Source organism: Lysinibacillus sp. NPDC096418 (assembly GCF_044762775.1).
Classification (GTDB): Bacteria; Bacillota; Bacilli; order Bacillales_A; family Planococcaceae; genus Lysinibacillus.
Genome location: NZ_JBIWEY010000001.1, coordinates 1 through 230,686, shown reverse-complemented (window position 1 = coordinate 230,686; position 230,686 = coordinate 1). Strand labels below are relative to the sequence as shown.

Genomic DNA, 230,686 nt, shown 5'->3' with positions numbered 1-230,686 from the left:
GCATGACGAGTGGACCAGCGATTGAGCGACCTGGGGATTTAGCGGCAATTTTAAGCTCGCTTGAACCAGGAGATGTGTTATTTATCGATGAAATCCATCGTTTGCCTCGTGCAATTGAGGAAGTATTGTATCCAGCTATGGAAGATTTCTGTCTAGATATCGTCGTTGGAAAAGGCCCTGAAGCGCGTTCGGTTCGATTAGATTTACCACCGTTCACACTAGTTGGAGCAACAACGAGAGCTGGGGCTTTATCAGCACCACTACGAGATCGATTTGGTGTGCTTTTGCGTTTAGAGTATTATGATGATGCTTCACTCGCTGAAATTGTTGTGCGCAGTGCGCATTTATTTGATGTTGAAATTGAGCAGGTAGCTGCTGGTGAAATGGCGAGACGTTCCCGTGGGACTCCACGTATTGCAAATCGTTTATTGAAACGAGTACGAGATTATGCACAAGTTCTCGGAGATGGTATGATTACTGATGGACTTGCTAAACAAGCACTCGAACTGTTACAAGTTGATCCAAGAGGACTCGACCATATTGACCATAAGCTTGTAACCAATATGATTGAGCGCTTCCAAGGCGGTCCTGTAGGTTTAGATACATTAGCTGCATCTATTGGTGAAGAGCGTGTGACAATTGAGGATGTGTACGAGCCATATTTAATGCAAATTGGTTTAATCCAGCGTACGCCAAGGGGACGCGTAGCTACGCATCTTGCCTACGAACATTTTGGATATGAGTATCCTCAACAAACATAAAAGAAGGAAGTATTTACAATGCGTGTAGAAGATTTTGATTTTGAATTACCAGAGGAACTAATTGCGCAAACACCACTTGTGGACCGTACTGCCAGTCGCTTAATGGTGGTGACACCCGGTTCAAAAAAAGTGGAGCACCACAAATTTGCGCATATTTTAGATGAGCTAAATGCAGGAGACTGCTTAGTGCTAAATGATACACGTGTTTTACCTGCCCGTTTAATGGGCGTAAAAGAGGAAACAGGTGCACATATTGAAGTCCTGCTGTTAAAACAAACAGCTGGTACAGATGAATGGGAAACACTTGTGAAGCCTGCAAAACGTGTAAAATTAGGCACTGTGGTTACGTTCGGTGAAGGTTTACTGACTGCCACTTGTACGGGCGAATTAGATCATGGTGGACGCCTGTTCGAATTTAAGTATGACGGTATTTTCTATGAAATTTTAGAGCAGCTTGGTGAAATGCCACTGCCTCCGTATATTCGTGAAAAGTTAGATGACCAAGATCGCTATCAAACCGTATATGCTAAAGAGCGAGGTTCTGCTGCAGCACCAACAGCTGGTCTTCATTTCACAGAAGAATTATTAGAACAAGTTAAAGCAAAAGGTGTAGAGATTGTATTCATCACACTACATGTTGGACTTGGAACATTCCGTCCAGTAAGTGTAGACTCCATTGAAAACCACGAAATGCATTCCGAGTTTTATAGTGTGACGGAAGAAGCAGCCGAGGTCATAAATCGTGTCAAAGCAAACGGCGGCAATGTCGTGGCAGTTGGTACAACTTCAACGCGCACATTAGAAACAATCGGCTCAAAATATAATGGCGAAATACGTGCTGAGCAAGGTTGGACTTCTATCTTCATTTATCCAGGCTATGAATTCTCAGTCGTAGATGGTTTAATCACAAATTTTCATTTACCAAAATCAACACTTGTAATGCTTGTGAGTACATTAGCGACACAAGAGACTATTTTAAGTGCATACAACCAAGCAGTTGCAGAAAAATATCGCTTCTTTAGCTTCGGTGATGCAATGTTTATTCGACCAAAAAAGTAAGGCTCTACGCCAAAATATGTTCTTGATGTAATTACTATGTAAGTACATGGAACGGAAAGCGGCCGCCTGTAGTGGAATGTACTGTCAAATACAGACCATGTTGTAGAGCGGAAATAACAAACGAAACAAATCGGAGTACTGTTTTTACTCAAGATAAGAGAGGATTTTTATTTTATGACACAACCAGCAATTCGTTATGAACTACTTCATACATGTAAGCAAACAGGAGCACGCCTTGGTATCGTGCATACACCGCACGGTTCATTTGAAACTCCAGCGTTTATGCCAGTAGGGACACAAGCAACAGTTAAAACGATGTCTCCTGAAGAATTAAAAGAAATGAATGCCGGCATTATTCTTTCGAACACATATCATTTATGGCTACGTCCAGGTAATGATATCGTGAAAGAAGCGGGCGGTCTGCATAAATTCATGAACTGGGATCGTCCAATTTTAACGGATTCAGGTGGTTTCCAAGTGTTCTCGCTTAGCCAATTCCGTAAAATTGAAGAAGAAGGCGTCCATTTCAGAAACCATTTAAATGGGGACAAGCTTTTCCTAAGTCCAGAAAAAGCGATGGAAATCCAAAATGATTTAGGTTCTGACATTATGATGGCATTTGATGAGTGCCCGCCATATCCTGCTACACATGAATATATGTTGAAATCGGTAGATCGTACAACTCGTTGGGCAAAGCGTTGTAAAGAAGCACACGCTCGTCCAGAAGATCAAGGTTTATTTGGCATTATTCAGGGTGGAGAATATGAAGATTTACGACGTCGTTCTGCTGAAGCATTAGTAGAGCTTGACTTCCCAGGCTATGCAATTGGTGGTTTATCAGTAGGAGAGCCTAAAGATATTATGAATAGGGTGTTAGAATTCACAGCGCCATTAATGCCTGCGGATAAACCACGTTATTTAATGGGGGTTGGTTCACCAGACTCACTTATTGACGGAGCTATCCGTGGTATTGATATGTTTGACTGTGTATTACCAACACGTATTGCGCGTAATGGTACTTTAATGACATCTGAAGGTCGCTTAGTTGTGAAAAATGCGAAGTATGCACGTGACTTTGGTCCAATCGATCCAAACTGCGATTGCTATACATGCAAAAACTATTCTCGTGCTTATGTACGTCATTTAATCCGTACAGAAGAGACATTTGGCCTTCGTTTAACGTCGTATCATAATCTACGCTTCCTTCTTAAATTAATGGAGCAAGTGCGTGAAGCGATTCGTGAAGACCGTCTTGGCGACTTCCGTGAAGAATTCTTTGAAAAATATGGATTTAACAAACCGGATGCTAAGAACTTTTAAGCTTAAATTGAGCATTATTTTACCTTTGCTAGTAAAAAGTTATGTAAAATAGAAATTTTTTGTGCTTGTGCATCGCTTTTTTAGGGTAGAATGGTCTATACTAAAAAAGTGAGAATTAGAAAGGGGGTAAGAACTGTGGATCAATTATTAGGTTTATTACCAATTTTATTGATGTTCGTTGCGATGTGGTTTATTTTAATCCGTCCTGCTAAAAAGAGACAACAGGAAACTCAAAATATGCAAAGCAGTCTACAACGTGGAGATAAAATTATTACAATTGGTGGCTTACACGGTGTTGTAGAAGCTATTGAAGATACAGTTGTAACATTAAGTATTGCTGATAATATTCGTGTGAAATTCGACCGTCAAGCAATCGGCCGTGTTGTAAACGACGACTTATTAAAAAAATAATGATAAAGAGACTTACAATATGCATGGACATGTTGTAAGTCTTTTTTTGTATAAAAATTGATGAGTAAGGTCACCTTGATAGTAAGGGGGTGACTGTATGGAAGATTATATTACTATTATTTTTCGGACGTGTTTTTTATATGTGCTGATCTTAATTATTTTTCGTTTAATGGGTAAACGAGAAGTTGGTGAGTTGTCAGTTATGGATTTAGTAATTTTTGTGATCATTGCAGAAGTTGCATCATTTGCACTTGATGAATTAGAAAGTCCATTGTTTGATTCGATTCTACCGATGATTGTCTTGTTAATCATACAAATCTTAAGCGCTTATCTGTCATTGAAAAATAAAAAAATTCGTGATTTAATCGACGGTGATCCTGTACTACTTGTACGAGATGGCGTGATTTTTGAACAGGAAATGCGTAAGCAACGTTATAATTTAGACGATTTATGTCAGCAACTACGGGAAAATGGCATCGCTTCTGTCACAGAGATTGCATATGCCTATTTAGAGCCATCTGGTAATCTGTCTGTTTATAAGAAGGATGAAAAAGCCTTTGTCTATCCCCTTGTTGTCGATGGAGATATACAAGAACGACATTTAATGATTTTGCACAAAGATGTAGATTGGCTGTTAGCAGAGTTAGCAAAACAAAAAATCACAGATATTAGCACCGTCTTTTTTTGTATATGGGAGGAAAATAAGCTACATGTCCAATTAAAAGAGCATTAACTACGTTTTGACAGTTTGCGAATATAGCGTAAATCGGAAAAACGAAGTTGATTTGCTAATAATAATAGCGTAAATAGTAAAAATAACGTAATACAACTACTCAAGATAAATGGTAACGGCATGATTTGCATTATAAAATATTGGGCAATACAAACTGCGATGAAGCAACTGTAAGGCACGACAAACATGCGGAAACCAGCACGTAAGTTTTTACGTTGACGGACAGTAGCAATATGCAAGAATGATGTAAGCAAAACGCCAAAACCAATGGCAATTACTGCTCCTTTTTCTTGAATGCCAGGTTGTGAGGCAAGTACAAACATGACGAATAATTTACCGAGCCCACCGTAAATGGAGTTCATCATCGCAGCTCTTGCCTCACCAACGGCTTGCAAAATGGAATGTAGCGGGCTTTGAATATAATAAAAATAAAAAATAGGGGCTAAAATTTTTACATAACCACGGTTTTCATCTAGATGAAATAAACTCATGGCAAGTTCGTCGCCGTGAATGAAAAAATACGTAGCTGCAACACAGCCAACGAGTGATGATAAGCGCAATGAAACAGAAACACGCTCCTGTAAAAGGGTGTTGTGCTTTCTGGCGACTGCATCACTAACAGCCGGAATTAACACTATGGAAAGAGCAGCAGATACGAAAGCTGGAAATAAGAGTAACGGCACTAATACACCCGAAATGACACCATATAATACGGTCGCGGCAGACGCTGTTAAGCCAGCCATTGTTAATGCCTTTAAAAAGATGATCGGCTCTAAAAACCAAGTAAACGAGCCGAATAATTTGCTCCCTGCAGAAGGGATGGCAACTCGAAGCATAGGTGTAGCTGGATAAGGTTGTACTTCACTTTTCCGTGACAATAGTCTCTTTTTAGAGACGATGTAATGGAGCCATAAATACAAGAAAGCTACAACTTCAGCTAGTAATGTAATTCCCATCGCAGCGGCAGCAGTTACAGCTGCATTATTATAACCAGCGACAAATGGTAACAAAAAAGTAATAAAACCAATACGTACACCTTGTTCAATCATTTGTGCCCATGCTGTTGGTGAGATTTTTGCAACACCTTGTAAATAGGCGCGCAGTAAACCAGATCCAACGGCGACAGGCACAGCGAAGAGTGCAATCCACAATGTAATGGTCGTTTGTTCATTATGTAAAAGAGTAGATGAGATATATGGGATTGTAAGTGCTAGTAGTGGCATGAAAACAATCATACCGATAAACGACCAAATAATTGCTGTACGCATAACGCCAAAAATACTTTCACGTTTATTTTGTGCAAGCAGCTCGGCCACAATTTTCGCTACAGCGATAGGTAGTCCGAGTTGAATAAGCGATAGGAAAAAAATAAACGCAGGATAGGCGGTCATATAAATACCGACTGCCTCTTCCCCAGCAATGCGCATAAATTGCATCCTATAAAAGAAACCAAAAAGTTTAGATAAAAAAATTACAAACATTAAAAACAATGTACCTCGTACAAAAGAACTCATGCCATCCGTCCCTTCTCAAGCCGCAAAAATTCATTTACACTATTTGTATGCAAACACTTCTTTCGATACAACTTTGATTGGGGAGGATTCAAGATGAGTATGCAACATGCACAACTATTTGAAAAAATCCGTCCAGCTATAGAAACGAAGATGGAGGAATTTAAGTACTATCAATACGATACAATTACTGCAGAGGAGCTATGGCGTTTTTGTGTAGAAAAGAAATGGAGAAAGAAAGAAATTGAAAAGTTACATCTTTATGAAGTCGTTGCAACAGTTTTTAATGTGTCACCCTCCGATATTGTGTCCTTTAATCAAGTAGAATTTTTACAAAAAGATAATTGGTTTGCAGAAATAAATGCAGAAGAGCTAAAATCCTTACTAGGTCACATTTAACTTTATCGTAAATATGTAGAAATTTTGAAAGAAAATAAGAATACTATACGTGTTGAATTGACACCAAGCGCAACGTGTTTCATAATGAGTGTGTTGCGCTTTTTTACTTTGTACAAGCATTTTATAAAAATCAAGCTGTACATACTTGCGCGTTATTGAACGATTGAAATAAGTAAATCCTACTTTTGAAGCACAGGCAACATTATTCTAAAAGTAAAGGAGGAATAAACGCTTCAAAAAGTATGGGTTAATATACTTGTTTGTAGTGTAAGTTCATGACTTACACCAATTCGAGGAGGATTTATCAATGAAATTAAGAAGTCGTATTGTTGCATTCGTACTGCTTTTGGTGCTTTTTACAGCAACCATTAGTACGACTGTAGAAGGCGTCTTAAAGGACATTAAGCTTGGTCTTGACTTACAAGGCGGATTTGAGGTTCTTTATGAAGTACAAGCATTAAAAGAAGGTCAAAAAATTACACCTGAGGTTGTTGCTGCTACAGCAACGGCTCTTGGTAGCCGTGTTAATGCACTCGGAGTAAGTGAACCGAGCATCGAAGTTGAGGACAAAAATCGTATTCGTGTGCAATTAGCGGGTATTGAGGATCAAGAATCAGCGCGTAAATTATTATCAACTTCAGCGAATTTAACATTCCGTGATGTTGACGATAATTTATTATTAGATGGGGATGATTTAAAGGCAAATGGTGCTAGTGCTTCATTTGATGAACAAAATCGTCCGATCGTTTCGCTTACATTAAAAGATGCGAAAAAATTTGCAGATATTACACGTGAAATTGCGGCAAAGCCAGCTGGCCAAAATTTACTTGTCGTTTGGTTAGACTTTGAAGAGGGTGTGGATTCTTACAAAGCAGAATCGCAAAAAGCGGAACCTCGCTATGAATCCGCTGCAGCAGTTAGCCAAACATTAAATACAACGGATGTTATGATTAGTGGTAACTTTACCGTTGAAGAAACCAAAAATTTAGCGGATATTTTAGATGCAGGTGCATTACCAGTAAAACTTGAAGAAACTTACTCTACTTCAGTAGGGGCACAATTTGGTGACCAAGCGCTGAAAAGTACGATTTTTGCAAGTATTATTGGTGTAGCATGTATTTTCATCTTTATGCTATTCTACTATCGTTTACCTGGTTTTATCTCGATTATTACATTATCGATTTTCACATTCCTAGTACTTGTTGTCTTTGACTGGATTAACGCAGTATTAACACTGCCAGGTATTGCAGCTATCGTATTAGGTGTTGGTATGGCAGTTGATGCCAACATTCTAGCGGCTGAGCGTATTCGTGAGGAACTTCGTGTCGGACATTCAGTAAAACACGCATTCCAACTTGGTTCGAAGCAATCATTATCAGCGATTATTGATGCTCAGTTAACTACATTATTAGCAGCAGGGGTCCTATTCTACTATGGGACAAGCTCTGTTAAAGGGTTTGCGACAACGTTAATCATAAGTATTTTACTAAGCTTTTTAACAGCTGTTTGGGGCTCTCGAGTGTTACAGGGGTTACTTGTGAACAGCGGTTACTTTGACAATCCAGCTTGGTTCGGTATTCCTCGTTCTAAACAACATAGCTTAGACGAAAATATCGGTACATTAAATTTATCAACAAAATTTGACCGCTTTGATTTTGTACACAATCGTAAAAAGTTCTATGCGATTTCACTAGCAATTTTAGTGGCAGGTACTGTAGTTCTTGGTGTATTCCGCCTAAATCTAGGTGTTGACTTCTTGAGTGGTTCACGTGTTCAAATTGAAGCAAATGAAACATTGAAAAAAGAAGCAGTTATGAAATATTTGGAGAGCATCGACTTGCCATCTGATGATGTAGTTCTTTCAGGTGAAGATCGAAATATGGCAGTAATTCGCTATAAAAATGATCTATCGCAAGATGAAGTTTTAAAATTCAAAAAAGATGCTTTAGAAAAGTTTGGTCATGAGCCAACTGTAAGTACAGTATCTGATACAGTTGGTAAGGAGCTTGTGAAAAATGCAATTAAAGCTTTAGCTATTGCAGCACTAGGAATTATTATTTACGTAGCTATTCGTTTCGAATGGCGCATGGGCGTTGGGGCAATCGTGTCCTTACTGCATGACGTATTCTTAATCGTAGCGATGTTCAGCTTCTTCCGTTTAGAAGTAGATATTACGTTTATTGCTGCAATACTGACAATCGTCGGTTATTCCATCAATGATACAATCGTTACGTTTGACCGTATGCGTGAAAACTTAAATCAACACGATGTCATTAAAGACAAGGAAGTACTGGCGAATATCGTCAACAAATCACTTCGTCAAACGATGGGACGTTCGGTGAATACAGTATTGACTGTTATCATCGTTGTTGTAGCACTACTTATTTTCGGTGCACCATCTATTCAAAACTTCTCAATCGCGCTATTGATCGGTTTAATTACAGGTATTTATTCTTCTATCTGTATCGCAGCCCAAATCTGGTACTCACTAAAAATCCGTGAGATGAAAAAATCAGATGGTCAAATTCGTAAAAAAGATAAAAAACAATGGGGTTCAGACGAGCCACAAGTATAAAATAATTTGGGAAACCTTGCTTACATATGGTAGGCAAGGTTTCTTTTTGCATTGCCGAATAATATTATTAGAAATAAAAGTTATTATTCGTATATTTTGCTCTTAAAGCAAGATTCTAATGATTATACTAGAAATTTAACTTGATAAAACCGAAAAATCCATTTGTTTTTTAAAATTGGTATATTGACAAAATTATTTGAAACTATTAAGATACGCTATAATGTACATGGGTATTAAAGGATTCAGAATAACTTGAGGAAGAGGGTAGACATCATGAAAAAGACAAAATCTTTGTTATTTTGTTTAGTTCTTGTCTTGTCAGTGGTACTTGCTGCATGTTCTGGCGGTAAAGATGAGGACACAGCAAAAAAAGATGATACAGGAAAAGTTTCAAATAATGAAACATTAATTTATGCACGTGGTGCAGATTCGGTCGGACTTGATCCAATTAATGTCACAGACGGCGAATCTATTCGTGTGACGCATGCTATTTTTGAAACACTATTTACATATGATAATGACTTAGAATTACAGCCTGAATTAGCAGAAAGTTATGACACCTCAGAAGATGGCTTAACGTTCACGATCCATTTAAAAGAAGGTATCAAGTTTCAAGATGGTACGGCATTTAATGCAGATGCAGTTGTTTTCAACTTTGAACGTTGGATGGATACAGAAAATCCATACCACGTCGGCGGAGATTTTACATATTATTCATTCCTGTTCGGAGGCTTTAAAGGCGATGAAAACCATAAAATTGAAGCTGTAAAAGCCGTAGATGCTAAAACAGTGGAAATTACATTAAAAGAAAAGATTGCACCATTTGCGAACTACTTAGCGATTCCTATGTTAGCAATGGCAAGTCCAGCCGCTATCCAAGAGCATAAAGATCAATTTGGTCAACATCCAGTAGGAACTGGTCCATTTAAATTTGAAAGCTGGTCGCCAAACGAAAACATTAAACTTGTGGCGAACGACAACTATTATGTAGCCGGTGAACCAAAATTGGCAGGTATGACATTTACAGTTGTCCCTGATAATGCAGCACGTCTAAATCAATTAATCGCAGGTGAAGCTGACGTTGTAGATGGTGTGAACCCAAGTGATGTTACAACAATCGATTCATATGACAATTTACAACTAGTAAAACGTCCAAGTTTCAACTTAGGTTATGTAGCATTAAACATGGAGAAAAAACCCTTCAATGATTTGAAAGTACGTCAGGCTATGAATATGGCTATCGATAAACAAGCTTTAATCGATTCTTTCTATAGTGGTTTTGCGGATGTTTCGAAACATCCTGTTCCACCTGCACTTTGGGGATTTGCCGACGATGTACAGGATTACAAATACAATATTGAAGAAGCGAAAAAATTATTAGCTGAAGCAGGTTACCCAGACGGCTTTAGTGTGAAATTATTTGCGATGAGTAACCCTCGCCCATATATGCCACAACCTCAAAAGATAGCAGAAGGTATTCAATCTGACTTAGCGAAAATAGGCGTTAAGCTAGAAATCGAGTCCTATGAGTGGGCAACATATTTAGAAAAAGCAAGTAATGGTGAGCACGATATGATGTTAATGGGATGGACAGGTGTAATGGCAGACCCTGACAACTTCTTATATCCAAACCTAACGAGTGAAAATGCTGAGAAACCTGCAAGTAACTATGCTTTCTACAAATCAGAAGCCTTTGACAAACTTGTTAAAGAAGCACGTGTAGAATATGACCATGATAAACGTATCGAGCTTTACAAAGAGGCACAACGTTTAATACATGAAGATGCACCTTGGGTTCCACTAGCCCATACAACACCACCTGTGGGAATGGCGGATTATATAAAAGGATTTGACCTTCACCCAATGGAAATTGATGATTTTGGTAAAGTAAGCATCGAAAAATAAGAGTAGAGAATATGAAAAAGAGGCTGAGATAAAACTCTCCGGACATAACTAGCTCCAAATAACGAAAAAAGTGAAATTGAGCGCACCCAATTTCACTTTTTTCTATTTTTCTTTAGTAGACCTTAGCCTCTTCTTTTTTCATGTCTAAGTATTCGCCTTAGCCGCGGCAAGCGGCTTGTCACATGCTCTTGAGCGCGAATAAGATTTTCTTATACCTTAAAACGGTGAAGTAATGATTGGAGTTGTTGAGCATTTTCGCTCAACTCAACTGCAACATTATTGACTTGCTGCATGGTAGCGGCTTGTTCGTCGACGACAACTGCAATCATTTGTACGTTGTCGGATGAAATACTTGCACTATTTGCAATTTCACTAACAGAAGCGGCAACTTCTTCAGCGCTTGCAGAGATTTGTTGCGATGTTGCAGAAATATCTTCAATTTGATCTGTAAAAGAGTTAATTGATGTCGTAATAGAATAAAAAGCATCTCCAGCATTGTTAATCATAACGACGCCATCTTGTACTGATGCAAGTCCCTCATTTACGGCTGCTGCTACATTTCGTGTATCCGTTTGGATTTCATTAGTTAAAGCGACGATTTGACTCGCTGATTGATTTGACTCCTCGGCAAGCTTTCTTACTTCATCAGCAACGACTGCAAAGCCTTTGCCATGTTCGCCAGCGCGTGCAGCTTCAATTGCAGCATTTAGGGCTAGCAAATTCGTTTGATCAGTAATCGCTGTAATCACTTTCGTAATTTGTCCAATCTCCTCAGATTGCTTACTTAGTTTTTGTGTTAGATCAGCGATACGTACAGTAGATTCTGAAATTGACGCCATTTGTTGCTTCGCTGTATCGACTGTTTGACCACCATCATTTGCTGTATTCTTCATTGTAACGGCATTTTGATGTAGGCTTTGAGTCGCTTCAGCAATACGTTGTACGCCAGCAGAAGTTTCATCCATCGCAACTGCACTTTGCTGTGAAGCGGTAGAAGAAGTGGATAAATGTGTTGCTGTTTCTTGTACACGATGAGCGACTTCGGTCGAGGTAGCAGTCACTTCCTCGGTGCTTGCAGTTAGTTCTTCAGATGCAGCTGATAGCTGTGATGCACTGTCTTGTACATTTTGAATAAGGGAATATAGATTTTGTTTTAATGTATTCACAGCTGTGGCTAGTGTGCCTATTTCATCCTTTGTATGATGTTCGATATTGGTTGTTGTTAAATCACCTTGTGCTAGTGTATCTGCGGCATCGATTACTTTGCGAAGTGGTACAATAATAGAATTTTTCACAAAGTTCATAAAATAAAACCCGACAATTCCACTTAAAATGAACATTACAATAGAAATGAGCATTGCTCGTGACACAGTATTTTTAGCAGTTTCATCGATTTTTGCAAGTTGTTCATTTTGATAGTCTCTTAACTCAGAATAAAGTGTATAAATTTCGTTATTGATTTTCGTTACATCTTTATTTATGTAGGATAAGGCTAAATCGATATTGCCATTATTAAATGCTTGTATAGCTTCATTGGATTTTTTTAACAATTCATTATGTAACACATCAATTTTCTGTACTCTTTCTGTAGTGTATTTAGAACGTACCATATCAGAAAGCTTATTAATGCTTTCTGTCAGTTTTGCTTCAGTTTCCTTTAAGATTTCTTCTGTTGAAGTATTCTTATCTAAAATATACGCACGCAAAAATTTCCCATGTGAATCAGTTGTCCTCTGTATCTCATCAGTTAACTGTATTTGTATAATGCGTTGATCGAGTACTTCCTGAAGATTTCCCTCGACCGCTTTAAATTGAATAAAAGAAATAATGCTCGAGACTAATAGAAATAATGTAAGTGAAATAAAACCTATATTTAATTTTTTACGAACGGACATTAGCGAACCTACCTTTTTTTAGATTGTTGAATAATTATAACTCTAAAGTTAATATATCTTGATATATATGGCTGGTCAATCCTAGAAAAGTGTTATTGTAAAGCTAAATTTACTTTCGTAACTGGGTATAAATGGTAATTTAATTTTCTGCATGTTGATTTCCTAGAGTAGGTAGGCAAATAACTAGTTGATGTATACATCTTTTTTATGATTAATTGATTGACAATTCTAAAAGATTAGCTTAGAATAAGTCTAACTTTTCGTTCGGATAAATGGTAGAAGATCTCGGGAGCGAGGTCAGCCTTAGAACAGATGAGCATAGTTTAGTAGAGAATAGCTGAGAAATTGTTGAATAAGAGTAGTAGCATAAGTGTACAAAAAAGAGAGTCAGTGGTTGGTGTGAACTGATTTGTAGCTTATGTGAATGGACTTATGAGAGTTGCTAATATCAATTTAGCAAACGTGATCCTACGTTATAGGGAGTGCTATAATGCACATAAGTGAGAGCAATTTTGCTCTAATTTGAGGTGGCAACGCGGTCATGATCGTCCTCTGCAATTAGGAATTTCCTATTTGCAGGGGGCTTTTTTTATTTTTTAAAAGGAGACTGATAATAATGCAATCAACAACGAGTTCAAGAACAAAGATGAAAACAATTAATGGCGATTCATTAACACCGATTTTAATTTTCAGACGTCTTCAAGGTCAACACAAATTTCTACTTGAAAGTTCAGCACAACATGAAGGGGCTGGGCGCTTTTCGTTTATTGGAGCCAATCCTCGTAAAACATACAAGGGGGCAGGCGATGAAATACAGGAATTCGCTTATAAAACAGGTCAAACCTATACACATAAAGGCGATTTATTTGTATTACTAAAACGATTAATGCCGCGTATCTCAAACACAACACAGTTTCCGTTTTCGGGTGGCGCGGTAGGCTTTGTTGGATACGGAGCGGCATCTTCATTTAAAGCAAATGACGAACAGCTGCAACTACCAGATGTTCATTTTCATGTGTATGAAACGATTATTGTGTTCGATCATGTGACAGATGAAGTGACACTTATCCATACGAATATCGATGCGGAACAAAAGGAGCCAAACCTTCATGAACTTGCAAAGCAACTGTTAACAGCAAGAGAAGGGGAAGATATAGCTTATCAGTATCAAACGCTTGAATCCACAGCTATGGAACAATTTGAAGCATCATTGAAGAAAGCACAAGATTTACTGGATAGTGAAAATGCACGTGTTGTGCTGACGAAGCGGTATGTAGCGAATTTAGAAGGTGATGCATTTGCACTTTATCGTCAATTACGAAAAAAAAATCCAGCACCCTATATGTACTATGTGACATTTGACGACCATATTGTAATGGGAACTTCTCCGGAAAGTTTGATTCGGGTAAATGGAGAGCGTGTCATTGCGACACCAACAGCAGGATCGTATCAACGTGGTCCTACGGATGCGGAAGATCTTGAAAACGAACGGAAGGTCTTTGAAAATGTGCATATTCGTAAATCACATACTGCGTTAGTAAGTGCTGTGCAGCATGAATTGCAATCAGTTTGCTTCAGAGATTCGATTCAAATCATTGATGTGATGCGCATCGAACGTTCGAAACATATGTTGTTTATGACATCACGATTAGAGGGAACGATATTGCCAATGCTTCATGCGTTAGATGTACTAAAAGCGACATTGCCACCACTTTCGTTAACAGGTACACCGAAGGAACAGACAATGGCATATTTAGAAGAAACAGCTCAAACAGCAGGGATATTTGATGGTGCCATTGGTTTTATTGGCTTTAACGGTCATCTGGATTTTACCTTAACTGGTAAATCTATCGTTGTCGCAAACGAAACACTACACATGCAAACAGCGGTAACGGTGACAAAACATACAGATGTTGAAGAATTAATCGAGCAAGTAGTTGAAGAGGAACAATTATTTAGACAACTGCTTCAACATGAAGGGAGCGTAAATTGATGGATGCAATACAGCGTAGAGTACAACAAAATGAGCACTTAATGTATGAGGAAATGTTTGAAGCGGCAAAGTGGATGTTTCAAGAAGAGACACCTAAAGAAGATATTGCGAGCTTTTTAACGGCTTTATCGGCAAAAGGTGAAACAGCTCATGAAGTAGCTGCACTTGCGGTTGTCATGCGCTCTTTTGCGCTCGACGTGCCTGCAAAATCAGGTGTCTATATGGATAACTGCGGTACAGGTGGTGATGGCTTAAATACGTTTAACATCAGTACGACTTCCGCGTTTGTATTAGCAGGAGCAGGAGTAAGAATGGCAAAGCACGGCAATCGCAAAATTTCTTCTGCGTCTGGTAGTTCGGATGTGTTAGAAGCACTCGGTATTCACACGAATATTACGATTGAACAAACAGTTGAATTACTTGAAAAAGAGGGAATTGCGTTTTTATATGCACCAAATGTCCATCCGAAATTAAAGCGCATTGGTGAAGTCAGACGAGCGCTTGGTAAACCGACAATTTTCAATTTAGTCGGTCCATTAACAAATCCAGTGCCATTAGCTACGCAGTTTACGGGCATTAACCGTCCGAATTTTGTTATGGAATATGCATCAGTTTTGCAAATGCTTGGAAGAGAGCGAGCGTTAGTTGTTTCTGGTCCACGAGGTTTAGATGAGGCTTCGCTAGCAGGGCAAAATACATTTGTGTTAGTCGATAAAGGTGATTTAATTCCATTCTCGCTAACAGCAGAAGATGTAGGTCTAAGCTATGCACCACTAGAAGCAATTCGTGGGGGCAACGCGGACGAAAATGCCATCATTATGCGTAAGTTGTTAGCAGGTGAGCAAAGTGCTTATCTATATACCGTGTTGTTAAATGCAGGTATAGGGCTATTTGGACACGGCAAAGCACTCACGGTCAAAGAAGGTGTCGATATGGCGAAAGACAGTATTTATAGCGGACGCGCATTAGAAAAACTAGAGGCAGTCGTTGCCTACAGTGAAAAAATAAAAGAGCTGGAGGTTCGATAATGGATATATTAACGAAAATACTTGAACAGAAAAAAATAGAAGTAGGAGCACTTTTAGAACAGCCAGACCCATTAGCAAATTTCACAAAACAACATCGTGTATCACTTTTTGAGACATTACGAAAATCAGATACACTACAAGTCATTTCAGAAATGAAGCGCGCTTCTCCGTCGAAGGGGTTGATTGCAGAAGGTGCAGATCCGGTGGCACAGGCAATAACTTATGCCAATGCGGGTGCTGCAGCGATTTCAGTGTTAACAGACAAAAAATTTTTCCAAGGTTCATTTGACGATTTAGCGGCAGTAGCCGAGGCTGTCCCAACTCCACTTCTTTGTAAAGATTTTATGATAGATCGTGTGCAAATCCGATTTGCCAAAGCCTCGGGTGCATCGATTATTTTATTGATTGTTGCAGCGTTAGAAATTGATACGTTGCGTGATTTATTCGGCTACGCAACAAGTTTGGGACTTGAAGTGTTAGTAGAGGTACACGATGTCGAGGAACTTGAGTGTGCAATTGCTATTGGGGCAAAGCTAATTGGTGTCAATAATCGAGATTTACGCACATTTGAAGTAAGCCTAGACCGTACATGTGAAATTGCGGATTCTTTCCCGTTTGGAGACGAACGTGTACTCATTAGTGAAAGTGGGATATGGACGAGTGACGATGCGAAGGCTGTTGCGGCGATGGGGGCTAGTGCTGTGCTTGTCGGAGAGTCATTAATGCGAAGTGGCGACGCAGGGGAAGCATTAAAAAGCTTGCAAGTAAGTAAGGCGGGGCTATCAATATGACAAGGGTGAAGATTTGCGGATTAAAGGAAATCCAACATGTAAATGCAGCAGTAAGTGCTGGTGCTGATGCTATTGGTTTTGTCTTTGCACCTAGTAAGCGGCTCGTATCGATTGCACAGGCACACGAACTGGCAAAGCATGTGCCAGACGGTGTACTAAAGATCGGTGTGTTTGTTAATCCAACTGCTGAGGAGCTTCGTACCGCCGTAGAAGGGGTACCCCTTGACTACGTACAGTATCACGGTGAAGAGGCTCCAGACTTTATCCGTGAGCAAGGCTATCGTGCGATTAAGGCGTTGTCTGTACGTTCGGCTGAGGATGTACAGGCAGCTGCGCAGTACGATGTCGATTATTACTTATTTGACGCTCCTGGGACAGATTTTAAGGGTGGTAGTGGGCATACGTTTGATTGGACCTTACTTGAGACAGCTGGTATTCCAAAAGAAAAGCTGATTCTAGCGGGTGGTTTAAAGCTGGAAAATATTAGTGAGGCTGTATCACTTGTTACACCGTTCATGGTGGATGTATCGAGTGGCGTAGAAACAGATGGTGTGAAAGATATAGGAAAGATTGAGGGGTTTTTACAGGCAGCAAAGAAGGAGAGAGTAAAATGACGAATTCACTAGCAAATAGTGTACCTACAAAAGAGGGACGCTACGGAAAATTTGGTGGCCAATATGTACCAGAAACATTAATGACAGCACTTCTTGAATTAGAGGAAGCGTATGACACGGCGATGGCAGACAAAGCATTCATCGATGAGCTGGACTATTATTTGAAGGAATATGTAGGCCGTGAAACACCACTGTACTTCGCAGAGAATTTAACGAAGGAATTAGGTGGTGCAAAAATTTACTTAAAGCGTGAAGATTTAAATCATACAGGGGCACACAAAATTAATAATGCTATTGGGCAAGCCTTACTGGCAAAACGTATGGGCAAAAAGAAAGTTGTTGCTGAAACAGGAGCTGGGCAACATGGTGTGGCGACGGCGACAGCTTGTGCGCTTTTAAATTTAGAATGTGTTGTCTTCATGGGGGCAGAGGATATAAAACGTCAGCAATTAAATGTATTCCGCATGGAGCTACTTGGTACGAAAGTAGAATCTGTGGAAAGCGGTTCGAAAACATTAAAGGATGCTGTGAATGCAGCATTGCGTTATTGGGTAACAAATGTTGAGGACACACATTATATTCTAGGTTCTGCTTTAGGACCGCACCCATTTCCGAAAATTGTGCGTGACTTTCAGCGTGTGATAGGTATAGAGACAAGAGCGCAAATACTTGAAAAGGAAGGTCGTTTACCAGAGGCTGTCGTAGCTTGTATCGGCGGCGGTAGTAACGCTATTGGTATGTTCCATCCGTTTGTCGATGATGAAAAAGTAGCATTGTACGGCGTAGAAGCGGCAGGGAGCGGTCTTGAATCAGGCAAACATGCTGCAGCAATTGCTGGAGGACAGTTGGGTGTTTTACATGGCGCGTACATGTATTTATTGCAAGATGAAAATGGCTTTGTGCAAGAGGCACATTCAATTTCTGCGGGGCTTGATTATCCAGGGAAGGGTCCAGAACATTGCTATTTACATGATATTGGACGTGCGAAATTTGACGCGATTACAGATAAAGAGGCGCTAGAAGGCTTACAACTTTTGAGTCGTACAGAAGGTATCTTACCTGCGTTAGAAAGTTCTCATGCGATTGCGTATACGGCGAAGCTAGCGAAAACAATGACATCGGATGAAGTGATTGTTGTGTGCTTATCTGGTCGTGGTGATAAAGACGTACATACAGTGCGTGCAGTTCTTGGAGGTGAAAAGTAATGACAACAATCGAGGAAGCTATTGTAAAGGTGAACGAAGCTGGCGATAAAGCATTTGTGCCGTATATTATGGCTGGAGACGGTGGCTTAGAAACATTGAAACCAACAATTTTAAAGTTACAAGCGATAGGCGTTACAGCGATTGAAGTTGGCATTCCATTTACAGATCCTGTTGCAGATGGACCAACGATTGAACAGGCTGGTGAACGTGCTTTGGCTAAAGGAGTGACACTGCGTAAAGTATTAGAAGAGTTAACGTCTTTCCGAGAGGATATTACGGTACCACTTGTTGTGATGACCTATTTTAATCCTGTGTTAGCGTATGGTTTAGAGGCGTTTGGAATTGCCTGTGCAGCAGGTGGTGTTAAAGGATTAATAGTACCAGATGTGCCGCTTGAGGAAAGTGAGATTTTACGTGAGGCATTAAATTCATATGGTGTTGACATCGTGCAACTGGTGTCATTAACGAGCCCACCCGAGCGCATTGCAAAAATCGCAGCAGCAAGTCAAGGTTTTGTCTATGCGGTGACGGTCAACGGAATTACTGGGGCACGTGCAAGTTTTGCCACTGATTTAGAGGGACATTTTGCAAGGTTGCGTGAGGCCAGCCTGATTCCAGTGCTTGCAGGGTTTGGAATCTCAACACCTGAGCAAGTGGTAAGTATGGGAGCTTTGGGTAATGGTGTGATTGTAGGAAGTACGATTGTTACAGCGTTACATGAAGGTGATTTTGCAAAAGTGGAAGCGTTGGTTGCTGCATCAAAAGGTGTATGTGTGAGGTCTACTCTTTAATGAGAGTAGGCTTTTTTTCTTTGCATGTGGAAAATATTACGAGTTTGAAGGATAGACGTATCAGTAACCAACGGATAGTGCGTACCTTGTCCATTTTCGGTATAATAGCTTTCGTGAGGAAGTGAAATAATGATTCAATCAAAAAAAAGATGGCAAGTGGAACGTCCAGACGAACAGCTTGTGCAACAATTACAAAACAACCTACAACTTTCTGCTATTGCTGCAAAAATTTTAGTGGCACGTGGCTGTGAAACATCAGCACATGCAGAAAGCTTATTAAATATGACGGAAACAAGTGTTTATGACCCGTTTTTAATGCATGGTATGGCAGAAGCGGTAGCGCGAATCGAGCAAGCACTAGATAATGGTGAGAAAATATTAGTATATGGCGATTACGATGCAGATGGAGTGACTAGTACGACAGTGATGCTACATGTTTTACTCGATCTTGGCGCTGATGTAACGTTCAAAATTCCAAATCGTTTTTTACATGGTTATGGACCGAGTGAGCAATTATTCCGTGAGGCACATGAAGAAGGTGTCCAGCTTATTATTACGGTCGATAACGGAATTTCTGGTATAGAGCCGATTCGTGTGGCAAAGGAACTTGGTATGGATGTCATTGTGACAGATCACCATGAGCCAGGCGAGGAATTACCTCCGGCGGATGTTATTTTGCACCCGCGTGTGCCAGAGGGACATTATCCATTTGGCGAGCTTGCAGGTGTCGGTGTAGCGTTTAAACTGGCGCATGCCCTATACGGTGAATTGCCGACGCATTTATTTGAATTCGTAGCCATTGGTACGGTTGCGGATTTAGTGCCACTAGTCGATGAAAATCGTTATTTAGTAAAGCGTGGTATTGAAGAAATGCAACGTTCGCTTAGTCCGTGGGTACAGGCGATGTGTGAGGTCTCAAGTGCCGATCAGTCAAAAATTAACGAAGAAACGATTGGCTTTTACTTTGGTCCACGCTTAAATGCAGTCGGTCGCCTCGGTGAAGCGGCACCCGGAGTGGAATTGTTGATGGCAGAGGATGTTATCAAGGCTACAACCCTAGCTAAAAAATTGAATACTTGTAATACCGAACGCAAGGATATTGTGAAGGACATTACAGAGCAGGCAACAGCGATGATTGAAGCAGATGAAAAAATTCATAACTCACTCGTGTTAGTTGTTGCGGGAGAAGGTTGGAACCCTGGTGTGGTAGGGATTGTGGCATCACGACTTGTCGAGTTATATTATCGCCCGACAATCGTGTTATCCCTTGATCCTGAAAAAGGGACTGCAAAAGGTTCTGCGCGTAGTATTGAAGGTTTCCATCTTTATAATGAACTTGCTAAAAATCGTGATATTTTACCGCATTTTGGTGGACACCCAATGGCAGCGGGGATGACTTTACCGCTCGAACATGTCGATGAACTACGCTCGCGTCTTGATGTGCAGGCAAGGGCTTGTTTAACAGAGGAACAATTGACACCAGTAATCAATATTGATATTCCACTGAAAATTGATGAAATTTCGACAGATGCAATTGAAGAAATTGCAAAGCTCGGTCCATTTGGTACAGATTTCCCCAAACCGGTGTATGTGCTAGAGGACGTAGAAGTTGCCTCAATGCGTAAAATAGGTGCGGCAGAAAATCATATTAAAATGGAATTAACGGATGGCTTTGAAAAATTGGATAGTGTTGGTTTTAACAAAGGGCATCTCCATGATGAGCTTACGTATGGTATAAAAGTATCGTTTATTGGGGATCTTCAAATTAATGAGTGGCAAGGACGTAAAAAACCACAATTTATGATAGAGGACGTCCAAACGTCTGAATGGCAGTTATTCGATATTCGTGGAATACGCCAAACGTCTCGCTGGCTAAATACTGTGCCGAAGGAAGAAGCTGCATTTCTAGCATTCCGACCTGAAACGATTACATATTACCAATCGCTTCTAGGTGTGCCAATTCTGTATGTCGATGAGTCATTATCGAATGTGGAAAAAGCCAATTTTATCGTTTTACTTGATTTGCCACTAAATGTTCGATTGTTAGAAAATGTATTGAAAAAAACAGCGCCATCACGTATTTATGCGCATTTTTATATGCCGGATTCGCAATATTTCAATGGTATGCCGACGCGTGAGCAATTTAGCTGGTATTATAAATTTTTGAAAAATCGCCCTGCATTTCCATTAAACATGCATTTATCCGATCTCGCCAAGCATACAGGCTGGCCACTGGATGCATTAAAGTTTATGACACAGGTGTTTTTTGAACTCAATTTTGTTAGAATGGAGAGTGGACTGACGACTGTCAACGTGGATGCGCCGAAACAAGCGCTATCGGAGGCACCGTCATACAAACAACGTTCAGAACAGATTGACATGGAGCAGAAGCTTGTCTATGCCCCTTATATAGAGTTAAAGCAATGGTTTGATGAACGAATGTAACAATATTCTGGTGAATATTGTTACTGCCTCCGGCGGATGTCACAGATTTTACAGTGGAGTATATCGTACAAGCACGATATAAAAATCTGGACTCAAATACGCCGAGGCGAATTTGATAGATCACAACAGGTTTCATAGGAGGAACAAACGAATGGATTTAAAGCAATATGTTACAACAGTTGAAAACTGGCCAAAAGAAGGTATCAGTTTCAAAGACATCACAACAATTATGGATAACGGTCCTGCTTATAAATATGCAACAGACGAAATTGTGAAGTATGCAAAAGAAGTTGGCGCTGAAATTATTGTAGGTCCTGAAGCACGAGGCTTCATCATTGGCTGCCCAGTCGCTTATGCACTTGAAATTGGTTTCGCACCAGTACGCAAACCAGGGAAATTACCACGTGAAGTAATCAGTGCTGACTATGGTCTTGAATACGGTAAAGACACATTAACAATGCACAAAGATGCGATTAAACCAGGCCAAAAAGTATTAATCTGTGATGATTTACTTGCTACTGGTGGTACAGTTGAAGCAACAGTACGTTTAATTGAACAATTAGGCGGCGAATTAGTTGGTTGTGCATTCTTAATCGAATTAACTGAATTAAATGGTCGTGCAAAGCTTGGCGATTTAAACATTAAAACATTAATTGAATACTAATAAAACGAAGGACGTGCCTCATAATAAAATGGGCACGTCTTTTTTATTTGACTTCCAGAAAACAAAAGTTTATAATTCAAACAAATATAATAAAAGGTGATGCTATGAATGAGAGAGAGCAAGTTGTACTTTCGCTAATTCGTCAAAATCCGTTTATGTCTCAACAAGAGATGGCAGATAAGATGAATTTGTCACGTCCAGTTCTTGCAAATTTAGTATCAAGTTTAACGAAGCAAGGAAAAATTGTAGGTCGTGCTTATATCTTACCTGAGGAAAATGAAATTATTTGCATTGGCGGAGCAAACCTTGACCGAAAGTTCCATGTGAAAGGAACTGTTCAACTAGGAACGTCAAACCCTTCTAGTTCCACATTCAGTGTGGGTGGTGTTGGACGCAATGTTGCGGAAAACCTTGGGCGTCTTGGTCATGAAGTAACGTTGCTGACGACAGCTGGTAAGGATGCTGATTGGCTAGCTATTCAAGAAGCTTCTGAAGCTTTTATGAATTTACGCTATGTAGAACAGCTACCAGATGCGTCGACCGGTTCATACACAGCCATTATGGATGAGCAAGGTGAACTAGCATTAGCAGTTGCCAATATGGATGTTTATGATTTATTAGTACCGTCTTTGTTAAAACAACATGAAACAATGCTGATGAATGCAGGCTGCTTTATTATTGATCTAAATTGCCCAAAAGAAACAGTGGAATATATTCAAAGTATTGCGATTGCAAGAGAAATTCCACTAGTGATTGTGCCTGTATCTTCGCCGAAAATGAATAGACTTCCTTATTCATTGAAAGGAATAACATGGTTTATTTGTAATACGGATGAGGCAGAAACAATTGTAGGGCATAGCATTCAAACTGAAGAAGATTATGCAAACGCATTACAACATTTGCTGGGTGCAGGTGTTAAGTACGCTGTTATTACAGCAGGAGCAAAAGGTGTCTTCGCTGCAACAACTGCGATTCAGCCACGTCATTTTGCTGCAAAAAAAATCTCGAAAATTGAAGATGTAACAGGTGCTGGTGATGCCTTTGTCAGCGGAGTAATACATAGCTGGCTAACAAAGCAACCATTTGAAGTATGTATTGATGCAGGATTAACAAATTCCAAAAATACACTTGCTTCACCATATACGGTCAGACCAGAATTAACAGAAGAACTTTTGAAAAATGAGATGGAGGAATAACAACATGAAAGAATTTATCGTATTATCAGAAGAAGTAAAAGCAGGACAAGAGAAAGGCTTACCAATCGTTGCCTTAGAATCTACAATTATTTCACATGGTATGCCATATCCACAAAACGTAAAAACTGCCCGTGAAGTAGAGCAAATTATCCGTGACAACGGTGCAGTTCCAGCAACAATCGCATTAATCGATGGTAAAATTAAAATCGGTTTATCTGATGAAGAACTTGAAATGTTCGGTAATTCACAAGGCGTTGCAAAAGCATCTCGCCGTGACTTAGCATACTTACTAGCTACGAAAAAATTAGGTGCGACAACTGTTGCTGCAACAATGATCTGTGCAGAATTAGCTGGTATTGAAATTTTCGTAACAGGCGGTATCGGTGGTGTTCACCGTGGTGCTGAAACAACAATGGACGTTTCTGCAGACCTAGAAGAATTAGCACAAACAAACGTAGCTGTAATTTGTGCAGGTGCAAAATCAATTTTAGATATCGGTTTAACACTTGAATACCTTGAAACAAAAGGTGTACCAGTAGTTGGCTACGGTACAGACAAAGTTCCTGCATTCTACACACGTGAAAGTGATTTTGATGTTAACTTCCAATTAGATACACCAGAAGATGTGGCAGCGATGTTACACGCTAAATGGGAATTAGGTCTTAAAGGTGGAGCAGTAATTGCTAATCCAATTCCAGAAGCTGAGGCAATGGATCACAGTTTCATTACAAACATTATTGAAAAAGCTTTACGTGAAGCAGAAGAAAACAACATTCTAGGTAAAAACGTAACACCATTCTTACTTGGAAAAGTAAAAGAATTAACTGAAGGCAAGAGCTTAGATGCCAATATTGCATTAGTGAAAAACAATGCAGTTGTTGGTGCGAAAATTGCTGTAGCATTCAATCAATCAAAATAAACGTATTTATAAAGACTCCCTGCTAGGCTTCTACGCTTAGTAGGGGGTCTTTTTGTTCATTTTAAAGAAAAGTATTTCCATTTTCCGCACTTTTCACGAGATTAACTAAACTATATGACACAGTCCCTTTACAATAGCCCTTGATGTTTTATACAATTGAAGTTATATCTAATCTGAAAAATTTGACGAGCAAGGTGGACATGTTATGGCGAAAGAGCAAATTTTGACTCCTCAAGATGTTTTTGATTTAGTCAAATCCTATATGAATGATGAAAATGTCGCATTCGTGAAAAAAGCATATGAATTAGCAAGAGACGCACATATTGAGCAGTTTCGTAGCTCTGGCGAACCGTATATTATTCACCCGGTACAAGTTGCCGGTATTTTAGCTGAATTACAAATGGATCCGGAAACAGTCGCAGCGGGCTTTTTACATGATGTTGTAGAAGACACGGAATTTACGCGTGACGACTTAGTGCGTGAGTTTGGTGAAGATGTGGCGATGCTCGTTGACGGCGTAACGAAGCTCGGAAAAATTAAATATTTGTCGAAAGAAGCACAGCAAGCAGAAAATCATCGTAAAATGTTTATCGCGATGGCTCAAGATATTCGTGTAATCTTGATCAAACTAGCAGACCGTCTGCACAATATGCGTACATTAAAGCATTTACCTGCTGAAAAACAGCGCCGAATTTCGAAAGAGACACTGGAGATTTTTGCACCACTTGCACATCGTCTAGGGATTTCTACGGTGAAGTGGGAGTTAGAAGATACAGCTCTGCGTTATTTAAATCCACAGCAATATTATCGTATCGTAAGTCTTATGAAGAAGAAACGTGATGAGCGCGAAGCCTATTTAGATAATGTAATGGGTGAAATGAAATCACAATTAGGTGATGTTGAAATCGATGCGGATATTTACGGTCGCCCTAAGCATATTTACAGCATCTATCGAAAAATGGTGTTACAAAAAAAGCAATTTAACGAAATTTATGATTTGCTAGCAATTCGTGTGCTCGTTGATAGCATTAAAGATTGTTATGCCGTGTTAGGAATTGTGCATACATTATGGAAGCCGATGCCAGGTCGCTTCAAAGACTATATTGCCATGCCAAAGCAAAATTTGTATCAGTCACTACATACGACTGTAATTGGACCTTATGGTGATCCGCTTGAAGTGCAAATTCGTACGAAGGAAATGCATAGAATAGCAGAATACGGGATTGCGGCACACTGGGCATATAAAGAAGGTAAAAAGGTTGATAATGAAAAACAAAATGTGGACCAAAAGCTGACGTGGTTCCGTGAAATTTTAGAATTCCAAAATGAATCTTCGAATGCAGAGGAGTTTATGGAATCATTAAAATTCGATTTATTCTCGGATATGGTCTATGTTTTTACGCCTGAGGGAGATGTCGTTGAATTACCAGCTGGCTCTGTACCAATCGACTTTGCATACCGTGTGCACTCAGAAGTCGGAAATCGTACAATTGGTGCAAAAATTAACGGTAAAATGGTAACGCTGGATACACCGCTTAAAACTGGTGATATCATTGAAATTTTAACGTCAAAACAATCATTTGGCCCAAGTCGTGACTGGTTAAAAATCGCACAATCATCACAAGCGAAAAATAAAATCAAACAATTTTTCAAACGTCATCTTCGCGAAGAAAACATTATCAAAGGAAGAGAGATGATTGATAAGGAAATTCGCGCCCAAGGCTTTGATTTAAAAGAAACATTGTCTGCAGAAAATCTTAAACGCGTTTGTGAAAAAATGAATTACACGAATGAAGAAGATTTATTTGCCAATGTCGCGGTAAATGGTATTACAGCTCAACAAGTTGTGAATCGTCTTGCTGAAAAACGTCGTAAAGAACGTGAACAAGAAGAGGCACTTGAAAAAATTGAAATGAAAATGAAAAATCCAATTCCGCAAAGACGTACGGAATCTGGCGTTGTTGTAAAAGACATTGATAACATGCTTATTCGATTATCACGTTGTTGTACACCTGTGCCTGGAGATGATATTGTCGGCTTTATTACGAAAGGTCGAGGAGTTTCGGTCCATCGTGCAGACTGTCCAAACATTCAAGTCGAGGGTGAACAAGATCGTTTAATCGAAGTAGAATGGGAAGAAGGACTCGCACCAGAGAGAAAAGAGTATCCTGTTGATATTGAGGTTTCTGCCTTTGATCGTCCAGGCTTATTAAACGAAGTTATGCAAATTGTGAGTGAAACGAAAACGAATATTTTAGCCGTAAGTGGTCGAGCAGATCGAGACAAAATAGCTACTATCCATTTGACGATTTCGATTTCAAACATTTCGCATTTGCATAAAGTTGTAGAACGTATAAAACAAATCCCTGATATTTATTCGGTACAACGTGTTATTAACTAATAGTTTAACAACTACTAAGTAACGTTATTCCTCTGGTTGTATGCATAAGTAAATACGCCAAGGTGAACTTGATAGAATAGAGGTTTCAAATAATGAAAGTAGTATTACAACGTAGTAAAGCTGCATCCGTGACAGTCGGTGGTGAAGTTACGGGTGCAATAGATCGAGGCTATGTGCTCCTTGTTGGGATTACACATGAGGATACAATGGAGGATATCACCTATCTAGCGAAAAAAATTGCGAATTTACGCTTATGGGAAGACGCTGATGGGAAGATGAATCATTCTATATTGGAGCATGGTGGAGCGATTTTATCGGTTTCACAATTTACCTTGTATGGTGAAACAAAAAAAGGGAATCGTCCGAGTTTTATTAGTGCGGCAAGACCTGAAATTGCTGAGCCACTTTGGGAGGCATTTAATGATGCACTCCGTGAACATGGCTTACATGTCGAAACAGGTGTTTTCGGCGCAATGATGGATGTGGCATTTACAAATGATGGACCAGTTACTATTCTTTTGGAGTCAAAATAATTCATAATAGCATAGAAAATGAGCACATCACTGATTCAGTGATGTGCTCATTTTTTTAAATTTCTTTATTAAAATAATCAAGGATTCCCTGATAGATACCTAATGATGCCTGCTCACGGAATTTCTCTGTTGTGATGACGCGTTCTTCTCCGGCATTGCTAAGGAAGCCAAGTTCAATGAGAACGGCCTTCTGGCGATTTTCTCTAAGGACTAAATAGTTACCAGGTTGTGTTCCACGATCCCTTAAATTGATTTTACTTCCGAGCCCCTTATGTATTGCTTCAGCGAGTCCCTTTTGGTTTCCATTTAAATAATATGAAGTGAAGCCAGAAACAGAGCTATCGTCTGTCGCATCATAATGTAGACTAATAAAGGCATCAGCATCATATTGATGGGCAACTGATACACGTTTGCGCAGTGCTACATACTCATCTGATTCACGAGTCATGATGACATCGGCACCCGCAGCACTAAGTTTTGATGCTAATAATGAAGCTGTTTTTAAAGTAATGTCTTTTTCATCTGTTCCACGTTGGCCTGTTGTACCATGATCGTTTCCACCGTGACCAGCATCCACAACAATTGTTAAACCGTTTAAAGTTCCTTTGTTACGAGTGATATTTGTATCTTCTTTAACAGCGGTATTTTTAGCATCTGTAGACACAACCCAATTTGCGACGAATGCAGTTTTCTTACCTAATTGAATTTCGTAAAAATCGCCCTTCGTACCGATAATTGGATAAGTTTCCCCAGCATCTACTCGTTCGACAACTTCTGCACTTGTTGTGGCATCCGTTCGAAGGTTTGTTCCGTTATAAATGATGGTAACAGAACCTAAATCTTTTTTTGTAGAGCTAGTGGATGTGCTTTTTGTCATGTCAGAAAAAGTTCCGTAAAAGCTATACACCCAGCCAGTTTTGTTTGCATTGTATTGGATTTGCACCCAATTATGTTCTTGTTTCAGAACTTTAAAGACTTGTCCTTTTGAGACAGTCCCAACTTTATTTGCGGTTAAATCAGCCTTTTTACGGACATTTAATGTGTCTACCAATACAGTGAATGTCGTATCTTCGGGTGATGTGACTGTCTTATTTTCAGATGTTTCTGTTTTGGTTTCTGTAGTTTTTTTAGTTTTTTCATTAATTGTCACATAGCTAGTCGATACCCAGCCAATTACACCGTTCCAGTTAATTTTTACCCATTCACCGGATTCTTGTAAAAGTGTTGCTTGGTTGCCTGTAGAGAGCTGACCCAGCACGGCAGATGAAATATCTGGCTCAGTTCGGATATTTAACCGATCGACTTGTGCGATGACGGTTTTATCGACTGTTTGTACATTAGTTGTCGGAGCTGTAAGCCAAGAAGCTACCCAACCCTCATAGGCGCTAGTTTTGACTTGAATCCAGTCATCTTGACGCCCGATGGATGTAAGGAAATCACCTTCTTCGAGAGTTGTAATAATTGGGTATGAGAGCCCCGGTCCTTCACGTAAATGAAGTATTGTACCTGTTACTTTTAAATCGTCTGAATTAGCAGAAGCTTTTTGTCCTATCTGCATACTTGGAATCATGACTGTAAAGAGTAACAGTAAGATGGGAACTATATTTAGTAGTTTTTTTATCATCAGATTCCTCCTATTCTCGTGCTATTTTATCATATTTATGATAAATAATTCGTGTGAGGATAGTCCTGGAATTTGTAGTTTGCTGCTTCTGACTTAAAAAAAACAAAAACAGTTGACATTACTTGTCGATATGACTAACATAAAGAGTAATGAAAAAATGATTGAACGCTTATGACCAAGCGAGTAGCATATACCTCTATTGGAGAAGAGAGGGAAAGACCGGGGCTGAAATCTTTCCTACAAAAATGTATAATGTGAACAACACTTGAGAGGCTTTTTTCTGAAAAGGTATTGCTTAGTAGGAAAAAACGGAATCGGCCGTTATCCGATTTATGAGGAGGATGCATGTTTTTTTGTGCGTCAACTAGGGTGGAACCGCGGAAGCATATATAGCTCTCGTCCCTTGCGATTAGCAAGGTGGCGAGGGCTTTTTTTGTTTTGGCAAGTTTAGCGTATGTAAATAGGTCGCTCAACCTCGTATTAAAGTCGCTCAATTCACAAGCAAACCCGCTCATAAGCAAATTGTAGAGGAGGTATTCGTATGAATTTTAAAGTGCCGCGTGGTACACAAGATATTTTGCCAGGACAATCAGAAAAGTGGCAAAAGGTAGAGTCGATTATCCGTGATTTATGTCATGTTTATCGTTACAACGAAATTCGTACACCGATTTTCGAGCAAACAGATTTATTTGCGCGCGGTGTTGGAGAAACAACGGATGTTGTGCAAAAAGAAATGTATACTTTCGAAGATCGTGGTGGTCGCTCATTGACACTTCGTCCAGAAGGTACAGCTTCGACAGTTCGATCTTATGTAGAAAATAAAATGTTTGGCTCTCCAGACCAACCAGTAAAACTTTCATACATGGGGCCGATGTTCCGCTATGAGCGCCAACAAGCGGGACGATATCGTCAATTCGTACAATTTGGTGTGGAAGCTATCGGTAGTGCCGATCCAGCCATTGATGCAGAGGTAATTGCACTAGCAATGGATGTGTATGAATCAGTTGGCTTAAAGAATTTAAAATTAGTCATTAATTCATTGGGTGATAAAGTAACACGTGATGCGCACCGTACAGCACTTATTAATCACTTTGAGCCACATATCCATGAGTTTTGCTCGGATTGTCAAAACCGATTGCAAAAAAATCCACTGCGTATTTTAGACTGTAAGGTAGACCGCGAACATTCATTGATGGCTACTGCACCAGCATTAACTGACTTCTTAACAGAAGAATCAGCTACTTACTTTGCACAAGTGAAAACGTATTTAGATACACTTGGTATTTCTTATGAGGTAGATCCAAACCTAGTCCGTGGCCTTGATTATTATAATCACACAACGTTTGAAATTATGTCGACAGCTTCTGGCTTTGGTGCAATTACAACACTTTGTGGTGGCGGTCGTTATAACGGCTTAGTGGAGGAAATCGGTGGACCTGATGTGCCTGGTATTGGTTTTGCTTTAAGTATCGAACGTTTACTACTTGCACTTGAAGCAGAAGGTGTAGAGCTGGATACAGAGTCTGCGCTAGAAGTATTCATGATTGCAATGGGAGACGAAGCGAAGCTAAAAGCAGTGGAGCTAACAAGTTCATTCCGTGCGAAGGGTATTTCTACGGAAATGGATTATTTAGACCGTAAGATGAAAGCGCAAATGAAGTCTGCTGACCGTCTAGGCGCGAAATATACAATCGTTCTAGGGGAAACAGAGCTTGAAGAACAAGCAGCTACGGTAAAAAATATGGAATCAGGCGAGCAACAAAAAGTCGCTTTTTCAGAATTAGTAAATTATCTATTAGGTAAATAATTAGTTGGAGGAATTACAAATGGCAAAGAGAACACATGCTAGTAACGAACTTTCAGAAGCGTTACAAGGCGAAAAAGTAGTATTAAAAGGTTGGGTGCAACGTCGCCGTGACCTTGGTGGTTTAATTTTCATCGATTTACGTGATCGTACAGGGATTACTCAAGTGGTATTTAGCCCAGATGTAGCAGAAGCGCATACTTTAGCAGACAAAGTACGTAATGAATACGTAATCGAAATCGAAGGGACAGTACTACTTCGTTCTGAAGATCAAATTAATCCAAACGTACCAAACGGTAAAATTGAAGTAGAAGCGACTAGCTTAATCGTGATTAACACAGCAAAAACTACGCCATTCCAAATTGAAGACCGTACAGATGTGTCAGAAGATTTACGTTTGAAATATCGTTACCTAGACTTACGTCGTCCTGTAATGTTTGATATTTTCAAAATGCGTTCAGATGTGACTCGTACAATTCGTAACTTCTTACAAAACGAAGGCTTCCTAGAAGTAGAAACACCAATTTTAACAAAATCTACTCCTGAAGGTGCACGTGACTATTTAGTACCATCACGTGTTCATGAAGGTGAGTTTTATGCTTTACCACAATCACCACAATTATTTAAACAGTTATTAATGGTAGCTGGTTTTGAGCAATACTTCCAAATCGCTCGTTGTTTCCGTGATGAAGATTTACGTGCTGACCGTCAACCTGAGTTCACACAAGTCGACATCGAAACAAGCTTCTTAACACAAGAAGAAGTATTAGAAATGAACGAACGTTTAATTCAAGCGGTTATGAAAGACGTAAAAGGTATTGATATTCCTGCGCCATTCCAACGCATGAAATATCAAGAAGCAATGGATCGTTTCGGTTCAGATAAGCCAGACGTTCGTTTTGGTTTAGAATTAGTTGCATTAAATGATATTTTTGATGGCTGTGACTTCAAAGTGTTTGCTGATACAGTTGCATCAGGTAAACAAGTAAAAAGTATCAACATCAAAGGTGCTGCAGACAAATATTCTCGTAAAGACATGGATGAGTTAACAAAATTCGTTGGAATTTACGGAGCAAAAGGTCTTGCTTGGTTGAAAGTAACTGAAGAAGGCTTAAATGGCCCGATTGCTAAATTCTTTGATGAAGCATTAGCGGCATCTCTAATCGAGCGCATGGGTGCTGAAATAGGAGATATTCTAGTATTCGTTGCTGACAAACCTTCTGTAGTTGCGGCATCTCTTGGTGCACTTCGTACGAAATTAGGCCATGATCTTGGTTTAATCGACGAGTCACAATTTGCATTCTTATGGATTACTGACTGGCCATTATTCGAGTACTCAGAAGAAGACGGTCGTTACTATGCGGCACATCACCCATTCACACGTCCATTCGACGAAGATATCGAATTAATGAATACAAATCCATCAGCTGTGCGTGCACAAGCTTATGATATCGTGTTAAATGGTTATGAGCTTGGTGGAGGTTCACTACGTATTTACGAACGCGACTTACAAGAAAAAATGTTTGAATTACTTGGCTTTACAGAAGAAGAAGCTAAGGCTCAATTCGGCTTCCTACTTGAAGCATTTGAATATGGAGTACCACCACATGCTGGTCTTGCATTCGGTCTTGACCGTTTTGTAATGCTACTTGCAGGTCGTACAAACTTACGTGATACAATTGCGTTCCCTAAAACAGCAAGTGCGAGCTGCTTACTTACATCAGCACCGAGTGAAGTGTCTCCAGACCAACTTAATGAGTTAAGCTTAGCAATCAAACCGTTTAGAAAATAATTGTTTTCTACTGCTGTTGTAAAAGTTTCTGTAAAGAAGCATAATTGCTACTGACTAAATAATTTTAAATACCTAGATTCCTTAACAGAAAATGTCCGGAATCTAGGTATTTTTCTGTAATTTCGAAAGAATGATCGATTTTTAATAGTTATTGATTTGAATTATCTGAATATTCGTGTTATTATAACTGTAATACGAATCCTGATGTGTTCGTTTAGCTGCATACTCTTATTAACAGTTTTGACCGAACAATATATCGTTGGGAGCCTTCTATTTTGTGCCAGCAAACATGCCCCACACGGAGCGGGAAGTTTAAAGTTACAAAGCGGGCACCCACCTGCAAGGCGTGGGTTCAAAACGAACGTTTTTCTTGCATTACGGCACAATCGGGATTCGTCATAGTTTAATAATTGTTTAAGTTGTTGATTTGATAAAAAGTCACCGATACAGCGGAGTAATTTATGGTGCCTTCAGTTAATATTGTAGGAGATTGCTCATAGAATGCGGTATACAATATTTATATGACTCAGACTGTAGAGTACCTCAAAGAAATTTGAGGTACTCTACAGTTTTTTTCTTTCACAAAAAAAGGAGAATCTGAATGTGGGGAATTTTTCAAACATGTTTATTTTAATATTTAACCAAAATGACAAAATTAAAGCTTGGGTTGATTGGTTTTGGATGAAAATGATTGATTTTGATTTTTTGTTGTACTATAATGACAACGTAATGCGAATGAATGAACAAGAGGATGTAGGTAATAATAACAGTGTAACTTCATTATATTATTTTGGATTAAAGGTATAGTTGATTTGTAAAGCTTAGTACAAGGAACAAAGTCATATGAATCAATTAGGAGAGATTATGTACTTTTAGTAGCGAACGATGGATGAACTACTTACCATGAACAATAAATCATCCAAAAACATTCATGGTACAGCATGAAAAGCAATGTATTGAAAAAGTTGCTGAGAAATAGAAGAAAAGCTTCCAAAATAGATACAAAAGTATTATCTCTACTATCATTAATGGACCTAGAGTAAGAGACAAAGCATATCGACTAGAGAACATTGTTGATTTATTCTTAGATACTCGTATATTAATTGGCTGTTAAGTGATCAGAGAATTCAATGCTGACCTGCTTTAACTGTTATTGGTTCTACGAATTTAAACGCATTACTTTATCAATTTATCGAAAAAGATGGATGTCTATAAAATGTAGTATCGGTCCTTGGAAGTGTGTATGTATCGAGTGATCCAGCACATAATTACTTCATGATTAAAAATAACAAAAATCACAATGATTTTAATTAATTTAAAAGGAGATATTCAAATGAAAAAATCTTACAAAATTACAGCGGCAGAAGGTTTACACGCAAGACCAACAACATTATTAGTGACAGCGGTAACTCCGTTTGAATCTGAAGTATCTATGACATACAAAGAGAAAACTGTAAATTTAAAATCAATTATGGGCGTTATGGCTCTTGGAGTTTCACCAGGTTCTGTTGTTGATATTTCAGCGGAAGGTTCGGATGCTGAAGCACTAATTAATAAAGTAACGGAAGTAATTACTTCTAATGGGATTGGTGAAGAATGCTAGAAATTAACGGGATTGCTGTGTCAAATGGCATCGCCGTAGCGAAAGCTTACTGTTTGATAGAACCTGATTTATCTTTTGAAAAAGTAAGGGTTACGGATATTGATGCTGAAAAGGACAGACTAAAAGAGGCTTATCAAAAAGCGAAATTAGAATTAGAAGAAATTCGTGACAATGCTAAACGAAAATTCGGTGAAGAAAAAGCGGCTATTTTTTCAGCGCACCTATTGCTTTTAGGCGATCCAGAAATGCTTGGCGCAGTTGAGGCAAAAATCGATGATGGATGGAATGCAGAATTTGCCTTACAAGAAACAGCTACAATGTATATTGAAATGTTTGAAGCAATGGATAATGAATATATGCAAGAACGTGCAGCGGATATTCGTGATGTTTCAACGCGCGTACTATCACATTTGTTAGGCGTTGAGGTTACGGATCTTAGCCGCATTTCGACTGATGTAATCATCGTAGCGGAGGATTTAACACCTTCTTTAACAGCACAATTAGATAAAACTTATGTAAAAGGTTTTATTACAGATATCGGAGGTAGAACTTCACATTCAGCTATTTTAGCGAGAACGATGGAGATTCCTGCTGTGGTAGGTACAAAAACAGCAACGAGAGATATTGTTCAAGGGGCTCCGGTTATTATCGATGGTACGACTGGCAAAGTGATTATGAATGCGACTGAAGATGTGCTAAATGAATACATGGAAAAACAGAAAAAGAGCGAAGAGGAAAGACAATTATTGGACCAATACCGTTCTTTAGAGAGTGTGAGTGCTGATGGCCATCATGTTGAAATCGCTGGAAACATCGGAAAACCTGAAGATGTTGACATGATACTTGAAAATGGTGGGGATGGAATCGGTCTTTTCCGCACAGAATTCTTGTATATGGACCGTCAGGAATTACCGAATGAAGAAGAGCAATTTACCGCGTATAAAACGGTTCTAGAAAAAATGCAAGGCAAGCCAACTGTTGTTCGAACATTAGATATTGGTGGCGATAAAATCCTGCCTTATTTAAAGCTAGAGCATGAAATGAATCCATTCTTAGGCTACCGTGCAGTTCGTTTATGTTTAGATCAGCAGGACATTTTCCGTACGCAATTACGTGCCCTATTAAGAGCTAGCGTGTACGGTAATTTAAAGGTAATGTTCCCGATGATTGCTACGTTAGACGAGTTCAGAGAAGCAAAAGCCTTGTTAATAGAGGAAAAACAAAAGCTTGTAGCGGAAGGAATTCCTGTATCTGAGTCGATTGAAGTCGGTATGATGGTTGAAATCCCATCAGCAGCAGTTATTGCGGATCTATTTGCACAAGAGGCAGACTTCCTATCGATAGGAACGAATGATTTAATCCAGTATACATTAGCGGCCGATCGTATGAATGAAAAGATTTCCTATCTATATCAACCCTATCACCCTGCGATTATCAGACTTGTGAAAACAGTTATTGAGGCAGCGCATCAACACGGTAAATGGGTAGGGATGTGTGGGGAAATGGCTGGAGATGAAATCGCTATTCCAATTTTGTTGGCACTTGGATTAGATGAGTTTTCAATGAGTGCGCCATCCATCTTAAATACACGTGCGCAAATTGCCAAATTGTCGAAAGAGGAATTAGTAGGCCATCTTGACCAACTATTTACATTGACGACCGCTGTTGAAGTAGAAGCATATGTGAAAAGGAATTTATTGAAATAGTGTCTAAACAATATTTATCTCTGACTGTAGATAAGCTCAACGAATTTCGAGTTTTTCTATAGTCTTTTTTCTTTTGCAAAGAAGGAGTTTTAAAGGCTTTTACGTATGAAAAGTTAATTATGCCGAATTCTTGATGGCGATTTTTGAAGTTTTTATTTTCACAATCAACACATAATAAAAGAAATCAAATAGTATTTTGAATGATTTTGAACGAAAATGATTGATTTTGATTTTTGTTTGTACTATACTTACATTGTAAGGTGAATGAATGAACAAGAGGGTGTAGGGTTTTGATAACAGCGGAACGTCATCATATTATTTTAGATATGTTAACTCGAAATGGTGTAGTTGACTTGCAGAACTTAGTACAAAGAACAAAATCATCTGAATCAACAATTAGGAGAGATTTGGCGCTTTTAGAAGAGCAAGGTCTTTTAAAAAGAATTCATGGAGGTGCAACTCTTCCATATTCAAAGATTGATGAACCAAATATGCAAGATAAATCATCCAAAAACCTTCATGATAAGCAACTAATAGCAGAAGCTGCAGCCAGTATGATTCGTGAAGGAGATTGTATTTATCTCGATGCAGGAACGACTGTTTCAGAGATGATTCCGTTTTTAACGAATAAAAATATTGTAATCGTAACCAATGGTGTAATGCATGTTGATGCATTAACTGCAGCAAATATAACGACTTATTTAATAGGCGGACGGATAAAAGCTAATACTAAAGCTATTGTTGGTTCTGTCGCTCAAGAAAATTTAAAACAGTATAGATTTGATAGGTGTTTTTTAGGTATGAACGGTGTAGATATAAAGTTTGGATTTACAACTCCCGATCCAGAAGAAGCTGTTCTGAAGAAAATTGCAATGGAGTTAGCTGAAGAAACGTTTGTTTTGGCTGATAAAAGTAAGTTCACAGAAACATTCTTTGCAAAAGTAGCGGAGATTGAAAAGGCAGGTATTATAACAACCAATTTGGATAATGAAGTTATGAAAGAATACTTTGATAAAACAAACATGAAGGTTGTGACATCATGATTTATACAGTAACACTGAATCCATCTATTGATTTTATTGTAGAGGTGGACGATTTTCAACTCGATCAGTTAAATCGAATTGATCGTGAAAGCAAGTTTCCAGGTGGAAAAGGAATTAATGTCTCACGTGTTTTAAATACGATAGACGTACCATCTAAAGCATTAGGTTTTTTAGGAGGATTCACGGGAGAATTCATTCAAAACACGTTAGAAAGTGAAGGGATTCTTACCGATTTTGTAAAAGTATCAGAAGATTCGCGGATAAACATAAAGCTGAAAACTGGGGAAGAAACAGAAATTAATGGACAAGGACCTGCTCTGGCCGAAAAAAATGTTCAGGATCTATTTAAAAAATTAGATACATTACAAGAAGGTGATATTCTTGTTTTAGCTGGTAGCATCCCCCCTTCACTTCCCAAAACATTCTATTCAGATTTAACGAGGGAGTACAGCAAACGTGGCGTGAAAGTAGTAGTTGATGCAGGTGGTAAAGTTCTTGCAGAAGTATTACAAGATAAGCCCTTTTTAGTTAAGCCGAATCATCATGAGTTAAGTGAATTGTTTGGAGCAACAATTAAAACTGTTGAAGAGGTAATTCCTTACGGTAAAAAGGTTGTAGAAATGGGCGCTGAAAATGTAATTGTTTCAATGGCTGGTGATGGAGCCCTTCTATTTACAAATGGTGAGGTTTACAGTGCTACCGTTCCAAAAGGGAAAGTACTTAATTCTGTAGGAGCGGGTGACTCATTAGTAGCAGGGTTTATTGGGACATATTCGAAAGAGCAAGACTTTATTAAAGCGTTTCAAGTTGCGGTCGCAACAGGAAGTGCAACTGCATTTAGCCAAGACTTAGCAACTAGAGAAAAAATTGATTCTTTATTGGATCAAGTAACTGTCAAAAAAGTAAGCTTTAATTAAAACATTTCAAGTTGCCGTTACTATAGAACGTGCAACTGCATTTAGCCAAGATTTAGCAACTAGAGAAAATTGATTCTTTAATGAATTAAGTAACTATCAAGAAAATTTCAGGTTAGGTGGTCGACTATGAAAATTACGGATTTATTAAAAAAAGATACCGTTATTATCGATTTAGCTGCTACTAGCAAGTCTGCAGCTATTGATGAAATGACTAAAAAATTAGATATAGCTGGACGTTTAAACAGTTTAGATGGCTTTAGAGAAGCAATTTTAAAACGAGAATCCCAAAGTACAACAGGGATTGGTGAAGGAATTGCAATTCCTCATGCAAAAACAGATGCAGTAAAAACACCATCAATTTTATTTGCAAAATCAGTAAATGGTGTAGATTATGAATCATTAGATGGAAAACCAGCACACCTTTTATTCATGATTGCAGCAAGTGCCGGTGCTAATAATGAGCATCTTGAAACATTATCACGTCTTTCTTCATTATTGATGGATGCTAAGTTCCGTGAAGATTTATTAGCAGCAAAATCTTCAGAAGAAGTTATCAATATTATTGATGCTAAAGAAAAAGAAGAAGACGGCGAAGAAGAAGTAATTACGGAAGTTAAAGATGATGAACAATTAATTCTAGCGGTAACGGCCTGTCCGACAGGTATTGCCCATACGTATATGGCGGCTGATGCTCTGAAGGCAAAAGCAAAAGAAAGAGGAATTGCATTTAAAGTCGAAACGAATGGTTCAACAGGTGTTAAAGGTGCACTAACGGCTGAAGACATTGAAAAAGCAACAGCGATTATCGTTGCGGCTGATAAACAAGTTGAAATGGACCGTTTTGCAGGTAAGCATGTCATAAAAGTACCTGTTGCGGCGGGTATTCGTAAAACAGATGAATTACTTGATCGTGCTTTAAATCAAGATGCACCTATTTATAAAGCCACAGGTGAATCTATTGGAACTACTGAATCGACAACATCTGAAGGTGGATTTAAAGAGTACTTCTATAAACCATTAATGAATGGTATCTCTAATATGTTACCATTTGTTGTTGGTGGTGGTTTATTAGTAGCCTTAGCGTTTTTATTCGGCGGATATAAAACAGAAGGTCCATTAGCAGAAGCCTTAAACTTAATCGGCGGTGGGACGGCACTTTCTATCATGGTTCCTGTCCTAGCAGGATTTATTGCGAGTGCGATTGGTGATCGACCAGCATTTGCTCCAGGTATGGTAGGTGGTTTACTTGCAGTATCTGGCGGTGCAGGTTTCTTGGGCGGATTAATTGCCGGTTTCCTTGCAGGTTATGTAATCCTCGGGTTGAAAAAAGTCTTTTCTTCTTTACCACAATCATTCGAAGGGCTTAAACCAACGTTATTGTATCCAGTATTCGGTATTCTAATAGTTGGTTTAATAATGGTATTCGTTGTTAATTCACCAATTGCTGCTGTAATGGATGGATTAATGAATTTCTTAAATGGTTTATCAGGTACTAACGCCGTAATTTTAGGTCTTGTACTTGGTGGTATGATGGCAGTTGATATGGGTGGTCCAGTAAACAAAACAGCATTTGCATTCGGTATCGCAATGGCTGCATCTAATAATTTTGCACCACAAGCAGCTGCGATGATTGGTGGTATGGTACCACCGTTAGGATTAGCTTTAGCAACGACATTCTTTAAAAAGAAATTTACACAAGCTGAACGAGATGCAGGTAAAACAAACTATATTATGGGTGCTTCTTTCATTACAGAGGGAGCGATTCCATTTGCAGCAGCAGATCCAATTCGTGTAATTGTTAGTTCTGTAGTTGGTGCGGCATTAGCTGGTGGATTAGCGCTATTCTTTGGCTGTGAATCACAAGCGCCACACGGTGGGATTTTCGTAATTTGGGCTATTAAAAATCCACTTATGTATGCAGTATCACTCCTAATTGGATCAATTGTAACTGCAGTAATGATTGGATTCTGGAAAAAGCCAATAGAAGAAAAAATGTAAATTATAAGTAGGGTCGTCCCATTAGTTAGCTGAGCTGGCTAATGGGACGCCCTTAGTTTATCTATTATCCCACTTTTAAATGAATTCAGTTTATTTATGATAAAAAAGCATAGAACAAGAAAAAATTACATATAAAAGTAAAAAATTCTTTATTTTCATTTGTAAACGCTTTATAATTGGTATAGACAACTATACCTGTGGTTGCGGAGAGAAATTGTTTTTCTTATGGGGGTGTAAAATTGACCAATACACTTTTAATTTCAAATGTCACGATTGTGAATCATGACCAACTTCCATTTGAAGGTGATGTATACATTGAAAATGGTCGTATTAAAAGAGTTGGTAAAGCATTAACGGTTGTAGCAGAGCGAGCTATCAATGCGAAGGGGAAAGATTGGATTTTGTTCCCTGGTTATATTGATATGCATATTCATGGTTCTGAGGGGAATGATGCGATGGATGCAACGGATGATTCCCTCCGAAGTTTGGGACGTTCGTTAGTGAAAGAAGGTGTAACTGGCTTTCTAGCAACAACGATGACTCAATCTGATCCTGCTATTGAAAGAGCATTATCGAATATAGCGCAATTTGAAAGCGCTGAAGGTGAAGCTGAACTTCTTGGTGTGCATGTTGAAGGACCGTATATTTCTGCAATACGAGCGGGAGCACAGCCAGTAGAATATATGAAGCCACCATCTATTCAACAATTTAATCGATGGCAGGAATTGAGTGGTCAACGTATTAAACAGATTACTGTAGCTCCAGAAATCGAAGGTGGTTTCGAATTTATAGAAGAGCTTAGTCATCAGGGCATTGTTGTATCAATCGGTCATTCAGATGCCACAACGCAAGAAGTAGAGAAAGCTGTGCGATTAGGTGCTAAGCAAGCGACACATTTATTTAATCAAATGAGACCATTTCATCATCGAGAGCCTGGCGTAGTAGGTAGTGTCTTAGTAGACGATAATGTGAAAGTAGAAGTGATTGTGGACTTTGTGCATAGTCATCCAAAAGCTGTCGAGTTAGCGTATCGCTTAAAAGGTGCAACGGGGATTATTTTAATTACAGATGCGATGCGTGCAAAAGGGCTATCACATGGAGAGTATGATTTAGGGGGTCAAACCGTATCTGTGACAAAAACGGGTGCACATTTATCGAATGGCGCCTTAGCTGGAAGTGTTCTAACAATGGATGTAGCGGTTAAAAATATGCAATTTGTAACCAATTGTTCGCTACAAGAGCTTGTGGCGATGTCTTCAACTAACGCAGCAGAACAATTACATTTAACAACAAAAGGCTATATTGCAGAAGGTTTTGATGCGGATATTGTTATAGTAAATCAAAAATTGGATGTGCAAAAAACTATTTGTCGAGGTAAAGTAGTATTTGAGAATACTAAAGAAGTAATGTAATAAGGATGGTGCAAATTTTGTTAGATAAAAATTCTCATATACCTATCTATGTACAAATAGAAGAAATATTGAAACAACGTATTTATTTAGAAGAGTATAAGATTGGTGAAAATATACCTTCTGAAAGGGAATTGTCCTTGCAATTTGATGTAAGTCGCATGACAGTTCGCCAATCCATTACGAATTTAGTGAATAGTGGATTACTGTATCGTGAAAAAGGGCGAGGCACATATGTGGCTAATCCGAAATTAGAACAACCATTAATGGGCTTAACAAGTTTTACAGAGGATATGAAAGCAAGAGGGATGGAGCCGAGCAGTAAGATTTTGCGCTTCGAAAAAATCGTACCGCCGATGGATATTGCGCGTGATTTACTGTTAGAACCAGGCGAAGAGGTATTCTTTGTTGCTAGGATAAGAAGTGCAGATTCAAAACCGATGGCTATTGAAAGAACGTATATCCCAGTCAAAGTGTATCCTGAACTAGATGAAAAGAAAATTATGGGTTCCCTTTATGCATTAATTGAAGCTAAATTTCATCAGAAAATTGGTAATGCCATTCAACAAATGGAGGCCGCACTTGTCTCAAATGAGGATAGTAAATATTTGCAGATCAATAACACTGCTCCTGTCTTAATCATAAAACGTACAAGTTTTTTAGCGGATGGTATCCCTTTCGAATTAGTCCGAAGTATATATCGTGCTGATCGATACAAATTCATAAGTGAAATAAAAAGGTGATTATATGCATACTTATTTTCAAGAAGTACAAAAACTTCTGTCTCATGTTTTAGAGAAGGAACATGTAAGTATAGAAAGAGCTTCACAAGTAATCGTAGAGCGACTCCAAAAAGGGGGCGTTTTGCAATTGTTTGGATGTGGACATTCGCATTTATTGGCGCAAGAAGGATATTACCGTGCAGGTGGCCTAGTACCAGTACGCCCAATCATTATCGAGCCACTAACACTTCATGTGGGAGCACTCACTTCTTCTGTAAATGAAAAGGATCCAGACATCATTCAAAGCTATGCAGATCAATTTAATTTTCATGAACAGGATATTCTGATGGTCATTTCTACGTCTGGGCGTAATAATGCACCGATTGAGGCTGCATTATTAGCAAAAGAGCAGGGGATACCAGTAATGTCACTTCAATCGTTAGCCTATAAAGAGCATCCAACACGACATAAAAGTGAAAAACGACTTGAGGAAATTGTTGACGTTGTGTTAGATACACACGTCCCTGTTGGTGATGGATTACTTAGTCGTGCGGGTATGCAGTATGGCCCTGCTTCTACAGTTATCGGCTCTACAATTTTAAATACTTTATTGAGCCAGGTGATTGAGAAAATGGCGGATCAAATGGATGTCTTGCCTGTTTTTGAAAGTACAAATGTCACAACCAATCAAAATCACAACAACTTAATGATTGCCAAATATGAAGGCCGAATTAACTTTAAATAAAATTAGGAGGTTTTATCTATGAAAAAAACATTTAAAATTACTACACCAGAAGGTTTACATGCACGTCCAACAGCACTTTTAGTATCTGCCGTTACACCATTTGAAGCTGAGGTAGAACTAACTTATAAAGATAAATCCGTTAACTTAAAATCTATCATGGGTGTAATGTCGCAAGGTATTTTACCTGGGAGTGTTGTAACGATTTCTGCACAAGGTGCAGATGCTGACAAGCTTATGAAGACAGTAACAGAAGTAATCATTTCTAAAGGAATTGGTGAAGAATGCTAGAATTGAAGGGGATTGCTGTTTCCAATGGCATCGCCCTAGCAAAAGCTTATTGTTTGATAGAACCAGATTTATCGTTTACTAGAGTTGAAGTGTTAAATACAGCAGCAGAAAATACTAGATTTAAGAATGCTGTGGCAACATCAAAGCTGGAACTACAAGAAATATGTGAGATGGCTAGACAAAAGTTTGGTGAAGAAAAAGCTGCTATCTTTTCTGCACATCTTTTGCTATTGGAAGATCCAGAGATGCTGACTGCTATTGAAGCAAAAATAAATAAAGGTATCAATGCTGAATGCGCTTTGCATGAAGTATCTACTATGTTTATAGCTATGTTTGAGTCAATGGAAAATGATTATATGCGAGAAAGAGCAGCTGATATTCGAGATGTTGCGAAACGCATATTAGCGCATTTATTGGGCGTGACAATACCGGATTATAGCCGGTTGACTTCAGACGTTATTATAGTGGCAGAAGACTTAACACCATCGATGACTGCGCAATTAGATACAAAATACGTGAAGGGTTTTATTACAGATATTGGTGGTAGAACGTCACATTCAGCGATATTGGCAAGAACAATGGAAATTCCAGCAGTCGTAGGTACAAAAACAGCGACAAAGTCTATAAAACATGGTGCGTCTGTAATAGTAGATGGTACAAACGGAACTATCATCATGAACGCAACAGAAGAATTGTCGAAATATTACGTCAAACAACAAGAGGTGCATGAAGACGAGAAACGAAACCTTGCGCAATATCGTTTTTTAGAGAGTAAAAGTGCAGATGGGTATATTGTAGAAATCGGTGGCAATATCGGTAAGCCAGAAGATGTCGATACAGTTGTCGCGAATGGTGGAGATGGTATCGGGCTATTTCGGACAGAATTTCTTTATATGGATAGACAGGAATTACCGAATGAGGAAGAACAATTTGCTGTCTATCGGACTGTCCTAGAGAAAATGCATGACAAGCCAACAGTCGTACGAACATTAGATATTGGGGGCGATAAAAATCTACCCTATTTAAAGTTGGCACCTGAAATGAACCCTTTTTTAGGCTATCGTGCAATTCGCTTGTGTTTAGATCAGCAAGAAATTTTCCGCACGCAGCTACGTGCTTTACTAAGGTCTAGCGTATATGGGAATTTGAAAATTATGTTTCCGATGATTGCTACAGTTGAGGAGTTCAGAGCTGCAAAAGCATTATTACTGGAAGAACAGAAAAATTTAAAAAATGAAGGATTTACTGTATCTGAAACAATTGAAGTGGGCATGATGATTGAAATTCCGTCAGCGGCAATTATTGCAGATTTATTTGCAAAAGAAGCAGATTTCTTCTCAATAGGTACAAATGATCTAATCCAATACACTTTGGCGACAGATCGTATGAATGAAAATGTCTCTTATTTATATCAGCCATACCATCCTGCTGTATTAAGACTTATCAAAACAGTTATTGATGCAGCCCATCGTCAAGGGAAATGGGTAGGTATGTGTGGTGAAATGGCGGGGGATGAGGTAGCGATACCTATATTACTTGCATTAGGCTTAGATGAGTTTTCAATGAATGCGTCCGCTATATTAAAAACCCGTGCGCAAATTACGAAGCTTTTGAAAGAGCCGTTAATGGAACATATCGAGCACATAATGATGCTGTCCACTGCAGAAGATGTCGAGCAATACGTACGAAATCATCTAGTAGTCTATCAATAATAGATTGAATATTTTGTGAATGGGGGTATCAACTATAGAAATCAAATCGATTCCACAAGAAGATTATCCGCAAGTCCATCGTTTAAGAGATTATTGTTTTCCAAACAAATATGTAGGGTCTCGTCGTGAAGATTTTCACTATTGGGTGCAGCATAGCCAAACGCTAGGTGCATATAATGGGGAAAAAGTCGTTGGTCAGTTATTGGTGCTCCCACTTAATATGACCGTGCATGGTGTGAATTATAAGATGGGAGGGATTGGCTTCGTTGCGACATATCCAGAAAATCGAAATCAAGGGATTATGAAAAAGCTAATGATCCAAGCATTAATAGATATGCGTAAGAATGAGCAATTCATATCTGTGCTAGCCCCTTTTTCAGTGTCTTTTTATCGTTATTTTGGGTGGGAATTATTTTTTGAAAAACTGCATTATTCGATTCCAACAGAGGTGTTTCCTAATTTCGGGCAACAGGTGGATGATGTAAAACGAATGAGCTTTGAATGGCCAGACGAGGCGATATTTCAGGATATTCAGCAATTTTTTAATGAGCAAGCTTTACTAAATAACGGTAGTATGATGCGTGATAGTGCATGGTGGCAACGAATAATGAGGAGAGAACCGGACAGTCATTTAGCTGCCTATTACCGTGATAACCAAATAGCGGGCTATGTGCGCTATGAGATAAGCAATTTAACCTTCTTTGTTAAAGACTTTATAGCAGTGGATGTCGTAGCTGAACAAGCGATTTGGCGCTTTATTACGTCACATACTGCGAGTGTCAATAAAATTGTAGGTGTTACCTCGAATGACCGTCACTTTGGTTTTCATTTTGAGCAGCCTCAATTTAAACAGGAAATTACGAAAGATGTCATGGTAAGAATAGTGGATGTTTTTGAATTTTTGAAGCGTTATCCGTGGAGAGATATTCAGCAACCTTTGTATGTATGTATTAAAGATACATTTGGTTCTTGGAATGACCATCTCTTTAAAATAAATAAAAACGGTATTGTAGAGAAAATCGAGGATAATTCGATTGAAGATATGCATATCTTAGCAGTACCAATCAATCTATTTTCAGCCATGATGGTCGGCTACCTTTCTGTTAAAGATACGATCATATACGCAAACAAAGCTGTGACAAAAGAAGTGATCGATACTTGGCAAGAGGCAATCCCAATTGGTCGACCAGTTTTTTATGAATATTTTTAAATAGCTAGTGAGAAATCGTTAGATTATGAAAAAATTTTGAAGTTTTTTTTGGACTATACCAGTTGTGTTATATCATTTATTTACCAGTATTTATGGGATAGCCCACTAATTATAGCATATTTTTATGGGAATAAATGTGTAAAAAAGCATTGTGGTATATACCAATAAATGTTATCCTCATTGTACGAAAACGATTACATTTTATTAAAAAGGGGTGCTAAATATGAAGAATATCATGTTAGTCTGTGTAGCGGGTATGAGTACGAGTTTACTTGTATCAAAAATGCAAAAGGCAGCACAAGAACAAAATATTGAGGCAGACATTTATGCCATCGCGGAAAGTGAAGTTGATAAAGTTTTAGCGGACAAAGAAGCGGATGTGCTGTTACTTGGACCTCAAGTACGTTATTTAAAAGGGACATTTGAAAAAAAATACAAGCAGCTGAATTTACCAATCGAGGTCATTAACATGGCAGACTACGGAATGATGAACGGCGAGAATGTATTGAAACAGGCGTTAAAGTTAATCGGGTGAGGAGGAATGGCAATGGAAGAAGCAGTAATGATGGAGTCCATTATGGGCTTAATTGTCCATAGTGGAAATACAAAAAGTGAATGTATGGAAGCCATTCAATTAGCAAAAGCAGGAGAGATTGATGAGGCGAGAAAAAAGATAGAGTTAGCAAATGAGGCTTTAACAGGAGCACATCATTCTCAAACAGCGTTGTTAACACAAGAAGCTAGAGGCGAAAAAGTAGAAGTTTCCATGTTACTTATTCATGCGCAGGACCATTTAATGAATGCGATTACTTTTCGAGATTTAGCGAAAGAAATGATAGATCTTTATGAACGAATCAAAGGGGAATAACATCTAAATTAGATGTTAGTGATAAAAAAACACAAAAGGGGAGTGTATACGATGTTCCGTTTTTTAGAAGAAAAGTTTGTACCGGTAGCCGCAAGGATAGGAAGTCAACGTCATTTAGTCGCAATTCGTGATGGCTTTATTACAATCATGCCACTAACAATTGTTGGATCATTAGCAGTACTAATCAACAATCTGCCAATTAAGTTCTATCAAAATGCGTTAGATTCAATTTGGAAGCATGAAACCTGGACGCAATGGGGCGGCAATATTTGGGGAGCAACATTCGGAATCATCTCCCTTTTACTAGCTTTCTCTATTGCTTATAATCTAGCAAAAAGTTATGACAAAGATGGACTTTCCGCAGGGGTGATTGGTCTATCAAGTTATATGACATTTGGAACTTTTGGTGAAGGTGGTTTAACAGGTTTAACAACTGGAACTGGCGGGATATTTATAGCCATTATTGTTGCGTTGCTGTCTACTGAAGTATTTTGTAGATTATCAGGTAATAGTAAACTACTGATCAAAATGCCAGATGGGGTACCACCAGCAGTTTCGAAATCATTTGCAGCCTTGCTGCCAGCTATTATTACTATTGGTATATTTGCATTAGTTCGTACGATCATTTCCGCAGGTTTTGGTATTCCTGATATTGTGGGTACATTCTATTCGACAATTCAAGAGCCATTTATGGGCTTAACAAATACATGGGTTGCAGCGTTACTATTAGCTTTCATTCCGGCGTTCTTATGGACTTTAGGTGTTCATGGTGCTAATATCATCGAGCCATTTATGCAATCTATTAATCTACCAGCAATTGAAGCAAACGTTGCGGCGATTACAGCTGGTGAAGTAGCTCCATATATCGTAAACAAGCCTTTCTTTGATGCATTTGTAAATATGGGTGGATCGGGTACAACAATTGCACTCATAATAGCGATTTTCATTATCGCGAGAAAAAATAAGCAATATAGTACAGTTGGTAAATTATCCGCAGCTCCGGGAGTATTTAATATTAATGAACCGTTACTATTTGGTTTACCAATTGTCTTAAACCCGATTTTATTTATACCGTTTATTTTGACGCCAATGGTCAATGTTACAATCGCTTTCTTTGCTACGAAATGGGGATTAGTTCCTGCGGCGACTGTTGCAGCACCGTGGACAACACCACCGATTATAAATGGATTTTTAGTGACTCAATCAATAGCTGGAGCAGTATTAAGCGTTGTGTTAATTGTCGTTGCAGTATGTATTTACCTTCCATTCTTAGCTATGGCTAATCGTATAGCAAAACAAGAAGCAAATAAAGCAACGCAGCAAGAAAGTAAGCTTGAAGCGGTAAATGTTGAGAGAGTCGAAATTGAAAAAGTAGAAGTCTAATTTTTTTAATAGGCAGTAGGACACTGAGCAAATAAAATTTAAGCCTCTGGCGGATGTCTAGATTCAGAAAATTGCAATCATATTTTTTGGATCTAGACGGAATTACGCCGAGGTGTAATTCATTCAATAATCAGCGGAGGTATTTAAATGAGACAATTAGGTATTTCGCTATATCCTCAACATAGTACATTACAAGATATGAAAGACTACATTCAGTTAGCGCATGAAAATGGTTTTACTCGTATCTTCACATGCTTAATGTCGATGAAAAACGATGAAGAAAGAACGAAGCTTCAACAAATCAATCAATTTGCTAAACAACTAGGCTTTGATATTTCTGCTGATATTGCACCACAAGTTTTTGAGGAGCAAGGCTTAACGTATAGGGATATTGCTTATTTTAAGGAGCATTATCATTTAGCGGCTTTACGTTTAGATATGGGGTTCTCTGGTCAAGAGGAAGCATTCATGTCCCTTGATGCGTGTAATTTAAAGGTAGAGCTAAATATTAGTAATGGTACAAAGTATGTCGAAAACATATTATCTTACCAACCGAACAAAGAAAATATTACAGGCTGTCATAATTTTTATCCAAGGCAATATACAGGGCTTTCGCGCCAACACTTTTTAATGGCATCTAAATTGTTCAAAGATAATCATATTCGTACAGCTGCAATGATTTCGTCTCAACATGCTAAATTTGGTCCTTGGGAAGAAACGCCATATGGTTTGCCGACCTTAGAAGAACATCGACATCTGCCAATAACTGTTCAAGCAAAAGATATGTGGCATACGGGCTTGATTGATGATTGTATTATTGGCAATATGTATGCTTCAGAGGAAGAGCTACGGGCATTAGGACAATTAAATCGCAATAAACTTGAGCTAAAAGTCATACCTAATGCCGAAACGAATGCATTAGAAAAAGCAGTTATTTTTAATGAGCCGCACTTTAATCGTGGGGATGTTTCAGACTATGTTATTCGTAGTACGCAATCACGGGTGAAATACAAAAATGAAGATTTCCTTGCACATGATACACATGATTTAAAGCCAGGTGATGTAACAATCGATAATGATTTGGATGTTCGTTATAAAGGGGAATTACAAGTAGTATTAAAAGAAATGCCGAATTCAGGTTGTACAAATATAGTGGCAAAAGTGGTAGAGGAAGAGCGTTTTTTACTAAAACAAATTCAACCGTGGTCGTCATTTGGTTTTACGAAATAGTATGTAGTGATAGAAGGGTTGAGTCTAAAGAATAGCTCAATCCTTTTAGGCATTTGAAAAAAGGTGTTTGTGGTCGGCAAAAATTGATAAAAGCTTAGGGGGAAGGTTATGTATGTATTAGCGATAGATGGTGGTGGTACAAAAACGACGGCTGTGATTAGCGATGAGTTCGGCGATGTCCACGCAAAAATCATAACAGGGCGTAGTAATCCGACAGCGATGGATATACAGCACTTTGAAGCTACAATTCGTGAGTTAATGGAGGCATTACAAGCGCAAAACCCACAAGCATTTGCAGCCATTCAAAGTTGCTTCGCGGGCATGGCAGGTGTAAAAGAAAAGAATGTAGAAAAGACAGTAGAGACAATACTTCGTGAATATATTGGCAATGACACTACACTAATAATAGAAAATGATGCTATCATTGCGCTCTACTCAGGCACGCTTGGCAGAGAAGGTATTGTACAAATTGCTGGGACAGGTACCATTACGATGGGGTACGATAGTAAGCACAATGTCCATCGAGTAGGTGGATGGGGGTATTTGTTTGATGATGAGGGGAGTGGCTATGATCTTGGCATACAAGCACTTAAGGCTGTATTTCGAAGTTATGATCGTAGAGCATTGCCAACAGCATTAAGTGGTGCAATATTGGAGCATTTTGCTGTGGATAGCGTCCCGGAATTGATTGAGTGTGTTTATCGAGAGGAGCATCCACGAACAATTATTGCGCCGTTAAGTAAATATGTACATCAGGCTGCTGAAAAAGGAGACGTTGTCGCAAATGCAATTATTCATGACGCGTGTGAAAAGTTCTATCATGCCATTAAAACATGCTACTATATGATGGCATGGGAAGATGGAGATGTTCCAGTAGTATTAGCGGGCGGTGTATTTTCAAATACGACACTGTTACTACCTAAGCTAAAGCAATTAGCCACAGTTAAGCAGCTACCAGTACACATCATCCCAACTTTGCTAGAGCCGATTGGCGGTGCTGTGGTAGGAGCGTTAAAAACAGAAGGTATCCAAGTTGAAACGAACTTTGTAGAGGCCTTTCATCGAAACTATACACAGTGGAGTGTATAAGTGATTCTACATACTAAAATATTGTTTGAAAGTGAAAAGTATCCTTGAACAAGGATACTTTTCATTTTGTAGAGAAACGAATACGTCAATAAGTTCTTTATGAAAGTTTATTAGAGGCACCGGTTGATTTTGTTCCAGGGGGAGCTTTGAGCCGCCTGTAATGAGGATCTACTAGATATTTATTAGAAAAAAGATTTTTACTTTACGAGAGTGTGAAAAGGTATGGACCAATCTAATTTGGCGAGTAAGAGATTGAAAACGGTAGGCCATATTCACTTAAATTCTATTGACTAGAGGGACTGTCTTAAAAGAATAATAGTATGCGATAGTACTGTTAATAATACTGCTTTTTTGATATAAAAGTAAAAAACCGCGTAAACTCCTGCGGCTTACGCTGTGCCGCGGAAAGCGAAGCAGGTTTTTACCGTATAGAAAGCTAGTTTTTCTGCTTAAAGGGACTTATTGGATATTCTCTTTCTCATCCAAGGATACTTTTTTTGATACCATTTTCACCTGAAGAAATCCATGATAAAATATAAAAATAAATTTGCTTTTTTCATAGTATATGACTAGGTTTACTTTTATTCAGTAGGTATAATGGATTCATGAAGAGAAAATTCATATAAATGGAGAGTGTAGTTATGTTACATCAATTTTCAAGAAACGAGCTAGCTATTGGTTCAGAAGGGCTCGACAAATTAAAAAATACAACGGTCGCTATTTTAGGAGTAGGAGGTGTCGGTTCGTTCGCTGCAGAGGCTTGTGCGAGAAGTGGCGTAGGCCGTATTATTTTAGTTGATAAAGATAATGTAGATATTACAAACGTGAACCGTCAGCTAGTTGCGTATCTTTCGACAGTCGGCAAATCAAAATCAGCAGTTATGAAAGAGCGTATTGCGGACATTAATCCTGAATGTGAAGTCATTGATATGCATATGTTTTATACAGAGGAAACGTATGAGGATTTCTTCGCACAAGGAATTGATTATGTCATTGATGCGAGCGATACAGTAATGTATAAAATCCATATTATGAAGGAATGTTTGAGACGCAATATCCCGATTATTTCTAGTATGGGTGCTGCAAATAAAATGGATCCAACGCGCTTCCAGATTGCAGATATTTCAAAAACACATACGGATCCACTAGCAAAAGTGATTCGTACGAAACTTCGTAAAGAGGGAATTCATAAAGGTGTGAAAGTTGTATTCTCAGATGAGAGCCCAATTGTTGTTCGTCAGGATGTAGTTGAGCATGTTGGGAAACCAGATGCAGCCATTCGTAAAGCGAAAATGCCACCATCTTCTAATGCCTTCGTACCATCTGTTGCTGGTTTAATCGCTGCAAGTTGGGTTATTAATACAATTTTAGCAGATGTGAAAATTACACGTGTGCAAGACTAAGTAGAAACAAAAGATATGTAGATTTATTGAACTGGCTCCTGAATATAAGACAGAGGTCAAAAAGCAATTTTCCAACCAGTTATCGGTAGTGTACCGGCGACTGGTTGTTTGTTTTTGCTTAATTTCAGAAATTTTAATCGGGCGTGTGTACTTTTCAAATTGCTTAAGTTGAACGTAGAATAAAATCATCTGACTATTATCAATGTACAAATCATAACGGGACATGCCTTTTCCTTTAGTGACTTCATAATGTAAATAGTGGATATTTGAAGGATGTAATTATTTCCGATAAATGATAATTAATTAATATCCGGTATGAGCTTTTTAAGTGTAAAGTAGCTTCAAAATTACGATTTAGTAAATTGAGTGAGGTATAGAAATATTGTCCAAATAGATTAATTTTTACCGAACTGACCCAACGGAAAAGACTATATTTTTGTATTTTCGAGAGAATTTTTAATTATAATAGCTTTTGTTTTCAATTGAAATTTTAATAAAGAGATGATAATATATCGGTATAACGAAGCTTGGTGCGGTCAACCGCCTATAAGACACGAATTCAAAGTAATTGTATTTCTTGCATTATGGTATATTCGGGAATCGTTATACTTTAATAATTGTTAGAGCTGTTAAATGGATGGTCTTTACATTTATTAAAGGCAGAGATAATAATATTTCGTATATTTTGGAGTAGGGACTCAGTAATTTGAATCTTTGCTGAGAGGTAAAAAGCTTTGATATAGGAGGTATTGAAAAAATTTTATTCTTTATGTAACCGCTTTCTAATTGGTATAGACAACTATACCAATAGATTTAGGCTAAAGTCTATTTTTGTTTTCTGGATTCTTTCTCATTTTCGAGAGAATTTGAGGTTTTACTAACTTCAGTTATCGTTTGAATTTTAAAAAAAGTGATGATACTATATCGGTAATATTAAGCCTGATGTTTTCCAAGTGTATGGATTTCTTTTATCACAGTACAATCAGAAATCGTCATATTGTAATAATTGTTAATGCTAATAATTCGATTAGAATTGATTAACTTGGACAATTATAAGAACAAAGGTGATTGGTATTTTAGCAGGTAATTAAAAAGCTTTTATGTAATCGCTTTCTAATCGGTATAGACAACTATACCTTTGTTTTAAAAAGAGTTCTAACTTAATAGGAGGTGCAAAATGGTAAATTCACTTTTAATTTCAAACATTACGATTGTGAATCCTGATCAGGATTTATTTGTTGGGGATATTTATGTTGAAAATGGTCAAATTCTAAAAATAGGAACTGAATTGACATATGAAGCAGATCATTATATCGATGGTAAAGGTAAGGGTTGGTTATTGTTCCCGGGTTATATTGATATGCATATTCACGGATCTGCTGGTCATGATACTATGGATGCGACGCAAAATGCACTGCATGGTATGGCTCGCTCATTAGTAGAAGAAGGGGTAACAGGCTTTCTTGCAACAACGATGACGCAGTCAATTCAAGCTATTGAAAATGCGCTAATAAATGTCGCGCAATTTGATAGTCGTGATGATGAAGCACAGTTGCTAGGTATTCATGTTGAAGGACCTTATGTTTCAACAAAACGTGCAGGTGCTCAGCCAATTGAATACATCATTTTACCTTCAATTGAGCAATTTAACCATTGGCAGGAGTTAAGTGGACGACGCATTAAGCAAATAACAGTGGCACCAGAAGTTGAAGGGGGGTACGATTTCGTACAAACTCTTAGTGAACAAGGTGTTATTGTTTCTATAGGTCATTCAGATGCAACGCATGAAGAAGTAGAAGAAGCAGTAAAGATGGGTGTAAAACAAGCAACCCACCTCTATAATCAAATGCGACCTTTCCATCATCGTGAAGTAGGCGTAGTAGGTAGTACGTTATTAGAGGACAAGATAAAAGTAGAAGTAATTGTTGACTTTGTGCATAGTCATCCACAAGCAGTTCTATTAGCTTATCGTCTAAAAGGAGCATCAGGTATCATTTTAATTTCCGATGCTATGCGTGCAAAAGGATTGTCGTACGGGAACTACGATTTAGGTGGACAAGTTGTGAAAGTTACAGAAAATGGTGCGCACTTATCGAATGGTGCGTTAGCCGGTAGTGTGTTATCGATGGAACAAGCTGTGAAGAATATGAAAGCGGTTACAGATTGTTCGTGGCAAGAGCTTGTTTCTATGTCCTCAACAAACGCTGCTCAGCAGTTGAATTTATTAACAAAAGGGCATATTAAAGAAGGGTATGATGCAGACTTTGTTCTACTCGATCAAGAATTGAATGTGCAAAAAACTATTTGCCAAGGGAAAGTAGTGTATGAGAGATCTTAATCCAGTTGGATGGTGAGTATTGTGTTAGATAAAAATTCTCATATTCCTATTTACATTCAAATCGAAGAAATTTTAAAGAGAAAAATCTATCTTGAAGAATATAAAATTGGTGAAAATATTCCTTCCGAGAGAGAGCTATCTCTTCAATACGATGTGAGTCGTATGACGGTACGCCAAGCAATTACTAATTTAGTGAATAGTGGGTTGTTATATCGTGAAAAAGGAAGAGGCACGTATGTTGCGAATCCAAAGTTAGAACAGCCTTTAATGGGATTAACAAGTTTTACTGAGGATATGAAGGCAAGAGGAATGGAACCAAGCAGTAAATTAATTCGGTTTGAGAAAATGGTTCCTCCAATTGATATTGCGCGGGATTTATTCTTAGAACCTGATGAAGAAGTATTTTATGTTGTCAGAATTCGAAATGCAGATAAAAAACCCATGGCAATTGAAAGAACTTATATTCCAGTAAAAGTGTACCCAGAATTAGATGAAAAAAAAGTTATGGGCTCACTTTATACAATAATAGAAGCAAAGCATCATCAAAAAATTGGAAATGCGATTCAAGTTATGGAAGCAGCAATTGTTTCTAAAGAGGAAAGTGAATATTTACATTTAAGTAGTTCTGCTGCTGTCTTAATTATTAAGCGTATAAGCTATTTCGTAGATGGTGTTCCATTTGAGTTAGTGCGCAGTGCGTATCGCGCAGATCGATACAAATTTATAAGTGAGATACAAAGGTGATTATATGCATTCTTATTTTAAAGAGGTACAAAACCACTTAGACTTTGTGATAAAACATGAACAGCAAAATATAGAAAAAGTCGCTGAAGTAATAGCGGAAAAGCTTCATAAAGGAGGGATTTTGCAATTATTTGGTTGTGGGCACTCGCATCTTCTGGCTCAGGAGGCATTTTATCGTGCGGGAGGTTTAGTACCAGTGCGTCCAATTACAATTGAACCTTTAATGCTTCATACTGGTGCGTTAACCTCTTCGAAAAATGAAAAAGATGCAACAATTATTCAACAGCACGAAAAAGATTTTGACTTTCAACCGAATGATGTCCTCATAGTCATCTCTACATCCGGGCGAAATAATGCACCGATTGATGCAGCGATATTAGCTAAAAGAGCGGGTATAACAGTAATTTCACTACAATCACTAATGTATCGAGAGCAAAAGACAATGCATAGTAGCGGTAATCGATTAGAGGACGTTGTTGATTTTGTCTTAGATACTCATATACCGGTGGGCGATGGACTGTTAAATTATCAGGGAATGCAATATGGACCTGCTTCAACGGTTATTGGTTCTACAATGTTAAATGCTTTATTGTGTCAAATTATCGAAAAAACAACTAATTATACTAGTGAGTTGCCGGTATTTAAAAGTGCAAATGTAGCAAGTAATCCGGCGCATAACGAATTAATGATTGAAAAATACAAAAGTCGAATTGATTTTAAATAATTTAGTAGGGGGAAATACAAATGAAAAAATCTTACAAAATTACAGCGGCAGAAGGTTTACATGCAAGACCAACAACATTATTAGTGACAGCGGTAACTCCATTTGAATCTGAAGTATCTATGACATACAAAGAAAAAACTGTAAATTTAAAATCAATTATGGGCGTTATGGCTCTTGGGGTTTCACCTGGTTCTGTTGTTGATATTTCAGCGGAAGGTTCGGATGCTGAAGCACTAATTAATAAAGTAACGGAAGTAATCACTTCTAATGGGATTGGTGAAGAATGCTAGAAATTAACGGGATTGCTGTGTCAAATGGCATCGCCGTAGCGAAAGCTTACTGCTTGATAGAACCTGATTTATCTTTTGAAAAAGTAAGGGTTACGGATATTGATGCTGAAAAGGGCAGATTAAAAGAGGCGTATCAAAAAGCAAAATTAGAATTAGAAGAAATTCGTGACATTGCTAAACGAAAATTCGGCGAAGAAAAAGCGGCAATTTTTTCAGCGCACCTATTGCTTTTAGGGGATCCAGAAATGCTTGGCGCAGTTGAAGCGAAAATCGATGATGGATGGAATGCAGAGTTTGCCTTACAAGAAACAGCTACAATGTATATTGAGATGTTTGAAGCAATGGATAATGAATACATGCAAGAACGTGCAGCGGATATTCGTGATGTTTCAACGCGTGTACTATCACATTTGTTAGGGGTTGAGGTTACGGATCTTAGCCGCATTTCGACTGATGTAATCATCGTAGCGGAGGATTTAACACCTTCTTTAACAGCACAATTAGATAAAACTTATGTAAAAGGTTTTATTACGGATATCGGAGGTAGAACTTCACATTCAGCTATTTTAGCGAGAACGATGGAGATTCCTGCTGTGGTAGGTACAAAAACAGCAACGAGAGATATTGTTCAAGGGGCTCCGGTTATTATCGATGGTACGACTGGCAAAGTGATTATGAATGCGACTGAAGATGTGCTAAATGAATACATGGAAAAACAGAAAAAGAGCGAAGAGGAAAGACAATTATTGGACCAATACCGTTCTTTAGAGAGCGTAAGTGCTGATGGTCATCATATTGAAATCGCTGGAAACATCGGGAAACCTGAAGATGTTGACATGATACTTGAAAATGGTGGGGATGGAATCGGTCTATTCCGCACAGAATTCTTGTATATGGACCGTCAGGAATTACCGAATGAAGAAGAGCAATTTACCGCGTATAAAACGGTTCTAGAGAAAATGCAAGGCAAGCCAACTGTTGTTCGTACATTAGATATTGGTGGCGATAAAATCCTGCCTTATTTAAAGCTAGAGCATGAAATGAATCCATTCTTAGGCTACCGTGCAGTTCGTCTATGTTTAGATCAGCAGGACATTTTCCGTACGCAATTACGTGCCCTATTAAGAGCCAGCGTGTACGGTAATTTAAAGGTAATGTTCCCGATGATCGCTACGTTAGACGAGTTCAGAGAAGCAAAAGCCTTGTTAATAGAGGAAAAACAAAAGCTTGTAGCGGAAGGAATTCCTGTATCTGAGTCGATTGAAGTCGGTATGATGGTTGAAATCCCATCAGCAGCAGTTATTGCGGATCTATTTGCGCAAGAGGCAGACTTCCTATCGATAGGAACGAATGATTTAATCCAGTATACATTAGCGGCCGATCGTATGAATGAAAAGATTTCCTATCTATATCAACCCTATCACCCTGCGATTATCAGACTTGTGAAAACAGTTATTGAGGCAGCGCATCAACACGGTAAATGGGTAGGGATGTGTGGGGAAATGGCTGGAGATGAAATCGCTATTCCAATTTTGTTGGCACTTGGATTAGATGAGTTTTCAATGAGTGCGCCATCCATCTTAAATACACGTGCGCAAATTGCCAAATTATCTAAAACGGAATTAGCAGGCCATCTTGATCAACTATTTACATTGACGACGGCTGTTGAAGTAGAGGCATATGTGAAGAAGAATTTATTGAAATAGTACCTAAACTATATTGGTCCAACTCTTAATCCTTGAGTTGTTTCAATACTCAGATTGTGGTGTGGCAATATTAATTAAGTGCGATTGCAACAGGGAAATTTTTCATTCATTATTAGTTCAAAAAATACCGAGAAAAGCGTATTGTGGTATATACCAGTTGGTGATATTCTTATTTCAAGAAAACGTTTTCAATATTGAAGGAGGAAAATTAATTATGAAAAACATTATGTTAGTTTGTGTAGCAGGGATGAGTACAAGTTTACTGGTATCTAAAATGCAAAATGTAGCTCAAGAGCAAAACATCGAGGCAGATATTTTTGCAGTCGCTGAAAGTGAAGTAGATAAAGTTATGGCGAGTAAAGATGTACACGTTTTATTACTTGGACCTCAAGTCCGCTATTTAAAAGGAAATTACGAGAAAAAGTATAAAGAAAAGAATATACCAATTGAAGCAATTAACATGGCAGATTACGGTATGATGAACGGCGAGAATGTTTTAAAACAAGCACTTACGTTAATTGGTTAAGGAGGATATAAAATTATGGAACAAGAAGCATTAATGCAATCAATTATGGGATTAATTTTGCATAGTGGTAACACTAAAAGCGACTGCATGGAAGCTATTCAAATGGCGAAAGCAGGAGACATTAGTGGAGCACGAGAAAAGATGGAAGCAGCTAATCAATCATTAGTAGAAGCACATCATTCTCAGACTGCTTTACTGACACAAGAGGCTAGAGGGGAAAAGATTGAAGTATCCCTTCTACTGATACACGCGCAAGATCATTTAATGAATTCAATCACTTTCCGCGACATGGCGAATGAAATGATTGACTTGTATGAAAGAATTAATAAGTAAATTATTCATGAAAGAATTACAGTAGGATCTGATGTGAAATAAGAGAAGATATCAGATTCTACTGTGAAATATGAGAAAAAATCCTTATTCAAATGTGACTTAAATTTACTACAAAAGGAGAGGGTATGTGATGTTTAAATTTCTGGAAGAAAAGTTTGTGCCTGTTGCCGGAAGAATAGGAAACCAGCGTCACTTAGTCGCAATTCGCGATGGATTTATAGCACTTATGCCATTAACAATTGTTGGTTCATTTGCAGTGCTGGTCAATAACTTACCTATAAAATTTTATCAAAATGCTCTTGATTCGATTTGGGAACATGAAACTTGGACTCAATGGGGCGGAAACATGTGGAACGCAACATTTGGAATCATCTCACTTTTGTTAGCGTTTACAATTGCTTATAATCTAGCGAAAGGTTATGGGAAAGACGGTTTATCTGCAGGGGTAATTGGCCTTGCTTCTTATATGACATTCGGTACTTTTGGTGCAGGTGGTATTTCAGGGTTAACATCTGGAACAGGCGGGATATTCGTTGCAATCATTGTTTCGTTAATAGCTACTGAAATATTTTGTAGACTTGCAGGAAATAGTAAACTTTTGATTAAAATGCCAGATGGTGTTCCGCCAGCAGTTGCTAAGTCATTTGCTGCATTATTACCAGCGATCATTACAATTGGTTCAGTTGCATTAGTTCGTACAATCATTTCTGCAGGTTTCGGTGTTACAGAAATTGTAGAGTCATTCTATGCCTTAATTCAAGAACCATTTATGGGCTTAACAAATTCATGGGCTGCCGGATTATTATTAGCATTTATTACACCATTCTTATGGACGTTAGGTGTACACGGTGCCAATATTGTTGAACCATTCTTACAAACAATTAACCTCCCTGCTATCGAAGCGAACGTAGCTGCGATGGAGGCTGGTAAAACAGCACCATATATTATTAACAAACCATTCCTTGATACTTTTGTAAGCATAGGGGGAGCGGGTGTAACAATTTCTCTTGTAATAGCAATTTTCATATTAGGAAGGAAGAATAAACAATATAGTACAGTAGGTAAAATATCCGCTGCACCAAGTCTTTTCAACATCAATGAACCATTGCTATTCGGTTTACCAGTAGTATTAAATCCAATTTTATTTGTACCATTCATCTTAGCACCAATGGTCAATGTTACAATTGCTTATTTTGCAACAAAAATGGGCTTAGTTCCAGCAGCAACAATTGCAGCACCTTGGACGACACCGCCAATTATTAATGGATTCTTAGTAACACAATCATGGCGGGGCGCTGTACTTAGTATAGTGTTAATTGTTGTAGCGGTATGTATTTACCTACCGTTCATTGCAATGGCTAACCGCGCTGCGAAAGCAAAAGATGCTGAATCACAAGAATAAAGGAATGTCAGTGGAGGTATACAAATGAGAAGATTAGGAATATCAATTTATCCTCAACATAGTACTTTGGAGGAAATGAAAAGTTACATTCAGCTAGCGCATGAAAATGGGTTTGATAGAATATTCACTTGCTTAATGTCAATGAAAAATGATGAAGAAAGAAATAAACTACAACAAATCAATAAATTTGCGAAGCAGCTCGGATTTGATATTTCTGCTGACATCGCACCACAAGTATTTGAAGATCTAGGTCTAACGTATAGAGATATTGCTCAAATTAAACAGCAATATCATCTAGCGGCTTTACGCTTGGACATGGGATTCTCTGGTCAAGAAGAGGCGTTCATGTCACTAAATCCATGTGATTTGAAAGTAGAGTTAAACATTAGTAATGGTACTAAGTATGTGGAAAACATATTGTCCTACCAACCGAACCGAGAGAATATAATTGGTTGTCATAATTTTTACCCAAGACTATATACGGGGATTTCACGTAGTCATTTCTTAAATGCATCTAAATTATTCAAAGACAATCATATTCGTACAGCTGCAATGATTTCTTCTCAGCACGCGAAGTTTGGACCTTGGGAGGAGACCCCACATGGCTTACCAACACTAGAAGAGCATCGCCATCTCCCAATTACTGTACAAGCAAAAGATTTATGGCATACGGGGTTAATCGATGATTTAATTATCGGTAATATGTATGCTTCGGAAGAAGAATTGCAAGCATTAGGCAGATTAAATCGTAATAAGCTAGAGTTAAGGGTTGTAACAACTGAACAAACAAGTGCTTTAGAAAAAAATATTATCTTTGATGAACCGCATTTTAACCGTGGTGATGTATCTGAATACGTCATTCGAAGTACACAATCACGAGTGAAATATAAAAATGAACAATTCCCAGCGCATGATACAAATGATTTGGAGGTTGGGGATGTCACGATTGATAACGATTTGGATGTTCGCTATAAAGGTGAACTTCAAGTAGTACTGAAAGAGATTCCGAATTCTGGTAGTACGAATGTAGTAGCAAAAGTGGTTCCTGAAGAACGATTCTTACTACACCAAATTCAGCCGTGGGAGTCGTTTGGTTTTACAAAGTGATGTGAACGATTTTAAAAAGGGATTGAGTATATGATCGTTTGCTCAATCCCTTTATTTTTTTGATACGATAAAACTAAACGTAAAGGATAAATCAATATTAAAAAAGGGGGTTGATGTAATGTATGTATTAGCAATAGACGGTGGTGGAACAAAGACAACCGCAGTTATTAGTGACGAAAATGGCAATGTCTATGCGAAATTAATAACGAAACGAAGTAATCCTACAGCTATCGGTAAGCAACAATTTGAACATACAATCCGTTCTATTATGCAAGAACTACAATTGCAAAATGAGCAAGCGTTTGAGGCAGTAAAAATTTGTTTTGCTGGTTTGTCAGGCGTAAAAGAAAAAAGTTTTGAAGCGTTTACCGAGGAAATAATGCGAGAGTATCTTGGAAAAGATGTAAAGATAGTCGTGGAGAATGATGCTTTAATTGCACTTTATTCAGGTACGCTTGGACAAGAAGGCATTGTGCAAATCGCTGGCACAGGTGCGATAACGATGGGGTATGATAAGCAACACTCATTTTTGAGAGTTGGTGGTTGGGGCTATTTGTTTGACGATGAGGGTAGTGGCTATGATTTGGGCGTGCAAGCATTAAAGGCTGTGTTCCAGGCTTACGATGGTAGAGCTGCAGAAACGATACTTGCAAGGAATCTATGTCAGCATTTCAACGTAGAAAATGTGCCCCAACTTATTGAATGTGTCTATAATGAAGGACATCCACGAGCAAATATTTCCCCACTTAGTATTTATGTTACACAAGCAGCTCAAGTTGGGGATCCTGTAGCAAATGCTATTTTGGACGAAGCAAGCTCGAAGTTTTTACATGCCATTAACACGTGTTATACAAAATTGACATGGGATGAGGAAGCTGTACCTGTTGTATTAGCAGGTGGTGTATTTTCGAATACTCCATTATTCATTGAAAGGCTCAAGCAATTAGCAATTGCTCAAAAACTCCCTTTTAAATTCCTACCAACTTTAATGGAACCAATCGGTGGTGCAGTGGTAGGTGGTTTAAGAGCGATGGATATAGTGATTGCGGATAATTTTGCAGAAGTATTTCACGAAAGCTACGCACAATTTCAGACGCATATAAAATAGTTATTTCTTAAGTTTAGAAGAACAACTTAAAATAATAAAAATATGAGGTGCAAAAAATGGTCGTTAAGTTAGAAGTAATAAATGAGTTAGATAGTTTGTATAATCGTGCTGTTGAATTGATAACAGAACAATTAAATAATGGAGCAAATACGTTTGGATTGGCGACAGGTGGAACAATGCTGCCGCTTTATGAAAAAATTAGACAAAGTGATTTAGATTTTTCAAATTGTATAAGTGTAAATTTAGATGAATATGTAGGGATTGCACAATCTCATCCTGAGAGCTACAGATCCTTTATGAATACGCAGCTTTTTGATGCAAAACCATTTAAACAATCCTATTTACCAAATGGTGAGGCAAATAATGTGCAAGAAGAAGCACAGAATTATGAAAATTTATTAAAATCCTTAACATTAGATTTTCAACTTTTAGGTATAGGGGAAAATGGACATATTGGCTTCAATGAACCTGGGACAGCTTTTACGAGTGAAACACATGTTGTAAAGCTTACTGAGTCAACAAGAAAAGCGAATGCTAGATTTTTCGATTCTATTGACGAGGTGCCAAAAGAGGCGATTACAATGGGGATTGCTTCTATTTTACGTGCTAAGTGCATTGTTCTTATAGCGGTAGGAGAGAAGAAACGTGCTGCTCTAGAAGCTCTAGTATATGGTGAAGTAACAGAAGATATCCCTGTAACGTGCTTACAACAACATCCGAATGTTATTGTTTTAACAGATTTGGATTTGTCTAAGTGAACAGTTTAGTTTTAGTAAGGTCATTTTGTTCTTCCAACTATTTTTCGTTTATATTTTCACATTAATAAAATCATGACTATCTAGTAAGTTGGGGCATTAATACAATTTTTTGTAGATCGAAATTACGAGAATAAAAGGTTAAATGGAGAAAAAAGGCATGCATAATTTACCTCGATTGCATGTCTTTTTTTATGGTCTTCTTATGTTACAATAGGAACGTCAAAAAAGAGGGGGCGTTCCTATGGAGCAAATTTATCAAATGGAATATCGGGGGTTAAATATATTTGATGAAATTAGTACGGTTGAATTAGCCATTGATGAAGCACAGCAAACATTACATATTTTTGACCCAGGGGAAGTCGTTGTGCCGATTTTTAATTTTGATGTTTCCGCTTATGAGTTATCTGAGAATTTTTATAAAATGGCAGATATTCTTCGCCATAAACATATTTTAATCGCGCAGGATTCCACTGGTGATTTCACATTGAGTAATTGGCTTGTGAAAAACAATGTCTATTTTTATGTCCCTAATAAAAGAATAAGAAAGTATGTAGATGGTTGCATTATGGAAATAGTTGATGTTAAAAAGGAACAGTCGCTGTTTGATTACTACATACAAAGAGTATAAATCTACCATGTCAAACGAGCTCACGTCCAGAAAATGCTATTAATTCACGGAATTGCCTTATTTTTTTCATGAGAACACCACTTCTTTTAGTTTATTGCTATAATTTGAATAATTCCAAAAGATAGAGACATCAGGTCATTTTTTGTTTGGGATATACAGGAATGCTATAGGGGAAAGCAGGAATGGCGTTTTGTAAAAACAAATGGAAACATGGGAGAGTGGAGAGATGGAAATTCAAGTAATACGTGAGCACTTAGATATTGTGAAATTACAAGAAAAAGTAAATAGCATTGTGTTTGATAATATTGATACGTCGGATAATTATAGAAAAGCGATGAGAGATTTAAATCAAATATACACGCAAGTGACTACATTTTATAAAGACTTTATCGATGGGCATGATGGCGAAATACCGCCAGCGAATACGTATTGGTATTTATTTATTGATTGTAGTGCAAAGCTTTGTTATTTCTTAGCAACTGCTACCTATTACGCTTCTAATGAGCTGCAAAAAACACCAGAAAAAGTAGAGAAATTGCTAGAAGCAGCTGCTCGTACTTTACCGAATATAGAGCAAGAAGAAAATGAAGAGTTTTTAACAGCAATTTTATCTCTCCATGCAGAAATTAGCGACGATGAGATCAAAACGACTTTATTACGTGAAGAAGTTTTAAAACAAAAGGGTACAGTGAAACAATGTTTGCAATACTTTAAACAGTTTGTTTATCTTGAAATAGATTAAGTGTCTTTTAAATAAACCATCATGACGGATTGTGTTCATGATGGTTTTATATTATCTATATAAATAGAATGAATTTTCCTATATTTATATAATTTTCAGAGGTGTTTAAACCATTTGCTTCTGCGTATAGTCAAGGGAAGATGGCTGTTATTTTTCATTAAAATTAGATAGGAATAGTCGTCATAAAGATGAAGGAGTGTAAATCACTGAGGGGGCGTCGGTGTGTTTGTAAATAGAATCAATATTAATCTTAAACAATTAGAAGAACCTTTGCTAATAATAAATGATCAGGATGTACTTTTATTTCAGCAACTTATACAACCAGTAGTGGAATTTAAATTAGTAGAATGTCGATTAGCGCTATCATCGAGAAAATCCATTTCATTAGTAAGAGACATTTGGCTATCGCTATATAAAGATAGTGATAAGTTAATTATTAATAGTGAACATGCAATGCTATATCCAATACGTTTAATACTATTTGAATTAGTATTAAAAGGGGATCATTTTAAACGTTTGGCTGATAAATCTCGAGGAGATGAATGTCTGTCCTTGCTTTACGCAATTATTTATATGCAATTTGTAATAAAATGGTTGAAAGAAAAATTCCAAGACAATGAACAGATTTGCGATAGTATGAAGATATTGTTTCCAGCCGAAGAGAATTATAGGGGAGAAGATAATCATTTAACAATATCAAGGGAAAAAACTATTGCACAAGCATTGATTGTGAAATCTATACGTTTAGAAGTACAAAATAATCCGCAAGAGTTTTCAAGTTTATTGTTTCAAACATATAATTTGATTGAGTATTTACATGAAGAAGCAAGCATAAAAAGTGGCGTGAAGACTACTGCTTTGCCATCTATGCGGAACGTTGCAGAAGTTTTAAATACATTTTACGAAAAGCGCTATGTGACTAATAAAATAGAGTAAACAGGATGATTGTAAAAACAGTCAATCCTGTTTTTTTGTTTTTAAAATTTTCTGACACTTAATCTTTTCTCATGTTATATATGTTATCATTATTTATTATTGGTAAGTATTATTTTGGATTAAATAATAATTTGTGTTAGATGATATAACATTGAATTGGAGTGATGCTTGTGGGTGTCTTTAGTTGGTTACCTTTTAAAGAGAGATATCGTTTATGGTGGAATTATCGGTTAAATAAGAGAACTGCTCAAACGAAACAGGAAATGTTCGAAGGTATCGCGAAAACGCGAGTCGATTTATTGCAAAGTTGGACAAGGGATCGATGGTTGTCCTTGGAAAATCGCGTAAAAGTTATTGTACAAACGGAACAGTGTAAATTAGATGCTTTTTTGACAGAATCGAAGGGGAAAAGTAGCTATTTTACAGAGTTATTTTTAGTCAGTGGCGAAGCGGAAGTTTTAGCCTCTAGTTTTTCTTCGCATATCGGTAGGCATTATAGTGTGTTGAATGACCCTATGTATAATAAGGCAATTAACCAAGTTGTACAAACAAAAGAACCTTTATTATACGGGCCATTTATTGATCCCTTAACTGAAAAAATAGGTGCAAAGTCCTCTCGATTTCATGATGCTGTAACATTGTTGTTTTTACAACCAGTTTTAAAGGATGGCAATTTGCAAAGTATATTAGCGGCGCGAGTGCCAAATGATGTTCTTGGTGATTTAATTCAACGTGAGGCAGGTCATGTTTTTCCGAAATCAGGAGATAATTATTTATTTATGGCAAAATCAATTTTTGACCCTTCAATTGAGCAAGGCGTTGCGCTTTCTCGTAGTCGATTTGAGGATAGCACATTTGCGCTCGGTGATAACCTGAAAACAGGAATTGAGACGAAACAGTGGGGAGTAGTTAAAGTATCTCGTCACACAGAGTTTGAGCTCACTTTTTTAAATCCTGCAACAAAAAAATTACATTCAGGCATCTCAAGAACAATTGTTAAGGGTCATAATGTGTATGTGAACTTCCCAGGTTATGCAGATTACCGTCATATACCAGTCGTTGGAAGTGGTGTCCTTTTTCAATTACCGCATTCACCAGATCGGTGGGGTATGATGTGTGAGGCTGATTTAGATGAAGTGTATAATGAACGCTCGATTAGCTTTAAGTTAGCAAGTAGTTTTTTAGCTCTTATGATGATGAATATTTTATTGTTCCAACTGTTATCAGCGCTCTATTTACCGAATTTTCTTATACTCTGCATTAATGTTGTTTACGGAGCAGCAGGAGCATGGTACTTCTTAAAACGTCGGTTAGCACCAATTACACTCCAACTAGAAAATATGACGAAAATGGTCCAGAGAATTGCAGAAGGTGCGGGCGACTTAACAATACGTACACCACAGGACATGCTTACGCGTGATGAAACTGGGGATATGGGGCGTGCCTTAAATAATTTTGTAGATAGTCAAGGTAGTTTATTAGCGAAGGTACAGAGTTCATCTATTGATGTTGAGGTTACGAACCGCGTATTACGTGAGCGTACAATACAGGTAGAAGAAGATTCGACGCTCGTATTAGTACAAATGAAGGAGATGCATACGGCTATTCAGCAACAGCTATATGATGTACAGCAGGCGATGGCGCAAATTGAAGAAATTCAAGAGAAAATGCTTGCGATGGAAGCTGGTTCGGCAGACCAACTACATGTGGCGCAGCAACAAATAGCTGGCATCAATACTAACATGACAAGGATAGTTGGGAAAGTCCAAGATACATTACAACTTACCTCAACGTTTCAACATGCTTCTGATAGTATTGGAAGTGTTGTGTTATCCATCAATGCCATTGCTGAGCAAACAAATTTGTTAGCTTTAAATGCATCGATTGAAGCGGCAAGAGCAGGAGAGCATGGTAAGGATTTTGCAGTTGTAGCCGATGAAATTCGGAAATTATCTACTCAAACAAAAAAAGCAACTGAGGGAATTCAAACAACTTTACAGTTAATTGAGAATAGCTCTGCACGCATTCAACAATCCATAGGGGTAAGTAGTTCGGAAGTGGAGCAAGGTGCAAGTTTTATTCGGGATGTTCATGCGGTCCTTATGAAGATGTCAAATAATGCTTCGCAAAATTATGAGACGGAGCAAATGAAAGATATTATTCAAAGTATTGCCGCAAGCAGTGAGCAAAACGTACGCGTCGTGAACATTGTTTCGCAGTCAACAGAGGAAATGATAGCACAAATTCAGCGTGCACGTTTTGACACGGAGCGCGCTTCACTAGTGATTGGCACACTAGCACATGCTGTATCAAAATTTTAAGTGAAATAGTATACGATTATACGCCCTTGGCAGATAAATAATTACAACAATAATTTTTTATAAACGTTTATATTCCAGGGGGAGAGCCTTGAGCGCCTAAGAGTCCTCGCCTTCCACTCCGCTCCCAAGAGAAAGAACGTATGCTTTTACTTTAGGTAACTTCTCTAAGTACGATTTATTCATGCGATTTCTATGGACAATATACTTTTATTGTTATTTTTTCGTTTGTGTATGAAAGGCTTTTAACTTTTCGTAAATGCCTGCCATGCGTTTTTCTTCGCCAGCGATGACGGGTTTATAAAATTCTGTTCCTATTAATGAGTCGGGTAAATATTGCTGGTCCACCCAGCCACCGAATGTACCAATCGGCGTATTGTGTGGATATTTGTAGCCGACGTGACCTAATTCCTTAGCGCCAGAATAATGGGCATCTCGTAAATGAAGTGGAATATCGCCTGTTTTCCCTTCATGAATGCTTGCAATTGCAGCATCGATGGCCAGAATAGCTGAGTTTGACTTAGACGCAAGGCACATTTCAATGACTGCGCTTGCGAGAGGAATACGTGCTTCTGGTAAGCCGAGTCGTTCAGCTGCTTGTACTGCCGCGAGCATATGCGGACCGACTTCGGGATTGGCGAGACCAACGTCCTCATAGGCCATTACTAGTAAACGGCGACTGACTGCGACTAAGTCACCTATTTCAAGTAAATGTGCTAAATAGAATAGGGCTGCATTTGTATCACTACCACGTACTGATTTTTGCAGTGCTGACAATAAGTTATAGAAATGAGAGCCGTTTTTATCACCGTATACACCAATGCGACCGATTAGGTGTTCAATGACATGATCAGCTGCAATAGTTTGTCCATTGACTTCGTCGCTTGCATAGTAAATGGATTCGAGTAACGTAAGTGCCTTTCGAGCATCGCCGTTTGCAGCGTTAGCAATGCGAGCGATTTGCTCATCTGTGAGTGCAAAATTGTATTTACCGAGTCCTCGCTTTTCATCGGCTAATGCCTTTTCGATAAGTTCCACTAAATTAGCTGTTGTTAGTCGTGTTAGTTGATGAATTTCTCCACAACGTGAACGAATCGCGGGATTGACATCATGATATGGGTTTTCAGTTGTTGCACCAATCAGTACTATCGAGCCATTTTCGACGTGTGGTAAAAGAGTATCTTGTTGTAGTTTGTTAAAACGGTGGATTTCATCTAAAAAAAGAATGACTTTTCCAACGATTCTTGCTTCTTGTACAATATCTTCGACGTCTTTTTTGCCAGCTCGAGTGGCGTTTAGCGAGAAAAATGGGAGTTTTGAGCTTCCTGCAATGGCATTGGCAATCGATGTTTTCCCGATTCCAGGCTCGCCAAATAAAAGCATAGATGGTACATGACCGTTTTGAATCATTTTATAAAGTGCTGTTTCGCGGCCGATGAAATCTTGTTGACCCACGATTTCATCAAGAGTGCGCGGACGCATACGATAAGCAAGTGGTTCGTTATGCAAAAGAAATCCTCCTTTCGTACATTTGTTCTAATTGGTATTATATCATATACTTAGAGGAGTATTTCCGAGTTCTACGAGAGGATATTATGATATACTGTTTTTAGTATTTTGACTAGACTAATTGAGGGTGATAAAATGAAAATTTCTACAAAGGGCCGTTATGGGCTGACGATAATGATTGAATTGGCAAAACATTATGGTGAGGGACCAATTCCACTGCGTAAAATAGCAGCAGAAAAAGAACTTTCGGAAGCATATTTAGAGCAATTAGTATCGCCATTACGCAATTCTGGTTTAGTGAAAAGCGTCCGCGGTGCATATGGTGGATATATGTTGGCGAATCCACCAAGTGAAATTTCAGCTGCGAATGTCATCAGTGTGCTAGAAGGTCCGATTCAACCCGTAGAAGGAATCGAAAATGAGGAAGCACCTCAACGTGAATTGTGGTTACGTATTCGCGATGCCGTAAAAAATGTTTTAGACACGACAACAATAGAAGATCTTGCGCAATATACAGAAGAAAATGCAACTGACGGTTATATGTTCTACATTTAAGTAGATTAAGTTGTATTTGATTTTTAAAGGAGCAATAAAAATGAGTTCATTTATATATCTTGATCATGCTGCGACTTCACCGATGAATGATAAGGTGATTGATACGATGACGGTCGCGATGCGTGAAATATACGGCAATGCGTCGAGTGTTCACGGGGCAGGTCGAGAAGCACGTAAGTATATAGACGATGCACGCGATTTATTAGCACAATCGATAGGTGCAAAAGCTGGTGAAATTATTTTAACAAGTGGTGGCACTGAGGCTGATAATACAGCTATTTTTGGTACGGCATATGCACTTGCAGCTGAAGGCAAACATATCATTACAACACAAATCGAGCATCACGCAGTGTTACATTGCTGTGAAAAACTTGAACGAGAAGGCTTTGATGTCACATATTTACCAGTGGATGTTAAAGGTCGGGTTTCGGTTGAAGCGGTAAAAAATGCACTTCGTGATGATACGATTTTAGTATCAATTATGTCTGGCAACAATGAGGTAGGTACGATTCAACCAATTGCTGAAATTGGAGAAGTTTTACGTGCTCATAAAGCGACGTTCCATACTGATGCTGTACAAGCATATGGTGTGGAAAATATTGATGTAGCAAATTTGCAAGTTGATTTATTAAGTGTGTCAGCACATAAGATAAATGGTCCAAAAGGCATTGGCTTCTTGTATCAGAAGGTAGGTACTCCTTTAGCAAGTTATGCATATGGTGGTGCTCAAGAGAAAAAACGTCGTGCAGGAACTGAAAATGTACCTGCTGTACTTGGTTTTGCAACTGCGGTGAATAATGCAAGTGAGTTGCGTGAAGAAAAGCGAGCATTGTACAATCGCTTTAAGCAAATTATGCTTGACGTTTTTACACAAAATGCACTTACTTTTCATGTGAATGGTGATACACAAAACATGCTACCACATGTATTTAATGTTAGCTTTGCTGGGATGGAAGTCGAATCGTTTTTAGTAAATCTTGATATGGCGGGAGTTTGTGCCTCAAGTGGCTCAGCATGTACAGCAGGTTCGATTGATCCCTCACATGTTTTAGTGGCAATGTTTGGGCAAGGAGCAGAAGAATTACGTAATTCGATCCGCTTTAGCTTCGGTCAAGGCTTAACGGAAGAAGATGTACGATTAGCTGCAGAAAAAACAGCAGCTATTGTGAAAAGACTGGTGAATTAATAAAAGAAAAGGTGACCTTAATGAAAGAAACAAGAGACCCTTCGCAAATACGTGTCGTTGTCGGCATGTCAGGTGGGGTAGATTCTTCGGTTGCTGCATACCTGTTAAAACAACAAGGCTATGAAGTAATCGGGATTTTTATGAAAAACTGGGATGATACAGACGAAAACGGAGTTTGTACGGCTACAGAAGACTATGATGATGTGATTAAAGTATGTAACCAAATCGGTATCCCATACTATGCGGTTAATTTTGAAAAGCAATACTGGGATAAAGTTTTCACATACTTTTTAGAAGAATATAAAGCAGGACGTACACCAAATCCAGACGTTATGTGTAATAAGGAAATTAAGTTTAAGGCTTTCCTAGAACATGCGATGAGTCTTGGTGCAGACTATCTAGCAACAGGTCACTATGCACGTATTGACCGTAGTGGTGATGATGAAGTATTGATGCTTCGAGGTGTCGATGAAAATAAAGACCAAACATATTTCCTCAATCAATTATCACAGGAACAACTAAAACATGTGATGTTCCCAATCGGTGATATTGAGAAAAAAGAAGTACGTAAAATTGCTGAAGAAGCTGGGCTTGCGACAGCGAAGAAGAAAGATTCGACAGGAATTTGCTTCATTGGTGAACGTAACTTCAAAGAGTTCCTAAGTCAATACTTACCAGCGCAACCCGGCAAAATGGAAACAATGGACGGGGTAGTGATGGGACAACATGACGGGCTAATGTATTACACGCTTGGTCAACGTCACGGACTTGGTATTGGTGGAGACGGTGAGCCTTGGTTTGTGCTTGGAAAAGACTTAGCACGTAATGTACTACTTGTTGGTCAAGGCTTCCACAATGATGCAGTATACTCTACGTCACTAACTGCTGTGAAAATGAGCTATACTTCGACAAAAAAATTGCCCGGGAAATTTTCGTGTACAGCGAAATTCCGCTACCGTCAAACGGACACACCAGTTGAGGTGGAAATTTTAGAGGATGGCCGTACGCATATTACATTTGCTGAGCCAGTACGTGCAATTACACCTGGACAAGCAGTCGTTTTATATGACGGTGAAGTGTGTTTAGGTGGCGGCACTATTGATGAAGTTTTCAAAAATAACGAAAAATTAACGTATGTAGGATGAATTTGTGATGAGACTGCTTAGGCAGTCTTTCGCTACGTAGAGGTGAGAAATATGGATTTTAATGAACAAGGTATTTTGGCTTTTCAAGAAAAACGCTATGAGGATGCGGCACAATTTTTTACACAAGCTATTGAAGCAGAGCCAGAAAATGCGATTGGTTACGTGAACTTTGGTAATCTATTAGCGGTATTAGAAGATACGGAACGTGCAGAGCGTTTCTTCCAAAAGGCGATTACGGTTGATGAAACAGCAGCAACTGCGTACTATGGTTTAGCGAATTTATATTACAATGTTGAGCGTTACGCAGAAGCGGTAAAGTTGTATGAATTGGCAGTTCAGCACAAAATTGAAGGTGCAGATGTTTATTATATGATGGGCAAATGCTTTGAAAAGCTAGAAAATCCAAAGCTTGCTTTACCATATTTACAACGTGCTGCAGAATTAGCACCAGAAGATATGCAAATTCGTTTAGCTTATGCAATCGTACTATGTGCGCTAGAAATGTTCGATGAAGGGAAAAAGGAATTAGACTTCATCATTGAGCAGGATTGGAATAATGCAGATGCACATTATAATTTAGGTGTATTATTTGCGGTGTCTACCGAAAATACAGAAGATGCAATGTATCACTTAAAGCAAGCATTTACATTACAACCTGAATACGATCAAGCGCGTTACATTTACGATATGATCGCACAACGTTTTAACTAAAGAAAAAAACTCGTCAAGCTACTGAAGTTGACGAGTTTTTTTTGCGTATTTTTTTATATACTCAACAATAAAGGCAACAATCGCAGGGATAAGGCCTGTAAACGAAATTAAAATTAGGGATATAAATAGATTGTCTGCTACTACCGGAATATTTCCAAGTGCTAAACCTGTAAATAGCCAAACGACTGTCCAAATAAGTGCTCCGATACAATTATTTATCACAAAGTCTCGGAATTTATAAGAAGTGAAGCCGCTGACTAATGGTACAGTTGTACGCATTAGAGGTACAAAGCGAGAGAATGTGATAGCGATTTTACCATAGCTTTCTAAAAAATTTGTGGCTTTCGTTATCGTCTTTTCTGGAATGTATTTCAATAATGAAAATCGTCCAGAATTTGTTTTTGCTCGTCTTATCATCACACCGATTGTATAATTTTGTGCATCGCCAATCACCGTGGCTAAGAAAAATATTAAAAAGAGTACCCAAACATTTAAATGGCCGATAGCAGCAATCGTACCGCTGGCAAAGACCGTAGAGTCTCCAGGTAAAAATGTTAATACGACAAAGGCAGTTTTCGCATAAACAATAAAAAACAAAACAATATACATCACAAGGCCATATTGTTCAATATATCGATACAATTCGGTATCGATTGATTTTAAAAAGGTGAAGGCTTCTTGCATAGTTGGGGGAAATTCCTTTCTGGTCTACTTTTTTAATGAGTAATACTACTTAGTGCGTACTAAATATTTTGCTAAGTCGACTATAGGTGTTTCACCGAAAGATGAAGGCTCCGTTTCATGTTCTTTTAAAATATTTATTTCTTTATTAAGTCTTTCCATTTTACGATCTAGTTCTGCTGCTTGAAGGGCAGCGTCTTTTAATTCATTGCGGATATAATCGGGCACATCTTTATTATACTTATAGTAAATTTTATGCTCTAAGCTTGCCCAAAAGTCCATAGCAATCGTTCGGATTTGAACTTCTGTATAAATTTTGTCCATGCGATCTGACATATAGATAGGAATTTTGATGATAAGATGTAAACTTTGATAACCGTTTTCTTTCGGTTCAGCGATATAGTCCTTTACTTCTACAACTTCAATATCACATTGATTGTGGAGCATTTCACTTACTTTATAAATATCTTCTACGAATGAACATGTTATACGCACGCCTGCAATATCACGTATGTTTTCACGAATAGCTTCGATTGTGGGCGGAAGGTTCTTTTTCTGTACTTTTTGTAAAATGCTCTTTGCTGATTTAACACGTGTGGAAACGTGCTCTATCGGATTGTAGTCGTGAATCATTTTGAATTCTTCTTTTAAAATATTTATTTTTGTCTCAACTTCACTCAATGCAAATTTATAAGCTAAAAAGAAACGTTTTATATCGGTATGAAATGATTTAAAGGTAGTTAGTTCAGTTTCACTTTTCATATGTCCTAGTATCCTTTCTGCTACATATAGTCATACTTCAGTTAAGAATATCAAAAATCTTCCTGAAATAAAAATAACCACTCCATAAAAAAACCTATTCCTCTAAATAGAAGAATAGGTTTTCTCTTACGCAATGATTTCGGCGTTTAAGTTGTAACGTTTATTAAATTCATCGACAAACACTTTTAAATCTATATATGTACCGATATAGGGCTCAGTTTCTTGGTCGCGTAATAAGCCACAAGTTGCTTTTAGAGATTTCGAGAATTCTAGTAACATTTGCTCGTTATCTAGTTGTATTTGGAGTGATAGTGAGTCGTCTAGTGTATTCACTTTAAAATATTTACCGTCAATAATGCGTTCTAAATTTGTTTCTTGAAATGGGAAAACGTAATCTTTGTATATTAATTTCACTTTACTTCATCCTTTGTACAATATTTTACAACATCTGAATAACTTAAATCACCACCGAAAATAGAAAGCGCGCTACCGATCGTGACGTGGAGTTTACCAGCTGTTATTTTCTTGAATTTCTCTAAATCTGTAAGGGAACGTACACCGCCTGCATAAGTCGTTGGAATCGTTGTCCACTCTGCTAAATCACGTACTAACGTTTCTTGCATGCCACCTTTTTTACCTTCGACGTCTACGGCATGGATAAGTAGTTCATCACAAAAACGTTCGATATAGGCAATTGATTCAGCGTTTACTTCAAAATCACTGAATTTTGTCCATTTATCTGTTACGACAAACCATTTCCCGTCACGCATACGACAGCTTAAATCGATTACAAGATGCTTTTTACCGACTGCTGTTACCAGTTTCTCGAGGCGCTCGGTATCTAGAATACCATCATGGAAAATGTACGAAGTTACGATCACGTGTGACGCCCCAGCATCAATATATTTTTTTGCATTATCTGCGGTAATGCCACCACCTACCTGTAAACCTCCAGGGTATGTACTTAAAGCAGAAAGTGCTACTTCTTCGTTTCCACTACCTAGCATGATGACGTGACCACCTGTTAATTTATCTTGGGCAAACATTTTTGCATAATAGCTAGAGTCATATTCAGAAATGAAATTTTCAATAATTTTTTGATCAGTATGGCCAAGTGTACTTCCGACAATCTGTTTTACTTTGCCATCGTGTAAGTCGATGCAAGGTCTAAATTCCAATTATTTCACGATCCTTCCTATGTTCAAGCGCCGTAGTCTTTATCATAACATGTTAAAGTTATAAATTGCTAAGTATTGTTAATTGTCAAAATAATGTTAAATAATTTGATGTATTTCCATTGTTAATCGAATTTTTATGGCATGCTGTGGTAAAATAAAAAGATTGATGATGAATGAGAAAGGACGAACCGATGATGACAGAAAATCTAGATTTATTTGAGCTGAACAAGCTTTTTATACTCGGCCGTCCCATCGTGTCAATTTTTCATAATACACAAAATATGTATTCAATTGTACGCGTGAAAATTCAAGAGACAAATTTACAATATGAAGATAAAGAGATTATTATTGTAGGATATTTCCCGCCATTGCAAATGGATGAGCAGTATCGCTTTACTGGCGTACTTAAGCAACATCCGAAATATGGCGTGCAGTTTCAAATTGAAACGTTTTCTAAGGAAGTACCAGCCACAGAGCAGGGCATCGTGCACTATTTATCGAGTGATTTATTTGTTGGGATTGGCAAGAAAACGGCTGAAACGATTGTTGAAAAGCTTGGTGCAAATGCACTTCGTCTAATTTTAGAAGACCCAAGTGCGCTGGATGTTGTGCCGCGTTTATCGACAGAAAAAAAAGAAGTAATTCGTAATACGATTGAACAAAATTTAGGGCTAGAACGTGTAATGATTCAACTAAATGAATGGGGTTTTGGTCCGCAGCTAGGCATGAAGATTTACCAAATGTATCGTACAGAAGCGATTCAACTATTAACGGAAAACCCGTATCGACTGATTGAAGATATTGAAGGAGTCGGTTTTTTCCGTGCGGATGAGCTAGGTGCAAAGCTTGGAATTACTGGTAATCACCCTGACCGCATAAAAGCAGCTGTCTTTCATGTTTTAAATACGGCTGCTTTATCGGATGGACATGTATATTTGGATGCGGAGCATGTGTTGCCTCAAGTGAAGGCCATGCTGGAACAAAGCCAAAGAGAGGATATTCCATTTGAGGTGATTTCAAAGGCCTGTATTGAGATGCGTGAAGAAAGTAAAATTTGTGGTGAGGAAACACGATTGTATTTGCCTTCCCTCTACTTTTCAGAGGTAGGCATTGCCTCTAAAATTTTGGGCTTGATTGAGCGCAATGAAAAAGCGACACATTTTAGTAAAGATGAGATTCGTAAGGCCATTGGTGAGACAGAAGAATTTTTAAAAGTCACATACGCAGAAACGCAAGCACGTGCGATTGAGCAAGCACTCAATTCAGCTGTCATGATTTTAACAGGAGGACCAGGAACAGGGAAAACGACAGTTGTACGCGGAGTCGTTGAAGTGTATGCAAAATTACACGGATTGTCACTCAACCCAAAAGAATATGCGCAAAAAGAAGAGCCATTCCCAATTATTTTATGTGCCCCGACTGGACGGGCAGCTAAACGTTTAGCAGAATCAACAGAGCTTCCTGCGATGACGATTCACCGTTTACTAGGCTTTACAGGGCAGGAAAAGGAAGAAGAAACCGAGCGCGAAGTAACTGGAAAACTCATAATTGTTGATGAAATGTCTATGGTCGATACGTGGCTTGCCCACCAATTATTAAAATCATTGCACGAAGATGTACAAGTAGTATTCGTGGGTGACCAAGATCAATTGCCTCCAGTTGGACCAGGACAAGTATTAAAAGATTTACTGGCCTCTAAACAAATTCCGACAGTTGAACTGACAGATGTATATCGACAGGCGGAAGGTTCCACAATAATAGAACTGGCCCACCAAATCAAACGTGGAACAATTCCACAAAACCTAACAGCAAAAACATCTGATCGTTCGTTTATTAAAGCATCCTCTGAGCAAGTAGCGAGTGTTGTGACACAGGTTGTGCAAAGTGCTGTAGCGAAGGGACAAGAAATTCGTAATATTCAAGTGCTTGCACCGATGTACAAAGGACCGGCTGGGATTGATAATTTAAATAAGATGATACAAGAGCTCGTAAATCCAAATGATACAGGAACGAGAAAAGAGCTGGTTTTCGGCGACGTAATCTACCGCATTAAAGATAAGGTTTTGCAGCTCGTCAACCAGCCGGAGAGCAATGTGTTTAACGGTGATATGGGTGAAGTCATTAGTATTATTAAGGCAAAGGAAACGGTTGAAAAACAAGATTTACTCGTAGTGTCATTTGATGGTATTGAAGTTACGTATCAACGTAGTGACTTAAATCAGATAACACTTGCTTACTGCTGTTCCATTCATAAGTCGCAGGGTTCTGAATTCCCAACTGTGATTATGCCAGTTGTACGAGGCTACTCCAAAATGCTAAGGCGCAATTTACTATATACAGGTATTACGCGTGCAAAAAATTTCTTGATTTTATGTGGTGAGCCTGAGGTGTTAGCAAATGGTTTACAGCGTGCGGATGATTTGCAACGTTTTACATCACTTCGTGCACGTTTAAATCCGATGGATATACCTGAGGATGTTTTGGAAGTGGTGGATACACAATCAGTTGTTGAAATAATCCATGAAGAAGAAAGTGTGCTGAATCTGCATCTAACTGTAGAGACCATGCCACATATTCATCCGATGATTGGGATGGATGGAGTTTCTCCCTATGATTTTATGGACGAAACAAAATGAAATTGTTTTTTTTAAGTAGGTAGTTCATCATCGTGACTAGAAAAGAATACTGTATTCTTTTCTTGATGAAATTGAAGATTCTATATGCTGCAACTTAGCAATCTAGAGTTTTGGTGATGAACTATTCATGTTATAATTTGGAAATTAATAGTATGAGGTGAATAAAAGTGAGATTGAAGTGTATTGCATTAGTATTGGTGTTCTTAACGTTGTTACCATTTACGTTAAAAGCACAGGCTAGTGGCACGGTTATACAAACCAACGAGGAGACAGTGGTTTATGATAATCGCTCGGGTTCACTTATCCAAGTCGGAACCCTATCTGCGGGACAAACTTTTGTTGTGAAAAAAGATTATGGTGCCAATTGGTGGCAAATACGTTGGGGTAATTTTGATGCCTTTGTGAATAAGCGTTACACAACTATCGTATCTGCAAAGACGTATAAAAATGATATAAAATTGGCGGTCAACGTAACTAATCACATTACGGCAACTGGCGTAACGCCGATTTTCGACAATACGGGAAGTAAGCTTGTTCAATTTGCAACATTGTCAGAAGGAGTGAAGTACCCGATATATAGTAAAAGTGGCGACTGGTATGGAATTGCTGTAAACAGTCGATTAGGGTTTGTACATAAAAATTTTGTAGAGGAGGAGAAGAATGAGGATACAACGGATAGGCCAACAGCACCGCCTGTACAAAATAAACCAACTACTCCACCTGTACAGAGTAGCCCTAATGGCTTTATAGAGGCAAAGGAAAACGCTGAACTATATGATTTCCGTCGTGAAAATAAGGCTATGGTAATTGCTACTCTGTTAAAGGGGCAACAACTGCAGGTCGAAAATGCGGAAGACCCTACGTATGTTAAAGTTAGCTGGGGAAAAACGTTCGTAAATATTGAAAAATCAAAAGTGAAGTTTGTAAATACGCCTTCTTATAAAAATGTAGGTAAAGATAGTGCGGTCAAAAACGAATACTTCATCCCTATTTCTGGGAATATTGAAATTTATGATAATTCAGCAGGGAAGTTAATTCCGTTTGCGAAGCTTGATCTGAATCGTCGTTATCCGATTTTGCGTAAGGATGGCAGTTGGTATGTTACGACAATTGGCGGTCGAGAAGGCTATATTCATAGCTCGAAAATTGCGTTGGATCGTGGTGTACCTGTATTAATGTACCATCATTTATTGAAAAAGCATGAGTTGGGTCGATTCACAAATGTAAGTACAACGATGACCGACGTACAATTTGCAAATGAGATGCAATATTTAAAAAGTAAAAAATATGAAACTGTAAGTATTTATGAATTACAGCAATTTATGCGTAATGAAATTACATTACCAGCGTATTCTATTGTTCTTACATTTGATGATGGCTTATTATCAACACGTGAGTATGCATATCCAATTTTGAAAAAACATGGCTTCCAGGCGACACAGTTTCTAATTACGTATCGTAATGAGTATTCGCCAGAAGAGCAACGGTTCGACTATACTGATTTACAGTCACTTTCAATACAAGATATAAACAATATGCGTGATGTATTTTCGTACGAATCACACACATATAATTTGCATGATATAATTGGGCGAACAGGGAAAATGCTATTAGTTCCTTATGGTGAAGTGGTGCAGGACTTAAAGAGAAGTTTAGCGATTATTCCAGAAGCAAAAGCACTTGCTTATCCATTTGGACAATATAATACCAATATCATTTATGCAGCCAGAGAAGCGGGCTTTACGATGGCCTTTTCAACAAAGCTTGGCTACAATAATCCGTTTGACGATATTTATCAAATTAAGCGATTATCCAGTGATCAGAAAACAACCTTTGCTCAATACCAAAAAATGGTTTCGCCTTACGCGCAATAACGAAAATCCATTCCGTCACGATGACTGGAATGGATTTTTTTGGTTTGGAGCTCGTCTATGGGTGGAACGAATTTTTACGGGAGGTCATATATTAATTGAGAATTAAATAAACGGTAAAGTTTGGGAGGTGTGTATATGCCAGCAATAACAGGAAAGCAGTATATTGAACGTATTGATGCCTTAAAGACCTATATTTCATTAGATGGGGAAGTTATAAAAGGAAAAGTGTCGGATCATCCTGCGTTTAAAGGAGTTGTGCAAAGTCAGGCAATGCTTTTTGATTTACAACATGGTGATACACAGCAAGGCATGATGACGTATTTGTCGCCAACGAGCGGTGAACAAGTTGGCATGTCATTTTTACAACCATTGACGAAGGAAGATTTAGTGAAAAGAAGACATGCTGCACGCGAATGGGCATTGTCGACGCATGGTTTCATGGGGCGAAGCCCAGATTATATGAACACAACATTGATGGCACTTGCGTCAGCAGCTGAATTTTTGAAAGGTAAGCCTAATTGTTTTCCAGAGCATTTACTTAATTTCTATGAACATGCACGAGAAAATGATCTAACGATGACACATACGTTTATAGAGCCACAAGTAAATCGGCACAAGCTTTACTATGAAGATGAGGAAAAGACGATTGCGGCAAAAATAGTAGGTAAAACGAGTAAGGGATTAGTTATTAAAGGGGCGAGATTGCTTGCCACACAAGGTGGGATTACCGATGAATTGCTTGTAATATCGACAAATGGCTATGATGAAGGAAAAGGTTTTGCCTTCTCGATTCCAAGTGATACAGAAGGTTTAAAATTTCTTTGTAGGCAATCTTTTGTTGGTGGACCATCGACATTTGACCATCCATTAAGCGCTCGTTTTGAAGAAATGGATGCAATTGTTGTGTTTGATGATGTAGTTGTACCGTGGGAGCGGGTGTTTTACTACGAAAATTTAGAAGTGGCTAATCAGTTTATGAATATAAGTGGCTTCCAATCGTTTTCACTACACCAAGTATTGTCCCGCCAAATTGCTAAGACAGAGTTCGTTTTAGGTGTTGTGCAATCGATTGTTGATACCATTAACATTGGAGAATATCTGCATGTTCAGCAAAAGGTTGTTGAAGTGATTGTGGCTTTAGAAACCATGAAAGCACTACTCTTAAAATCAGAGGAAGAGGCGAAGAGAGATAATTTCGGATATTTGAGACCTGATCATCCAACGCTTCAAGTAGCCATTCAAATTTTCCCGAAAGTGTATCCGACTTTTACAGAAATTATTCAACTACTCGGTGCGAGTGGTTTAATGTCGATTCCAACTGAGAAGGCTTTTCAAGAAGATGAAGGTGATCTCGAACAGTACTTACAGTCGGCTCGTGACGGCGGCGAGGAGCGGGTGAAAAAGTTCAGGCTCGCTTGGGATTTAACGATGAGCAGCTTCGGTACACGGCAAACATTGTATGAACGATATTTCTTCGGTGACCCGGTGCGTTTATCGAGTATCCTATATCAATCTTATAGCAGAGAGCATCTTGTGAAGCGAGTGGAGGATTTTTTGCGATAGTCCTAATGAGTTCCGTTGTTAATAAATACGAGGAATAACTTGTAAAATCGTGTATTTTTGCAAGTTATTTTTTGTATTTTGTAACGAATCATCTTTAGCGTAGTCTTATATATGTGAGAAGCTAGATATGCGACAGATTTTGAGCATATACACAGTCTATATTTTCGAGAACAGAAACTAGTAAGAAAGAAGTGATAAAAAGCAAGAGAAATCAATATCAATTTCTCCTGCTCATTTTACTTTTATAGCGTAAACGTACGTACTTCTGCTTGTAATTCTTCTGCGTATTTCTCTAGAGCTTCAGCAGTCGCAGCGATTTCTTGCATAGCAGATGCTTGTTTAACCGTTGCATTTGCCATTGCTTCTACTTCATCTTTTGAAGCAAGTGAAATGTCTTCCACCACTTTCATATCTTCCACTACTTGATGGCTATTCGCAGAAATCATTTTTGATTTTTGTAATACGTCTTGGAGCTGGTCGGTAATTTCTTCAATGAATGTTTTCATTTCATGAAAATTCTCTTCTGTTTGTGTGAACATCTGTAATCCTTTTGAAACTTCACTATGGCTTGTACTCATGGATGTTGCTAGTTTTGACGCCTCACGTTGAATTGCCGTAATGATTTGACGAACTTGTGAAGAGGATTGGTTCGTTTGTTCGGCTAGCTTACGAACTTCATCTGCTACGACTGCGAAGCCTTTTCCATGTTCACCCGCACGTGCCGCTTCGATAGCTGCATTTAGTGCAAGTAAATTCGTTTGTTCAGAAATAGATGTAATAACTGTTAAAATTTCATCGATTTCGTTGACATACGTATTCACCGTTGTGATGTCCTCTGATAATTCGTTAATTTTACCCTCAATCGTTTGCATTTGTAGCTGGGTGGACGCTACGACATTTTGACCGATATCGGCTGTTGCTTCCGCTTTTTCAGCTTTTTGCGTTAAAGCATTTGTATTTTCGTAAATTTGATGAATGTCATCAGAAACTTGTTCCAGTGTATCAAAGCTTGCCACTAATTTGGCAGTTTGCTTGTCGATGCCTTCTGAAACAGTGATGGCAGCCTGTGATACTCGCTCTGTAGCACGTGAGTTTTCATCTGTGATTGCACTTAATTCCTCCGAGGAAGCAAGTAGTGAAGTTGATTTTTCATGAATATGCGATAGTACATTACGCAGTGAATCGCTCATTTTTTGAAAGGCTTTTCCGAGAACGCCGATTTCATCTTTTTTCTTACTTTCCACTTTCGCACGTAAATCACCTGCACTCATTGTTGTAGCTGCGTTAATCATAGAGCCTAGTGAGCGTGTAATTGCGCGGATTATTACATATAAAATTACTCCAAATAATGTTATAGAAATGCATACAACAATTAATGTGGAAATGAAAATAGGTTTTGTCGCATTAACTACTTCACTTTCTGTCATCGCTCCACCGATTTGCCAGCCCGTTAAGATATTTTTTTGCACGAACATTTGCTTATCTTCATTATCTAATGTGTAGCTAATAAAGTCGCTTTCGTCTTCCAGCATAGCTTGTGCCCAAGGTTGTTCAGAAATATCTGCACCAACTTCAAAAGTTGGGTGTGAAATAATTGATTGATTACGACTTATTAAAAATGCATAGCCTTCATTTCCAATATGTATTGTACCAATTAAATTTGCTAGCTCTTCCATTTTAAGATTGACGGCAAAAACACCGTCTGCATTGTCGATTTTTTTAGAAATTGTCACAACCCAGTCACCTGTTGAAGCGGATTGGTGTGGATCAGAAATAACAACCTCTCCATTGGCCTCAATAGCTTGCATGTACCATTCGCGTGTACGTGGGTCAAAATCCTTTTTACCAGATAAACCGAGGTCAGGGTACTGTATCATTTCGCCATTTCCAGTTCCGATGAACGAGGAGACAAGTCCTTTACTCGTATCAAAATGTTGCTGCATGCCTTGTAGTAAAGCTGCGCGGTCATCGTGCGCGATGGTTGCATTAGTTAGTGTTTTACCAAAGTAAGTTACATCGTCGACAATCGGTTCAATATGTTTGTTGATGAATTCATCGACGATTGCAACATTTTGTAAGGCACTTGAATGCATTGTGTCGTTAATTTCATTTTTTGCGACCGAATATGACGTAATAGCAATTAATAGGCTGGGGATGATTAGTGCAAAGAAAAAAGTTAAGCCTAATTTTTTACCAATTGTCATTGTAGTGATGTGTTTTTGTTTGTGCATATTTATCCTCTCCTTGCAATATCGTATCGTTATAGCGAGATACTATTTTAAGTATAACTAATTTATAATGATAAAAAATGTATATTTTGAGAACATTTACATTATCGATATCTGCTTAGGGGAAATTATAAGTGTTGCATATATCATTGTGAAAGAAATCCTTGATGGACGGATTTGGTTATGCTTGATTACAATTTATGAACACCAGTGATTGTAAATATTATTTTTGTTGTTTTTCATCGGCAAAAACAGCAATTATTTTGTCAATCAACATTTTTGTAGACTTTTCATAAGCAATTCATCGGTTGGATAATAGCTATAGTTCACAATGCAAAACATGGATGAACCATTCCTTTTGGGAAATCGGCTATGAAGATGACAAAGAAATGTCTGCGTTTTACTACAGTCATAAGGGTAAACGGTAACTAGATAAGTTTTCTTTTTGTTCCAATTTCGGATTTATGTCAAGTTTATTTCCTCCTGATTATTTGCAATTGTCGTGGACCTATTTATATTTGACGAACCTTATTTTATGTTTTAACCATTGGTAATTTAAGTATTCTAAAACTTCGTCCCAAGTGCTGTACTTCAAACTTTCTTAAGTTAAAAGCGTGAACTAAAATTCTATGAATTATGAGAATAAAGATTGGAAACTTTCATTTGAAAATATTTACAGATATTACGTATGTAGAGGATTTATTTTATTACAAGATGAACGTTGACACATATTGCAATCTTTTTTATAATTCACTATAGAATAGTAAAAAACGATGATGGAATAAGTACGTATTTGTAAGTGTTCAGAAAGGGATTTCTAGGCTGGAAAAATCCCCACAATTAACAATTACGGAAAAGCTACTCCAGAGTGCAGCTAATCCCTGCCGTTCACTTACGTTACAAGTGCTTGAGAGGTAGGTTTTTATAGCTTACAACTAGGGTGGTACCGCGAGATGATTATAAGTCCTCGTCCCTTTTTTGGGAATGAGGGCTTTTTTGCGTCTATAAGTGGATTCATATCGTAATTTTACACATATAAGAGGAGGAAATTTTTACATGAAATCAGCAGAAATTCGCCGCATGTATTTAGAATACTTTAAAGAAAAAGGCCATCATCATGAGCCGTCAGCACCACTTGTCCCAATTAACGATGCATCATTACTTTGGATTAACTCAGGTGTTGCCACACTGAAAAAATATTTTGATGGTCGTGTAATTCCGGATAACCCACGTATTACAAACGCACAAAAATCGATTCGTACAAACGATATTGAAAACGTTGGGAAAACAGCGCGTCACCATACATTCTTTGAAATGCTTGGGAACTTCTCAATCGGTGATTACTTTAAAACAGAAGCCATTCACTTTGCATGGGAATTCTTAACGGATAAAAAATGGATGGGCTTTGATCCAGAACTTTTATCTATTACAATTCATCCAGAAGACCAAGAAGCATATGATGTTTGGAAAAATGAAGTTGGTATTCCAGAAGAACGTTTAATCCGTTTAGAGGGTAACTTCTGGGATATCGGTGAAGGTCCGTCTGGTCCAAACTCTGAAATTTTCTATGACCGCGGAGAAGCTTACGGTAATGATGAAAATGATCCAGAATTATATCCTGGTGGGGAAAATGAACGTTATCTTGAAGTATGGAATTTAGTATTCTCTCAATTTAACCACAATCCTGATGGTACTTACACGCCACTACCAAAGCAAAACATCGATACAGGGATGGGTCTAGAGCGTATGGTATCAGTTGTACAAAACGTGCCAACAAACTTTGATACAGATCTATTCATGCCGATTATTGAGAAAATTGAACAATTCTCAAATCGTACGTATAAACGTCCGAATGAAATTGATTTAAATGAAATTTTCGGTAGCGAAGAGGATATTAATACACCATTTAAAGTAATTGCAGACCATATCCGTACAGTAGCGTTTGCAATTGGTGATGGTGCACTTCCATCAAATGAAGGTCGTGGCTATGTATTACGTCGCTTACTACGTCGTGCAGTACGTTATGCAAAACAAATCGGTATTGAAAAGCCATTTATGTTTGAATTAGTGCCAACTGTAGGTGCTATCATGGAAGACTTCTACCCAGAAGTGACAGAAAAAGTGGAATTCATCCAACGTGTTATTAAAAACGAAGAAATTCGTTTCCATGAAACTTTAGACGGTGGTTTAGCAATCTTTAATGAAGTTGTTGCGACACAAAAAGCAGCTGGTCACAACTACATTCCGGGTGCAGATGCTTTCCGTTTATACGACACTTACGGTTTCCCAATCGAATTAACAGAAGAGTACGCAGAAGAAGTTGACATGACAGTAGATCACGAAGGCTTTGAGGCGGCAATGGAACAACAACGTGAACGTGCACGTGCTGCTCGTCAAGATGTAGACTCAATGCAAGTGCAAAGTGAAGTACTAGCGAACTTAACAGTAGCAAGTGAATTCGTTGGTTATGATAAGCTAGAAGCAGACACAACTGTTGCGGCAATTATTGTTGATGGGCAAGTCGTAAAAGTTGCTTCTGAAGGTCAAGAAGCACTTGTAGTGTTAGCACAAACACCATTTTATGCTGAAATGGGTGGACAAATTGCAGATAGCGGTGTGATTTCCAATGATAGCTTTACAGCAGTTGTGAAAGATGTTCAAAAAGCACCAAACGGTCAACCGTTACACACTGTACTTGTTGAATCTGGCGAAATGAACATTGAAGATACTGTGAAAGCGTCTGTTCATCGTGATGAACGTAATCTAATTATTAAAAACCATACAGCTACACATATTATGCAACGTGCGTTGAAAGATGTATTGGGTGATCATGTCAACCAAGCTGGTTCTTATGTTGGTCCTGACCGCTTACGTTTTGACTTCTCTCACTTCGGACAAGTTACAAAAGAAGAATTACAACAAATTGAACGTATCGTTAATGAAAAAGTGTGGGAAGATATAGAAGTTGTGATTGAGGAAAAAGCTATTGAAGAAGCAAAAGCAATGGGCGCTATGGCTCTATTTGGCGAAAAGTATGGTGATGTAGTTCGTGTCGTATCAATTGGCGACTACTCAATTGAACTTTGTGGTGGACTTCATGTAAAACGTTCTTCAGAAATTGGTTTCTTCAAAATCGTTTCTGAAGGTGGTATTGGTGCAGGAACTCGCCGTATTGAAGCTGTAACTGGAAAAGTGGCTTATGAGGCTGTAAAAGAAGAAGAGGCTCTTCTAAACGAAGCGGCTGCACTTCTTAAAGCAAACTCAAAAGACATTGTAACACGCGTACATTCATTACAAGCAGACTACAAAGAGTTACAACGTGAAAATGAAGCATTATCACAAAAAATTGCGAATGCGCAAGCGGGTGCAATCGTTGATGCTGCACAAACTTTCGGCGATGTTACAGTTCTTTCTACAAAAGTGGACGCAAAAGACAATAATCAACTTCGTCAAATGATGGACGATCTAAAAGGAAAAATGGAGAAATCTGTGATTGTTTTAGGTGCAGTCGATGGCGATAAAGTTATGTTATGTGCAGGGGTTACAAAAGATTTAGTAGGTGGAAACTATCACGCTGGAAATATCGTTAAAATGGTAGCTGAAAGCTGTGGCGGTAAAGGTGGCGGACGTCCTGATATGGCGATGGCTGGTGCCAAGGAAGCTTCAAAACTTGATGAAGCACTACTTTCTGTGTATGATTACATTAAATCCATTTAATTAATACGCCAAATCAGGTATAATAAGAGAAATTGGAGATGAGCTTTGTTGCACATCTCCTTATTTCTGAAAGCGAGGTGCTGGTCATGAGTTCATTTGATCAAACGATGAAATTTAGTTTTCCAGAAGAATCAATGGAACAGGAAGTTAAGCAGGTAATGTTGAAGGTACATTCTTCATTAGAGGAGAAGGGGTATAACCCTATCAATCAGATTGTCGGTTATTTACTTTCTGGTGATCCGGCATATATCCCTCGCCATCAGGATGCTCGTAATTTAATTCGCAAGCTTGAGCGTGATGAGATTCTAGAAGAGCTTGTTAAATTTTACATCAAAAAGAATAACGAGGGCTAGAAATGAGAATTATGGGATTAGACGTTGGGACAAAAACAGTAGGCGTTGCAATAAGTGATGCACTAGGCTGGACGGCCCAAGGTATTGAAACCGTAAAAATTGATGAAGCAAATGGTGAGTTCGGAATTGAACGCATCGCTGAATTAGTAAAGGAATACGCTGTAACAGAATTTGTTGTAGGTTTCCCGAAAAACATGAATAATACGGTAGGCCCGCGCGGTGAAGCTTCTGAAAACTATAAAAAGTTGTTAGAAGAGACTTTTTCATTGCCGGTCAAACTTTGGGATGAACGTTTAACGACGATGGCTGCTGAGCGCATGCTAATCGAAGCAGACGTAAGTCGCAAAAAGCGTAAGCAAGTCATTGATAAAATGGCAGCTGTGCTAATTTTACAAGGCTATTTAGATAGCAAAAATTAATTTATGAGGTGACCAACATGGCTAAAAACCACAACCATGAAGAAGATTTACACGTACAACATATTACAGTAATTGATGATAACGGGAACGAACAACTTTGCGAAGTGATTCACGTACATGAGTCACCTGAATTCGGCAAGTCTTACGTGTTTTATGCATTAGTAGGCGCTGAAGAAGATGAGAACGGTTCTGTAGAAATCTTCGTATCATCATTCGTACCATCTGAAAATGGTGAAGACGGCGAATTAACGCCAATCGAAACTGAAGCAGAGTGGGATATGGTTGAAGACGTACTAAACGCTTTAGAGGACGAAGACGAAGAATAATCGTCACGTTTTGTAATGGCTTGAAACAAGGAGGGCTAGTGCTTTCCTTGTTTTTTTTATGAATATCGGAGGTGCTTTTAATGAATGAAGAAATTCAAGAATTTATGATAATTGGTGAGGACGGTAAGGAGCAAAAGTGTCGCGTTGTCTTTACTTTTGATGCAGAGGAAAAATCGTATGTCCTCTTTTCATTGATTGATGCAAATGGCGATGAAATTCCTGGTGATATTTCGGCGATGACATTTGATTATGATGATAACAGCGGTGAAATGACAAATCTTCAAAAGGTAGAGACTGAAGCAGAGTGGGAAATGATTAACGAAGTTGTTCTAACATTATTAGATGAGTTCGAGGAAGAGCCACAGCTCATTACAGTAACGGATGAAGAAGGTAATGACCAAGTGTGTGAGGTTATTCATACATTTGAATCTGGAGCATTTAAGAAGTCGTATGTCCTATATGTGCCAGCGAATGATGAGCCATTTGAAGAACGTGATATTTTTGCAGCGCAGTATTTGCCTGGAGAAAATGGTGAAATTGTAGAACTGTTACCGATTAATTCAGATGAGGAATGGGCATTTGTTGAAGATATTTTAAATGAATTGTAAACTGAACTCCGAGTGGTTAATGCTACTCGGAGATTTTGTTTGTCTGTGAGTGTATGGTTAAAAATAGTTGGTCATAATAGCAAAATAGATGATTAGCATCTTTTTTACATAAATAACGTCATAACTAGAGGGAATATATGGTGAATTATCCCTAATTGTCGATTTGCGTTTGTAGTGAAAGTTGATTTCTAGTATGATAATGGATAGTGATAGGGGGGAAACCCGTGGAAAACGGTTCTAAAAAGCAAGAAATGAATGAGAAAAAACAAGTAATGTTTGAAAAAATGCAAGAAAGAAAAACTGAGGTAAAAAAAGTGAGAAAAATAGTTGCCATTATAGCAATTGCTTTTGTGTTAATGTTTGGGTTAGTAGGTTTGATCGGCTATAATTATGTGTCAAGTGCACTCAAGCCAGTGGATCCAGATGCTACAAAAACGATTGCCGTTGAAGTACCAATAGGTTCAAGTTTAAGCACAATCTCAGCGCTATTAGAGAAAAAGGGCATTATTAAAGATGCGCGTGTTTTTAAATATTATGCGAAATTTAATAATGAGTCACAGTTCCAAGCAGGGAATTATGATTTAACACAAGCGATGACTTTGGACGAGCTGATTGAGAGTTTGAAAACAGGGAGAGTGTACCGTACACCTGTCTTTACGATGACGATTCCTGAAGGATATACATTAGAGCAAATTGGTAATGTAATCGAAAAGAAAACAGCCTATACACAAAAAGAGTTTATGGAATTAGTAACGAGTGATGCATTTGTACAAAAAATGATGACAAATTATCCCGACTTAGTAACAGAAGCAGTATTGGCAGATAATATTCGTTATGATTTAGAGGGTTATTTATACCCTGCAACATATTCATATTTTGAAGAGAAGCCGTCATTAGAGTCAATAGTAGAAGAGATGGTTGGAGCTATGAATAACGTTGTGAAAAATTATAGTGACGTACTAGCAGAAAAACAAGTGACTGTCCATGAATTACTAACGTTTGCTTCGTTACTAGAAGAGGAAGCTACTGCACAAACAGACCGAGAGACAATTGCAAGTGTGTTCTATAACCGTATTAATGAAGGTATGCCGCTTCAAACCGATCCAACAGTCCTATATGCATTAGGTGAACACAAGGATCGTGTATTATTTAAGGATTTAGAAGTAGCAAACCCATATAATACTTACAAAAATAAAGGCTTACCACCAGGTCCAATTGCTGGGGCTGGGAAAATATCAATTGAAGCAACTTTAAATCCAAGCACAACAGATTATTTCTATTTCTTAGCGGATAAAGAAGGTATTAATCACTTCTCAAAAACGTATGACGAACATTTACAAAAAACGGAGAAATATTTACGTAAAGCAGAGTAGTCTCATAAAAATAGGAAATAACATAGTGTAATGAGAGGGATAGAAGGAAAGAAAAATAGCTTTCCTTCTATTTTCATGCTATTATAAGTTGTGATTTTTGATAAAATTATACGTGGTGGCAATTGTTTTGATTGTATTCGATAAAACAATTGCTCATTTTTGTATGGCGAAGTACCAAGACATCATGTTTGGTCCTTTTCTTTTTGTTGGAAACGTTGATGATATACAAATAACGGGGCATTTCTCGTTGTGAAACTCGTCTATGCTAATAGCCCATATCTTCAAGGTGAAGGTAAAAGGGCGTTTTGAGGTGTAAAACTAACTATGGAATTATCAGATGCTTATATACAATCGTTTATTCAACCACGAAATGATTTGCTTTTAGAAATGGAAGCTTATGCGGCGGAAAATCATGTGCCAATTATGCAACTTGCCGGCATTGATGCACTTAATCAGTTACTGCGCATTCAAAATCCGTCAAAGATTTTAGAAATTGGCACAGCAATTGGTTATTCAGCAATGCGTATGGCTGAAGCTTTACCGCGTGTACAAATTGTGACGATTGAACGAGATGAGGATCGTGTGACGAAAGCGAAAGAGTATATTGCACGTTCTACTGTGTCGGACCGTATTACTGTGATTGAGGGTGACGCGTTAGAAGTCGATGAAGAAGCGATTCATACGACGTTTGATGCAGTATTTATCGACGCTGCGAAAGGTCAATATCAACGATTTTTTGAAAAGTATGCACCACTCGTAAACCCTGGGGGCGTCTTGTATATCGATAACATGTATATGCATGGTTTATCAGATTTAGATTTAAAGGATGTACCCCGTCGTAAACGAACGATGATTCGTAACTTAAAAAATTTCACAGATTGGATAATGCACCATCCAGATTATACGTGTGCATTTTTACCAGTAGGTGATGGCTTATTATTATGTTTGAAGAGGTGACTAGAATGAAAAAACCTGAATTGCTTGTAACACCGCAGTCGGTGGACCATGTAAAAGCACTTTTAACTGCTGGAGCGGATGCTTTTGTCATTGGTGAACAACAATTTGGTCTTCGCCTAGCAGGAGAATTTACTGTTAGTGAAGTAGAAGAAGCGACAAAATTGATTCATGCTGCAGGTAAAAAGGTGTATGTAGCTGTGAATGCTTTATTCCATAATGACAAATTAGATGCATTAGGCGAATATTTAAAAGAAATGCAACGTATTGGCGTAAATCGTCTAGTTTATGGAGACCCTGGGGTTATAATTGTTGCCCGTGAGCAAGGCGTTTCAATTCCACTTCACTGGAACCCTGAAACAACAGCGACTAACTGGTTTACTGCGAACTACTGGGGTAAACGTGGTGCGGCACGTGCTGTACTTGCACGTGAGCTTTCTTTAGATGAAGTTTTAGAGATTAAAGAAAATGCAGAAGTGGAAATCGAAGTACAAGTACACGGCATGACGTGTATGTTCCAATCGAAACGCCCACTTTTAGGCCACTATTTCTTATATCAAGATAAAGCGCTGAAAATCGAAAACAGAACAGAAAATCGTAACATGTTCTTACATGATGACGAGCGTAACAATAAATATCCGATTTATGAGGATGCAAATGGTACGCATATTTTCAGTCCGAATGATATGTGTATTATCGATGAGCTAGGCGAATTATTCGAAGCAGGCATTGATTCATTAAAAATCGAAGGTGTACTGCAAACACCTGAATATGTAGTGACGGTGACAGAAGCATATCGTAAAGCAATTGATGCATACTTTGACGAATCAGAGGATGCTTATGAAGATATTAAAGATGAATTACTAGCAACAATTGAAGAAATACAACCAGCTATTCGACCACTTGATACTGGTTTTATTTTCAAAGAAACTGTGTACTAGGAGGTGGCAAGAAAATGGCATTAGCATTAGAGCAAAATGACAAAATCCGTGAAATCGTTGACGGTAAACGTGTTATTACAAAGAAACCAGAACTACTTGCCCCTGCAGGTAGCTTAGAAAAATTAAAAGTCGCTGTGCATTACGGCGCAGATGCTGTATTTATCGGTGGACGTGAGTTTGGTTTACGATCAAATGCAGATAACTTCTCGATTGAAGAGATGCGTGAGGGAGTAGAGTTCGCTAACAAATATGGTGCGAAAATTTATGTAACAACAAATATTTTCGCTCATAATGAAAATATGGATGGCTTAGAACAATACTTGAAAGATATCGAATCAGCGGGCGTGACTGGGATTATCGTAGCAGATCCGCTTATTATCGAAACATGTCGTAACAGCGCGCCAAAGCTTGAAATTCACTTATCTACACAACAATCTCTTTCAAACTGGAAAGCTGTACAGTACTGGAAAGAGGAAGGCTTACATCGTGTTGTATTAGCTCGTGAAGTTGGCGGCGAAGAAATGAAGCTGATGAAGGAAAAAGTCGATATCGAAATCGAAGCATTCGTTCATGGTGCAATGTGTATCGCTTATTCTGGTCGTTGCGTACTGTCGAATCATATGACGGCGCGTGACTCAAACCGTGGAGGCTGCTGTCAATCTTGCCGTTGGGACTATGATTTATATGAATTAGAAGATGGCGAAGAAAAAGCACTTTATGACGAAAACGACGCTCCATTTGCGATGAGCCCGAAAGATTTAAAATTAATCGAAGCGATTCCGCACATGATTGAGCTTGGTATTGACTCATTGAAAGTGGAAGGCCGAATGAAATCAATTCACTATGTTGCGACAGTAATGTCTGTTTATCGAAAAGTAATTGATGCTTACTGTGCAGATCCAGATAATTTCAAGATTAAACGTGAATGGCTTGAAGAGCTAGACAAATGTGCTAACCGTGATGCAGCGGAAGCGTTCTTCCATGATGCACCAGGTCATGAAGAGCAAATGTTTGGTGTACATGGTCGTAAAACAACTTACGAGTTTGCAGGGCTTATTTTAGACCACGATCCAGAAACAAAAATTGTCACAATGCAACAACGTAACTACTTCAAACCAGGTGATGAAGTTGAATTCTTTGGACCTGAAATTGAAAACTTCCGTTTTACAATGGGAGAAATTTGGGATGAGGACGGAAATTCTTTAGATGCGGCACGTCACCCATTACAAATTGTCAAGTTTAAATGTGACACACCACTACAGCCGCACAATATGATGCGAAAGGAGAATAAGTAATGGTACAGAAGCGTCCAGTTGTTATCGGAATCGCTGGTGGATCATGCTCAGGTAAAACGAGTGTGACACATGCCATTTATGATGTTTTCCGTGGCCATTCGGTTGTTGTAATCGAGCAGGATTTTTACTATAAAGATCAAAGTCATCTAACATTTGAGGAGCGTCTAGGAACTAACTATGACCACCCACTTGCATTTGATAACGATTTATTGATTGAGCATATAAATAAATTATTAGAACGTCAGGCGATTGATAAACCTGTCTATGACTACGTGCAACATACACGTGCAAAAGAAGTTGTGCATGTAGAGCCAGTGGATGTTATTATACTAGAAGGTATTTTAGTGTTAGAAGATGCGCGTTTACGTGAACTGATGGACATTAAATTATATGTTGATACAGATTCAGACTTACGAATTATTCGCCGTATTATGCGTGATATTAAAGAGCGTGGGCGTACAACTGATTCGGTCATTGAACAGTATTTATCAGCAGTTCGACCAATGCATAATTTATTCATTGAACCGACGAAACGTTATGCTGATATTATAATTCCTGAAGGCGGGGATAATGAGGTAGCGATTGACTTAATGGTGACTAAAATTAAAACTATTCTTGAAACTGACAACGTATTGTAATAAGATAGAATGGTATTGACAATATTTTCATGTTTATAACTTTATTCAGTTACGTATTTCTACCTCTATAGGTGGTTATTCGATTATAGACGTATCATCTGTTTACTAGATGTCATAAATTTATTGAATAAAGTTGTAGCTTCAAGCGGATGTCACAGATTTTATAAGTAGTTACATGTAGGGTGGTAGCTAAAAGCATGTCGCATTCATTCGATAACGGCAACTAGCAGCTTAAGCACAATTCAAAATCTGGACACAATTACGTTGAGGTGTAATTGATATGAATATATTTGCATGACAAGCATACTATTAGGTCAAAGAGCATTTTGAAAATGAGTAAAAATAATAAAATTCGATTAAATGCATCTTTCTTTTTTGTCACTGGGCTTAAATAAGTGGCGAAACATTTGGTGCATTTGGTCGAGTTTTATGTTTTTATACTGAAGAATTAAGGAGTGAATTACTTTGTCAAATGAGAAGCAATATCCAATGACTGCTGAAGGTAAAAGAAAATTAGAAGAAGAATTAGTGAAATTAGAAACAGAAACACGTAAAGAAATCGTAGAACGTATTAAAATCGCGCGTGACTTCGGTGACCTTTCTGAAAATGCTGAGTATGATTCAGCTAAAGAAGAACAAGCCTTTTTAGAAGGTCGTATTTCAACATTAAAATCAATGATTCGTAATGCATTCATCATTACTGAAGATGAATCAGACAATAGTGTTGTATCACTAGGGAAAACTGTGACTTTTGTAGAAATTATCAATGGTAAAGCTATGACTGATGAGGAATCATACACAATCGTTGGTTCAGCAGAAGCAGATCCAATGGAATTCCGCATTTCAAATGAATCACCAATCGCTAAAGGTTTACTAGGAAAAGCAGAAGGCGATGAAGTGGCAATCCAAACTCCTGGTGGAGAAATGAAAGTGAAGATTGTTTCAATCAAATAAATAATATGTACAAGCAGCTGACTTCTTTCTTTTGAAAGAAGCTGGCTGTTTTTATTTTGCAAGCACGTGAGAACTTGATAAAATATGTGCTAGAGAGGAGGAGACTTCATGAGTGAGAAACAAACACGAAGCAGTCGCCATCTGGAACCAACTCCTAAAAGAAAGTTTAATGGCTGGTTAAATGTATTAATTGGAGTTGTTATTGTTTTAATTGCTGTTACGACGATAGCAATATTTAAATGGCAAGACAATATAGAAGATACCCCGAAAGAAGATACAGAAGTAACTGAACCAGAAGAAAACGTGGATGATCCTATTAAAGAGGATATCGAGACGCCTGATGAAGAGTTGGTAGAAGAACAACAACCAGAGCAGGAAATTGAGCAGGATACGGCTCTAGAAACACCGTCAGACGATCCAATTGTTGACCGCGTTATTATAGACGAAAGTTGGCAACCGACGCCTACAACGCAAACTGGTGAGCATGTGTCGTCCTATAATAGTAGGTCTGTCGATTGGGCTGAGAAAGTGGCAACGATTACGAGTGTAACAGGTATTGAAGAAAGTAATATGATTATTTGGCGCTTGCAAAATAATGGGGGTGCCAATAAAGCCATTGCAACAGTCTCTACGAAGGATAAAACAGAGATGTACCGTGTTAGTATGGAGTGGATAGACAATGAAGGATGGAAGCCTGTAAAGCTTGAACAGTTAAATACCCTAGAAGGTGCCTATTGACGAATCTCTTTGTTTTGATTATTTTTAATAGAGTTAAATGTAGAAGGGAAGTAAATTATTAATGAAAATCGCAGTAATCGGCGCAATGGAAGAAGAAGTAGAGCTTTTACGCGCATCTTTAGAAAATATTAAAAAAACAGTTATCGCTGATAGTGAATATACAACAGGTACGTATGATGGCAAAGAGGTTGTTCTTTTAAAAAGTGGTATTGGTAAAGTAAATGCAGCAATGTCGACAACGATTTTATTGCATGAGTTCAAGCCAGATGTAGTTATTAATACAGGGTCTGCGGGAGGTTTCGATGAGGCACTTGATGTAGGTGCAGTCGTGATTTCTGATGAAGTACGTCACCATGACGTGGATGTCACAGCTTTTGGCTACGAAATTGGTCAAATGGCGGGTATGCCAGCTGGCTTTAAAGCAGATGATAAGTTAATCCAAGTTGCAGAAGAAGCTGTAAAAGCAGTTGGTGAGCATCAATATGGTGTTGGTCTTATTTGCTCTGGTGACACATTTATGAATGATCCAGTACGTGTAGAAACAGTACGAGGCTTTTTCCCGCAAATGAAAGCAGTTGAAATGGAAGCCGCTGCTGTAGCGCAAGTGTGCCATCAATTTGGTACACCATTTGTAGTTATCCGTGCGTTATCGGATATTGCAGGTAAAGAATCGAATATTAGCTTCGATGAGTTTTTACCAGTCGCAGCAAAACATTCGACACAAATTGTGTTAAAAGCTATCGCATCACTATAATTTACACAAAATGGACAAAATGATAGCGTTGAGAGTGAGAAAAATCACAGTGTTTTATTTAGACCAATGATACACTTAAATCAATAAATTCTATGCAAATTCAGGTGGGAGGCATTGACGATGTTACTTTTAACAGCAGGTGTAGTAATTATAACAACGCTAGTTGGTTTACTGATTTCAGCTGACCTTGGTGAAACAATCCATTAATTTGTGTATAAAGCTCCTTTGCGATGGCAAAGGAGCTTTTTGTCTTCTATAGAGGGAAAGAAACTATTCAAGGTGTCGAGATGAGTAGTGGTCTGTAAAGCCAGGGAATCTCTCCACCGAGAAAAGAAGTGATCCATAAATCCAAGAGATTGCTCTGTTATAAAGAGCAATGATCTGACCAATAAACTGCTCGGGTTTTTTTATGGAAAACAATAATATACATTGAATTTCATACGACAACCTTTTACAATAATTTATTCGATAGGCTTTTGATCGCGCTTATAAAATTGATAGAGCTTAATGAGTGCGCGCTTTTCGATTCGTGACACATAGCTGCGTGATATATGCAGACGAGCAGCAATTTCTTTTTGTGTTAAGGCATCTTGATGATTTAAGCCGTACCGGAGTGTGACAATTTCTAATTCTCGTTCATCGAGCATGTGAAGGTACCGATAGAGCTGAGCTACATGCTCTTTATGCTCAAGTTTCTCTGTGGCACTTTCTTCATCACATTGCAATAAATCTCGGATTTGTAGTGCATTACCGTCTTTGTCGGTACCGATTGGCTCAAACAAAGATACATCTTTCTGTACTTTTTTTTGTGTGCGTAAATGCATTAATATTTCATTTTCTATGCAACGTGCTGCATATGTGGCAAGGCGTGTTTTTTTGTCGGGTGTATAGCTTTCGACAGCTTTCATCAGGCCAATGGTACCGATAGAAATGTAATCATCTAGCTGTTCATGCTTTGGGTGGAACTTTTTTACGACGTGTGCCACGAGTCTCATATTCCGTTCAATTAAGTCGAGCCGCGCTTGTTCATCACCATTTAAAAATCGATCAAGACAAGCAGCTTCTTCTTCCTTTGTAAAAGGTTTATGAAATGTTTTGCCCTTTAAATAGCCAAGTAAGGCAGGGATCTCAAACCACAGTTGCATCAAAGACGTAAAAATTCCGCTCATTAAATGTTTTCATCCTCTCACCATCATTTTTCGACATTATATGATACGAAAGTGAGTTCAATGAAAAAAAGTGCAACAGCGATGTCGCTGTTACACTTTTTTTAGCGTAAAATTACTAATCATGAGTAATGCTAGTATGGGAAATAGGAAAAGATAAAAGGCAGGGTGGAACGTATTTGCAGCGAAGTACGTCAATGTTAGGAACGTACCTGCAGCAGTAATGGGTAACCCAGTGAAATAGCCATTTGCTTCACTAATGTTGAAGCGGGCTAAACGCATTGCACCGCAGACGATGTAAAGAACAGTCATCATCATGCCGACAAAACCAAAATCAACCATGACAACTTCATACATTAATAATGCAGGTGCCACACCAAATGATATAATATCACTCATAGAATCTAACTGTTTACCTAATTCGGATTCTTGTCCAAGGGCGCGTGCTACTTTACCATCGTAGCGATCGAGTAAAGCTGCAATAAAGATGAACAGGACACTATAACTATAATATTCATGTAAAGTGGCCATGATTGCTGCACCACCAAAGGACATATTACTAATTGTTATGAAGTTAGCTGCGTGCGATTTCATTTTCTTAACCGTGGTATCCACCAACTTGTGATAAAAAAACAAGGGGGATCACTCCTTTGCACTTAAGATATTTTATCATTATACTTCGAATGAAAAAAAAATGACAGTCAAATTTAATCGATAGGAGTTTTGCTTTATGAAAGAAAAACTATATCAAGGCTTAATTGAATTAACGAATGGCAAACAATCCTCCAATATTTTACAAAACATTGCCAAAGCAAAGTGGAGCAAACGTATAATTCCAAGCTATATGAAAGTATACGATATAAACCTTGAAGAAGTTTCAAAAAAACCACAACAATTTTCAAGTTTACATGATTTTTTTACAAGAGAGCTACTTGAAGATGCACGTCCAATTGCACAAAGTCCGTCTACTTTCGCAAGTCCAGTAGACGCCAAAATTGAATCGTTTGGGCGGATTGAGTGGGATATGACGTTCCAAGTAAAGCGAAAACCGTATGCATTGCAAGATTTACTAGGTAATGATGAACGCGCTACTAAGTATATAGATGGTTATTATGTCGTGTTTTATTTAAGTCCTGCAGACTATCACCGTATTCATAGCCCTATTGACGGAAAAGTGCTTCGCCAATATACGCTTGGCAACAAGTCCTATCCGGTAAATAAGCTAGGTTTAACGTATGGGAAAAAACCAATTTCCCATAATTACCGCCAAGTTACAGAACTTAAACTTGCAGATGGCAAACAAGTAGCATTTATTAAAGTTGGTGCTACGTTTGTAAATTCGATTGTTCTGACAAATAGATCTGAACATTGGAAAAAAGGTCAAGAGGTTGGCTATTTTTCATTTGGTTCGACAGTTGTAATGTTATTTGAAAAGGATTCAATTGAGTTCACAGAAAATGTTGTCAAGGGAAGCGCAATTCGAATGGGTGAAGCATTCGCAAATATGCTATAATAGGCGAATAATACGTTTAGATTAGGGGTTACTATTTTGTATAATTTTTTATTACCAAATGAATTTGTCACGAGTGTTTTCGACATTACACCAGAAAAACTTCAAGACTTAGGAATTAAAGGGATTATTACAGATTTAGATAATACGCTTGTAGAATGGGATCGTGCAGATGCAACGGAAGAGTTGATTGTATGGCTCCGTATTATGAAAGAAGCAGGTATTCGTATTATTATTGCATCTAATAATAATGAGGCACGTGTAAAAGCCTTTGCAGAGCCATTGGATATTCCGTATATTCATAAAGCAAGAAAGCCACTACGTAATGCGTTTTATGGTGCGATTATTCAATTAGGCCTACGTCCAAATGAAGTAGTTATGGTGGGAGACCAGCTACTAACGGATGTGATGGGCGCTAATCGTTTAGGCTTGCACACAATTTTAGTAAAGCCTGTTGCACAATCAGATGGCTTTGTAACAAAATTCAATCGTTTCATTGAACGACGTGTATTCAATGATTTGAAACGAAAAGGTAAACTGACTTGGGAGGACAAAGAATGAACGAAATGCCAAATTGTATTGGCTGTGGTACAACAATTCAAACAGAAGATAAAACAGCAATCGGGTATGCACCCCCTTCATCCTTAGAAAAAGACGTGGTTATTTGCCAACGTTGCTTCCGTTTGAAAAATTATAATGAAATTCAACCGGTGTCATTAACTGATGACGACTTTTTACGTATTTTAAACGGTCTTGGAACACAGCAAGGCTTAATCGTTAAAATCGTCGATATTTTTGACTTCAATGGAAGTTGGTTACCAGGACTACATCGCTTTGTCGGTAAGAATCCGGTACTACTTGTGGCAAACAAAGCCGATTTATTACCAAAATCAGTGAAGCCAAAGAAGGTCATCAACTGGTTAAAACGTGAAGCAAAAGCACTTGGCCTCCAACCAATTGATGTGTTATTAGTGAGTGCGCATAAAGGTAAAGGTATGGCGGAAGCGATGGAAGCAATTGACCAATATCGAAATGGTCAAAATGTGTATGTTGTAGGTTGTACAAATGTTGGTAAATCTACGTTCATCAACCGTATTATTAAACAAGCAACGGGTGAAGGTGAAGTGATCACGACATCCCATTTCCCAGGAACAACACTTGATATGATTGAAATTCCACTTGATGACGGTAGTTCATTATATGACACACCAGGTATCATTAATCACCACCAAATGGCTCATCATATTGATTCAAGTGAATTAAAATACATTATGCCGAAAAAAGAAATTAAGCCAAAAGTGTATCAGCAAAATGCTGGTCAGACGTTATTTATTGGTGCATTGGCTCGCTTTGATTTCATCAAGGGAGATCGTTCAGCCTTTACGGTACACATTGCTAATGATCTACCAATTCACCGTACGAAACTTGAAAAAGCCGATACATTATATGCTGAACATAAAGGTGAATTACTGGCACCACCAACAGCCGACTTTATCGACAAACTACCAGAACTAGTACGTCATGAGTTTTCGATTAAAGAAGCGAAAACAGACGTGGTGTTCTCAGGACTGGGCTGGATTACAGTGCAACATCCGAATGTTGTAGTTGCAGCATACGCGCCAAAAGGTGTACAAGTATCGATTCGTCCATCATTAATTTAGGTTATAGAAAATGTAAGGATAAGTAGAGAAGAGGAACAGGAAATGAAGAAATGGTTTGCGGTTATTGGTGATCCGATTGAACATTCGAAATCACCAGCAATGCATAATGCTTGGTTTGAAGAAATGGCAATCGATGCGGCGTATATTCCAGTACATGTAACACCAGAAAATTTAGAAGCAGCAATTGCAGGCTTTAAAACGTTAGGTGCAAGTGGCTGGAACGTCACAATCCCACATAAAACAGCCATCATTCCCTATCTAGATGAGTTAGATGAGCTTGCAGCAAAAATGGGTGCAGTCAATACTGTCGTTCGATCGAAAGACGGCAAGTTAAAAGGCTATAATACGGACGGTGTAGGTTTTGTCCGATCACTTGAAGAAGCGGTTGGCACACATCATAAAGACAAGCATGTGCTACTGATTGGTGCTGGTGGAGCAGCTCGTGGAATTGCCTTTGCAATGCAGCAACAAGGCTATACAAATTTGACAATCGCCAATCGTACGGTTGCAAATGCACAAACGATTGTCGATGAGATGGGCATAGGTCATGCGATTTCATTGGCAGAAGCAGAAGAAAACCTAGGCGACTTCGGCATTTTGGTACAAATGACGTCGGCTGGCCTTGCTACGGGCAATTTTTCGATGCCTTTTTCACTTAATCGACTCACAAAAGGCGCAATTGTTGCGGATATTGTGTATAATCCATTAATGACGCCTTTTTTGCAAGCGGCTGAGGAAAAAGGTGCACGTGTAGTAACAGGTCTTGGGATGTTTGTACATCAAGGTGCCATAGCTTTTAAATATTGGCTTGATGAATATCCAAATACAAATTCAATGATTGCGCAATTACAAGTGCAATTGGGAGGACAATAGATTTTATGTTAACAGGTAAACAAAAACGTTTTTTACGTGCTGAGGCACATCATTTAACACCAATTTTCCAAGTTGGAAAAGGCGGCGTAAATGACGAAATGACAAAACAAATTCGTGAAGCATTAGAAGTACGTGAACTGATTAAAGTCCGTATTTTAGATAATTGTGAAGATGAAAAACAAGAAGTGGCAGAGGCACTTGCAAAAGGTGCGCGTGCAGAACTTGTTCAATTAATCGGCTTAACAGTTGTTTTATATAAAGAATCACGCAACAATAAAAAGATTGTGTTACCAAAAGTAGCGAAGTAAGGTGAGACGATGAAAAAAGTCGGTTTACTCGGTGGGACGTTTAATCCACCACATATCGGGCATCTAATAATGGCGAATGAAGTTTTTCATGCACTGGACTTAGATGAGGTTCGTTTTATGCCAAATGCATTACCTCCACATAAGCAGGCACCTCACGATGCGAGCAACGATGAACGCATTGAAATGGTGAAATTTTCAATAGCACCGTATCCACATTTTCGTACAGAGTTGTTTGAGGTAGAAAAAGGTGGCGTGTCTTATTCATATGAGACATTAGCGGCGCTTTGTGCGAGAGAGCCGAATGTGAAGTTTTATTTCATTATTGGTGGAGATATGATTGATACGCTTCATACATGGTATTGTATCGAAGAGTTGGTCAAGCTTGTACAGTTCGTTGGTGTTAAACGACCTGGTACAGCGGCGAAAACGGATTTCCCTGTTACAATGGTGGAAGTACCACAAATCGATTTATCGTCAACGTTAATTCGTGAACGCCTTGCTACTGGAGGAACGGTTACATTTTTACTGCCAGAAGCAGTAGAGTCGTTCATACGAGAGGAAGGTCTTTATGGAACGCGAACAGTATTTAGCGGCGATTAAACCACGCATGCCAGAGAAACGCTATATCCATACCATTGGTGTGATGGAAACAGCTATTTTGTTAGCTGAGCGTTATGATGAGGATGCAAAAAAAGCGGAGACAGCAGCCATACTACATGATATAGCGAAATACGCTGATATTGATTGGATGGAGCAAATTGTCCGTGATGAAAACTTGGATCAGCGTCTTCTAGGTTGGGGTAGTGAATTACTACATGGACCAGTTGGAGCGTATATTGCAGAGAGTGAGTTTGGCATTACCGATGAGGATATGCTAAATGCAATTCGTTTTCATACGACAGGACGCGTTTGCATGAGTAAGCTTGAAAAAATTCTTTTTGTTGCAGATATGATTGAACCGAATCGTAAATTTGATGGTGTAGATCGTCTGCGAAAAAAAGCACAGAAAGATCTAGATAAAGCAGTAAGTGCTTGTATGCGTCATACGTTATCTTTTTTAATCGATACGAAGCAAGCCATTTATCCAGTTTCAATAGAATGTTATAACGATATAACCAAAAGAGAGGAAAGTGAAGGATGACTTCAACTTTATTACAAGCAGCATACAAAGCAATCGATGACAAACATGGTGAGGATATTGTTGTCTTAAATATGCAAGGAATTTCACTTTTAGCAGATTACTTCATCATTGCACATGGTAATTCAGATCGCCAAGTACAAGCGATTGCACGTGAATTACAAGATGTAGCAGTGAAAGAAGGACATGAAATTCGTCGCGTGGAAGGTTTCGATGGCGCACGCTGGGTATTAGTAGACCTTGGGGATGTAGTAGCACACGTATTCCACAAAGATGAGCGTTCTTACTATAACCTAGAACGTCTATGGGGCGATGCACCGCAACTAGACATACCACAAGCATAAGTTTGAGCAGTTATGAACGATTTGCGGAGGTGTATGATGAACTGCAAACAGATATTCCATATGATCGTTATGTGGAATGGATTAAGCAGCATGCACCGAGCAAAGACTATCCTAGCCTTTTAGATATCGGCTGTGGCACGGGTGTGCTTGGCCTGATGCTTGCAAATGCCGGCTATAAGGTGAGTGGAATTGATTTATCTGAGGATATGTTAGCGATGGCAGCAGAGCGTTTTGCCGAAGCAGGATTGCATGTGCCGCTTTATAGCATGTCAATGCATGAACTAGACGGTTTTGAGGCGCTAGACGCTGTAACAATCGCGATTGACTCATTGAACTATGTCGTGGAAGAAGCGGACGTCTATGCGACGCTAGAGCGTATCTACGGAGCATTACGTAATGGCGGTCAATTATTTTTTGATGTGCATTCGTTATTTAAAATGGATGATATCTTTTTAGATGGACCGTTTACGTATGATGATGGTGATATTAGCTATGTGTGGCATACAGAGCCAGGCGAGTTTGACCATTCTGTTGTACATCAAATGACGTTTTACGTGCGTGATGTAGCAAGTGGCTTGTACGAACGTTTCGATGAGGAACACAACCAACGTACATTCCCTGTAGAACAGTATATGACATGGCTTCGTACTATCGGCTTTACTGATGTTGAAGTAACAGCTGATTTTACAGATGAGGCACCGGAATATGAAAGCGAGCGCATTTTTATACGTGCGGTCAAATAATGAACAGCTTGTTGGATGAATTTCCGGCAAGCTGTTTTTTGCGTTTCAAAATAGGGCCACTACGATAATGTGAGGGTGATTTCCGTTCCGTCTGGCCGCTTTCTAGGGGCGTCCGATGAGCCGCTTCCCTCACTGCGTTTGCTCCATGGTCTCATCTGTGACGCTAATTCCACAGGAGTAGCCCAGCTTTCACTCCGATCAATGGACAATCTAATTAATACACAATATCATTCCAAGTTTTGGTGTTGAACTTATTTTTTCTACAAATGGCATAATAATACCATCAGCTTAATTCAAGATGTCCGTATAAAAAACTTTGTAGCGTTCGCGTCTAACAGATTTTGGTGAAAAGCCATACTAAGAGTAGTACTTCTTTTCAGCGCCAGGGAAATATTGTATGATTAAGTTGACTCCATATGATTTGCCTTTTGCATAGAAGGGATGTATTTTTATGATCCAATCTTTATGGCAAAAATACGGCAAGAGCATGCTGCTACCGGGCGGACTTGTGATCATTGGACTTTGTTACTTCTATTTTTCGAGTATTGACTCTTCATCTCCCCAAGAAGAGCTCATCGAAACAATCCAACCTACTGAACAAACAGAAACGATAGAGCCTGTAGTAGAAGCGGTCTTACAGCAGGTGCTAGTCGATGTAAAAGGTGCTATTTTGCATCCAGGTGTCTATTCATTAAGTGAGGAACAACGCATTATTGATGCTGTACAACTTGCTGGTGGCTATACAACGGAAGCGGATACGCAGCTTATTAATCATGCGCAAAAAGTGCAGGATGAGATGGTCATTTATATTCCTAAGAAGGGTGAGCAGCTTAATGAAGTAACGACAGATTTTGTTACGATGCCAACTACTGGTCCGTCTATGGGTAGTAGTGGCGCTAAGGACGGTAAAGTCAATTTAAATAAAGCTGATGAATCGGTACTCACGACACTTTCTGGTATAGGCCCCTCGAAGGCACAAAGCATTATCAGCTACCGAGAAGAAAATGGTGGTTTCCAAACGATTGAGGATTTAAAAAAAGTTACCGGCATTGGTGACAAAACATATGAAAAACTAAAAGATTCAATAACAGTTAAATAGACTCTTCAAAATTCATGTTGTATTGACGATTCTTTTCAAAAAGTGCTGTAACCTATATACTAGAAAGAAAATATTTTGGAGGTAGTCATATGGAGCGTATTACTTGGGATCAATTTTTTATGGCACAAAGCCATTTACTAGCACTACGAAGTACTTGTACAAGACTGTCAGTGGGTGCAACGGTTGTGCGTGATAAACGTATAATTGCAGGGGGCTATAACGGCTCGATTACTGGCGATGAGCATTGCATCGAGGAAGGTTGTTATGTAATAGACAATCATTGTGTGCGAACTGTGCATGCTGAGATGAATGCCCTGTTACAATGTGCAAAATACGGCACACCAACAAAAGGTGCTGACCTGTATGTGACGCATTTCCCTTGCTTGCCATGTACAAAATCAATTATTCAAGCTGGAATTCATCGTGTCTATTACGCAACAGATTATAAAAATAATCCATATGCACAGGATTTATTTAAAAAAGCAGGCGTGGAAGTGGTACATGTTCCATTTGATGAACGAAAAATTGATTTTTTAAGTGATGACAAGCTTGCTTTGTACATAGACATGTTGAATGAACTGCGTGCAAGTGGTATGCCAGCAGAAAAATTGCTCCCGTATGAACAGAAGGTGAGCGAATTATTTGGAAAAACGCTGTAGAGCATAAATGGATTTACGTAGCATTAGCTGTACTTGTGGCGTCTATAGCAGCACATAAGTCAGCTTGGCTACTTGTCGTACTAGTAGTTCTAGCTGTTTGGCTTACTGTAAAAGGCGAGCGGCGTATTATTTCGGCATTCGTAGTGGGTGCCGGATTCCTATCTTTTTTCTTCATTTCAATCATCCAACTGACGGAGCCTTCCCCTTTACCGTCGTCTTTTCAACTAACGTGGACAAGTGAATATAAAATTAATGGGCAAAAGCTGCGCGGCTTTGCCAAAACTAAGACAGGTGAAAAATTGTATACTGTCTATACTTTTGCTACTGAGAAAGAGAAAAAGTATTATGAGACAACGCCTATTACTGGCTTTACGTATCGCGTACAAGGTGAACTTGTACCGCCAAATCCACCCGCACATATTTATGCCTTTTCGATGGAAGATTATCTCGTGAGTAAAGGTGCTAGTGGAACATTTGAAGTAAAGAGCTGGACGTTTGTATCAGAGGAAAAGTCGATTCGTACATTTCTTGCAAAGCAACGTTTTCAATTGAAAAAGCACATTGAAGCGACATTTCCTTCAGCACTTGCTGCAGAAGCACAGGCATTACTGATTGGCTTGCAGGACAATGTGGATGAGGAATTACAGCGTGCCTATCAAAAACTCGGTATTACGCATCTATTTGCGATTTCTGGGCTTCATGTAGCACTTGTTTCGTGGTTGTTTTTCGAGGGTCTACTTCGTATTGGTGTACGCAAAGAGGTGGCTGCGATTGTACTGCTTATTATTTTACCTGTCTATGGTTTTATAGCAGGTGGTGCGCCGTCAGTATGGCGTGCGGTATCAGTTGTAGAGTTTGTCATGCTTATGCGTTATGTGAAGTGGCGCGTACCGATTGACGATGCACTGGCAATTAGTTTTATCGGTTTTGTCCTCCTTGAGCCTGGTGTTATTTTTCAAGTTGGCTTTCAGTTGTCGTATTTAGCAACGGCTAGTCTTGTCTACTCGGGTGTCATTTTTAAACGAGCTAAAAGTAGGTTGATGCAGTCATTTCTAATAACTTTTGTGTGTCAGTTACTTGTTTACCCCATATTACTCCATCATTTTTATGAAATCTCCATTTCCTCATTATTAGTGAATATTGTCTTTGTACCGCTATTTTCCTTTGTCATTTTACCCGTAAATATTGTACTGCTCGTAGCAACATTTGCTGCGATGCCTATAGCGAAATTATTATTCGTCGTTTATGAGCCACTGCGTGAATGGTTGACCGAGGCAATTTTATATTTGCAGGCATTGCCACTCCAGTTATGGGCACCGGGTAAACCTGCAATATGGCTTGTCAGTGTTGCATTTATCAGTGTCCTCCTTGGGTTTTATTTTTTAGAGATGCGGAGGTATCGTAGGTTTACAATTGTGTTAATAGTACCTATATTTTGTATTCATTTTGCACCGTTATTTTATAACGAGACAAGATTAACGTTTTTAAATGTAGGGCAGGGTGATTGTACAGTCGTTGAATTGCCGTTTAGAAGGGCTGTATACGTCGTTGATTCAGGTGGAGTGTTACGCTTTGACCAAGAGGCTTGGAAGGCTTCACAGAGCCCGTACGAGGTTGGAAAGCAGGTTGTTGTCCCCTTTTTAAAGGGAAAAGGGATACGGGACATCAATATTTTTATCGTGACACATGCAGATGCCGATCATGTAGAGGGTGCCGAAGAGGTTCTAGAGGAAATAGGAATGCGTGAAATTCATGTGACACCGGGTTCTCTTGACAAGCCTGTAATGAATGATTTGCTTTCAGAAGCGGCAAAGCAGCGAGTACAGGTGAAGGAGAAAATGCAGGGAACAGGTTGGCGAGTAGGTGAGACAAGCTTTCATTATTTATGGCCACAGGATGTCGATTATGAAGGCAATGATGATTCACTTGTACTATACATGCAGCAGAAGTCGTTTCGAGCATTGTTAACAGGTGATTTGGAGGAGAATGGGGAACAACAGCTCATCAAGCTCTATGACCGTCAGCTAGCTAATATGACGCTTTTAAAAGCAGGACATCATGGCAGTAAAACATCAAGCATTGAACCGTTTGTGGAGCTTCTAAAACCCGAGCTAACTATATTTAGTGCGGGGCGTAATAATCGTTATCGTCATCCGCATGATGTAGTCGTCGAGCGTTTTACGAGCCGAGGTTTGCCAACGTTGACAACGGGTACGGATGGTACGATAGAAGTTCGTATTCATGGAGATAGCTGGTCGATTCATAAAGAAAAAGACCTTGTCCAATAACAAGGTCTTTTTCAATGATACATATAAGTGCTGGATTACATAGATACGAAATCTACTACTGTTGCGATAATGAACATAACAGTGAAGACTGCAAATGATACGCCAAAACCAATCCCAGAATCGATTGCGTCGTTACGTCTGCATTGAATGTTTTTACCTTCAAATGGATTCATTGCTATCCCTCCAATTCTGTTATTTATTATAAGACATCGTTTTCATAAAAGCTATATGGAATACAAGAAATAACAGTGTTTGTAAGAATAGACACAATTCGGTCAAAGTCACAATTGCGCATAAATCATGTATACTACTAGTATAGTTATTTGGAGGGAAAATTATGATTTCAACAGTTTGGAACAATATAAAAAAAGGTGAACTCGCACCAGTTTATTTGCTAGTTGGTGAGGAATCTTACTTTATAGATGAAACGGTACAACGTTTAAAGGATGCACTTGGCCCTGAAGAAGATATAGAAATAAGTACATTTGATTTAGAGGAAGTACCAGTGGATGCAGTAATGGATGAGGCAGATACAATTCCGTTTTTTTCAGAGCGTAAGCTGATCATTGCAAAAAACGCATCGTTTTTAAAGGCAACAGAAAAAGGAAAGGAAAAAATCGACCACGATGTGAAACGTTTAGAGGCATGGCTTGCAAACCCTTCTGATTTTTCGGTGACGGTCTTTATTGCACCTTATGAGAAGCTAGATGAACGAAAAAAAGTCACAAAAATGATGAAAGAACATGCACTGTTCGTACATGCAGAAACGCCGAAAGAGCAAGATTTAGCAGTGTGGATTAAGGGTCTTGTGAAAGCAGAAGGTAAAACCATTACACAGGATGCGATCGAATATCTTGTGACGATGGTTGGACCAAATATGCTTCAGCTTCAAATGGAAATTGAAAAGATGGCACTGTATTTAGGGGAAAGCGGAGAAATTACGCCTGCGTTAGTTGAGGATTTAGTAGCCAAAACGCTGGAGCAAGATGCTTTTAAAATGTTAAATGCCTATTTTGCTCATGATCATGTAGCTGCATTGTCTATTTATCATGATTTACTGCGTCAAAAACAAGAACCAATTATGTTGGTAGGCTTACTTGCTTCCAATGTACGAACGATGTCGAATGTTTTTTATTTACAAAAAAAGGGTTACCATCCGCAACAAATTGCAAAAAACCTAAAAATTCATCCTTATCGTGTAAAACTGATGGTTGAACAACGAAATCGTCCATCTGAAGAAAGTTTATTAAAAGCTTTGTATCAGTTGGCTGAAGTCGACATGCAATTAAAAACAGCTGGCGGCAATCGAGAGCGCTATTTAGAATTGTTTTTACTGAAATCTATGTAAACACAGTTACCATCATGTGCATAAATGGTTGTATAATGTCGTAGGGGGTTTTTTAACATGCAAAAACGAATTCAGTATATGGACAACTTGCGTGCAATTGCGATTCTAGGTGTGCTGTTATTGCATGCTGCGACACCTTATGTTGTGCTTTACGGTAAAATAGATGCAGGAGATTGGCAAACAGGCATTATTTTTAACGCATTGTCTCGCTGGTGTGTGCCAATTTTCTTAATGATCAGTGGGGCATTATTACTCGGACGTAAAGAAGAGCCACTTGGAGATTTCTTTAAGAAACGGGCAAATAAAATTTTGTTGCCGTTTATCGTATGGTCTCTCGTGTATTATGCATGGGCAACATATATGTGGAATCCGGGCTATTCCGTGAAAGAATTTTTAATCCTATTTTTCAATAATAAAGTGTACTATCATTTATGGTATTTTTACGCTTTAATCGGTATTTATTTACTGGCGCCAATATTTAATATTTTCATCAACCATGCGTCACGTCAAATGATAGGTTATTTAGCTGGCTTATGGATCCTTTTTTACGGAGGCTTCCGTTATTATTCTTTTCTTTACAGCAATGATTTCACACTCTTTTTCCCGTTAAGTGAGTACATAGGTTTCTTTTTACTCGGCTATTACCTGGCGAAATTTGAGATAGAAAAAAAATGGCGCATCCTTATTTACGCAATTGGTGTCATAGGAGCTTTAGAAACGATCGTGCGAACAAATGCGTTGACAGAAGCACAGGGGCAATTTACTAGCTATGCGTTCTCCTATTCAAGCCCGAATGTTATTGCGATGAGTATTGCATTATTTGTATTCTGTAAGTATTGGATTAATCATAAGGTCGAAAAGGATACCTATCAAACGAGTCGTCTTGTTATGCTCATTGGTCAAACGAGTTTTGGTATCTATTTAGTACACGCAATGGTGTTAGATAAAGTACGTCCGTTATTTTTTGAAGGCAATGAGCTCTTTATGAAACCGCTACTTGCCATTCCGCTACAAGTATTAATTGTATTGGTCATTTGCACAATCGTAATATGGATCATTCAAAAGATTCCGGGATTACGCAAAATTGTATAACTTAAAAACGTCTATCAATAGGATAGGCGTTTTTTTATTTTGAAATAAAAAAAGACCAGTTACTCAATAAAGAGTAAACTGATCTTTTATAAACACTTACGCTTTTTTAGCTAGGCGAGACTTTTTACGAGCCGCCGCGTTTTTGTGGATAAGTCCTTTTGAAGCTGCTTTATCTAAAGATTTGTAAGCTGCTTGTAAAAGTTCTTGTGCGTTTTCAGCTTTAGCAGCAACAGCGTTTTCAGCTTTTTTCACTGTAGTACGCATTGCAGATTTCGCTTGAGTGTTAGCAACGTTAGCTTTTGCGTTAACTTTTACGCGTTTAATCGCAGATTTAATGTTTGGCATATCTTTCACCTCCTAAATTAGGTACGAGATGATAACTTCTCATTGATTTCGTGTGTCAATACAACAAAAATCATTTTAACAAACGCACGCCCAAATTGCAATAGTTAAATGCAAAGAATATTTACTTGACAGTTTGACCAAACTAATAGCGAGGTGAATAGTATGCAAAAACTAAATTGGCAACGTACGGATTTAATAGATGAATCAGAAGAAATTGTTTTACATCAGACCAAAGAACAAAAAGATACGCTTAAACAATCAAGTGGTGTCCATATTGAAGATCAAACTGAAGGACGCGTTAAAATAACACATGTTCAGGTCAATGATGAGGGTGAAAAGCAGATTGGTAAAAAGGAAGGACAATATATAACTCTTTCCGTACCTACGCTAACACCAGACGACAAGGACGGCTTTCATCAGCTTGGAGAGTCGTTACTCAAACAATTTAAAAAGTTGCACGAATCGATAGCTTTGGGAAATGACGACAAAATATTAATAATTGGACTTGGCAATCGGACGATTACACCGGATGCTGTAGGGCCTTTGGTAATTGACCATTTGCATAATCTTGAGCAAATCGATGATAAGTTTGTTATGTATGCGCCAGGTGTAACAGGGCAAACAGGCTATGAAACTGGTGAATTTGTTGCAGCGCTTGCAGAACGAATTCAGCCAAAATTGATTATTGTCATTGATGCACTTGCTAGTAGATCAAGTGAGCGGCTATGTAAAACCATCCAGTTAACAAATACAGGTATACATCCAGGGTCTGGAGTAGGTAATCAGCGCCAAGAGATATCTCAAGAGGTGCTAGGAGTCCCTGTTACAGCAATTGGCGTACCAACTGTAGTAGATGCACCAGTCTTAATCGCAGATGCTGTAGAACTAATGTTACGGTCTATAGCGGCACGAGTTGCAGAACGAGGTAAACCATCTGCTAAACTGTCACTTTCTTCATGGCGACCAGATATAAATAAAGAACTCGATATGTCACTAGTAACGCCGATATTTGGTGAATGGGCTACTTGGTCGAAGGAAGAAAGACACCAACTGTTTGAGGAAACGATTGCTGCTTCAAATGCACAGCTTATGGTATCGCCGAAAGAAGCGGATGCTTGGGTTGAAAAGTATGCGAAACTAATTACGTCGATGCTCACAAATTGGGCAAACACTCTATAATTTTTAAAAATTAGTTGGTGCTAAAACGCCAGCTTTTTTTCGTTTGGTCACTAAATAATAATCAAATTGATGGAATTATAATGAGTCAAATTTCATCGTTCTAAAAGACACCCTCCCTCCATACGATATGGGGAGGAGGGTGTAACCTTTGCTAAAAAAACTACAATGGTCAGCTGGTTTATTATTGTTCTTCTTCGTATTACCTGTCATTGCAGGGCAACTTCCGTTCAATAAGCAGGCATCAACTCCGATCAAACAGGAAAAACAGGCAGAAGAAAAACAGCAGGTTGTGTTTGCTGCTACAAATTCATCTGAACAAAGTGATCTCGAAATGACGAAAGATCTGATTCAAACGAAAGATCCGTTTCAAGTGTTAATCTTATTTACACATTCACATGAATCGTATGGGCCGATGGTGCAAAAAGTCAGTGGAAAAGTAGCAAATTATGATACTCAAACAAATATTTATAAATTCAAGGATGATATCGTCAACAATTTCCAGTCTAGCGGTTTACAAACGGATGTGTTGGATGTTGATGTTATGGAGCTCTTGAAGAAAGAGGGTAAGGATATGCGCTACGCTTACAGTACGGTACGCCCATATCTAGCAAATCATTTGAAGGAACAATCCTATGATCTTATTTTAGATGTGCATAGGGATGGAATATCTAAAAAAGCTTCAACGATAACTTACAATAACGAAACATATGCGAAAATTGCTTTAGTTGTAGGAGAGGAGCATCCAAACTTCAGATGGAATACAGCCTACGCGGATAGCTTATCTACTGCAATGAATAAGCTTATCCCAAATATTTCACGGGGTGTTATATCGAAAGACGGCGAAGGTGGTAATGGTCTCTACAATCAAGATTTAGCAAAAGAAATGATTATCGTTGAACTTGGTGGTGTAGAGAATACAGAGGAAGAGTTAAAACGTACGATTGCAATATTAGGGAAGGCGATTTCAAATGCCTTTGCTTCGGAGATAATAAATTAATTGTAAAAAACTTCTCGTTTACTCAATAAATTCACTCTGTCATTGCGCAAACTAGCGTGAGACTGCTATAATTCAGTATAGTTTAATTAGGAGTGGAAGATATGAACCGAGAAGCACGTTTAAAAAGACAAGAGAATATTCGAAATTTCTCTATTATTGCACATATTGACCACGGGAAATCTACGCTTGCTGACCGTCTTTTAGAGCAAACGAAAGCACTAACTTCCCGTGAAATGAAAGCACAGCTACTCGACTCAATGGACTTAGAGCGTGAGCGAGGCATTACCATTAAATTAAATGCAGTACAATTAAAATATGAAGCAAAAGACGGAGAAGTGTATACATTCCATTTAATCGATACACCAGGACATGTCGATTTCACATATGAAGTATCACGAAGTCTAGCTGCTTGTGAAGGTGCTATTTTAGTCGTGGATGCAGCACAAGGAATTGAAGCACAAACACTAGCGAACGTATACTTAGCGCTTGATAATGACCTTGAAATTTTACCAGTTATCAATAAAATCGATTTACCAGCGGCAGACCCGGAGCGTGTACGCCAAGAGGTCGAAGATGTTATTGGGTTAGATGCTTCTGAAGCAGTATTAGCTTCTGCTAAAGCTGGTATCGGTATTGAAGAAATTTTAGAACAAATCGTAGAGAAAGTACCTGCACCAACAGGTGATCCAGATGCGCCTTTACAAGCGTTAATTTTCGACTCTGTGTATGATGCGTATAAAGGTGTTATCATCTCGATCCGTATCGTGAACGGTACAGTTAAAGCGGGCGATAAAATTCGCATGATGGCTACTGGTGCTGAATTTGAAGTTATTGAAGTCGGCATTCACACACCAAAAATTACACCACAAAAGGAACTAACTGTCGGAGATGTTGGTTACTTAACAGCGTCTATTAAAAATGTTGCTGACACACGTGTAGGGGATACAGTTACATTTGCGGATCGCCCAGCAACTGAAGCGTTAGCTGGTTACCGTCGTTTAAATCCAATGGTATTCTGCGGTTTATACCCGATTGACACGGCGAAATATAATGACTTACGTGATGCGTTAGAAAAATTAGAGTTAAATGACTCCGCACTTCAATTTGAACCTGAAACATCACAAGCACTTGGCTTCGGTTTCCGTTGTGGATTCTTAGGACTATTGCACATGGAAATCATTCAGGAACGTATCGAGCGTGAATTCAATATTGACCTAATTACAACGGCTCCATCTGTAATTTACGATGTGCATAAGACAGATGGCTTGTCATTAAAAGTTGATAACCCATCAATGATGCCAGATCCACAAAAAATTGACCGTGTAGAAGAACCGTATGTTAAGGCGACGATTATGGTGCCGAATGATTATGTTGGGGCTGTAATGGAGCTTTGCCAACTTAAACGTGGTAATTTCATGGCGATGGATTACATCGATACTACACGTGTTAGTATCATTTATGAAATGCCACTATCAGAAATTGTCTATGATTTCTTTGATTACCTAAAATCAAACACAAAAGGTTATGCATCGTTTGACTATGAGTTAATTGGCTACAAACCATCGAAACTTGTAAAAATGGATATCCTTCTTAATGGTGAACAAGTCGATGCACTTAGCTTCATCGTTCACCGTGACTTTGCTTATGAACGCGGTAAAGTAATCGTAGAAAAACTAAAAGAATTAATCCCACGCCAACAATTTGAGGTACCAGTTCAAGCAGCAATTGGTCAAAAAATTGTAGCACGTTCAACAATTAAATCAATGGGTAAAAACGTACTTGCAAAATGTTACGGTGGGGATATCTCACGTAAACGTAAATTACTTGAAAAACAAAAAGCAGGTAAGAAACGTATGAAACAAGTTGGTTCAGTCGAAGTCCCACAAGAAGCCTTTATGGCAGTATTGAAGATGGATGATACGAAGTAACGTTCATATAACAATGTTTATAGGGGTTATAAACCAATAATTTTATATAAGATGGGTCGAGGATGCCACCAATTTGCCACCGCTATTAAATTGTGCCAGCAATTTTATAAATCTTTTGCGATGGAATCAAAAATATTGACAGCATCCAGGCCCATCTTTTGAGTTAAATGGACATAGCGGTCTTCAGTAGTTACTGAAGACCGCTATGTCCTAATCTTTTTTTTTGACAATTTTTATTGGTTGTCCATTTTTGATTAACATTGTTGAATGGATATGTTGGAGCTTATAGTAAGGCTGTAGAGTGTTTGGTAACTGTAGACTTCCTTCATGCGTATAACCTAGGGCATTACTGTCGTATGGGCTAAAATGATACATGCTTGGGGGCGGTCTACTCCTGAAGCGGAGCGAAGTGGTTTTTAGCCGTCCATAGATAAATAGTAGACGAAACATGATAATTGGGTGGGATGGAAATATAAAATATAGAACTAATTGAATGTTTGTTGATAGTGAGTCTTATCTATGTGTTTGTTTTTTTACTTTCTTTTTCAGCGCATTTAATGTTACGTAATTTTGCAACAAAAAGTAATAACAAAGGCAATAAAATGGTAACTGTTAAAGAAAATAGTGGCCAAATATCCCTATTATAGTAAGATGAATGAATGGTATTCGGATGAATAATTTGGGAAAGTACGATTGAAATCATACCAAGTGGTAAGATAAGTGGTCTATGATCTTTAATATTAAGTAATTGTGCTATACCCTTTACGGATGCGTAAAAATAAAGAAATGACCTAACAAAAATTGTAATTATCCACAAAAAAGCCATTATCATCTCAACTCTTTGCAGAAAATTCCCTACAGAAATATTTTTAGCCAATGTATAGCTAGGAAAAATTTTAAGGGATGTAATTGTAGCACCCAGTACAAGTATACTCAAAGCTATGATAATAGTTAATATTAGACCTCCAGCTATTGTCCCTAAATAAAAACCTTTTTGCGTAGACTGATGTTCATTAATAGCGGAAGGGAATATCATTAATAATACAATCAATGGAAACGAAAAAAAGCTCATAAAATAAAAAGCACCAAACAGGAGTGACATTGTTGATGTTTCAAATATTGGTTGTATATTTTTTACGTTAATATCTGGAGAAACAAATATGACAAATATAATAAATAAGAGCAAAAATAAAGGGAATATGAATTCTGTAGTACGTGCAAATACTTCAATACCTAAAAACGAGCCATACATGATAACGATAGTGAACAATATTACGAATGCGACTGTAGGTGTCTCTGGCATTACTACAGTTTGCATAAAAATCCCGATGAAATAAAATAATTCACTTGCTGAAAGAAAGGTTAAAGTTATAAAACTAATGGATGTGAATTTACCAATAAACTTACCTAAAATTCTTTCATTAGCTTCCACGAACGATAAATCAGGAGTCTTATTTCCTAAAGAGATGAAAAGCTTTATTACTAAAATACTTAAGACCACTCCGACTATTGCCGCAATCCAAGCATCTTGTTTAATTTCACTTGCTAAGGAAGAAGGAATTATTAATATAGCTGTACCTATGGAATATAGAATTACAATTATTGTATACTGACGCGCGCTAATAATTTCTTCTTTCAAACTTATCACCTCATTACGTTCTAGAAATGTATATCTTCATTACCTTCGAAACCTCTGGACTGAAATTGATTTAATGATTTATGTTCAAATACAAGGATTAACATCTTAATGAAGAAATATTCAAAAAAACAATAACAAGACCACTCCGTGATGGGTGGTCTTGATGTTTTTATTCACCTTCATTGGAGTATTGAAGATGGATGATACGAAGTAACTTGGTATAAAGGATGAATAGGTAGCCAAGTTGTTAATCTTAGGCATTCTCCTATACATGTTTGATTTTCGTAATGTAAATAATGTCAAGTTAATTTAAATTACCTGTACTAATAATAGACGTATTGACTTTGATATCTATTTTTAGCTTACTCATCGTCTCTTCTGTCATTTTTTTTGTCCATTTCCCCTCGTAGTACATTCGGAAATTCTCACTTAAACCAATCGGGTCAATTTTTTGTTCTTTGAGTTTATCTAAAAATTGGATAATGTTTTGCTCGTATTGTTTATTAATATCATTTTCTAGCTCCGATAAGTTTTCTAAAGAAGTTAGATGATTATACCTTTCACCTCTATAATCTATAAGGGAGCCTTTAATACTCAATGTTATAGTTAGCTTTGGAGATTTTACACTTTTATTACTCTCTATGTGTACCTTGCTTCTAACTAAATCAAGCATTAAACTTTCTTTGCCATGACCTTGATGTAATTCAAGGGAGAGAGGTGCAAGCTTCTTATGTCCTTGTATGTCTTGAATGATATGTGCCTCGTTCGGCGGTATGGTTTCAAACATATTATCATTCTTAAATAAAGCAACGCCTGTTATTTCTATTCTCTCCCCTTTTTTTTCTATTACTGGAATGATGGGATCAAATACTGGATTTGTTACGGTATAGATAAAATCGTGAATGTTGGTATTTGGATTAAATGCAGTATTAATAGTGGGTTCTAATAAATCATATAAAAAAAAGTTTATATTAGGCTTATCCGGATAATCCCCATTTAGCAATTCCTCAGCATTACCCTTAACGATTGCAATTAGCACTTTATCGCCGGACTCAGGATTTCTGTATAAATGCTCGATTGTCTCTTTTATCGGTCCTTTTCGGGCATATTCCTCGTTAATAAGAACAACACGTAATTGGTTGAATTGAATCTTTTTATCTGAAAGTGCCTCTATATCGACAACGCCTTTAGAAACTAATTCGGTAGCAACGGAGAAAACTAGCGTATCCTTCTTTGCTTCAGGAGAATATTGTGGGATTGCTACGCTTAATTTCACCTTACTATCATCAATATAGTCAAATCCCATAATGCCCACCAAAGCAATATCCTCTAAGGGGACTTTAATCCCTTCTTCTGAACAACCTGCCATAAAAATAAACGCACATAAAGTGGTGACTAGTAGAAATTTTCTGTTCATTGTTTCACCTGCTTTTTTTGGAGTAAGTAGATGATACTCAAAAATATTGGCCAAACGACTAATATATAGGCAAGATAACTATTTCCTTTAAAAATTCTTTCTTGATATTCACGTGGGAATGGAATCATCACAACGAGGAAAATGACGATAGCGAGAATATATATATAAAATTTTTTATGTTTAGTGAACAGAGACCCCATTCCTACGGTTGCACTCCATAAAACGACTGCAACGGTAGTTAATATTAGAAATACCCATAATGTTACCCCAAGAATATCGAACCTTTCTACAAAAGAAAGCTCTCCAGCTTTAAATACATTTAATAAAGAATACTCAATATGTTTCAATTGCCATTCTGAGAAATACATAACGCTCACTATGACGGTGATATAACAAAGACATATGCTTATCCAAATACCTATTGTTGCATGTTTAAACGCTTTTTTTTGATCTTTAATATACGGAAAATAAAACATAATTAATTCATAGCCTAAAATGGATAGGTAGCCTGATTTAAAGGCATCAAAAAATTCACTACTACTGAAGTTGAATAAAGGGGAAAAATGTCGTATATCACCTTTTTCAATGGCCCAATTAGTGAAATAAAAAATACCTATCGTTATAAAGAAGGCTAATATACAAAATCTTGCAATAGATTTTATCCCGCCATTTACAATATAAATAAGTAATAGGAGCAAAAAGAGAACAGGCATTAAAATGGTTTGTTCTGGGAGAGCATTACTTTGTATAAGATGCATGTATTTATTAATAACCCCTGCAATTAACAGAGTAAAGTGAAGGATTACCAAAGAATTGATAACTTTTCCCAACCCTTTCCCCAGTAATATTTCATTAATACGAAATAAATTTTCATTAGGATACTTAGTGTTAAGCCAGATTATTGGCCAAAGTGTTAAGGTTGCAATGAACCCAAATATAAGTGGAAAGAGTATTTGACTATAGCCCACTGCGCTAAGATCTCGAGGTAGTGTGAGCATTTCGGTACCAACCATAGCACTTTGTACCAAAAAAATAACATGGTAGCGATTCAAAATTTTCTTGTTGTGTGTACTCATTTTAAACTACCTCAACTTCCGTCAAACATTTTACTTTTTCTGTGCTCTCGAAATTCCTTTTCGGCTTTTTATATATTCTGTTGGAAAACGAATAATAGTGTCCAACAAGTCCGTAGCCTTTCGTGGAATAATAGGAGTCATATATGGTGTTCCTAAAGAATTCAATCTTAGTAAATGGGCAAATAACCAAGCAAAGGCTAACATTTGACCAAACATTCCAAACAAACCAGCAGATAAAATAAAGATATACCGAACGAATCTACTCGTATTACCCATTAAGAAAATAGGAGGGAGAAAAGAAAGTAATGCAGAAGCAGCCACTAACACAATAAGAATATTACTGACTAGTCCAGCTTCTACCGCTGCGGTGCCAATTACAATACCTCCAACGATACCAATCGTTTGGCCGACTTTCGTAGGCATCCGTGAACCAGCTTCCCTTAAAATCTCTATGATTAATTCAATAAACAATACTTCGAAAAGTGGTGGGAAAGGTACTTTACTTCTCGATTCTTGTAAATTCAATAAAAGCTCATAAGGGAGAAGTTCTGGGTGAAATGTTAAGGCAGAGATATAAGCAGGTGTGATCATGATTGTTAAGAAAAAGCCAAAAAATCGAAGCATTCGAAGTAAAGACGCTGTTGTCCAACGGTTGTAATAGTCTTCAACTGAAACGAACATTTCGAAAAATGATGTAGGACAAACGATTGCTGCTTGGCTATTGTCCATAAAAATAACGATTCTTCCATCAATGAGATTCTGACTAATACTATCAGGTCTGACACTCATGTAATATTGTGGAAAAGGAGATAAAGGATTATCTTCAATAGCTTGCATTAACTGTGAGATATCCGTAAATATCGGATAGTGTACTTTATCTAATCGTTCTCTCAACGTATCTAAATTTTCCTTGCATACAATATTCTCAATATACATAATGGTAATTTTAAAGTTAGAGTCTGTTCCTAACATGTGATCTTCGTTTTTTAGCATCGGATTTCGTATTCGCCTTCTTACCAAAGAAATATTGGTTTCTAACGATTCTGTAAATGCATCTTGTGGTCCGATTACTGTTGATTCTGTAACGGAATCTGTTATCGCGCGTGTAGGAGCACTATAGGTGTCAATAGACAGCAGTTGATGTGTTTTATGAAAATACATCAACGTATGGCCACCAGCAAGTTTTTCTACAACACCCTTAAAGTCTTTTACATCAACAGTTTCTGATAATTGATGAATTTGATGGATATGAGAACATAGTGGAACTAATACTATTTCTTGCAGCGTCATTTTTTCTACAAGCGAAGCAGAATTGATAATAGTCACTAAACCTTCACTTGTAGAGACTTCTTTGAATACAACGTCCTCAATATTTTTTGTTATCTCTTTTATAGCTTTAACCGTTTCATCAGCTAAAACGCCCTCAACAGTAGGGGGCTTTTTATACAGCTGATCACCTTTGGTGGTACGTACCAACTTATATTTCAAAAGTACCACACGCCTTTCTATATATAGATAAAATTAGGTTATCCATTTTTAAAAAGAGTATGTATGAAAGATATTAACGAATTTTGTAGGGTAAATATTTATGATAAAAAAGCTCTCAAGTAGTTTTTGTAAGTGTCTACTTGAGAGGTATAGATAGAATGAATTATTTATCTTTTTTTAAATACATAATAAAAATGCCAAATAAACAGACACCAGTCAGGGAACCTAAAGTAAACCCCCATGAATAATAATCGAAGAGTAAATACATTAGTAACATACCGAAAATATATCCGAGAGTAATGCCGAACAAAAATTTCTTGATTTTCAAAGCTACACCTCCTTGTAACGGCATTATAGTAATGATTTTCGTTGAATAAAGTATAGTTGGAATCGGATTTCAATTCCATTATATAAATATCTATTATATTATCGTTAAAAATATCTCTATTTTTCAATCGAAAGAAAATATATATCATAAGCAGTATGCGCGCCATGTTGCATTCCAATGAAGGAATAGAAGTGCAGTCCCTTATGCCGCATCAGCCACGAAATGATGCAAATCAAAAATAGAGTTTGTAGTAACTCACAACCTACTACAAGAGGAAATCATATACAAGTAAAATTGGTGTTTTTACGAAGAAAACTCTAATACTTTAAAACATCGTTGAATTAGGAATTACAGAAAACTTATCTAGATAAAATCAATTCTATGAAATAATCGACTAATATGCACTCTAATTGTTAGAAAATAAAAATCTAATGATGGGTGTTTTTTATTTATATAATCGAAGAGCGTTTAAATTCTACCGAAGTGATTTTTTTATATAAAAAATGGGCGAAATATAAGCATCAGAAAAATAAAAACAAATAATTGAAACTTTTTCTAAGAAAATGACCACTAATCATTTGAAAGGAGTTGCGAGATGAAAGATAAAAATTACAAGTTAGTTAAGAAAGCTATTAAAGGCAATAATGCAGCCTTTGAACAATTAATAAAGCAGCATTATGAACAAATCTACCGTACAGCATACCTGTATGTACATAATCGAGAAGACGCTTTAGATATTGTGCAAGAATCCACTTATCAGGCTTTCACATCTATTCACACATTGAAAAATCCAGAGTATTTCATGACATGGTTTACCAAAATAATCATTCGTTGTTCGGGTCAATGTCTACAAAAAAGGAAAAATATTGTGCCAATGACAGAAGAGATATTAGCTGAAATTAATGCGAAGAATGACACGATTGATGAGAATTCATTTTTTCTTTTGGAAACTATTGGGGAACTGAAAGAAAACTATCGAACTGCTATTATACTTTTTTATTACTACGATTATTCGATTAAAACGATTAGTGACATGATGGAAATACCAGAAGGAACAGTTAAAACTAACTTGAGTCGAGGAAAAGAAGCACTTAAACAAAATTTTGTAAAGGAGTATACTTATGGATCATAAGAATCTGAGACATATTATTGATAAAATAGAAGTGCCAAAAGAAGATGTGTTTCGTGCGATTGAAATGGGAATACAGCAAGGGGAGCAGAAGAATCGCCGAAACTCCTATCCTAGGAAGAAATTTATAGTAAGTTGTGCAATAGCTGCATCTTTTATGGGCCTAATTTTTTCTTCTGGATTTATTAATCCAAAAATGAATCAAGTATTAGCGATGACACCTATTATTGGCGCAATCTATGAACAGTTCGGCGATAAAATGGGGTTAGATCTGGCTAGGCAGAATTTGATCACAGAATTAGACCAGTCGGTAACCAAGAATGGTGTGACCGTTAAACTAAATAATGCCTATTTTGATGGTGGGATTGTTTCCATTACAGGACATGTCAGTGGAGAGTTAGAGAAAGGGATTAACGAAGAAGGTGAGTTAAGCATAGATGTTAATTTTGAAAATGGTAAAGCCGATCATGATCTTTGGTTACATGGTAAGTCAACGCAGTTTAAAGAAACTGAAAAAGGTTTTGAGTTTCAATGGAAGTTAAATTATCCCTATGAAACGATTAAAGAAGATTTCACATTACCGATAGCTATACATTATATAAATGGAATAAAAGGGGATTGGAATTTCGATATACCAATTACACAAGCTGAACATAAAACTTTAGCCATTAATCATTCAAGGGACTACCAAGAGGAAGGAGTCCAAATAAATATTAATGACATTAAAATTGCTAATGCGTCCTCCGTTTTAAATTTAGAAACGGTTTCGAAATATGAAGATGACAAAATTGATATAAAAAAAGCTGTGGATGACAAAGGAAATATACTATTTCAGTATGTAAATAACACTATACTTTCACAAACAAAAGAAAAAAATGGCTTCCATGTTTCTGCGCATAAAACTATCAGTAAAATAAATGAGCATGTACAATCGATTACATTTTACCCGACTATTTCTATTTTTGAGCTACCAGTGCAACAGCTACTGAATATTTCAACATTTTTACTTGAAAGTGAACGAACAGCATTAGCGATCAAAGTAAATAGCGTCACGGCAGAAGGCAATAAAATAATTGTGGATTATAATTTCGAAGGATTTCCGAATAATTTGAACAATCATCGTGCGGATTTAGTATTACATAATTTATCGTGTGCCTTCAATCTAATTGATAACGATTTTATGGGTGAAATAGATCCTGAAAATCCCATGCCACCGGAAAATCATAGTATAAGCAAAAATGAAGTGAGGTTATTAGATAAAAAAACGTATCATTATCAATCTGTATTTCGTTTAGATGGGGAAGAACAAATAGAAAATTTCGCATTGGAAAATACCGTTTTACAATTTAATTTTACTAGTTTTATTGAAATAAAAGAGTTAGCACCGTTTACTGTCGAATTATCTAAATAAATAAGCTTCTTACTAATGGCTGCTTAAACAGGATGAGTTATTTTACACGAACGGTTGGTGAAAGAAAATCCTCATATTTTAGACTTAGCTAAATTTTTACCATAAAGAAATTAAGTTATTCTTGTAAAAGGGACTATTGGACACCCCCTTTTACGAGAATAAAATTTTTTTCAAAACTATGTCCCTCTTTCCTTTATTTCTTTGTATATAGTGAAAAATAAGATTTGGGGAGGAATAGATATGGGAGGTTGGATTAAGTTACATAGGAAAGTGCTAGACAATGAAATTTGGTGTGATGTGACGGTGTTTCGGTTGTTTACATTACTGATGCTTAAGGCGACACATCAAGAGTTGAAGGTGCGAGGACAAACGTTAAAACGTGGCCAATATGTACGTTCGTATAGCAAGCTTGCGGAAGACTTGGCATATAGGGAAGACGAGGCTTGAAGACAATGTCGAAAAGTACGGTCATGCGTGCGGTGAAAAAATTAGTGGTTGCTGGAATGATAGACATTAACGAGACGGAATATGGAACGTTGTTTACCGTCATCAATTATGATGTATATCAAGGAATGGGGGCAAGTATGTTAACCGAACGTGACACGATATCGATACGAACAATGAATGTTACTGAAACGAATGCAGGAGCAAAACAAGCACTGAATGAATTTCAAGAAAGAAAAGAACATCAGTACAATTATGATATAGAAGATGGTACATTACCACAGTTGCTTATGCAAAGTATGTCATTAGCAAACTTATTTATTATGGAAATTCAAAAAAATGACCCACATTTTAAGGTGATGAATAAGATGCTTTGGGCACAACAATTACAAGTATTTATGCAAGAGCAATCGCGTACTATTGTGTTAAATCCACATAAGTTAAAAGAGCGTTATACCTCATTATTATTAAAAATGCGAAAGCGTAAGAAGCCTGTCAGACGGGTAGAAGTGATACCAGAGTGGTTCCAAGAGCGTCATACTCAACCAAATTTGGCTGAACAACCTCCTGAGATGGATTTTGAAGCAGAGCGTGCGAAAATAATGAAAAAATTGAATGGATAAAAATTCTATAATGTTTTATTTTGAGGATCATAAAAATAAGTTATTCTAGGAATGGGGAAGTATGTTAGTACCTTTAACGGTTGGTAATGCCATAGGGTGCGTTATTATTTTTTGCATATTGGATGAATGTGGGGGATAAGTAGGATGGGGAATGGCTGTTTTACGAAGAGGGTAATGGTTGTAGGTGCTTCTGGTGTTCTTGGTAAATTAGTATGCACGGAGTTACTTAGAATATTTGATACGCAAATAAACTTAATTGTGACTGATTATAAGGAAGATCGAGGTAAGACGCTAGCAAACTCGTATAATAAAGATGTTAAATTCGAATATTTGGATGCGAAAAATGAAGAGAATGTAACTAAGGTTATTAAAAATGTCGATATTGTAATTGTTGTGTTAAAGCAAGATAACCCTTATATTCAAAAGACTTGTATAGATAACCGTATTCTATGTATCGATGTAACGCCCTTTACGGATTTCGTTGGAAAAATAAAATTATTACAGCAAGAGGCTGAACTAAATGAGGTAGGATCTATTGTAATGTCTGGCTTTTTTCCAGGGGTCTCTGGATTGATGGTTCATAAAGCCATAATAGGTTTTCAACAAGTGGATGAAGTAAATATTGGCTTGCTCCAAAATACAAATGCTAAAGCTGGTATCTCAGGTATATTGGACATGTTAAATATTATTTCTCAGCGCGTTATGAATGGTACGAGAAATTTATCGGGCTTTACAATGAAAAGAAAAATGTATTTTAATGAGCCAACCAATGAAAGAGAAGTACGGTTAATAAATCATGCAGAAAAAGGTTACCTAAATCAAAAGCTTAATGTGAAAACAATAAATTACTGGACAGCATGGAATCAGCCTTTTTTCAATAAACAAATTTCCTTGCTTAAAAGTCTGGGGATTATTGATATTATACTTAATCTGGGGAACAAAAAATTCCTTTCGAAGATAGTTAAGCATAAACCTGAAAAAGATGAAAATGCCTATTTAACTGTTGAAGTAAAAGGAATTATCGATAATAAAGAAACAATCAGAACTTTAGCGCTTTCTACCTTTTCGGATTACCATACAACAGCAATGGTAACAGCCGCTTTAGCTAAAGTGGCGGTACAAAAAAAGATAGAAGGTGTAGTTTGTCCTTTTGAAATCACTAATATTGATGAACTACTTACGGAAATAAACTGTATAAAAATAAATTTGAAAAAACTTTCATAGTAGAAGATGTTGAAGAATCACAAAGATTTAGTGTGATGGTTGGTATTAAGTGTTTCAATGATACAGTCTTACAATTTGTTTTAGAAAGCTTTATTGTTATAACTTCTAAAAGATCATACTTTATATTGAATTAATACATAATTAGTAGTATACTTGTTCGGGCTAATATTGAGAATTTTGGTGTATTGATTACAAATTAAACGACAAAAACCCTTCATTTAATGAGTATCAAGCTATACACAAATCTATTCCTTGAAATGTGAACGAGCTACATACGTATAATCAATTATATCAAGCGATTTCCAATGGTTGGTTTAGTATATCAATATATGATGGAATAGCATTAATTGGCTATGAACGTATTACTTCAGATAGAAACTATCAAACGTTTATTTGTGACGTTATGGTTTACACGAAATATCAACGACAAGGTATTGCTACAAAAGTGATAGAAGCCTTCCTGGCGCAATGCAAACGTCAGGAAATAAAATAGATTCAATTTTCTTGTGCGAAAGGGAAACAGCTATTTTTATCAAAAACTTGGATTTGTAAAACGTGATCCAGTAGCGCCAAGAACGATGCTATTTTACTACTGAAAAAGGATTTCATAGTATGTGTAGTTGAAATAGTCCTATAAGTAGTCGATTTAAAAAAGATGAGGTTGAAACTTTATGAAAAAGAAAATTAGCCTAGTAATATTTGCACTTGCCTAATTAGGGCTGTTAGCTATATATATTTAGTAATTTTATAGAGTTAGAAAAAGCACATAATAAGCTGGCTAAAGAAAATCCTCAAATTTCTAAAATTGAATCTATTATTAGCATAGGCAGATGGGGCGAATGGAATTCCGAATTTGTCGGTGTAGTAATAATAGATAATTAAAAGTATCGAATGTGGTTTGATAAAAATGGTCTTGTCAATGGTAATGGACTAGTTTACTAAATTTATATATAAGTAGTCTGTGTTAGAAAGCAAAACTGTCGATTCGTAAAGCCCCTATGACAAAAAGGGTCTTTCTCGAGAAACTAGGGACTTATCAATGCAGTGGTGAGAATAATCGTTTCATGTTTCGTTATTTAGTAATCAACTGGTGAAGATCTATTGTATTATCCTTCTTTCCTTTATCTCTTTGTATTTAGTGAAAAACAAGACTTGGGGAGGGATGGATATAGGAGGGTGGATTAAGCTAAATAGGAAAGCACTAGGTAAGGAAATTTGATGTGATTTGTTTCGCTTGTTGAAGGTAAAGGCAACGCATTAAGGGATAAAGGTGCGTGAACAAACGTTAAAAGGTGTTCAATATGTACGTTCATATGGCAAGCTTGCAGAATTTTTAGCGTAGTGGGCAGGACGAAGCTTAAAATAGTATGGTCATGCGCGCGATCAAAAACTAGCGATTGCGGGAATGATAAATATTAGTGAGCTGGGATACGGAACGCTGTTTATCATTTAGGATGGATGCAACTACGTCAAACGAACGTGACACGAATAATGTGAATTGCTGGAACGGATACAGGAGCAAAACATACACTGAATGAATTTTAAGAAAGAAAAGACATCATTAGTCACTTTGTTTATTTTTAAAATTCAGAAAATTGACGAGGGTTCTATGGTGATGAAAAAATGCTTTGGACAAAATAATTACAAGTGTTCTTGGAAGAGAAATTACTTGTATGTTAATTTACGACAATCGTTATACCTATTGCACAGCAAGATGAATTCGAGCTGACTTTTGTTTTAAGCCCAAATTAGTTAATAAAACGTTATTCCTCATTACTTCCAAAAATGAAGAAGAGCAAGAAACCTGCACGATGCGTAGAAGTGATTCTATGAGTGTCTTACACAACCGATTTTGGTTGAAAGCCCCTAAAGAAGGATTTCGAAGCAGAACGTGCAAAAACGGAAAAATTAAAGAGATGAAAATTTCATAATATCTTATTTTGAGGATGTTAGAAAAGTAGTTTGTAGGGAAGAAAGGAATGTTTAGTCTTAATGAAAGACGTAATACTTGCAATAAATAATATGGGTGAAACAAAAGTACAGATGATGAAGCGAAGACCTGGTAATTATCTTTTACAAACCATGTTAGGTGGGCTGTTAATTGGTTTTGGTATTATGCTCATTGTGACAATAGGTGGTCTGCTAGCTCCATCGGGTGTACCTAGCATGAAAATTGTGCAGGGTGTCTCATTTGCAGTAGCATTAAGTATGGTGATTTTGGCTGGGGCATATTTGTTTACAGGTGATAATTTAGTGCTGACTGTTAGTACGCTGTCGAAAAAGACGTCTCCTTTAGAAATGCTAAGTATATGGATGACTGGTTATATTGGAAACTTTTTCGGTGCTCTGTTTGGAGCGGGGTTATTTTTTTACGCGGGTCTTGCAGTTGGGGATACAGCTGCATTTATTGAAAAGCTTGCAACGGTGAAGATGAATGCTGGATTCGTGGAGCTCCTTTGTCGAGGTATTTTATGTAATCTACTTGTATGTTTGGCCGTATGGTGCGGTTATAAATTGAAAAGTGAAACGGCGAAAATAGCGATGATCTTCTGCTGTATTTTCCCTTTCATTACATCTGGATTTGAACATAGCATTGCGAATATGACATTATTTAGCCTAGCATTAATGATTCCACATGGCGAACTTGTATCGTTGAGTGGCGCAGTAGCAAACTTAGTGCCTGTGACGATTGGTAATATTATCGGTGGTGCTATCATTGGGTTTATATACTGGATGAATGTGAGAGAAAAGTAGAATGAAGAATGGGTATATCCCGAAAAAGAGTACTTAAACAATAAGCTAACTGTGAAAATAAAAAATACTGGACTTTTTGGAATCTGCCCTTTTACATAGAAGGTGTTGAAATCTTACAAAGGTTTCGTGTGACGACGAGTCACATAGTATTTGCGCTGATGAACGAACAGCTATTAGTACTTCTTTTTCAAGTAACCATCAGCTTGGCAAGGAAGTATGGAGAGATTATTTTTCGGGAGTCATACTCTAATATCTATATTTTTAATAAAAGTCGAACACAACATTTAAACTTGTTGCGTTCGACTTTTTGTTTGTTTTTTGACGATTAATACAAATAAGCTTGCTAAAACACAGAAAACGCCTGCCAAGAAAAATGCCCATGTATAAGTATCGAAATATTTATAGATGAGCCCTCCTCCAAAAGCAGCTACGGCAGCTCCGCCCTGATGAGATGCAAAAATCCATCCGTATATAATTCCACTTTTCTGTGTGCCAAAAATTTGTCTTACAATACTAATTGTTGGTGGTACTGTTGCAATCCAGTCTAAACCGAAAAAGATTGTAAAGATGATGAGTAATGTGTAAGAGCCATTCATTAAGGCATATGGGAGTAATACAAGAGAAGTTCCTCGTAACATATAGTACCAAAATAATAACCATCGATTATCGAAACGATCGGACAACCAACCTGACAGTGTTGTACCTACTAGATTAAAAACCCCCATAAAGGATAGAAGAGAAGCAGCCGTTACTAAAGGTATTCCAAAACTAATGCAGTAAGATACAAAATGCGTACCAATCAACCCACTAGTAGAAAGCCCGCAAATAAAGAAACTACCAGCCAATAACCAGAATTCTTTTACTTTAACTGCTTCAAATAAGCCATTAAAAGCAATAAGTATAGGGTTTTTTCGTGGGCCGGTATTTTTTTCTTCGACTTCTTTTTCAAGTCCATACGGAAGCAGTCCAACATCCATAGGTTTATTTTTCATAAATAAAAATATAATTATAAACATGAGGGCACTTAGGAGTATGATTAAGCCGATCGCCCATCGCCATGAATAGTTTTCGATAATTATTGCTAGTACAGGGAGTAGAACTAGCTGGCCTGTCGCTGTACTTGCCGTTAGTATTCCTACTGCAAGCCCTCTTCTTTTCTCAAACCAATTATTAGCCACATAAGGACTTAAGACTGTTAAAAATAGACTGGAACCGAGTCCGATTATAATGCCCCATATGATGATAAACTGCCATGTTTGAGTCATGATAAGAGTCAGAGTAATCCCTGTAAGTAGTGTTGCCATAGCTATCAACATCATTTTCTTTAGCCCTATTACCTCGAGTAGTGCTGCCATAAATGGCCCGGAAATACCGTATAAAAAAAGACTTATTGCAAAAGCGAGTGCAATAAAAGATCGGTCCCAACCGAATTCACTTTCAAAGGAATCTATGAAAACACCGGATGATGACATCGTGATTCCGGCAACAATGATGGAGAAAAATGTTATAACCAAGATAAACCAACTATAGTGAACACGCTTCATACTTACACCCCCGTGAAACAATTTATGTATATACATGTATGGTATGTTATAAAAAGAGGTATTTGCTATTTCTTCAAAATATATGTATATACATATATAATGATAGTTATGAGTTAGTTATCTGTCAATAAATAATTTTCTGATTATTAAGGTGGTAAATGCTAAGATAATAGTGAACTTACCGAAGTTGAATGGCTTTGAAAGGGGATATGTGTAATGAGTACTGAAAATAATGACATCGACTATTTACAAATTTGTGTGTGTGCAAACCTTAGAAGAAAAACAAGAGTTGTCACTCAGCTTTATGACAAGTTGCTTCAACCGACGGGTTTGAAAGTCACACAATACTCAATGTTGGCAAATATTTCGCGGCAGAAAGCCGTCTCAATCAGCAGATTAGGTGAGATTTTGTTACTTGATCAAACGACTGTTACTCGTAATGTAAATGTATTGAAACAAAGTGGTTATGTCTCTGTGACAAAAGATAAACGGGATTCAAGAACAAAAATAATTTCTCTAACGGATCAAGGAATTGAAAAATTAGATGAAGCAACACCAATTTGGCAAGACCTACAAGAAAAAATTATCAATGACATTGGTTTAGAAAAATATAAGGATTTTTACGAAACACTAAAAAATATACAAAAGATCATAAAAATATATGATAGTTAATTAACAGTCCAAAATAAGCTTGGAAGCGGGGGAGGTTGAAAATATAAAGTCTACTCGTTTAATCTGGAAAGTGTTTGGGCATATGGTGCGATATAGAAGGGACGAATGGTTAGAAAATCGTAGGTAGAAAGAGCCGATGTCTTTATGTTTAAAAAGAAAATGATTATTTTGAATTTATGTTAACTCATCTATGAGGCGGTGGCATAGTTTTTGAGATTTTACAAAAATACATAGATTGAATGAGCGCATGAAAATTGTCTTCGTGTGCTTTTTGTCGTTTATCTATATTTGACCAGTTGTCGTGCAAAAACGACCATTTATAGAAATTCCATTTACAGGAAGGCTTAATGTTTTTATAGTTAGAACAAATGAAAGGATGTGGTGAAGTGAAGTTTGAAGTATCGATTGATCCATCCTGCAAAGAACCAAAAATAATTATTATAACCGATAAAATGTCGGATGAGATAAATGTGATCATGGAACGATTATCGGAAACGCCTACTGATTCATTAGCTGTATTTTCAGAACGAGAAGTTGGGATTGTCGAGTGCAAGGAGATTATTCGAATTTATGCGGAAAAGCAAAAGGTGTTTGTTCAAACCTTACAAGGGATTTATTCGGTACGTGCAAGGCTATACGAGCTAGAAGAAAAATTGGATAGCCAATTATTTGTGCGTATTTCCAATTCAGAGATCGTCAACAAGAAAAAAATTAAAAGTATGGACATAAGCATTACGGGGACAATTGGCGTGTTGTTAAAAGGTGACATTCAAACATACGCATCTCGCCGCTATGTCTCCAAGATCAAAAAATTATTCGGAATATGAGGTGATGATATGTTGAAGAAACTACTTAGCCGAGCTGCGGGGGGCTTCGCGTACGGTATTTTAATCGGGCAGGTTGTGCAAATAAGTATTTCACTGAAACTAGGGCAAGGTCAATTTATGCCAGTTACCCCCGATTTTGCTAATTTATTTAACAATGAGGCGACAGCTGTTATCATTCAACTCTTACTGACAGGTGTGATTGGTTTAACGTTTGCCATGAGTAGTACCATCTTTGAAATCGCCAAATGGGGCTTATTGAAGCAGTACCTTATACATTTTTTTATTACGGCCATAGTTTGGGTACCGGTTGTGGCATTCTGCTGGATGCCTAAGAATATGCTGAGTATCTTCATTTATTGCGTTAGTTTTTTAGGAACGTATTTGATTACTTGGTTTATTCAATACACCATTTCCAAAAAGGATATTCAGCAGATTAATGCCATGATTAGGGCGAATAACGATGAAGAGACAGGAGATGAGATCAATGTCAATTGAATTAGAAAACCTCACGAAGCGGTATGGCGAAAGAAATGCGGTTAATCAGTTATCATTTTCGATTCAACAAGGTGAGTTTTTTGCACTCCTTGGGCAAAATGGTGCAGGGAAAACGACAACGATTAAGATGCTGTGTTGTTTACTACCTCCGACAAGTGGCGATGCAACGATGTTAGGAGATAGTATTGTTGGAAATCCATCAGCGGTTAAACAAAAACTCAATGTATCACCACAAGAGACGGCAGTTGCACCTAATCTTACTATACAGGAAAACCTTGAGCTCATTGGGCGAATCTATGGGGGCAATAAGCAGCAATCACAGATGAAAGCTATTGAGATGATGGACGTATTCGGGTTAACAGAACGGGCGAAGAATAAAGCGAAAACTCTATCAGGCGGTCTGCAACGGCGGTTAAGTATTGCGATGGCGCTTATCTCAAATCCAGAAATTCTTTTTTTAGATGAGCCAACACTAGGGCTAGATGTCCGTGCTAGACGCGAACTGTGGAATACTTTAGCCGCACTAAAAGGGAAAATTACGATTATTTTAACGACACATTATTTGGAGGAGGCTGAAGCTCTAGCAGACCGAATTGGTATTATGCACGGTGGGAAACTACACGCGTTTGGCACTGTGGAAGAACTCAAAGAGTTGACTGAAAAAGCTACACTTGAAGATGCCTTCTTACTATTAACGGAAGAGGAGGGAGCGTAATGAGATCAGTAGCATTTGCTGAGCGTAACCTAAAGGAGATTTTTAGAGATCCGTTAACGCTACTCTTCGGTATTGGACTTCCCGTAATCATTATGTGGCTGTTTTCAGTTATGCAGAAAAATATGCCGTTTGATTTGTATAACATTGAGAATTTAACGCCAGGTGTGATTGTCTTTAGTTTCTCGTTTATTACGTTATTTTCAGGTATGCTCATTGGTAAGGATAAAAGTAGTTCACTTTTAATGAGGATCTTTGCATCTCCTATGTCTGCATCTAATTATATTGTAGGTTATGTACTTCCGTTACTACCAGTTGCTGTTTTTCAAATTGTTGTGTGTTTTATGACGGCACTTGTTTTAGGCTTATCTTTTAATGTGAAAATCTTGGTAGCGCTTGTTGTGTTAATGGTCATTGCGATGCTCTATATTGGATTTGGCATACTCCTAGGAACGTATTTTACAGATAAACAAGTAGGAGGGATTTTTGCCATCTTCGTAAATCTAACAACATGGCTTAGTGGTACTTGGTTTGAATTAGATATGATTGGTGGTATGTTTCAAACCATTGCATATATACTCCCTTTCGCCCATGCAGTTGATGCTACACGTGCGGCATTTTCAGGAGAATATGGAGACATCATGGTGCCTCTTCTGTGGGTGATTGGTTATACCATAGTGATATTTTTTATCGCAATTGCGGGTTTTAAAAAGAAAATGATAAGCTAAAGTAGGTGCACCTTTAAGCGATAAAAGTGATGATTATGATACAATAAGTGCGATAAATCGTCTTGAAGGAGTGTAATCCATGTTAAAAACGGAAGTATTCGAACAACTAAAAAAGGCCATGAAAGAAAAAGATGTACTGGCAAAAGGTGTACTGACGCTCGTAAAATCAGCATTAGATTCAGCAGAGAAGGAAAAAGGGGAGGCATTGTCACATGACGAAGAGCTTGCCATTATCAATCGTGAAGTCAAGCAAACAAACCAAGCGTTAGAAGGTGCACAATCAGCTGGGCGTGCAGACCTCATTGAAAAAGAGGAAGCGAAGTTAAAGCTATTAAAATCGTTCCTCCCGAAGCAATTGTCAGAAGAGGAAATTGTAGAAAAGTTAACAGCAGCTGGTGTTACAATGGATATGAATATGGGTGACGCAATGAAAATTGCCAAACCATTATTAAATGGGCAAGCAGAAGGTGCTGTCATTTCAAGAGTTGTAAAGAGCCTAATATAAAATGACTTTTTGAAAAAACTTGATATGAAATGATTCGAATAATTTAGAGACGTTAGTTTGTTAGGTAGATTTAGGGTAAGAGTTACGGTAATGTACCGGACTTTTACTCTTTTATTTTGTTTCATTGTTTGTGCTACTTATAGTTACTATGGAAAATATCATAAAAATAGCAAGGAAAGAAAAGTGGTTGTCGCAAGAGGGCTTGGCAAAGGCGTGTGGTGGTTCACGTCAAACCATTAATACTATCTAAAACAATAAGTATGATCCAAGTTTAACCCTCGCTTTTCAATTGGCTTATTGTTTAGGGGGAACGGTGGATCAATTATTTCAATTTCAAGTGAAAGGAAATGAAGCAGAATGTATAAAAATGAGATTATTAGATTCAATGAAAATTTCCTCGTATTGCCAAATGGGTTAGAAGATAATATACTATTAATTAACCACTGGTCAGCTAAAGGAGGAAGTCATGTCACCGCGAAAACCAACATCACAAGAATTGACAAGAGAAATGATTATAGGCGAAGCACGAACACAATTTATCGAAAAGGACTTCCATCAAGTATCCATGCGTAGTATCGCAAAAGAGCTTGGTTGTAGTCACGGGGCAATTTACTATCATTTTAAAAATAAAGCTGAATTATTTTACGCGATTATTGAAGAATATTTTGCAGAATTGAATCGGTTTTTAGATGAGACAGTAAATGGCACCGAAGATAATCAGACTAAACTTTATCATGTCTTTCTGGGCTTTATGGAATTCGGGTTAAATAATCAGAGTCAATATGAATACATGTTTATGCTGAGAAGTGTTGAAGTAGACGGCCTATCACAGGAATCTGCAAATCGTAGCTATGAAAAATTCGCTCAGTCTGTACAATCTTTATCTAGTGATAAATTGTCGATTTCAGACATCTATTCAGCATTTATATCGTTACATGGTTTTGTTTCTCATTTTCGAGGTTACGTTGTGAGCTTTGAGGAAGCGAAAGAACCTGCACAGTTACATGCTAAATTTATTGTTAAGGCGCTATCATAAGTAAAGGGCTCTAGATTGTTTTCTAAAATCTAGAGCATATTTTTGTACAGTGTTGACCAGTGGTTAATTAAAAGGAGGAATGTTTATGAAAAAAGCATTAGTAGTAGGTGCATCGGGTGGGATGGGTTTTGCACTTGTTTGTGAATTAGCTTCAAGAGATATACAGGTGATTGCTTTTTCGAGAGGAAAAGAAAAACTAGTATCTCTTTTTCAACATAAACAGAATGTTACCATTTTGGCAGGGGATGCATTAAACAAACAAGAAATGTTAAAAGCTGCACATGGGGTAGATGTTATTTTTCACGCAGTTAGTTTCCCATACCAAGAATGGGATCACAAGCATTTAGAGTGCATAAATATAATGATAGAGGTGGCACAAGCGCAACAGGCAAAAATTGCACTTGTAGATAATATATATGCTTATGGCCGTCAAAATACTCGAATTGTGACAGAAGAAGCACATAAGAATCCGCACACAAAAAAAGGGAGGATTCGTCTTTCTATGGAAAATACATTGAAGGACAGTGGTGTCCCTTCATTAATTGTTCATATGCCTGATTTATATGGTCCGAATGCGGAAAGTACAATTCTCTTTGCAACATTAAAAAGCATCGTCCAACAGAAAAAAGCTAACTTTGTTGGAGATATGCATGTAGCAAGGGAGTTTCTATATACTTTTGACGGTGCAAAGGCAATGGTAGAACTAGCTCTTCGTTCCGATACGTACAATCAAAACTGGAATATCCCAGCCGTTCACCCGATTACAGGGGAAGAGCTAATAAAGATTGTGAATGAAATAACGGATTACCAAAAAGGTATTCGTACAGTATCTAAAGGGATGATTCGCTTTCTAGGCATCTTTTCACCCTTTATGAAGGAAATGGTAGAAATGATGTATTTAACGGAGGAACCTGTAATATTAAGTGGAGCAAAGTATGAACAGGCAATCGGTGTCTTACCACGGACCTCTTATAGGGAAGGGGTATATCAAGCGATAGAATGGATAAGAAAAGATAATTACAAATAAAGTGACACATAAATAATGGATCTATTGCAGAGATATTAATGAGAATAATTTTACATTTTGTTTCATTAATAAATGAATAATTAATTTTTCTTTTTAAGAGGATGGGTCCCACTGGAATTATATTAATCTAATAGAGTAAAATGTTTTTAAGTGTTGAAAATCAAAAAACCACCCTCGTTAAGTACTTTTACAAGTAATAAAAGAAGGTGGTTTCTGTTTTACAACAGAAAAGCTGTTGTAGTACAAATTGTCATCTAATTTTCACAGTTAAATAGAGTATATTACTCTATGTTGTGTTAAAATAGTCTTATAAAATGATTATTTCCATAGACCTGCGTTTTCTAATTTCTTTTTACCTTTAAATGCTACGAATACTAATACTACATTGATGATTAACATAACAGCAATTGCATATAGCACTAGTGTGTAGTTACCTGTTAGTTCGAAAATAAAGCCATATCCAGGCAATGCAACGATACCAGCGATTGCTAAACCAAGAGCAGCAGTAGCGTATATTTGAGCGTAATCTTTAAGACCAAATAAAGCTGAAGTTAAAAGTGGTACTAATGTTCCAAGAGATGCTACAACAAATCCATAAATACCAATAGCTAGATTGAACAGTAATGGATTTTCCGGAGCAGTTAAGAGAATTGCAATTGGAACTAAACCTAATAGCATTGCGAAGATTGCAGTGTTTTTCGCACCAATCTTATCACTTAAAATACCGAAAGCAAGCGCACCAACTAATACACCTAATTGCCAGCCACCCATTGCAGTGCCTGCAAACTTAATATCGTAACCTAAGCCCATTGCAAATGGAGCGACGTGTTGACCAAAACTACTAACAGCAGTGATAAAGAAGAAGAATAGTAATAATGCATAGAAAGCACTAGATTTTTTCGCTACAGCTGCAGTTACACCTTTTGGAGCATCTGGTTGAGCATCAACGTTATCCATTGTTTTTACTACTTCATCACTACCTAATGGTTGTAAGCCTTTTTGTTGAGGTGCCATACGAATTGTTAATATAATGACTGGCACAACAACTGCCATTACGCCTAGACCTAGTGCGAAGTACGTAATTCTCCAACCTTCGTTAGCGATTAAGTTACCAGCCATTGGTTGAAGGATTGCACCAAAAATACCACCTGAAGCTACCATAATACCCATAGCTAAACCACTATGCTTTTTAAACCAGTTATTGATTAATACAGGACCAGCAATTTGTGTAATGAAAATCGAACCAATTGACATTGGGATACAGAATAAGTACCAACCCCATACAGAGTTCATAAGTCCAAACATAGCAAATCCGCCAGCTTGTAAAATCATTGCTGTTACTAGAATAATTCTAATATCATATTTCGCCATTATTTTACCTGCGATTGGTAAGAAAATCATTGTGACAATGGAGGAAATACTAAAGTATAATGTTAAACTCCCCATCCCGATTCCTAAATCTTCTGTAACTGGAGTTAAAAATAATCCACCTGCAGTCATGATACCGCCTTTTGCTAAGCCGACCATAAGCGCTACGCCTAATAATAACCACCATGCATAGTGGATTTTTTTCTTTTGTTGAGTCATGATGAACTCCTCGTTTCAATGTTTATTTGTGACTATTTTACATATTCAAAATAGCGATAGTTTTATAGAATATCTTTTTAATAGTTGGATGCCCTTTTGTTCAAGGACACCCTTTTTTTATTTTCTATGTTATTAGCGTAATTTAACTGATCCGCCATCTACCATGATTGTTTGACCAGTAATATAAGATGAATCTTCACTTGCTAAGAATACCGCAACACGGCCGATATCATCTTCAATTTCACCTAATCTTCTTAGAGGGATTTTAGAAAGCATACCTTGGTAATATTCTGGGTTCTCTTCAGCCCATTGAATCATACCTGGTGATTTAGCAATTGGTGCGATGATGTTTACATTGATACCAAATGGACCAAATTCATTTGCTGCTACACGTGTAATTCCGCGAATTGCTTCTTTTGCAACAGCATAAGATGCTTGGTTAACATCACCGTTGATACCAGCGCCTGATGCGAAGTTGATGATATTCCCTTTTGATTCTTTTAAATATGGTAGTGCAGCTTGCATTAAGTAGAATGTTGGATAGAATCCAGTATTAAATGACAAGTCGAAATCAGCTTGTGTTGTATCAGCAATTGAATTCATTCTTGATGCATGTGCATTATTAACTAGAATATCTAGTTTTCCGTATTTTTCAACAACTTGCGTGACGATGTTTCCTAATTTATCGTGTTCAGCAAGATTTGCTTGGATGAACATAGATTCTGGTTGATATGCTTGTAATGTCTTAATAGATTCATTTCCTACTTCTGCGTTTAAGTCCACAATTACTACTGTTGCTCCCTCTTTAACAAAGGCAGTTGCCATACCCATTCCAATACCACCAGCGCCACCTGTAATAATTGCTACTCTTCCTTCAAGTTTTTTCATAATTGAAGTCTCCTTTTCTACACGTTTTTGTTAAGTGCCTCACAGCTCTATTGAGTTTTATTAAAATACTTATTAAATTAGTATTTTCTTTGAACTGAAGATTTTTGGTCAATGTCAAATTAAATTGAAACACTTAAGTAACTTTTTACACACAAGTAACTTTTTGCGTGCAAGTAACTTTTGGTTTACAAGTAAACTATATGTGCAACTATAACTTGAATACTATAATGTGTCAATAATATGAACTTAATTATTTTAGTAACTTTAAGTAGAAAGAATTTTATGATAAAATCCAATAAATAGTTACTTTGTTATAAAAAATTACCATAATGCGGGGTATCTATTTAAAGGGGGCATTGGAATTGACTAGCGAGCAAAAGGGTGAAGAAATGTGCAACAAAATTGAAGTGGCCTATCATATAATAGGGAAAAAGTGGATGTGTTTAATTATTCACTCATTAATGGAAGAGCCGAAGAGATTTAGTGAAATCTGCACTTTAATTCCGGATTTGAGTAAACGCATGCTAACGGAACGGATGAAAGAGCTTGAGGATTGTGGAATAGTTTTACGTAACATTATTACAGATCGCCCTGTACGTTCTGAGTATTCCTTAACGAGAAAGGGTCATGATCTAGGGGTAGCTCTTTTAGGAGTAGAATCTTGGGCTGAAAAATGGCTGTGAATTACATTAGCTCCTATTATTAGCGTATTTTAAGTGAAATCCCTTTTAAACTAGTTAGCTTTGAAATATTTATTTACCTAGTAAGAAGAGTATCTTCATCTTATGAAAAAGTTGGTAACATAACTGATATTTTGCGAGTAGAACTCCTTTTTTATACGGAGAAAAAACTGAAGGTTATTCAACTTCAAAGAAAAGCGTTAGGGAATGTGAAGAAAAAGCCTTTATGTATTCATACTTTTATAAGGGAGAAGACAGGGAGGTATGGTAATATTCAATAGTTCCAAGCAATGAGTCATTGGATATTCCGACAAGTAGTTAGAAGCGTATTTTTAAAAAATAGTTCTCAAAAAAGAGTTGACTCTACTATAGAGCCAGCTCTTTTTTAAACTAACAATGTAATTTATCATCACCAAAAGGGTTTTCATATGTCAAACATTTCCCTAATGGTTGGGGGCGCAATCGTGCATTTCTTCGGTTTTCTACTTATAATAGCTACTATATCGATAAGATTGGAGCAAGTCTTTATGGAAAAACAACAAAATAGCTTAAAACCTTTTCTAAAACTGATTGTGTCAACGAAAATTCCGAAGGTTGCACTAATACTGGGCTTAGTAGCCAGTGTGATTACGACGCTTGCTGGATTAGTTGTTCCGATGTTAACGAAAGAATTAGTGGATGGCTTCTCTGTGTCTTCATTAAGTATTCCTTTAATCGTTGGAATTGCTGTAGCTTTTATTGCACAAGCGGTAATTAGCGGGATAGGGACGTATTTACTTAGTTCGGTTGGTCAAAAAGTGGTTGCACGTCTGCGTGATCGCATGTGGCTAAAGATTACTCGTTTGCCTGTTAGTTATTTTGATAAGGGATCGAGTGGAGAAACAGTCAGCCGGATTGTTAATGATACAAGTATCGTTAGAGAGTTAATTTCAGATCATTTCCCAAGTTTTATTGGGGGGATTATCTCTATTATTGGGGCGATTACGATTCTACTCATTATGGATTGGAAAATGACACTCCTGATGTTAGTCGCAGTTCCTATTGTAGTTGCGGTGATGACACCTTTAGGGAGACAAATGGTGAAAGTCTCGAAGGGAATGCAGGATGAAACAGCAAATTTTTCAGGGGAAATCCAGCAAACTTTAAGTGAAATTCGTTTGATGAAATCTTCAACTGCTGAACAAAATGAGGAAACAAAAGGGTTAAATGGCATCCAGAAATTATTGCAATTTGGATTGAAGGAATCCAAAATTACTGCTTTCATCGGGCCACTTATGTATTTAGTAGTAATGGTTGTCATTGTTATGATTATTGGTTATGGAGGTATGCGGGTTGCCAATGGAACGATGTCAACTGGATCACTTGTTGCATTCTTATTGTATCTGTTTCAAATCATTTTCCCTATCACCTCATTTGCCATGTTCTTCACACAGCTCCAAAAAGCTAAAGGTGCTACAGAGCGCATAATTGAGATACTAGATTTACCAGTAGAAGAGGGACAAGAAGGGGTGGAAATGGATATTTCCAATAAACCAATTCGAGTGCAGGCAGTGTCATTTGGTTATGATGAACATTCTGTATTGCAGAATGTTTCATTTGAGGCAATGCCAGGGCAGATGATTGCATTTGCAGGTCCGAGTGGAAGTGGTAAGACGACTATGTTTGGCTTGCTTGAAAGGTTCTATGAGCCTACTTCGGGCAACATATATATTGGGGATACACCAATCAATCAGTTATCGCTTGCTTCATGGCGCAGTCAAATCGGTTATGTATCTCAAGAAAGTGCGATGATGGCTGGTACTATTCGTGAAAACCTATGTTATGGTTTAAGTGAAATAGATCGAATTTCCGACGAACGCCTTTGGGAAGTTGCCAAAATGGCCTATGCTGATCAGTTTATTAAAGATTTTCCGGAAGGATTAAATACAGAGGTCGGTGAGCGTGGTGTCAATTTGTCAGGTGGGCAAAGACAACGTATTGCAATTGCACGTGCATTTTTACGCGATCCTAAAATTCTAATGATGGATGAAGCAACAGCGAGTTTAGATAGCCAATCAGAGGGAGTTGTGCAGCAAGCTCTATCACACTTAATGGAAGGACGCACAACTTTCATCATCGCCCATCGGTTATCAACCATTGTCGATGCGGATAAAATTATCTTTATAGAAAAAGGACAGGTGACGGGTATGGGAACTCACCAAGAATTATCACAGTCGCATGTATTATATCGTGAATTTGCTGAGCAACAATTGGCTTGAATTGGAGTGCTACGGCATTGCAATAAATGTTAAAGTTTAGGAGGTTTAGCCGTGAATATTATCATTAGACAGGAACAAATTGAAGATTACCCAATGACAGAAAAAGTTGTAGAGGCTGCCTTTAAAGGTATGGAAATGAGCGATGAAAAGGAACATGAACTAGTAGCTAGAATTAGAAGCGCTGATTCTTTCATTCCAGAATTATCTTTAGTTGCAATCCACGAAGATACGAAGGAAATAGTTGGTCACATTTTATTGTCGAAAATGAAAATTGTCAATCAAGAACATGCAGTAGAGTCGCTTGCTCTTGCACCAGTTTCAGTGCTTCCTGATCATCAAAAAGAGGGAGTCGGAAAACGTTTAATGCAGGAAGCGATAAATAGAGCAAAGGAACTTGGTTACAAATCAGTCGTGGTCATGGGACACCCCGAATATTATCCGAAATTCGGTTTCAAGAGAGCGTCGTTTTGGGATATCGAAGCGCCGTTTGAAGTTCCTGATGAGGCATTCTTGGCATTGGAATTGGAACAGCATGCTCTAGATAATGTTTCTGGTGTTGTTGAATATCCAAGTGTGTTTTTTGAGTAAAAGGAATCTAGACGATTAGCACATTAAAAAAATGTAATTCCTTCTTTATAAAATACGTAAGAAAGAGTTGTCCTTCAGTGAGCATTTTACTCACTAAAGGACAGCTCTATTTTTGTTTATGGTTGGTGATACGAAGAGATGATTAATAGAAATAAGGATACGCACGATTGGTAATATAATGTGCAGTTCGTCACTACAATAAATAATACGAGTATGTTGCATACATTATTTATCAAAAAAAAGAGGTGTACATGATGTCTAGTGATACGAGTCAAATTGAAAATAAGCCAATAGAAATTGGGACACGTAAGAAATTAAAGAAACGATGGTTCTTTGTAGCAGTGTGTATACTTATTGTCAGTGGTGCTTTGATTACCAAACCCCCTTTTGTAGAAGGTTTCTTTGGGGAAAAGGCAGTTATAAATTTTGATGACTATAAAACAGAAGTTGGACATACAACTGAAAATAACTTCGGGAAACTGACTTTAAATGAAGTTATTGTGGATGATAATCAGCTATTACTCAATGCAACCTTTGTGCCAGAAAACGGCATCGATTTTGATTATCAGATTTTCTTCTTTCCGCAAGTACTTGTCAATGGGCAGGACTATACAGTAAGAAATCGAGGGCAGTCAATCGAACAACGTGAAAATAAATATACGATATACAGCAGTATTCAGGTTAGTGAGCTCCCAAAAGATCACACACTAACACTTGATATTAGCTATAACAAATGGAACTTGGAACAACCGATTGATCAACCATGGGATTTCCAAGTGGATGCATCACAAAAGAATGTGCAAGCAGATAAAAAAATTATCTCAATAAATGAAACGATTACGTTAACGAACGGTAATGAAGTGAAGGTCACGGAAGTTGTTTCAACACCCATTTCCACGACGATTTATTACCAGTTGGGAGAAGATGTATCCGAAACGGTATCTTTTAAAATTAAGTCAGCATCAGGGAAGTCATGGATTTGGAATTCAGGTTTTACAATGGGGGATGAGCAGGATGCCCTTTTAGCAAATCGTTTCGATGCACTGTATTTAACAGAAGACAAATATTTTTTAGTACCAATTGGTGCAGATGATAGGGAACTTGGACCGCCAATTCAAGTTGGTAAGTGAAAAATTGAAGTTTGGAGAATAATTAGTGATGAACTGTTGTTTTATAATTCAGATGATTATTCCGATTAGAAGGTGCCCTTTATTATTAGTAATCTTAACAATAACTTAATCTAAGTTATAGAAATATCAATGTACAATGAGGTATACAGCATAGAAAGTAGTGAAGTGTTTGCGAAAGTACTTGGAGATTTTTCTTGTTTCCTTTAAGTTGGGTTGTACATCCTTTGGAGGTCCGACAGCGCATTTAGGATATTTTCAGTACGAGTATGTTCAAAGTCGTAAATGGTTGTCAGTTAGGGAATATAGCAATTTAGTAGCGCTCAGCCAATTTCTACCTGGTCCTGCATCGAGTCAGGTAGGGATGGGGATTGGGTTATTACGGGGCGGAATATTAGGGAGCATTGTGTCATTTGTAGGTTTTACGTTACCTTCAGTGCTCTTATTAATGATGTTTGCGTATTATTATGCGCATACTAAGATGGATCTTGGCTGGATACAAGGTTTGAAATTAGTGGCAGTTGCGATTGTTGCACAAGCGATTTGGGAAATGTCGAAGAAGTTAATTCCAAGTTTTCGCCATTTTATGATAGCTTTATTAGCACTCGTTGTGGTACTCGTATGGGCAAATCCTTTTGCACAAGTAGTGGTCATTGTTCTAGCTGCACTAATAGGTTTTGGACTATTTAAAGAGAATAGTGGAAAAAAGGAATCGATAGGTACTACTTTACCCGTTTCTAAAACAACTGGTGCAAGTTTATTAGTGTTATTTGTAATTTTATTGATTGGCTTGCCAGTGGCAAGTTCATTTTTTTAACATGACTGGCTAGTATTAATAGAGAAGTTTTATGTATCTGGTGCCCTTGTATTCGGCGGAGGGCATGTGGTCTTACCGTTATTAGAGGCACAGTTTGTACAAAGTGGATTAATGAGCTCTTCTGATTTTTTAACTGGTTACGGTATTACACAGGCAGTACCTGGGCCATTATTTACGTTTGCTTCATATATTGGAATGGTTATTGGTGGTGTTCCAGGCGCAACTGTCGCTACCATTGCTATTTTTCTACCTGCTTTTTTACTCATCGTTGGTATCTTACCATTTTGGTTAACGCTAAGTCGGAATAAGGGTTTACGTGGCGCGATAGTTGGTGCAAATGCAGCAGTTGTTGGTATTTTGGCAGCTGCCTTTATCCATCCTATTGTAAGTAAAACAATACAGAGTGGGCTAGATGTTTTAATAGCTGCGATATTTTTATTACTTCTTATTCGATGGAGAATGCAGGCGTATATAATTGTGCTTTTAGGTACGATAGTCGGAATTGTTTTGTATTAATCTATTTCCTTTAAATGATCTAAGGTTCGGTTTCCTTCTAAGAAGGAAACCGGATTTTTTTATTGTCTAAGAGGATTCATAGCGTTCTTGTAAGTGTTTGTTTATAATGAAGAAATGAAAAATAAGAGTTTTAGAAAGAAGGGATAATTATGGCGCGAGGTATTTACATTCATATTCCTTTTTGTCATCAAATTTGCAATTATTGCGACTTTAATAAATTTTACTTTAAAAATCAACCGGTAGATGAATATATAGATGCTTTAGGCAAGGAAATGGCGCTCACTGTAGAAAAGTATCCAGAAAGTTTCGCAAAAATTGAAACGATTTTTCTAGGTGGTGGTACTCCGACAGCGTTGTCGCCTGAGCAATTGACAAGATTACTTTCGTTAATTCGTACGTATATTCCTATGGATCATGTGGAAGAATTTACATCAGAGGCAAATCCCGACGAGTTATCGGAAGCGAAAATGCGTGCGCTATATGACGGTGGTGTTAATCGATTAAGTATGGGGGTGCAGTCATTTGATCAAGACTTGCTGAAAAAAATTGGCCGTACGCATAGTAACGCACATGTTTACGAAACGATTGCGTTGGCGAAAGAAGTCGGCTTCCAAAATATCAGCATCGATTTAATGTACGGTTTACCCGGACAATCAATGGAGCAGTGGAAAGATTCCTTAGAGAAAGCATTTGCACTGAAGCTGCCACATTTTTCGGCTTACTCACTTATTGTGGAACCGAAAACGATTTTTTATAACCAGTATGCAAAAGGTAAGTTGAAATTGCCAACAGAAGATTTAGAGGCAGAAATGTATGATGTCCTCATGCAAGAGATGGAAGCGCATGGTTTACATCAATACGAAATTAGTAATTTCGCACAGGAAGGCTTTACCTCGGTTCATAATAAGATTTATTGGGAAAATGATGAGTATGCAGGTTTTGGTGCAGGAGCACATGGCTATCTAAATGGTGTGCGCTATTCAAATCATGGACCACTGAAAAAGTATATGGATTCTTTAGAAATAGGTGAACTTCCAATTGTCCATGAACACGAAGTAACGGACGCTGAAAAACGTGAGGAGCAAATGTTTTTAGGATTGCGTAAAACGGATGGCGTTCCGCACATACTATATGAAGAAAAATTCAGTGAGTCGATGCATGTACGATACGATCAAGTGATTGAGAAGCTTGTCGCAGAAGGCTTACTGGAAGAAGATCAAAACGGGATTCGCCTTACTCGAAAAGGTCGTTTTGTCGGAAATGAAGTTTTTCAAGAATTTTTATTAGAAGATTGAGCGATATCGTTGACATAAAATGAGGGATTTGATAACTTATTAATAGTATTAGCACTCCTCTTAGTTGAGTGCTAACAGAGGTGATGATCATGCTAACAAATCGGCAATTACAGATTTTGCAAGTAATAGTAGACGATTTTATAAAGTCTGCACAGCCGGTAGGTTCTCGCCAGATCTCAAAGAAACAAGAGATCACATTTAGTCCAGCCACTATTCGAAACGAAATGGCGGATTTAGAGGAATTAGGCTTTTTAGAAAAAACACATACTTCCTCTGGTCGAGTGCCTTCGGACAAGGGGTATAGATTTTATGTTGATCATTTGTTGAATCCTCAATCCATTCATCCACAGGATATTCAACAAATCCAGTCGATTTTTAATAATCGTATAGTAGAAGTAGAGCAAGTGATACGAAAGTCTGCCAATATATTGTCAGAACTGACATCATATACATCAATTCTACTTGGACCAGATGTACAAAGGCACCGTGTGAAACGATTTTCTATCGTGCCACTCTCAAGCGACACAGCAGTTGCAATTATCGTGACGAATAATGGCCATGTTGAAAATCGCATTTTTAACTTACCACCTGGTTTTACATCTTCTGATATTGAAAAGATGGTTAACGTTTTAAATGAACGTTTAATAGGTATTTCATTAGAAGAGATCCATGTGAAGCTAGAAGCTGAAGTTTTAGCAGTCTTGCAGAGACATGTTCAGTCAGCGGATGATTTCATCCACTCGCTTGTTTCCGCAACAATGACTAATCCAGAAAGCAAAATTTTCTACGGTGGTAAAACGAATATGTTCAACCAACCGGAATTCCACGATTTAAATAAAGTCCGGATGTTATTGGACTTAATGGAAACGACGAGCCAAGTGCAGTCGCTCTTCCATCCGAATGAGTCGGGTATTCATATTCGTATTGGTTCGGAAAACCAACAGTTAGAAATGGAAAACTGTAGTGTCATTACAACTACTTATTCAATTGGTGAAGATCAGCAAGGGGCGATTGCTATTATTGGTCCAACACGAATGGATTATAAGCGTGTAGTTGCTTTACTTGATGTAATGCGCATGGATTTATCGAATGCCCTTACAAGGACTAATCGTAGTGATTGATAATGAGGAGGATTTAAACGTGACTGAAACAACTGAAAAGAAAGACCTTGTACAAGAAGATGTACAAGCAGAAATTGAAGAAACAACTGAAGAAACAGTAGTAGAAGAGCAAGTAGAACTTACTGTTGAAGAGCAGTATGAAGCGAAGCTAGCTGAGCTTCAAGCGAAATTAGATGATGAGGAAAGCCGTCATCTACGCTTACGTGCCGATTTTGATAACATGCGCCGTCGTAGTCAACTTGACCGCGAAGCTGCTGAAAAATACCGTGCACAAAAAATATTATCGGATTTATTGCCGGTATTAGATAATTTTGAGCGCGCTTTGCAAGTAGAAGCAACATCTGAAGAAGCTGCTTCAATTGTGAAAGGAATTGAAATGGTTTACCGTTCACTTGTTGAGGCAACTGAAAAAGAAGGCTTACAAGTTATTAAAGCGGAAGGTGAAGTATTCGATCCGAACTTCCACCAAGCTGTCATGCAAGAACAAGATAGTGAAAAAGAAACAGGCGTTGTTGTACGCGAGCTTCAAAAAGGTTATATCTTAAAAGATCGTGTATTACGTCCTTCAATGGTATCTGTGAACGAATAGTTTTAATGACTATTAGCATAAAAAATTTATTTCAATAGCGCTACTTTAGCGTTTAAATATTAGGAGGAAATTTTACTATGAGCAAAATTATCGGTATTGACTTAGGAACAACAAACTCTTGTGTATCTGTACTTGAAGGTGGCGAACCAAAAGTAATTCCAAATCCAGAAGGTAACCGCACAACACCATCTGTAGTGGCATTCAAAAATGGTGAACGTCAAGTAGGTGAAGTGGCAAAACGCCAATCAGTAACGAATCCAAACACGATTATCTCTATTAAATCTAAAATGGGTACTGCTGAAAAAGTAACTGTAGAAGGCAACGACTACACACCACAAGAAGTATCAGCAATGATTCTTCAATACCTAAAAGGATATGCTGAAGATTACTTAGGCGAAAAAGTAACAAAAGCTGTTATTACAGTACCTGCTTACTTCAGTGATGCACAACGTCAAGCTACTAAAGATGCTGGTAAAATCGCAGGTCTTGAAGTAGAACGTATTATCAACGAACCAACTGCTGCAGCACTTGCTTATGGTTTAGACAAACAAGATCAAGACCAAAAAGTATTAGTATTTGACCTTGGTGGTGGTACATTCGACGTATCTATCCTTGAATTAGGTGATGGTGTATTTGAAGTTCTAGCGACTGCTGGTGACAACAAACTTGGTGGAGATGACTTCGATGACGCTGTAATCGAATATCTTGTAGCTGAGTTCAAAAAAGATAACGGTATTGACCTTTCTAAAGACAAAATGGCAATGCAACGTCTAAAAGATGCAGCTGAAAAAGCGAAAAAAGATTTATCAGGTGTAACATCTACTCAAATTTCATTACCATTCATCACAGCGGGTAACGAAGGTCCACTTCACTTAGAAGTAACTTTAACTCGTGCTAAATTTGATGAAATCACTTTAGATTTAGTAAACCGTACTGTTGGACCAGTACGTCAAGCATTACAAGATGCAGGTCTTTCTGCTGCAGAACTTGACCAAGTTATCTTAGTTGGTGGTTCAACTCGTATTCCTGCAGTACAAGAAGCTGTACGTAAAGAAACTGGTAAAGAGCCTCACCGTGGCGTAAACCCAGACGAAGTTGTAGCTATGGGTGCTGCTGTACAAGGTGGCGTATTAACTGGTGACGTTAAAGACGTAGTACTTCTTGACGTAACACCATTATCACTTGGTATCGAAACTATGGGCGGCGTGTTCACAAAGTTAATCGACCGTAACACAACAATTCCAACATCTAAATCACAAGTGTTCTCAACTGCTGCTGATAACCAACCAGCTGTAGATATTCACGTATTACAAGGTGAACGCCCAATGGCAGCGGACAACAAAACTTTAGGTCGCTTCCAATTAGCAGATATCCCTGCGGCACCACGTGGTATTCCACAAATCGAGGTTACTTTCGACATCGATAAGAACGGTATCGTATCTGTTAAAGCAAAAGACCTTGGTACACAAAAAGAGCAAACAATCGTTATTCAATCTGATTCTGGCTTAACGGAAGAAGAAATCGAGCGTATGGTAAAAGATGCTGAAGCAAACGCGGAAGCAGATGCTAAACGTAAAGAAGAAGTTGAACTTCGTAACGAAGCTGACCAATTAGTATTCCAAGTGGATAAAACAATCACTGACCTTGGTGAGCAAATTACAGAAGATGAGAAAAAATCAGTTGAAGATGCACGTGACGAATTAAAAGCGGCTCTTGAAGCTGGTGAAATCGAAGGTATTAAAGCTGCTAAAGAAAAATTAGAAGGTGTTCTACAACCTCTAGTTATGAAAGTATATGAACAAGCTGCAGCTGCTGCTCAAGCGGCTCAAGGCGGCGAAGCAGGTCCAGATGCTGACGCAGGTAAAAAAGACGACGGTATCGTAGATGCTGACTTTGAAGAAGTTAAAGACGACAAATAAAATAAGCTCGTTTTAAGAGAAAGCCAAAGACCGCATGCGGCTTTGGCTTTTCTCTTTACTATATAACAAAAAAATAAGGCAGTTTTTTTGACTGCATGTTACAATAGATTTTATGCAAAAAAGAGCGGAGTGTGAAGCATGGAGAAACGTGATTATTACGAGGTGCTTGGTTTAACAAAATCAGCTTCTAAAGACGAGATTAAAAAAGCATACCGTAAATTATCAAAACAATACCATCCTGATATCAACAAAGATCCAGGAGCAGATGTGAAATTTAAAGAAATCGCTGAAGCATATGAAGTATTAAGTGACGAGCAGAAGAAGGCACGTTATGACCAATTTGGCCATGAGGATCCAAATGCAGGCTTTGGTGGCGGTGGATTCAACGGAGGCGGCTTTGGCGGCTTTGAAGATATTTTCAGTTCATTCTTTGGTGGTGGTGGACGTCGTCAAGACCCAAATGCACCACGTAAAGGTGATGATTTACAATACCGCATGAACATTAAATTTGAGGAAGCGATTTTTGGCAAAGAAACAGAAATCGAAATCCCAAAAGATGAAACGTGTGACACGTGTCACGGTTCGGGTGCTAGTCCTGGTACGAAAGCTGAAACATGTTCAACATGTAGTGGTGCTGGTCAAGTGAACCAAGCGGTGGATACACCATTTGGTCGTATGATGAACCGTCGTACATGTTCGATATGCCAAGGGTCAGGGAAAATTATTAAAAGTAAATGCTCGACTTGTCGCGGTGATGGAACAGTACAAAAACGCAAAAAAATTAAAGTTTCGATTCCAGCAGGTGTAGATGATGGTCAACAAATCCGTGTGTCTGGTCAAGGTGAGCCAGGTGTTAATGGTGGACCGGCTGGGGACTTATACATCATGTTCCGCGTTCAAGGACATAATGAGTTTGAACGTGACGGCGATGATATCTACTACGAATTAAAACTTACATTCCCGCAAGCGGCACTTGGGGATGAAATAGAAGTGCCAACTGTTCACGGTAAAGTGAAACTACGTATTCCAGCTGGTACACAATCTGGTGCACAATTCCGTCTAAAAGACAAAGGTGTAAAAAACGTACATGGCTACGGTGTGGGTAACCAATACGTAACGGTTAAAGTTATGACACCAGAAAAGTTAACAGAAAAACAAAGACAATTACTACGCGAATTTGCGGAAATTAGTGGCGATATTCCAGAAGAACAAGGAAGCTCACTGTTCGATAAAATCAAGAAAAAATTCCAAGGTGAATAATTAGAGGAGCTGAATACCTACGTGAAGTGGTCTGAATTATCCATTCATACAAAAAATGAAGCGGTTGAAGCAATTTCGAATATTTTGCATGAAGCTGGTGCAAGTGGTGTCGTGATTGAAGATTCGGCTGAATATGCGAAGCCACGCGAAGATCAATTTGGTGAAATATATGCACTAAATGAAGCTGATTTCCCTCAAGCAGGCGTTATTGTAAAAGCTTACTTATCAGAGTCTAGTTTTTTAAATGAAACAGTTGAAGAAATTAAAGCAGCTATTACCAATTTGACGAATTTCAATATCGATATCGGTGATAATGTTGTATCGATTGTTGAAGTGAACGAAGAAGATTGGGCGACAGCGTGGAAGCAATATTACCACCCTGTGAAAATTTCTGAACGTTTCACGATCGTGCCAACGTGGGAAGACTATACACCAGTTTCTACAGATGAACTAATCATCGAGTTAGACCCTGGTATGGCATTTGGTACTGGTACGCATCCTACGACAGTTATGTGTTTGCAAGGGCTCGAAAAAGTTGTGCAACCAGGAGATACGGTTGTTGATATCGGTACAGGTTCAGGTGTTCTTTCAATTGGTGCAGCGATGCTTGGTGCAAAAAGCGTGCACGCCCTTGATTTAGATGAGGTTGCCGTTCGTTCTGCAAAAGAAAACGTCGAGCTTAATAAAGTATCTGACACGGTTTCCGTTTTCCATGGTAACTTATTAGATACTGTGAAAGAACCAGCAGATGTAGTTGTGGCCAATATTTTAGCGGAAATTATCATGTCCTTCACTGACGACGCATTCACAATTGTAAAACCAGGTGGGTTGTATGTCACTTCAGGCATCATCGGTGCAAAACGCGAAGATGTGAAAGGTGCGTTAGAAGCTTCTGGCTTTGTCATTGAAGAAGTTTTAATGATGGAAGATTGGGTCGCAATCATCGCACGTCGACCACTATAAGTTGACTTAGAAGCGCCAAATCGTGAGGAGTCTTGCCTTGTTCACGATTGGCGTTTTCTTTTTTAATATCTAGGAGGTACTAAAAATGCAACGTTATTTCATTGAAACTGCAATTGAAGATGCACGTATTACCGGTGAAGATGCCCGTCACATTGCACGTGTCATGCGTATGAAGGAGGGCGAGGAAATCGTTGTTGTAGCACAAAATACAGCATATATTTGTGAAATCACTGCGTTTGATGGTGATGATGTGCTTGTCCAAGCAACAGAACGCACAATTCCTTCACCAGAGTTACCAGTAAACGTCACTGTAGCGTGCGGATTACCAAAAGGTGATAAGCTAGAACTTATTACACAGAAGGCAACAGAACTTGGGATGTTTGCGCTTCTTCCATTTGAAGCAGAGCGTTCAATCGTGAAGTGGGATGCTAAAAAAGGTGCAAAAAAGCAGGAGCGTCTTCAAAAAATTGCGAAAGAAGCGGCAGAACAGTCACATCGTACACATATTCCAGAAATTTATGAACCTATTGGCTTTAAACAACTTATTCAGTTACTAGACAAATATGATGCTGTTTTTATTGCTGATGAGGAAGATGCAAAGGCTGAAAAACGCACAAGGTTTGCGGAGAAGTTAAAAAACGTGTATGATAAGAAGTCGAAATCAATACTAATAATCTTTGGTCCAGAAGGAGGTATCTCGCGTAAGGAAGCGGATACACTTATCCAAGCTGGTGCGCAGACGATGTCACTGGGGCCAAGAATTTTACGAGCAGAAACAGCGCCACTCTATGCACTGTCTGCAATATCCTATGAATTTGAATGAAAGAGGTGTTTAACCTTGTCAAAAGTGGCTTTTCACACACTTGGCTGTAAGGTAAACCATTACGAAACAGAAGCGATTTGGCAACTGTTTAAAGAAGACGGATATGAACGTACAGAGTTTGATCATCAAGCTGACGTTTATGTTATTAATACATGTACCGTAACAAATACTGGTGATAAAAAATCTCGTCAAGTAATCCGTCGCGCGGTTCGACAAAATCCTGATGCTGTTATTTGCGTAACAGGCTGTTATGCACAAACATCACCAGCTGAAATTATGGCGATCCCGGGGGTTGATGTCGTTGTTGGTACGCAAGATCGTACGAAAATGCTTGGATATATTGAGCAGTACCGAAACGAGCGCCAGCCAATTAATGCAGTACGTAATATTATGAAAAACCGTGTGTACGAGGAGCTAGATGTACCAGCGTTTACTGACCGTACACGTGCATCCCTTAAAATCCAAGAAGGCTGTAATAACTTCTGTACGTTTTGTATTATTCCTTGGGCGCGCGGTTTAATGCGTTCACGTGATCCGCAAGAAGTAATCCATCAAGCTCAGCAATTAGTAGAAGCTGGTTATCTTGAAATCGTCCTAACAGGTATCCACACAGGTGGTTACGGTCAAGATTTAAAAGATTATAATTTAGCTCAGCTTTTACGAGACTTAGAATCGCAAGTTAAAGGCTTAAAACGTCTTCGTATTTCTTCTATTGAAGCGAGTCAATTAACAGATGAAGTAATCGATGTGCTACGTGAGTCGAAGATTGTCGTTAACCATTTACACATTCCGATCCAATCAGGGTCTGATACAGTGCTAAAACGTATGCGCCGTAAATATACAATGGAGTTCTTTGGAGAACGCTTGACTAAACTGCATGAGGCACTACCAAATCTAGCAGTTACTTCTGACGTAATCGTAGGTTTCCCAGGTGAAACGGAAGAAGAATTTATGGAAACATATAATTTTATTCGCGATCATAAGTTTTCAGAGTTACATGTCTTCCCATTCTCGCCACGTACAGGCACACCAGCTGCACGTATGGATGATCAAATCGATGAAGACATTAAAAACGAGCGTGTGCATCGTTTAATCGCATTAAACGATCAATTAGCTAAAGAGTACGCATCTCGCTTTGAAGACGAAGTACTTGAAGTAATTCCAGAAGAATTTGTCCAAGAAACAGGCTTATTAACGGGCTATACTGATAACTATTTAAAAGTTGTCTTTGAAGGACCAGAAAGCCTAATTGGACAACTTGTTAAAGTGAAAATTACAAAGGCTGGCTATCCTCATTCACAAGGTCAATTTGTACGAGTATTAGATACAGTTGTTGCGGAATAAAAATTTTTTTTAAATCAGCAGGCTTAGCATAGGCTTGCTGATTTTTTGCACGAAATATGGACAAAGAAAGGGATAGAGTGGATGGAACTTTGTTTTGAACGTTTAAATTTACACGCGGCCGACCAAGAGGTAAGTACATGCCCGAATACTACAATTGTTGAATTTGCTATTCCTGATGGTGTGGTAGGTGCTACGGAAAAGTTTCGGAATTTTGACCCAAAACGTATTCGTTCTTTTAAGGTTGAAAAGAATCGCGTTCTACTATGTATGAATTTACTAGACTATGAATTATCTATACGTGAATTTAAAAGTACAATAGAAGCCTTTTATGACGAGGTTCACAATGGCTCAAGTGAGGAAGTTGAAGTGTTTACAGATTTTATCTATGATAACGATCTTCGAATTCTCCAATGTTTTGTAGAGGGTGAACGTTACTTAACAGATATTTCTTCTGAAATAATTGAAGCCAGTTTAGTTATAGATGCGCTCTATTATCAGCTATACTTCGGCTTACATCCAAAAGTTACGGTTCAATATATTCATGGATATACAAAAACACTATTAGCAGAAAAAGTATTTCCAGTACTATAAAAAGGGTTGTCTTGTTGAATTTCAACGATAGACAATGCTTTTTTTTTCTGCATTTTGAGCATAGTATATTAGACGACTTGATGAAAAAATGGTATTATTTCAGAGAGGTACGTACAACTTGAGTTTAAAAGGAGAATTTCTCATGACAAAAGATTATGCAAAAATGATTGACCATACATTATTAAAGGCAGAAGCAACGAAAGAACAAGTTGAAAAACTTTGTGCTGAAGCTAAACAATATGGTTTTGCCTCTGTTTGTGTAAATCCGACTTGGGTAAAATTAAGTAGTGAGCTATTACAAAACACTGAAGTTTTAGTTTGTACGGTTATTGGCTTCCCACTTGGCGCTAATACACCAGCTGTAAAAGCATTTGAAGCAAAGGATGCAATTGCAAATGGTGCAAAAGAAGTGGATATGGTTATTAACATTGGCGCATTAAAAGATAAGAACGATGAACTTGTACAAGCTGATATTGCTGCTGTTGTTGAAGCAGCAAAAGGTAGTGCAATTGTTAAAGTAATTATCGAAACTTGCTTATTAACAGATGAAGAAAAAGAAAGAGCATGTAAACTTGCAGTAGCTGCAGGTGCTGATTTTGTAAAAACATCTACTGGTTTTTCTACTGGTGGTGCGACTGCAGAAGATATTGCATTAATGCGTAAAACTGTTGGACCAGACCTAGGTGTTAAAGCATCTGGTGGCGTTCGTAGCCTAGAAGATATGCAAAAAATGGTTGAATCTGGCGCGACTCGAATCGGTGCAAGTTCGGGCGTTGCAATCATGAATGGATTAATTTCAGATTCTCAATATTAATTCTAATAATTTCTATTGACCATTATTAGACATTACGGTATAATTCTTTAGTACACAGCATTAGGCAAATAACCTTTGTTTGTGTTGACGTGTGTTCGGAGGGAGGGAAAGAGAGATGTCAAAAACTGTCGTTCGCAAAAACGAATCGCTTGAAGATGCTCTTCGCCGCTTCAAACGTACTGTATCAAAAAGTGGTACAATTCAAGAAGTTAGAAAGCGCGAGTTCTACGAAAAACCTAGCGTTAAACGTAAAAAGAAATCAGAAGCTGCACGTAAACGTAAGTGGTAATTTAATTTCCCATTAAAAAATCCCTACGTTCATAACACGCAATTTTATGATTCACTGAGCAGACAATGATATACCTAGTATAAATCGCGTTTGTGATTTATACTAGGTATTTTGCATTAAGGTTCAATTTTTGCGGTACATACGAAAAAAGCTGGATGAAGTCGTTTGCGATTTCATCCAGCTTTTTTTCATATATAATAAAAAAATGAGATTTCGTGAAACTTTTTGTGAAGTCGTCCGTATAACATTTGAGAGTATTTTTAGAAGGGAGGGAAAAAGATGCGGAAAAGGAGAATTCTCAGCTACTTACTAGTGGTGTGGATGGCATTTTTATTAGCGTTTCCAATGACTACAGCTTTTGCAAGTAGTAAGGTGTACCACGTACCAATTCACGATGAGGTGGAACGAGGACTTCACGCATTTTTAGAACGAGCTTTTAAAGAGGCAGAGGAAAACTATGCGGAAGCCATCATACTCGACATACATACGCCGGGCGGTTTTGTCAATGCAGCAAGTGACATCGCCATGCTTATGGATGAATCATCGATCCGTACAATCGCTTACATCAATAAAGATGCCCATTCTGCAGGTGCATTTTTGGCCTTGCATGCAGATGAAATTTATATGGTTCCTAATGGCACAATTGGAGCAGCTGCTGTCATTGATTCAGCAGGAAATGCGGCAGATTTAAAGGCGAATAGCGCATGGCTCGCACAAATGAAGGCGGCGGCTGAGACATCTAATCGCGATCCGAAGTATGCTTTGGCAATGGCAGATACGCGAATGGATCTTCCGGAATTCAGAGCTGGCGGTGATAACCTTTTAACATTATCGGCATCAGAGGCATTTGACGTTGGCTATTCAGAAGGAACTGTTTTAAACTTTCAAGAGCTATTAGCGGCAACCGAATTAAAAGGTAGCGACATTGTACCGGTTGACCCAACATTTTCAGAAAAACTTGCTCGATTTATCACGAATCCGATTATTGTACCTATTTTACTGTCGATTGCGAGCTTAGGGCTTGTAATGGAATTGTATTCGCCAGGATTTGGTGTTCCAGGTATAATGGGGTTATCGTCACTTGGCCTATTTTTCTTTGGTCATATGATAGCAGGTTTTGCTGGTTATGAAACGCTGTTAATATTTATCGCCGGTTTGGCACTTGTCATTGCGGAGTTTTTTGTCCCCGGAGGTATTGTTGGTATTTTAGGGGGCGTTCTAATATTAATTAGTTTGCTACTAGCAGGTGCAAATATGTCGCAGATGATAATGTCGATATTTATTGCGTTTGTTGTAGCGATTATAGGGATGGTGATCCTAATGAAGTTTTTTGGTAAGAAGATGCATGTTTTTAACAAACTTGTTTTGAAAGATGCGACAACTACAGAAGAAGGGTATGTGTCAAACATCAATCGTACAGACTTACTTGGTAAAGTAGGAAAGACGATTACACCTCTTCGCCCAGCAGGAACGATGCAATTGGGCAGTGAACGCATCGATATTGTGTCTGAAGGAAGTTATATCGACGCAGGCAAGGATGTTGAGATTATTAAAGTAGAAGGCTCTCGCATCGTAGTTAGACCAACGAAAAAAGAGATGGAGGAATAACAAATGGGTTTTGATTTAGCTTTAATCGGTCCAGTAGTCGGACTTGTATTATTATTCATTGTCATTGCGGTATTTTTCACTTTTGTACCAGTGGCACTATGGATTTCTGCTCTTGCAGCAGGTGTCCGTGTTAGTATTTTCACATTAATTGGGATGCGCTTACGTCGTGTAATTCCGTCACGTATCGTAAACCCGTTAATTAAAGCACATAAAGCAGGTTTACCAGTAACAATTAATCAGTTGGAAAGTCATTACCTTGCGGGTGGTAATGTAGACCGCGTAGTAAACGCATTAATCGCAGCGCACCGTGCAAACATTGAGTTATCATTTGAACGTTGTGCAGCAATCGATCTTGCAGGACGTGACGTATTAGAAGCTGTACAAATGTCGGTTAACCCGAAAGTAATCGAAACACCGTTTATTTCAGGTGTTGCGATGAATGGTATCGAAGTGAAAGCAAAAGCACGTATTACAGTTCGTGCGAACATCGAGCGTTTAGTCGGTGGTGCTGGTGAAGAAACAATCGTAGCGCGTGTCGGTGAAGGTATCGTAAGTACAATTGGTTCTGCTACACACCATACAACAGTATTAGAAAATCCAGATATGATTTCACAAACAGTATTATCAAAAGGTTTAGACTCTGGTACTGCATTTGAAATCTTATCGATTGATATTGCAGACGTTGATATCGGTAAAAACATTGGTGCCGAGCTTCAAATTGAGCAAGCCCAAGCAGATAAAAATATTGCACAAGCGAAAGCTGAAGAACGTCGTGCAATGGCCGTAGCTAACGAACAAGAAATGATTGCACGTGTTCAAGAGATGAAGGCCAAAGTAGTAGAAGCTGAAGCTGAAGTACCACAAGCGATGGCAGAGGCATTACGTTCTGGTAACCTTGGTATCATGGATTACATGAACTACCGTAATATTCAAGCAGATACAGCAATGCGTGATTCTATTTCAAAGGTTAGCACAGATAAGCCAGAAAAAAATGAACCACAATCGTAAAATACGGAAAGGAGCGTATACTATCAAATGGAACAATTAATCATTTTCGTCATCATTGCTATAGTCAGCTCTCTTTTCGGTAAATCAAAAAATAAAGAACAACAACAAATGCCATCGTTTGACAAGGACGCTAAGCAGCAACCCCCTACGGTCACTAATACTGAGGAGAGAAAGCCTCAGCGTCCTATGATGAACACACAATCGTTTGAAGATTTCGCAAGGAAGTTTTTAGGGGACACTCAAGATGAGCAGCCCCAGAAGCATGTCCGCGAAAAACGTATGCAGCCTGTTGAAATAGAAGAAGTGGAACAAATGCCGAGCTATGTGGCCCCACCACTTGTTCCAACTGATGGCCAAAGTAAGAGATCGGATCGTTCAAATTTGGGCCGTATGACTGCTGGGAAGAAGGACGTGCGTGTAGCGTCTACAAACCAGACGTTCGAACTACCAACTTCTAAACAAGCGTTAATGCAAGCAGTTATAATGGCTGAAGTATTAGGTCCACCAAAAGCAAAAAGAAAATAACTAGCATGTCCTCCTTTTTCCTTGCATATATTGCCGAAGAAGGAGGCATTTTTTTATGAAAAAATTATTTCAGTTAACGCCACTCATCGAATTATCACAATATGAAACATGTAAAATAATTGGTCCCTATCGTTTTCTACATGCAGATGCATCGTCATGTTCGTTTATATATGCTCACTATAAAGTTACAATTCGTGGAAAATCAGTTGCAATTGATGCCATTAAAGAAGAAATGCTTCAACTAACTGTTGTCGACTTAAAAGAAATGCATATTAAAATCAGACAGGAAGAGGATAGGAACTTATGATATGGAATCATAGACCGATACTCATACGTATAAAGCGCCATGAAAATGTTCATCCTTTTATACAAGCATTGCACGGGCAAAAAATTGAACTAAAGCATGTTATGTTTCGTGATCAAGAGGTAACGTTCGAAACGAATATGGCTTATTTATCGAAGATTCGCAGAACACGGAAACGCTATAAACTGAAAATGACCGTGCATTATGCAGATGAACAGCAAGTATTTCGTGCACAACTTTGGACGATACTTGGATTAATCATAATGGTCATTATCCCGTTGGTCTGTGCGCAGGTAGTTTGGCGCATTGATGTTGAGGCAGATTCGCCAGAATTGCGAGAGCAAATAGAAAAAACATTTCATGAGACTTTTAAAGTGGAAACACCTTTGTCTAGAAAGAAAGTACCATCAAATGCTTTAATTCGGCAGGAGCTATTAGAAAAACATCGTGATCTTGCATGGGTGCATATTGAAAAAAATGGTGGTCGTGTCGTGTTACGACCGCAGGAATCTCCGAAACAAACAGAACTAAAAAATGAAAAACAAGCGACCCATTTAGTAGCAACAAAAAGTGGCGTCATAACGAATTTTAATATCCGACATGGTGAACGGAAAGTATCTGTTAATGAAACGGCGTATGACGGCGATGTATTAGTATCTGGTGTAATCGATAGTGGTGAAGACAAAGTCTTTGTAGGGGCAGAAGGAGAAGTGTTTGCGGATTATTGGCTAGAGTGTACATTTAAAATGCCAACTAAGATTACTATGGAGACGATGCAAGAAAAGAAATGGCGCATATTAATTGCCGGTGTCCACAAAGAAGTGGATTATGTGCAAAGAAAAGAACTACCAAATTGGCTTGATCCGTATGTATCTATTGTGGAAGAGCAACAGACAAAAAAGATGCAAGTGGAGTTAGATGAATCGAAAGTTGATTCGTTACTCTTGCCATTACTTCATGAAAAAATGGTGCGTTCACTACCTTCTAAAAGTGTCATTAAAAAAGAGAATCTTTTGCAGTTGAAGTGGGGGGATGGTACAGTTGAAGGGAAAGTTCTATTTTTAGTTAATGAGAATATTGCAAAACCAATACATGCCTTACAAGGAGAATGATTATGTCTGAACAGTTAACTGTATTACAAGTGGATAATCCAAACGAAGCAATTATGCTACTCGGTATTTCCGATGCAAACTTGAAATTAATTGAAGAAGCGTTTCATGTCCAAATCATTACACGTGGTGCACAAATTCAGCTAACTGGTGAAGAAGAAGCAAAAGAGCAAGTAACACAGCTTCTGCATGCGTTGTTAAAAGTTATTCGTAAAGGTATTAATATCGATCAACGTGATGTAGCAACAGCAGTTGAAATGACTCAAAAAGGAACTATTGAATACTTTGCAGAACTTTACGATGAAGAGATTGCTCGTACAACGAAAGGGAAGCCTATTCGTGCGAAGACAATCGGTCAACGGGAATACATACAAGCGATTCGTCACAGGGACGTTATTTTTGCTATTGGTCCTGCTGGTACAGGGAAAACATATCTAGCCGTTGTCATGGCAACACAGGCGTTGAAAAATGGGCAAGTAAAGCGAATTATTTTAACCCGTCCTGCTGTTGAAGCTGGCGAATCTCTAGGCTTTTTACCAGGTGATTTAAAGGAAAAGGTTGATCCGTATTTACGTCCTCTGTATGATGCGCTAAATGACATTTATGGGGCAGAGCAAACGCAACGTCTAATCGAACGTGGTACGATCGAAATCGCCCCTTTAGCGTATATGCGGGGTCGTACATTAGATGATGCTTTTGTTATTTTGGACGAAGCGCAAAATACAACACATCAACAAATGAAGATGTTCTTAACACGTCTAGGCTTTGGTTCCAAAATGGTGATTACTGGTGATAAAACGCAAATGGACTTACCGAAAAATACAGAATCTGGCTTAATCGTTGCTGAACGTACATTAAAATATGTGAAAGATATACATTTCCAAGTGTTGGAGCAGGGGGACGTGGTTCGTCATCCGGTAGTTGCGAAAATTATCCAAGCTTACGCAGATCAATTACTATAAAAGATGTGACAGCTACACGACATTGTGTGGCTGTTTTTTACTATATTATTTATTTTTCGAGAAAAATGTTTTTTGAATTGGTATGATAGAGATTGATAGAGGGGGTGCCAAATGGAAAAACAACTTCGGAAAATAACAGAGCTAATTGGTTTTCGCTATTTTTTAATGGCTGTTCTCATCTTAACAGGAACCTTACAGTTTTTATTAATGTTTGGTGATGTTAAAGGTGTTACATATGATTTTAAACCGCTACAGCTTGCGCCAGAAACGGTGAGATCTACTAAAACTATAGAAGATACTGTAAAGACGCAACAAGAGCGTGAGAAGGCGGCAAATGCTGTTTCGCCGGTCTATCAATTTTCGGAAGATGTTGCAAAACAACGTGCGGCAATCGTCACATCGTTATTTGATTATGTACTGGATGTTAAAGCGGAAGTTGATAGCCGTAAACAGTCTGTTGATATTAGCGATCAAGTAACATTACTACGAAAAAAACTGGAAACAATTGATGTGAAACAAATGCCAGTGAATTTTACAGATACGCAGCTGGAAAATTTACTAATACAAAGTGAAGCGGATTTAACAAAATCAAGTACGCAATTGTCGAAGCATGTAGCTGAGCATTTGAAAAAACCAATTCGAGGTGAAGACTTACTATCAGCTCAAAATGAGTTCGAAGCAAAAATCCGTGCACAAAGGGGCTATCCTGATAAAATTTTAAATACGGTTGTCTCGATAGGTCGTGCAAGTATTATCGAAACGGAAACGATTAATGAAGAGCAAACGAAGGCCAATATTCAGCAAGCTAAAGAAGCAATTGAGCCTACGCGTATTTTACAAGGGCAAATTATTGTACAAGAAGGACAAATCATTGACAATGAAGCCTATCGTCAGTTAGAACTACTTGGGATGGTGAGTAATAAGGCGTCTTTGAAACCGATTGCTGGGCTTGCTATTTTGATTTTGATACAAATGATGTTTATGTTTATTTTGTTTGAACGTTTGGAGGCAGAGGAACGTAAAAAGCGCAATGCCCTACTTGTCACAGCGATTGTTTATAGCCTATCAATCGTTTTAATGAAATTTATTGGTTTAGTGGCAAATGAATTTGATGTAACGATTGCATTTTTATTCCCAACAGCACTTTCGACAATGCTTGTGAGACTCCTTGCTGATGATCGGGCTGCTGTGCTTGTGACAGTGATGACAGCTGCTTCTGCAGGTGTCATGTTCCAAGAAGGTTATTCATCTGTCATGCAAATGGAAGTAACGCTGTATATTATCTTTGGTGGCTTTGCCAGTTTATTCTTTATGCGGAGTGTGGAAAAACGTTCACATATTTTACAAGCAGTTGGTGTCATTTCATTAGTTAATATGGCATTCATTGCATTCTATTTACTGATGACACAGTCTTCATACGGCATATCAGAGCTAATGTTTTACTTGATCGCTGCGATTACGTCGGCATTACTTTCTGGTGCGCTTACAATGGGCTTATTACCCTTCTTTGAGTCGGCATTTGGCCTGTTATCGACGTTACGCCTTATTGAATTATCGAATCCAAACCACCCATTGCTGAAAAAGCTACTAGTGGAAACGCCAGGTACTTATCATCATAGTGTTATGGTGGGGAATCTAGCAGAGGCAGCGTGTGAGGCAATAGGTGCTGATGGTTTACTTGCTCGTGTTGGATGTTATTATCATGATGTTGGTAAAACAAAACGACCTTTATTTTTCATTGAAAATCAAATGTCTGGTGTCAATCCACATGATTCAATGCCACCTGAAACGAGTGCAGAAATTATTATCGCTCATACTACAGATGGTGCGGACATGTTAAAACGCTATAAAATGCCGCAAGAAATTATTGATATTGCCCTGCAACATCATGGGACAAGTTTATTGAAGTTTTTCTTGTTTAAGGCAAAAGAACAAGGGAAGGTGTTTGATGAGGCATCATTCCGTTACCCAGGTCCGAAACCGCAGACAAAAGAAGCGGCGGTCATTAGCGTAGCTGATAGCGTGGAAGCAGCTGTACGATCGATGAAAGAGCCGAATGCTGAGAAGATTCACAAGTTAGTAAAGTCAATTATAGACGATCGTGTGCAAGATAATCAGTTTGATGAATGCGATATTTCGATAAAAGAGTTAAAATGTATAGAGCAAGTACTTTGTGAAACGTTGAATGGTATTTTCCACTCACGTATTGAATATCCAAAGGCAGATAAGTAGGAGGCATCTATGATTTTAACAATTGATTTTACAGATGAAACAAATGAAGTAACGGACACGCATCTTGCATTAGTCGAAAAGCTTTTACAGCATGCGGCAGCCGTTGAGAAAATTGAGCCAGAAACGGAAGTATCGGTAACGTTTGTGACGAATGAAGCGATTCAAGAAATTAACCGCGAATACCGTGGAAAAGATCAGCCAACTGACGTTATTTCGTTTGCACTTGAAGAATTAGGTGAAGGTGAAATGGAAGTCACGTTTGAAGGGATGCCACGTATTTTAGGCGATATTATAATTTCGACGGATCGTACGAAAGAACAAGCTGAGGAATACGGTCATTCATTTGAACGTGAATTAGGCTTTTTAGCAGTTCATGGCTTCTTACATCTACTTGGTTACGATCATATGGAGCCAGATGATGAAAAAGTGATGTTCGGTAAACAAGATGAAATTTTACAATCATTCGGTTTAGGACGTGACTAATAGATGGATGGTCGCAAGTTTATCCGCTCGTTCGGCTATGCTTATTGTGGTATAGTAACTGCTTGCAAGGAGCAAAATTTTAAATCGCATATACTAAGTGCTGTGATTGTGCTAATTGCAGGATATTTAACGGGTTTATCACGCATAGAATGGTGCATTGTGTTAATATTAATAGCACTGATGTTTGCACTTGAAATGATGAATACCGCCATTGAACGTGTGGTTGACCTAGCGTCACCAAACATTCATCCACTTGCCGAGCAGGCGAAGGATATAGCAGCAGGTGGTGTGCTGGTATTTGCTGTTTTCAGTGCTATAATTGGCTTACTAATCTTTTTACCCAAGTGGTTTTAAAGATCAATTACGCCTTGGCGTAATTGCGTCCAGATTTTGAATTGTGCTCGCGCAATTGCTTCCATACAAAAGCTGTGATATCCGCCGGAGACTGATCTTCTTCGGTGGTGTTTGGAAGCACTGAACGAAGATCACTATACATTTATGTAGAGGAGAATTGGCATCTATGACAATCGATATGCATGCATTACTTGAGGAATCTAAAATTGCACGTGAAAAAGCGTATGTTCCCTATTCAAAATTTAAAGTAGGGGCAGCAATATTGACAAAAAACGGAGACGTCATTCATGGCTGTAATATTGAAAATGCAGGCTATAGCATGACAAACTGTGCTGAGCGTACAGCGTTTTTTAAAGCAGTATCAGATGGCATTCGAGATTTTGAAGCAATTGCAATTGTGGCTGATACAGACGGTCCTTGTGCGCCGTGTGGAGCTTGTCGTCAAGTGATGATTGAATTTTGTGCGTCATCTATGCCTGTTTATTTAACAAATTTAAAAGGTGATGTTACGGTAACGTCAGTCGGCGAATTATTACCGTTTGCATTTACAACGGAGGATTTACTAGATGCTGGAGACTAAAAAAGGCTTTAAGTCGGGATTCATCTCGATTATTGGACGACCTAATGTTGGGAAATCAACATTGTTAAATCGTGTGATTGGTCAAAAAATCGCAATTATGAGCGATAAACCACAAACAACACGAAATAAAGTACAAGGTGTATTAACACGTGAAAATAGTCAAACGATTTTCATTGATACACCAGGTATTCACAAACCGAAACATAAACTGGGCGAATTCATGTTAAAAGTTTCGAAAAACACTTTGCGCGAAGTTGATGGCATTATGTTCATGGTCAATGCTGAGCAAAAGTTCGGTAAAGGTGATGAATTCATTTTAGAATGGTTAGAAGGCAATGAAACGCCAGTATTTTTAGTCATTAACAAAATCGATCAGATTCATCCAGACGAACTACTTACTATTATTGAAACGTACCGAGAAAAATACGATTTTGCAGAAATTATTCCAATTTCAGCTCTTGAAGGTAATAACGTTGATTCGTTGTTAACGACGATTGAAAAATATTTACCAGAAGGGCCGCAATATTACCCTGCAGATCAAGTAACGGATCACCCGGAACGCTTTATTATTTCTGAGCTAATTCGTGAAAAAGTATTACACTTAACACGTGAAGAAGTACCACACTCAATCGCTGTTGTCATTGATAGAATCAAACCTGACGAAGAAAAAGAAGGGATGATTCGTGTACAAGCAACAATTATGGTTGAGCGTGACTCTCAAAAAGGGATCGTCATCGGTAAACGTGGTGCGCTATTAAAAGAAGTAGGTACACGTGCACGAAAGGACATTGAGATGTTACTTGGCTCAAAAGTATACTTGGAGCTTTGGGTAAAAGTTCAAAAAGATTGGCGTAACAAATCAACACATCTACGAGACTTCGGTTTCCGTGATGATGAGTATTAAATAAAGCCAGACTTCCATTAATGGTCGTTTGTTAAGAAAAAAGATGCGCTTGGCCTTTGTGCTTGGCGCATTTTCTTGCGAGGAGGAGGACACCTATTGCTTTATAAATGGGAAGCGATCGTGTTAAAAGCACGTGCATATGGTGAGTCCAATAAAATTGTGACTTTATTGACGAGAGAAGCGGGAAAGGTTGCAACAATGGCCCGTGGGGCAAAAAAGCCATCAAGTAGGCTAGCCTCTGTGACACAGCCATTTACATATGGGATGTTTATGGTACAGCATCATACGGGCATGGGGACATTACAACAAGGTGAGCATCTAAATTCGATGCGTCATATACGTGAAGATATATTAGCAACAGCTTACGCAAGTTATATTATGGAGCTTATTGAGCGTGTAGTGGAAGAGGGAAAGCCTGAGCCGTATGCATTTGATGTGTTATTACATGCATTACAGGCAATTGAGGATGGCTATGATCCTGAAGCAATCACATTATTTGTAGAATGGAAAATGTTACCTTACACGGGTGTGCAGCCAATTTTACATGCTTGTGCTTCATGTGGTGCAGTAGATGGAGAATTTGCATTTTCATTCGCGCAAGGTGGTTTTTTATGTCATCGATGCTACCAGCAAGATCCGTATATTATTAGACTCACACCGACGCAATTGAAACTAATCCGTATGTTTTACACAGTGCCAATCGATCAAATTGGAAAGCTCGAGCTGAAAAAGGAAACGAAATACTTTATCAAAAAAATAGTGACAACGATTTATGAAGAGCAAACCGGTATTCGTTTTAAAACGAAAAAATTTATTGAGCAATTAGAGCGAACACCTGAATTGCAGCCACGGCCAATTACATTAAAAACAGCAATGCCAGAAGACGAATAACTTCGATCTTCTGGCATCTTTTTTAGTCTATAAAATCTTCATATTCATCTGGATCGATTTCATGTATATTAGCCCACTCACCGGCAAATTTCATAAATTCAATATAGATATAAGTTGTTTCCCCATTCGTACCAGTCACTTTTAAAAGTGCTGGGCCTTCTGATACAGGTGTAACAATAAGTACTCCATCTTGGATTGTAGCTTTAACAGGTACTTTATAATCAGTATCCCATTCATCACTTAAGTCTTTAAACATTACAGATTTTGGCTCTAGTACTAGGTCATCGGCTGTAAATGTAACTTGATTTGCAACTTCGTATAGATCAATCATTCTTACAAAATCATATGAATAAACTTCTGCAACCATTGTCTGTTGAAGTGTACCATCAGTAAACGTTACTGTATATTCACCGTTTTCAAAAATGGATAGTGTTGTTACTTTATCTTTAACTTCGAAAGCATATTTGTCTGAAGCTAAGACCTTTCCATCAGCTGTTTTGATACTTACATCTGTAGGGACAAAGTTTAAATCACCTTCTAATAATGAAAGAGGCATGTTTTCTAGGTAGTCCGCTTCGTCTACTTCTTCAAGTCTTGCTTGAAGTTTGCCATTAACAGTTTGTACATGTACTAAGAAAAATACATCAACAAACTCTTCTGTTTCTTCTGTAAAGCCAGAAATAACTAATTTACCAGTACCTTCTTTTAATGGCTGAATCGAAATAGCATCTGTCCAATCTTGTTCTTCATCCCAAGTGAAGATGTCTTCTGCAGGATTAATGCCCCCATAAGATGCAAAAATATAATCTTGGTTATATTTCTTTGCATAAACAGTTGCGCTATCTTTAGTGTTTTCAGCACGTACTACAAAAGAAGCTAATTGCGAACGTTTCACATTACTATATGTTCCAAAAGTTGTCGGTGTTGTTCCTTTAGTAATATTGTTTGCAAATAATGTTTGGATATACGGTTCATATTCACTTCCTGCTACCACATCAGTGAATGGAATGTTAGTGTCTTCAGCAAGTTCTAAATCAAAGCCTCGTACAATCATTTTTGACATTTGACCACGAGTAATATTTTTAGTTGGATTAAAATAACCATTTGATCCACTAATGATTCCTGCATTTGCTAATGCTGCAATTGCACCATAGTTTTCATCACTAGGTTTTACATCTTTAAACTGTGGATTTATCACATTCTCGGTATCAAGTTCTAAAATACCAGCTAAAATTTTGGCTGCTTGTGTACGAGTAATCGCATTTGCAGGCTTAAATGTCCCATCTGGATAGCCTGAAATAATGCCTCGATCTGCTAAGCTAATAATAGCCTTTCCTTCCTCAGTAGATGAATTTACATCTGGGAATGTTGTAGCAGCACTCGCAGGTGTGGCAATGACAATAGCACTTGTTGCTAGTGTAGCAGCCATTGCATACTGATAAAAACGTTTTGTATTCAATTTTCTTCCTCCAAAATCTCGATTATTTGCATTATAGCTTTTCTTTAAAGAGTAGAAATATATCCTATCTACGCTACTAGATGTCGGAGAACATATACGTAGTGATATTCAATCTATCATTAAAAAAAATGATACTTTTTTGTCATTTTCTATTAAATCACAACTATAATATATAATTTATAGCAAATTTTTTTTGTGGTAGATAGAGGGAATTTTAACCTGTATTAATAGAAGTATGGTAGTTTGAGTTAGTGAATTATATTTTTATATGTTTTGAGTCTATTTATTGATGATAGTTGTGAATCTATAATAATCAAAATTGTATCATCACAACTACCTATATCTGACAGGAAATGAAGATAGTTTAGCCTTTTTTTGAAAAAAACGAGATGAATGTGCGCAATGGTTATTAAAAATGTGGGAATTATTTTATTCGCGGAAATAAATAAAAATTTTACTGATGATTCAAAATAACTGAAAATTATTACATTTTATTAATAAATGTACTTCTTGCAGAAGAACTTAAGTACTATAGGTGCAAAAAAGATAAGAATTTCTATCTATTTTTTCAAGATAAACAAGACTAAAGTATTACTCTGGTGCTGAGTTAATATTGTTTTCGTAGTAAAAACTAATCATGGATCTGTTATAAATGAGTTGAAAAGGTAAAATAACCTATGCTATTGTAAGGAGGTAAATAAAGTAATTGAAGTTAATTCTGTATATTAAAAAGATTAATTTGGTAATTGAATTCGTCGTTTAGGTCAAACGTCATCGTAACTTATAAAGAAATTAAAAAATGCCTCTATCAGCAAAACGTATAGTGCGTTTTTAAGATTCACATAGTTTATAAAAAAGGAGGGAGGTCACATAATGCTGTAAAATTGCGTGTATGTGGCAAAGTATATGCTTACAAGAGTGACATTAAATGTTAGTGAAGTGCAAGCAGGCGATGTTTTAGCAGAGGATATATTTGTCGATTATCGCTTACTTGCCAAAAAAGATCTAGTTTTAACTGAGCGTATTATTGAATTGCTTAAACTTAGAAAAGTAGAGTCACTTACAGTTCGTTTACCTGTAGACTCAGTAAGAGTTGTGAGGGATTTAGGTGCGACACTTGTAAAGGAATATGAAGATGTATTTGCGCCACTCCTGGAGAAAAAAGAGGTCGATGAGTATAAAGAAAAAGTGAGTAAGTTATTTATGATAACATTAGAAAATGTTGTCCATGAATTACGCTATGGTCAAATTTTAAAAAGCATGCAAGATGCTGCTTTTGTCAGAGAGATTTTTGAAAAAATTCTAGAAGAGAAGCATCGTTATGATTTATTGATGCGTTTAAAAGAATGGGATGAATATTCGTATGTACATTCTTTTGATGTGTTTGTGTTAGGAACTATTTTTGCACGTCACCTTGGACTGCCAGATATCGAGACGTTGGCAAGAGGCTATCTTTTTCACGATATTGGGAAAGTATTTATACCTCAAGAAATATTGAACTTAAAGCGTAAACTAAATGAAGATGAATTTGAAATTGTAAAAACACACACGACAAAAGGTTATGAACTATTATTAGAGCATGGTGAAGTGGATGTTGCTTATTTTGCTCGTGATCATCATGAGAGGTTTGCTGGAAAAGGGTATCCAAATAGTCTTTGTGCAGATGAATTGAGTGAGGGTGTACAGGCGCTACAAATAATCGATGTATATTCTGCTATGACGTCAAAACGAGTATATCATTCGGGATATGGCGCGACCGATGCTTTAGCTGTTTTATATCGTGATCGTCAATTGTACAATGAAAAATTCATGCATAAATTTGTGGAATGTTTAGGTATTTACCCTGTGAACTCAGTTGTGTATCTTTCGGATAATCGTGCAGCACAAGTTGAACTTGTTTATGATATGTTCCCAACACTTCCGAAAGTGAAAATATTGGACGAACAGGTCTCGATGAATTTACCGCTTAATTACAGCATTAAGATTATAAAAATGATTGATTACCGTGCAGATAGTTTTGAAGAAATTTTCAACTTATTTGTTGAACAGCTAATTCGTGGTGAAGAAGATAGTTTGAAAATTTACTTTAATAAATTGATTGACCACCTTCATCCAAAGGAAATTGTCCTGAAAATATTTTTGCCCTCTTTTCGTATTCTTCGCTTATTAACAAGAGAAATTCAAACGGATATGAAGAAGTATAAAAATTCAATTAATATATTAAAGAAACTTTTAGAGGAACAAATTAGTGTGTTGTATATGGATTATCAACATGAGCAAACAACTATACTAGTTATAGAAACTTCTTTGCGTGAGAATTTCTTTGTCAAACTCGTACAAAGTATTTTATATATTGATAAAATTGTACCATTCTTCATTAATCCTTGTGATGGCCAGCGTATTACACAGTTGATGGAGCATTGTAATGTGAATATTGCCTATTTTATCTCAGAAGAGCTAACAGGAGACAAGCGTATACGTCCGATGCGTGAAGGAACATTTCTTTATTACACGTTGGCGGATATTGAAGAATTACTCGTAAGCTTAGTAGGTATGAGTATGAAAAAGTTTTCATTCGAGGAAAAGATGCAAGAACGTTTGTTTTCAACTTTGAAGGCATAAAATATGGGAGCCGCAATCAGCGGCTCCCTTTTAAATTAGAATTGAAGGTGTTTTTCGATATACGCTTTAAAATCAGCAATCGGCATGCGAAGAGCGTTTGCGACTGCCGTTGCACTTTCGTCGCAGAACACGCAAGCTACCATTGAAAAACACTAAATTAGAATTGAAGATGCTTCTCAATATAAGCTTTTACATCAGCAATCGGCATGCGCGTTTGCTCCATTGTGTCGCGGTGACGTACTGTAACTTGCCCGTCTTCTTTAGAATCGAAGTCGTATGTGATACAGAATGGTGTACCGATTTCGTCTTGACGACGGTAGCGTTTACCGATTGATTGAGATTCATCAAAATCAACTGGGAATGCTTTGCGTAAGTCAGCCCATAGATCGCCAGCTTCTTCTGATAATTTTTTAGATAGTGGTAATACAGCTGCTTTGAACGGTGCTAAAGCCGGGTGGAAACGTAGAACTGTACGCTTGTCATCGCCTTCAAGCTCTTCTTCGTCATAAGCATCACATAAGAATGCTAATGTTACGCGGTCAGCCCCTAGAGATGGCTCGATGCAATATGGTACATAGCGTTCGTTTGTTACTGGATCAATGTACGTGAAATCTTCACCAGAGTGTTCCATATGTTGTTTTAAATCGAAATCTGTACGGTCAGCAACGCCCCAAAGCTCGCCCCAGCCGAATGGGAATTTGAACTCGATATCAGTTGTAGCGTTTGAGTAGTGAGATAATTCGTCTTCTTCATGGTCGCGTAGGCGCATAGAATCTTCTTTCATGCCTAGGTTTAATAACCAGTCTTTACAGAAGTTTTTCCAGTATGCGTGCCACTCAAGGTCTTCCCCTGGTTTACAGAAGAATTCAAGTTCCATTTGTTCGAATTCACGAGTACGGAACGTAAAGTTACCTGGTGTGATCTCATTACGGAATGATTTACCGATTTGTGCGATACCAAATGGTGTACGCTTACGCATTGAGCGTTGTACGTTTTTAAAGTTTACGAAAATCCCTTGTGCTGTTTCAGGACGTAGGAAAATTTCATTTGTTGAAGATTCTGTTACACCTTGGAAAGTTTTGAACATTAAGTTGAATTGACGAATGTCTGTGAAATCTGCTTTGCCACAATCAGGACAAACGACATCGTATTTCACCATTGTCTCTTTCATTTGGTCGAATGTCATACCGTCTACGATTATTTCATCGCCTTTTGCTAATGCAGCGTCTTCGATGATTTTATCGGCACGGTGGCGCGCTTTACATGCTTTACAGTCTACCATTGGGTCATTGAAGTTCCCCACGTGACCAGATGCCACCCAAGCTTTAGGGTTCATTAAGATTGCAGCGTCAAGACCTACATTGTGTTCAGATTCTTGAACGAATTTTTGCCACCAAGCTTTTTTTACGTTGTTTTTAAGTTCAACACCTAGTGGACCGTAATCCCATGTGTTTGCTAAGCCTCCGTAGATATCAGAACCTGGGAAGACGAAGCCTCGATGTTTTGCTAAAGCTACGATTGTTTCCATTGATTTATTAGCCATTAAAATAGCCTCCTTGAAATTAGTAATAATAAAATTAGGAGTTTAATCAAATTTGCCTTGGCGCATTTGCAGCTGTCGCTTCGCTTTCGCGCAGATAAACAGTGCGTCTAGATTTTTAATCGTGCTTGCACGATTAACTCCTCTAAAAAATCTATGACATCCGCCAGAGACATTTTTTTAATTTAGCCAAGGGCTAAATTAAAAATAGCACCCGTCTCCGGGCACAGTTAATGCCCAGGGACGAGTGCTAATTACCCGCGGTTCCACCCTGATTGTTTTAAATGTTTTACTTACAAGCATAATAAATGCCTTAGTAGACAAACGTTTAAAACCTCTTTTCAAAAAGTTAGCTCAAGGAGTGCCTTTTCTCTGTGTTCTGTGTAGACTTTCACCATTCTCTACTCGCTATTTGGTAGAACAGATACTTTTTCTCCTGTCATCGCCTATATGTTGACGCGCAATATCGCTCGAAAATACATGTGGAGCTAGCGTCTTTGTCAATATTGTAGCATGTAGTTCTTTTCTTCGCAATCATCATTAAAATAGTAAATAAAATGAATTAAGTCTGTGCAAGGCTTTTATACTGAGCGTTAGAGCTCGTTTTATGTTAACTCGCCACAAACTCTGCCATAATTAGCGTTCTATACTCTGTTTGAATAGCGCTCTGGAGTCCCATTCCTTTAATACATTCCTATATACTTCATAAATCAATTTAGGTGTAATTCCCAAACATTTTGCAGAACACATTCTCCCTAAAACCTCTCCATATCTTCAAGGTTTTGAGATCCTATTTACAAGAAAAAAGAACAGTAATGAGTAATTTATTAGTTTTGAACAATTTGAAAGAAAAACAAAAGTATAGATTCAATGTTGGGTATAATTTACCATCTCTTAAAAGATAATGAACGTTGGACCAGTGTCACTAAAAATACAAGTTTCGATGAATTTCTACTATTACTAGAATCATTTAAAAGAAATGTACCACAACCACCAGAGGTTTCTTTACAAGAATTTGCCCGACTAATTAAAGGTTAAAGGTTTATTGAAGTAAGAACATCTCGTAAACAAAACAGTTAGTATGAGTATTCTATGTACATTGTAACTAAATGCTAAGTATGAAGTGAGGGATTCATCAATTTTAAGGTACATCAAAAATGACGAACTCCCCATTATGCATTATAATTAAATGTAGCGAAAGTAACATCTATGATTTATCAAAATGAAAAAGTCATTTTCACTTATGGGAAATTGGTAGTGCAAAGGTCCTTCTGAAATTGACCACAGCCCAACTTTTGTGAGCGAGAAAACAAAGCACTTTCTACAGTAATTTTCCCCACTCTTATTCAAAAATTCTTGTGCACAAGCTCACTTTTCTATATTTCTAGTTAAAAATCAGCTGTAGTTTTCCATAACTTTCTATATTTTTATATTTTCCCATGCTCTAACTTGTATTATTGAAATACTGCTTCAATCATACAAACCCTTATTATAACAACATTTATATAGAAATAGTGTAATACTTTGCATAGCTACTACCCTATAGTATATAATAATTGAGCATGAGTATAACACTATTAGATTTGAGGCGGTGAGTCCAATCGAACTCAATAAACGTCAGGAAGATATTTTACAAATTGTGAAAGAAAATGGCCCAATTACAGGGGAACACATTGCAGAACGTCTCAATCTGACAAGAGCGACATTAAGACCGGATTTAGCAATTCTTACAATGGCAGGCTTTTTAGATGCTAGACCAAGAGTTGGCTATTTTTATTCAGGGAAAAAAACATCTGTAACGATGACGGATAGCATTAACAAATTGAAAGTGAAGGAATTCCATTCTTCGCCCGTTATTGTTTCAGAAACAATGACGGTTTATGATGCGATTTGTTTTATGTTTGCCGAAGATGTCGGAACACTGTTTGTAGTAGACAAAAACGAGTATTTGACAGGTGTCCTGTCTCGTAAAGATTTACTACGTACAAGTATCGGCACGCAAGATTTGAATAAGATTCCTGTTCATATTATAATGACACGTATGCCTAATATTTCGTATTGTGAAAGAAAGGATTCTTTAATTGTCGCAGCAAATAAATTGATTGAGCGTGAAGTCGATTCCTTACCAGTAGTTGAGCCACATAAAGATGGTTTAGAAGTTGTAGGGCGCTTAACGAAAACGACGATTACACGTGCATTTTTATCGCTTGCGCAAAATGTCTAAAATTGAAGGTGAACAACATGAAAAGACTTCAAGTTTTTGTTGTTTCAGATTCAGTCGGGGAAACTGGCGATCAAGTAGCAAAGGCAGTCATTAGCCAGTTTCGACCGAGTTTTGAAGAAACAATCATTAGACGCTTTCCTCATATTCAAGCAGAAGAACATATTCGCAAAATTGTAGATTTAGCAGTCCAGCAAAATGCACTTATTGTATATACACTAGTTCAAAAGGAAATGCGTACATTATTAAATGAGCTTTGTGAGAAAGAGAAAATCCATGCGGTAGATATATTAGGGCCGGGTTTAAAGTCAATGGCTGCTTTTATGGAGGAAATCCCCCTAGAAACGCCGGGTATTGTGCATCAACTTGATGATGATTACTTTAAAAAAATCGAAGCAATAGAATTTGCGGTAAAATATGATGACGGTCGAGATCCTCGTGGTTTATTGCAAGCGGATATTGTATTAATTGGGGTATCACGCACATCAAAAACACCTCTTTCACAGTATCTAGCGCTTAAACGATTTAAAGTGGCGAATGTTCCATTGGTGCCTGAAGTAGAACCACCTGAAGAGTTATTTCAGATTGATCCAAATAAATGCATCGGATTAGTGATTTCTCCAGAGAAGTTAAACTTTATACGAAAAGAAAGATTAATTTCTTTAGGGTTAAGTGATGACGCTATTTATGCACAGCATACCCGAATATTAGAAGAAATTAAACATTTCGAAAATATTGCAGCAAGAATTGGCTGTCATGTAATCGATGTAACGAATAAAGCTGTAGAAGAAACAGCGAATGTAATCATCGAATATATAACTTCCCATAAATAATTAAGGGTAATATTACGTAAACCACCTCAGTATAAAAGAGGCGGTTTTTTTGAGTGGATATAAAATTATATAGATAAAACTCGAAAATTGTTTTATAATAATAGAATTGTGGTAAAAATATTTAAAAAGAGAAAATCCTTATTTTTTTGTCGAGAAATAAAGGATTTTTAAAATTAATAGCGAATTGTGTTCTAGAGCATAATTTAAAGATGGTGATGAAATTGGCTGGGAAGATACCTGAAGAAGTGATTGAGCAGATTCGAACGCAATCGGATATTGTGGATGTCATTAGCGAATATATGCAACTCACAAAGCGAGGGCGCAACTGGTTTGGTCTCTGTCCATTTCATGGTGAACAAACACCTTCCTTTTCTGTATCTACAGATAAGCAAATTTTTCATTGCTTTGGCTGTGGTGCAGGTGGTAACGCCATTACTTTTGTCATGGACATTGAAAGTGTTTCGTTTCCTGAAGCTGTTGTAAAGCTTGGTGAACGAGTGGGCATACATTTTGACATTCAGCCTAGTATCCCAGAATTTACAAAAACAGTATCTAAAGCAGAAGAGCGTATGAAAGAAGCACATGCTTTTGCGGCAGATTTTTTCCAGCATTTACTACTCAACACAGAAGATGGGGAAGAAGCGTTAAATTATTTGCTAGAAAGAGGATTTACGAGGGAACTTATCGAATCTAATAGCATTGGATGGTCGCTCCAAAGCTTTGATGCTCTCACAATGCTACTTGAAAGAAAAGGTTATAACTTACAAGAAATAGCGGAAAGTGGATTGATCATTAAGCGTGAAGGAGAAGAACGATATTTTGATCGTTTTAGAGGACGTATTATGTTTCCTATTCGTGATGAAAATGGCAAGATAATTGCTTTTTCAGGGCGAATATTATCGTCAACAGGGGAAGAGGCGAAATATTTAAATAGTCCAGAATCACCTATTTTTCATAAGAGTGAGGTGCTATATAACCTAGACAAGGCACGAACCTCGATTCGTAAAAATCGTCAAGTACTATTGATGGAAGGTTTTATGGATGTGTTAGCAGCTAGTTCAGTTGGTGTGACAAATGCCGTAGCAACAATGGGGACTTCGCTAACAAACCAGCATATCACAAAGCTAAAGCGCTTAGTTGAGCAGGTTACGATTTGCTATGATGGTGATAATGCTGGGTTTGATGCGGCGAAACGAGCGGCAGAATTACTGCAAGCTGAACGCATGAATGTCAATATTGCGGTTTTACCAGACAAACAAGACCCTGATGAGTATATTCGGAGTCAAGGTGGTCAAGCCTTTAAGGAACAAATCCTTGAAAAGCCGCATGCGTATATTGCTTTCATGATGATGCATGCTAGAAGAGGTAAAAATTTTCAATTCGAAAATGATACGCTTCAATATATACAAGAAGTGCTTGAACAGCTTGCGGGCAGGTCTTCGCCAGTTGAAAGAGATTTGTATATAAGGCAGCTATCAAATGAAACGAATATTTCGGAAGAAGCAATTTATGCTCAATTTCGAAAGTTAGAGGCAGGCAAGGAGCGCTCGGTGAGAACTGACGTGCCAAAAGAAGCATTGCCGTCGATGCCAGTCACGCAACAACAAAAGCCTATGGACGCAGCAGAACGTGCAGAACGTTTATTACTGGCACATATGCTTCATAATATAGATGTAGTGGACAGGGTATTACGTAGCGAGCAGAAAGAGCCTTTTGTACGAGATGCTTATATGGCTGTTTTTGTTCGATTAGTTGGATTTTATGAAGAATTCGGGCATCCCGACTATCAGCGCTTCGTTGAAGTACTTGATGACCCTGAATTACGCAAGATTGTCATGGAAGCGTCTTTAGTAGAGCGTGATCCTGATCAGAAAGAAGCTGAGATTACAGACTCTTTGCGTCAGCTTCAAAAATATCGTATTGAACAAGAAATAAATAAAAAGATGCATGAGTCGAAGGAAGCGGAGAAGATGCACGAGTATGGACGTGCTCTTGAAATCGCCCAACAGATTATTCATTTAAGAAAATCGTTATCGGCGATTTAACCCGATTCGGTTGTTTAGAAGGAGGAAGGTTTATGGCGGACAAGTCTGAACGTTCAAAAGAGGTAGAAGTAGAAATTACACTAGATGAGGCAAAAAAATTAATACAAGAAAAGGCGAAATCAGACGGCGAAATTTCAATGAAAGAAATTGCTGAGAAATTAAGCCCTTATGAATTGGAGAATGAGGAAGTTTTCCATTTTGCTGAAGATCTTGAAAAAAATAAAGATATTCAAATTATTGGTAAAGAAGAGTTCGAAGAAGAAAGCTTGATGAAAGAAGAAGCAAGCGAAGAAACTTTCGACTTAAACGACTTAAGTGTACCACCAGGTGTTAAAATTAATGACCCTGTCCGTATGTATTTAAAAGAAATCGGCCGTGTTGACTTACTTTCAGCAGATCAAGAAATTAAATTGGCTGAACGTATTGAGCAAGGCGATGAAGAAGCGCGTAAACGTTTAGCAGAAGCAAACTTACGTCTAGTAGTATCGATTGCCAAACGCTACGTTGGACGTGGGATGTTATTCCTTGACTTAATCCAAGAAGGGAATATGGGTCTTATTAAGGCAGTTGAGAAATTCGACTACCGTAAAGGCTTTAAATTCTCTACGTATGCTACTTGGTGGATTCGTCAAGCGATTACACGTGCAATTGCTGACCAAGCGCGTACAATCCGTATTCCTGTGCATATGGTTGAAACAATTAACAAATTAATTCGTGTACAACGTCAATTATTACAAGATTTAGGTCGTGAGCCATCTCCAGAGGAAATTGGGGAAGAAATGGACTTAACGCCAGAAAAAGTACGCGAAATTTTAAAAATCGCACAAGAACCAGTATCTCTTGAAACACCAATCGGGGAAGAAGACGATTCACACTTAGGAGACTTCATTGAAGACTCAGAAGCGCAATCACCTTCTGATCATGCGGCATATGAGTTATTAAAAGAGCAATTAGAAGATGTATTAGATACGTTAACAGACCGTGAAGAAAATGTACTTCGATTACGTTTCGGTTTAGATGATGGCCGTACACGTACATTAGAAGAAGTGGGGAAAGTGTTTGGCGTTACTCGTGAACGTATTCGTCAAATCGAAGCGAAAGCATTAAGAAAATTACGCCACCCTTCTCGCAGCAAACGTTTAAAAGACTTCTTAGAATAAAAAGCAAAATATACCTTTATTTGAAGACATATCAGACTGTAGACAAACTCACATAATTTTGAGTTTATCTACAGTCTTTTTTCGTGACCATAAAAAAATACTTAATTAGAACGTGTCATAAGTTTGATTTTTGATACTTTATACAGATGTCCTTTTATATACCGTGAGATAAAATTGTAGTACAACCATTATTAAACAAGGTTTGGAGAATGCCTTATGACAAATCCACGGAAAAAAATTATATTAAATGAGATTCTTTTTTGGAAGCAAAATAAACTATTACCAGAACATTATTGTGATTTTTTAGCGACGCTCTATTCGGAAGGGAATGACATCGAGGAGTTAGAAGAAGCACATCATAAGCGTGCAGTTCTGCCTGTTGAAAAACGCAAAATGCTAATTGTAGCAATCAGTATATTTATAGGTATTGTTGCCCTATTAGCTGTCTATTTCACGGTACCATCCCTCACATTAATTTTAACGATTATTGTTGCCATAGCGGCCATTGCTCTATTTGTAAAGGCATATCAAACTGCGAGGGAGAGCGGCTTGTTAGCTCCTGTATTTCATGTCTTTGCTGCAATTTTATTATTTAGTGCATCAATTCAAGTTTGTATGACGTATTTTACCGGCAATAATATAGCACTATTTAGCTTGATTGCCGCCAACTGTATAGTATGGTTATGGTCTGGTATTAAAATGAAACTACTCTATTTCACGGTTTCGGGAGTTATAGGTTTGGTCGTACTGATCGGATATTATGTCGTGAATTTAATGTAATGAAAACCCTTTTTTGCGGACTCTACATTCGTGAAAAGGGTTTTTTATAGAAAAATACGGATATAGTTGTTTTAAAGTGAAACGATATTTACTAGATGGAACAATAAGAAAAATGGTAGATACTTTATTGAAAGTCCAATAATTGGTTATATCAAGAGATATTTTTTGGAATTGCTGAGTAAATGTCGAAATTGTTACAAACAAAGGAAAACTTAGCGAATAGGGCTTTTCGTTTCTTATGTAATGCAGTACAATATTAGATGTTGACTGATTCTATATTATCATAGAAGTAGATTTGAAAATGAGGAGGGGAAACAAATGAAAAATAATCCAATCGTTCCTTACATCTTAATTATGGCATTTGGTATTGGCTTAATTTTCTTCATGTCTTTAGAAGGCGCTGGTAACAAGAAGGATATTGCAGCTGAAGCTGAAGGCGGTGGTGAAACTACAGAAACAACTGATGATGGTTCTGCTGTAGTACAATCTTGTATCAGCTGTCACGGTGGTGACTTAACGGGTGCTGTAGGTCCAAACTTACACGGCTTAGAGCCTGATCATATCGTTGACGTATTAGTAAACGGTATTGAAGGTACGCTAATGACACCAGGTATGAAAAGTGAAGCTGAAGCAAAAGAAATCGCTGAGTACATTTCAACTTTAGAATAATTTCTTACAGGAGGCTGTGTTAAAAGTGTTTAAGTACACTTTTGACACAGCCCTTGTTATGTAAATAAAGCGTTTGCAAAGGAATGGCACGCATGGCTTTTCCTTGTACATAAAACGGAGATGCCTCAAGTACTATTTTGAAGTATCTCCATTTGTTTTTTCCTACAACATCATACATACTAGAGTTGACTATATTTAAGGTAGGCGGTAAAAATATGAATGCTCAAAAATTATCAAAACGACTTGAAACAGTTGCTAAATTTGTCCCGACAGGTGCGGTTGTAGCCGATATAGGCAGTGACCACGCTTATTTGCCATGTTACTTAATTCATAAAGGGGTAGCAACACGTGCAGTAGCAGGTGAAGTGGTAAAAGGTCCTTTTGAATCTGCAGTAGGACAAGTGAAAAAAGAAGGATTAACTGAGAAGATTACGGTGCGATTAGCGGATGGACTAGCAGCGGTGGAAGCAGCTGATAAAGTAGATACGGTAACAATTGCTGGTATGGGTGGTCCACTCATCGTATCGATTTTAGAAAAACATCCTGAAAGTTTACACAATGTTACGCGTCTTATATTACAACCGAATATACATGCGAAAGTTATTCGTGAGTGGGCGCTAGCTAATAACTGGGCGATTCAAGATGAAGCCATTCTTGAAGAAGATGAAAAAATCTATGAAATCGTCGTTTTACAACGTGGTGCGATGAAATTAACTGAAGCAGAGATATTATTTGGTCCAAAATTAATGCTGCGCAAAGAATCGGCATTCGTACAAAAATGGACACGAGAAAAACAAAATTGGCAACGTGTATTACAGTCGATTGAAGGGGCAGAACAAACTGTTGAAATCGATGCAAAACGTGCGGAGTTAACACATCTTCTGAACTTAGTAGAAGGGGTGCTTTAATATGAAAGTCGTCAATGGACAAGAGGTCATTCAATTATTTGAAACATGGTCTCCAAAAAAATTAGCCTGTATGGATAATGATCCGATTGGACTTGCTATTGGAACATTGAATAAGCAAATTACAAAGGTATTAGTGACGCTTGATGTCAATGAGGCCGTAGTAGATGAAGCGATTGCAAATGGCTGTGAACTTATTATTGCACATCATCCACCAATTTTTCGTAAGCTAGCCAATATTCGCACAGATAATCCCGCTGGAAAGCTGTATGAAAAGCTTATTAAACACGACATTGCAGTCTATGCAGCACATACAAATTTAGATGTAGCTGAAGGCGGAGTCAATGATTTACTAGCTGATGCATTGCAGTTAGAGAATCGTTCAATCTTAGAGGAAACATATGCAGAAGATGTCTTAAAATTAGCCGTATTTGTACCAACTGCTCATGCAGAAAGCTTGCGTGAGGGGCTTGCAAAGGCAGGAGCAGGTCGTATTGGTGCATATGAGGCTTGTAGCTATACAACGACTGGAGAAGGCCGTTTCCGTGCTCTTAACGGCGCTAATCCTCATGTCGGTGCTATCGGTGAATTACATGTTGAACAAGAAGTGAAAGTAGAAGTAGTACTACCGGCTTCTAGTAAAAACAAGGTCTTAAAAGCAATGCTAAATGCACATCCGTACGAGGAACCTGCATATGACTTTATTCGATTAGAGCAACAAACGAATATTATGGGATTAGGTCGAGTAGGCTATTTACCACAAGAAATGACTTTACGTGAATTTGCAAAGTTTGCAAAGACGCAGCTGGATGTGCCAGCAGTGCGAGTTGTTGGTGATTTGAATTCCACAGTGAAAAAGGTTGCGCTTGTTGGTGGTGATGGTAATAAATATATTTATACAGCTAAGCGTGCTGGAGCAGATGTCTTTTTAACAGGGGATATGTATTTCCATACTGCACAGGACGCTCAAGCGATTGGCTTGCAAATTGTGGATCCTGGTCATCATGTTGAGAAGGTTATGATTGCAGGGGTAGCGAAAAAAATGACTGCATTATGTACGGAAAAAAAATATGCGGTTGAATTTGTGCAATCAGAGGTGCATACAGAGCCGTTTTTATTTGTCTAGAGAGGTGAATTTGTGTGGGAAATGCAAGACCTGCTGGCAACGCTGCCGGTAAACTATGGCTTGTTATCGGTCTGATGATTGCTGTGTTCGGCATAGGGATGACACTGATGACCAATAATATGAACGACAAAAGAGTCGATGAAATGACGCAACAGTGTGAGCAGGATGGCGGCGAGGCAATAGTCTCAAAGGAAAAAAGCTTCCTATCCACAAGCTATAAATTTGATTGTAAACAATAAAAAGGGGGCTGTGACAAGCGATTGTCACAGCCATTTTTAGTTTTGGGGTATGAACAAATTCAAAAAATAATACATACCGAGTAAGCAAGAGCTAATGGAAATTCATATACTGTTATAGGCAATCATGAATCTAACATTATTTGAGTAGTGTATGAAGAAATTGAAGAACAAACCATACATTTGGCAGTACAAATAGCACGTAGAGATAAATAAAATAATTGAGGCAATACATTTAACACAACTGAAAAGATCAGTAGATTCAAAAATGCCTATTATCTTTAATGGATAAGGAGGGATTAGATATGGAGAATTTCGGTTGGTTTTTACAAGGGTTACTTGCGATAGTATTTTTAATGGCTGGACTAGGTAAATTAATTGGGACTGACATGCATAAAAATAATTTCAATCATTGGCGGCTCCCGCAATGGTTCCGAGGAGTGACGGGACTTGTAGAAACAGCGGCTGCTGTGTTACTGATTGTTGGTTTTTGGCAATATACAGCGCTATTAGCTGGTGCCTGGCTTATTGTAGCGACAGGTTTTGGCGGTGTTATCACACATATCCGTGTGAAGGATAGTTTGAAAGATACACTACCGATTGCTGTACTAGGAATACTGGCAATTATTTTACTGGTCATTGCTACTGGTTAATACATTGATAGAAATATAGAAGTAAACAAAATTATAAAATAAGCCATGATGTAAAGTTGTGGCTTATTTTTATGTTGTAATGAATGAAAGATGGTCATTTCCGCTACGGCTAATCGCTTACCTACGGGCGAGGATCGAGCCGCTTCCTCCGAGTTGCTCGCCTGTCTCGCTTTTCCCGTGGGAGTCGAGTAGCCCTCTACTACAATCTATAAAAGTGTCATTATTCATACAGAAAATTTTTATTGGAAGGTCCTAATCAACAGGACTGTTGTTTTAACACATCTATGAACTTATTGATTGGAGCAATAGCACGTCATAGACTATTGTATCTAGTGTTTAGTACTGCGTTTTTTGGGGTAAATGCTTTAATAGGCTTTCAACAAGATACATTTTCGGTAGTAGTATCCAAAATCTTGTACAGATTTTGGTGTAGATACATTTTTATGATCATATTTTTTTGTATTTGGAGTCTTAATTAATTGACAACAATATTGATAATGTGTTAAATTTATCTCGAATTCAAGATAATATTCAATGCTTATGTGAATTCTTTTTCTTGTTTCATTGAAACAAATAATAGCATGGAGAGTGAACTGCAGTCGCTACATGCTAAATTTTTTAACTATTATCTCGATTTCGAGATAATATCTTAAAAAAGAATATTTTAATAAAAAGATGTGCATGGTATTAATATGCATAACGAGGAGGATTCACTTTTAAGGTGTATTCCTAAACGTGTAGCATGTTGAAAAGAGGAAGAGGTAAAAAAAATGAGCTTTTTTAAAAAACTATTCGGTTCGAATACGAACGAAGAACAATTAGGAGGAAATAAAATGTTAAAAATCGGTATTATTTTAGGAAGTACACGTGAAGGTCGAGTAAGTCCGCAAGTCGGTCAATGGGTTAAGGAAATAGCTGATAAACGCGGTGACGCTGAATATGAAATTATTGATATTGCAGATTTTAAATTACCACTATTAGGCGAGCCAGGTGGAGATGCTTCTGGTGCAGCTGAGTGGTCAAAAAGAGTAGCAGCATGTGACGGTTTCGTATTTATTGTGCAAGAATATAATCATTCAATTACAGGCGCACTTAAAAATGCATTAGATTACTTACGCGAAGAATGGAACAACAAAGCTGCTGGTATCGTATCATATGGTTCAGTTGGTGGGGCAAGAGCTGCTGAGCATTTACGTGGTATTCTTGGTGAATTATTAGTAGCGGATGTTCGTGTACATCCTGCATTGTCATTATTTACAGACTTCGAGAACGGCACAGATTTCAAACCAAAAGAAGTGCAAGCAGATTCAGTAAATCAAATGTTAGATCAAGTGATTCCTTGGTCAACAGCATTAAAAACAATTCGCTAAATATATATGGCAATATATGTATAGACACTGCATATATTGCCTTTTTTTATGTAAAAATTATTAATGAAGTAGTATCCTCGCAAGGTAAATGTGAGAAAAGAGGAGTATTATCGGACAGTGATAATGACAACAAGGAAGAGAATAAAGTTATTGAAAAGACAATAGAAAGTAAAAAACTCGGAGAAAATGGGTTGTTGGTTGTAATGGTTTTCTATTTGGTTATTTGACATAGTTTTGAGGAATCCATTTCGACATTTTATTAGTTTTTTTAGAAGAGTACTGTATAGAGATTACATAAGGGAAGCAAATAATTTAGTTGAAGTAAAAGATTGTAAATATTGTTAAAATTGATTGTTTTAAGAAACCTTATTCATTTTAAATCGTATATTCTATTATTAGTATTAATATAGTCAATCATTACATACGAAATAGGAGTGGTGAATTTGGTGCAGAAAAAAGAGAAGAACGAATTATGGGAATGGCTAAAAGCAGTGGGGATTGCAGCAATATTTGCAATGGGAATGCGCTATTTCATATTTAGCCCTGTGATGGTAGATGGTGCTTCCATGATGCCGACGTTTGAAGATGGAGATAAAGTAATCGTCAATAAAATCGGACCAAAAATAGCTGATTACAAGCGCTTTGATGTAGTTGTATTTGAGGTTGCAGAAAATAAACATTACATTAAACGTATTATTGGTTTACCAGGTGATAACATTACTTATAAAGATGATGTGTTATTCGTAAATGGAGATGCTTACGAAGAGCCGTATTTAGCAACATTCAAAGAAGCTTTGGTTGATACAGGTGATTTTACGTATGATTTCACTTTAGAAGAGCAATTAGGTGAAATGACAGTACCGGAAGGACACTTTTTTGTATTAGGTGATAATCGTCGAAACAGTATCGATAGCCGAGAATCTGCTGTAGGTTTTATCGATGAAAATAAAGTATTAGGAACAGCCGACTTTGTGATTTGGCCTTTTCAGAATCTAGGTGGAATTAAGGACAAATAAAGCAGGATTTTTGGTGATTTTTATTAAAAATAGGTTCATCATCAAAAAAGTTAAATACTTAGAAGATATTGACAAAAGTTTTTTGATTCGTTATAGTGAGTATCAATTTCAAAAAGAATTTTTATCTGCAATGATAAGGACATGAGTTTTGATGAACGATTGATAGAGAGGGAGGCCTAGGCTGGGAGCTTCCTAATGCTGCTTCATGACTTACTACCTTTGAGCCGTGCTTGGAAACTTGCACCGTTTTATGCCACGTTATAGCATAGTCAATGAGTCATTAGTTCATCTAGTGAGAATTTGGGTGGAACCACGGGTAATCAACACATACTCGTCCCTTTTTGGGGCGGATATGTGTTTTTTTATTTTATAAAAAAGGAGATTAGAACATGTCAAATCAAGAAATCAGCATTCAGTTGCCGAATGGAAAACAACAAGTATATGTAAAAGGTGTAACACTAACCGATATTGCACAAACAATCAGTCCTAGCTTACGTAAAAAAGCGATTGTTGGAAGTATAAACGGAACCTTTGTTGATTTGACGCGCCCGTTATTCGAAGATGCACAAATCTCACTATTTGATGCTAGCACTAGGGAAGGAATAGAGGTTATTCGACATTCTACAGCTCATCTTTTAGCGCAGGCCTTAAAACGACTGTATCCAAATGCTCAATTTGGAGTAGGGCCAGTCATTGACAATGGATTTTATTATGACATTGAATTAGAACACTCGCTTTCTCAAAGTGATTTACAACAAATTGAAAAGATTATGAAGAAAATCGCTCAAGAAAATATACAAATTATTCGAAAAGAAGTATCACGTCAAGAGGCGAAACAGTTATTTTCTCATGATCCATTAAAGCTTGAACTGCTTGAAGATATACCTGAAAATGAAATCGTGACTGTGTATGAGCAAGGAGACTTCTATGATTTATGTCGAGGTCCACATGTACCATCTACAAGCAAGTTACAGCATTTTAAATTAATGCATGTCTCGGGGGCTTATTGGCGAGGGGACAGTAATAATCAAATGCTTCAGCGAATTTATGGTGTGGCATTTGCAACGAAAGAAGAGTTGCAGGATTATTTTATTTTCTTAGAGGAAGCGGAAAAACGTAATCATCGTAAGTTAGGAAAAGAGCTTGACTTATTTATGTTTTCAGAAGAAGCACCGGGTATGCCGTTTTATTTAGCAAACGGCCAGATCATTCGTAATGAGTTGGAATCATTTTTGCGTAACCTTCAAACTAAATATGACTATAAAGAAGTTCGGACACCGCTAATGATGAACCAGCGCTTGTGGGAGCAATCAGGGCATTGGGACCATTACAAGGACAATATGTATTTTACGCAGGTAGACGAGCAACGTTTTGCATTGAAGCCAATGAACTGTCCAGGACATATGTTGATGTTCAAAAATGAGCTGCATTCTTACAGAGATTTACCGATTAGAATGGCGGAGTTTGGTCAGGTACACCGACATGAGTTTAGCGGTGCATTGAATGGACTTCTGCGTGTTCGTACGTTTTGCCAAGATGATGCGCATATTTTTGTGACACCGCAGCAAATAGAAGATGAAATTGTGCTCGCTTTGAAGATTATAGACCATGTATATCAAGTGTTTGGGTTTGACTATGAAATAGAATTATCGACTCGTCCAGATGATTTTATGGGGTCACTTGAGTTGTGGAATAAAGCAGAATCAGCTTTAGAAAACGTGCTGAACACTTTGGGGTACCCTTACAAGATTAATGAAGGGGATGGGGCATTTTATGGACCGAAGATCGATATTCATATTAAAGACGCAATTAAACGAAGTCATCAATGTGCAACAGTACAATTGGATTTCCAACTTCCGGAAAAATTCGATTTAACATATATTAATGAGCAAAATGAAAAAGTACGACCGGTTGTTATTCATCGAGCGGTATTTGGCTCCATCGATCGCTTCTTAGGGATTTTAATCGAGCATTTTAGCGGGGCTTTCCCAACATGGTTAGCACCAATTCAAGTTAAGGTAATTGGCGTATCCAATAATCCTCATCATGAATATGTTCAACACGTTATGACTTCTTTACAACAAGCACATATTCGAGTAGAAAATGATGATCGAAATGAAAAGATGGGCTATAAAATCCGAGAAGCGCAGATGAAAAAAATACCATATATTTTAGTGCTGGGGGATAAAGAACGGGACAGCCAAAGTGTGTCGATTCGAAAATATGGCCAACAAACTTTATTTGAAATGCCTTTAGAACAATTTATCGAGGAGTTAAGAGAAGAAATTAGTCAGAAAAACCTTTGATTATCGAAAGGATAAATGATGAATGTCCTGATTTTTCAGAAATTATATGGATAGTAATTCAAGGTATTAATACCCATCTAACTTTAATGAAACAGATTGTTAATGAACTGACCGTAAAAGTTAGACATCATTCTAACTTTTACGGGGCGGTTCAAAAACAAAACGTTTCTCGATCTGCTTTTTTAGTTTCAGTTATTTTTAATAATTTTTGGACAGCTCATTATTTTAACATTGTGTAAACAATCAATTGTCCATAGTTTTATGGCATCGTTGCTTTCAAAATAAATGTATTAGCTATACCTGTAGTCGCTGATTTCTCTTTACCTACAACAACTAAATGGTCTTTATAGTTAAAGAGAAAATAACCTTCACCGTCTATACTATATGTTTTCGTTGGGGTAAAGCTTTCATAGTCGTATACATAAATTCTTTTCGCAATGGCTAGATAAAATTGCGATAAGTCGTTATTAAAGGTGATAGCAGTAAACTTTGTGTTTAAATCAGTAACAAAATGCATATTCGTTGATTGTAATCGACTTGAGACGAATATTGTGCCCGCATAGTTAAAGATATATTTGCCATCAGGAGTAATTGTCATAGTTGTTGAAAGATCGTAATCTCCATGATATGGAGAATCATACCCTTTTGCTAAAACACCATTATTAATAGGGAATACTTCTATATCTCGTGGGCTAATATCAGAGTCAACAGCGTAAATTCTATCTTTGTTCGGATGAAGGACAAGAGCACTTTCTTGTCTAATAAGTTGTGACGATACTTCAAGGCCAGTTTCTTTACTAAAGCTCTTTATAAACGTCCATTGTCCAGAACCTGATGAAACGTAAAAATAATGATCATCTGCAACTACACCATAAGGATCGATGTTAATATCAAATACCTTTTTTATTTTCAATGTAGAAGGATCTACGATGGCAACGGCTCCTTCTTGTGTCTCTTCCTGCCAGGAGGAGCTATGTTCACCTTTTAATAAGGTAATGTAAAGCTCACCATTCTGATAAAAGATTTTTTCCGCAGGAAGATTGAATGGTATTTTTTTGATGTTTTTTGTCTCGTGGTTAATAGAGATCAGTTCACCGTATCTATTAATACCATAGACAACTGGGAATTCTGGGTCATGTACTGCATCAATGAATTGATCGGAGAGCGTTTGTTTTGTTCCTTTGAGTGGCTCTAGATCAATTGGCTTCGGAGGTTTGACTCCTAGAGTTTCATCATCCCAGTCTTCCTCATCGTCAAATTCAAAAACAGGCATGTCGATAAATTTTTCTGTTTGAATCTTGTTAAAGTTTAGGTGCTTATAATCTTCCATATATTCAATGACATAATCAGATGAAATGGCGAAATTAATTCCTTCAAAGTCAAATGTTTTAATTCCCAGGACAAAGCCTTTGTTATTAATCAGCGGACCGCCCGAGCTATCATCAGTAATTGTAGCTGTAGTTTGTATTGTTTTTACATCACCAAACTCGTCTTCCAGAATCTGAGTTCCTGATATGATACCAGTTGAAATGGTATTCTCCACACCAAATCCACTGCTCATTGATACTACTTTTTCGCCAGTCTTCACGGAATTAAAGTTAGTCAGTGGTAAGGATGGATAGCCTAATTTTTTTGTTGGCTTGAGGAGGGCTATATCTAAGTAGTCATCGTAAGCTACTACGCCTTCAAGTTTTATCTCTTCTCCACTTTCTGTAATGGCAATAGCGCTAGCCCCTCCGCTAATCACATGAAAGCTAGTTGCGATTAATTGATTGGCTACAATAAATCCACTTCCTAGTGAAATGAGCTCATCATTTTCATCATACAGTTCAATTCCAACAACACTTTGTGCACTATTGGCAAGTTTCTCTGTGCTTAGTGTAGACATACCATTTGGTTTGAAATCTTCGTTTAGAAGACGAGCCATGAATGCAGCAAAATGTGCTCTTGTTAATGTTGTATTTGGACGAAAAGTACCGTCAGCATAACCAGTAGTGATGTTGTGGGCAGCTAATGTTTGGATATATGGAAGTCTCATATCCTTAGCACTAACATCTTTAAAATTGGAGTGGTATGTGCCTTTTAATTTATAAGCATTTACGAGAATAATGGCCATCTGCCCTCTAGTTAGTTGACCGAATGGATCAAATGTCCCGTCGCTTTTACCGGAAATAATGCCAAGTTGCGCTGCTTTAGCAATTTCGTTATATCCATAGCTCCCAGGGTGTACATCTTTGAACTTGGGGTTGGGAGCATCCCCAGTACGAATCCCCAATTCTCGGATAATCATTTGGACGGCTTGAAGTCGTTTTATTGAATCATTTGGCCCGAAATTTCCATTTTGATACCCATTTATAACGCCACTGTCAGCAAGAAAAACAATTTCATTACGGTAGTTCGTTATATCTGGAAAAAGTGTTCTTCCTTCTGCTTTATTATTTGGAAATAACAATTGGCTCGAAATTAAAAGCAAAATAATAATGAATATCTTAGATGACTTATACAAAAAAATTTTCTCCTCTCTATGTATCAGGTAAATACTACTTGATTTTAGGAGAATTTACATGGTGTAATTATTGGAAGTATAGGAAATGGTGGGAGTATAAAAAAGCCACCTCTATTTTGAGGTGGCCAAAAGTGTTATTTCTGTAAAATTTCACAAACACGACCAACTTGTCCATCTGTAAGGCGAACTTTAATGCCGTGTGGATGGCGAGCCGAATTTGTCAGTAAATCTTTGACGACGCCACGAGTTTTGATGCCTGTGCGTTGGTCTTTTTTTAGAATGATGTTGACCTCAAGACCTGGGTGAATATCTTTTCGATTTTGTCCGTTCATATTAAATGCCTCACATCTATTAGAATGATTTGTATTATAGCACAAAAATGAAGTTAGTTCTTAAAAGCAAACAGCGATTGGTAAAGTGCTGCTAGTAATCCAACGAAAAGGGTGTCATCAGATTCAAATAGCTTATAGGTGATGCCTTGTTGTTGAAGGCCATCTTGAACCAAGCATGCACTGGCAATTTTATTGTCATTACAATACAAAAATGCTGTGGAAGTAAAATCTTTTTCAAAACGAAAAATGAAATCGTCCATTGTAAAAGAATAAGAGGACTCTAATAATTGAACGGTTTTTCGCTGAATCGGTATGGTTGTTCCATCTGGCATTATTAGTAGATGACTAGCCCCCTTCGTAAGTAGTGTAGATTGCACTTGAAAAAGTGGGTCACCTAGTGTCGTCCGTGTTTCATAGCGTTGTGGCAGCGAATCTTGTGTAGCAATAAGTAACGCAGTGTTGAATATCTTACCAATTGATGAACGTTCAACTTTTTGCAACACGCAAACAGCCTGGTTTTGTTCATTTAGAATTGGAATATTTGAAAATTTGTCCAGTAATTTAGGATATGTAAGTGTAAAAGTAGCCAATAAAAAACCTCCAATCTACTTATTCTATACGAGTAAGGTAGACTGGAGGTTTCACTATTTTTAGTTTACTGTGGCTTCACCCGCAAGTGCACGTTTTTCTTGCTCAGTGTCGAACTCGTTTTCCATTTTAGAAACAACAACAGTCGCTACACCATTACCGATTAAGTTTGTCACGGCTCGCGCCTCTGACATGAAGCGGTCAACACCAATTAGTAACGCAATCCCTTCGACAGGAATCATTGGGAATGCAGCAATTGTTGCAGCAAGCGTGATGAATCCTGAGCCCGTTACACCGGCAGCTCCTTTAGATGTCAGCATCAAAATCGCAAGTAAAGTGATTTGTTGCCAAATATCTAAGTCAACACCGTATGCTTGAGCGATGAAAATGGCTGCCATTGATAAGTAAATCGACGTACCATCTAAATTAAAAGAATATCCTGTAGGAACAACTAGACCGACAACTTGTTTCGAGCAACCATAGTTTTCTAATTTACGCATCATAGAAGGCAGCGCAGATTCAGATGAAGATGTCCCTATGACAATGAAAATCTCATCTTTAATATACTTAATAAACGATGAAATTTTAAAGCCGAACATTCGGGTAATTGTACCGATAATGAACACGATGAAAATAAACATTGTAATATAAACGGATAACATTAAGAAACCTAAGTTACCTAGTGATTTTAAGCCAAAGTTTCCGATTGTATAACTCATCGCCCCAAATGCACCGATTGGGGAAACTTTCATGACCATATTGACAATCTTGAAGAATATATCTGCTACTTGTTCGAAAAATCTTATGACAGGTTTGGCTGGTTCACCAATAGCAGCTGCAGCTATACCGAATAATATGGCAGAAAATAATACCGGTAATAGTTCACCATTTGCTAGTGCACCAACAACGTTATCGGGGATGATTTGCATAATAAACGCACCAAAACCATGCTCTGCCTCAGCAGCTTGTTGTGTATATTGAGACACATCTGCACCATTTGCAGCACCCGTATCGAAGCCTTCTCCAGGTTTCACAATATTAACAACGAGTAAGCCGATTGCAAGTGCAAAAGTAGAGACAATTTCGAAATAGATTAATGCTTTGCCCCCGATTTTACCAACCTTTTTAACATCTCCCATACTACCAATCCCGATTACAACGGTTAAAAAGATAATAGGAGCAATTAACATTTTGATTAATTTAATGAAAATATCAGCTAATATTTTTAGGCTTGCTCCGAATTCAGGGAACATAGCGCCGACAATGATACCAAGCACGATAGCGATGAGCACTTGTACAGTTAAATTTTTAAAATTGATGCGCATAAAATTCTCCCCTTTAAATGAGTTTGATTATATATTTGTGAACGCTTTCATGTGAACAGGATAACGGAAATTTTCCAACAATAGTATTTTTGGCCGAAAAGGTTCTATTGTTCATTTTGTTCATTTTTGATTGAGTAATCGATAAAACCATTTATACCAATGGTTTAGGGTTGTTTTATAAAAGGAGGTTTAGTTGAGTCTTTGTTATAGTACAAAAGAAAAAATCCTCACACGAGGTGAGGATTTTATCATAAATGCCAAAAGTTTTTAAGGTGAAACAATTTTTTGAATTTGTTCTAATATTTTTTCATCATCAACATTTGCGTAGTAATAATCATAAACTGGTACTAATTTTTCTTTAAAGCGAGCACGTTCCTTTGCACTCATCTTATAAATTTCAAAGTTATCTAATTGCTGTAGCTTACGTAAATCTTTTTCATTCATTAACACAGCTTGCTCAAATTGCCAGTCTGTCGTTTCCTTCATAGCTTCTGTAATTTGTTTTTGAATCTTTGAAGGAAGTGATTGCCAAAATTTTTCGTTCATTAAAACAGAATAACCTAAGATTCCATGCTTCGTTAACGTCATATGTTGCTGAACCTTATAGAAGCCCTTCGAGTAAATATTAGAAGCAGTATTTTCTTGTGCCTCTATGGCATGTTTTTCTAAGTCGCTAAAAACCTCACTAAAAGATATAGGTACTGGTATTGCACCGACCGTTTCAAATTGTTTTTCAAGTGTTTTACTAGGCATCGTACGTACACGTAAACCTTGTAAATTTTCAAAAGTGTGAATTGGTAAATCAGCTGATGTTAAATGCTTGAAACCATTATGCCAAAAGCCAAGCCCCTTTACTTGATAAGGTTCTAGTTCCGCTAGCAATTGTTCACCGATAGACCCTGTAAGTACATCGTGTACTTCTTCATCTGTATTAAATAAGTAAGGTAAATCGAGCACTTGCCATTTAGGTAAATATGTAGTCATTTTGGAAAAGGTGGGGATGATCATTTCGACATCACCATTTTGTAATGCTTTAAATTCATTTTCGTCATTGTAAAATGAGGCATTTGGATAGACATGTACCTTTACTTCACCGTCTGTTTTTTCTTCGACAAGCTCAGCGAATTTATTTGCGGCGAGCCCTTTTGGTGTATTTTCCGCTACGACATGACTTAAATGGATCGTAATCTGTGTATCTAATCCTTTTTGTTCGTCGTCGTAGGGGAGTGGTTTTGCAAATAATAGACCTTGCTGAATACCAATACCAATTGTCAGTAAGAGTACAGATAATATTGAGCCAATAATAAATTTTTTCATTTTTCACACCCAATTGTTAGTAATTTCTTTTGTTTTTGTTATTCTAACATATGAAGTGCGTTAAAATATAGTAAGAGGGAGGCTGTGATTTTGAAATTTCAGAAGTTAACGATGAAGGGGAAAATCATGTCTCTTACTTTTTTTATCCTCATTTTCTCTTTCAGTATCGGTGGAACGTTCTTGTTAGGTTTTGTGATCAATGATCAAAAAGAAAAACTAAGTGATCAGGCATTGCTAGTTGCTAAAACTGTATCGCAATTACCTGAAGTAAAAGCATATATTTCGAATGATAATTTTGATTTGGCAACAAGACACATCAATCCTGTAGTCGATGAAATCCGCGATATAAACGGGGCACAGTATATCGTGGTGCTGGATATGGAACGACGGAAATATTCGCATCCTAATACCGCAGAGATTGGCGAGACTTCACAATCGGGAGACCTAAATGCTGCATTTTCTGAGCATTATTACACATCGATTGCGCGTGGAGACCAAGGGGATATGGTGCGAGCTTTTGTGCCAGTTATGGGGGAACACGGTAAGCAAATAGGTGTCGTAGTTGCGGGCTATAATGTATTGACTATAGGTGAGTTACTGAAGTCCATTCAAAAAGAAATGTTGATAACAATCTTACTGTCATTACTATTTAGTGCATGGGGTGCTAATACGTTAGGGCGCCATATGAAGAAGCAAATGTTTGGGTTAGAGCCACATGAAATTGCAAAAATGTATGTGGAACGCACAGAAACATTTAACGCTATGCATGAAGGAATTATTGCGATTGATAAAGATCTTAAGATTACGATTTTTAATGAAAAAGCATGTGAGATTTTATGCGTAACAGAGCGTCCTTCAACGCTCATCGGTAAGAAAATCTCTGATGTATTGCCAGATACGCGTTTGCCAGAAATATTAGAGCTTGATCAGCCAATTTATAACCGAGAGTTGTATATCAATGCACATAGCATTATGAGCAATCGAATTCCAATTGAAGTAAATGGTGAAACCGTTGGTGCTGTTGCAATGTTTAAGGACCGTACTGAAGTGAAAAAGTTAGCTGAGGAATTAACCGGCGTTAAAGCGTTTGTACAGGCACTGCGTGTACAAACACATGAACATAAAAATAAGTTACATACAATTGCAGGGTTATTACAACTGGGACATCATGAGCAGGCACTAACTTATTTAACACAAGTGAAGGAAGAGCATGATGAAGTTACAAACTTCTTAAATGAACGTATTAAAAATGAAAATATTTCAGGGCTATTACTTAGTAAAATCTCTTATGCGAAGGAGCAGGGGATTACGCTTGAAATTGACCGAGCGAGTCGTCTCACAACGTTTCCAGTCAATTTGGATCATCATGATTTTGTAATTTTGTTTGGAAATTTAATCGAAAATGCCTTTGATGCACTGCGCGATATGCCGATTGAAGAAAAAGTAGTACATGTATCGGTAGACGAGGACGATGATGTCCTCGCTATTTTAGTATCAGATAATGGCATTGGTATGAGTGAGGATGTTAAGTCGCGTATTTTTAGTAACGGCTATTCTACAAAAGATAAAAAAAATCGGGGTATTGGGCTGTATTTAATAAAAGAAATCGTGAATAAAGGGCATGGTGACATAGAAGTGATTAGTGAGCCGAATAAAGGGACAAGCTTTTTACTTACATTCTATTTGTAAAGGAGTCAGACGGTGGAACATTTACGAGTCTTATTAATAGAAGATGATCCAATGGTGCGAGAGGTCAATCGGCTATTTATCGAAAAGGTAGCGGGTTTTGAAGTGGTAGGACAGGCCTCAAATGGCGTAGATGGTTTAGCGCAAATCGGTATTCTGAAACCAGATTTAGTGTTTATGGACATTTTTATGCCAGAACAAGATGGGATCATGAGCTTGCATAAAATACGAGAGCTGAAGTTGCCAGTCGATGTCATTACAGTTACTGCAGCGAATGATATGAAAACGGTGCAGGAAATTTTACATCTTGGTGTATTTGATTATATTATGAAGCCTTTTTCGTTTGAACGTGTGCAGGGGACACTTGAAAACTATGCGCGCTTTAAGAGGCGTATGCAAAAGGAGCAACAACTGACACAAGTTGAGCTTGATCAGTTATTTCATTATCATGATGCGCATGTTAAGGCTAATCAAGAAACAGCGACCAAGCAACTTAAGGATTTACCGAAGGGTTTTAATCGAGCTACGCTTGAAAAAGTTGTTCATTATCTACAGTCAGTGGAAGGTGCTTCAGCAGAAGAAGTGGCCAGTGGTGTGGGCATAGCCCGTGTGACTGCAAGACGATATTTAGATTATTTGGAGAAACAAGCGGAAATTACGATGGATGTGCATTATGGTGGAATAGGGCGTCCAGTAAATTATTATTTTAGTAAATAAGAAAAATCCTGATGGCCGTTAACGGACAATCAGGATTTTTTAGTCATAATGTTATATGCAATCTTCTAACCTTCGAGGCTATTTGTAAGGCATGATTTTTTCAACAGGTTTAGGTGCTTTGATTTTCGGTAAGATTTTGTCCAGTGTTACCGTACGATTGATAACATATGTGGATTCATCATTTTCATCGAATTGCTCTAAGAACGAAATAACTTCTTTAACAATCGGGGTTGGTGTTGAAGCACCAGCTGTAACAGCGACTGTTTCAATTCCTTTTAACCACTCAGTTTTAAGTTCCGATACGTCTGCGATTCGGTAAGAAGGTGTGCCAGCAACTTCAACGGACACTTGTGTTAAACGATTGGAGTTGTTTGATTTTGGATCACCAACAACAATCAATAAATCAGCTTCACCGGCTTGTTTGGCAACTGCTTCTTGTCGTACTTGCGTTGCTAAGCAAATCTCTTTATGCACTTCTATTTGTGGGAACTTCTCTTTTAAACTATCCATTAAATGGGCAACGTCCCACTGACTCATAGTAGTCTGGTTCGTTACAAGTAATTTATCATTCTTTAAGTCTAAGGCATCGATATCTGCTGAAGATTGTACTAAATGGACGTGATCTGGCGCAACGCCAATCGCACCTTCTGGTTCAGGATGTCCTTTTTTTCCGATATAAATAATATCGTAGCCTTCTGCTGATTTTTCTGCAATTAAATCATGAGTCACTGTAACGTCAGGGCAAGTCGCATCAATGGATACTAAGCCTTTACGTTTGGCAATTTCACGAATTTCAGGTGAAACACCATGGGCTGTGAAAATGACCGTACCCTCTTCAACTTGTTCGATAATTTCTAAGCGGTTTTCACCGTCTAATGTAATGATTCCATCTTCCTCAAAGGCATCTGTGACATGTTTGTTGTGTACAATCATTCCTAAAATATAGATAGGTCTTGGTAAAGATTTATCAAGTGCAGCATTGCGTGCAATAACCATCGCATCAACAACGCCGTAACAATAGCCACGTGGATTAATTTTTAGTACTTGCATGTTGTGACTCCTTTCAAGCTTACGTACCATCATTATAACGGACAGGCACCATGAATACAAAGAAACGTTCAGTCAATTACGCTTGGCGTTTTTAAATTATGCTTTTGACAACAATATGTAGTTATTAATCTTAGTTCTACTAAGTGACTTCTGAAGGTAGTCTGAGAATTGTAGTTATCCCGTTACTTGTAGAAGTAACGGGATTCATTAACTTACATAGGTGGTTGGAAAATACGTGGTTTTGAAGGGACGGGGTCTCGCGGTATCGATGACGTGTTTGGAGTGGATGAACGATTGCTGCTTCGTGGTCTTGGACTATCACTGGCTCCTGCATCAGCAGCTACAGCGGCGGCCCCTGCTCCTGCACCAGCAGCGGGGAGCCCTTGGAATCCTTTGTATAATTTAAAGAGAGATGGGATGTTTTTCATCATTGGCATCGCTTGTTGAATATAAGGGGTGTACGTTTTAGCAGAGTTAAATAAGCTATCGGCTGATTGCAAAAATGATGCGATTTTTGATGGTGGTTGTACTGCTGCCCCTGCAGCTACTGCAGCACCGGGTATTTGCCCGCCCATAGCGCCTAAAGCGTTGGGTATCTGCCCACCCATAGCGCCTAAGCCGCCGGGCATTTGCCCACTCATAGCGCCTAAACCACCGGGCATTTGTCCAGCCATAGCGCCTAAACCACCGGGCATTTGTAAGCCACTTGGGATTCGTGGTTGGAAAGGAAATCTACCAGGAGGCATAAAAGATTGTGGTGACATCGGCATTTGTGGTGGCATTTGCATCGGCATCTGCATGGGCATTTGCATCGGCATTTGCATCGGCATACGCATTGCTCCGGGATACATTTGAAACGGATTATTTTGTCGAAATACCATGTTGTTCTCCTTTCGTCGTAAGTTTGTCATTCACGACAGTCTTGATTATAAATATGATATGCAGATGCATATGTTAGCGTTCTGCAAACACAATGAAACAAATCATTTGAAATATACACTTTTCCGTTTGAATACCTAGCTATACATGGTGATACACCTCACTTAAAACCAATTTTCAACACGTAGTTTTAAGTGGGATTTTTTCTTTCAAGTCGCCAAAACATGTGATTGATGTATCTTTTATTTTATGTTGTAATGTCCTGTAAAGTTCCTTCGACCATTCAAGTGGTTCATTAAACATGTCATGGTAATTAAAGTTGCCCAGTTAATTGCTTAAACAATTACTATCCGTTTTTTGGTATTGTTATTAAAGGTAAATGTATTTTCTACATATAAAGGGAGTTGTGAAAGTGATGAGTAATATTGCTAAAGCGTTTCCGGTACCTTATTATGCGGTTATTTTTGCATCGGAGCGTACTGATGGTGACAATGGATATGGTGTAATGGCGTCAAAGATGGATGAATTAGCAAAGCAACAAAAAGGTTTTTTAGGAGCTGAAAGTGCGAGAGATTCAGATTTGGGGATTACTGTGTCTTATTGGGAGACAATTGAAGATATCGCTGCTTGGAAAGCGAATGCTGCACATCAAATCGCTCAACAACGTGGGCAGGAGGAATGGTACAGTCGATACTCCTTACGCGTATGTAAAGTAGAACGAGACCATGTTTTTGAAATGTAAGAATGCATTATATAAATTTTACTAGACTACTCAGTAATGGATAGTTTTTATGGTATTGGGATATAATTTGTCCAAATACTCTTTTTCATTGCATTAAATCGCTATTTGAAGTAAGTTTGTTAAGGATAAAAAGTATATTATAATAATTATTAGTGTTTATCGAACGTAAACATACTTAAATATACGATTCATGGTACAATAGGTAAGATGTTAGGAGGTACGAATTATGTCAAAATATACTGATTATAATTTTCAGCCATTTTTGCAGGACGCAATTGCAAAATTAGGCTTCACAGAACCAACGCCAATTCAAAAAGAGATTATTCCACTTATCCTTAAAGGGAAAAGTGCAATTGGCCAAGCACACACAGGTACAGGGAAAACACATAGTTTCCTAATTCCAATTGTGCAACGTGTTGATGTGTCAAAACAGGAGGTACAAGCTGTTATCACATCACCAACACGTGAGTTAGCGCAACAAATTTTTGATGCGTTAAGTCAGTTAATAGAAGGAACGGATATTCAAGCGAAGTTATTCATTGGGGGTACGGACAAACAACGCTCAATTGATAAATTAAAATCGCAACCGCAAATCGTTGTTGGTACGCCAGGACGTATTCGTGATCTTGTGAAAGAGCAAGCGTTATTTGTGCATACTGCACCAATTTTAATTGTGGATGAAGCGGATTTAGCTTTCGACATGGGCTTCATTGAAGACATCGACGGTTTTGCTTCACATATGCCGGATAAGCTTGAAATGTACGTATTTTCAGCAACAATTCCAGAACGTTTGCAACCATTCTTGAAAAAGTATATGGAAGCGCCAGTTCACGTGCATATGAACGATAAACGCCCTGTAGCAGAAGGTATTGATTTTGTATTAGTACCGATTCGTTCAAAATCACGCAACAAGCGTTTACTAGAAGTTATTGAAGGCATCAATCCATTCTTAGCGGTTATCTTTACGAATACACGTAAAACAGCTGAGCACGTAGCGGGCTATTTAACGGAAAATGGTATTCGTTGTGGACAAATTCACGGTGACTTAGCGCCTCGTGAACGTAGCCGTATGATGAAGCAAATTCGCGATTTAGATTATCAATATATCGTAGCAACTGATCTTGCTGCTCGTGGAATCGATATTCAAGGGATTTCTCATGTTATTAACTACGAAATTCCGGAAGATTTGGAGTTCTTTATCCACCGTGTTGGCCGTACAGCGCGTGCTGGAAATAAAGGAACTGCGATTACATTATTCGAGCCATCTGATGAGGATGCATTAGCACGTGTCGAAAAAATGGGTATTCCTTTTGTACAAAAAGATGTAAAAGACGGTGAATGGACAGAACTGAAAGAACGTCATGCCCGTAAAAACCGCGTCAAGCAAGAAAATGAAATAGATGCCAAAGCCAAATCAATGGTGCGTAAGCCTAAGAAAGTAAAACCAGGTTACAAACGTAACATGAAATGGGAAATGGAAAAAATTAAGAAACGTGAACGTCGCTTAAAAGCTCGCGGTAAAAAATAAGGAGGGGTTTAGATGTTACTTGGCTCACATGTTTCTATGAGTGGCAAGGAGATGTTGCTTGGTTCTAGTAAGGAAGCTCTTTCTTACGGTGCTAATACCTTTATGATTTATACCGGTGCTCCTCAAAATACACGACGTAAGCCGATTTCTGAACTTAATATTATGAACGGCTTACTGCATATGAAAGAAAACGGCATGTCTAATATCGTTGTACATGCACCGTATATTATAAATATAGCGAATACAGAAAAGCCGGAAACATTCCGTCTCGGTGTGGATTTCCTACAGTCTGAAATCGAGCGTACAGCTGCGCTTGAAGCTACACAAATTGTGTTACATCCAGGTGCACACGTAGGCGCAGGTGCAGATGCCGGAATCGCTAAAATTATTGAAGGCTTAAATGAAGTATTATCACAAGATTTCCCCGTGCAAATCGCTTTAGAGACGATGGCAGGAAAGGGAACTGAATGTGGTCGATCATTTGATGAACTTGCTAAAATTATAGATGGTGTAACAAATAATGAGCGTCTTTCTGTATGTTTTGATACATGTCATACACATGATGCTGGTTATAATATCGTAGAAGATTTCGATGGCGTTTTAAACGAATTCGATAAAATTATCGGTATTGATCGCATTAAAGTATTGCACATCAATGATTCTAAAAACGTACGAGGTGCAGGAAAAGACCGTCATGAAAATATCGGCTTTGGCCATATTGGTTTTGATGCGTTACATCAGATTGTGCATCATCCACAATTAATGGATGTACCTAAAATTTTAGAAACACCATTTGTTGCACTAAACAGCGATGCCAAATCAAAATCAGCTCCATATAAATACGAAATTGATATGCTGCGTAGTGGAGAGTTCAAACCTGAACTTATTGATGCATTACGTGGCTAAGTAAATAAAACAGCCTGATATCAGTAGTGAACTGATTTTCAGGCTGTTTTTTATATTCTAATAGTAGAAAGTAAGATAATACTGCGGTTATGATGTCATTCAGCGCTCATAGCAAGAATACCAGCATTCAACTAGCCAATCCAGCAACCACTACAACATATCATTACACTTTAAAGCAAAACAACCATCAGTCTGTGTTTTCACCCTTACTGATGGTTAGCAAACTAATTGGAAAGCTACTATATTATTTTGTAAAGAGTGCTATTAGTTGTCGGGAACGTTTTCTTCCTAAAACTGCTTCGACCTCTACAAGAATGTCCTTAGGAATCCCTACAAATAGCCAAGAAAACGAAAATTTCTCTAAATAAGGTCGGAGTTTTTTCACTTCAGATGTGCTAATTTCAAAGCCCTCGGCCCGTGCAAATGCCACAATTTCCTTATCCGTACTTTGTGCTAACTGCTGTAAAAATTGAATACTCATTGCGAAGCCTCCTTTTTAGTCGTATATTCTTTACAAATGCCATACTTTCATTTATACTCAATCTTTGTAAATCGTAATGATTCTGAATTAGAAAGAAGCTGTAAAAACATGAAGACACCATTAATTGAAATTGAAAATGTGTCATTTCAATATGACTATACACACGTATTGAAAAACATTTCTTTTCAAGTGGAAGAAGGAGATTTTCTAGCGTTACTAGGTCCGAATGGCTCTGGGAAATCAACACTATTAAAAATAATTTTAGGTTTGCTTAAACCTATGTCTGGAGAAATTAAATTATTTGGTGAGCCTAGCGCTAGCTTTAAGCATCGTGAGTGGATTGGTTATGTTTCACAAAAATCCAATGCCTTTAACTCGGGTTTTCCAGCTACTGTACAAGAGGTTGTAAAAAGTGGTTTAACGAAAAAATTAGGGCTATTTAAGCGACCAGCACGAGATGTGAATGAAAAAGTGAGAACAGCTTTAAAAGCTGTTGGTATGGATGCCTTTATGGAACGAAATATCGGTGAGCTTTCTGGTGGTCAGCAACAGCGAGTATTTATCGCTCGTGCATTAATAAGCGAGCCGAAGCTGCTTATTTTAGATGAACCGACAGTTGGAATCGATCATGAGAATGTACAGTCATTTTATGATATGCTGGTGAAATTGAATCGGGAACAGGGAATTACAATGATTCTTGTCACGCATGATGTGGATACAGTGTCGAACCGTATTAGTCATGTGGCATGTCTGAACCAAACAATTCACTTCCACGGCTATAAAAATGACTTTGATAATATTTCACAGGATGCACTAGAAGCTTGGTATGGTCATTCTGTGAGGAAGATTCACTAAAAGGAGAAGGCATAATGATTGAAGCAATTTTTAACTATGAATTTTTACAAAACGCCTTTTTCTCCGGGCTAATTATTGGCATCATCGCACCACTTTTAGGAGTATTTATCGTTGTCCGCAGGCTTTCCCTAATCGCAGATGCGCTATCACATGTTACATTAGCAGGTATTGCAGGGAGCTTGTATTTAAGCCAGTCAGTAGCAGTATTTGCGTTACTCAATCCTATTTATCTAGGAATATTTGCATCTGTCAGTGGATCGATTTTAATCGAGCGCTTGCGTCGTCTATATAAGCATTACGAAGAGCTGGCGATTCCGATTATTATGTCAGGTGGTATTGGTATTAGTGCGATTTTTATTTCGCTAGCAAGCGGTTTTAGTACCGATCTAATGAGTTATTTATTTGGTTCGGTATCAGCAGTATCACGTCAAGATTTATATGTTGTTTTGGCAATCGCTATCGTCGTTGTGGCCTTTTTATTCTTGTTCTTTAAAGAACTGTTTGTACTATCGTTTGACGAGGAATATGCAAAGGCAAGTGGTTTACCAGCACGCTGGGTTCACTTACTATTCATGATTGTAACGGCACTCGTGATTGCGGCAAGTATGCGTATTGTTGGTATTTTACTAGTATCATCCCTAATGACTTTACCGGTAGCTGCAGCAATGCGATTAGCTAAAGGCTTTAAACAAACAATCATCTATTCGATTGTCTTTGGAGAAACAGCTGTATTGATTGGCTTAGTTAGTGCTTTTTATTTAGATTTAGCACCAGGTGGTACGATTGTAGTTACTTCGATACTTATATTATTACTAGTGATTTTAGGTAAGAAAATGGCGTTAAAAATGTCTGCGAAACAAGGAGAGGGAGCACTGTGAATATTTCAAGAGCGTGGGAAATTTTAAAAGAAAACGGCTATAAAAAAACAGATAAACGTGAGTTGATTTTAGACATGTTTGCTGAAACAGATAAATATTTAACCGCTCGTGATTTACTTCAAGTGCTAAAAAAAGATTTTCCTGGTATGAGTTTTGATACGATTTATCGGAATCTCTCAACATTCGTGAAGCTAGGGATTTTAGAAGAAACTGAATTATCAGGAGAACGTAATTTCCGTATGCACTGTGAATCGGAGCATCACCATCATCACTTCATTTGTATGGATTGTGGTAATGTCAAAGAGCTCAATATTTGCCCAATGGAAATGCTCGGTGAAAAATTACCTGATTATGAAATTGAAAACCATAAATTTGAGATTTATGGGAAATGTCCGAAATGTAAACTAGAAATCCTATCTGAATAATAGTAAGCCGCCTCATTCCCTGCATAGGAATGAGGCGGTTTTATGTTTAGTTGGGCTTTTAGAAGGTATTCTAGACAATTAAATACGAGTTAGAAAGCTAATTATACGGATTGTATTTTTTCGTCTATATTTTTCAATTGAGGGATAGATGAGGGGAAATAAGCTGATGTAGCTTACTCATTCTGATTTGGTGTTGTATCTTTAAGGTTTATGTAAGGTTTAAATTAAACTGTTGTAAGAGTTGAGAGTTACTATGGTAATAAAGTTGTTGAATAAATATTATAAGGAGAATGAAAGAATGAATGAATCAATCACTCAAAAAGAAAGAATTATTTCCTTAGACATCATCCGAGGACTAGCGTTATTTGGAATATTGTTTATTAACGTGGGGGCTTATCAAATTATAGTTGAAGGTGGGGCACTCCCAGATTATAGTGGTATAAACGGTATTATCGATACATTAATCGATATTCTTATAGAAAAAAAGTTCTTTTCTATTTTTTCATTCCTATTTGGAGTAGGTTTTTATATATTCACTTCACGTGCTGAAAGTCGCGGTGACAAACCTAGATGGCGATTTGTAAGACGTTTATTATCTCTTTTAGTAATTGGAATCGTCCATGTCTTTATCTTTTGGGGCTCAATTCTCGCAATATATGCAGTCATTGGCTTATTCCTTGTCCCTTTTTATCACGCAAAAGTCTCTACAATTAGTAAGTGGTTATGTGGAATTGTGTCTGCCCATATCATTGCTCTTTTATTGCAAGTTTTTGTCCCGAATACAGGAGTATTTTCGAATGTTATTAATTTTCTAGGAAATGATGCGATAGCGATCTTTATTATGTTTTTATCAGGTTTTCTAGTAGCTAAAGCAGATTGGGTTAGCCATATCAGTGAATATACTAAACAAATAAAGTGGATACAAATGGGGACAATCCCATTCTTCATCGGTTTCTCTATTTGGATTTGGTTTGCAGCTCAGGGTGATAATCAAAATATGAACTCGATCATTGCTTTAGGTTTAATACCAACAACATATTTTTATTTAACAAGTTTATTTCTAATTCTAGAAAATAAGCAAATCGTAAAATTTCTTAAGCCAATTGCATGTGTTGGTCAAATGGCTTTTACTAATTATGTGGCTCAAAGTTTTATCGGACTAGCCATTATTTCATTAATGGGTCTTGAAGTTGTATCACCGAACAACATAGTCATTATTTCTATCTTAATATTTAGTATCCAAATTATCTTTAGTGTTGTTTGGTTTAAATTTTTTAAGATGGGACCATTAGAGAAAGTATGGAGATTTATGACATATGGAAAAAGAACGGCTTAAACATGGAGTAGGGCACGAGTCGAACTAATAGCAAATATTATTCGAGTAAAAAACGACGGACGATTAAAATCATTAATCGTTCGTCGTTTTATTTATAGTTATTGGTGTTTGTTTTGGAATTCAACCATGAAGTCACGTAATGCTTCACAAGCTTCTAATGGTACAGCGTTGTATGTTGATGCACGGCAGCCGCCAACTGAACGGTGACCGTTTAAGCCGACAAAGCCAGCTGCTTTTGCTTCAGCTAGGAATTGTTTTTCAAGCTCTTCGTCAGCAACGCGGAAAGTGATGTTCATTAATGAACGGCTCTCTGGAGTTGCATGACCAGTATAGAAGCCATTGCTGTTGTCGATTGCATCGTAAATCACTTTTGCTTTTGCTTCGTTGTGCTTCGCAATTGCTTCTACGCCGCCTTTTGACTCAACCCATTTCAATACTTCACCTAACATATAAATACCGAATGTTGGAGGTGTGTTGTATAAAGAATTGCTATCAGCATGCGTTGTGTATTTTAACATAGTAGGAATGTTAGTATTCTCTTTCTCTAGTAGATCTTTACGGATGATGACTACTGTTACACCAGATGGTCCAAGGTTCTTTTGTGCACCTGCATAGATGATGCCAAACTTGCTTACATCCACAGGCTTAGAAAGAATGTCACTAGACATATCTGCAACTAACGGTACATCACCTGTTTCAGGGAAGTTTGTCCACTGTGTACCGTAAATTGTATTGTTTGATGTGATGTGTACATACGCATCATCTGCATTAAATTTGATATCTTCAAGTGCAGGAATATTGCGGTATTTATTTTCTTTTGTGCTTGCAACTTCTACTGGAGTTCCAAATAGTTTAGCTTCTTTGAATGCTTTTTCTGACCAAGATCCAGATAGCACATAGCTAGCTTTTTTGTCAGCTTGTAAAAAATTCATAGGAATCATTGTGAATTGAAGGCTTGCTCCACCTTGTAGGAAAAGCACTTCATAGTTTTCTGGAATTTCATAAAGTTTTTTTAAGCGAGTGATTGCTTCGTTATGTACCTCGTCGAAAATAGCGCTACGATGACTCATTTCCATAATAGACATACCAGAATCACGGAAGTTTACTAGTTGTTGTTGCGCGCTTTCTAATACCTCTACTGGAAGAGCAGAAGGGCCTGCGTTAAAATTGTATGCACGTTGTGTCAAAATTGTACACTCCTTATTTGTTTGATGAAAACTCTTTATATGAAATTATAACTTAAATCTAATAAGAAAAGACAGAATTCGTAATATTTTGTTTACAGAGCATTAAAATGAACTAAATTGTTATTCAACCTAGTAAATTTACGCATTTAACAGATAGCAATGCACACAATTACCATGCGATTTATAAAATAGAGAATAGGAAAACATTTATCTTTTTCTTAATGAAAGAGGTGTTTTGTATGGTAATAGAAATGCTACAATCGTTAGAAAATGGCTTTCGTTTATTTGATTGGTATCACATAAGTTGGTTGCTATTTACTGCATTTGTTATTTATAGTATTAATGGAATTTATAGTAAATCGGATGTTGAAAAAAGAAGAATAATTCGAGTAATATGGGCACTCCTTATTTTGATGCTTGAGTGCATTAAAAATCTAGTGTTAGTAGGGCAAGATGCATTTTGGTATGGCTCGTTACCATTCCACCTTTGCGGCTTGGGCATTTTCATCGTATTGGCTCATGCGTTTCTGAAAGGTAATCGTATGGATATGCTACTCTATTGTTTGACGATGCCAGGTGCCTTCATGTCACTGTTAACCCCAGATTGGACGGATATGTCAGCGTTTAACTATTTGCATGTTCATAGTTTTTTATTTCATCTACTATTATTTGCGTATCCTGTGACGATGTTAGCGGCGAAAGAATTACAGCTATCCATTCGTAAAATATGGCAGCCGATTGTATTTTTATGTGTCACAGTTCCAATTGTTTACGTTTTGAATGGTATGTGGGATACGAATTTTATGTTCGTCAACAAAGCAGCTGAAGGGACACCACTAATGTTGCTTGAACAATATGTTGGTGAAAAGTATTATATATTTGGCTTTATTGGACTTGTCATCGTGTTTTGGATCATACTTATAGTGCCAGTTATTCTCTGGAAAAGGCGATAATACTAGTTTGCTATTACAGAGCTGATTACACTCGGTAGCAAGTGGTTTACCTACGGAATAAGTGATTTTACTCTCGTTGACTTTTTTTACTTAACACTAGCCAGAATTATGAGAGCTAAATAGAGGGAGGATCTTAGGAATGAAGATTACTGCAATTATAGAAAATACTAAGCATGACAAGAAGTTAACAGCAAAGCATGGATTGTCTTTGTATATCGAAACTGAAGAAATAGATATTATTTTTGACTTAGGACCAGATAGTACTTATATAAAAAATGCAAAATCGTTAGGAATAGATTTGAGCAAAGCGCATGCAGTCATTATTTCGCATGGACATTCTGACCATATTGGTGGATTACCTTATTTAAATGAAGTGAATGAGCACGCGCAAATATATTTATCGCAATATGCGCTAGAACCTCATTGGCTTAAAATAGGTGCCTATTACCACAAAGTTGGGGCTAATAGTGCTATACAGGATATTTATGAAAACCGTTTAAATTTCATTAATCAAGATATGGAGATTGCAAAAGGAATACATATAGTCCATTTAGAACCAACGAATAATTATACAAATAATCTTTATAAAGGAAGTCCCAAAGAGTTAGATGATTTTAATCATGAACTAATGTTAGTTATTGAAAGTAATAAGGGGCTAGTTCTGTTTAGTGGCTGTAGCCATCACGGTATTGTAAGTATGGTTGAAGTAGCATTGAAGAAATTCCCTGGTAAAAAAATTGATAAGATAATCGGCGGATTTCATCTAATTGGACTACCTATCCTAAACACGTTAGGGAAAACAGAAGAAGAAGTTATGGCGATTGGTGATATATTAAACGAGATGCCGATAAATTCTTTCTACTCGTGCCATTGTACAGGTCCTAAAGCATTTAAAATGCTTAAAACTATATTAAAAGAAAAATTGCATCCGTTTAAAACTGGTGAATCTATAATTTTGAAGTAACGAAAAAATAGGTGAGTGAGGTATAACATGGATAAGGGAAATCTTGATCATAAGCTGTTCTTGTTTTTCTTAGAAGACCATATTACTTTTTTTACAAATAAGGTAGATACTGATGTTCATCAACATCATTATATTCAAGTAACACTGTCGCTCGATAAAATGTTTACAGTTGAAATTGAACAAGAAGTATTTCAAACAAGTGGCATTATTATTGATTCTAATAAACCGCATAAACTACAAGGAACAAATGGCTGGCAATTATATGTGTTAGTCAATCCAGAATCGTCATTTGGTGAAACATTACATCACAAGCTAGAGGATAATGGATTTTATTCATTTGATTATATAGATATGGCGTTACTTTCAAAGTTTAAATCAATTGAAAGCCTCCAACAATATAAGCAGTTTCTACAACAATTAATGGAAACATTACAATTACATAAAATAGAGGCACATTCTCCCCTAGATCCACGTATTCAACAAGTAATTAATTATATCGGAAATACACAATTTGAAGAAATTACAATCAAAAAGTTAAGTGAATATATATTTCTATCAGAAAGTAGATTATCTCATTTGTTTAAGGCAGAAATGGGCATTTCTTTAACGAGTTTTTTAGTGCATGAAAAGTTGAAAAGAGCTTTTTTATTAATATTTACTGGTATGAAAATGACGGATGCTGCAATTGAAGCGGGTTTTCATAGCTCTTCGCATTTTACGAGAAGTGTCAGAGACAAATTAGGTATGAGCCCAAGTTCTATTCGAAAAGATAGCATCTATTTGAAAGTTTAAGAAAATAAAACCCTTTATAGTTGAAGTATAAGGGGGCGATGAAATTGAGCAATTATTTATCGGATACAGTGATGTTGGATTTTCATAGTCCGTGTATTCAACAACTCGTCAATCGAAAAGGTTGGCAGCAATTATCGGAAAAAGAAAAAATCTCGAATATATATGATTTTGTCAGAAATGAGATTAAATTCGGCTATAACAGTAGCGATGATATACCGGCTTCTCAAGTATTACGGGATGGCTACGGTCAGTGTAATACAAAAAGTACGCTCTTAATGGCACTATTACGAGCTGTCAATATCCCATGTCGTATTCAAGGCTTTTACATCGATAAAAAAATGCAAAAAGGTGCTTTAACAGGGATTACATATCTGGTCGCACCGAAGAATATTGTACATGCATGGACGGAAGTGTATTTTGAAGGGGAGTGGGTCGCTTTAGAGGGGGTAATTATCGATGACGATTACTTGCATCAAGTAAAGGACCTGCTTTGTCAATCGAATGGGGGCTATATTGGTTACGGCATCGCAGTCGAACAAAAGGAACGAATGGATGTATGCTGGCGTGGGCAAAGCACCTATATTCAAAGTTTTTCAATTACAGATGAACTTGGTGTTTATAATAGCCCTGACGAGTTCTTTAAAAAATATAATAATACGAATGGCTTTATGAAAAGAATATTATTTAATATACTACGAAAAAAAATAAATAAGCGATTAGAATGGATTAGAAAGGTATGATAAAGCATGGTGGAGTTATGTTCGAAAATCAACAGTTAAAAGTTAATGATATTAAAATAAATTATTATGAAGCGGGTGTTGGGGAAACGGTATTATTACTTCACGGAAATAGTCAAGATGGTAGAATCTTTCGAGAAATATTCCGCCAGTTAGCACGGAAGCTTCATGTGGTGGCAATAGATAGTCGTGGACATGGATTGAGCGAAAGTGGTGAAATGCCTTTTACAATCGAGCAATTTGCAGAAGATATACTGTCATTTTGCCACAAAAAGAAGCTGAAAAATATCGTGGTAATTGGTTATAGTGACGGAGCAAATATTGGATTATATTTGAATCATTTAGCTCCAGGTTTAATAACTAAATTAATTAGCATTTCAGGAAACTATCAAGTACAAGGCATTAAAAAGTGGTTTCGGTTGTGTGTATTTATATTAGCGAATTGTGCAAGAATATTAGCTCTCTTTAGTAAAAAAATGCAACAATACTATTGGAAGTTGGAATTAATAAAAAAAGATATTGGCCTACAACAAAGAGATTTTAAGAAGATGTCACAGCCCACATTAATTTTAACAGCACAAAATGACTTGATTTATATGAAGCATACAATCGAACTTCATAATAGTATAGCAAATTCACAATTATTTGTTGTCAAAAACAGTAACCACTTTAACATTTTGAGTAAAAAAGAAGCGTACGTATATATTGAAAAATTTTTAGATATTACTTTAGAATCAGAAGACTAATAGTAGCTAAAAAAGCAGGAAGATTACATTTTGTGAATCTTCCTGCATAAATATTGTGAATAGGTTATCTTTATGGTTGCTAGAAATGAAGGTGACAGCTATTCTTGAATCGTGAAGATTTCAACGGTATCAATGAATGTGTTACCAGTCTTACAAGGCTTAAATGTGCTAATATAAGCTGTTTTTGAATCTTGGCTCCAATGTCCAGAAAGCATAATGACAGCACCCAATTCGGCATTTTCCATAATACGCACCGTATTTACAAGCTGATTATTTACTAACTCGGCCATATAAACATTGCTTTTATAATCATTACCAACTTGTACTGGTGTATCGAAAAGGATTTTACTTTTATCAGGAGATAACTTGTAAAATGGAGTCCAAACCCCTTCATCATCCTTACCTCCTGCAACAAATTGAGTAACCTCATTTGACTCTAAATTCAATAAGTAAATTCCTGTTTTTCCTTTATAGGTATCATTGAAAATGATATTAGTGGAATCGATAAATTCAAATTGATACATGGAGTCAATATTTGTTAAGTTGGAGATTGTTTTTATCTCTCCAGCATTGTTTAAATGATACAAACCATAGCCATTTTCAATAGAATCGCCAACTATGTATATACCATCTTCATCCTTTTTTATTGAATTTAGTTCGAAATTATCTAGTTTGAAAATATTTGTTAAATCCCAAGTTCTTACTTCAGAAGAATCAACATTGATGACATGGATTTTAAACTCGTCCCTAAACTCTACATAAAAAATTTCTTTTCCTTCATCATCTGCGAAATATAAATACTCTTCGGAACCTTCTTCAATTAATTTTTCTGTCTTCGTGGTAAAGTCTAAAACATACATTTGATCATCTATTCTAGATAGTGCGCGATTACCATTTTCGGATAGTGCAAAAAATTCCTGATCCGAGAGTTTGCTTTCTACTTGTGTGGGAAGATGCAACGTATTGATAGCGCCATTTTTAGTATAGTAAATGTGCTCATCCCGAAAGCCTTTAAAATCTGCCTTTTCCGTCACTGGAATTGTGGACGTATGTACAATGGCTAGGTTACTATCCGCTAGGGAACTATCTAATTGTACATCGTCATTTATCGTTACGGTTTTTTGTGTATTTGCTTCCCCTGATAACGAACAACCCGCAACCATGATACATGCTATTGTTAACACCGTAATTCCTAAATACTTTCTTTTCATGTTGAATTCCTCCTTTAAACTGTTTTGTCCACATATTTATCATAGGAGATAGATATTGCCAAACTGCAAACAGTTATTGCTGAAATGTTGCCAACTTAGGTAAGTTAATTTCGATGATTGTTTGTGGCTGTTGATAGTTAAATGAAATAGACCCATTGTGCTGTTCGATAATTTGCGCACAAATGAAAAGTCCTAATCCATGATTCCCCTTGGCTGCAGTATGAATAAAAGGTTCAAAGGCATGTGTGATAATGTCAGGAGGAATTGGCTGGCTATGGTTTATTATTGTAATACGATCATATACACATATTTCGATGGGATGATTGGACAGTCCATGTTTGATCGCGTTATCGATGACATTAATGATGACCTGTCGTATTTCATCTTTATGGCCGTTCATCATAAATGATTGTCCTGTTATAAGAATAGGCATCGCATATTTTGTGGCTTTCAACTGCAAATCTTCGCAAATAGACTGGATTAGCGGAAACAAATCAAAAACTTCAAAACTTTTAAAAGTAGTTTCAGACTGCGCTTTAGAAAACGACAGCAATTGCGAAACCATTTCATTTAAACGATCACTTTCTAATCGAATTTTCTGTGCTGCTTTTTCTAAAAAAAGCGAGTCGTCAAAGTCTTTTTCACCGATTATTTGTGCATAGCCAGAAATTGTCGCAAGGGGTGTTTTCAGCTCATGTGTGACATTATGAAAAAAGTCTGTCCTCTTTTTCTCGAGTATTAATACTTTTTCCTTTTCCGATTCAATCACATGAATCTGCTGACGGATTTCATTTTGCATGTGCTGAAATTGTATTGCGAGCTCACCGATTTCGTCTGATGTATGGATAGGTGTACTCACGCTGTAATCACCATTTGCAATTCGTTTTGTTGCGCTAGTTAATGTACGCAAAGGCTTAATAATTTGGCTTGTTAATAACAAGGAAATCACAAAAACACCGACGAATAATATGATTGTCAGTAAAGTAAAGCTATGTAATAGTTGTTGATTATGCTTGTACATTGCTGAATAGTCTCCCGTAAACCTTAGCACACCGTGAAATTCGTCTTGAACATAAACAGGGTAGGCAAAGTAAATAATCGTACCCTCAGTTAGTTTTTTAGGCGTATAAGCAGCTTTGTTCTGAAAAGCTTGTTGTAATTCGTTACTGCTATTTTCGTCAATATCGGTTTCATATTTTGTATTTTCCATGAGAATGGGAATGTTGACGGGTACGGCTTCATATAAAAACTGCCCGTCTGTTTTGTAAATGGCGACGCTTTGCGCATGGAGTTTACTTAATTCCTGGGCAATTGAACTGCCATACTCAATAAACAAGTCATCTTTAGCTCTGTGAATTTGTGAAAACTGCTTAATATATTCTTTCGAAGTATGTTGTAGTTTCGTTAAGTCATTTTGAATCACGGTCATTGTATTGTTTTCTATCGTTTTTTCTAATAGTTCATTAAAGAGCAGTGCTGCAATTGCAAATAATAATAAAAACCCTAGAAAAAACTTTTTTCGAATTGTCCATTTCATCACTTAGTTTCCTTTCATCCGGTAACCTGTACCAAAAACAGTGTCGATGATGGTAGACGCAAGTTTTTTTCGAATTCGCTGAACATGTACATCCACAGTGCGAAGTCCGCCTTCAAAGTCCATCGCCCAAACAGTATCCAAAATCTCTTCCCTTGTAAATACTCGATTCTTATTTTGTGCAAACAATAATAGAAGTTCGTACTCTTTAGGTTTTAGTGCCACGATTTCATCATGTATGAATACAAGATGGGCTCGTGGATCGATTTTAATCGCATCATTGATTGTTAAATAATGAAATGTACTTTCAATAGGCTGACGTCGAAGTAAAACCTTTACACGTGCAATGAGCTCTCGTAAATCAAAGGGTTTTGTCATATAATCATCAGCACCAAGCTCTAGACCGAGTAATTTATCGACAATATCATCGCGGGCAGTCAACATCAAAATAGGAACATTACTTGTGGCTGTTAGTTTTTTACATAATTCAAAACCTGTCGTATCAGGTAACATCAAATCCAAAATCACTAGGTTGATATCTCCACCTTCAAAGCGAGTTAAGGCAGCTTTTCCTGTAGCTGCGCTATGGACGATAAAGCCTTCTTTTCGTAAAGCATACGCTAAAATATCGGTAATTGATTCTTCATCTTCTATTATTAGTACTGTTTTGTTCATTGCTGTAACTCCTTCACTATAGCTATCGTTTCATTGTACTAAAAAGTTATTGCGAAAATATTGCTAACCCTATATGTTTATCTATTTTTTGTATTTTTCATCATACTAATAGGCATATACATCACTAACTACACTGCGCCAATCATCCCTGCAAAGCCAATTAAATAGCCAGGATTTCCAAGCCACTGTTCTAACACAAGAGGTGAGCTGGGGAGGGGGTATTTAAGAACATAAAGTTCAAATCGTAATGCTTGTTAAAGAAGTAAATCGGGAACACGGCAATAGCCAATATGATCGCAACTTTATGTAATTGACGCCAATTAGGCACAAGTTCACCTGGCAACGCCAGGTCATAAAGCATTTCAGTATACGTTTTAGTTGGACGAAAAGCGTGCCAAAAACAATGGAAATTGTCAAACTACATAAATGTAATGGTAAATAATAAAATGAAAAAGTACCGTGTGTAATATGATATAAATCCTTTGAAATCTCCAAAGCCAAGAGAATGCCGTATTTTTAGGCGTGTAGACAGTGAGGCTTGTCTGTAATACATCGCTAATAGATATATGACCAAGCAAATGCATAGCAATCAGCCGAAATGGATATTGTCATATAAATGAAATCCTTCAGTTAAAGTAAGAGTGCAGATACATGCATAAATAGGTGTCACCCTCCTAGTTGTTCTCAAAGTAATATTCAAGAGTGTAAGTATATATTCCTTTTATTTACTGTTGGAGAATTAATATACGTAAAATATTCTAGCTATCATAGTAACAGCATGTTATTTTTACAAAATGATAAGTAGAGTGAATTTCGTTATAATAAAGGTGAAATCTAAAATAGGGAGTGTTGTGTGATGTTTACAGTAGATGAAGCATGTCTTGTTGTAATTGATGTACAAGGCAAACTTGCAACAATCGTTGATAATAGTGAGGAAGTTGTTCAAAATGTTTCAAAACTCGTACAAGCAATGCAAGCTTTAGAAGTACCTGTACTTTGGCTTGAGCAAAATCCAGGCCGTTTAGGCGGGACGGCGTTGGATATTGCACAGCATATGCAAGGTCAACCTATTGCGAAAATGGCATTTAGTGCATGTCGTGAACAGGCATTTATAGATGCACTCAAAGCAAGTGGCCGTACGAAATTCATCGTAACAGGTATTGAAACGCATATTTGTGTTTATCAAACGGCCAGACAACTAAAAGAGCAGGGCTTTGAGGTTGAGGTCGTGGTGGATGCGGTGTCTTCGCGTACGAAATTGAATAAGGAAATAGGACTTGCAAAAATGCAGGCACTTGAAATTTTGCCAACAAGTACAGAAATGATATTATATGAGCTGCTACAACGAGCAGATCATGAGCATTTTAAAACGGTGTTACAACTTGTGAAATAAGTAGAGTTAATGATAATACAATATAAAAAAACGATGTATATATATATATAGATGGTACTAGTTCGTTAACTCTGCCTAAAGAAGCATCAACACCAACCTTTACTTTAAGAGACTTTCCCAAAGCATTTCATGAGTACTCTTTAATTGTTGTACCTGATAAAGTAAAAAATAATGATACGCAAATACTTTTGTCATACAAAGCTTTAATGATGAATGGTAAGATAGCGAACACACCATTCAAGAAGGATACAGATGTCACAGAAGATGAGTTAAAACAAAAATCAGTTATTTTTGTAGGATTAGCATCTGATTTCAAGCTATTTGCAATCATCAAGAAAAACTGCCGCTATCGACAGAGGATTATTTACAGCAAGGATTTTTACAAGAAACGATCGCTCATCATGCATTTATCACGAAAAGCTTATGGCAGGACAAGCAGCCAATATTACTTATTCAAACGCTTGACAATGCAGTTAAACAAAAGAATTTCTTGGCTCATTTAAAAGAATCAAATGAAAAAACAACTGCTGCTATTGAGACGAAGGAAGGACGATTTGTCGTTGCGGCAGGGGGAGAAAATTCTTCTGGAGAAGTGGTTAATGAAAAAGATAGTGGAATTTCATTCGTGCAGATTGCTGAATTTGCGTTGTTAATAGTAGGCATTACGCTTCTTTTATATTTCATATTACGTAAAAAGTGAAAAAATCAAATACTCGAGGATGAAGAATAAAAAAAGAGTCGCTGAAGCGACTCTCAGAGTGTCGACAAACTAAATTCGTAACAAAAAGTTATCATATGTCGGCATTTGATTTTTGTTTTCTATGTTCAAATGTTTTTCTGAATCCTTGAAAATAAAGGGTTTAGAAAATCTAAAAAGAATTGTGCTTATAGCCGTCTAATTTAAAAATAATAGACAAAGTCGAAAAAATCGACTTTGTCTACAGTCTGAGAGTCGCTGAAGCGACTCTTTTTTCATGCAGGCATTTTTGTAGGTGTTGGTTCTGCATATCCCTCTTTGTATGCTTCATCAATAGCATTACGAATTTCTTTTAGGCTCTTGCCGTCTTTATGCATTTGCGCTGATTGTAGGGCGATTTCAAGGCAAGCAAGACAACGTGTACCGTGGTCATCCCAAACAATTGATCCGTCTTCACGTTTTTCTTGTATGAAGCAATTTAAGTTGCTTTTATGACCAGCAGATTCACCACAGCCGCAATAGCAAGGAATCCATTCTAAAATTTCAGTACTATGTCCAGCGATTTGATAGACTAATCGAATGTTTTCATTTTGACCATCTAAGAAAGATGGCAAGACATCTGCGCTAGCTGTTTCTTCTTGAATATCACCAACAGCATGGTCATGACCTGCGTGTGAAGCTTCTTGTTTTTCAGGTTCTTCTACATGCTCATCCTTATTTTTTTCTGCGCCACAAGCACTTAAAATTAATAAGGATACAGCAAAAATAGATGCTAATTTTTTCAAGGGTAATACCTCCTACAAGTATACAATGCCCACATTATACCATGGTTCGAATGGATGCTGGTAGAAGGTTAAGAACATTTAGTGGAATATATTTGATTCTCTTGATTTCCTCATTAATATTTCCATTTTCTCACTTAGTAGTTTCTTGAAGAAGTAACCAAATAGAATAAAGAAGAGCCACACAAATAACAGTACACCTACATCCACAAATACTTTATTCCAGATTATACCTCCAACAGCTTCTCTCATCATTTCAATCGCATAGGTAAATGGTAAAAATGGATTTATGAATTGAAAGAACTTTGGCAAAAGCTCAACAGGGTATGTTCCACCTGAACCTGCAATTTGTAGCACGAGCATTACGATTGCCATAGCCTTCCCGACATTTCCAAATACGGACACAAGGGTGTAGACAAAGGTGACAAATACAAAGCTAATTAAGAGTGCAAATAGTACAAAGTAAATAGGAGCACTAATAGAGCCATCTAACAATAAAATGTCACCTATAGCAATAATGATTGTTTGTAATAAGGAAAGTGTTGCAAATGTTAGCAAGCGTCCAAAATATACTTCTCTTATGCTAAATGTCTTTCCATGATGCATATCTACCGCAAGAAGTGAAATCAGCAATAAACAGCCAACCCAAATTGCTAGCACGGTGTAAAAGGGTGTCATGCTTGTGCCGTAATTAGCGATAGGAAACACTCTATGTTCTTCTAATTTGATGGGTTCTTCAAAGAATTCACGTTCAGCATTGACATCATTTTTTAGTAACTGGACGATTTCAGTAATATCTGCCTCACTGTTTAAAGCACGCAGCTTCTGTGCTAGTTCAACAATTTTCTTATGAAGTGTTGGAAGATTGGGTTGAACCTGATTTAGTAAGTTCGATGCAGACGACAAAGTTCCTTGCGTATTTGTTAAAAGTTGTGTCGCTTGTGGGATGGCATTTTGCACTTTTGTTAACAGTGAGGAGGCACTTGTTAGTGTGTTTTTTGCCCCAGCTAAGGTTGAGTTTATTTTGGGTTCTAATTGATTGACATAGTTGTTGAAAAATTGATCTAAATGGTTTGTAATATTCTGTACAACTTGTTGTAGGTGGGCAATGTCATTTTTTATGGTTTCGCTGGTACCATTTGATTTATCTAGCTGTTGTACATTATTGGACAGTTCTGTTAATAATGATTTTAATTGATTGAGCTCAGTAAGTGATTTGGCAGGATAATCTTCTAAATTTGAATTCGCTTGTAATTGTTTTTGAACGGATTGAAGTTGTTGAATTAACTTATTATGATCAAGTTGTGTCGATTCTGCAGAATTGTTTTGTTGTAGTTGTGTGATTGTATTTTGTATATCATTTTCTAGTTGTTTGCGTGCTGCAGCTTCAGTGTTGGCTAGTTTATTCAAAGTCTCCATAGATTGAATGCTATCATTTACAAGTTGCTGTGCTTCTTTTAGTTGTTTTTGAATTTGACTGATGTTAGTATCATTAGCATTTGTATTTTGAATTTTTTCAAGTAGTTGATTAAACTGGTTTTTTATAGTTTGTATCGTCGCTGAATTTTCTTTGACTATGGGCGATAAATTTTGCAGCATTGTCTCTACTTTAGTAATTAGCGTTAAGCCATTATCTATAGAGTTAAGCCCATTGTTTGTGACTTTTTGCACTTCAGGAATTTGCGACAAAGCGCCATTGACCAGTTTTATGGCTTCTTGTGCATCTTTTGTCGACTGCGTGAGTGTTGATTCAATTTCGGGTAAATGTTGTTCAATAGTAAAGATATAATTCTCGAATTTATTGATATCGGGAATATTTTTCTCGATTTCGATACCAACTGTATTAAAAATATCGAAAATCGTACCATTTACTGTCGATACAAATTCACTTGAAATTTGATCTGTTATAACACCGGCACCCTTACTTGTGATTTTGGGGGCAATCGGGTTAATTTTTTCATTTACATAATAGTCAATCTGAGCTTTTGTAGGTGTATCAGTCATAATGGACGTCAAATTCTCTGAAAAATCTTTTGGTACGATAATAGCAGCGAAATAGTCACCGTCTTTAAGTTGATCTAGCGCTTTTGCTTTCGAAATAAAATGCCAAGAAAAATTTTCGTTTTCAGCTAAATTCGTAATAATTTCATTCCCTACATTTAATTCATTTCCTTTGACGGTTGCTCCCGTATCTTCATTGACAATGGCAATTTTCATATTGGCTGTGTTGGCATATGGATCCATTGAGGCGTAAATATTAAACCAGGCATAAAGAGAGGGTAAAAAGATCAAACCGCCAATGATGACCGCTGTTACCCAATTTGTTGCGATGTTCTTAATATCTGTTTTATAAATTTGAAAAATATGTTGGATAGAGGATTTCATGCAAGCAATCACTTCACATTCATATTGTTTTTATAGTAAGTAGGATTCCAAAAATGAAATGATTTATGATGAAATATTGTAAAAGTTAATGGTGAAAAGACTAATTAGTTTACTATGATTTGAAAAAACTTTATAATCAATCGCGAATACACTAAATATAGGATGTTTTAGTGTTAATAAGGGAGGAATACAATCTAGTGAAAAAGCTACTAATTATCGGGTTGATTATAGTTGTGTTATTTGCAACAGTGATTTTCCTAACAAATGTATCAAATAACAAAAAGTTATCAAGTGAAAACAATGCATATGGCGATAAAGACCTGCAGCAAGAAACGATTGACCAATTAGATGATGAAAATTACCAAAACATTATGTTACCAGATGAACTTGAGAAAAAAATTGCAGCAGGTGAAGATGTGAATGCATACTTCTTCAGTCCAACTTGCATACACTGCCAAGCATTTACACCGAAGTTAATGCCAATCGCTGATGAGCTTGGTATCGACATTGCACAACTAAACACTCTTGAATTTTATGACGAATTATGGGATAAGTACGAAATTGAAGCAACCCCGACATTTATTCGCTTTGAAAATGGAGAAGAAGTCAATCGTTTTGTAGGTGCTTTAGAAGAAGAAGATTTACGCGCATTTTTTGATGCGGAAGTATTAAAATAAAAGAAAAATGATCCCTTACAAGTAAGTTGTAAGGGATTTTTCTAATTTATCAGAGCATTTTATCGTGAAGAGTTTTCGTAGTGTATACTATACATACGAAAAATATGTTGTGAATAATGGGGGAAAGACGTATGACAATGGATGATTATTTTTACAATGGCGAGCTGATGAAGTGTTATGAAGCTGCCAAGCAAGTTTCCAGTGGACAAGAAAAGGAATTAGCTGATAAATATATTGCTTTATTAAAAGAATACGATTTTGCTACCTATCCAAAGCCAGCATCGATAGTTGTTAGCCAGGAGGAAGAACGTGCTGATGAGAGTTATTCGTCATCTGATTTAGTGGCAGAAATACGTGCTATAAAGGATGAAGCGGAATTTACGAGACGTGTGAAGGAACTAGAGGAGATAGCCAAATTGGGCACAGTAGACAAGAAGGCTCAGTCTTTCTTTACGCAAGGAGAGTTATTCTTATTTGCACACCACTATAATGAAAGTGTGCACTGCTTCAAACAAGCTGTAAAAGAGAGTCCAAATAAAGCATTGTACTGGGGAATAACTGGGCAAACGATGCATCGCTTTGGGTGGATGCCGTTTGATGCATTGGGCTATTTAGAGCAAGCGATACAATTGGATCCTACGAATGCGCGTTGGAAATGGAATAAGGCACTTGTGCTCATACAATTAGCGAAGGATTTACAAATGGCACCATTCATCGCTAATGCGGCAATAACGTTAGAAGAAGCAATTACCCTTTGTGGAGAGCACCAACGATCGTTAAAAGATGCGATTCAAAGTACACTTGATAATATGGATAGTTATGTATTTGAATAAAAGTTAGTGTGATGCTGGTTTTTATCTTTATGAAGGCTCTTTATCGTTCTAATTTTTATTAATGTAATAATTACTAAAAAGGACCCCCTACTGTGAGGTCCTTTTTAATTTTATTAATAACCAAAAATGTAGTTTAACATAGTCTTCGTGAGGTAATTAATAAATATTACAAATGAATTTATAATTTCACAATAGTTTATTTGTAGTGATTACATTATTTGTATTTCATGGTAATCTAGAGGTAGAAATTATTTGGAATGTATTTTGAAGCGTTATATGAAGTTTTGTCCGTAATAGTATATTAGATAGAATGGGAGGTATTTATTGATGCGTAAATTCGGGGAAGACATTTCATTATACAAACAAGGACTTCAATTCCTATTCTTTTCTATCATTTTACTCGCAATTATTGTTTTTTGGAGTGATGAATTTTACGGAATCTTTGGAGAGGATAACTATGTGACAATTCATCTGCTGATTGAGATTTTCATTATTGTTGTCTCCTTAACCATTGCCATACAATCTTGGTTGATTTCTCCCTATCTTTTATCGAGTACTCGACTCTATCTCGGTGCTTTATTTTTAACGATTGGTTTACTTGAAATAGCGCATTCGCTTTCTTATAAAGGTATGCCGTTTTTTATTACTGAAAGTACTCCTTATGCTGCTACTTGGTTTTTTATGATGTCAAGATTGTTCTTAGCTATAGGTCTACTAATAATTTTAAGTTTTAAGGAAAAGAAGATAAATAATTCTTACAGATGGATTATTTATAGTTGTTCATTGTGTGTGACAATTGCATGTATTATTTTAGTCTATTCTCAACTTCTACCTAATCTTATTAATGAGGGTAGTGGACCTACATTATTGAAAAATAGTCTTCAGTATGCTGCTGTTTTTATTCAAGTCGTGTTACTTTTATTTTTAATGAGTCATTTTAAAGTCGCACCTAGAAGAATATTTTTACTAGTAGGTGGCTCAATCTACTTGATCGTGAGCGATATCCTATATACAACATATAATGATGTATACGATATTAAAAATTTCACTGGACATATTTTTCAGCTATCTGCATTTTATATTTTTTTTAGAGCTATCTACTATTCTTCTATCGAAAAGCCATTTCAGCAGTTAATAGAGACACAGAAGCATTTGAAAAAATCGCAAGAAGAAATGCAATTTATGGCATATCACGATGATATAACGAATTTACCAAATGAGCGTTATATAATGGAAGCGTTAAAAAAGAAAATATACATAGATCAATCAAAAAAAGCTATTTTAGCCATAGAAATCGATCGTTTGACGACAATTAAGGCATCGCTTGGTAAAACATATGCAGATCAAATGTTAGCTATGGCCGCTAAACGATTACAACGTGAATTACCGGAAAAATATATACTTAGTATTTCAAGAGAAGATTACTTTATTGTTTATATTGATGAAGTGAAAAATCCTCAGTATCTGAAGCAACTAGGAAAACAATTGCAAGAAGCTATGACGGAGCCTTTCCGTATACAGCACTTTTCACTTAATGGGAATTTAAATATTGGGATAGCTTTTTATCCAACAGATGCTAGTACAGAGGAAGAGTTGCTGATGCATGCAAAAAATGCAATGAATGACGCTAGTAAAATCCCTGCACGAATTATGCATTATGATCCAAGTATGTCCAATGGAATGACTGAAAAACTTATTTTAGAAAATGATTTACATAGTGCACTAGATAATGATGAACTTTTTTTAGAATATCAACCACAAATAGATTTGAAAACAGGAGAAATTATTGCTGTAGAGGCTCTGGTACGTTGGCAGCATCCTGAAAAAGGTTGGATTTCACCGGGGACATTTATCCCAATTGCAGAAGAGTCAGGGTTAATTATTCCAATTGGACAATGGATATTGAAAACGGCTTGTCATCAGGTAAAACAGTGGGATCAGGAGGGCTTACCGCCGCTGAAAGTAGCTGTCAACTTATCTTTAGGTCAATTATTCCAACAAGATTTAGTGGAAATGGTACAGGAAGTGCTGACGAATACAAAGCTCGAACCACAGTATTTACAATTAGAAATAACAGAAAGTATGACCATCAACATCGATCATATGACTGCCGTCTTACGTAATTTAAAAGAACTAGGCATCACAATTGCGGTTGACGACTTTGGTACAGGCTATTCATCTTTATCATATTTAAAGGATTTTTCAATTGATTGTTTAAAGATAGATAGATCATTTGTGCAAAAAATTCAATCTAATTCTACAGATGAGGCACTAGTGGCCATGATCATTTCAATGGCGAAGCATTTACAATTAAAAGTAGTAGCAGAAGGAATAGAAGAAGTGGAACAGCTTGCTTATTTAAAGGCGAGTAATTGCGAAATGGTTCAAGGCTACTTATTTAGTAAACCAATCAGGCCGATAATATTGCAGGGGAATTTTCAGGAGATCCAATCTAATGCTAAAGGGATTTTAAATCAGCTTACTATACTTGAAAAGTAAAAAGTTTACTCGTATATCGAATAGGAATCAAGCAACCTAATAGTTTTTTAATCAATACACATACTAACATAGTAAATGTTTATGGATATCCTCGTTTCGAAGTTGAAACGGGGATATTCAATTTTGAAATTAAAAAAGATCGTTTGAGTGACAAAGAATGAGCATGATTTCTCTATACTTGGATAGTAATATAATAAATACATTTTTCTTTGTTTTTAAAACTCCAAAAATATCAATGGCTAGAAATTTTAAAATTACCCCTCTTTATAGCATTGACTTTACTTAGATGAAGTAATATAATTTTCAAAATATAATAAACAGAATTAACTGAATAGTTTTGTAATAATAATATTGTGCAAAATTGAAACTCAGTTCGAGGATAGGGGTTTAATTGATGAATATTATGCAAAAAGCGTTAGAAATGCATAGCCAAGCACAAGGAAAAATGAAAATTGTGGCGAAAGTGCCAGTTCAAGATACATATGACCTTAGTTTAGCGTATTCTCCAGGTGTTGCGCAGCCATGTATTGAAATTGAAAACAATCCACAGGCTGTTTACGATTATACGATTAAAGGGAATTTAATTGCGATTGTAACGGACGGAACTGCGGTATTAGGTTTAGGTGATATTGGGCCAGAAGCCGCTTTACCCGTAATGGAAGGAAAAGCAATTTTATTAAAACGTTTTGCGGATGTTGATGCATTTCCAATTTGCTTAGCCACTAAGGATGTGGATGAAATTGTCCGTACAGTGAAGGCAATTGCACCAACTTTTGGAGGCATTAATCTAGAGGATATTTCTGCACCTCGTTGTTTTGAAATTGAAGACCGCCTTCGTCAAGAATGTAATATACCTGTGTTTCATGACGATCAACACGGTACCGCCATCGTTGTAGGGGCAGGTTTGTTGAATGCTGTGAAAATTGTCGAGAAGCAACCAAAAGATATGAAGTTGGTCATTAATGGTGCAGGCGCAGCAGGTATTGCAATTCTACGTTTACTACTGCAAATGGGCTATAAAAATGTTGTTATGTGTGATACTAAGGGAATCATCTATGATGGTCGTGAAGAGGGTATGAACAGTATTAAAGAGCAAATCGCTAAAATTTCTAACCCAGAAAAGCTTAAAGGCTCATTGGATGATGCAATTGCAGGAAGTGATGTCTTTATTGGCGTATCGGTAGCGGATTTACTTACAAAAGCGCATATCGATTCGATGAATGACAATCCAATTGTTTTCGCATTAGCAAATCCAAATCCAGAGATTACTTATGATAATGCACGTGCGTGGGGAGTTCGTGTGATGGGGACGGGTCGTTCAGATTATCCAAACCAAGTAAATAATATGTTAGCATTCCCAGGTATTTTCCGCGGTGCATTAGATGTGCGTGCAACTGATATTAACGAAGCGATGAAATTAGCAGCTGTAGAAGCAATTGCGTCTTTAGTTTCGGAAGAGGATTTATGTGAAGAATTTATTATTCCAAAATCTATGGATGAACGTGTTGCAGGCGTTGTTGCAAAAGCTGTTGGTAGTGCAGCGATTGAGTCTGGCGTGTCTGTATTGTTTCAACAACCACATCACCGAGGCTAATCGTTGCCTTTATCTGTCTAAGGATGATTTTCATTTTAGATAAATGAAGATCGACGACAATCATGGTATGATAGTGACGAAATGATTTGTTGATATAAAGGACGGGTTTTTATGATGGCACAAGATGTGGCAAATAAATTGATTGAAAAAGCATGCAATCACTTAGTACGAAATATGAATATATCCAAAGTGGAACAGCATTTTAAAGAAACGATTGCGATGCAGCGTGAATCATCAACTTCACAAATCGTATTTTGGGATATGTTAATGATGAATATGCTATATTTCTCTGAAAATGAGCAAGTTTGGGAACGAGAATTTATACAAATGCTAGAGCAAAAAGAATGGTTAAAGCCAGCAAAGCTAGAAGAAGAGTTACTGATGCATCAAATGCGTGTGCGTCAGCAAGTCGCACAGCAAATGGATGAAGCAACAGCACTTTTTCATAAACAATATGAAACTGAACATATAACAGAAGAAGATATTGTGTATGATTATGCCTATAGCTCTGCAGGACATTCAATGCGTATGGATTTATTGACGGTACTTGTGTCAACACCTGAGCAGTCAAAGGTGTTATTTGAAGCAGATCCAAAGGAAACAATTCGCATCGTGAAAGGCTATATTGCATACCATACAGATGGTATTATTAATAAAACAAAGTTAATATAGTATTTCAGAGACTCCCTTGTTAAACAATGGGAGTTTTTGTGTGATATCGAGGGATCTTATATAGAAGAGCAAAAATAATACAACATTTGTACAGGATAAATGTCGAATATGATAAGATGGTAGTAATTTCACTTGAAAGGAATTATGTTCATGAATACACCGTTTACATTTAAACATACGCAACCGTCTAATATGGATCCTAATAAAAAATACCCAGCAATCTTTTTACTCCACGGTATGGGAAGTAATGAGGATGATCTCCCTCAACTCGTCCAGGATTTTAAAGAACAGTGTCATATTTTTAGTTTACGAGGACCAATAACACAAAAACCAGGATATGCATTTTTCACGATTCAAGAAATCGGGAAGCCAGACCGTGCCATCTTCGACAAAGTGTTAGTTGCTCTTCAACGTTTTATGTTAGAAGCAATTAGCGAATATCAAATTGATCCAAATAAAGTATATGTACTTGGCTTTAGTCAAGGGGCTATTTTAGCGCAGTCACTGGCGTTTTCTATGGGGAATTTAATCCGCGGAGTAGTGGCTCTTAGTGGGTACACACCCAAATTTGTTACAGAAGAATATGCTATTCGTCCAGTCGATCATTTACAAATCTTTATCTCACATGGTGATTATGATTATGTCATTCCATCTCAGTGGGGTATTGAAAGTAAGGAAACATTTGAACGTTTTGGAGCAAATGTTGTATTCAAGCAATATCCTGATGGACATGGTGTAACACCTGATAATATGCGTGATCTTATCGCATTTTTAGCCCAAGAATTACAAGAGACAGTTCAATAATAAAAAATTGAAAAGTAGGGCAAAAATAAAGATAGTATGCTATCAGTATTTTGATATGCTGGTGGAAATTTGTATAGACTTGAAATTAGTAGAAAAAGCAAAGCCGACTTCAGAATGTTTGAAGTCGGCTTACATTTATTTTGCTAAGCTGCGATCTTTATTTGTCACGGCTGCCACTGCATCGTGTATAGTTGTTTCGAAATGATTACTTTGAAGGGAAGATACGCCTTGAATGGTAGTGCCGCCCGGTGAGCATACTTGGTCGACAAGTGCCCAAGGGTGTTCTTGCGATTGTAAGATCATCTTAGCACTACCAAGTACGGCATTGGCAGCAATATCTAATGCCATAGTTTTTGGCATACCTTCACGTACAGCCGCACGTGCTAACGCATCGATGTACATATACGTAAACGCTGGGGAAGCACCGCCGATTGTTGTGAAAATTGAGAATAAATGCTCAGGAACCTCCGTAATGGTACCGACTGTCTCAAACAATGACGTGACGAGTTGGATTTGTGTTTTTGATACTTGTTCGCTAGCCATATAACAACTTGTTGAAGCACCAACAATCGCATTAATATTAGGCATTACGCGAATAATTGGTGTTGCATCAGACAAGTTTTCTTGGAAATAAGAAATAGTTTTCCCTGCCGCTATCGAGACAATAATATGGTTATCTTGTAAATGTTTTTTTACCTCGGGTAAAACATCTGATAGCATTTGAGGCTTCACGCTTAGTATAACTATGTCACAGTGAGCCATTAATTCTTCAATGGAATTACTAGCTTCAATCCCATAGGTAGTAGCTAAATTTGTCGTTTTTTCGGGAGTACGATTATATCCATAAATAGCAGAAGATTGGAAATCTCCACTATTACACATACCTTTTATAATTGCTGTGGCCATATTACCGAGGCCGATAAAACCGTATTTCACGTGCTTTACACTCCTTCATCTATAAAGAACATCCACATTAGTATAGAACAGAATGTTTTTCTTGAATAGTGATAAGCAAGTATTGAGGCAATAATGTTCAAAATCATGTCGGACGATGGTATCATAGAGAGAGAGTTATGTCGCTTTGCTCGTACGAAATCATGTATTTTATGTGAACTTAGAGACATATCTATTTAAAAAGAGGTAGAATGGTAATTTGATGGCTCATCTCCAAAAGTCGCGAATGACATTTGATTAAACTACTAATTGATTTTAAAATGCGTGTTGATTGGAGTGAAGGCTGGGCGAGTGCTCATGTCGCTTCCCTTTCGTCGCAAAGCAGAGATTTCCTAGGGGATTAGCGTCCAAGATGAAATCCTTGAACGCGCCTATGGGGGAACGAAGACTAAAAACTTCAAGTCCTGTGACATCGCCTTTGTGACCAACATCATGTTGGCCCGAAGCTGGACTCGGATGCCCCTTGAAAGCGATAAGCCAAAACGGAAATCAACTCCAAGTTATAGACATGAGCCAATCTGATATGTATTTTGCAAAAATTGTCGCTTTCTATCTTGAAGAAAGTGTCTAGAAATTTATAGAGAAAAGGAATTAAATTGAATGGAACAAAATCTGAAAACAGAGCGTAATTCGCAAGCTGGAAATGTTAATACAGTGAAGCATTCTCGCTCAACTATTTTAGCACAGACAGTCAAAACAGGGATAATTAAATCCAATTTAATTCCAATGTGGGCAGGTTTGGCGCTAGGGATGTATAAAAATCAAATGTCGCTGATGGAGAATATTCCTGCAATCCTATTTGCGACGATTGGTTCAGCACTTGTTATTGGAGCAGCAGGAGCCTTTAATAATGTGTACGACCGTGATATAGATGCTATTATGCCCCGTACGCAAAACCGACCAACTGTTACAGGAGAAATGACTGCAAAAGCAACACTGTATTTAGCGATTGCGATGCTAGTTTCTGGTATAGGTGTGCTGGCACTTGCTTCACCACTTGCTGCATTATTTGGTTTCCTAGGGGTCTTTTTATACGTTGTGCCATATACAATGTGGACAAAGCGTCGCACGATCTATAATACAGAAGTTGGTAGTTTTTCTGGTGCTGTACCACCACTGATCGGCTGGGCGGCAGTTTCTTCAGACGTGACACATCCAGCGTTAATCGGTCTCTACTTGGTGATGGTTATATGGCAAATGCCGCACTTTTATGCAATAGCTATCCGAAAACATGCTGATTACGAAGCGGCAAGTGTACCGATGCTTCCTGTTGTTAAAGGGATGCGCCGTACGTACTACCAAACGAATTTTTATTTAATTTTACTTATTTTATCGAGCTTTTTATTTGGTTCGCTAAGTATTGGGATTATGCTAGTAGCATTGATATTGAGTGTGGCATGGCTTATCATGAGTATTTATGGCTATCATAGTAATAAAGATCAAGTGAAATGGGCAACGAAAATGTTCGTATTCTCCTTACTACATATGACGATATTATTTACAACAGTTATTGTCTATTCTCTAGTAGGAGTTATTTTTAAATTATATTAAATATATAAAAGCCAACAAGCATTTATTTTGCGCTTGTTGGCTTCTTGCTTGTGACAGAGGTGATGGTGCGACTTGGCCATTCAAGTGCATGAAGCTGACCGCCAAATACAGCACCACCATCAATGCCGATAATATTATTTTTTCCTACGTACACGCTAAAATTGGTTGGGTCGTGGTACAGTTTATAGGTCGGAGTATGACCAAAGATTACTGTTTTCTCTCCTTGATAGCCTGCATGAAATTCTTCTCGAATCCATAAAAGCTCATCGCTCTCCGTATCAATTGGCGCCTTTCCTGGTACAACCCCACCATGGACAAAAATAGCATCATCTAATTCAATAAATGTTTCAAATGATTCGATAAGTTTTAAATGTTCTTCGAGCTTCGGTAAAGAACGAATAAATGTTGGTAAAGTATTGGTCATGATAGCTTCGTTGAAGTCTTCTGCTTGATATCCATAGCTTGCAAGGGTTTTATCTCCGCCACATACAGTAATCCAATGTAGCCAAGGTTTAGGATCTCCTAAACGGCAGGCTGCAAGCATAATGGCCTCGTGGTTGCCCATTAACACGCGTGCACCATTTGCTTTTAACTCCGCTACTAAATTTAAAACCCCACTTGAAGCAGGGCCCCGATCTATATAATCACCAAGTAGAAATAATTGGTCTTGTGCCGCATTATAATTTACTTTCACTAATAGTTGTTGAAAAAGTCCTAGTTCCCCATGAATATCACTAATGGCAAGTATCCGTGTCATAAAATAGCATCCTTTCCAGTACATGAGCGGTTATTGTTAAGTATAAAGAATATTCTTGCAAATTTCGACTTTTTTCATCTATTTTATGTTGAGGTAATTTTTTTTCTTCATTCATTCGTCTATAAAGTTAGAAAGGGGGGAGATTTGCAGTAATCGTTTCAACAGGATTATGAAGCGTACAGTGATACGATTTTAAATATCTTTATTATTTAGCGGCAATAGAGGTGTCTTTAATTCGAAAATTTGGAAGAGTGTACGTCTATAATGTGATTGTATGTCTTTTTGTGATGATGTGAGAGGGGTTGTCCTAAAAGTAAAATAGTATGCTGAGAGTAGCTTTTTTGATATACAGGTAAAAATCCGCGGAAAGTGAAGCGGATTTTTACCAGATAGAAAGCAAATCGTTCTGTTTTAAGGGACTTATTAGACATCACCTTTTTATTGTTTCTGTTGGATTTTTGCCCAAGCATCATTAATTATTTCTTCTTCAAAACTAGAGAGAAGACGGTAGTTGTTCGTATCTAAAATGCGATAGTGATTACTAATAGCATTTTGCTGTAGACGATAGCCTTCATGCTCTGAGATATTCTTCCACCATATGTATCCACCCATTGTTTTTTCTTTTGGCTGTAATGTACCATTATTCGCAATTAAATCAACGACTTCCAGAGGATCTCCACCAAGCTCATGCTGCAAAATAGAACTTTCACGGAATAGGGCACAGACTGCAACGGTTGTAGTCCATCCTGCCTGAATTCGACCTTTTTCAATTTGAACAAGTGTTTTTTTGGAGAGGCCTAGTAAGTCACTCATTTGGTCTTGCGTAAAGTCTTTTTCGGTACGAATTAATTTAAGTTTATCAGAGATGAGTACTATAAGTTGTTCACGCTGCATTAAAATACTCCTTCTTTTAGGTTGTTTTCAATCAGTATACACGAAATAATGAGAAAACAGCTACTTTACTTTACTGTAAATTACGATACAAGAAAAGAATAATCGTTATTGTTCACATAATGTTTCTTTGAATATTCAAGGATGAACAGTGTTTAAGAATAGAAAAACTGGTTCTAAATCAAATGTTGGGGTGCTGTAAATTTACAGCACCTTAACCCAAATGAACCCCGATTTCTTTATACTTTAAATTTAATAAGATTTTTG

The 230,686-nt window shown here is 37.6% G+C and carries 214 protein-coding genes, 1 other RNA gene, 2 pseudogenes and 3 other annotated features (1 of these 220 cut by a window edge); of the genes and pseudogenes, 176 read left to right on the top strand and 41 right to left on the bottom strand.

Annotated elements, in window-relative coordinates; translation table 11 throughout:
• From ruvB to ACIQZG_RS01060, 5 genes are all read left to right on the top strand, one after another.
• Nucleotides 1-761 carry the 3' portion of a Holliday junction branch migration DNA helicase RuvB gene (gene ruvB, locus ACIQZG_RS01080; RefSeq protein ID WP_402753307.1) on the top strand. Its footprint begins 244 nt before the window's first position, so 761 of the gene's 1,005 nt are visible here — the last part of the coding sequence; the start codon falls outside the window, past its left edge; the stop codon is at nt 759-761.
• An 18-nt stretch (nt 762-779) separates the two neighbouring features.
• On the top strand, nt 780-1,820 hold the full coding sequence (gene queA / locus ACIQZG_RS01075) for a tRNA preQ1(34) S-adenosylmethionine ribosyltransferase-isomerase QueA (protein WP_402753306.1): 1,041 nt from the start codon (nt 780-782) through the stop codon (nt 1,818-1,820).
• Between the two features lie 174 nt (nt 1,821-1,994).
• Nucleotides 1,995-3,140 carry a tRNA guanosine(34) transglycosylase Tgt gene (gene tgt / locus ACIQZG_RS01070; protein WP_402753305.1) on the top strand — a complete coding sequence of 382 codons (1,146 nt, stop codon included), beginning with the start codon at nt 1,995-1,997 and terminating at the stop codon, nt 3,138-3,140.
• Nucleotides 3,141-3,275: 135 nt separating this feature from the next.
• Nucleotides 3,276-3,551, top strand: a complete 276-nt coding sequence (gene yajC / locus ACIQZG_RS01065; protein WP_402753304.1) for a preprotein translocase subunit YajC — start codon at nt 3,276-3,278, stop codon at nt 3,549-3,551.
• Nucleotides 3,552-3,648: 97 nt separating this feature from the next.
• Nucleotides 3,649-4,284: a DUF421 domain-containing protein gene (locus tag ACIQZG_RS01060; protein ID WP_402753303.1), complete on the top strand. Its 636-nt coding sequence runs from the start codon at nt 3,649-3,651 to the stop codon at nt 4,282-4,284.
• On the opposite strand, the gene ACIQZG_RS01055 is transcribed toward ACIQZG_RS01060, so the two are convergent.
• Nucleotides 4,281-5,798, bottom strand: coding sequence for a putative polysaccharide biosynthesis protein (locus ACIQZG_RS01055; protein WP_402753302.1), 1,518 nt, complete (start codon nt 5,796-5,798; stop codon nt 4,281-4,283). The two genes, ACIQZG_RS01060 and ACIQZG_RS01055, sit on opposite strands and share 4 nt — an antisense overlap.
• 93 nt (nt 5,799-5,891) lie before the next feature.
• Here ACIQZG_RS01055 and ACIQZG_RS01050 point away from each other — a divergent pair, with 93 nt between their 5' ends.
• The 3 genes from ACIQZG_RS01050 to ACIQZG_RS01040 all read left to right on the top strand — a co-directional run bounded on the left by ACIQZG_RS01050 (nt 5,892) and on the right by ACIQZG_RS01040 (nt 10,674).
• Nucleotides 5,892-6,194, top strand: coding sequence for a post-transcriptional regulator (locus tag ACIQZG_RS01050; protein WP_402753301.1), 303 nt, complete (start codon nt 5,892-5,894; stop codon nt 6,192-6,194).
• Between the two features lie 307 nt (nt 6,195-6,501).
• Entirely contained in the window at nt 6,502-8,769 is a 2,268-nt protein-coding gene (secDF, locus tag ACIQZG_RS01045) for a protein translocase subunit SecDF (protein WP_402753300.1), read from the top strand.
• Nucleotides 8,770-9,042: 273 nt separating this feature from the next.
• Nucleotides 9,043-10,674, top strand: a complete 1,632-nt coding sequence (locus tag ACIQZG_RS01040) for an ABC transporter substrate-binding protein (RefSeq protein WP_402753299.1) — start codon at nt 9,043-9,045, stop codon at nt 10,672-10,674.
• Between the two features lie 209 nt (nt 10,675-10,883).
• Here ACIQZG_RS01040 and ACIQZG_RS01035 read toward each other — a convergent pair whose 3' ends face one another.
• Nucleotides 10,884-12,569 (bottom strand): methyl-accepting chemotaxis protein, encoded by a 1,686-nt coding sequence (locus ACIQZG_RS01035; protein ID WP_402753298.1) that lies wholly within the window; start codon nt 12,567-12,569, stop codon nt 10,884-10,886.
• 339 nt (nt 12,570-12,908) lie between these two features.
• Nucleotides 12,909-13,125 (top strand) — a binding site (T-box leader).
• A 60-nt stretch (nt 13,126-13,185) separates the two neighbouring features.
• Here ACIQZG_RS01035 and ACIQZG_RS01030 point away from each other — a divergent pair.
• From ACIQZG_RS01030 to dtd, 12 genes are all read left to right on the top strand, one after another.
• Entirely contained in the window at nt 13,186-14,562 is a 1,377-nt protein-coding gene (locus ACIQZG_RS01030) for a chorismate-binding protein (protein ID WP_402753297.1), read from the top strand.
• Nucleotides 14,562-15,590 carry an anthranilate phosphoribosyltransferase gene (gene trpD / locus ACIQZG_RS01025; RefSeq protein ID WP_402753296.1) on the top strand — a complete coding sequence of 343 codons (1,029 nt, stop codon included), beginning with the start codon at nt 14,562-14,564 and terminating at the stop codon, nt 15,588-15,590. The genes ACIQZG_RS01030 and trpD overlap by 1 nt, the downstream gene beginning before the upstream one ends.
• Nucleotides 15,590-16,381: an indole-3-glycerol phosphate synthase TrpC gene (gene trpC, locus ACIQZG_RS01020; protein ID WP_402753295.1), complete on the top strand. Its 792-nt coding sequence runs from the start codon at nt 15,590-15,592 to the stop codon at nt 16,379-16,381. Before trpD ends, trpC begins: the two co-directional genes overlap by 1 nt.
• Nucleotides 16,378-16,995, top strand: coding sequence for a phosphoribosylanthranilate isomerase (locus ACIQZG_RS01015; RefSeq protein WP_402753294.1), 618 nt, complete (start codon nt 16,378-16,380; stop codon nt 16,993-16,995). Before trpC ends, ACIQZG_RS01015 begins: the two co-directional genes overlap by 4 nt.
• Nucleotides 16,992-18,200, top strand: coding sequence for a tryptophan synthase subunit beta (gene trpB / locus ACIQZG_RS01010; RefSeq protein ID WP_402753293.1), 1,209 nt, complete (start codon nt 16,992-16,994; stop codon nt 18,198-18,200). The genes ACIQZG_RS01015 and trpB overlap by 4 nt, the downstream gene beginning before the upstream one ends.
• Nucleotides 18,200-18,991, top strand: a complete 792-nt coding sequence (trpA, locus tag ACIQZG_RS01005) for a tryptophan synthase subunit alpha (protein ID WP_402753292.1) — start codon at nt 18,200-18,202, stop codon at nt 18,989-18,991. Before trpB ends, trpA begins: the two co-directional genes overlap by 1 nt.
• Nucleotides 18,992-19,120: 129 nt before the next feature.
• Nucleotides 19,121-21,436: a single-stranded-DNA-specific exonuclease RecJ gene (gene recJ, locus ACIQZG_RS01000; RefSeq protein ID WP_402753291.1), complete on the top strand. Its 2,316-nt coding sequence runs from the start codon at nt 19,121-19,123 to the stop codon at nt 21,434-21,436.
• Between the two features lie 151 nt (nt 21,437-21,587).
• Nucleotides 21,588-22,100, top strand: a complete 513-nt coding sequence (locus ACIQZG_RS00995; RefSeq protein ID WP_402753290.1) for an adenine phosphoribosyltransferase — start codon at nt 21,588-21,590, stop codon at nt 22,098-22,100.
• Between the two features lie 104 nt (nt 22,101-22,204).
• Nucleotides 22,205-23,296: a carbohydrate kinase gene (locus tag ACIQZG_RS00990; protein ID WP_402753289.1), complete on the top strand. Its 1,092-nt coding sequence runs from the start codon at nt 22,205-22,207 to the stop codon at nt 23,294-23,296.
• 4 nt (nt 23,297-23,300) lie between these two features.
• The gene (locus tag ACIQZG_RS00985) at nt 23,301-24,215 is read left to right on the top strand and encodes a pseudouridine-5'-phosphate glycosidase (protein ID WP_402753288.1); all 915 of its coding nucleotides are present in this window, start codon (nt 23,301-23,303) and stop codon (nt 24,213-24,215) included.
• A gap of 205 nt (nt 24,216-24,420) precedes the next feature.
• The gene (locus ACIQZG_RS00980; RefSeq protein WP_402753287.1) at nt 24,421-26,616 is read left to right on the top strand and encodes a RelA/SpoT family protein; all 2,196 of its coding nucleotides are present in this window, start codon (nt 24,421-24,423) and stop codon (nt 26,614-26,616) included.
• A gap of 92 nt (nt 26,617-26,708) precedes the next feature.
• The gene (gene dtd / locus ACIQZG_RS00975; RefSeq protein WP_402753286.1) at nt 26,709-27,149 is read left to right on the top strand and encodes a D-aminoacyl-tRNA deacylase; all 441 of its coding nucleotides are present in this window, start codon (nt 26,709-26,711) and stop codon (nt 27,147-27,149) included.
• A 55-nt stretch (nt 27,150-27,204) separates the two neighbouring features.
• On the opposite strand, the gene ACIQZG_RS00970 is transcribed toward dtd, so the two are convergent.
• A complete protein-coding gene (locus tag ACIQZG_RS00970; RefSeq protein ID WP_402753285.1) occupies nt 27,205-28,773 on the bottom strand; it encodes an N-acetylmuramoyl-L-alanine amidase family protein in 1,569 nt (522 codons plus the stop codon).
• Between the two features lie 162 nt (nt 28,774-28,935).
• Nucleotides 28,936-29,180, top strand: a binding site (T-box leader).
• A 134-nt stretch (nt 29,181-29,314) separates the two neighbouring features.
• Here ACIQZG_RS00970 and hisS point away from each other — a divergent pair.
• From hisS to ACIQZG_RS00790, 36 genes are all read left to right on the top strand, one after another.
• Nucleotides 29,315-30,580 carry a histidine--tRNA ligase gene (gene hisS / locus ACIQZG_RS00965; protein ID WP_402753284.1) on the top strand — a complete coding sequence of 422 codons (1,266 nt, stop codon included), beginning with the start codon at nt 29,315-29,317 and terminating at the stop codon, nt 30,578-30,580.
• Nucleotides 30,581-30,599: 19 nt separating this feature from the next.
• Nucleotides 30,600-32,369, top strand: a complete 1,770-nt coding sequence (gene aspS / locus ACIQZG_RS00960; RefSeq protein WP_402753283.1) for an aspartate--tRNA ligase — start codon at nt 30,600-30,602, stop codon at nt 32,367-32,369.
• A gap of 195 nt (nt 32,370-32,564) precedes the next feature.
• Nucleotides 32,565-32,766, top strand: a non-coding RNA gene (gene ssrS / locus ACIQZG_RS00955) — 6S RNA.
• Between the two features lie 206 nt (nt 32,767-32,972).
• The gene (locus ACIQZG_RS00950) at nt 32,973-33,176 is read left to right on the top strand and encodes a hypothetical protein (RefSeq protein ID WP_402753282.1); all 204 of its coding nucleotides are present in this window, start codon (nt 32,973-32,975) and stop codon (nt 33,174-33,176) included.
• Nucleotides 33,177-33,702: 526 nt separating this feature from the next.
• The gene (locus tag ACIQZG_RS00945) at nt 33,703-33,972 is read left to right on the top strand and encodes an HPr family phosphocarrier protein (RefSeq protein WP_402753264.1); all 270 of its coding nucleotides are present in this window, start codon (nt 33,703-33,705) and stop codon (nt 33,970-33,972) included.
• Nucleotides 33,966-35,678, top strand: coding sequence for a phosphoenolpyruvate--protein phosphotransferase (gene ptsP, locus ACIQZG_RS00940; protein WP_402753281.1), 1,713 nt, complete (start codon nt 33,966-33,968; stop codon nt 35,676-35,678). Before ACIQZG_RS00945 ends, ptsP (ACIQZG_RS00940) begins: the two co-directional genes overlap by 7 nt.
• A gap of 290 nt (nt 35,679-35,968) precedes the next feature.
• Nucleotides 35,969-36,721, top strand: coding sequence for a DeoR/GlpR family DNA-binding transcription regulator (locus tag ACIQZG_RS00935; protein ID WP_402753280.1), 753 nt, complete (start codon nt 35,969-35,971; stop codon nt 36,719-36,721).
• Entirely contained in the window at nt 36,718-37,638 is a 921-nt protein-coding gene (pfkB, locus tag ACIQZG_RS00930; RefSeq protein ID WP_402753279.1) for a 1-phosphofructokinase, read from the top strand. Before ACIQZG_RS00935 ends, pfkB begins: the two co-directional genes overlap by 4 nt.
• Nucleotides 37,639-37,764: 126 nt before the next feature.
• Nucleotides 37,765-39,636, top strand: a complete 1,872-nt coding sequence (locus tag ACIQZG_RS00925; protein ID WP_402753278.1) for a PTS fructose transporter subunit IIABC — start codon at nt 37,765-37,767, stop codon at nt 39,634-39,636.
• Nucleotides 39,637-39,875: 239 nt separating this feature from the next.
• Nucleotides 39,876-41,048, top strand: coding sequence for an N-acetylglucosamine-6-phosphate deacetylase (nagA, locus tag ACIQZG_RS00920; protein WP_402753277.1), 1,173 nt, complete (start codon nt 39,876-39,878; stop codon nt 41,046-41,048).
• A 17-nt stretch (nt 41,049-41,065) separates the two neighbouring features.
• Nucleotides 41,066-41,788 carry a GntR family transcriptional regulator gene (locus tag ACIQZG_RS00915; protein ID WP_402753276.1) on the top strand — a complete coding sequence of 241 codons (723 nt, stop codon included), beginning with the start codon at nt 41,066-41,068 and terminating at the stop codon, nt 41,786-41,788.
• A gap of 4 nt (nt 41,789-41,792) precedes the next feature.
• Nucleotides 41,793-42,512 (top strand): sugar isomerase domain-containing protein, encoded by a 720-nt coding sequence (locus ACIQZG_RS00910; protein WP_402753275.1) that lies wholly within the window; start codon nt 41,793-41,795, stop codon nt 42,510-42,512.
• An 18-nt stretch (nt 42,513-42,530) separates the two neighbouring features.
• Nucleotides 42,531-42,800 (top strand): HPr family phosphocarrier protein, encoded by a 270-nt coding sequence (locus tag ACIQZG_RS00905; protein WP_402753274.1) that lies wholly within the window; start codon nt 42,531-42,533, stop codon nt 42,798-42,800.
• Complete coding sequence (gene ptsP, locus ACIQZG_RS00900) at nt 42,794-44,512, top strand: phosphoenolpyruvate--protein phosphotransferase (RefSeq protein ID WP_402753273.1); 1,719 nt, start codon at nt 42,794-42,796, stop codon at nt 44,510-44,512. Before ACIQZG_RS00905 ends, ptsP (ACIQZG_RS00900) begins: the two co-directional genes overlap by 7 nt.
• A gap of 19 nt (nt 44,513-44,531) precedes the next feature.
• On the top strand, nt 44,532-45,722 hold the full coding sequence (locus ACIQZG_RS00895; protein WP_402753272.1) for a GNAT family N-acetyltransferase: 1,191 nt from the start codon (nt 44,532-44,534) through the stop codon (nt 45,720-45,722).
• Nucleotides 45,723-45,945: 223 nt separating this feature from the next.
• Entirely contained in the window at nt 45,946-46,257 is a 312-nt protein-coding gene (locus ACIQZG_RS00890; RefSeq protein WP_402753271.1) for a PTS sugar transporter subunit IIB, read from the top strand.
• Nucleotides 46,258-46,269: 12 nt separating this feature from the next.
• The gene (locus tag ACIQZG_RS00885; protein WP_402753270.1) at nt 46,270-46,590 is read left to right on the top strand and encodes a PTS lactose/cellobiose transporter subunit IIA; all 321 of its coding nucleotides are present in this window, start codon (nt 46,270-46,272) and stop codon (nt 46,588-46,590) included.
• Between the two features lie 42 nt (nt 46,591-46,632).
• On the top strand, nt 46,633-47,973 hold the full coding sequence (locus ACIQZG_RS00880; RefSeq protein ID WP_402753592.1) for a PTS sugar transporter subunit IIC: 1,341 nt from the start codon (nt 46,633-46,635) through the stop codon (nt 47,971-47,973).
• Nucleotides 47,974-48,120: 147 nt separating this feature from the next.
• The gene (locus ACIQZG_RS00875) at nt 48,121-49,203 is read left to right on the top strand and encodes a DUF871 domain-containing protein (protein ID WP_402753269.1); all 1,083 of its coding nucleotides are present in this window, start codon (nt 48,121-48,123) and stop codon (nt 49,201-49,203) included.
• Between the two features lie 108 nt (nt 49,204-49,311).
• Nucleotides 49,312-50,292, top strand: coding sequence for an N-acetylglucosamine kinase (locus tag ACIQZG_RS00870; RefSeq protein ID WP_402753268.1), 981 nt, complete (start codon nt 49,312-49,314; stop codon nt 50,290-50,292).
• Between the two features lie 641 nt (nt 50,293-50,933).
• The gene (locus ACIQZG_RS00865) at nt 50,934-51,695 is read left to right on the top strand and encodes a tRNA threonylcarbamoyladenosine dehydratase (protein WP_402753267.1); all 762 of its coding nucleotides are present in this window, start codon (nt 50,934-50,936) and stop codon (nt 51,693-51,695) included.
• Between the two features lie 1,177 nt (nt 51,696-52,872).
• Entirely contained in the window at nt 52,873-54,033 is a 1,161-nt protein-coding gene (gene nagA / locus ACIQZG_RS00860) for an N-acetylglucosamine-6-phosphate deacetylase (protein WP_402753266.1), read from the top strand.
• A 21-nt stretch (nt 54,034-54,054) separates the two neighbouring features.
• On the top strand, nt 54,055-54,777 hold the full coding sequence (locus ACIQZG_RS00855) for a GntR family transcriptional regulator (RefSeq protein WP_402753591.1): 723 nt from the start codon (nt 54,055-54,057) through the stop codon (nt 54,775-54,777).
• A 4-nt stretch (nt 54,778-54,781) separates the two neighbouring features.
• Nucleotides 54,782-55,501 carry a sugar isomerase domain-containing protein gene (locus ACIQZG_RS00850; RefSeq protein ID WP_483869778.1) on the top strand — a complete coding sequence of 240 codons (720 nt, stop codon included), beginning with the start codon at nt 54,782-54,784 and terminating at the stop codon, nt 55,499-55,501.
• Nucleotides 55,502-55,521: 20 nt separating this feature from the next.
• On the top strand, nt 55,522-55,791 hold the full coding sequence (locus ACIQZG_RS00845; RefSeq protein ID WP_402753264.1) for an HPr family phosphocarrier protein: 270 nt from the start codon (nt 55,522-55,524) through the stop codon (nt 55,789-55,791).
• The gene (gene ptsP / locus ACIQZG_RS00840; RefSeq protein ID WP_402753263.1) at nt 55,785-57,497 is read left to right on the top strand and encodes a phosphoenolpyruvate--protein phosphotransferase; all 1,713 of its coding nucleotides are present in this window, start codon (nt 55,785-55,787) and stop codon (nt 57,495-57,497) included. The genes ACIQZG_RS00845 and ptsP (ACIQZG_RS00840) overlap by 7 nt, the downstream gene beginning before the upstream one ends.
• A gap of 214 nt (nt 57,498-57,711) precedes the next feature.
• Nucleotides 57,712-58,023, top strand: a complete 312-nt coding sequence (locus ACIQZG_RS00835; RefSeq protein ID WP_402753262.1) for a PTS sugar transporter subunit IIB — start codon at nt 57,712-57,714, stop codon at nt 58,021-58,023.
• 15 nt (nt 58,024-58,038) lie between these two features.
• Nucleotides 58,039-58,356 carry a PTS lactose/cellobiose transporter subunit IIA gene (locus ACIQZG_RS00830; RefSeq protein ID WP_402753261.1) on the top strand — a complete coding sequence of 106 codons (318 nt, stop codon included), beginning with the start codon at nt 58,039-58,041 and terminating at the stop codon, nt 58,354-58,356.
• 130 nt (nt 58,357-58,486) lie between these two features.
• Complete coding sequence (locus ACIQZG_RS00825) at nt 58,487-59,758, top strand: PTS sugar transporter subunit IIC (protein WP_402753260.1); 1,272 nt, start codon at nt 58,487-58,489, stop codon at nt 59,756-59,758.
• Between the two features lie 24 nt (nt 59,759-59,782).
• Entirely contained in the window at nt 59,783-60,865 is a 1,083-nt protein-coding gene (locus tag ACIQZG_RS00820) for a DUF871 domain-containing protein (protein ID WP_402753259.1), read from the top strand.
• 118 nt (nt 60,866-60,983) lie between these two features.
• Complete coding sequence (locus tag ACIQZG_RS00815; protein ID WP_402753258.1) at nt 60,984-61,973, top strand: N-acetylglucosamine kinase; 990 nt, start codon at nt 60,984-60,986, stop codon at nt 61,971-61,973.
• Between the two features lie 56 nt (nt 61,974-62,029).
• On the top strand, nt 62,030-62,731 hold the full coding sequence (locus ACIQZG_RS00810) for a glucosamine-6-phosphate deaminase (protein WP_402753257.1): 702 nt from the start codon (nt 62,030-62,032) through the stop codon (nt 62,729-62,731).
• A 241-nt stretch (nt 62,732-62,972) separates the two neighbouring features.
• A complete protein-coding gene (locus tag ACIQZG_RS00805) occupies nt 62,973-63,359 on the top strand; it encodes a hypothetical protein (protein WP_402753256.1) in 387 nt (128 codons plus the stop codon).
• 226 nt (nt 63,360-63,585) lie between these two features.
• Nucleotides 63,586-64,101 (top strand): hypothetical protein, encoded by a 516-nt coding sequence (locus ACIQZG_RS00800; protein WP_402753255.1) that lies wholly within the window; start codon nt 63,586-63,588, stop codon nt 64,099-64,101.
• Between the two features lie 222 nt (nt 64,102-64,323).
• On the top strand, nt 64,324-65,037 hold the full coding sequence (locus ACIQZG_RS00795) for a hypothetical protein (RefSeq protein ID WP_402753254.1): 714 nt from the start codon (nt 64,324-64,326) through the stop codon (nt 65,035-65,037).
• Between the two features lie 164 nt (nt 65,038-65,201).
• A complete protein-coding gene (locus tag ACIQZG_RS00790; protein WP_402753590.1) occupies nt 65,202-67,358 on the top strand; it encodes a methyl-accepting chemotaxis protein in 2,157 nt (718 codons plus the stop codon).
• A 213-nt stretch (nt 67,359-67,571) separates the two neighbouring features.
• On the opposite strand, the gene ACIQZG_RS00785 is transcribed toward ACIQZG_RS00790, so the two are convergent.
• Nucleotides 67,572-68,864, bottom strand: a complete 1,293-nt coding sequence (locus tag ACIQZG_RS00785) for a replication-associated recombination protein A (protein WP_402753253.1) — start codon at nt 68,862-68,864, stop codon at nt 67,572-67,574.
• 135 nt (nt 68,865-68,999) lie between these two features.
• Here ACIQZG_RS00785 and cymR point away from each other — a divergent pair, with 135 nt between their 5' ends.
• Genes cymR through ACIQZG_RS00765 form a run of 4 tightly spaced genes read left to right on the top strand, consistent with a single transcriptional unit; the run spans nt 69,000 to nt 72,461 of the window.
• Nucleotides 69,000-69,419: a cysteine metabolism transcriptional regulator CymR gene (cymR, locus tag ACIQZG_RS00780; protein ID WP_340823491.1), complete on the top strand. Its 420-nt coding sequence runs from the start codon at nt 69,000-69,002 to the stop codon at nt 69,417-69,419.
• 40 nt (nt 69,420-69,459) lie between these two features.
• Nucleotides 69,460-70,605, top strand: a complete 1,146-nt coding sequence (locus ACIQZG_RS00775) for a cysteine desulfurase family protein (RefSeq protein ID WP_402753252.1) — start codon at nt 69,460-69,462, stop codon at nt 70,603-70,605.
• A 20-nt stretch (nt 70,606-70,625) separates the two neighbouring features.
• Entirely contained in the window at nt 70,626-71,750 is a 1,125-nt protein-coding gene (gene mnmA / locus ACIQZG_RS00770; protein WP_402753251.1) for a tRNA 2-thiouridine(34) synthase MnmA, read from the top strand.
• A 51-nt stretch (nt 71,751-71,801) separates the two neighbouring features.
• Nucleotides 71,802-72,461, top strand: a complete 660-nt coding sequence (locus tag ACIQZG_RS00765) for a tetratricopeptide repeat protein (RefSeq protein ID WP_402753250.1) — start codon at nt 71,802-71,804, stop codon at nt 72,459-72,461.
• Between the two features lie 18 nt (nt 72,462-72,479).
• Here ACIQZG_RS00765 and ACIQZG_RS00760 read toward each other — a convergent pair whose 3' ends face one another.
• The 4 genes from ACIQZG_RS00760 to hisA form a co-directional block, all read right to left on the bottom strand.
• Nucleotides 72,480-73,145, bottom strand: a complete 666-nt coding sequence (locus ACIQZG_RS00760; protein WP_402753249.1) for a DedA family protein — start codon at nt 73,143-73,145, stop codon at nt 72,480-72,482.
• 45 nt (nt 73,146-73,190) lie between these two features.
• Nucleotides 73,191-73,904: a GTP pyrophosphokinase gene (locus tag ACIQZG_RS00755; protein WP_402753248.1), complete on the bottom strand. Its 714-nt coding sequence runs from the start codon at nt 73,902-73,904 to the stop codon at nt 73,191-73,193.
• Between the two features lie 126 nt (nt 73,905-74,030).
• Complete coding sequence (locus tag ACIQZG_RS00750) at nt 74,031-74,318, bottom strand: hypothetical protein (RefSeq protein WP_402753247.1); 288 nt, start codon at nt 74,316-74,318, stop codon at nt 74,031-74,033.
• Nucleotides 74,315-75,082, bottom strand: a complete 768-nt coding sequence (hisA, locus tag ACIQZG_RS00745; RefSeq protein ID WP_402753246.1) for a phosphoribosylformimino-5-aminoimidazole carboxamide ribotide isomerase — start codon at nt 75,080-75,082, stop codon at nt 74,315-74,317. The genes ACIQZG_RS00750 and hisA overlap by 4 nt, the downstream gene beginning before the upstream one ends.
• 194 nt (nt 75,083-75,276) lie before the next feature.
• On the opposite strand from hisA, the gene recD2 reads away from it, so the two are divergent.
• The 3 genes from recD2 (at nt 75,277) to hpaB (ending at nt 81,155) form a co-directional block, all read left to right on the top strand.
• Nucleotides 75,277-77,718: an SF1B family DNA helicase RecD2 gene (recD2, locus tag ACIQZG_RS00740; protein ID WP_402753245.1), complete on the top strand. Its 2,442-nt coding sequence runs from the start codon at nt 75,277-75,279 to the stop codon at nt 77,716-77,718.
• A 167-nt stretch (nt 77,719-77,885) separates the two neighbouring features.
• Nucleotides 77,886-79,592, top strand: a complete 1,707-nt coding sequence (locus ACIQZG_RS00735) for a polysaccharide deacetylase family protein (protein WP_402753244.1) — start codon at nt 77,886-77,888, stop codon at nt 79,590-79,592.
• Nucleotides 79,593-79,727: 135 nt separating this feature from the next.
• Nucleotides 79,728-81,155, top strand: coding sequence for a 4-hydroxyphenylacetate 3-monooxygenase, oxygenase component (gene hpaB / locus ACIQZG_RS00730; RefSeq protein ID WP_402753243.1), 1,428 nt, complete (start codon nt 79,728-79,730; stop codon nt 81,153-81,155).
• 242 nt (nt 81,156-81,397) lie between these two features.
• Here hpaB and ACIQZG_RS00725 read toward each other — a convergent pair whose 3' ends face one another.
• Nucleotides 81,398-83,386, bottom strand: coding sequence for a methyl-accepting chemotaxis protein (locus tag ACIQZG_RS00725; RefSeq protein ID WP_402753242.1), 1,989 nt, complete (start codon nt 83,384-83,386; stop codon nt 81,398-81,400).
• Between the two features lie 761 nt (nt 83,387-84,147).
• Nucleotides 84,148-84,361: a binding site (T-box leader), on the top strand.
• Between the two features lie 78 nt (nt 84,362-84,439).
• Here ACIQZG_RS00725 and alaS point away from each other — a divergent pair.
• The 13 genes from alaS (at nt 84,440) to mtnN (ending at nt 96,453) form a co-directional block, all read left to right on the top strand.
• Entirely contained in the window at nt 84,440-87,100 is a 2,661-nt protein-coding gene (gene alaS, locus ACIQZG_RS00720) for an alanine--tRNA ligase (RefSeq protein ID WP_402753241.1), read from the top strand.
• A gap of 86 nt (nt 87,101-87,186) precedes the next feature.
• A complete protein-coding gene (locus ACIQZG_RS00715) occupies nt 87,187-87,453 on the top strand; it encodes an IreB family regulatory phosphoprotein (RefSeq protein ID WP_402753240.1) in 267 nt (88 codons plus the stop codon).
• A 2-nt stretch (nt 87,454-87,455) separates the two neighbouring features.
• A complete protein-coding gene (gene ruvX / locus ACIQZG_RS00710) occupies nt 87,456-87,872 on the top strand; it encodes a Holliday junction resolvase RuvX (RefSeq protein WP_402753239.1) in 417 nt (138 codons plus the stop codon).
• Nucleotides 87,873-87,889: 17 nt separating this feature from the next.
• On the top strand, nt 87,890-88,198 hold the full coding sequence (locus ACIQZG_RS00705) for a DUF1292 domain-containing protein (protein WP_402753238.1): 309 nt from the start codon (nt 87,890-87,892) through the stop codon (nt 88,196-88,198).
• A gap of 80 nt (nt 88,199-88,278) precedes the next feature.
• Entirely contained in the window at nt 88,279-88,806 is a 528-nt protein-coding gene (locus tag ACIQZG_RS00700) for a DUF1292 domain-containing protein (protein ID WP_402753237.1), read from the top strand.
• Nucleotides 88,807-89,030: 224 nt separating this feature from the next.
• Nucleotides 89,031-90,179 carry an endolytic transglycosylase MltG gene (gene mltG / locus ACIQZG_RS00695; RefSeq protein ID WP_402753236.1) on the top strand — a complete coding sequence of 383 codons (1,149 nt, stop codon included), beginning with the start codon at nt 89,031-89,033 and terminating at the stop codon, nt 90,177-90,179.
• A gap of 324 nt (nt 90,180-90,503) precedes the next feature.
• Nucleotides 90,504-91,136: an O-methyltransferase gene (locus ACIQZG_RS00690; protein WP_402753235.1), complete on the top strand. Its 633-nt coding sequence runs from the start codon at nt 90,504-90,506 to the stop codon at nt 91,134-91,136.
• Nucleotides 91,137-91,141: 5 nt separating this feature from the next.
• Nucleotides 91,142-92,074, top strand: a complete 933-nt coding sequence (locus ACIQZG_RS00685; RefSeq protein WP_402753234.1) for a peptidase U32 family protein — start codon at nt 91,142-91,144, stop codon at nt 92,072-92,074.
• Between the two features lie 14 nt (nt 92,075-92,088).
• The gene (locus tag ACIQZG_RS00680; protein ID WP_402753233.1) at nt 92,089-93,369 is read left to right on the top strand and encodes a peptidase U32 family protein; all 1,281 of its coding nucleotides are present in this window, start codon (nt 92,089-92,091) and stop codon (nt 93,367-93,369) included.
• On the top strand, nt 93,369-94,007 hold the full coding sequence (udk, locus tag ACIQZG_RS00675) for a uridine kinase (RefSeq protein ID WP_402753232.1): 639 nt from the start codon (nt 93,369-93,371) through the stop codon (nt 94,005-94,007). Before ACIQZG_RS00680 ends, udk begins: the two co-directional genes overlap by 1 nt.
• Nucleotides 94,008-94,472: 465 nt before the next feature.
• Complete coding sequence (gene greA, locus ACIQZG_RS00670; RefSeq protein WP_402753231.1) at nt 94,473-94,961, top strand: transcription elongation factor GreA; 489 nt, start codon at nt 94,473-94,475, stop codon at nt 94,959-94,961.
• 108 nt (nt 94,962-95,069) lie between these two features.
• A complete protein-coding gene (locus ACIQZG_RS00665) occupies nt 95,070-95,699 on the top strand; it encodes a YrrS family protein (RefSeq protein ID WP_402753230.1) in 630 nt (209 codons plus the stop codon).
• A gap of 61 nt (nt 95,700-95,760) precedes the next feature.
• Nucleotides 95,761-96,453 carry a 5'-methylthioadenosine/S-adenosylhomocysteine nucleosidase gene (mtnN, locus tag ACIQZG_RS00660; protein WP_402753229.1) on the top strand — a complete coding sequence of 231 codons (693 nt, stop codon included), beginning with the start codon at nt 95,761-95,763 and terminating at the stop codon, nt 96,451-96,453.
• Nucleotides 96,454-96,914: 461 nt separating this feature from the next.
• Here mtnN and sigK read toward each other — a convergent pair whose 3' ends face one another.
• The gene (gene sigK / locus ACIQZG_RS00655) at nt 96,915-97,622 is read right to left on the bottom strand and encodes an RNA polymerase sporulation sigma factor SigK (protein ID WP_402753228.1); all 708 of its coding nucleotides are present in this window, start codon (nt 97,620-97,622) and stop codon (nt 96,915-96,917) included.
• Between the two features lie 90 nt (nt 97,623-97,712).
• Nucleotides 97,713-98,213, bottom strand: coding sequence for a CDP-diacylglycerol--serine O-phosphatidyltransferase (gene pssA, locus ACIQZG_RS00650; RefSeq protein WP_402753589.1), 501 nt, complete (start codon nt 98,211-98,213; stop codon nt 97,713-97,715).
• Between the two features lie 136 nt (nt 98,214-98,349).
• Here pssA and ACIQZG_RS00645 point away from each other — a divergent pair, with 136 nt between their 5' ends.
• From ACIQZG_RS00645 to ACIQZG_RS00590, 12 genes are all read left to right on the top strand, one after another.
• Nucleotides 98,350-99,132: a phosphatidylserine decarboxylase gene (locus ACIQZG_RS00645; protein WP_402753227.1), complete on the top strand. Its 783-nt coding sequence runs from the start codon at nt 98,350-98,352 to the stop codon at nt 99,130-99,132.
• Nucleotides 99,133-99,168: 36 nt separating this feature from the next.
• Entirely contained in the window at nt 99,169-99,690 is a 522-nt protein-coding gene (locus ACIQZG_RS00640; protein WP_402753226.1) for a YqeG family HAD IIIA-type phosphatase, read from the top strand.
• On the top strand, nt 99,687-100,790 hold the full coding sequence (yqeH, locus tag ACIQZG_RS00635; protein ID WP_402753225.1) for a ribosome biogenesis GTPase YqeH: 1,104 nt from the start codon (nt 99,687-99,689) through the stop codon (nt 100,788-100,790). Before ACIQZG_RS00640 ends, yqeH begins: the two co-directional genes overlap by 4 nt.
• A gap of 42 nt (nt 100,791-100,832) precedes the next feature.
• Nucleotides 100,833-101,663, top strand: coding sequence for a shikimate dehydrogenase (gene aroE / locus ACIQZG_RS00630; protein WP_402753224.1), 831 nt, complete (start codon nt 100,833-100,835; stop codon nt 101,661-101,663).
• Between the two features lie 5 nt (nt 101,664-101,668).
• Complete coding sequence (gene yhbY / locus ACIQZG_RS00625) at nt 101,669-101,971, top strand: ribosome assembly RNA-binding protein YhbY (RefSeq protein WP_402753223.1); 303 nt, start codon at nt 101,669-101,671, stop codon at nt 101,969-101,971.
• 9 nt (nt 101,972-101,980) lie between these two features.
• A complete protein-coding gene (locus tag ACIQZG_RS00620; protein ID WP_402753222.1) occupies nt 101,981-102,571 on the top strand; it encodes a nicotinate-nucleotide adenylyltransferase in 591 nt (196 codons plus the stop codon).
• Nucleotides 102,540-103,112 (top strand): bis(5'-nucleosyl)-tetraphosphatase (symmetrical) YqeK, encoded by a 573-nt coding sequence (yqeK, locus tag ACIQZG_RS00615; protein ID WP_402753221.1) that lies wholly within the window; start codon nt 102,540-102,542, stop codon nt 103,110-103,112. Before ACIQZG_RS00620 ends, yqeK begins: the two co-directional genes overlap by 32 nt.
• Nucleotides 103,109-103,453: a ribosome silencing factor gene (gene rsfS / locus ACIQZG_RS00610; protein ID WP_402753220.1), complete on the top strand. Its 345-nt coding sequence runs from the start codon at nt 103,109-103,111 to the stop codon at nt 103,451-103,453. The genes yqeK and rsfS overlap by 4 nt, the downstream gene beginning before the upstream one ends.
• Nucleotides 103,454-103,455: 2 nt before the next feature.
• Complete coding sequence (locus tag ACIQZG_RS00605) at nt 103,456-104,196, top strand: class I SAM-dependent DNA methyltransferase (protein WP_402753219.1); 741 nt, start codon at nt 103,456-103,458, stop codon at nt 104,194-104,196.
• Nucleotides 104,197-104,647: 451 nt separating this feature from the next.
• A complete protein-coding gene (locus ACIQZG_RS00600) occupies nt 104,648-105,295 on the top strand; it encodes a helix-hairpin-helix domain-containing protein (protein ID WP_402753218.1) in 648 nt (215 codons plus the stop codon).
• A gap of 89 nt (nt 105,296-105,384) precedes the next feature.
• Nucleotides 105,385-105,954 (top strand): ComE operon protein 2, encoded by a 570-nt coding sequence (locus ACIQZG_RS00595; RefSeq protein WP_402753217.1) that lies wholly within the window; start codon nt 105,385-105,387, stop codon nt 105,952-105,954.
• Between the two features lie 35 nt (nt 105,955-105,989).
• Nucleotides 105,990-108,242 (top strand): DNA internalization-related competence protein ComEC/Rec2, encoded by a 2,253-nt coding sequence (locus ACIQZG_RS00590; RefSeq protein WP_402753216.1) that lies wholly within the window; start codon nt 105,990-105,992, stop codon nt 108,240-108,242.
• Nucleotides 108,243-108,277: 35 nt separating this feature from the next.
• Here ACIQZG_RS00590 and ACIQZG_RS00585 read toward each other — a convergent pair whose 3' ends face one another.
• Nucleotides 108,278-108,415, bottom strand: a complete 138-nt coding sequence (locus tag ACIQZG_RS00585) for a YqzM family protein (protein ID WP_402753215.1) — start codon at nt 108,413-108,415, stop codon at nt 108,278-108,280.
• A 164-nt stretch (nt 108,416-108,579) separates the two neighbouring features.
• On the opposite strand from ACIQZG_RS00585, the gene holA reads away from it, so the two are divergent.
• Both holA and ACIQZG_RS00575 read left to right on the top strand, forming a co-directional pair.
• A complete protein-coding gene (gene holA, locus ACIQZG_RS00580; RefSeq protein ID WP_402753214.1) occupies nt 108,580-109,590 on the top strand; it encodes a DNA polymerase III subunit delta in 1,011 nt (336 codons plus the stop codon).
• A 57-nt stretch (nt 109,591-109,647) separates the two neighbouring features.
• Nucleotides 109,648-110,682 (top strand): acyltransferase, encoded by a 1,035-nt coding sequence (locus ACIQZG_RS00575; protein ID WP_402753213.1) that lies wholly within the window; start codon nt 109,648-109,650, stop codon nt 110,680-110,682.
• A 96-nt stretch (nt 110,683-110,778) separates the two neighbouring features.
• Here the strand turns inward: ACIQZG_RS00575 and rpsT are convergent, their stop codons facing one another.
• Nucleotides 110,779-111,027, bottom strand: coding sequence for a 30S ribosomal protein S20 (gene rpsT, locus ACIQZG_RS00570; RefSeq protein ID WP_402753212.1), 249 nt, complete (start codon nt 111,025-111,027; stop codon nt 110,779-110,781).
• 162 nt (nt 111,028-111,189) lie between these two features.
• Between rpsT and gpr the strand changes: the two genes are divergently transcribed.
• From gpr to lepA, 3 genes are all read left to right on the top strand, one after another.
• Complete coding sequence (gene gpr, locus ACIQZG_RS00565; RefSeq protein ID WP_402753211.1) at nt 111,190-112,206, top strand: GPR endopeptidase; 1,017 nt, start codon at nt 111,190-111,192, stop codon at nt 112,204-112,206.
• 148 nt (nt 112,207-112,354) lie between these two features.
• Nucleotides 112,355-113,203, top strand: coding sequence for a stage II sporulation protein P (spoIIP, locus tag ACIQZG_RS00560; RefSeq protein WP_402753210.1), 849 nt, complete (start codon nt 112,355-112,357; stop codon nt 113,201-113,203).
• Between the two features lie 101 nt (nt 113,204-113,304).
• On the top strand, nt 113,305-115,131 hold the full coding sequence (gene lepA, locus ACIQZG_RS00555; RefSeq protein WP_402753209.1) for a translation elongation factor 4: 1,827 nt from the start codon (nt 113,305-113,307) through the stop codon (nt 115,129-115,131).
• A 517-nt stretch (nt 115,132-115,648) separates the two neighbouring features.
• On the opposite strand, the gene ACIQZG_RS00550 is transcribed toward lepA, so the two are convergent.
• The 5 genes from ACIQZG_RS00550 to ACIQZG_RS00530 all read right to left on the bottom strand — a co-directional run bounded on the left by ACIQZG_RS00550 (nt 115,649) and on the right by ACIQZG_RS00530 (nt 121,079).
• Entirely contained in the window at nt 115,649-116,770 is a 1,122-nt protein-coding gene (locus tag ACIQZG_RS00550; RefSeq protein WP_402753208.1) for a GerAB/ArcD/ProY family transporter, read from the bottom strand.
• A gap of 304 nt (nt 116,771-117,074) precedes the next feature.
• Nucleotides 117,075-118,187, bottom strand: coding sequence for a Ger(x)C family spore germination protein (locus ACIQZG_RS00545; protein ID WP_402753207.1), 1,113 nt, complete (start codon nt 118,185-118,187; stop codon nt 117,075-117,077).
• Nucleotides 118,184-119,263: a GerAB/ArcD/ProY family transporter gene (locus ACIQZG_RS00540; RefSeq protein WP_402753206.1), complete on the bottom strand. Its 1,080-nt coding sequence runs from the start codon at nt 119,261-119,263 to the stop codon at nt 118,184-118,186. The genes ACIQZG_RS00545 and ACIQZG_RS00540 overlap by 4 nt, the downstream gene beginning before the upstream one ends.
• Before the next feature lie 30 nt (nt 119,264-119,293).
• Nucleotides 119,294-120,751: a spore germination protein gene (locus ACIQZG_RS00535; RefSeq protein WP_402753205.1), complete on the bottom strand. Its 1,458-nt coding sequence runs from the start codon at nt 120,749-120,751 to the stop codon at nt 119,294-119,296.
• 163 nt (nt 120,752-120,914) lie between these two features.
• Nucleotides 120,915-121,079 carry a hypothetical protein gene (locus tag ACIQZG_RS00530; RefSeq protein ID WP_402753204.1) on the bottom strand — a complete coding sequence of 55 codons (165 nt, stop codon included), beginning with the start codon at nt 121,077-121,079 and terminating at the stop codon, nt 120,915-120,917.
• Between the two features lie 595 nt (nt 121,080-121,674).
• Here ACIQZG_RS00530 and ACIQZG_RS00525 point away from each other — a divergent pair.
• From ACIQZG_RS00525 to ACIQZG_RS00495, 7 genes are all read left to right on the top strand, one after another.
• Nucleotides 121,675-122,211 carry a sigma-70 family RNA polymerase sigma factor gene (locus ACIQZG_RS00525; RefSeq protein WP_402753203.1) on the top strand — a complete coding sequence of 179 codons (537 nt, stop codon included), beginning with the start codon at nt 121,675-121,677 and terminating at the stop codon, nt 122,209-122,211.
• Nucleotides 122,201-123,619: a DUF4179 domain-containing protein gene (locus tag ACIQZG_RS00520; RefSeq protein WP_402753202.1), complete on the top strand. Its 1,419-nt coding sequence runs from the start codon at nt 122,201-122,203 to the stop codon at nt 123,617-123,619. Before ACIQZG_RS00525 ends, ACIQZG_RS00520 begins: the two co-directional genes overlap by 11 nt.
• A gap of 240 nt (nt 123,620-123,859) precedes the next feature.
• The gene (locus tag ACIQZG_RS00515) at nt 123,860-124,066 is read left to right on the top strand and encodes a hypothetical protein (protein ID WP_402753201.1); all 207 of its coding nucleotides are present in this window, start codon (nt 123,860-123,862) and stop codon (nt 124,064-124,066) included.
• A gap of 5 nt (nt 124,067-124,071) precedes the next feature.
• Complete coding sequence (locus ACIQZG_RS00510) at nt 124,072-124,686, top strand: hypothetical protein (RefSeq protein ID WP_402753200.1); 615 nt, start codon at nt 124,072-124,074, stop codon at nt 124,684-124,686.
• Nucleotides 124,687-124,830: 144 nt separating this feature from the next.
• On the top strand, nt 124,831-125,910 hold the full coding sequence (locus ACIQZG_RS00505) for a saccharopine dehydrogenase NADP-binding domain-containing protein (RefSeq protein ID WP_402753199.1): 1,080 nt from the start codon (nt 124,831-124,833) through the stop codon (nt 125,908-125,910).
• Nucleotides 125,911-126,169: 259 nt separating this feature from the next.
• Nucleotides 126,170-126,403 (top strand): GNAT family N-acetyltransferase, encoded by a 234-nt coding sequence (locus ACIQZG_RS00500; RefSeq protein ID WP_402753198.1) that lies wholly within the window; start codon nt 126,170-126,172, stop codon nt 126,401-126,403.
• A 1,529-nt stretch (nt 126,404-127,932) separates the two neighbouring features.
• Nucleotides 127,933-128,664 carry a formate/nitrite transporter family protein gene (locus ACIQZG_RS00495; RefSeq protein ID WP_402753197.1) on the top strand — a complete coding sequence of 244 codons (732 nt, stop codon included), beginning with the start codon at nt 127,933-127,935 and terminating at the stop codon, nt 128,662-128,664.
• Nucleotides 128,665-128,948: 284 nt separating this feature from the next.
• Here ACIQZG_RS00495 and ACIQZG_RS00490 read toward each other — a convergent pair whose 3' ends face one another.
• Entirely contained in the window at nt 128,949-130,208 is a 1,260-nt protein-coding gene (locus tag ACIQZG_RS00490) for an MFS transporter (RefSeq protein ID WP_402753196.1), read from the bottom strand.
• A 216-nt stretch (nt 130,209-130,424) separates the two neighbouring features.
• Between ACIQZG_RS00490 and ACIQZG_RS00485 the strand changes: the two genes are divergently transcribed.
• The 9 genes and pseudogenes from ACIQZG_RS00485 to ACIQZG_RS00445 all read left to right on the top strand — a co-directional run bounded on the left by ACIQZG_RS00485 (nt 130,425) and on the right by ACIQZG_RS00445 (nt 136,210).
• A complete protein-coding gene (locus ACIQZG_RS00485; protein WP_402753195.1) occupies nt 130,425-130,880 on the top strand; it encodes a MarR family winged helix-turn-helix transcriptional regulator in 456 nt (151 codons plus the stop codon).
• 386 nt (nt 130,881-131,266) lie between these two features.
• Nucleotides 131,267-131,707, top strand: a complete 441-nt coding sequence (locus tag ACIQZG_RS00480) for a LytTR family DNA-binding domain-containing protein (RefSeq protein ID WP_402753194.1) — start codon at nt 131,267-131,269, stop codon at nt 131,705-131,707.
• A 9-nt stretch (nt 131,708-131,716) separates the two neighbouring features.
• Complete coding sequence (locus tag ACIQZG_RS00475) at nt 131,717-132,202, top strand: DUF3021 domain-containing protein (protein WP_402753193.1); 486 nt, start codon at nt 131,717-131,719, stop codon at nt 132,200-132,202.
• Nucleotides 132,192-132,917, top strand: coding sequence for an ABC transporter ATP-binding protein (locus ACIQZG_RS00470; protein WP_402753192.1), 726 nt, complete (start codon nt 132,192-132,194; stop codon nt 132,915-132,917). Before ACIQZG_RS00475 ends, ACIQZG_RS00470 begins: the two co-directional genes overlap by 11 nt.
• Complete coding sequence (locus ACIQZG_RS00465; RefSeq protein ID WP_402753191.1) at nt 132,917-133,642, top strand: ABC transporter permease; 726 nt, start codon at nt 132,917-132,919, stop codon at nt 133,640-133,642. Before ACIQZG_RS00470 ends, ACIQZG_RS00465 begins: the two co-directional genes overlap by 1 nt.
• Nucleotides 133,643-133,721: 79 nt before the next feature.
• Nucleotides 133,722-134,147: a GatB/YqeY domain-containing protein gene (locus ACIQZG_RS00460; protein WP_402753190.1), complete on the top strand. Its 426-nt coding sequence runs from the start codon at nt 133,722-133,724 to the stop codon at nt 134,145-134,147.
• 148 nt (nt 134,148-134,295) lie between these two features.
• Nucleotides 134,296-134,484: pseudogene (locus tag ACIQZG_RS00455) on the top strand (helix-turn-helix transcriptional regulator); the annotation flags it as partial.
• 129 nt (nt 134,485-134,613) lie between these two features.
• Complete coding sequence (locus tag ACIQZG_RS00450) at nt 134,614-135,183, top strand: TetR/AcrR family transcriptional regulator (protein ID WP_402753189.1); 570 nt, start codon at nt 134,614-134,616, stop codon at nt 135,181-135,183.
• Nucleotides 135,184-135,268: 85 nt separating this feature from the next.
• Nucleotides 135,269-136,210: an SDR family NAD(P)-dependent oxidoreductase gene (locus ACIQZG_RS00445; RefSeq protein WP_402753188.1), complete on the top strand. Its 942-nt coding sequence runs from the start codon at nt 135,269-135,271 to the stop codon at nt 136,208-136,210.
• A gap of 318 nt (nt 136,211-136,528) precedes the next feature.
• Here ACIQZG_RS00445 and ACIQZG_RS00440 read toward each other — a convergent pair whose 3' ends face one another.
• Together ACIQZG_RS00440 and ACIQZG_RS00435 are read right to left on the bottom strand one after the other, a co-directional pair.
• Complete coding sequence (locus ACIQZG_RS00440; protein ID WP_402753187.1) at nt 136,529-137,797, bottom strand: MFS transporter; 1,269 nt, start codon at nt 137,795-137,797, stop codon at nt 136,529-136,531.
• A 132-nt stretch (nt 137,798-137,929) separates the two neighbouring features.
• Nucleotides 137,930-138,685 (bottom strand): SDR family NAD(P)-dependent oxidoreductase, encoded by a 756-nt coding sequence (locus ACIQZG_RS00435; protein WP_402753186.1) that lies wholly within the window; start codon nt 138,683-138,685, stop codon nt 137,930-137,932.
• A 389-nt stretch (nt 138,686-139,074) separates the two neighbouring features.
• Between ACIQZG_RS00435 and ACIQZG_RS00430 the strand changes: the two genes are divergently transcribed.
• The 28 genes and pseudogenes from ACIQZG_RS00430 (at nt 139,075) to recO (ending at nt 166,639) form a co-directional block, all read left to right on the top strand.
• Complete coding sequence (locus ACIQZG_RS00430; RefSeq protein WP_402753588.1) at nt 139,075-139,368, top strand: winged helix-turn-helix transcriptional regulator; 294 nt, start codon at nt 139,075-139,077, stop codon at nt 139,366-139,368.
• Nucleotides 139,369-139,892: 524 nt separating this feature from the next.
• Complete coding sequence (locus ACIQZG_RS00425) at nt 139,893-141,623, top strand: ABC transporter ATP-binding protein (RefSeq protein WP_402753185.1); 1,731 nt, start codon at nt 139,893-139,895, stop codon at nt 141,621-141,623.
• 51 nt (nt 141,624-141,674) lie between these two features.
• The gene (locus tag ACIQZG_RS00420) at nt 141,675-142,211 is read left to right on the top strand and encodes a GNAT family N-acetyltransferase (RefSeq protein ID WP_402753184.1); all 537 of its coding nucleotides are present in this window, start codon (nt 141,675-141,677) and stop codon (nt 142,209-142,211) included.
• A gap of 254 nt (nt 142,212-142,465) precedes the next feature.
• The gene (locus ACIQZG_RS00415; RefSeq protein WP_402753183.1) at nt 142,466-143,341 is read left to right on the top strand and encodes a DUF4179 domain-containing protein; all 876 of its coding nucleotides are present in this window, start codon (nt 142,466-142,468) and stop codon (nt 143,339-143,341) included.
• A 169-nt stretch (nt 143,342-143,510) separates the two neighbouring features.
• A pseudogene (chrA, locus tag ACIQZG_RS00410) lies at nt 143,511-144,671 on the top strand (chromate efflux transporter).
• A 149-nt stretch (nt 144,672-144,820) separates the two neighbouring features.
• Nucleotides 144,821-145,966: a radical SAM family heme chaperone HemW gene (hemW, locus tag ACIQZG_RS00405; protein WP_402753182.1), complete on the top strand. Its 1,146-nt coding sequence runs from the start codon at nt 144,821-144,823 to the stop codon at nt 145,964-145,966.
• Between the two features lie 89 nt (nt 145,967-146,055).
• Nucleotides 146,056-147,087 (top strand): heat-inducible transcriptional repressor HrcA, encoded by a 1,032-nt coding sequence (gene hrcA, locus ACIQZG_RS00400; protein ID WP_402753587.1) that lies wholly within the window; start codon nt 146,056-146,058, stop codon nt 147,085-147,087.
• Between the two features lie 19 nt (nt 147,088-147,106).
• Entirely contained in the window at nt 147,107-147,676 is a 570-nt protein-coding gene (grpE, locus tag ACIQZG_RS00395) for a nucleotide exchange factor GrpE (protein WP_402753181.1), read from the top strand.
• 77 nt (nt 147,677-147,753) lie between these two features.
• A complete protein-coding gene (dnaK, locus tag ACIQZG_RS00390; RefSeq protein ID WP_402753180.1) occupies nt 147,754-149,595 on the top strand; it encodes a molecular chaperone DnaK in 1,842 nt (613 codons plus the stop codon).
• A 138-nt stretch (nt 149,596-149,733) separates the two neighbouring features.
• Nucleotides 149,734-150,855 carry a molecular chaperone DnaJ gene (gene dnaJ / locus ACIQZG_RS00385; RefSeq protein ID WP_402753179.1) on the top strand — a complete coding sequence of 374 codons (1,122 nt, stop codon included), beginning with the start codon at nt 149,734-149,736 and terminating at the stop codon, nt 150,853-150,855.
• A 21-nt stretch (nt 150,856-150,876) separates the two neighbouring features.
• The gene (gene prmA / locus ACIQZG_RS00380) at nt 150,877-151,818 is read left to right on the top strand and encodes a 50S ribosomal protein L11 methyltransferase (RefSeq protein ID WP_402753178.1); all 942 of its coding nucleotides are present in this window, start codon (nt 150,877-150,879) and stop codon (nt 151,816-151,818) included.
• Nucleotides 151,819-151,903: 85 nt separating this feature from the next.
• Entirely contained in the window at nt 151,904-152,641 is a 738-nt protein-coding gene (locus ACIQZG_RS00375; RefSeq protein ID WP_402753177.1) for a 16S rRNA (uracil(1498)-N(3))-methyltransferase, read from the top strand.
• Nucleotides 152,642-152,656: 15 nt separating this feature from the next.
• Nucleotides 152,657-153,985, top strand: a complete 1,329-nt coding sequence (gene mtaB / locus ACIQZG_RS00370) for a tRNA (N(6)-L-threonylcarbamoyladenosine(37)-C(2))-methylthiotransferase MtaB (protein WP_402753176.1) — start codon at nt 152,657-152,659, stop codon at nt 153,983-153,985.
• 81 nt (nt 153,986-154,066) lie between these two features.
• Entirely contained in the window at nt 154,067-154,576 is a 510-nt protein-coding gene (locus ACIQZG_RS00365) for a hypothetical protein (RefSeq protein ID WP_402753175.1), read from the top strand.
• A 142-nt stretch (nt 154,577-154,718) separates the two neighbouring features.
• A complete protein-coding gene (deoC, locus tag ACIQZG_RS00360; protein WP_402753174.1) occupies nt 154,719-155,390 on the top strand; it encodes a deoxyribose-phosphate aldolase in 672 nt (223 codons plus the stop codon).
• Nucleotides 155,391-155,505: 115 nt separating this feature from the next.
• Nucleotides 155,506-155,679 (top strand): 30S ribosomal protein S21, encoded by a 174-nt coding sequence (gene rpsU / locus ACIQZG_RS00355; protein WP_004227078.1) that lies wholly within the window; start codon nt 155,506-155,508, stop codon nt 155,677-155,679.
• Between the two features lie 279 nt (nt 155,680-155,958).
• On the top strand, nt 155,959-157,287 hold the full coding sequence (locus ACIQZG_RS00350) for an NfeD family protein (RefSeq protein ID WP_402753173.1): 1,329 nt from the start codon (nt 155,959-155,961) through the stop codon (nt 157,285-157,287).
• Between the two features lie 3 nt (nt 157,288-157,290).
• Entirely contained in the window at nt 157,291-158,295 is a 1,005-nt protein-coding gene (gene floA / locus ACIQZG_RS00345) for a flotillin-like protein FloA (protein ID WP_402753172.1), read from the top strand.
• Between the two features lie 27 nt (nt 158,296-158,322).
• Nucleotides 158,323-158,820: a hypothetical protein gene (locus tag ACIQZG_RS00340; protein WP_402753171.1), complete on the top strand. Its 498-nt coding sequence runs from the start codon at nt 158,323-158,325 to the stop codon at nt 158,818-158,820.
• Between the two features lie 55 nt (nt 158,821-158,875).
• Nucleotides 158,876-159,127 carry a hypothetical protein gene (locus ACIQZG_RS00335; RefSeq protein WP_402753170.1) on the top strand — a complete coding sequence of 84 codons (252 nt, stop codon included), beginning with the start codon at nt 158,876-158,878 and terminating at the stop codon, nt 159,125-159,127.
• Nucleotides 159,124-160,236, top strand: coding sequence for a sporulation protein YqfD (locus tag ACIQZG_RS00330; RefSeq protein WP_402753169.1), 1,113 nt, complete (start codon nt 159,124-159,126; stop codon nt 160,234-160,236). Before ACIQZG_RS00335 ends, ACIQZG_RS00330 begins: the two co-directional genes overlap by 4 nt.
• Before the next feature lie 2 nt (nt 160,237-160,238).
• A complete protein-coding gene (locus ACIQZG_RS00325) occupies nt 160,239-161,195 on the top strand; it encodes a PhoH family protein (protein WP_402753168.1) in 957 nt (318 codons plus the stop codon).
• A gap of 111 nt (nt 161,196-161,306) precedes the next feature.
• Complete coding sequence (locus tag ACIQZG_RS00320; RefSeq protein ID WP_402753167.1) at nt 161,307-163,427, top strand: HD family phosphohydrolase; 2,121 nt, start codon at nt 161,307-161,309, stop codon at nt 163,425-163,427.
• Nucleotides 163,428-163,436: 9 nt separating this feature from the next.
• A complete protein-coding gene (gene ybeY, locus ACIQZG_RS00315) occupies nt 163,437-163,910 on the top strand; it encodes an rRNA maturation RNase YbeY (protein WP_402753166.1) in 474 nt (157 codons plus the stop codon).
• Between the two features lie 3 nt (nt 163,911-163,913).
• Nucleotides 163,914-164,264, top strand: coding sequence for a diacylglycerol kinase family protein (locus ACIQZG_RS00310; RefSeq protein ID WP_402753165.1), 351 nt, complete (start codon nt 163,914-163,916; stop codon nt 164,262-164,264).
• 166 nt (nt 164,265-164,430) lie between these two features.
• Nucleotides 164,431-164,844 (top strand): cytidine deaminase, encoded by a 414-nt coding sequence (locus tag ACIQZG_RS00305; protein WP_402753164.1) that lies wholly within the window; start codon nt 164,431-164,433, stop codon nt 164,842-164,844.
• The gene (gene era, locus ACIQZG_RS00300; protein ID WP_402753163.1) at nt 164,831-165,748 is read left to right on the top strand and encodes a GTPase Era; all 918 of its coding nucleotides are present in this window, start codon (nt 164,831-164,833) and stop codon (nt 165,746-165,748) included. Before ACIQZG_RS00305 ends, era begins: the two co-directional genes overlap by 14 nt.
• Nucleotides 165,749-165,844: 96 nt before the next feature.
• A complete protein-coding gene (gene recO, locus ACIQZG_RS00295; RefSeq protein ID WP_402753162.1) occupies nt 165,845-166,639 on the top strand; it encodes a DNA repair protein RecO in 795 nt (264 codons plus the stop codon).
• 22 nt (nt 166,640-166,661) lie between these two features.
• Here the strand turns inward: recO and ACIQZG_RS00290 are convergent, their stop codons facing one another.
• On the bottom strand, nt 166,662-168,098 hold the full coding sequence (locus ACIQZG_RS00290) for an S-layer homology domain-containing protein (protein ID WP_402753161.1): 1,437 nt from the start codon (nt 168,096-168,098) through the stop codon (nt 166,662-166,664).
• Between the two features lie 894 nt (nt 168,099-168,992).
• On the opposite strand from ACIQZG_RS00290, the gene ACIQZG_RS00285 reads away from it, so the two are divergent.
• Nucleotides 168,993-170,720, top strand: coding sequence for an HD-GYP domain-containing protein (locus ACIQZG_RS00285; RefSeq protein ID WP_402753160.1), 1,728 nt, complete (start codon nt 168,993-168,995; stop codon nt 170,718-170,720).
• Nucleotides 170,721-170,877: 157 nt separating this feature from the next.
• Here the strand turns inward: ACIQZG_RS00285 and ACIQZG_RS00280 are convergent, their stop codons facing one another.
• Nucleotides 170,878-172,263, bottom strand: a complete 1,386-nt coding sequence (locus tag ACIQZG_RS00280; protein ID WP_402753159.1) for a glycine--tRNA ligase — start codon at nt 172,261-172,263, stop codon at nt 170,878-170,880.
• Nucleotides 172,264-173,851: 1,588 nt separating this feature from the next.
• Here ACIQZG_RS00280 and ccpN point away from each other — a divergent pair.
• The 14 genes from ccpN to ACIQZG_RS00210 all read left to right on the top strand — a co-directional run bounded on the left by ccpN (nt 173,852) and on the right by ACIQZG_RS00210 (nt 187,819).
• Nucleotides 173,852-174,484, top strand: a complete 633-nt coding sequence (ccpN, locus tag ACIQZG_RS00275; RefSeq protein ID WP_402753158.1) for a transcriptional regulator CcpN — start codon at nt 173,852-173,854, stop codon at nt 174,482-174,484.
• A 17-nt stretch (nt 174,485-174,501) separates the two neighbouring features.
• On the top strand, nt 174,502-175,314 hold the full coding sequence (locus tag ACIQZG_RS00270) for a pyruvate, water dikinase regulatory protein (RefSeq protein WP_402753157.1): 813 nt from the start codon (nt 174,502-174,504) through the stop codon (nt 175,312-175,314).
• 209 nt (nt 175,315-175,523) lie between these two features.
• A complete protein-coding gene (gene dnaG, locus ACIQZG_RS00265) occupies nt 175,524-177,359 on the top strand; it encodes a DNA primase (protein ID WP_402753586.1) in 1,836 nt (611 codons plus the stop codon).
• 32 nt (nt 177,360-177,391) lie between these two features.
• On the top strand, nt 177,392-178,519 hold the full coding sequence (gene rpoD / locus ACIQZG_RS00260) for an RNA polymerase sigma factor RpoD (RefSeq protein WP_402753156.1): 1,128 nt from the start codon (nt 177,392-177,394) through the stop codon (nt 178,517-178,519).
• 216 nt (nt 178,520-178,735) lie between these two features.
• Nucleotides 178,736-179,299, top strand: a complete 564-nt coding sequence (locus tag ACIQZG_RS00255) for a hypothetical protein (protein WP_402753155.1) — start codon at nt 178,736-178,738, stop codon at nt 179,297-179,299.
• 318 nt (nt 179,300-179,617) lie between these two features.
• A complete protein-coding gene (locus ACIQZG_RS00250; RefSeq protein ID WP_402753154.1) occupies nt 179,618-179,968 on the top strand; it encodes a c-type cytochrome in 351 nt (116 codons plus the stop codon).
• Between the two features lie 215 nt (nt 179,969-180,183).
• Nucleotides 180,184-180,876: a tRNA (adenine(22)-N(1))-methyltransferase gene (locus ACIQZG_RS00245; protein WP_402753153.1), complete on the top strand. Its 693-nt coding sequence runs from the start codon at nt 180,184-180,186 to the stop codon at nt 180,874-180,876.
• Between the two features lies 1 nt (nt 180,877).
• Nucleotides 180,878-181,999 carry a Nif3-like dinuclear metal center hexameric protein gene (locus tag ACIQZG_RS00240; RefSeq protein WP_402753152.1) on the top strand — a complete coding sequence of 374 codons (1,122 nt, stop codon included), beginning with the start codon at nt 180,878-180,880 and terminating at the stop codon, nt 181,997-181,999.
• 14 nt (nt 182,000-182,013) lie between these two features.
• Nucleotides 182,014-182,238 carry a hypothetical protein gene (locus ACIQZG_RS00235; RefSeq protein ID WP_402753151.1) on the top strand — a complete coding sequence of 75 codons (225 nt, stop codon included), beginning with the start codon at nt 182,014-182,016 and terminating at the stop codon, nt 182,236-182,238.
• Nucleotides 182,239-182,540: 302 nt separating this feature from the next.
• Nucleotides 182,541-182,888, top strand: coding sequence for a DoxX family protein (locus ACIQZG_RS00230; RefSeq protein WP_402753150.1), 348 nt, complete (start codon nt 182,541-182,543; stop codon nt 182,886-182,888).
• 770 nt (nt 182,889-183,658) lie between these two features.
• On the top strand, nt 183,659-184,258 hold the full coding sequence (locus tag ACIQZG_RS00225; protein WP_402753149.1) for an NADPH-dependent FMN reductase: 600 nt from the start codon (nt 183,659-183,661) through the stop codon (nt 184,256-184,258).
• Between the two features lie 443 nt (nt 184,259-184,701).
• A complete protein-coding gene (gene lepB, locus ACIQZG_RS00220) occupies nt 184,702-185,274 on the top strand; it encodes a signal peptidase I (protein ID WP_402753148.1) in 573 nt (190 codons plus the stop codon).
• 389 nt (nt 185,275-185,663) lie between these two features.
• A complete protein-coding gene (gene thrS / locus ACIQZG_RS00215) occupies nt 185,664-187,580 on the top strand; it encodes a threonine--tRNA ligase (RefSeq protein WP_402753147.1) in 1,917 nt (638 codons plus the stop codon).
• Nucleotides 187,577-187,819, top strand: a complete 243-nt coding sequence (locus tag ACIQZG_RS00210; protein WP_402753146.1) for a hypothetical protein — start codon at nt 187,577-187,579, stop codon at nt 187,817-187,819. The genes thrS and ACIQZG_RS00210 overlap by 4 nt, the downstream gene beginning before the upstream one ends.
• Before the next feature lie 20 nt (nt 187,820-187,839).
• Here ACIQZG_RS00210 and ACIQZG_RS00205 read toward each other — a convergent pair whose 3' ends face one another.
• The 5 genes from ACIQZG_RS00205 to ACIQZG_RS00185 form a co-directional block, all read right to left on the bottom strand.
• Complete coding sequence (locus ACIQZG_RS00205) at nt 187,840-190,086, bottom strand: S-layer homology domain-containing protein (RefSeq protein ID WP_402753145.1); 2,247 nt, start codon at nt 190,084-190,086, stop codon at nt 187,840-187,842.
• A 134-nt stretch (nt 190,087-190,220) separates the two neighbouring features.
• Nucleotides 190,221-190,418 carry a YwbE family protein gene (locus tag ACIQZG_RS00200; RefSeq protein WP_402753144.1) on the bottom strand — a complete coding sequence of 66 codons (198 nt, stop codon included), beginning with the start codon at nt 190,416-190,418 and terminating at the stop codon, nt 190,221-190,223.
• Nucleotides 190,419-190,471: 53 nt separating this feature from the next.
• Nucleotides 190,472-191,008, bottom strand: a complete 537-nt coding sequence (locus ACIQZG_RS00195) for a tubby C-terminal domain-like protein (protein WP_402753143.1) — start codon at nt 191,006-191,008, stop codon at nt 190,472-190,474.
• A 60-nt stretch (nt 191,009-191,068) separates the two neighbouring features.
• Nucleotides 191,069-192,331, bottom strand: coding sequence for a dicarboxylate/amino acid:cation symporter (locus ACIQZG_RS00190; protein ID WP_402753142.1), 1,263 nt, complete (start codon nt 192,329-192,331; stop codon nt 191,069-191,071).
• 267 nt (nt 192,332-192,598) lie between these two features.
• Nucleotides 192,599-193,648 carry a TRAP transporter substrate-binding protein gene (locus ACIQZG_RS00185; protein WP_402753141.1) on the bottom strand — a complete coding sequence of 350 codons (1,050 nt, stop codon included), beginning with the start codon at nt 193,646-193,648 and terminating at the stop codon, nt 192,599-192,601.
• Between the two features lie 111 nt (nt 193,649-193,759).
• Between ACIQZG_RS00185 and ACIQZG_RS00180 the strand changes: the two genes are divergently transcribed.
• Both ACIQZG_RS00180 and ACIQZG_RS00175 read left to right on the top strand, forming a co-directional pair.
• The gene (locus ACIQZG_RS00180) at nt 193,760-195,337 is read left to right on the top strand and encodes an ATP-binding protein (RefSeq protein ID WP_402753585.1); all 1,578 of its coding nucleotides are present in this window, start codon (nt 193,760-193,762) and stop codon (nt 195,335-195,337) included.
• A gap of 12 nt (nt 195,338-195,349) precedes the next feature.
• Nucleotides 195,350-196,051: a response regulator gene (locus tag ACIQZG_RS00175; RefSeq protein WP_402753140.1), complete on the top strand. Its 702-nt coding sequence runs from the start codon at nt 195,350-195,352 to the stop codon at nt 196,049-196,051.
• Between the two features lie 78 nt (nt 196,052-196,129).
• On the opposite strand, the gene ACIQZG_RS00170 is transcribed toward ACIQZG_RS00175, so the two are convergent.
• Both ACIQZG_RS00170 and vrrA read right to left on the bottom strand, forming a co-directional pair.
• A complete protein-coding gene (locus tag ACIQZG_RS00170) occupies nt 196,130-197,101 on the bottom strand; it encodes a 4-hydroxy-3-methylbut-2-enyl diphosphate reductase (protein WP_402753139.1) in 972 nt (323 codons plus the stop codon).
• Between the two features lie 212 nt (nt 197,102-197,313).
• Nucleotides 197,314-197,982, bottom strand: coding sequence for a VrrA/YqfQ family protein (gene vrrA, locus ACIQZG_RS00165; RefSeq protein WP_402753138.1), 669 nt, complete (start codon nt 197,980-197,982; stop codon nt 197,314-197,316).
• 413 nt (nt 197,983-198,395) lie between these two features.
• Between vrrA and ACIQZG_RS00160 the strand changes: the two genes are divergently transcribed.
• From ACIQZG_RS00160 to ACIQZG_RS00150, 3 genes are all read left to right on the top strand, one after another.
• On the top strand, nt 198,396-198,722 hold the full coding sequence (locus ACIQZG_RS00160; RefSeq protein ID WP_402753137.1) for an antibiotic biosynthesis monooxygenase family protein: 327 nt from the start codon (nt 198,396-198,398) through the stop codon (nt 198,720-198,722).
• Nucleotides 198,723-198,948: 226 nt separating this feature from the next.
• Nucleotides 198,949-200,250, top strand: coding sequence for a DEAD/DEAH box helicase (locus tag ACIQZG_RS00155; protein ID WP_402753136.1), 1,302 nt, complete (start codon nt 198,949-198,951; stop codon nt 200,248-200,250).
• A gap of 12 nt (nt 200,251-200,262) precedes the next feature.
• A complete protein-coding gene (locus ACIQZG_RS00150) occupies nt 200,263-201,156 on the top strand; it encodes a deoxyribonuclease IV (RefSeq protein WP_402753135.1) in 894 nt (297 codons plus the stop codon).
• A 244-nt stretch (nt 201,157-201,400) separates the two neighbouring features.
• Here the strand turns inward: ACIQZG_RS00150 and ACIQZG_RS00145 are convergent, their stop codons facing one another.
• Nucleotides 201,401-201,637, bottom strand: a complete 237-nt coding sequence (locus tag ACIQZG_RS00145) for an endonuclease IV (RefSeq protein ID WP_402753134.1) — start codon at nt 201,635-201,637, stop codon at nt 201,401-201,403.
• A 108-nt stretch (nt 201,638-201,745) separates the two neighbouring features.
• Between ACIQZG_RS00145 and ACIQZG_RS00140 the strand changes: the two genes are divergently transcribed.
• From ACIQZG_RS00140 to ACIQZG_RS00125, 4 genes are all read left to right on the top strand, one after another.
• Complete coding sequence (locus ACIQZG_RS00140) at nt 201,746-202,492, top strand: metal ABC transporter ATP-binding protein (protein WP_402753133.1); 747 nt, start codon at nt 201,746-201,748, stop codon at nt 202,490-202,492.
• A gap of 14 nt (nt 202,493-202,506) precedes the next feature.
• The gene (locus tag ACIQZG_RS00135) at nt 202,507-203,370 is read left to right on the top strand and encodes a metal ABC transporter permease (RefSeq protein ID WP_402753132.1); all 864 of its coding nucleotides are present in this window, start codon (nt 202,507-202,509) and stop codon (nt 203,368-203,370) included.
• On the top strand, nt 203,367-203,795 hold the full coding sequence (locus ACIQZG_RS00130) for a Fur family transcriptional regulator (RefSeq protein ID WP_402753131.1): 429 nt from the start codon (nt 203,367-203,369) through the stop codon (nt 203,793-203,795). The genes ACIQZG_RS00135 and ACIQZG_RS00130 overlap by 4 nt, the downstream gene beginning before the upstream one ends.
• A 298-nt stretch (nt 203,796-204,093) precedes the next feature.
• Nucleotides 204,094-205,131, top strand: a complete 1,038-nt coding sequence (locus tag ACIQZG_RS00125; RefSeq protein WP_402753130.1) for a DUF418 domain-containing protein — start codon at nt 204,094-204,096, stop codon at nt 205,129-205,131.
• Between the two features lie 98 nt (nt 205,132-205,229).
• Here ACIQZG_RS00125 and serC read toward each other — a convergent pair whose 3' ends face one another.
• Nucleotides 205,230-206,318, bottom strand: a complete 1,089-nt coding sequence (gene serC / locus ACIQZG_RS00120; RefSeq protein WP_402753129.1) for a 3-phosphoserine/phosphohydroxythreonine transaminase — start codon at nt 206,316-206,318, stop codon at nt 205,230-205,232.
• 239 nt (nt 206,319-206,557) lie between these two features.
• On the opposite strand from serC, the gene ACIQZG_RS00115 reads away from it, so the two are divergent.
• From ACIQZG_RS00115 to ACIQZG_RS00095, 5 genes are all read left to right on the top strand, one after another.
• On the top strand, nt 206,558-207,271 hold the full coding sequence (locus tag ACIQZG_RS00115) for a YwaF family protein (RefSeq protein WP_402753128.1): 714 nt from the start codon (nt 206,558-206,560) through the stop codon (nt 207,269-207,271).
• Between the two features lie 139 nt (nt 207,272-207,410).
• Nucleotides 207,411-208,235 carry an MBL fold metallo-hydrolase gene (locus tag ACIQZG_RS00110; protein ID WP_402753127.1) on the top strand — a complete coding sequence of 275 codons (825 nt, stop codon included), beginning with the start codon at nt 207,411-207,413 and terminating at the stop codon, nt 208,233-208,235.
• Nucleotides 208,236-208,262: 27 nt separating this feature from the next.
• The gene (locus ACIQZG_RS00105; protein WP_402753126.1) at nt 208,263-209,027 is read left to right on the top strand and encodes a helix-turn-helix domain-containing protein; all 765 of its coding nucleotides are present in this window, start codon (nt 208,263-208,265) and stop codon (nt 209,025-209,027) included.
• 38 nt (nt 209,028-209,065) lie between these two features.
• Nucleotides 209,066-209,767: a transglutaminase-like domain-containing protein gene (locus ACIQZG_RS00100; RefSeq protein WP_402753125.1), complete on the top strand. Its 702-nt coding sequence runs from the start codon at nt 209,066-209,068 to the stop codon at nt 209,765-209,767.
• Nucleotides 209,764-210,510, top strand: a complete 747-nt coding sequence (locus tag ACIQZG_RS00095) for an alpha/beta fold hydrolase (protein WP_402753124.1) — start codon at nt 209,764-209,766, stop codon at nt 210,508-210,510. Before ACIQZG_RS00100 ends, ACIQZG_RS00095 begins: the two co-directional genes overlap by 4 nt.
• A 98-nt stretch (nt 210,511-210,608) precedes the next feature.
• On the opposite strand, the gene ACIQZG_RS00090 is transcribed toward ACIQZG_RS00095, so the two are convergent.
• The 4 genes from ACIQZG_RS00090 to ACIQZG_RS24555 all read right to left on the bottom strand — a co-directional run bounded on the left by ACIQZG_RS00090 (nt 210,609) and on the right by ACIQZG_RS24555 (nt 214,291).
• On the bottom strand, nt 210,609-211,721 hold the full coding sequence (locus tag ACIQZG_RS00090; protein ID WP_402753123.1) for a TolB family protein: 1,113 nt from the start codon (nt 211,719-211,721) through the stop codon (nt 210,609-210,611).
• A 73-nt stretch (nt 211,722-211,794) separates the two neighbouring features.
• On the bottom strand, nt 211,795-213,258 hold the full coding sequence (locus tag ACIQZG_RS00085; RefSeq protein ID WP_402753122.1) for a sensor histidine kinase: 1,464 nt from the start codon (nt 213,256-213,258) through the stop codon (nt 211,795-211,797).
• Nucleotides 213,259-213,261: 3 nt separating this feature from the next.
• Entirely contained in the window at nt 213,262-213,930 is a 669-nt protein-coding gene (locus ACIQZG_RS00080) for a response regulator transcription factor (RefSeq protein WP_402753121.1), read from the bottom strand.
• 190 nt (nt 213,931-214,120) lie between these two features.
• Nucleotides 214,121-214,291, bottom strand: a complete 171-nt coding sequence (locus ACIQZG_RS24555) for a TMEM164 family acyltransferase (protein ID WP_483869776.1) — start codon at nt 214,289-214,291, stop codon at nt 214,121-214,123.
• 495 nt (nt 214,292-214,786) lie between these two features.
• Between ACIQZG_RS24555 and ACIQZG_RS00075 the strand changes: the two genes are divergently transcribed.
• From ACIQZG_RS00075 to ACIQZG_RS00065, 3 genes are all read left to right on the top strand, one after another.
• A complete protein-coding gene (locus tag ACIQZG_RS00075) occupies nt 214,787-215,323 on the top strand; it encodes an isochorismatase family protein (protein WP_402753120.1) in 537 nt (178 codons plus the stop codon).
• 188 nt (nt 215,324-215,511) lie between these two features.
• Nucleotides 215,512-215,826: a hypothetical protein gene (locus tag ACIQZG_RS00070; RefSeq protein WP_402753119.1), complete on the top strand. Its 315-nt coding sequence runs from the start codon at nt 215,512-215,514 to the stop codon at nt 215,824-215,826.
• On the top strand, nt 215,814-216,023 hold the full coding sequence (locus ACIQZG_RS00065) for a hypothetical protein (protein WP_402753118.1): 210 nt from the start codon (nt 215,814-215,816) through the stop codon (nt 216,021-216,023). Before ACIQZG_RS00070 ends, ACIQZG_RS00065 begins: the two co-directional genes overlap by 13 nt.
• Nucleotides 216,024-216,295: 272 nt before the next feature.
• Here the strand turns inward: ACIQZG_RS00065 and ACIQZG_RS00060 are convergent, their stop codons facing one another.
• Nucleotides 216,296-216,805 carry a PCYCGC motif-containing (lipo)protein gene (locus tag ACIQZG_RS00060; protein ID WP_402753117.1) on the bottom strand — a complete coding sequence of 170 codons (510 nt, stop codon included), beginning with the start codon at nt 216,803-216,805 and terminating at the stop codon, nt 216,296-216,298.
• A gap of 78 nt (nt 216,806-216,883) precedes the next feature.
• Nucleotides 216,884-219,187, bottom strand: coding sequence for a YhgE/Pip family protein (locus tag ACIQZG_RS00055; RefSeq protein ID WP_402753116.1), 2,304 nt, complete (start codon nt 219,185-219,187; stop codon nt 216,884-216,886).
• Nucleotides 219,188-219,384: 197 nt separating this feature from the next.
• Between ACIQZG_RS00055 and ACIQZG_RS00050 the strand changes: the two genes are divergently transcribed.
• From ACIQZG_RS00050 to ACIQZG_RS00025, 6 genes are all read left to right on the top strand, one after another.
• Nucleotides 219,385-219,864, top strand: a complete 480-nt coding sequence (locus ACIQZG_RS00050; RefSeq protein ID WP_402753115.1) for a thioredoxin family protein — start codon at nt 219,385-219,387, stop codon at nt 219,862-219,864.
• Nucleotides 219,865-219,995: 131 nt separating this feature from the next.
• Nucleotides 219,996-220,697, top strand: a complete 702-nt coding sequence (locus ACIQZG_RS00045) for a tetratricopeptide repeat protein (RefSeq protein ID WP_402753114.1) — start codon at nt 219,996-219,998, stop codon at nt 220,695-220,697.
• A 327-nt stretch (nt 220,698-221,024) separates the two neighbouring features.
• The gene (locus tag ACIQZG_RS00040) at nt 221,025-223,196 is read left to right on the top strand and encodes a bifunctional diguanylate cyclase/phosphodiesterase (protein WP_402753113.1); all 2,172 of its coding nucleotides are present in this window, start codon (nt 221,025-221,027) and stop codon (nt 223,194-223,196) included.
• A 394-nt stretch (nt 223,197-223,590) separates the two neighbouring features.
• Nucleotides 223,591-224,790: an NAD(P)-dependent malic enzyme gene (locus tag ACIQZG_RS00035; protein WP_402753112.1), complete on the top strand. Its 1,200-nt coding sequence runs from the start codon at nt 223,591-223,593 to the stop codon at nt 224,788-224,790.
• Nucleotides 224,791-224,901: 111 nt separating this feature from the next.
• A complete protein-coding gene (locus ACIQZG_RS00030) occupies nt 224,902-225,462 on the top strand; it encodes a hypothetical protein (protein ID WP_402753111.1) in 561 nt (186 codons plus the stop codon).
• 150 nt (nt 225,463-225,612) lie between these two features.
• Complete coding sequence (locus ACIQZG_RS00025) at nt 225,613-226,266, top strand: alpha/beta hydrolase (protein WP_402753584.1); 654 nt, start codon at nt 225,613-225,615, stop codon at nt 226,264-226,266.
• A gap of 135 nt (nt 226,267-226,401) precedes the next feature.
• Here ACIQZG_RS00025 and proC read toward each other — a convergent pair whose 3' ends face one another.
• A complete protein-coding gene (proC, locus tag ACIQZG_RS00020) occupies nt 226,402-227,202 on the bottom strand; it encodes a pyrroline-5-carboxylate reductase (RefSeq protein WP_402753110.1) in 801 nt (266 codons plus the stop codon).
• A 618-nt stretch (nt 227,203-227,820) separates the two neighbouring features.
• On the opposite strand from proC, the gene cyoE reads away from it, so the two are divergent.
• A complete protein-coding gene (cyoE, locus tag ACIQZG_RS00015; RefSeq protein WP_402753109.1) occupies nt 227,821-228,771 on the top strand; it encodes a heme o synthase in 951 nt (316 codons plus the stop codon).
• A 22-nt stretch (nt 228,772-228,793) separates the two neighbouring features.
• On the opposite strand, the gene ACIQZG_RS00010 is transcribed toward cyoE, so the two are convergent.
• Nucleotides 228,794-229,528, bottom strand: a complete 735-nt coding sequence (locus ACIQZG_RS00010) for a metallophosphoesterase (protein ID WP_402753108.1) — start codon at nt 229,526-229,528, stop codon at nt 228,794-228,796.
• A gap of 438 nt (nt 229,529-229,966) precedes the next feature.
• Nucleotides 229,967-230,422, bottom strand: a complete 456-nt coding sequence (locus ACIQZG_RS00005) for a helix-turn-helix transcriptional regulator (RefSeq protein WP_402753107.1) — start codon at nt 230,420-230,422, stop codon at nt 229,967-229,969.
• Nucleotides 230,423-230,686: the final 264 nt, after the last annotated feature.

Excerpts from the sequence above, each read along its gene's own strand:
- mnmA (WP_402753251.1), top strand. The coding sequence starts at position 70,626 with ATGAAAGAAACAAGAGACCCTTCGCAAATACGTGTCGTTGTCGGCATG.
- ACIQZG_RS00010 (WP_402753108.1), bottom strand. The coding sequence starts at position 229,528 with ATGACACGGATACTTGCCATTAGTGATATTCATGGGGAACTAGGACTT.
- ACIQZG_RS00325 (WP_402753168.1), top strand. The coding sequence starts at position 160,239 with ATGTCTGAACAGTTAACTGTATTACAAGTGGATAATCCAAACGAAGCA.
- ACIQZG_RS00925 (WP_402753278.1), top strand. The coding sequence starts at position 37,765 with ATGAAAATTACGGATTTATTAAAAAAAGATACCGTTATTATCGATTTA.
- hrcA (WP_402753587.1), top strand. The coding sequence starts at position 146,056 with ATGCTAACAAATCGGCAATTACAGATTTTGCAAGTAATAGTAGACGAT.
- ACIQZG_RS00095 (WP_402753124.1), top strand. The coding sequence starts at position 209,764 with ATGATAAAGCATGGTGGAGTTATGTTCGAAAATCAACAGTTAAAAGTT.
- ACIQZG_RS00055 (WP_402753116.1), bottom strand. The coding sequence starts at position 219,187 with ATGAAATCCTCTATCCAACATATTTTTCAAATTTATAAAACAGATATT.
- ACIQZG_RS00885 (WP_402753270.1), top strand. The coding sequence starts at position 46,270 with ATGGAAGAAGCAGTAATGATGGAGTCCATTATGGGCTTAATTGTCCAT.
- ACIQZG_RS00575 (WP_402753213.1), top strand. The coding sequence starts at position 109,648 with ATGCAAAAACGAATTCAGTATATGGACAACTTGCGTGCAATTGCGATT.
- ptsP (WP_402753281.1), top strand. The coding sequence starts at position 33,966 with ATGCTAGAAATTAACGGGATTGCTGTGTCAAATGGCATCGCCGTAGCG.
- ACIQZG_RS00440 (WP_402753187.1), bottom strand. The coding sequence starts at position 137,797 with ATGACTCAACAAAAGAAAAAAATCCACTATGCATGGTGGTTATTATTA.
- ACIQZG_RS00820 (WP_402753259.1), top strand. The coding sequence starts at position 59,783 with ATGAGAAGATTAGGAATATCAATTTATCCTCAACATAGTACTTTGGAG.
- ACIQZG_RS00685 (WP_402753234.1), top strand. The coding sequence starts at position 91,142 with ATGAAAAAACCTGAATTGCTTGTAACACCGCAGTCGGTGGACCATGTA.
- ACIQZG_RS00760 (WP_402753249.1), bottom strand. The coding sequence starts at position 73,145 with ATGCAAGAAGCCTTCACCTTTTTAAAATCAATCGATACCGAATTGTAT.
- ACIQZG_RS00185 (WP_402753141.1), bottom strand. The coding sequence starts at position 193,648 with ATGAAAAAATTTATTATTGGCTCAATATTATCTGTACTCTTACTGACA.
- ACIQZG_RS00690 (WP_402753235.1), top strand. The coding sequence starts at position 90,504 with ATGGAATTATCAGATGCTTATATACAATCGTTTATTCAACCACGAAAT.
- ACIQZG_RS24555 (WP_483869776.1), bottom strand. The coding sequence starts at position 214,291 with ATGCTTTATGACCTGGCGTTGCCAGGTGAACTTGTGCCTAATTGGCGT.
- ACIQZG_RS00160 (WP_402753137.1), top strand. The coding sequence starts at position 198,396 with ATGAGTAATATTGCTAAAGCGTTTCCGGTACCTTATTATGCGGTTATT.
- ACIQZG_RS01060 (WP_402753303.1), top strand. The coding sequence starts at position 3,649 with ATGGAAGATTATATTACTATTATTTTTCGGACGTGTTTTTTATATGTG.
- yhbY (WP_402753223.1), top strand. The coding sequence starts at position 101,669 with ATGTTAACAGGTAAACAAAAACGTTTTTTACGTGCTGAGGCACATCAT.
- ACIQZG_RS00755 (WP_402753248.1), bottom strand. The coding sequence starts at position 73,904 with ATGAAAAGTGAAACTGAACTAACTACCTTTAAATCATTTCATACCGAT.
- ACIQZG_RS00305 (WP_402753164.1), top strand. The coding sequence starts at position 164,431 with ATGACAATCGATATGCATGCATTACTTGAGGAATCTAAAATTGCACGT.
- ACIQZG_RS01055 (WP_402753302.1), bottom strand. The coding sequence starts at position 5,798 with ATGAGTTCTTTTGTACGAGGTACATTGTTTTTAATGTTTGTAATTTTT.
- ACIQZG_RS00495 (WP_402753197.1), top strand. The coding sequence starts at position 127,933 with ATGGGTGAAACAAAAGTACAGATGATGAAGCGAAGACCTGGTAATTAT.
- yqeH (WP_402753225.1), top strand. The coding sequence starts at position 99,687 with ATGAACGAAATGCCAAATTGTATTGGCTGTGGTACAACAATTCAAACA.
- ACIQZG_RS00825 (WP_402753260.1), top strand. The coding sequence starts at position 58,487 with ATGTTTAAATTTCTGGAAGAAAAGTTTGTGCCTGTTGCCGGAAGAATA.
- cyoE (WP_402753109.1), top strand. The coding sequence starts at position 227,821 with ATGGAACAAAATCTGAAAACAGAGCGTAATTCGCAAGCTGGAAATGTT.
- ACIQZG_RS00340 (WP_402753171.1), top strand. The coding sequence starts at position 158,323 with ATGGAACAATTAATCATTTTCGTCATCATTGCTATAGTCAGCTCTCTT.
- ACIQZG_RS00525 (WP_402753203.1), top strand. The coding sequence starts at position 121,675 with ATGAAAGATAAAAATTACAAGTTAGTTAAGAAAGCTATTAAAGGCAAT.
- hisS (WP_402753284.1), top strand. The coding sequence starts at position 29,315 with ATGAATTTTAAAGTGCCGCGTGGTACACAAGATATTTTGCCAGGACAA.
- mtnN (WP_402753229.1), top strand. The coding sequence starts at position 95,761 with ATGAAAATCGCAGTAATCGGCGCAATGGAAGAAGAAGTAGAGCTTTTA.
- ACIQZG_RS00865 (WP_402753267.1), top strand. The coding sequence starts at position 50,934 with ATGTTACATCAATTTTCAAGAAACGAGCTAGCTATTGGTTCAGAAGGG.
- ACIQZG_RS00100 (WP_402753125.1), top strand. The coding sequence starts at position 209,066 with ATGAAATTGAGCAATTATTTATCGGATACAGTGATGTTGGATTTTCAT.
- lepA (WP_402753209.1), top strand. The coding sequence starts at position 113,305 with ATGAACCGAGAAGCACGTTTAAAAAGACAAGAGAATATTCGAAATTTC.
- recD2 (WP_402753245.1), top strand. The coding sequence starts at position 75,277 with ATGACAGAAAATCTAGATTTATTTGAGCTGAACAAGCTTTTTATACTC.
- ACIQZG_RS00040 (WP_402753113.1), top strand. The coding sequence starts at position 221,025 with ATGCGTAAATTCGGGGAAGACATTTCATTATACAAACAAGGACTTCAA.
- ACIQZG_RS00025 (WP_402753584.1), top strand. The coding sequence starts at position 225,613 with ATGAATACACCGTTTACATTTAAACATACGCAACCGTCTAATATGGAT.
- ACIQZG_RS00845 (WP_402753264.1), top strand. The coding sequence starts at position 55,522 with ATGAAAAAATCTTACAAAATTACAGCGGCAGAAGGTTTACATGCAAGA.
- ACIQZG_RS01030 (WP_402753297.1), top strand. The coding sequence starts at position 13,186 with ATGCAATCAACAACGAGTTCAAGAACAAAGATGAAAACAATTAATGGC.
- ACIQZG_RS00230 (WP_402753150.1), top strand. The coding sequence starts at position 182,541 with ATGGAGAATTTCGGTTGGTTTTTACAAGGGTTACTTGCGATAGTATTT.
- dtd (WP_402753286.1), top strand. The coding sequence starts at position 26,709 with ATGAAAGTAGTATTACAACGTAGTAAAGCTGCATCCGTGACAGTCGGT.
- ACIQZG_RS00150 (WP_402753135.1), top strand. The coding sequence starts at position 200,263 with ATGTTACTTGGCTCACATGTTTCTATGAGTGGCAAGGAGATGTTGCTT.
- ACIQZG_RS00310 (WP_402753165.1), top strand. The coding sequence starts at position 163,914 with ATGGATGGTCGCAAGTTTATCCGCTCGTTCGGCTATGCTTATTGTGGT.
- ACIQZG_RS00085 (WP_402753122.1), bottom strand. The coding sequence starts at position 213,258 with ATGAAATGGACAATTCGAAAAAAGTTTTTTCTAGGGTTTTTATTATTA.
- trpD (WP_402753296.1), top strand. The coding sequence starts at position 14,562 with ATGGATGCAATACAGCGTAGAGTACAACAAAATGAGCACTTAATGTAT.
- ACIQZG_RS00830 (WP_402753261.1), top strand. The coding sequence starts at position 58,039 with ATGGAACAAGAAGCATTAATGCAATCAATTATGGGATTAATTTTGCAT.
- trpC (WP_402753295.1), top strand. The coding sequence starts at position 15,590 with ATGGATATATTAACGAAAATACTTGAACAGAAAAAAATAGAAGTAGGA.
- ACIQZG_RS00890 (WP_402753271.1), top strand. The coding sequence starts at position 45,946 with ATGAAGAATATCATGTTAGTCTGTGTAGCGGGTATGAGTACGAGTTTA.
- ACIQZG_RS00765 (WP_402753250.1), top strand. The coding sequence starts at position 71,802 with ATGGATTTTAATGAACAAGGTATTTTGGCTTTTCAAGAAAAACGCTAT.
- ACIQZG_RS00515 (WP_402753201.1), top strand. The coding sequence starts at position 123,860 with ATGGGAGGTTGGATTAAGTTACATAGGAAAGTGCTAGACAATGAAATT.
- recJ (WP_402753291.1), top strand. The coding sequence starts at position 19,121 with ATGATTCAATCAAAAAAAAGATGGCAAGTGGAACGTCCAGACGAACAG.
- ACIQZG_RS00435 (WP_402753186.1), bottom strand. The coding sequence starts at position 138,685 with ATGAAAAAACTTGAAGGAAGAGTAGCAATTATTACAGGTGGCGCTGGT.
- ACIQZG_RS00465 (WP_402753191.1), top strand. The coding sequence starts at position 132,917 with ATGAGATCAGTAGCATTTGCTGAGCGTAACCTAAAGGAGATTTTTAGA.
- ACIQZG_RS01040 (WP_402753299.1), top strand. The coding sequence starts at position 9,043 with ATGAAAAAGACAAAATCTTTGTTATTTTGTTTAGTTCTTGTCTTGTCA.
- ACIQZG_RS00945 (WP_402753264.1), top strand. The coding sequence starts at position 33,703 with ATGAAAAAATCTTACAAAATTACAGCGGCAGAAGGTTTACACGCAAGA.
- ACIQZG_RS00180 (WP_402753585.1), top strand. The coding sequence starts at position 193,760 with ATGAAGGGGAAAATCATGTCTCTTACTTTTTTTATCCTCATTTTCTCT.
- ACIQZG_RS00450 (WP_402753189.1), top strand. The coding sequence starts at position 134,614 with ATGTCACCGCGAAAACCAACATCACAAGAATTGACAAGAGAAATGATT.
- hpaB (WP_402753243.1), top strand. The coding sequence starts at position 79,728 with ATGCCAGCAATAACAGGAAAGCAGTATATTGAACGTATTGATGCCTTA.
- ybeY (WP_402753166.1), top strand. The coding sequence starts at position 163,437 with ATGATTTTAACAATTGATTTTACAGATGAAACAAATGAAGTAACGGAC.
- ACIQZG_RS00585 (WP_402753215.1), bottom strand. The coding sequence starts at position 108,415 with ATGAATCCATTTGAAGGTAAAAACATTCAATGCAGACGTAACGACGCA.
- hemW (WP_402753182.1), top strand. The coding sequence starts at position 144,821 with ATGGCGCGAGGTATTTACATTCATATTCCTTTTTGTCATCAAATTTGC.
- ACIQZG_RS00280 (WP_402753159.1), bottom strand. The coding sequence starts at position 172,263 with ATGGCTAATAAATCAATGGAAACAATCGTAGCTTTAGCAAAACATCGA.
- rpoD (WP_402753156.1), top strand. The coding sequence starts at position 177,392 with ATGGCGGACAAGTCTGAACGTTCAAAAGAGGTAGAAGTAGAAATTACA.
- aroE (WP_402753224.1), top strand. The coding sequence starts at position 100,833 with ATGAAGAAATGGTTTGCGGTTATTGGTGATCCGATTGAACATTCGAAA.
- ACIQZG_RS00425 (WP_402753185.1), top strand. The coding sequence starts at position 139,893 with ATGGAAAAACAACAAAATAGCTTAAAACCTTTTCTAAAACTGATTGTG.
- ACIQZG_RS00045 (WP_402753114.1), top strand. The coding sequence starts at position 219,996 with ATGACAATGGATGATTATTTTTACAATGGCGAGCTGATGAAGTGTTAT.
- ptsP (WP_402753273.1), top strand. The coding sequence starts at position 42,794 with ATGCTAGAATTGAAGGGGATTGCTGTTTCCAATGGCATCGCCCTAGCA.
- ACIQZG_RS00135 (WP_402753132.1), top strand. The coding sequence starts at position 202,507 with ATGATTGAAGCAATTTTTAACTATGAATTTTTACAAAACGCCTTTTTC.
- ptsP (WP_402753263.1), top strand. The coding sequence starts at position 55,785 with ATGCTAGAAATTAACGGGATTGCTGTGTCAAATGGCATCGCCGTAGCG.
- thrS (WP_402753147.1), top strand. The coding sequence starts at position 185,664 with ATGTCAAATCAAGAAATCAGCATTCAGTTGCCGAATGGAAAACAACAA.
- aspS (WP_402753283.1), top strand. The coding sequence starts at position 30,600 with ATGGCAAAGAGAACACATGCTAGTAACGAACTTTCAGAAGCGTTACAA.
- ACIQZG_RS00870 (WP_402753268.1), top strand. The coding sequence starts at position 49,312 with ATGTATGTATTAGCGATAGATGGTGGTGGTACAAAAACGACGGCTGTG.
- ACIQZG_RS00790 (WP_402753590.1), top strand. The coding sequence starts at position 65,202 with ATGCTTGTGGGTGTCTTTAGTTGGTTACCTTTTAAAGAGAGATATCGT.
- ACIQZG_RS01035 (WP_402753298.1), bottom strand. The coding sequence starts at position 12,569 with ATGTCCGTTCGTAAAAAATTAAATATAGGTTTTATTTCACTTACATTA.
- ACIQZG_RS00665 (WP_402753230.1), top strand. The coding sequence starts at position 95,070 with ATGAGTGAGAAACAAACACGAAGCAGTCGCCATCTGGAACCAACTCCT.
- ACIQZG_RS00140 (WP_402753133.1), top strand. The coding sequence starts at position 201,746 with ATGAAGACACCATTAATTGAAATTGAAAATGTGTCATTTCAATATGAC.
- ACIQZG_RS00700 (WP_402753237.1), top strand. The coding sequence starts at position 88,279 with ATGAATGAAGAAATTCAAGAATTTATGATAATTGGTGAGGACGGTAAG.
- ACIQZG_RS00475 (WP_402753193.1), top strand. The coding sequence starts at position 131,717 with ATGTTGAAGAAACTACTTAGCCGAGCTGCGGGGGGCTTCGCGTACGGT.
- ACIQZG_RS00705 (WP_402753238.1), top strand. The coding sequence starts at position 87,890 with ATGGCTAAAAACCACAACCATGAAGAAGATTTACACGTACAACATATT.
- ACIQZG_RS00075 (WP_402753120.1), top strand. The coding sequence starts at position 214,787 with ATGTTTACAGTAGATGAAGCATGTCTTGTTGTAATTGATGTACAAGGC.
- yqeK (WP_402753221.1), top strand. The coding sequence starts at position 102,540 with ATGGAACGCGAACAGTATTTAGCGGCGATTAAACCACGCATGCCAGAG.
- deoC (WP_402753174.1), top strand. The coding sequence starts at position 154,719 with ATGACAAAAGATTATGCAAAAATGATTGACCATACATTATTAAAGGCA.
- ACIQZG_RS00815 (WP_402753258.1), top strand. The coding sequence starts at position 60,984 with ATGTATGTATTAGCAATAGACGGTGGTGGAACAAAGACAACCGCAGTT.
- ruvX (WP_402753239.1), top strand. The coding sequence starts at position 87,456 with ATGAGAATTATGGGATTAGACGTTGGGACAAAAACAGTAGGCGTTGCA.
- ACIQZG_RS00510 (WP_402753200.1), top strand. The coding sequence starts at position 124,072 with ATGTCGAAAAGTACGGTCATGCGTGCGGTGAAAAAATTAGTGGTTGCT.
- ACIQZG_RS00680 (WP_402753233.1), top strand. The coding sequence starts at position 92,089 with ATGGCATTAGCATTAGAGCAAAATGACAAAATCCGTGAAATCGTTGAC.
- ACIQZG_RS00035 (WP_402753112.1), top strand. The coding sequence starts at position 223,591 with ATGAATATTATGCAAAAAGCGTTAGAAATGCATAGCCAAGCACAAGGA.
- ACIQZG_RS00110 (WP_402753127.1), top strand. The coding sequence starts at position 207,411 with ATGAAGATTACTGCAATTATAGAAAATACTAAGCATGACAAGAAGTTA.
- ACIQZG_RS00725 (WP_402753242.1), bottom strand. The coding sequence starts at position 83,386 with ATGCACAAACAAAAACACATCACTACAATGACAATTGGTAAAAAATTA.
- ACIQZG_RS00875 (WP_402753269.1), top strand. The coding sequence starts at position 48,121 with ATGAGACAATTAGGTATTTCGCTATATCCTCAACATAGTACATTACAA.
- ACIQZG_RS00490 (WP_402753196.1), bottom strand. The coding sequence starts at position 130,208 with ATGAAGCGTGTTCACTATAGTTGGTTTATCTTGGTTATAACATTTTTC.
- ACIQZG_RS00375 (WP_402753177.1), top strand. The coding sequence starts at position 151,904 with ATGCAACGTTATTTCATTGAAACTGCAATTGAAGATGCACGTATTACC.
- ACIQZG_RS00170 (WP_402753139.1), bottom strand. The coding sequence starts at position 197,101 with ATGCAAGTACTAAAAATTAATCCACGTGGCTATTGTTACGGCGTTGTT.
- nagA (WP_402753266.1), top strand. The coding sequence starts at position 52,873 with ATGGTAAATTCACTTTTAATTTCAAACATTACGATTGTGAATCCTGAT.
- dnaJ (WP_402753179.1), top strand. The coding sequence starts at position 149,734 with ATGGAGAAACGTGATTATTACGAGGTGCTTGGTTTAACAAAATCAGCT.
- ACIQZG_RS00225 (WP_402753149.1), top strand. The coding sequence starts at position 183,659 with ATGAGCTTTTTTAAAAAACTATTCGGTTCGAATACGAACGAAGAACAA.
- ACIQZG_RS00995 (WP_402753290.1), top strand. The coding sequence starts at position 21,588 with ATGGATTTAAAGCAATATGTTACAACAGTTGAAAACTGGCCAAAAGAA.
- ACIQZG_RS00415 (WP_402753183.1), top strand. The coding sequence starts at position 142,466 with ATGTCTAGTGATACGAGTCAAATTGAAAATAAGCCAATAGAAATTGGG.
- dnaK (WP_402753180.1), top strand. The coding sequence starts at position 147,754 with ATGAGCAAAATTATCGGTATTGACTTAGGAACAACAAACTCTTGTGTA.
- queA (WP_402753306.1), top strand. The coding sequence starts at position 780 with ATGCGTGTAGAAGATTTTGATTTTGAATTACCAGAGGAACTAATTGCG.
- ACIQZG_RS00320 (WP_402753167.1), top strand. The coding sequence starts at position 161,307 with ATGGAAAAACAACTTCGGAAAATAACAGAGCTAATTGGTTTTCGCTAT.
- alaS (WP_402753241.1), top strand. The coding sequence starts at position 84,440 with ATGAAATCAGCAGAAATTCGCCGCATGTATTTAGAATACTTTAAAGAA.
- ACIQZG_RS00005 (WP_402753107.1), bottom strand. The coding sequence starts at position 230,422 with ATGCAGCGTGAACAACTTATAGTACTCATCTCTGATAAACTTAAATTA.
- gpr (WP_402753211.1), top strand. The coding sequence starts at position 111,190 with ATGCAAAAACTAAATTGGCAACGTACGGATTTAATAGATGAATCAGAA.
- ACIQZG_RS00365 (WP_402753175.1), top strand. The coding sequence starts at position 154,067 with ATGGAACTTTGTTTTGAACGTTTAAATTTACACGCGGCCGACCAAGAG.
- ACIQZG_RS00430 (WP_402753588.1), top strand. The coding sequence starts at position 139,075 with ATGTGCAACAAAATTGAAGTGGCCTATCATATAATAGGGAAAAAGTGG.
- ACIQZG_RS00835 (WP_402753262.1), top strand. The coding sequence starts at position 57,712 with ATGAAAAACATTATGTTAGTTTGTGTAGCAGGGATGAGTACAAGTTTA.
- ACIQZG_RS00645 (WP_402753227.1), top strand. The coding sequence starts at position 98,350 with ATGAAAGAAAAACTATATCAAGGCTTAATTGAATTAACGAATGGCAAA.
- rpsT (WP_402753212.1), bottom strand. The coding sequence starts at position 111,027 with ATGCCAAACATTAAATCTGCGATTAAACGCGTAAAAGTTAACGCAAAA.
- ACIQZG_RS00255 (WP_402753155.1), top strand. The coding sequence starts at position 178,736 with ATGACAAATCCACGGAAAAAAATTATATTAAATGAGATTCTTTTTTGG.
- ACIQZG_RS00805 (WP_402753256.1), top strand. The coding sequence starts at position 62,973 with ATGGAGCAAATTTATCAAATGGAATATCGGGGGTTAAATATATTTGAT.
- ACIQZG_RS00810 (WP_402753257.1), top strand. The coding sequence starts at position 62,030 with ATGGTCGTTAAGTTAGAAGTAATAAATGAGTTAGATAGTTTGTATAAT.
- ACIQZG_RS00910 (WP_402753275.1), top strand. The coding sequence starts at position 41,793 with ATGCATACTTATTTTCAAGAAGTACAAAAACTTCTGTCTCATGTTTTA.
- ACIQZG_RS00200 (WP_402753144.1), bottom strand. The coding sequence starts at position 190,418 with ATGAACGGACAAAATCGAAAAGATATTCACCCAGGTCTTGAGGTCAAC.
- ACIQZG_RS00105 (WP_402753126.1), top strand. The coding sequence starts at position 208,263 with ATGGATAAGGGAAATCTTGATCATAAGCTGTTCTTGTTTTTCTTAGAA.
- rpsU (WP_004227078.1), top strand. The coding sequence starts at position 155,506 with ATGTCAAAAACTGTCGTTCGCAAAAACGAATCGCTTGAAGATGCTCTT.
- ACIQZG_RS00970 (WP_402753285.1), bottom strand. The coding sequence starts at position 28,773 with ATGATAAAAAAACTACTAAATATAGTTCCCATCTTACTGTTACTCTTT.
- ACIQZG_RS00540 (WP_402753206.1), bottom strand. The coding sequence starts at position 119,263 with ATGAGTACACACAACAAGAAAATTTTGAATCGCTACCATGTTATTTTT.
- ACIQZG_RS00620 (WP_402753222.1), top strand. The coding sequence starts at position 101,981 with ATGAAAAAAGTCGGTTTACTCGGTGGGACGTTTAATCCACCACATATC.
- ACIQZG_RS00350 (WP_402753173.1), top strand. The coding sequence starts at position 155,959 with ATGCGGAAAAGGAGAATTCTCAGCTACTTACTAGTGGTGTGGATGGCA.
- ACIQZG_RS00090 (WP_402753123.1), bottom strand. The coding sequence starts at position 211,721 with ATGAAAAGAAAGTATTTAGGAATTACGGTGTTAACAATAGCATGTATC.
- ACIQZG_RS00545 (WP_402753207.1), bottom strand. The coding sequence starts at position 118,187 with ATGAACAGAAAATTTCTACTAGTCACCACTTTATGTGCGTTTATTTTT.
- ACIQZG_RS00115 (WP_402753128.1), top strand. The coding sequence starts at position 206,558 with ATGGTAATAGAAATGCTACAATCGTTAGAAAATGGCTTTCGTTTATTT.
- ACIQZG_RS00145 (WP_402753134.1), bottom strand. The coding sequence starts at position 201,637 with ATGAGTATTCAATTTTTACAGCAGTTAGCACAAAGTACGGATAAGGAA.
- udk (WP_402753232.1), top strand. The coding sequence starts at position 93,369 with ATGGTACAGAAGCGTCCAGTTGTTATCGGAATCGCTGGTGGATCATGC.
- ACIQZG_RS00240 (WP_402753152.1), top strand. The coding sequence starts at position 180,878 with ATGAAAGTCGTCAATGGACAAGAGGTCATTCAATTATTTGAAACATGG.
- ACIQZG_RS00445 (WP_402753188.1), top strand. The coding sequence starts at position 135,269 with ATGAAAAAAGCATTAGTAGTAGGTGCATCGGGTGGGATGGGTTTTGCA.
- ACIQZG_RS00460 (WP_402753190.1), top strand. The coding sequence starts at position 133,722 with ATGTTAAAAACGGAAGTATTCGAACAACTAAAAAAGGCCATGAAAGAA.
- ACIQZG_RS00470 (WP_402753192.1), top strand. The coding sequence starts at position 132,192 with ATGTCAATTGAATTAGAAAACCTCACGAAGCGGTATGGCGAAAGAAAT.
- holA (WP_402753214.1), top strand. The coding sequence starts at position 108,580 with ATGATTTCAACAGTTTGGAACAATATAAAAAAAGGTGAACTCGCACCA.
- era (WP_402753163.1), top strand. The coding sequence starts at position 164,831 with ATGCTGGAGACTAAAAAAGGCTTTAAGTCGGGATTCATCTCGATTATT.
- ACIQZG_RS00505 (WP_402753199.1), top strand. The coding sequence starts at position 124,831 with ATGGGGAATGGCTGTTTTACGAAGAGGGTAATGGTTGTAGGTGCTTCT.
- ACIQZG_RS00850 (WP_483869778.1), top strand. The coding sequence starts at position 54,782 with ATGCATTCTTATTTTAAAGAGGTACAAAACCACTTAGACTTTGTGATA.
- ACIQZG_RS00250 (WP_402753154.1), top strand. The coding sequence starts at position 179,618 with ATGAAAAATAATCCAATCGTTCCTTACATCTTAATTATGGCATTTGGT.
- ACIQZG_RS00125 (WP_402753130.1), top strand. The coding sequence starts at position 204,094 with ATGAATGAATCAATCACTCAAAAAGAAAGAATTATTTCCTTAGACATC.
- ACIQZG_RS00190 (WP_402753142.1), bottom strand. The coding sequence starts at position 192,331 with ATGCGCATCAATTTTAAAAATTTAACTGTACAAGTGCTCATCGCTATC.
- vrrA (WP_402753138.1), bottom strand. The coding sequence starts at position 197,982 with ATGGTATTTCGACAAAATAATCCGTTTCAAATGTATCCCGGAGCAATG.
- ACIQZG_RS00485 (WP_402753195.1), top strand. The coding sequence starts at position 130,425 with ATGAGTACTGAAAATAATGACATCGACTATTTACAAATTTGTGTGTGT.
- sigK (WP_402753228.1), bottom strand. The coding sequence starts at position 97,622 with ATGAGCGGAATTTTTACGTCTTTGATGCAACTGTGGTTTGAGATCCCT.
- ACIQZG_RS00155 (WP_402753136.1), top strand. The coding sequence starts at position 198,949 with ATGTCAAAATATACTGATTATAATTTTCAGCCATTTTTGCAGGACGCA.
- ACIQZG_RS00905 (WP_402753274.1), top strand. The coding sequence starts at position 42,531 with ATGAAAAAAACATTTAAAATTACTACACCAGAAGGTTTACATGCACGT.
- pfkB (WP_402753279.1), top strand. The coding sequence starts at position 36,718 with ATGATTTATACAGTAACACTGAATCCATCTATTGATTTTATTGTAGAG.
- ACIQZG_RS00715 (WP_402753240.1), top strand. The coding sequence starts at position 87,187 with ATGAGTTCATTTGATCAAACGATGAAATTTAGTTTTCCAGAAGAATCA.
- secDF (WP_402753300.1), top strand. The coding sequence starts at position 6,502 with ATGAAATTAAGAAGTCGTATTGTTGCATTCGTACTGCTTTTGGTGCTT.
- ACIQZG_RS01050 (WP_402753301.1), top strand. The coding sequence starts at position 5,892 with ATGAGTATGCAACATGCACAACTATTTGAAAAAATCCGTCCAGCTATA.
- pssA (WP_402753589.1), bottom strand. The coding sequence starts at position 98,213 with ATGAAATCGCACGCAGCTAACTTCATAACAATTAGTAATATGTCCTTT.
- ACIQZG_RS00335 (WP_402753170.1), top strand. The coding sequence starts at position 158,876 with ATGAAAAAATTATTTCAGTTAACGCCACTCATCGAATTATCACAATAT.
- ACIQZG_RS01015 (WP_402753294.1), top strand. The coding sequence starts at position 16,378 with ATGACAAGGGTGAAGATTTGCGGATTAAAGGAAATCCAACATGTAAAT.
- tgt (WP_402753305.1), top strand. The coding sequence starts at position 1,995 with ATGACACAACCAGCAATTCGTTATGAACTACTTCATACATGTAAGCAA.
- ACIQZG_RS00030 (WP_402753111.1), top strand. The coding sequence starts at position 224,902 with ATGATGGCACAAGATGTGGCAAATAAATTGATTGAAAAAGCATGCAAT.
- trpA (WP_402753292.1), top strand. The coding sequence starts at position 18,200 with ATGACAACAATCGAGGAAGCTATTGTAAAGGTGAACGAAGCTGGCGAT.
- dnaG (WP_402753586.1), top strand. The coding sequence starts at position 175,524 with ATGGTGATGAAATTGGCTGGGAAGATACCTGAAGAAGTGATTGAGCAG.
- ACIQZG_RS00270 (WP_402753157.1), top strand. The coding sequence starts at position 174,502 with ATGAAAAGACTTCAAGTTTTTGTTGTTTCAGATTCAGTCGGGGAAACT.
- ACIQZG_RS00600 (WP_402753218.1), top strand. The coding sequence starts at position 104,648 with ATGATCCAATCTTTATGGCAAAAATACGGCAAGAGCATGCTGCTACCG.
- ACIQZG_RS00775 (WP_402753252.1), top strand. The coding sequence starts at position 69,460 with ATGAGTTCATTTATATATCTTGATCATGCTGCGACTTCACCGATGAAT.
- ACIQZG_RS00080 (WP_402753121.1), bottom strand. The coding sequence starts at position 213,930 with ATGAACAAAACAGTACTAATAATAGAAGATGAAGAATCAATTACCGAT.
- ACIQZG_RS00980 (WP_402753287.1), top strand. The coding sequence starts at position 24,421 with ATGGCGAAAGAGCAAATTTTGACTCCTCAAGATGTTTTTGATTTAGTC.
- ACIQZG_RS00245 (WP_402753153.1), top strand. The coding sequence starts at position 180,184 with ATGAATGCTCAAAAATTATCAAAACGACTTGAAACAGTTGCTAAATTT.
- trpB (WP_402753293.1), top strand. The coding sequence starts at position 16,992 with ATGACGAATTCACTAGCAAATAGTGTACCTACAAAAGAGGGACGCTAC.
- ACIQZG_RS00985 (WP_402753288.1), top strand. The coding sequence starts at position 23,301 with ATGAAAGAATTTATCGTATTATCAGAAGAAGTAAAAGCAGGACAAGAG.
- ACIQZG_RS00800 (WP_402753255.1), top strand. The coding sequence starts at position 63,586 with ATGGAAATTCAAGTAATACGTGAGCACTTAGATATTGTGAAATTACAA.
- rsfS (WP_402753220.1), top strand. The coding sequence starts at position 103,109 with ATGACTTCAACTTTATTACAAGCAGCATACAAAGCAATCGATGACAAA.
- ACIQZG_RS00520 (WP_402753202.1), top strand. The coding sequence starts at position 122,201 with ATGGATCATAAGAATCTGAGACATATTATTGATAAAATAGAAGTGCCA.
- floA (WP_402753172.1), top strand. The coding sequence starts at position 157,291 with ATGGGTTTTGATTTAGCTTTAATCGGTCCAGTAGTCGGACTTGTATTA.
- ACIQZG_RS00990 (WP_402753289.1), top strand. The coding sequence starts at position 22,205 with ATGAATGAGAGAGAGCAAGTTGTACTTTCGCTAATTCGTCAAAATCCG.
- ACIQZG_RS00330 (WP_402753169.1), top strand. The coding sequence starts at position 159,124 with ATGATATGGAATCATAGACCGATACTCATACGTATAAAGCGCCATGAA.
- cymR (WP_340823491.1), top strand. The coding sequence starts at position 69,000 with ATGAAAATTTCTACAAAGGGCCGTTATGGGCTGACGATAATGATTGAA.
- ACIQZG_RS00595 (WP_402753217.1), top strand. The coding sequence starts at position 105,385 with ATGGAGCGTATTACTTGGGATCAATTTTTTATGGCACAAAGCCATTTA.
- ACIQZG_RS00895 (WP_402753272.1), top strand. The coding sequence starts at position 44,532 with ATGGGGGTATCAACTATAGAAATCAAATCGATTCCACAAGAAGATTAT.